The organism is Microbacterium sp. cx-59 (genome assembly GCF_020805625.1).
GTDB lineage: Bacteria > Actinomycetota > Actinomycetes > Actinomycetales > Microbacteriaceae > Microbacterium.
Map to the genome: position 1 here is coordinate 1 of NZ_JAJHGO010000006.1, position 213,229 is coordinate 213,229.

The 213,229-nt window shown below is 69.3% G+C and carries 182 protein-coding genes, 1 tRNA gene and 2 pseudogenes; 79 read left to right on the forward strand and 106 right to left on the reverse strand.

Going from position 1 to position 213,229, the window contains the following annotated elements; translation table 11 throughout:
* Nucleotides 1–116: 116 nt before the first annotated feature.
* Complete coding sequence (locus tag LMI96_RS06465; RefSeq protein ID WP_228360893.1) at nucleotides 117–2,336, reverse strand: NADP-dependent isocitrate dehydrogenase; 2,220 nt, start codon at nucleotides 2,334–2,336, stop codon at nucleotides 117–119.
* 172 nt (nucleotides 2,337–2,508) lie between these two features.
* Here LMI96_RS06465 and LMI96_RS06470 point away from each other — a divergent pair, with 172 nt between their 5' ends.
* Entirely contained in the window at nucleotides 2,509–2,961 is a 453-nt protein-coding gene (locus LMI96_RS06470; protein ID WP_223721813.1) for an N-acetyltransferase, read from the forward strand.
* A 15-nt stretch (nucleotides 2,962–2,976) separates the two neighbouring features.
* Here LMI96_RS06470 and LMI96_RS06475 read toward each other — a convergent pair whose 3' ends face one another.
* From LMI96_RS06475 to LMI96_RS06495, 5 genes are all read right to left on the reverse strand, one after another.
* On the reverse strand, nucleotides 2,977–3,789 hold the full coding sequence (locus LMI96_RS06475; RefSeq protein ID WP_228360894.1) for a lytic murein transglycosylase: 813 nt from the start codon (nucleotides 3,787–3,789) through the stop codon (nucleotides 2,977–2,979).
* Between the two features lie 44 nt (nucleotides 3,790–3,833).
* Nucleotides 3,834–5,645, reverse strand: coding sequence for an ABC transporter ATP-binding protein (locus LMI96_RS06480; RefSeq protein ID WP_228360895.1), 1,812 nt, complete (start codon nucleotides 5,643–5,645; stop codon nucleotides 3,834–3,836).
* Nucleotides 5,642–7,450: an ABC transporter ATP-binding protein gene (locus tag LMI96_RS06485; protein ID WP_228360896.1), complete on the reverse strand. Its 1,809-nt coding sequence runs from the start codon at nucleotides 7,448–7,450 to the stop codon at nucleotides 5,642–5,644. Before LMI96_RS06485 ends, LMI96_RS06480 begins: the two co-directional genes overlap by 4 nt.
* Nucleotides 7,451–7,635: 185 nt before the next feature.
* Nucleotides 7,636–8,160: a methylated-DNA--[protein]-cysteine S-methyltransferase gene (locus LMI96_RS06490; protein WP_228360897.1), complete on the reverse strand. Its 525-nt coding sequence runs from the start codon at nucleotides 8,158–8,160 to the stop codon at nucleotides 7,636–7,638.
* A complete protein-coding gene (locus LMI96_RS06495) occupies nucleotides 8,157–9,755 on the reverse strand; it encodes an AlkA N-terminal domain-containing protein (RefSeq protein ID WP_228360898.1) in 1,599 nt (532 codons plus the stop codon). Before LMI96_RS06495 ends, LMI96_RS06490 begins: the two co-directional genes overlap by 4 nt.
* 131 nt (nucleotides 9,756–9,886) lie before the next feature.
* Here LMI96_RS06495 and LMI96_RS06500 point away from each other — a divergent pair, with 131 nt between their 5' ends.
* A complete protein-coding gene (locus LMI96_RS06500) occupies nucleotides 9,887–11,335 on the forward strand; it encodes an NAD(P)/FAD-dependent oxidoreductase (RefSeq protein ID WP_228360899.1) in 1,449 nt (482 codons plus the stop codon).
* A gap of 61 nt (nucleotides 11,336–11,396) precedes the next feature.
* Here LMI96_RS06500 and purH read toward each other — a convergent pair whose 3' ends face one another.
* Genes purH through LMI96_RS06515 form a run of 3 tightly spaced genes read right to left on the reverse strand, consistent with a single transcriptional unit; the run spans nucleotide 11,397 to nucleotide 14,896 of the window.
* Nucleotides 11,397–13,004: a bifunctional phosphoribosylaminoimidazolecarboxamide formyltransferase/IMP cyclohydrolase gene (gene purH / locus LMI96_RS06505; protein WP_223721806.1), complete on the reverse strand. Its 1,608-nt coding sequence runs from the start codon at nucleotides 13,002–13,004 to the stop codon at nucleotides 11,397–11,399.
* Nucleotides 13,005–13,033: 29 nt separating this feature from the next.
* A complete protein-coding gene (purN, locus tag LMI96_RS06510; RefSeq protein WP_228360900.1) occupies nucleotides 13,034–13,624 on the reverse strand; it encodes a phosphoribosylglycinamide formyltransferase in 591 nt (196 codons plus the stop codon).
* Nucleotides 13,625–13,633: 9 nt separating this feature from the next.
* Nucleotides 13,634–14,896: a DUF6350 family protein gene (locus LMI96_RS06515; protein ID WP_228360901.1), complete on the reverse strand. Its 1,263-nt coding sequence runs from the start codon at nucleotides 14,894–14,896 to the stop codon at nucleotides 13,634–13,636.
* 143 nt (nucleotides 14,897–15,039) lie between these two features.
* Here LMI96_RS06515 and LMI96_RS06520 point away from each other — a divergent pair, with 143 nt between their 5' ends.
* On the forward strand, nucleotides 15,040–16,521 hold the full coding sequence (locus LMI96_RS06520; RefSeq protein WP_374197914.1) for an NCS2 family permease: 1,482 nt from the start codon (nucleotides 15,040–15,042) through the stop codon (nucleotides 16,519–16,521).
* Nucleotides 16,522–16,620: 99 nt separating this feature from the next.
* Here the strand turns inward: LMI96_RS06520 and LMI96_RS06525 are convergent, their stop codons facing one another.
* The 3 genes from LMI96_RS06525 to sucC form a co-directional block, all read right to left on the reverse strand.
* The gene (locus LMI96_RS06525; protein ID WP_223721802.1) at nucleotides 16,621–17,064 is read right to left on the reverse strand and encodes a nitroreductase family deazaflavin-dependent oxidoreductase; all 444 of its coding nucleotides are present in this window, start codon (nucleotides 17,062–17,064) and stop codon (nucleotides 16,621–16,623) included.
* Nucleotides 17,065–17,174: 110 nt separating this feature from the next.
* On the reverse strand, nucleotides 17,175–18,077 hold the full coding sequence (gene sucD, locus LMI96_RS06530; protein ID WP_223721801.1) for a succinate--CoA ligase subunit alpha: 903 nt from the start codon (nucleotides 18,075–18,077) through the stop codon (nucleotides 17,175–17,177).
* A gap of 26 nt (nucleotides 18,078–18,103) precedes the next feature.
* Nucleotides 18,104–19,267: an ADP-forming succinate--CoA ligase subunit beta gene (gene sucC / locus LMI96_RS06535; RefSeq protein ID WP_223721800.1), complete on the reverse strand. Its 1,164-nt coding sequence runs from the start codon at nucleotides 19,265–19,267 to the stop codon at nucleotides 18,104–18,106.
* A gap of 178 nt (nucleotides 19,268–19,445) precedes the next feature.
* Between sucC and LMI96_RS06540 the strand changes: the two genes are divergently transcribed.
* The 4 genes from LMI96_RS06540 to LMI96_RS06555 all read left to right on the forward strand — a co-directional run bounded on the left by LMI96_RS06540 (nucleotide 19,446) and on the right by LMI96_RS06555 (nucleotide 23,897).
* Nucleotides 19,446–20,111: a TetR/AcrR family transcriptional regulator gene (locus tag LMI96_RS06540; RefSeq protein ID WP_223721799.1), complete on the forward strand. Its 666-nt coding sequence runs from the start codon at nucleotides 19,446–19,448 to the stop codon at nucleotides 20,109–20,111.
* 164 nt (nucleotides 20,112–20,275) lie between these two features.
* A complete protein-coding gene (locus LMI96_RS06545; protein ID WP_228360902.1) occupies nucleotides 20,276–21,517 on the forward strand; it encodes an acyl-CoA dehydrogenase family protein in 1,242 nt (413 codons plus the stop codon).
* A 177-nt stretch (nucleotides 21,518–21,694) separates the two neighbouring features.
* Nucleotides 21,695–22,852, forward strand: a complete 1,158-nt coding sequence (locus LMI96_RS06550; protein WP_228361026.1) for an AI-2E family transporter — start codon at nucleotides 21,695–21,697, stop codon at nucleotides 22,850–22,852.
* A gap of 37 nt (nucleotides 22,853–22,889) precedes the next feature.
* Complete coding sequence (locus LMI96_RS06555; protein WP_267059314.1) at nucleotides 22,890–23,897, forward strand: ATP-dependent DNA ligase; 1,008 nt, start codon at nucleotides 22,890–22,892, stop codon at nucleotides 23,895–23,897.
* Nucleotides 23,898–24,382: 485 nt separating this feature from the next.
* On the opposite strand, the gene ligD is transcribed toward LMI96_RS06555, so the two are convergent.
* The 3 genes from ligD to LMI96_RS06570 all read right to left on the reverse strand — a co-directional run bounded on the left by ligD (nucleotide 24,383) and on the right by LMI96_RS06570 (nucleotide 29,016).
* Nucleotides 24,383–25,405: a non-homologous end-joining DNA ligase gene (gene ligD / locus LMI96_RS06560; RefSeq protein ID WP_228360904.1), complete on the reverse strand. Its 1,023-nt coding sequence runs from the start codon at nucleotides 25,403–25,405 to the stop codon at nucleotides 24,383–24,385.
* 72 nt (nucleotides 25,406–25,477) lie between these two features.
* Nucleotides 25,478–26,548, reverse strand: a complete 1,071-nt coding sequence (locus LMI96_RS06565; RefSeq protein ID WP_228360905.1) for an SseB family protein — start codon at nucleotides 26,546–26,548, stop codon at nucleotides 25,478–25,480.
* Nucleotides 26,549–26,568: 20 nt separating this feature from the next.
* Nucleotides 26,569–29,016 carry an ATP-dependent helicase gene (locus tag LMI96_RS06570; RefSeq protein WP_228360906.1) on the reverse strand — a complete coding sequence of 816 codons (2,448 nt, stop codon included), beginning with the start codon at nucleotides 29,014–29,016 and terminating at the stop codon, nucleotides 26,569–26,571.
* An 87-nt stretch (nucleotides 29,017–29,103) separates the two neighbouring features.
* Here LMI96_RS06570 and LMI96_RS06575 point away from each other — a divergent pair, with 87 nt between their 5' ends.
* On the forward strand, nucleotides 29,104–30,069 hold the full coding sequence (locus tag LMI96_RS06575; RefSeq protein WP_374197915.1) for an acetylxylan esterase: 966 nt from the start codon (nucleotides 29,104–29,106) through the stop codon (nucleotides 30,067–30,069).
* Nucleotides 30,070–30,119: 50 nt separating this feature from the next.
* On the opposite strand, the gene LMI96_RS06580 is transcribed toward LMI96_RS06575, so the two are convergent.
* Nucleotides 30,120–33,662, reverse strand: coding sequence for a lamin tail domain-containing protein (locus LMI96_RS06580; protein WP_228360908.1), 3,543 nt, complete (start codon nucleotides 33,660–33,662; stop codon nucleotides 30,120–30,122).
* Nucleotides 33,663–33,860: 198 nt separating this feature from the next.
* On the opposite strand from LMI96_RS06580, the gene LMI96_RS06585 reads away from it, so the two are divergent.
* Nucleotides 33,861–33,933, forward strand: a tRNA-Met gene (locus LMI96_RS06585).
* 245 nt (nucleotides 33,934–34,178) lie between these two features.
* On the opposite strand, the gene LMI96_RS06590 is transcribed toward LMI96_RS06585, so the two are convergent.
* A complete protein-coding gene (locus LMI96_RS06590; protein ID WP_228360909.1) occupies nucleotides 34,179–35,282 on the reverse strand; it encodes a helix-turn-helix domain-containing protein in 1,104 nt (367 codons plus the stop codon).
* A gap of 301 nt (nucleotides 35,283–35,583) precedes the next feature.
* Here LMI96_RS06590 and LMI96_RS06595 point away from each other — a divergent pair, with 301 nt between their 5' ends.
* From LMI96_RS06595 to LMI96_RS06610, 4 genes are all read left to right on the forward strand, one after another.
* Nucleotides 35,584–36,303 (forward strand): alpha/beta hydrolase, encoded by a 720-nt coding sequence (locus LMI96_RS06595; RefSeq protein WP_228360910.1) that lies wholly within the window; start codon nucleotides 35,584–35,586, stop codon nucleotides 36,301–36,303.
* A 147-nt stretch (nucleotides 36,304–36,450) separates the two neighbouring features.
* Nucleotides 36,451–38,679, forward strand: coding sequence for a helix-turn-helix domain-containing protein (locus tag LMI96_RS06600; RefSeq protein ID WP_228360911.1), 2,229 nt, complete (start codon nucleotides 36,451–36,453; stop codon nucleotides 38,677–38,679).
* Nucleotides 38,680–38,723: 44 nt separating this feature from the next.
* On the forward strand, nucleotides 38,724–38,951 hold the full coding sequence (locus LMI96_RS06605) for an RNA-binding S4 domain-containing protein (RefSeq protein WP_228360912.1): 228 nt from the start codon (nucleotides 38,724–38,726) through the stop codon (nucleotides 38,949–38,951).
* Between the two features lie 72 nt (nucleotides 38,952–39,023).
* Nucleotides 39,024–39,929 (forward strand): triacylglycerol lipase, encoded by a 906-nt coding sequence (locus LMI96_RS06610; protein WP_228360913.1) that lies wholly within the window; start codon nucleotides 39,024–39,026, stop codon nucleotides 39,927–39,929.
* Nucleotides 39,930–39,985: 56 nt separating this feature from the next.
* Here LMI96_RS06610 and LMI96_RS06615 read toward each other — a convergent pair whose 3' ends face one another.
* From LMI96_RS06615 to LMI96_RS06625, 3 genes are all read right to left on the reverse strand, one after another.
* Entirely contained in the window at nucleotides 39,986–40,417 is a 432-nt protein-coding gene (locus LMI96_RS06615; RefSeq protein ID WP_223721785.1) for an Hsp20/alpha crystallin family protein, read from the reverse strand.
* Nucleotides 40,418–40,512: 95 nt separating this feature from the next.
* Nucleotides 40,513–40,860, reverse strand: a complete 348-nt coding sequence (locus LMI96_RS06620; RefSeq protein WP_223721784.1) for a hypothetical protein — start codon at nucleotides 40,858–40,860, stop codon at nucleotides 40,513–40,515.
* Between the two features lie 90 nt (nucleotides 40,861–40,950).
* Nucleotides 40,951–41,301 (reverse strand): ATP-dependent DNA ligase, encoded by a 351-nt coding sequence (locus LMI96_RS06625; protein ID WP_228360914.1) that lies wholly within the window; start codon nucleotides 41,299–41,301, stop codon nucleotides 40,951–40,953.
* Between the two features lie 271 nt (nucleotides 41,302–41,572).
* Between LMI96_RS06625 and LMI96_RS06630 the strand changes: the two genes are divergently transcribed.
* The 5 genes from LMI96_RS06630 to LMI96_RS06650 all read left to right on the forward strand — a co-directional run bounded on the left by LMI96_RS06630 (nucleotide 41,573) and on the right by LMI96_RS06650 (nucleotide 45,365).
* Complete coding sequence (locus LMI96_RS06630) at nucleotides 41,573–42,454, forward strand: manganese catalase family protein (RefSeq protein ID WP_223721782.1); 882 nt, start codon at nucleotides 41,573–41,575, stop codon at nucleotides 42,452–42,454.
* Nucleotides 42,455–42,555: 101 nt separating this feature from the next.
* Nucleotides 42,556–43,251: a hypothetical protein gene (locus LMI96_RS06635; protein ID WP_228360915.1), complete on the forward strand. Its 696-nt coding sequence runs from the start codon at nucleotides 42,556–42,558 to the stop codon at nucleotides 43,249–43,251.
* The gene (locus LMI96_RS06640; RefSeq protein ID WP_223721780.1) at nucleotides 43,229–43,642 is read left to right on the forward strand and encodes a phage holin family protein; all 414 of its coding nucleotides are present in this window, start codon (nucleotides 43,229–43,231) and stop codon (nucleotides 43,640–43,642) included. Before LMI96_RS06635 ends, LMI96_RS06640 begins: the two co-directional genes overlap by 23 nt.
* Nucleotides 43,639–44,238: a DUF3618 domain-containing protein gene (locus LMI96_RS06645; protein WP_228360916.1), complete on the forward strand. Its 600-nt coding sequence runs from the start codon at nucleotides 43,639–43,641 to the stop codon at nucleotides 44,236–44,238. Before LMI96_RS06640 ends, LMI96_RS06645 begins: the two co-directional genes overlap by 4 nt.
* A 62-nt stretch (nucleotides 44,239–44,300) precedes the next feature.
* Nucleotides 44,301–45,365, forward strand: a complete 1,065-nt coding sequence (locus tag LMI96_RS06650) for a YihY/virulence factor BrkB family protein (protein WP_228360917.1) — start codon at nucleotides 44,301–44,303, stop codon at nucleotides 45,363–45,365.
* Nucleotides 45,366–45,420: 55 nt separating this feature from the next.
* On the opposite strand, the gene LMI96_RS06655 is transcribed toward LMI96_RS06650, so the two are convergent.
* The 3 genes from LMI96_RS06655 to LMI96_RS06665 all read right to left on the reverse strand — a co-directional run bounded on the left by LMI96_RS06655 (nucleotide 45,421) and on the right by LMI96_RS06665 (nucleotide 48,281).
* Nucleotides 45,421–45,987, reverse strand: coding sequence for a hypothetical protein (locus LMI96_RS06655; protein ID WP_228360918.1), 567 nt, complete (start codon nucleotides 45,985–45,987; stop codon nucleotides 45,421–45,423).
* A 9-nt stretch (nucleotides 45,988–45,996) separates the two neighbouring features.
* Nucleotides 45,997–47,139, reverse strand: a complete 1,143-nt coding sequence (locus LMI96_RS06660; protein WP_228360919.1) for a zinc-dependent alcohol dehydrogenase — start codon at nucleotides 47,137–47,139, stop codon at nucleotides 45,997–45,999.
* 128 nt (nucleotides 47,140–47,267) lie between these two features.
* Nucleotides 47,268–48,281, reverse strand: a complete 1,014-nt coding sequence (locus LMI96_RS06665) for a glycerophosphodiester phosphodiesterase family protein (RefSeq protein WP_223721775.1) — start codon at nucleotides 48,279–48,281, stop codon at nucleotides 47,268–47,270.
* A 167-nt stretch (nucleotides 48,282–48,448) separates the two neighbouring features.
* Here LMI96_RS06665 and LMI96_RS06670 point away from each other — a divergent pair, with 167 nt between their 5' ends.
* Entirely contained in the window at nucleotides 48,449–49,351 is a 903-nt protein-coding gene (locus tag LMI96_RS06670; protein ID WP_228360920.1) for a Bax inhibitor-1/YccA family protein, read from the forward strand.
* 443 nt (nucleotides 49,352–49,794) lie between these two features.
* Here the strand turns inward: LMI96_RS06670 and LMI96_RS16305 are convergent, their stop codons facing one another.
* From LMI96_RS16305 to LMI96_RS06705, 7 genes are all read right to left on the reverse strand, one after another.
* On the reverse strand, nucleotides 49,795–51,183 hold the full coding sequence (locus LMI96_RS16305; protein ID WP_228360921.1) for a glycosyltransferase: 1,389 nt from the start codon (nucleotides 51,181–51,183) through the stop codon (nucleotides 49,795–49,797).
* Complete coding sequence (locus LMI96_RS06680; protein ID WP_228360922.1) at nucleotides 51,180–51,629, reverse strand: nitroreductase/quinone reductase family protein; 450 nt, start codon at nucleotides 51,627–51,629, stop codon at nucleotides 51,180–51,182. The genes LMI96_RS16305 and LMI96_RS06680 overlap by 4 nt, the downstream gene beginning before the upstream one ends.
* 97 nt (nucleotides 51,630–51,726) lie before the next feature.
* A complete protein-coding gene (gene guaA, locus LMI96_RS06685) occupies nucleotides 51,727–53,307 on the reverse strand; it encodes a glutamine-hydrolyzing GMP synthase (RefSeq protein WP_228360923.1) in 1,581 nt (526 codons plus the stop codon).
* Entirely contained in the window at nucleotides 53,304–53,786 is a 483-nt protein-coding gene (locus LMI96_RS06690; RefSeq protein WP_228360924.1) for a DUF3817 domain-containing protein, read from the reverse strand. Before LMI96_RS06690 ends, guaA begins: the two co-directional genes overlap by 4 nt.
* A 67-nt stretch (nucleotides 53,787–53,853) precedes the next feature.
* Nucleotides 53,854–54,606 (reverse strand): SURF1 family protein, encoded by a 753-nt coding sequence (locus tag LMI96_RS06695; RefSeq protein WP_228361027.1) that lies wholly within the window; start codon nucleotides 54,604–54,606, stop codon nucleotides 53,854–53,856.
* 79 nt (nucleotides 54,607–54,685) lie between these two features.
* On the reverse strand, nucleotides 54,686–55,801 hold the full coding sequence (locus LMI96_RS06700; protein WP_223721887.1) for a GuaB3 family IMP dehydrogenase-related protein: 1,116 nt from the start codon (nucleotides 55,799–55,801) through the stop codon (nucleotides 54,686–54,688).
* Nucleotides 55,802–55,847: 46 nt separating this feature from the next.
* Entirely contained in the window at nucleotides 55,848–56,465 is a 618-nt protein-coding gene (locus LMI96_RS06705) for a TetR/AcrR family transcriptional regulator (RefSeq protein ID WP_223721769.1), read from the reverse strand.
* Nucleotides 56,466–56,529: 64 nt separating this feature from the next.
* Here LMI96_RS06705 and LMI96_RS06710 point away from each other — a divergent pair, with 64 nt between their 5' ends.
* Nucleotides 56,530–57,960 (forward strand): DHA2 family efflux MFS transporter permease subunit, encoded by a 1,431-nt coding sequence (locus tag LMI96_RS06710; RefSeq protein WP_228360925.1) that lies wholly within the window; start codon nucleotides 56,530–56,532, stop codon nucleotides 57,958–57,960.
* Between the two features lie 2 nt (nucleotides 57,961–57,962).
* Here LMI96_RS06710 and LMI96_RS06715 read toward each other — a convergent pair whose 3' ends face one another.
* Together LMI96_RS06715 and guaB are read right to left on the reverse strand one after the other, a co-directional pair.
* On the reverse strand, nucleotides 57,963–58,670 hold the full coding sequence (locus tag LMI96_RS06715; RefSeq protein ID WP_228360926.1) for a TMEM175 family protein: 708 nt from the start codon (nucleotides 58,668–58,670) through the stop codon (nucleotides 57,963–57,965).
* A gap of 71 nt (nucleotides 58,671–58,741) precedes the next feature.
* Nucleotides 58,742–60,244, reverse strand: a complete 1,503-nt coding sequence (gene guaB, locus LMI96_RS06720; protein ID WP_223721766.1) for an IMP dehydrogenase — start codon at nucleotides 60,242–60,244, stop codon at nucleotides 58,742–58,744.
* Nucleotides 60,245–60,574: 330 nt separating this feature from the next.
* Between guaB and LMI96_RS06725 the strand changes: the two genes are divergently transcribed.
* From LMI96_RS06725 to LMI96_RS06740, 4 genes are read left to right on the forward strand one after another with little or no spacing between them, the layout of a single operon-like run.
* Nucleotides 60,575–61,888 carry a branched-chain amino acid ABC transporter permease gene (locus tag LMI96_RS06725; protein WP_228360927.1) on the forward strand — a complete coding sequence of 438 codons (1,314 nt, stop codon included), beginning with the start codon at nucleotides 60,575–60,577 and terminating at the stop codon, nucleotides 61,886–61,888.
* A 13-nt stretch (nucleotides 61,889–61,901) separates the two neighbouring features.
* The gene (locus LMI96_RS06730; protein WP_223721764.1) at nucleotides 61,902–62,882 is read left to right on the forward strand and encodes a branched-chain amino acid ABC transporter permease; all 981 of its coding nucleotides are present in this window, start codon (nucleotides 61,902–61,904) and stop codon (nucleotides 62,880–62,882) included.
* Nucleotides 62,883–62,886: 4 nt separating this feature from the next.
* A complete protein-coding gene (locus LMI96_RS06735) occupies nucleotides 62,887–63,861 on the forward strand; it encodes an ABC transporter ATP-binding protein (RefSeq protein WP_223721763.1) in 975 nt (324 codons plus the stop codon).
* On the forward strand, nucleotides 63,858–64,580 hold the full coding sequence (locus LMI96_RS06740; protein ID WP_223721762.1) for an ABC transporter ATP-binding protein: 723 nt from the start codon (nucleotides 63,858–63,860) through the stop codon (nucleotides 64,578–64,580). Before LMI96_RS06735 ends, LMI96_RS06740 begins: the two co-directional genes overlap by 4 nt.
* Nucleotides 64,581–65,323: 743 nt before the next feature.
* Here the strand turns inward: LMI96_RS06740 and LMI96_RS06745 are convergent.
* The 3 genes from LMI96_RS06745 to groES form a co-directional block, all read right to left on the reverse strand.
* Nucleotides 65,324–66,676, reverse strand: coding sequence for an ABC transporter substrate-binding protein (locus LMI96_RS06745; protein WP_223721761.1), 1,353 nt, complete (start codon nucleotides 66,674–66,676; stop codon nucleotides 65,324–65,326).
* A 196-nt stretch (nucleotides 66,677–66,872) separates the two neighbouring features.
* On the reverse strand, nucleotides 66,873–67,847 hold the full coding sequence (gene rarD, locus LMI96_RS06750; RefSeq protein WP_228360928.1) for an EamA family transporter RarD: 975 nt from the start codon (nucleotides 67,845–67,847) through the stop codon (nucleotides 66,873–66,875).
* A gap of 175 nt (nucleotides 67,848–68,022) precedes the next feature.
* Nucleotides 68,023–68,319, reverse strand: a complete 297-nt coding sequence (gene groES / locus LMI96_RS06755; RefSeq protein WP_047543013.1) for a co-chaperone GroES — start codon at nucleotides 68,317–68,319, stop codon at nucleotides 68,023–68,025.
* A 184-nt stretch (nucleotides 68,320–68,503) separates the two neighbouring features.
* On the opposite strand from groES, the gene LMI96_RS06760 reads away from it, so the two are divergent.
* Nucleotides 68,504–69,706, forward strand: a complete 1,203-nt coding sequence (locus LMI96_RS06760) for a class I SAM-dependent methyltransferase (RefSeq protein WP_228360929.1) — start codon at nucleotides 68,504–68,506, stop codon at nucleotides 69,704–69,706.
* 16 nt (nucleotides 69,707–69,722) lie between these two features.
* Here LMI96_RS06760 and LMI96_RS06765 read toward each other — a convergent pair whose 3' ends face one another.
* The 4 genes from LMI96_RS06765 to tsaB are packed head-to-tail and all read right to left on the reverse strand — an operon-like array spanning nucleotide 69,723 to nucleotide 72,728.
* On the reverse strand, nucleotides 69,723–70,280 hold the full coding sequence (locus tag LMI96_RS06765; protein WP_228360930.1) for a hypothetical protein: 558 nt from the start codon (nucleotides 70,278–70,280) through the stop codon (nucleotides 69,723–69,725).
* A complete protein-coding gene (tsaD, locus tag LMI96_RS06770; RefSeq protein ID WP_228360931.1) occupies nucleotides 70,277–71,347 on the reverse strand; it encodes a tRNA (adenosine(37)-N6)-threonylcarbamoyltransferase complex transferase subunit TsaD in 1,071 nt (356 codons plus the stop codon). Before tsaD ends, LMI96_RS06765 begins: the two co-directional genes overlap by 4 nt.
* Nucleotides 71,344–72,051 carry a ribosomal protein S18-alanine N-acetyltransferase gene (gene rimI, locus LMI96_RS06775; protein WP_228361028.1) on the reverse strand — a complete coding sequence of 236 codons (708 nt, stop codon included), beginning with the start codon at nucleotides 72,049–72,051 and terminating at the stop codon, nucleotides 71,344–71,346. Before rimI ends, tsaD begins: the two co-directional genes overlap by 4 nt.
* Nucleotides 72,051–72,728, reverse strand: a complete 678-nt coding sequence (gene tsaB, locus LMI96_RS06780) for a tRNA (adenosine(37)-N6)-threonylcarbamoyltransferase complex dimerization subunit type 1 TsaB (RefSeq protein ID WP_228360932.1) — start codon at nucleotides 72,726–72,728, stop codon at nucleotides 72,051–72,053. The genes rimI and tsaB overlap by 1 nt, the downstream gene beginning before the upstream one ends.
* Before the next feature lie 134 nt (nucleotides 72,729–72,862).
* Here tsaB and LMI96_RS06785 point away from each other — a divergent pair, with 134 nt between their 5' ends.
* Complete coding sequence (locus tag LMI96_RS06785; protein WP_228360933.1) at nucleotides 72,863–73,804, forward strand: alpha/beta fold hydrolase; 942 nt, start codon at nucleotides 72,863–72,865, stop codon at nucleotides 73,802–73,804.
* Nucleotides 73,805–73,832: 28 nt separating this feature from the next.
* Here the strand turns inward: LMI96_RS06785 and tsaE are convergent, their stop codons facing one another.
* From tsaE to LMI96_RS06815, 6 genes and pseudogenes are all read right to left on the reverse strand, one after another.
* Nucleotides 73,833–74,354, reverse strand: coding sequence for a tRNA (adenosine(37)-N6)-threonylcarbamoyltransferase complex ATPase subunit type 1 TsaE (gene tsaE, locus LMI96_RS06790; RefSeq protein WP_223721754.1), 522 nt, complete (start codon nucleotides 74,352–74,354; stop codon nucleotides 73,833–73,835).
* Between the two features lie 179 nt (nucleotides 74,355–74,533).
* Nucleotides 74,534–75,658, reverse strand: coding sequence for an alanine racemase (alr, locus tag LMI96_RS06795; protein ID WP_228360934.1), 1,125 nt, complete (start codon nucleotides 75,656–75,658; stop codon nucleotides 74,534–74,536).
* Nucleotides 75,659–75,831: 173 nt separating this feature from the next.
* A pseudogene (locus LMI96_RS06800) lies at nucleotides 75,832–76,179 on the reverse strand (holo-ACP synthase); the annotation flags it as partial.
* 157 nt (nucleotides 76,180–76,336) lie between these two features.
* The gene (gene glmS / locus LMI96_RS06805; RefSeq protein WP_223721752.1) at nucleotides 76,337–78,187 is read right to left on the reverse strand and encodes a glutamine--fructose-6-phosphate transaminase (isomerizing); all 1,851 of its coding nucleotides are present in this window, start codon (nucleotides 78,185–78,187) and stop codon (nucleotides 76,337–76,339) included.
* Nucleotides 78,188–78,476: 289 nt separating this feature from the next.
* Entirely contained in the window at nucleotides 78,477–80,231 is a 1,755-nt protein-coding gene (locus LMI96_RS06810) for a DUF4012 domain-containing protein (RefSeq protein ID WP_228360935.1), read from the reverse strand.
* Entirely contained in the window at nucleotides 80,228–80,821 is a 594-nt protein-coding gene (locus LMI96_RS06815; RefSeq protein ID WP_228360936.1) for a hypothetical protein, read from the reverse strand. Before LMI96_RS06815 ends, LMI96_RS06810 begins: the two co-directional genes overlap by 4 nt.
* Before the next feature lie 691 nt (nucleotides 80,822–81,512).
* Here LMI96_RS06815 and LMI96_RS06820 point away from each other — a divergent pair.
* From LMI96_RS06820 to LMI96_RS06840, 5 genes are all read left to right on the forward strand, one after another.
* Entirely contained in the window at nucleotides 81,513–83,006 is a 1,494-nt protein-coding gene (locus LMI96_RS06820; protein ID WP_228360937.1) for a sugar transferase, read from the forward strand.
* Nucleotides 83,006–83,860 (forward strand): WecB/TagA/CpsF family glycosyltransferase, encoded by an 855-nt coding sequence (locus tag LMI96_RS06825; RefSeq protein ID WP_228360938.1) that lies wholly within the window; start codon nucleotides 83,006–83,008, stop codon nucleotides 83,858–83,860. The genes LMI96_RS06820 and LMI96_RS06825 overlap by 1 nt, the downstream gene beginning before the upstream one ends.
* Before the next feature lie 127 nt (nucleotides 83,861–83,987).
* On the forward strand, nucleotides 83,988–84,653 hold the full coding sequence (locus LMI96_RS06830) for a hypothetical protein (RefSeq protein ID WP_228360939.1): 666 nt from the start codon (nucleotides 83,988–83,990) through the stop codon (nucleotides 84,651–84,653).
* A gap of 1 nt (nucleotide 84,654) precedes the next feature.
* Nucleotides 84,655–85,989, forward strand: coding sequence for an MFS transporter (locus LMI96_RS06835; protein WP_228360940.1), 1,335 nt, complete (start codon nucleotides 84,655–84,657; stop codon nucleotides 85,987–85,989).
* Entirely contained in the window at nucleotides 85,986–87,017 is a 1,032-nt protein-coding gene (locus tag LMI96_RS06840) for a hypothetical protein (protein ID WP_228360941.1), read from the forward strand. The genes LMI96_RS06835 and LMI96_RS06840 overlap by 4 nt, the downstream gene beginning before the upstream one ends.
* Here LMI96_RS06840 and LMI96_RS06845 read toward each other — a convergent pair.
* Complete coding sequence (locus LMI96_RS06845; RefSeq protein ID WP_228360942.1) at nucleotides 86,965–87,393, reverse strand: VanZ family protein; 429 nt, start codon at nucleotides 87,391–87,393, stop codon at nucleotides 86,965–86,967. The two genes, LMI96_RS06840 and LMI96_RS06845, sit on opposite strands and share 53 nt — an antisense overlap.
* 102 nt (nucleotides 87,394–87,495) lie before the next feature.
* Between LMI96_RS06845 and LMI96_RS06850 the strand changes: the two genes are divergently transcribed.
* Nucleotides 87,496–89,439, forward strand: coding sequence for a glycosyltransferase (locus LMI96_RS06850; protein WP_228360943.1), 1,944 nt, complete (start codon nucleotides 87,496–87,498; stop codon nucleotides 89,437–89,439).
* A 166-nt stretch (nucleotides 89,440–89,605) separates the two neighbouring features.
* Here the strand turns inward: LMI96_RS06850 and LMI96_RS06855 are convergent, their stop codons facing one another.
* Genes LMI96_RS06855 through LMI96_RS06870 form a run of 4 tightly spaced genes read right to left on the reverse strand, consistent with a single transcriptional unit; the run spans nucleotide 89,606 to nucleotide 93,889 of the window.
* Entirely contained in the window at nucleotides 89,606–91,015 is a 1,410-nt protein-coding gene (locus LMI96_RS06855; protein WP_228360944.1) for an O-antigen ligase, read from the reverse strand.
* The gene (locus LMI96_RS06860) at nucleotides 91,015–92,139 is read right to left on the reverse strand and encodes a hypothetical protein (protein ID WP_228360945.1); all 1,125 of its coding nucleotides are present in this window, start codon (nucleotides 92,137–92,139) and stop codon (nucleotides 91,015–91,017) included. Before LMI96_RS06860 ends, LMI96_RS06855 begins: the two co-directional genes overlap by 1 nt.
* Nucleotides 92,136–92,825, reverse strand: a complete 690-nt coding sequence (locus tag LMI96_RS06865) for a hypothetical protein (RefSeq protein WP_223721740.1) — start codon at nucleotides 92,823–92,825, stop codon at nucleotides 92,136–92,138. Before LMI96_RS06865 ends, LMI96_RS06860 begins: the two co-directional genes overlap by 4 nt.
* Nucleotides 92,822–93,889: a glycosyltransferase gene (locus LMI96_RS06870; RefSeq protein WP_228360946.1), complete on the reverse strand. Its 1,068-nt coding sequence runs from the start codon at nucleotides 93,887–93,889 to the stop codon at nucleotides 92,822–92,824. The genes LMI96_RS06865 and LMI96_RS06870 overlap by 4 nt, the downstream gene beginning before the upstream one ends.
* Before the next feature lie 281 nt (nucleotides 93,890–94,170).
* On the opposite strand from LMI96_RS06870, the gene LMI96_RS06875 reads away from it, so the two are divergent.
* Complete coding sequence (locus tag LMI96_RS06875) at nucleotides 94,171–95,385, forward strand: glycosyltransferase family 1 protein (RefSeq protein ID WP_228360947.1); 1,215 nt, start codon at nucleotides 94,171–94,173, stop codon at nucleotides 95,383–95,385.
* 143 nt (nucleotides 95,386–95,528) lie between these two features.
* On the opposite strand, the gene LMI96_RS06880 is transcribed toward LMI96_RS06875, so the two are convergent.
* From LMI96_RS06880 to LMI96_RS06925, 10 genes are all read right to left on the reverse strand, one after another.
* The gene (locus tag LMI96_RS06880; RefSeq protein ID WP_228360948.1) at nucleotides 95,529–96,692 is read right to left on the reverse strand and encodes a glycosyltransferase family 4 protein; all 1,164 of its coding nucleotides are present in this window, start codon (nucleotides 96,690–96,692) and stop codon (nucleotides 95,529–95,531) included.
* Nucleotides 96,689–97,756 (reverse strand): glycosyltransferase family 2 protein, encoded by a 1,068-nt coding sequence (locus tag LMI96_RS06885; protein WP_228360949.1) that lies wholly within the window; start codon nucleotides 97,754–97,756, stop codon nucleotides 96,689–96,691. The genes LMI96_RS06880 and LMI96_RS06885 overlap by 4 nt, the downstream gene beginning before the upstream one ends.
* Nucleotides 97,753–99,258, reverse strand: a complete 1,506-nt coding sequence (locus LMI96_RS06890) for a lipopolysaccharide biosynthesis protein (RefSeq protein WP_223721735.1) — start codon at nucleotides 99,256–99,258, stop codon at nucleotides 97,753–97,755. The genes LMI96_RS06885 and LMI96_RS06890 overlap by 4 nt, the downstream gene beginning before the upstream one ends.
* Nucleotides 99,259–99,297: 39 nt before the next feature.
* Complete coding sequence (locus LMI96_RS06895) at nucleotides 99,298–100,446, reverse strand: DegT/DnrJ/EryC1/StrS aminotransferase family protein (RefSeq protein ID WP_228360950.1); 1,149 nt, start codon at nucleotides 100,444–100,446, stop codon at nucleotides 99,298–99,300.
* On the reverse strand, nucleotides 100,443–101,069 hold the full coding sequence (locus LMI96_RS06900; protein ID WP_228360951.1) for a NeuD/PglB/VioB family sugar acetyltransferase: 627 nt from the start codon (nucleotides 101,067–101,069) through the stop codon (nucleotides 100,443–100,445). Before LMI96_RS06900 ends, LMI96_RS06895 begins: the two co-directional genes overlap by 4 nt.
* Nucleotides 101,066–102,181 (reverse strand): DegT/DnrJ/EryC1/StrS aminotransferase family protein, encoded by a 1,116-nt coding sequence (locus LMI96_RS06905; RefSeq protein WP_228361029.1) that lies wholly within the window; start codon nucleotides 102,179–102,181, stop codon nucleotides 101,066–101,068. Before LMI96_RS06905 ends, LMI96_RS06900 begins: the two co-directional genes overlap by 4 nt.
* A gap of 49 nt (nucleotides 102,182–102,230) precedes the next feature.
* A complete protein-coding gene (locus LMI96_RS06910; RefSeq protein ID WP_228360952.1) occupies nucleotides 102,231–103,262 on the reverse strand; it encodes an NAD-dependent epimerase/dehydratase family protein in 1,032 nt (343 codons plus the stop codon).
* On the reverse strand, nucleotides 103,259–104,329 hold the full coding sequence (locus tag LMI96_RS06915) for a Gfo/Idh/MocA family protein (protein ID WP_228360953.1): 1,071 nt from the start codon (nucleotides 104,327–104,329) through the stop codon (nucleotides 103,259–103,261). Before LMI96_RS06915 ends, LMI96_RS06910 begins: the two co-directional genes overlap by 4 nt.
* Before the next feature lie 52 nt (nucleotides 104,330–104,381).
* Nucleotides 104,382–109,169, reverse strand: a complete 4,788-nt coding sequence (locus tag LMI96_RS06920; protein WP_228360954.1) for a DUF4082 domain-containing protein — start codon at nucleotides 109,167–109,169, stop codon at nucleotides 104,382–104,384.
* Nucleotides 109,170–109,371: 202 nt separating this feature from the next.
* Entirely contained in the window at nucleotides 109,372–110,412 is a 1,041-nt protein-coding gene (locus LMI96_RS06925) for a glycosyltransferase family 2 protein (protein WP_228360955.1), read from the reverse strand.
* 250 nt (nucleotides 110,413–110,662) lie between these two features.
* On the opposite strand from LMI96_RS06925, the gene LMI96_RS06930 reads away from it, so the two are divergent.
* Nucleotides 110,663–111,262, forward strand: coding sequence for an acyltransferase (locus LMI96_RS06930; RefSeq protein WP_228360956.1), 600 nt, complete (start codon nucleotides 110,663–110,665; stop codon nucleotides 111,260–111,262).
* Between the two features lie 256 nt (nucleotides 111,263–111,518).
* On the opposite strand, the gene coaA is transcribed toward LMI96_RS06930, so the two are convergent.
* Nucleotides 111,519–112,472, reverse strand: a complete 954-nt coding sequence (coaA, locus tag LMI96_RS06935; RefSeq protein WP_223721727.1) for a type I pantothenate kinase — start codon at nucleotides 112,470–112,472, stop codon at nucleotides 111,519–111,521.
* A 99-nt stretch (nucleotides 112,473–112,571) separates the two neighbouring features.
* Between coaA and LMI96_RS06940 the strand changes: the two genes are divergently transcribed.
* Together LMI96_RS06940 and LMI96_RS06945 are read left to right on the forward strand one after the other, a co-directional pair.
* The gene (locus LMI96_RS06940; RefSeq protein WP_228360957.1) at nucleotides 112,572–113,504 is read left to right on the forward strand and encodes a Ppx/GppA phosphatase family protein; all 933 of its coding nucleotides are present in this window, start codon (nucleotides 112,572–112,574) and stop codon (nucleotides 113,502–113,504) included.
* Between the two features lie 304 nt (nucleotides 113,505–113,808).
* On the forward strand, nucleotides 113,809–114,525 hold the full coding sequence (locus tag LMI96_RS06945) for a TetR family transcriptional regulator (protein ID WP_228360958.1): 717 nt from the start codon (nucleotides 113,809–113,811) through the stop codon (nucleotides 114,523–114,525).
* Nucleotides 114,526–114,761: 236 nt separating this feature from the next.
* Here LMI96_RS06945 and glmM read toward each other — a convergent pair whose 3' ends face one another.
* From glmM to rplM, 3 genes are read right to left on the reverse strand one after another with little or no spacing between them, the layout of a single operon-like run.
* Complete coding sequence (glmM, locus tag LMI96_RS06950) at nucleotides 114,762–116,117, reverse strand: phosphoglucosamine mutase (protein WP_228360959.1); 1,356 nt, start codon at nucleotides 116,115–116,117, stop codon at nucleotides 114,762–114,764.
* Between the two features lie 8 nt (nucleotides 116,118–116,125).
* The gene (gene rpsI / locus LMI96_RS06955; protein WP_223721723.1) at nucleotides 116,126–116,605 is read right to left on the reverse strand and encodes a 30S ribosomal protein S9; all 480 of its coding nucleotides are present in this window, start codon (nucleotides 116,603–116,605) and stop codon (nucleotides 116,126–116,128) included.
* A gap of 30 nt (nucleotides 116,606–116,635) precedes the next feature.
* Nucleotides 116,636–117,082, reverse strand: coding sequence for a 50S ribosomal protein L13 (rplM, locus tag LMI96_RS06960; RefSeq protein ID WP_223721722.1), 447 nt, complete (start codon nucleotides 117,080–117,082; stop codon nucleotides 116,636–116,638).
* Nucleotides 117,083–117,412: 330 nt separating this feature from the next.
* On the opposite strand from rplM, the gene LMI96_RS06965 reads away from it, so the two are divergent.
* A complete protein-coding gene (locus LMI96_RS06965; protein WP_228361030.1) occupies nucleotides 117,413–118,306 on the forward strand; it encodes an oxygenase MpaB family protein in 894 nt (297 codons plus the stop codon).
* Between the two features lie 322 nt (nucleotides 118,307–118,628).
* Nucleotides 118,629–118,901: a GlsB/YeaQ/YmgE family stress response membrane protein gene (locus tag LMI96_RS06970; RefSeq protein ID WP_223721721.1), complete on the forward strand. Its 273-nt coding sequence runs from the start codon at nucleotides 118,629–118,631 to the stop codon at nucleotides 118,899–118,901.
* Nucleotides 118,902–119,786: 885 nt separating this feature from the next.
* Here LMI96_RS06970 and LMI96_RS06975 read toward each other — a convergent pair.
* The gene (locus LMI96_RS06975; RefSeq protein WP_223721720.1) at nucleotides 119,787–120,152 is read right to left on the reverse strand and encodes a DUF4406 domain-containing protein; all 366 of its coding nucleotides are present in this window, start codon (nucleotides 120,150–120,152) and stop codon (nucleotides 119,787–119,789) included.
* Nucleotides 120,153–120,198: 46 nt separating this feature from the next.
* On the opposite strand from LMI96_RS06975, the gene LMI96_RS06980 reads away from it, so the two are divergent.
* On the forward strand, nucleotides 120,199–120,957 hold the full coding sequence (locus LMI96_RS06980) for a DeoR/GlpR family DNA-binding transcription regulator (protein ID WP_228360960.1): 759 nt from the start codon (nucleotides 120,199–120,201) through the stop codon (nucleotides 120,955–120,957).
* A gap of 30 nt (nucleotides 120,958–120,987) precedes the next feature.
* On the opposite strand, the gene LMI96_RS06985 is transcribed toward LMI96_RS06980, so the two are convergent.
* The 5 genes from LMI96_RS06985 to LMI96_RS16310 all read right to left on the reverse strand — a co-directional run bounded on the left by LMI96_RS06985 (nucleotide 120,988) and on the right by LMI96_RS16310 (nucleotide 126,448).
* A complete protein-coding gene (locus LMI96_RS06985) occupies nucleotides 120,988–121,806 on the reverse strand; it encodes a glycosyltransferase family 2 protein (protein WP_228360961.1) in 819 nt (272 codons plus the stop codon).
* Entirely contained in the window at nucleotides 121,803–123,092 is a 1,290-nt protein-coding gene (locus LMI96_RS06990) for a glycosyltransferase (RefSeq protein ID WP_228360962.1), read from the reverse strand. Before LMI96_RS06990 ends, LMI96_RS06985 begins: the two co-directional genes overlap by 4 nt.
* 29 nt (nucleotides 123,093–123,121) lie before the next feature.
* On the reverse strand, nucleotides 123,122–124,195 hold the full coding sequence (locus LMI96_RS06995) for a glycosyltransferase (protein WP_228360963.1): 1,074 nt from the start codon (nucleotides 124,193–124,195) through the stop codon (nucleotides 123,122–123,124).
* Nucleotides 124,192–125,313 (reverse strand): glycosyltransferase, encoded by a 1,122-nt coding sequence (locus LMI96_RS07000; RefSeq protein ID WP_228360964.1) that lies wholly within the window; start codon nucleotides 125,311–125,313, stop codon nucleotides 124,192–124,194. Before LMI96_RS07000 ends, LMI96_RS06995 begins: the two co-directional genes overlap by 4 nt.
* Nucleotides 125,314–125,419: 106 nt before the next feature.
* Complete coding sequence (locus tag LMI96_RS16310) at nucleotides 125,420–126,448, reverse strand: CPBP family intramembrane glutamic endopeptidase (protein ID WP_228360965.1); 1,029 nt, start codon at nucleotides 126,446–126,448, stop codon at nucleotides 125,420–125,422.
* A gap of 66 nt (nucleotides 126,449–126,514) precedes the next feature.
* Between LMI96_RS16310 and LMI96_RS07010 the strand changes: the two genes are divergently transcribed.
* Nucleotides 126,515–127,117: a low molecular weight phosphatase family protein gene (locus LMI96_RS07010; RefSeq protein WP_228360966.1), complete on the forward strand. Its 603-nt coding sequence runs from the start codon at nucleotides 126,515–126,517 to the stop codon at nucleotides 127,115–127,117.
* 75 nt (nucleotides 127,118–127,192) lie between these two features.
* Entirely contained in the window at nucleotides 127,193–128,029 is an 837-nt protein-coding gene (locus LMI96_RS07015) for an alpha/beta fold hydrolase (protein WP_228360967.1), read from the forward strand.
* 86 nt (nucleotides 128,030–128,115) lie between these two features.
* On the opposite strand, the gene LMI96_RS07020 is transcribed toward LMI96_RS07015, so the two are convergent.
* Nucleotides 128,116–128,445, reverse strand: coding sequence for a hypothetical protein (locus LMI96_RS07020; RefSeq protein ID WP_223721711.1), 330 nt, complete (start codon nucleotides 128,443–128,445; stop codon nucleotides 128,116–128,118).
* A 164-nt stretch (nucleotides 128,446–128,609) separates the two neighbouring features.
* Between LMI96_RS07020 and LMI96_RS07025 the strand changes: the two genes are divergently transcribed.
* Both LMI96_RS07025 and LMI96_RS07030 read left to right on the forward strand, forming a co-directional pair.
* The gene (locus LMI96_RS07025) at nucleotides 128,610–129,092 is read left to right on the forward strand and encodes a MarR family winged helix-turn-helix transcriptional regulator (RefSeq protein ID WP_228360968.1); all 483 of its coding nucleotides are present in this window, start codon (nucleotides 128,610–128,612) and stop codon (nucleotides 129,090–129,092) included.
* 161 nt (nucleotides 129,093–129,253) lie between these two features.
* Nucleotides 129,254–129,640, forward strand: coding sequence for a hypothetical protein (locus LMI96_RS07030; RefSeq protein WP_228360969.1), 387 nt, complete (start codon nucleotides 129,254–129,256; stop codon nucleotides 129,638–129,640).
* Here the strand turns inward: LMI96_RS07030 and LMI96_RS07035 are convergent.
* The 6 genes from LMI96_RS07035 to LMI96_RS07060 all read right to left on the reverse strand — a co-directional run bounded on the left by LMI96_RS07035 (nucleotide 129,619) and on the right by LMI96_RS07060 (nucleotide 137,185).
* Nucleotides 129,619–130,623, reverse strand: coding sequence for a putative zinc-binding metallopeptidase (locus LMI96_RS07035; protein WP_228360970.1), 1,005 nt, complete (start codon nucleotides 130,621–130,623; stop codon nucleotides 129,619–129,621). The two genes, LMI96_RS07030 and LMI96_RS07035, sit on opposite strands and share 22 nt — an antisense overlap.
* Before the next feature lie 110 nt (nucleotides 130,624–130,733).
* Nucleotides 130,734–131,795, reverse strand: a complete 1,062-nt coding sequence (locus LMI96_RS07040) for a LacI family DNA-binding transcriptional regulator (protein WP_223721707.1) — start codon at nucleotides 131,793–131,795, stop codon at nucleotides 130,734–130,736.
* The gene (locus LMI96_RS16315) at nucleotides 131,792–132,709 is read right to left on the reverse strand and encodes a carbohydrate ABC transporter permease (protein ID WP_223721706.1); all 918 of its coding nucleotides are present in this window, start codon (nucleotides 132,707–132,709) and stop codon (nucleotides 131,792–131,794) included. The genes LMI96_RS07040 and LMI96_RS16315 overlap by 4 nt, the downstream gene beginning before the upstream one ends.
* A complete protein-coding gene (locus tag LMI96_RS07050) occupies nucleotides 132,706–133,644 on the reverse strand; it encodes a carbohydrate ABC transporter permease (RefSeq protein ID WP_228360971.1) in 939 nt (312 codons plus the stop codon). The genes LMI96_RS16315 and LMI96_RS07050 overlap by 4 nt, the downstream gene beginning before the upstream one ends.
* 55 nt (nucleotides 133,645–133,699) lie before the next feature.
* A complete protein-coding gene (locus LMI96_RS07055; RefSeq protein ID WP_228360972.1) occupies nucleotides 133,700–135,016 on the reverse strand; it encodes an ABC transporter substrate-binding protein in 1,317 nt (438 codons plus the stop codon).
* A 42-nt stretch (nucleotides 135,017–135,058) separates the two neighbouring features.
* The gene (locus LMI96_RS07060; RefSeq protein ID WP_228360973.1) at nucleotides 135,059–137,185 is read right to left on the reverse strand and encodes a glycoside hydrolase family 36 protein; all 2,127 of its coding nucleotides are present in this window, start codon (nucleotides 137,183–137,185) and stop codon (nucleotides 135,059–135,061) included.
* A gap of 230 nt (nucleotides 137,186–137,415) precedes the next feature.
* On the opposite strand from LMI96_RS07060, the gene LMI96_RS07065 reads away from it, so the two are divergent.
* Together LMI96_RS07065 and LMI96_RS07070 are read left to right on the forward strand one after the other, a co-directional pair.
* Complete coding sequence (locus tag LMI96_RS07065) at nucleotides 137,416–141,780, forward strand: LamG-like jellyroll fold domain-containing protein (RefSeq protein WP_228360974.1); 4,365 nt, start codon at nucleotides 137,416–137,418, stop codon at nucleotides 141,778–141,780.
* A gap of 165 nt (nucleotides 141,781–141,945) precedes the next feature.
* Nucleotides 141,946–142,098, forward strand: coding sequence for a hypothetical protein (locus LMI96_RS07070; RefSeq protein ID WP_223721701.1), 153 nt, complete (start codon nucleotides 141,946–141,948; stop codon nucleotides 142,096–142,098).
* A gap of 60 nt (nucleotides 142,099–142,158) precedes the next feature.
* Here LMI96_RS07070 and LMI96_RS07075 read toward each other — a convergent pair whose 3' ends face one another.
* On the reverse strand, nucleotides 142,159–142,329 hold the full coding sequence (locus tag LMI96_RS07075) for a CsbD family protein (RefSeq protein WP_223721700.1): 171 nt from the start codon (nucleotides 142,327–142,329) through the stop codon (nucleotides 142,159–142,161).
* Nucleotides 142,330–142,533: 204 nt separating this feature from the next.
* Here LMI96_RS07075 and LMI96_RS07080 point away from each other — a divergent pair, with 204 nt between their 5' ends.
* The 3 genes from LMI96_RS07080 to LMI96_RS07090 all read left to right on the forward strand — a co-directional run bounded on the left by LMI96_RS07080 (nucleotide 142,534) and on the right by LMI96_RS07090 (nucleotide 144,031).
* The gene (locus LMI96_RS07080) at nucleotides 142,534–143,253 is read left to right on the forward strand and encodes a cyclase family protein (RefSeq protein WP_228360975.1); all 720 of its coding nucleotides are present in this window, start codon (nucleotides 142,534–142,536) and stop codon (nucleotides 143,251–143,253) included.
* Nucleotides 143,250–143,564, forward strand: a complete 315-nt coding sequence (locus LMI96_RS07085; RefSeq protein WP_228360976.1) for an NIPSNAP family protein — start codon at nucleotides 143,250–143,252, stop codon at nucleotides 143,562–143,564. The genes LMI96_RS07080 and LMI96_RS07085 overlap by 4 nt, the downstream gene beginning before the upstream one ends.
* A gap of 95 nt (nucleotides 143,565–143,659) precedes the next feature.
* Nucleotides 143,660–144,031 (forward strand): hypothetical protein, encoded by a 372-nt coding sequence (locus LMI96_RS07090; protein ID WP_228360977.1) that lies wholly within the window; start codon nucleotides 143,660–143,662, stop codon nucleotides 144,029–144,031.
* 97 nt (nucleotides 144,032–144,128) lie between these two features.
* Here LMI96_RS07090 and LMI96_RS07095 read toward each other — a convergent pair whose 3' ends face one another.
* Nucleotides 144,129–145,769 (reverse strand): HAMP domain-containing sensor histidine kinase, encoded by a 1,641-nt coding sequence (locus tag LMI96_RS07095; protein WP_228360978.1) that lies wholly within the window; start codon nucleotides 145,767–145,769, stop codon nucleotides 144,129–144,131.
* A gap of 329 nt (nucleotides 145,770–146,098) precedes the next feature.
* On the opposite strand from LMI96_RS07095, the gene LMI96_RS07100 reads away from it, so the two are divergent.
* Entirely contained in the window at nucleotides 146,099–146,944 is an 846-nt protein-coding gene (locus LMI96_RS07100; protein WP_228360979.1) for an NAD(P)-dependent oxidoreductase, read from the forward strand.
* A 654-nt stretch (nucleotides 146,945–147,598) separates the two neighbouring features.
* On the opposite strand, the gene LMI96_RS07105 is transcribed toward LMI96_RS07100, so the two are convergent.
* Nucleotides 147,599–148,780 carry an aminotransferase class I/II-fold pyridoxal phosphate-dependent enzyme gene (locus tag LMI96_RS07105; protein WP_308015751.1) on the reverse strand — a complete coding sequence of 394 codons (1,182 nt, stop codon included), beginning with the start codon at nucleotides 148,778–148,780 and terminating at the stop codon, nucleotides 147,599–147,601.
* Between the two features lie 223 nt (nucleotides 148,781–149,003).
* On the opposite strand from LMI96_RS07105, the gene LMI96_RS07110 reads away from it, so the two are divergent.
* A complete protein-coding gene (locus tag LMI96_RS07110) occupies nucleotides 149,004–150,452 on the forward strand; it encodes a polysaccharide biosynthesis tyrosine autokinase (protein WP_223721693.1) in 1,449 nt (482 codons plus the stop codon).
* Nucleotides 150,453–150,470: 18 nt separating this feature from the next.
* Complete coding sequence (locus LMI96_RS07115; RefSeq protein WP_228360981.1) at nucleotides 150,471–151,373, forward strand: hypothetical protein; 903 nt, start codon at nucleotides 150,471–150,473, stop codon at nucleotides 151,371–151,373.
* 43 nt (nucleotides 151,374–151,416) lie between these two features.
* Here the strand turns inward: LMI96_RS07115 and LMI96_RS07120 are convergent, their stop codons facing one another.
* From LMI96_RS07120 to LMI96_RS07145, 6 genes are all read right to left on the reverse strand, one after another.
* Nucleotides 151,417–153,054: an FAD-dependent oxidoreductase gene (locus LMI96_RS07120; RefSeq protein WP_228360982.1), complete on the reverse strand. Its 1,638-nt coding sequence runs from the start codon at nucleotides 153,052–153,054 to the stop codon at nucleotides 151,417–151,419.
* 61 nt (nucleotides 153,055–153,115) lie between these two features.
* Entirely contained in the window at nucleotides 153,116–154,033 is a 918-nt protein-coding gene (locus LMI96_RS07125; protein ID WP_228360983.1) for a carbohydrate ABC transporter permease, read from the reverse strand.
* On the reverse strand, nucleotides 154,030–154,941 hold the full coding sequence (locus tag LMI96_RS07130; protein WP_228360984.1) for a carbohydrate ABC transporter permease: 912 nt from the start codon (nucleotides 154,939–154,941) through the stop codon (nucleotides 154,030–154,032). Before LMI96_RS07130 ends, LMI96_RS07125 begins: the two co-directional genes overlap by 4 nt.
* 61 nt (nucleotides 154,942–155,002) lie before the next feature.
* On the reverse strand, nucleotides 155,003–156,343 hold the full coding sequence (locus LMI96_RS07135; protein WP_228360985.1) for an ABC transporter substrate-binding protein: 1,341 nt from the start codon (nucleotides 156,341–156,343) through the stop codon (nucleotides 155,003–155,005).
* A gap of 68 nt (nucleotides 156,344–156,411) precedes the next feature.
* Nucleotides 156,412–157,464 carry a LacI family DNA-binding transcriptional regulator gene (locus tag LMI96_RS07140; RefSeq protein WP_228360986.1) on the reverse strand — a complete coding sequence of 351 codons (1,053 nt, stop codon included), beginning with the start codon at nucleotides 157,462–157,464 and terminating at the stop codon, nucleotides 156,412–156,414.
* A 162-nt stretch (nucleotides 157,465–157,626) separates the two neighbouring features.
* Entirely contained in the window at nucleotides 157,627–159,066 is a 1,440-nt protein-coding gene (locus LMI96_RS07145; RefSeq protein ID WP_228360987.1) for an HNH endonuclease signature motif containing protein, read from the reverse strand.
* Nucleotides 159,067–159,273: 207 nt separating this feature from the next.
* On the opposite strand from LMI96_RS07145, the gene LMI96_RS07150 reads away from it, so the two are divergent.
* The gene (locus LMI96_RS07150) at nucleotides 159,274–159,957 is read left to right on the forward strand and encodes an HAD family hydrolase (protein ID WP_228360988.1); all 684 of its coding nucleotides are present in this window, start codon (nucleotides 159,274–159,276) and stop codon (nucleotides 159,955–159,957) included.
* 8 nt (nucleotides 159,958–159,965) lie between these two features.
* Here LMI96_RS07150 and LMI96_RS07155 read toward each other — a convergent pair whose 3' ends face one another.
* Nucleotides 159,966–161,345: a glycosyltransferase gene (locus LMI96_RS07155; RefSeq protein WP_228360989.1), complete on the reverse strand. Its 1,380-nt coding sequence runs from the start codon at nucleotides 161,343–161,345 to the stop codon at nucleotides 159,966–159,968.
* A 51-nt stretch (nucleotides 161,346–161,396) separates the two neighbouring features.
* Between LMI96_RS07155 and LMI96_RS07160 the strand changes: the two genes are divergently transcribed.
* The 5 genes from LMI96_RS07160 to LMI96_RS07185 all read left to right on the forward strand — a co-directional run bounded on the left by LMI96_RS07160 (nucleotide 161,397) and on the right by LMI96_RS07185 (nucleotide 164,572).
* Nucleotides 161,397–162,104, forward strand: coding sequence for a hypothetical protein (locus tag LMI96_RS07160; RefSeq protein WP_228360990.1), 708 nt, complete (start codon nucleotides 161,397–161,399; stop codon nucleotides 162,102–162,104).
* A 2-nt stretch (nucleotides 162,105–162,106) separates the two neighbouring features.
* A complete protein-coding gene (locus LMI96_RS16320) occupies nucleotides 162,107–162,757 on the forward strand; it encodes a helix-turn-helix domain-containing protein (protein ID WP_308015752.1) in 651 nt (216 codons plus the stop codon).
* A gap of 111 nt (nucleotides 162,758–162,868) precedes the next feature.
* Nucleotides 162,869–163,594, forward strand: coding sequence for an excalibur calcium-binding domain-containing protein (locus LMI96_RS16100; RefSeq protein ID WP_267059308.1), 726 nt, complete (start codon nucleotides 162,869–162,871; stop codon nucleotides 163,592–163,594).
* Between the two features lie 376 nt (nucleotides 163,595–163,970).
* Nucleotides 163,971–164,162 carry a hypothetical protein gene (locus tag LMI96_RS07180; RefSeq protein WP_223721688.1) on the forward strand — a complete coding sequence of 64 codons (192 nt, stop codon included), beginning with the start codon at nucleotides 163,971–163,973 and terminating at the stop codon, nucleotides 164,160–164,162.
* 86 nt (nucleotides 164,163–164,248) lie between these two features.
* Nucleotides 164,249–164,572, forward strand: coding sequence for a hypothetical protein (locus LMI96_RS07185; RefSeq protein WP_228360991.1), 324 nt, complete (start codon nucleotides 164,249–164,251; stop codon nucleotides 164,570–164,572).
* A gap of 27 nt (nucleotides 164,573–164,599) precedes the next feature.
* Here LMI96_RS07185 and LMI96_RS07190 read toward each other — a convergent pair whose 3' ends face one another.
* Nucleotides 164,600–164,887 carry a helix-turn-helix domain-containing protein gene (locus LMI96_RS07190; protein ID WP_228360992.1) on the reverse strand — a complete coding sequence of 96 codons (288 nt, stop codon included), beginning with the start codon at nucleotides 164,885–164,887 and terminating at the stop codon, nucleotides 164,600–164,602.
* A 197-nt stretch (nucleotides 164,888–165,084) separates the two neighbouring features.
* Between LMI96_RS07190 and LMI96_RS07195 the strand changes: the two genes are divergently transcribed.
* From LMI96_RS07195 to LMI96_RS07260, 14 genes are all read left to right on the forward strand, one after another.
* Nucleotides 165,085–165,498 (forward strand): hypothetical protein, encoded by a 414-nt coding sequence (locus LMI96_RS07195; RefSeq protein WP_228360993.1) that lies wholly within the window; start codon nucleotides 165,085–165,087, stop codon nucleotides 165,496–165,498.
* 191 nt (nucleotides 165,499–165,689) lie between these two features.
* Nucleotides 165,690–167,339, forward strand: a complete 1,650-nt coding sequence (locus LMI96_RS07200) for a sugar transferase (RefSeq protein ID WP_228360994.1) — start codon at nucleotides 165,690–165,692, stop codon at nucleotides 167,337–167,339.
* A gap of 30 nt (nucleotides 167,340–167,369) precedes the next feature.
* Nucleotides 167,370–168,377 carry a GDP-mannose 4,6-dehydratase gene (locus tag LMI96_RS07205; protein ID WP_223721684.1) on the forward strand — a complete coding sequence of 336 codons (1,008 nt, stop codon included), beginning with the start codon at nucleotides 167,370–167,372 and terminating at the stop codon, nucleotides 168,375–168,377.
* Nucleotides 168,374–169,303 (forward strand): NAD-dependent epimerase/dehydratase family protein, encoded by a 930-nt coding sequence (locus LMI96_RS07210; protein ID WP_228360995.1) that lies wholly within the window; start codon nucleotides 168,374–168,376, stop codon nucleotides 169,301–169,303. Before LMI96_RS07205 ends, LMI96_RS07210 begins: the two co-directional genes overlap by 4 nt.
* A gap of 18 nt (nucleotides 169,304–169,321) precedes the next feature.
* Nucleotides 169,322–170,449 (forward strand): glycosyltransferase, encoded by a 1,128-nt coding sequence (locus LMI96_RS07215; RefSeq protein ID WP_228360996.1) that lies wholly within the window; start codon nucleotides 169,322–169,324, stop codon nucleotides 170,447–170,449.
* Nucleotides 170,450–170,531: 82 nt separating this feature from the next.
* On the forward strand, nucleotides 170,532–171,749 hold the full coding sequence (locus LMI96_RS07220) for a polysaccharide pyruvyl transferase family protein (RefSeq protein ID WP_228360997.1): 1,218 nt from the start codon (nucleotides 170,532–170,534) through the stop codon (nucleotides 171,747–171,749).
* Nucleotides 171,746–172,966, forward strand: coding sequence for a hypothetical protein (locus tag LMI96_RS07225; RefSeq protein WP_228360998.1), 1,221 nt, complete (start codon nucleotides 171,746–171,748; stop codon nucleotides 172,964–172,966). The genes LMI96_RS07220 and LMI96_RS07225 overlap by 4 nt, the downstream gene beginning before the upstream one ends.
* 59 nt (nucleotides 172,967–173,025) lie before the next feature.
* Nucleotides 173,026–174,024, forward strand: coding sequence for a glycosyltransferase family 4 protein (locus LMI96_RS07230; protein WP_228360999.1), 999 nt, complete (start codon nucleotides 173,026–173,028; stop codon nucleotides 174,022–174,024).
* A gap of 224 nt (nucleotides 174,025–174,248) precedes the next feature.
* Nucleotides 174,249–174,968: a glycosyltransferase gene (locus LMI96_RS07235; RefSeq protein ID WP_228361000.1), complete on the forward strand. Its 720-nt coding sequence runs from the start codon at nucleotides 174,249–174,251 to the stop codon at nucleotides 174,966–174,968.
* A 110-nt stretch (nucleotides 174,969–175,078) separates the two neighbouring features.
* Entirely contained in the window at nucleotides 175,079–176,389 is a 1,311-nt protein-coding gene (locus tag LMI96_RS07240) for a UDP-glucose/GDP-mannose dehydrogenase family protein (RefSeq protein ID WP_228361001.1), read from the forward strand.
* Nucleotides 176,390–177,141: 752 nt separating this feature from the next.
* Entirely contained in the window at nucleotides 177,142–178,287 is a 1,146-nt protein-coding gene (locus LMI96_RS07245) for an acyltransferase (RefSeq protein WP_228361002.1), read from the forward strand.
* A 27-nt stretch (nucleotides 178,288–178,314) separates the two neighbouring features.
* Nucleotides 178,315–179,796, forward strand: a complete 1,482-nt coding sequence (locus LMI96_RS07250) for a hypothetical protein (protein ID WP_228361003.1) — start codon at nucleotides 178,315–178,317, stop codon at nucleotides 179,794–179,796.
* Between the two features lie 127 nt (nucleotides 179,797–179,923).
* Nucleotides 179,924–180,814 (forward strand): UTP--glucose-1-phosphate uridylyltransferase GalU, encoded by an 891-nt coding sequence (gene galU, locus LMI96_RS07255; protein ID WP_228361031.1) that lies wholly within the window; start codon nucleotides 179,924–179,926, stop codon nucleotides 180,812–180,814.
* A gap of 121 nt (nucleotides 180,815–180,935) precedes the next feature.
* The gene (locus LMI96_RS07260; RefSeq protein ID WP_228361004.1) at nucleotides 180,936–183,038 is read left to right on the forward strand and encodes an acyltransferase family protein; all 2,103 of its coding nucleotides are present in this window, start codon (nucleotides 180,936–180,938) and stop codon (nucleotides 183,036–183,038) included.
* A 4-nt stretch (nucleotides 183,039–183,042) separates the two neighbouring features.
* Here the strand turns inward: LMI96_RS07260 and LMI96_RS07265 are convergent, their stop codons facing one another.
* Nucleotides 183,043–184,104: a hypothetical protein gene (locus LMI96_RS07265; RefSeq protein ID WP_228361005.1), complete on the reverse strand. Its 1,062-nt coding sequence runs from the start codon at nucleotides 184,102–184,104 to the stop codon at nucleotides 183,043–183,045.
* Nucleotides 184,105–184,110: 6 nt separating this feature from the next.
* A complete protein-coding gene (locus LMI96_RS07270) occupies nucleotides 184,111–184,467 on the reverse strand; it encodes a hypothetical protein (protein ID WP_228361006.1) in 357 nt (118 codons plus the stop codon).
* A 274-nt stretch (nucleotides 184,468–184,741) separates the two neighbouring features.
* Between LMI96_RS07270 and LMI96_RS16105 the strand changes: the two genes are divergently transcribed.
* The 3 genes from LMI96_RS16105 to LMI96_RS16400 all read left to right on the forward strand — a co-directional run bounded on the left by LMI96_RS16105 (nucleotide 184,742) and on the right by LMI96_RS16400 (nucleotide 188,145).
* Nucleotides 184,742–185,485 carry a cohesin domain-containing protein gene (locus LMI96_RS16105; RefSeq protein WP_267059311.1) on the forward strand — a complete coding sequence of 248 codons (744 nt, stop codon included), beginning with the start codon at nucleotides 184,742–184,744 and terminating at the stop codon, nucleotides 185,483–185,485.
* Entirely contained in the window at nucleotides 185,482–187,401 is a 1,920-nt protein-coding gene (locus LMI96_RS07285) for an amidase family protein (protein WP_228361007.1), read from the forward strand. Before LMI96_RS16105 ends, LMI96_RS07285 begins: the two co-directional genes overlap by 4 nt.
* Nucleotides 187,402–187,506: 105 nt before the next feature.
* On the forward strand, nucleotides 187,507–188,145 hold the full coding sequence (locus LMI96_RS16400; protein WP_228361032.1) for a hypothetical protein: 639 nt from the start codon (nucleotides 187,507–187,509) through the stop codon (nucleotides 188,143–188,145).
* 249 nt (nucleotides 188,146–188,394) lie between these two features.
* Here LMI96_RS16400 and LMI96_RS16405 read toward each other — a convergent pair.
* Nucleotides 188,395–188,619 (reverse strand): annotated as a pseudogene (locus tag LMI96_RS16405) (transposase); the annotation flags it as partial.
* Nucleotides 188,620–189,098: 479 nt separating this feature from the next.
* Here LMI96_RS16405 and LMI96_RS07300 point away from each other — a divergent pair.
* Nucleotides 189,099–190,511 (forward strand): HNH endonuclease signature motif containing protein, encoded by a 1,413-nt coding sequence (locus LMI96_RS07300; protein WP_228361008.1) that lies wholly within the window; start codon nucleotides 189,099–189,101, stop codon nucleotides 190,509–190,511.
* A gap of 476 nt (nucleotides 190,512–190,987) precedes the next feature.
* Here LMI96_RS07300 and LMI96_RS07305 read toward each other — a convergent pair whose 3' ends face one another.
* From LMI96_RS07305 to LMI96_RS07335, 7 genes are read right to left on the reverse strand one after another with little or no spacing between them, the layout of a single operon-like run.
* A complete protein-coding gene (locus LMI96_RS07305; RefSeq protein WP_228361009.1) occupies nucleotides 190,988–191,782 on the reverse strand; it encodes a tyrosine-protein phosphatase in 795 nt (264 codons plus the stop codon).
* Entirely contained in the window at nucleotides 191,779–193,143 is a 1,365-nt protein-coding gene (locus LMI96_RS07310) for a hypothetical protein (RefSeq protein ID WP_228361010.1), read from the reverse strand. Before LMI96_RS07310 ends, LMI96_RS07305 begins: the two co-directional genes overlap by 4 nt.
* 6 nt (nucleotides 193,144–193,149) lie before the next feature.
* Entirely contained in the window at nucleotides 193,150–194,091 is a 942-nt protein-coding gene (locus LMI96_RS07315; RefSeq protein WP_228361011.1) for a DUF1214 domain-containing protein, read from the reverse strand.
* A gap of 54 nt (nucleotides 194,092–194,145) precedes the next feature.
* Entirely contained in the window at nucleotides 194,146–194,424 is a 279-nt protein-coding gene (locus LMI96_RS07320) for an SHOCT domain-containing protein (RefSeq protein ID WP_228361012.1), read from the reverse strand.
* A 32-nt stretch (nucleotides 194,425–194,456) separates the two neighbouring features.
* Nucleotides 194,457–194,831: a PLDc N-terminal domain-containing protein gene (locus LMI96_RS07325; RefSeq protein WP_228361013.1), complete on the reverse strand. Its 375-nt coding sequence runs from the start codon at nucleotides 194,829–194,831 to the stop codon at nucleotides 194,457–194,459.
* Nucleotides 194,832–194,884: 53 nt separating this feature from the next.
* A complete protein-coding gene (locus LMI96_RS07330) occupies nucleotides 194,885–195,562 on the reverse strand; it encodes a GAP family protein (protein ID WP_228361014.1) in 678 nt (225 codons plus the stop codon).
* Complete coding sequence (locus LMI96_RS07335) at nucleotides 195,556–197,226, reverse strand: SulP family inorganic anion transporter (protein WP_228361015.1); 1,671 nt, start codon at nucleotides 197,224–197,226, stop codon at nucleotides 195,556–195,558. Before LMI96_RS07335 ends, LMI96_RS07330 begins: the two co-directional genes overlap by 7 nt.
* A gap of 143 nt (nucleotides 197,227–197,369) precedes the next feature.
* Between LMI96_RS07335 and LMI96_RS07340 the strand changes: the two genes are divergently transcribed.
* The gene (locus LMI96_RS07340; RefSeq protein WP_228361016.1) at nucleotides 197,370–198,845 is read left to right on the forward strand and encodes a LuxR C-terminal-related transcriptional regulator; all 1,476 of its coding nucleotides are present in this window, start codon (nucleotides 197,370–197,372) and stop codon (nucleotides 198,843–198,845) included.
* Between the two features lie 45 nt (nucleotides 198,846–198,890).
* On the opposite strand, the gene LMI96_RS07345 is transcribed toward LMI96_RS07340, so the two are convergent.
* On the reverse strand, nucleotides 198,891–200,129 hold the full coding sequence (locus LMI96_RS07345) for a nuclease-related domain-containing protein (RefSeq protein ID WP_223721654.1): 1,239 nt from the start codon (nucleotides 200,127–200,129) through the stop codon (nucleotides 198,891–198,893).
* Nucleotides 200,130–200,311: 182 nt separating this feature from the next.
* Here LMI96_RS07345 and LMI96_RS07350 point away from each other — a divergent pair, with 182 nt between their 5' ends.
* On the forward strand, nucleotides 200,312–201,748 hold the full coding sequence (locus tag LMI96_RS07350; RefSeq protein WP_228361017.1) for an HNH endonuclease signature motif containing protein: 1,437 nt from the start codon (nucleotides 200,312–200,314) through the stop codon (nucleotides 201,746–201,748).
* 111 nt (nucleotides 201,749–201,859) lie between these two features.
* On the opposite strand, the gene LMI96_RS07355 is transcribed toward LMI96_RS07350, so the two are convergent.
* The gene (locus tag LMI96_RS07355; protein ID WP_228361018.1) at nucleotides 201,860–204,652 is read right to left on the reverse strand and encodes a LamG-like jellyroll fold domain-containing protein; all 2,793 of its coding nucleotides are present in this window, start codon (nucleotides 204,650–204,652) and stop codon (nucleotides 201,860–201,862) included.
* 37 nt (nucleotides 204,653–204,689) lie between these two features.
* Nucleotides 204,690–206,219 carry an Ig-like domain-containing protein gene (locus LMI96_RS07360; RefSeq protein WP_228361019.1) on the reverse strand — a complete coding sequence of 510 codons (1,530 nt, stop codon included), beginning with the start codon at nucleotides 206,217–206,219 and terminating at the stop codon, nucleotides 204,690–204,692.
* A gap of 191 nt (nucleotides 206,220–206,410) precedes the next feature.
* Here LMI96_RS07360 and LMI96_RS07365 point away from each other — a divergent pair, with 191 nt between their 5' ends.
* Together LMI96_RS07365 and LMI96_RS07370 are read left to right on the forward strand one after the other, a co-directional pair.
* Nucleotides 206,411–207,127 carry a hypothetical protein gene (locus LMI96_RS07365; protein WP_228361020.1) on the forward strand — a complete coding sequence of 239 codons (717 nt, stop codon included), beginning with the start codon at nucleotides 206,411–206,413 and terminating at the stop codon, nucleotides 207,125–207,127.
* A gap of 227 nt (nucleotides 207,128–207,354) precedes the next feature.
* Nucleotides 207,355–208,767 carry an HNH endonuclease signature motif containing protein gene (locus LMI96_RS07370; protein ID WP_228361021.1) on the forward strand — a complete coding sequence of 471 codons (1,413 nt, stop codon included), beginning with the start codon at nucleotides 207,355–207,357 and terminating at the stop codon, nucleotides 208,765–208,767.
* A 3-nt stretch (nucleotides 208,768–208,770) separates the two neighbouring features.
* Here LMI96_RS07370 and LMI96_RS07375 read toward each other — a convergent pair whose 3' ends face one another.
* The 5 genes from LMI96_RS07375 to LMI96_RS07395 all read right to left on the reverse strand — a co-directional run bounded on the left by LMI96_RS07375 (nucleotide 208,771) and on the right by LMI96_RS07395 (nucleotide 213,112).
* Nucleotides 208,771–208,992: a hypothetical protein gene (locus LMI96_RS07375; protein ID WP_228361022.1), complete on the reverse strand. Its 222-nt coding sequence runs from the start codon at nucleotides 208,990–208,992 to the stop codon at nucleotides 208,771–208,773.
* Nucleotides 208,993–209,135: 143 nt separating this feature from the next.
* A complete protein-coding gene (locus LMI96_RS07380) occupies nucleotides 209,136–210,335 on the reverse strand; it encodes an ADP-dependent glucokinase/phosphofructokinase (RefSeq protein WP_228361023.1) in 1,200 nt (399 codons plus the stop codon).
* 26 nt (nucleotides 210,336–210,361) lie between these two features.
* Nucleotides 210,362–211,225, reverse strand: a complete 864-nt coding sequence (locus LMI96_RS07385; RefSeq protein ID WP_223721646.1) for a ketose-bisphosphate aldolase — start codon at nucleotides 211,223–211,225, stop codon at nucleotides 210,362–210,364.
* A gap of 44 nt (nucleotides 211,226–211,269) precedes the next feature.
* A complete protein-coding gene (locus LMI96_RS07390; RefSeq protein ID WP_223721645.1) occupies nucleotides 211,270–212,181 on the reverse strand; it encodes a carbohydrate ABC transporter permease in 912 nt (303 codons plus the stop codon).
* Between the two features lies 1 nt (nucleotide 212,182).
* A complete protein-coding gene (locus LMI96_RS07395; RefSeq protein WP_228361024.1) occupies nucleotides 212,183–213,112 on the reverse strand; it encodes a carbohydrate ABC transporter permease in 930 nt (309 codons plus the stop codon).
* Between the last annotated feature and the right edge of the window lie 117 nt (nucleotides 213,113–213,229).

Consider the following 213,229-nt stretch of genomic DNA (forward strand, 5'->3'; position numbering starts at 1 on the left):
TATGTTGGTTGCGGCGGGCCCCCCCCCGCCCCCGGGGGCCCCCCCCCCCCCCCCCCCCCCCCCCCCGGGGGGGGGGGGGGGGGCCCCCCCCCCCCCCCCCCCGTCGTTTCCGGTGATCAGCCGATCGCGTCGATGATCCCGTTCAGCGTGGCCGACGGCCGCATGATGGCCGTCACGAGCTCGGCGTCGGGGTGGTAGTAGCCGCCGATCTCGACGGGCGCGCCCTGCACCGCCACGAGTTCCGCGACGATCGTGTCTTCGTTCGCCGTGAGCTTCTCAGCAAGAGGAGCGAAGGCCGACGCGAGCTCGGCGTCCGCGGTCTGGGCGGCGAGTTCCCGCACCCAGTACAGGGCGAGGTAGAAGTGGCTGCCGCGGTTGTCGATCGTGCCGAGCGCGCGGCCGGGCGACTTGTCGTTCTCGAGGAACGTGCCGGTCGCCGCATCCAGCGTGTCGGCGAGCACCTTCGCCTTCGCGTTGCCGGTGAAAGTCGCGTAGTGCTCGAGCGAGGCCGCCAGGGCGAAGAACTCCCCCAGCGAGTCCCAGCGGAGGTAGTCCTCCGACAACAGCTGCTGCACGTGCTTGGGGGCGGAGCCGCCCGCGCCGGTCTCGAACAGTCCGCCGCCCGCGAGAAGAGGAACGATCGAGAGCATCTTGGCGCTCGTGCCGACCTCGAGGATCGGGAACAGATCGGTCAGGTAGTCGCGGAGGACGTTGCCGGTGACCGACACGGTGTCTTCGCCGCGCCGCATCCGCTCCAGCGAGAACAGGGTCGCCTCGGCGGGAGGCAGGATCTCGAGCTGGAGACCGTCGGTGTCGTGGTCGGCGAGGTAGCGCGTGACCTTCGCGATGAGCTGCGCGTCGTGCGCGCGGGTCTCGTCGAGCCAGAACACGGCCGGAACGCCCGTGGCGCGCGCTCGGGTCACCGCGAGCTTCACCCAGTCCCGCACCGCGATGTCCTTCGTCTGCGTCGCCCGCCAGATGTCGCCCTTCTCGACGTGGTGCTCGAGCACGACATCGCCGGCGGACGTGCGCACCTGCACGACGCCGGGAGCGGCGATCTCGAAGGTCTTGTCGTGGCTGCCGTACTCCTCGGCCGCCTGCGCCATGAGGCCCACGTTCGACACGGAACCGATCGTCGCCGGGTCCAGCGGACCGTTCGCGATCACGTCGTCGATGACCGCCTGGTAGACACCGGCGTACGAGGAGTCGGGGATCACGGCGAGGGTGTCGTCCTCGCCGCCGTCGACGCCCCACAGCTTTCCGCCGTTGCGGACGAGGGCCGGCATCGAGGCATCCACGATGACGTCGGAGGGGACGTGCAGGTTGGTGGTGCCCTTGTCGGAGTTGACGTACGACAGCCGCGGACCGTTCGCGAGGTCGGCGGTGATCGCCGCGGCGATCTCTTCGCCCTGCTCGATCGACGAGAGCCCGGCGAGGATCGAGCCGAGTCCGTTGTCGGGGGTGAGGCCCGCTGCGGCGAGCACCTCGCCGTACTTCGCGAACACGTCGGCGAAGTACGCCTCGACCACGTGTCCGAAGATGATCGGGTCGCTGACCTTCATCATCGTCGCCTTCAGGTGCACCGAGTAGAGCACGTCGTCGGCCTTCGCTGCCTCGAGCGTCTCGGCGAGGAACGCGTCGAGCGCTGCGGCCGAGAGGAACGTGGCGTCGACGATCTCGCCGGGGAGCACCTTGATGCCCGACTTCAGTTCGGTGACGGTGCCGTCGGCCGCGACGTGCTGGATGGCGAGCACGTCGTCGTCGTCACTGACCCACGAGGTCTCGTTCGAGCGGAAGTCGTCGTGGCCGAGGGTCGCGACCCGCGTCTTCGAACCCGCCGGGAACGGCTTGTTGCGGTGCGGGTGGTTGCGCGCGTAGTTCTTCACCGACAGCGGCGCACGGCGATCGCTGTTGCCCTCGCGCAGCACCGGGTTCACGGCGGAGCCCTTGATGCGGTCGTAACGCGCGCGGATGTTGCTCTCATCGAGCGAGGACGGCTCGTCGGGGTAGTTCGGCACGTCGTAACCCTGCGCCTGGAGCTCCGCGATCGCGGCCTTCAGCTGCGGGATGGATGCCGAGATGTTCGGCAGCTTGATGATGTTGGCCTCGGGAAGGGTCGCGAGACCGCCGAGCTCGGCGAGCGAGTCGCCGACGAGCTGCTCGGGCGTCAGGCGCTGCGGGAACGCGGCGAGAATGCGTCCGGCGAGCGAGATGTCGCGCGTTTCGATGTGCACACCCGCTTGCCCGGCGACCGCCTGGACGATGGGTAGGAACGAGGCGGTGGCGAGCGCCGGAGCCTCATCGGTGTGCGTGTAGATGATGGTCGAATCAGGCACGTGTCGTCTCTCCGTCAAGCGATCAGGGGTGTGCGTTCAGCCTACCCCACGGCCGAAAACTATCTCGACGTCAAGATAGTTTTCCGCCTCTGTCGGCGCGCGCGAACGCGGCGCGCGGTAATGCACGGTCCGATCCCTTCGGGGAGGGAGCCGTGCGCGCTAGCCTGTGGGTATGACGGAACTGCGCCTCGAAGAGCTCTCCGCCGCGACGATCGTCGCCGTGAACACGCTGTCCCTCAAGCCCGGGCAGGAACAGTTCCTCGCCCCGGTCAGTTACGGAGTCGCGGCCACCGTGGTCGACCCGCGCACCACCTGGCAGCGCGTCGTGCTCGACGGCGACGAGGTCGTGGGCTTCGTGAGCGCGAACCTGGATGCGGACTCATCGAACGAGCATTTCCGCTCCGTCCTCTGGCGCATCAACGTCGACGCGGACGAACAGCGCCGCGGCGTCGGACGATTCGCCGTCGACAGCCTGATCTCCGAGGCGCGCGAGCGCGGCATGGACCATGTCGACGTCATCTACGAAGCCGGCGAAGAGGGTCCGGAGATGTTCTTCCGGAGCGTCGGGTTCGAGCCGTTCGATGAGACCGAGTTCGGCGAGATCGTCGCCCGCATCCGGATCTGATCCTGCCGCCGGGATTCAGCCGGACGCCCCGTACTGCTGCGCGACACGAGCCACATCGTCGACGTAGACGTCGAGATGGTTGTAGCTGAACACCGCGGCGCGCCATCCGCCGACCGTCGTCATCTCACCCGACGCGCACAGGTAGCGCGCCGCCGCGAGGGCCGCGTCGTCGATCTGATTCGGATCCGCCGCGCCGTCGCCGTTCCCGTCGTCGCCCCAGGTGCTCCACGTGGCGGGGATGAACTGGAGCGGTCCGACCGCGCGATCCCAGACCGCATCCCCGTCCCACGCTCCCCCGTCGGTGTCGGGGATCGCCGCGACCCCGCGGCCGTCCAGCGCCGCGCCGCGGATCGTCGGGGTCGAGTACCCATCGGCCCCGAGCACCGCACCGCCGTGCCGACCGTGATCGGATTCGATCGCCGCGATCCCGGCGATCGTGTTCCACCCGATTCCGCATCCGGGCTGTTCGGCATCGATCACGAGATCGGCGCGCACGTAGGCCGCGAGCGCGCGCACCGGGATCCCCGTGCGCGCGGCCGTCGCCTCGACCCACCCGGCATCCGGCGCGACGACGACCGAGACGCTCTCCACCGTGGCGGCAGCTCCCGCCGCGGCCTCCCCCGCCGGTAACGCCTCCGCCACCGGCGCGACGGCAGCCGACACGACCGGCACGGCGGCCGGAGCCGCGCCCGGGCCCACGTCTGTCGGACGAACGAGCACCGCCCCGGCCACGCACAGCGCCGTCACGATCACGAGCCCACCCGCCACGCGCGACCACCGGAGCCCACCGCGCGCGGCGACGGTCGGAGGCGGATGCGGCAGGGGCACGCGCGCGACGCTACGCCGCCCGGTTGAACGGGCGGTGACGCACCTCAGACCAGCGAGGCCCGCCAGGCCGCGTGTAACTGGGCGAACTTACCGGTTCCGGCGATGAGGGTGGCCGGGGTGTCGTCCTCGATGATGCGACCGTGCTCCATGACGAGCACCCGGTCGGCGATCGCGACGGTCGACAACCGGTGGGCGATGATGATGGCCGTGCGGTCGGCGAGCAGGGTCTGCAGCGCCTCCTGGATGAGCCGCTCGCTCGGGATGTCGAGCGACGCGGTCGCCTCGTCGAGGATCAGCACGGCCGGATCGGCGAGGAAGGCGCGGGCGAACGAGATCAGCTGACGCTGCCCCGCCGACACCCGGCCGCCGCGCTTGTTCACGTCGGTGTCGTACCCGTCGGGCAGCGCCTCGATGAATTGCTCGGCGCCGACAGCCCGCGCCGCCCGCTGGATCTCCTCGAAGGTGGCGTCGGGTTTGCCGAGCGCGATGTTGTCGGCGACCGTTCCGCTGAACAGGTACGCCTCCTGCGTCACCATGACGATCGCGCGCCGCAGATCCTTCGGATGCAGTTCCCGAAGGTCCACGCCATCGAGCGTCACGCGCCCCGCGGTCGGGTCGTAGAAGCGCGACACCAGCTTCGCGAGCGTCGTCTTCCCCGCGCCCGTGGTGCCCACGAGGGCGATGGTCTGCCCCGCGGGAACGTCGAGTGAGAAGCCCGGCAGAACGACCCGGCCGTCGCCGTACCCGAACTCGACATCGTCGAACCCGATGGCGCCGCGGGCCGAACGCAGGTCGACCGGCGTCACCGGATCGGGCACCGACGGCTCCTCCTCCAGCACGCCCGACACCTTCTCGAGCGCGGCGGCGGCGGACTGGTACGAGTTCAGGAACATCGCCACTTCCTGCAGCGGCGAGAAGAAGTTGCGCACGTACAGCACCGCGGCCAGCAGCACACCGACCTCCAGCTCGCCGCTCGAGACACGGAGCCCGCCCCACAGGATCACGAGCGCGAGCGTCGCCGCCGAGATCGCCATGAGGGCCGGCTCGAACGTGCCGAACAGCTTGATCGAGCGCATGTTCACATCACGGTACTGACCCGACAGCTCGCCGAAGGCCTCGTCGTTGCGCGGCTCCTTGCGGAACGCCTTCACCGCGCGGATGCCGGTCATGCTCTCGACGAACTGCACGATGACCTTCGCGCTCACGACCCGCGACTCGCGGTACACGACCTGGGACCGCCGGTAGAACCACCGCATGAGCAGCCACAGCGGCACGCCCATGATCACGAGGACGGCGCCGCTCTCCCAGTCGAGCAGAAGCAGCGCGACGAGGGTGAACCCGCCGTAGAGCACACCCGAGACGAGTTCGTTCAGCCCGCCGTCGAGCAGTTCGCGGATGGTGTCGAGGTCGCTCGTCTGGCGCGAGATGATGCGGCCCGAGGTGTACGACTCGTGGAACTCGAGGCTGAGTCGCTGCGTGTGCCGGAAGATGCGCGTGCGGAGGTCCATCATGACCGCCTGGGTGAGCCGCGCGGCGACGACCACGTACCAGCCGATGAGCCCCGCCCCGCCGATGGCGGACACGAGGTACACGGCGAACACGCCGATCGCCGGCATCCAGTCCATCCGGTCGATCACCCCGGGAAGCGCCGTGTCGATGCCGTAGGCGATGAGTGCCGGGCCGATCACACGGAGCGCCGTCGAGACGACGAGCACGAGCGCCGCGAGGATCAGATGCCCGCGCAGCGGTGTCACGAGCGAGCCGAGCAGGCGCAGCGACCGGCGCCGGATGTGGCGGCTCTCTTCACGCGTGTAGTCGGAGCGGTCTTCTCCGCCGGTTCCGGTGACGGTCGTCATGACGCGACTCCTTCGTGGGCTGCATCCGCGTCATCGCTGTCGAGACTGGAGATGACGTAGCGGTAGTGGTCCGAGGTGCGCATGAGCTCGGAATGCGTGCCGACCGCGGTGACCCGGCCGTGCTCCATGAGCGCGACGCGGTCGGCGAGCGCGACCGTCGAGGGGCGGTGGGCGATGATGAGCGCGGTGGTCTCGGCGAGCACGCGACGAAGCGCCTCTTCCACGAGCGCCTCGGTGTCGACATCGAGGGCCGACAGCGGGTCGTCGAGCACCAGCACGGCCGGGCGCGCCGCGACCGCACGGGCGAGGGCGAGGCGCTGGCGCTGGCCGCCGGAGAGGCTCAGGCCCTCCTCGCCGATGACGGTGTCGACGCCACGGGGAAGCTCGTCGACGAAGCCGGCCTGCGCGATCGTGAGCGCCTCGCGCATCACCCGCTCGCCCTCCGGCGAGGTCGGATCGAGGTCGTCCCGACCGAGCAGCACGTTCTCGCGGACGCTCGCGGAGAAGAGCGTCGCGTCCTCGAACGCCATCGCCACATGGGTGCGGAGCTCTTCGAGGGTCAGGTCGCGGACGTCGACGCCGTCGAGCGTGACCCGACCGCCCGTCACGTCGTAGAGCCGCGCGGGGAGCGTCGTGAGGGTGGTCTTGCCGGAACCCGTGAGACCGACGAGAGCCATCGTCTCGCCCGGCTCGAGCGCGAGGTCGACCCCGTCTAGGAGGTCGCGCTGCGTCTCGGGCGCATCCTGATAGCGGAAGTGCGCGTCCTCGAACACGAGTCGCCCGCGCGCCGTCGGGATCGTCTTCGGCGCGGCCGGATCGACGATCGTGTTCTCCTCGTCGAACACCTCGTAGATACGGTCGGTGGCCGTGCGGGCGTCGAGCATGAAGGAGAAGAGGAAGCCGATGGATTCCATCGGCCACCGCAGCACGGTCGCCATCGCGAAGAAGGCGAACAGCTGCGCGACCGAGAGCTCACCGAGGCTGGCGAGCACGATGCCGGCGCCCAAGCAGAACGCGAAGGCGATCTCCGGCAGCAGCACGAGCCAGAACCAGATCTGCCCGATCGCCCGAGCCTTGCGGAGCTCGGTCTGACGCAGCGTCTCGGCCTGACGGGTGAACTTCGCCAGCGCGTGCCCGCCCCGACCGAAGGCCTTCAGCACGCGGATGCCGTGCACGCTCTCCTCGACCGAGGTCGCCAGATCGCCGGCCTGGTCCTGACTCTGCCGGGCGAGCGTGCCGTACTGCTTCTCGAAGTGGAAGCCGGCGTACCAGAGCGGCGCGGAGAAGATCAGGAAGATCACACCGAGCAGCCAGTGCCACTGGAACAGCAGCACGGTGCCGATGGCGATCGTGAGCACGTTGACGACCAGCAGGATGAGGCCGAACGCGAGCCAGCGGCGGATGAGGCTGATGTCCTGCATCATGCGACTCAGCAGCTGTCCGGACTGCCAGCGGTCGTGGAACGAGACCGGGAGACGCTGCAGCCGTCGGTAGAACCCGGTGCGCAGCTCGTACTCGATGTGCGTCGAGGGCGCGAGCACGAACCAGCGCCGCGCCCACACGAGGATCGCCTCCGCCAATCCCAGGGCGAGGACCGCGATCGCGCCCCACAGGATCTGGCCGGGGTCGCCCGAAGCGATCGGGCCGCCGACGACGCCCTCGAGGACGAGGGGGATCATGAGCGCGACGATGCTGGCCGCCAGGGCGCTGACCGCGCCGAGGATGAGCCGCGGGAGCACGGGGCGCGCGAACGGAAGCAACCGCGCGAGGGCGCGCGGAGTGGAGAGCGTGGAAGAGGGTGTCATGGTTCCTGGGGGGGGGTGCGTGGCGCAGGTCCGGAGCCCCGCGATCGGCGGGGCGCATGCGGAGGGAGAGCAGCCCTCCAGAATATGCCTGTGGATTCGCTGGATGCAACACGCGCGAGCGCCACACCCTTCCCGGGACGGTGCTCGCCGCGCTCAGACCGTCCGCCGCACGACGCCCTCGCCGCTCAAGTCGTCCGCGGAAAGACGAGCTCGCCGCGCTCGCCGCGCTCGCGGTCGAGAAGGCTGCGCTTGACGTCGAGCCCCCAGGCGAAGCCGCCGAGCGCTCCCCCGGTGCGAAGCACGCGGTGGCACGGCACGAACAGCGCGGGTGCGTTCCGGGCGCAGATGGATGCGGCCGCCCGCACCGCCCGCGGAGAGCCCAGGGCGATCGCGAACTCCGTGTAGGTGAGCGGCGCGCCGGGCGCGATGCTCCGCAGCGCGCGCCACCCGGCGAGCTGACCGACCGTGCCGACCTGGTGCACCGCGACGTCGTCGATCGCCGTCACGTCGCCCGCGTAGTAGGCGCGCACGGCCTCCATGGCCTCGACCGTGCCGTCCCGGGCCTCCGCGGGCCGCGCCGCCGCGCGCAGCCGGCCGAGGACGACCTCACGATCGGCCGTCCACCCCGACGCGAGCACGCGCTGGCGGTCGTCGACGAGCGCGGTGAAGGGCCCGTCGGGGGTGTCGATGGTCTCGATGAGGGCGGTCATGGCGTCTCCTGGGTGGGGGTGGTCGCGAGTCGTCGGACCGCTGGGGCAAATGTGAACTTGTGGGACGGATGTGGCGCATCGGCGGCGTCCGGTCCGACGACTGCGGTCCTCTTCCGCGCCGCCGGGCGAGGGGCCGCCGCCCCTGGCGCCGCGGCGGCGCGCCACAGGTGCGCCGTGAGGTAACTCCGCCAGGGTGCTCCGCGCTCGGCCCAGGCCGCGATGCCCCGGGGGTCGGCGGGGAGGCCGAGCCGCGCGCCGCCGGCACGGACGGCCACGTCGCCCGGGAGGAAGACGTCGGGGTCCCCCGTCACCCGCATCCGCACGTAGTCCGCGGTCCACGGCCCGATGCCCGGCATCGCCAGCAGTCGCGCGCGCTGCTCCTGTGCATCGTCGCCCGCGTCGAGGGTCAGGGTTCCGTCGGCGAGCGCGGCGGCGGCGCCCGTGATCGCGCGGATGCGGGCACCCGGCCCGCGGAGCACGTCCGCGCCGTGCGCCGCGATCGCGGCCATCGTCGGGAACAGCCGGTCCGTGCCGGCGTGCGCGGGTACCCGCTCGCCGAGCGCATCCGTCAGCGCGTTCAACGCGGTGCGCGCGGCGGCGACCGTGATCTGCTGCCCGACCATCGCGCGGATCAGCATCTCGTGCGGATCGGCGGCGCCGGGCACGCGGATCCCGGGCACGGCGCGCACGTGGGCGGCGAGTTCCGGGTGGCGGGCGAGTGCGTCATCGACCGCGGTCGGGTCGGCATCCAGGTCGAACAGCCGGCGCACGCGCGTGAGCAGCTGGGGCAGGTCCGACAGGCGCGTCAGCCGCGTCCGCAGCCGCAGGGCGTCGGGCGTGCGGCGCACCTCGAACCACGCGGTGCCGCTCGCGAGGCGGAGGGTGCGGGCGAAGGAGTCGGGGGTGGCCGTCTCGGTGCCCGCGACGGCGCGGACGTCCATCCAGCCGAAGACACCGTCGAGGTCGATCGGCCCCCGGTGCGCGAGCACCAGCTCGATCGTGCCGGACTCGGCGTGATGTTCGCCGCGACGCCGCGCGCGGAGGGCGAGCGGGGTCATCCCGAAGACCTCGCGCACCGTCTCGTTGAACTGGCGGATGCTGGCGAAGCCCGCCGAGAAGGCGACCTCGGAGGCGGGCAGGTCGGTGCCGACGAGCAGCATCCGTGCCGTGTGCGCGCGGTGGGCGCGGGCGAGGGCGAGGGGCCCCGCCCCCAGTTCCGCGGTGAGCACGCGCGTGAGATGCCGCGACGAGTATCCGAGCCGCTGCGCGAGGCCGGGAACCCCGTCGCGTTCGACGACTCCGTCGGCGATGAGCCGCATCGCCCGGCCGGCGACGTCGGCGCGGAGGTCCCACTCCGGCGAACCCGGTGCAGCCTCCGGAAGACAGCGCTTGCACGCGCGGTACCCCGCTTCGTGGGCGGCTGCGCTGGTCGGGTAGAACGTGACGTTCGCGGGCAGCGGGGTGCGGGCCGGGCAGCTCGGACGGCAGTAGATACCGGTCGTGCGAACGGCGGTCACGAACTGGCCGTCGAACCGCGCATCGCGCGAATGGATGGCGCGATAGCGTTCGTCGAACGACAGTGCGGCGAGGGGCATGCACTCAGCCTGACACGCGCCGGCGCCACCCGCTCGCGGTTTTCGGACACGGCAGCGCGGCACGCCGGGGGCCGTCCCGCGGGGTCCGCAAGCCCTCGCGCCCGGTGACCGGAACGAGATAGCGTCGCGGCATGACCGACGCCGCATCCGGAGCATCCGCCACCCGCACGTACGACCTGATTGTGATCGGGGCGGGCCCGGTGGGCGAGAACGTCGCCGATCGCGCGGTGCAACGCGGACTCACGGCGGTCATCGTCGAGAGCGAACTGGTCGGCGGCGAATGTTCGTACTGGGCGTGCATGCCCTCGAAAGCGCTCCTGCGAGCGGGCTCGGCACTTCGCGCCGCGCGGGCCGTCGACGGAGCGAAGCAAGCGGTCACCGGAGACGTCGACGTCGCCGGTGTGCTGCGACGCCGCGACACCCTGACGCACTCGTGGAACGACTCCTCGCAGGTGGAGTGGCTGCAGGGCGCCGGGATCGATCTCGTGCGCGGTCACGGGCGGATCGTCGGCGAGAAGCGGGTGAGCGTCGCCTCGGCAGATGGCGGCGTGACCGAGCTCATCGCCCGCCACGCGGTCGCGGTCTGCACCGGCAGTTCCGCTCTGCTGCCCGACACCCCCGGACTCGCCGAGATCTCGCCGTGGACCAGTCGCGAGGCGACCAGCGCCGAGCAGGTGCCGGAGAGTCTCGCCATCATCGGCGGCGGAGTAGTGGCGGCCGAGATGGCGAACGCGTACAGCGACCTCGGCGCGTCGGTGACGCTCGTCGTACGCGGGTCGCTGCTCGGCGGGATGGAGCCGTTCGCCGGCACGCTCGTCGGTGACGCGCTGCGCGAGCGCGGGGTCACGCTGCTCCTCGGCGCCGAGGTCACCGAGGCGCGTCGTGAGGGAGACACGGCCGAACTGACACTCTCGAGCGGCGAGACCGTGCGCGCCGCGGAAGTGCTCGTCGCGACGGGTCGCCTCCCGCGCACCGACGATCTCGGGCTCGAGAGCATCGGGCTGGAGCCGGGCACCTGGCTCGAGGTCGACGACACGATGCGCGTGCACGGCTCGGACTGGCTGTACGCCGTCGGTGACGTCAACCACCGCGCTCTCCTCACCCACCAGGGCAAGTACCAGGCGCGCGCCGCGGGCGACGTCATCGCCGCACGAGCCACCGGCGGCACGGTCGACGACGCGCCCTGGGGCACGCACGTCGCGACGGCTGACCACGACAGCGTGCCGCAGGTCACCTTCACCGACCCCGAGGTCGCCTCGGTCGGCCTCACGGAAGCGGCCGCGCAGAAGGCCGGGCGCCGCATCCGCACGCTCGATTACGACCTCTCCTGGGTCGCCGGCGCCTCCACGTTCAGCGATGACTACGTCGGCACCGCGCGCGCGATCGTCGACGAGGACCGCCAGGTACTGATCGGCGTCACGTTCGTGGGGTCCGAGGTCGCCGAACTGCTGCATGCCGCCACAATCGCGATCGTCGGCGAAGTGCCGATCGCCCGACTCTGGCACGCCGTGCCCGCCTATCCCACGCTCAGCGAAGTGTGGCTCCGCTTTCTCGAGACCTACGGGCGGCCGGCCGCCTGAGAACGAAGAACCGGGTCGGAGCACGCGCTCCGACCAGGTTCTTCACACGCGCCCGCGGTGCTCAGTGGTAGAAGTGCCGCTCGCCGGTGAAGAACATTGTGACGCCGTGCTCGCGGGCGAGCGCGATGGTCTCCTCATCGCGCACGGATCCGCCGGGCTGGATGATCGCCGAGATGCCCGCGTCGACGAGCACCTGCGGGCCGTCCGAGAACGGGAAGAAGGCGTCGGATGCGGCCACCGACCCGCGCGCGCGGTCGCCGGCGCGTTCGACCGCGAGGCGGCAGGAGTCGACCCGGTTGACCTGTCCCATCCCGATGCCGACGGTGGCGGAGTTCTGGGCGAGCACGATCGCGTTCGACTTCACCGCGCGGCACGCCTTCCACGCGAAGATCAGGTTGGTCATGTCTTCGTCGGCCGGGCGTTCGCCGGCCACGAGTTCCCAGTTCTTCGCGACCGACTCGATGTCGTCGGGGAAGCGGTCGGCATCCTGCAGCAACAGACCGCCCGAGACGAGGCGCACATCGAACCGCTCCTGCTGCCAGTCGGCGGGCAGCTGCAGCACGCGCAGGTTCTTCTTCAGCCGGAAGAGTTCGAGGGCCTCGGGCTCGAAGTCCGGCGCGACGATGACCTCGGTGAAGATGTCGCGCAGGTTCTCCGCCATCTTCAGCGTGACGGTGCGGTTCGCGGCGATGACGCCGCCGAAGGCCGACACCGGGTCGCACTCGTGGGCACGCAGGTGCGCGCTCGCGATCGGGTCGAGAGCGTTCGGCGCGCTCACCGCGATGCCGCAGGGGTTCGCGTGCTTGATGATGGCGACCGCGGGCTGGACCATGTCGAACGCGGCGCGCAACGCCGCATCCGCGTCGACGTAGTTGTTGTACGACATCTCTTTGCCCTGCAACTGGGTGGCCTGGGCGATGCCGTGGCCGCCGCTGCGGGTGTAGATCGCGGCGCGCTGGTGCGAGTTCTCGCCGTAGCGCAGCGTCTCGAGGCGCTCGGCCCCGATCGTGAGGTGCGCGGGCAGTTCGGAGTCGCCGTTGAGCGTGCCCTCGGCGAACCAGGTCGCCACCGCCCGGTCGTAGCCCGCGGTGTGCGCGAAGGCGCGCGCGGCGAGTTCCTTCCGCTGCGCGAGCGTCGTGCCACCCGCCGCGATCGACTCGATGATCGCCGGGTAGGACTCCGGCGAGACCACGATCGCGACGTTCGCGTAGTTCTTCGCCGACGCACGCACCATCGCGGGGCCGCCGATGTCGATCTGCTCGACGACCGCGTCGCCCTCGGCGCCGGATGCCACGGTTTCCACGAACGGGTAGAGGTTCACCACGACGAGCTCGAACGCCGCGATGCCGAGCTCGCCGAGCTGGTGCTCGTGGCTTTCCAGACGCAGATCCGCGAGGAGGCCCGCGTGCACCCCGGGGTGCAGCGTCTTCACCCGACCATCGAGCGACTCGGGGAACCCCGTGACCGCCGAAACATCCGTGACCGCGAACCCGGCGTCGCGGATCGTCGAGGCCGTGGACCCCGTGGAGACGATCTCGACACCGGCGGCGGACAGGCTCTCGGCCAGCGTCAACAGGTCGGTCTTGTCGCTCACCGAAACGAGTGCGCGGCGCACCGGGACGGTGTCGCGGTGACGGTAAAGGGACGGATCGTGGCTGGGCCCGGCCATGGGACTCCTCGGTGGGGAAAGGGTGTCGGTCAGAGAACGGATGCGGCGAGGTCGAGGTCGCCGACGGCGATCCGGCGCACGACGTCGATCAGCAGACGCCGTTCGACGGGCTTGATGCGCTCGTGGAGCGCGTGCTCGTCGTCGCCCGGCAGCACGGCGACGCGCTCCTGGGCGAGGATAGGACCGGTGTCGACGCCGTCGTCGACCACGATGACGCTCGCGCCGGTTTCGGCCACGCCCGCGACCATCGCGTCGCGGACAGCGTGGGCACCGGGAAACTCCGGAAGGTACGCCGGGTGCGTGTTGATCATGCGCGGAGACCAGCGTTCGACGACCGCCCCGGGCAGCAGGCGCATGAGCCCCGAGAGCACGACGAGATCCGGATTCCACACCTCGAGCTGGCTGGCGAGCTCCGCCCCCCACGCCTCGCGTTCGGCGGCGCCGGGCCACGGAACGACGAAGCTCGGGATGCCGAAGGCCTCCGCGTGCGCCAGACCATCGGCTTCACGGTCGGCGCCGACGACGATCACCCGCGCGGGGAAGTCGGCCGCGGCCGCGGCTTCCAGAAGCGCCCGAAGGTTCGAGCCGGCGCCGGAGATGAGGACGGCGACGGTGAGCACCCGGTCAGTCTAGCGGCGCGACCGGTCGCCGTCCGGGGCGAACGCGGTATCGCGTCCCGCGCCTGCGCCGCGGCGCGGGGCGAGCAGCAGGATGCCGGCGCCGAGGCCCACCTCGACGCCGATCGCGATCGCGACCGCGGCCGCATCCGGTCCGATGCCGGCGAGGCGGCCCGGTCCGAGCGAACCGGTGGCGAGCACGGCGAGCAGCGCCGCCGCGAGGGCGGAGAACAGCGCGATCGCCCCGGTCAGCGCCACCAGGATGCCGGTGGTTTCCGCATCCGCGGAGCTTCCGCGCGGCGACAGCCGCGAACGCACCGCCCAGCCCGCCGCGGCTCCCGCCGCCACCGGGAGGAGCGCGAGGGCGAGCAGCCAGGGCGAGGAGGACTCGGGCAGGACGCCGAGCACCGGGATGCCGGGCAGGATGCCGAGCTGTGTGCCGCCGGGGGCCACCACCGCCCCCGCTCCGAGCCCGACACCGGGACCGGCGAGGAACGCGACCGCCCAGAGCACGAGCGTCGGCAGATACAGCATCTGCCCGAGAGCGACCACGACGGCGCCGAAGCCGTCGAGGTTGGCCGACTGCGAGAGCGCGACGATCTGCGGGGCACGCACGACGAGCGCGATCGCGAGCAGCAGGGCGCCGGCGCCGAGCAGGGCCGTGACGACGAGCGCCGTACCCCGGGCGATGAGTCCCGGCACCTCGGGCCACGCGTGGCCCGCCCGGTCGAGGCGGAGCCGGATGCTGTCCACGATCCCCTCGTCGCCATCGGTCCAGGCCACCCGGACGGCGCCCGCGAGAAGTCCCGACGCGTAGAACGCCGAGGGGAAGAGCACGGCCTGCCACAGCGACACGCTCACGACCTCCGCGGCGGAGGTCAGCGCGACACCGACGGCGAAGGCGGTGAAGACGATGGTCCCGGTCGCGACACCGGTCAGCCACGCGCCGGCCCGAGCTGCTCGGGCGCCGGAGCGCGCGGCGAACAGGAACGTGAAGGCGGCGAACCCGAGGGGCGCGAGCGACAGCACGAACGACGCGAGCGACGGATCAATGCCGGCCTGCGCCAGGTACTCCGCGGGCAGCGTGATCGCGAGCGGGACGGCGTGACCGAGGTGCCAGATGGCCGCCGACGTCTGCCAGATTGCCCCGAGATCGGGAGTCCCGAAGACGACGAACCAGAGCACCATCAGCGGGGCGACCGCGACAGCGACGCCGACGACCGCGGCGACGAGAGCGTCGAGCGCGGAGAGCAGGGAGACGAGAAGGCGGTGCATGCCTGATCGACCCTACCCAGCACCGGATGCGGGGCCCGCGTCCCACGCGAGGCGCGCCCACTTCCGCATCCGACACCGGGCGCGTCGCACCGGAGGGACAGCCCGCGGTGCGCGGATCGCCGCCGGGCGACTAACGTCGTTGGGTGCACGAGGAACCGTCGACTGTGAACCATCCCGCCGAGACCCCACCCGCATCCGGCCGCCGAGGCCGCATCGACCGCTACTTCGCGCTCACCGAACGCGGAGCGACGATCGGCGGCGAGGTGCGCGCCGGAGTCGTGACCTTCGTGGCGATGGCCTACATCGTCGTGCTGAACCCGATCATCCTCTCCGGCGGAACGGATGTCGCCGGCAATACGCTCGGGTTCGCGCAGGTCGCGGCGACGACCGCGCTGACCGCGGGGGTCATGACGATCCTGTTCGGTCTCGTCGCCCGGCTGCCGTTCGCCTTCGCGGCGGGCCTCGGCATCAACTCATTCCTCGCCGTGAGCGTCGTCGGTCAGGTCACCTGGCCCGAGGCGATGGGGCTCGTCCTGATCAACGGTGTGATCATCGTGCTGCTGGCGGTGACGGGCCTGCGACGTCGGATCTTCGACGCCGTCCCGCTCGCGCTCAAGACGGCAATCACCGTCGGCATCGGCCTGTTCATCGCCTTCATCGGTCTCGTCAACGCCGGATTCGCGCAGTCCACCGGGCTGTCCTCTCCCCCGGTCGGGCTCGGCACGGGCGGCTCGATCGCGACCGTCCCGACCCTCATGTTCGTGCTGACGCTGCTCGTGAGCGCCGTGCTGATGGTGCGGCGCGTCAAGGGCGCGCTCCTGATCGGGCTCGTGAGCGGCACGGTCCTCTCGGTCATCGTCGAGGCCATCTGGCACCTCGGCCCGCGCATCGGAGCGGACGGCACCGTGAACCCCGGCGGCTGGTCGCTCACCGTGCCGGAGCTGCCCGCATCCGTCGTCAGCCTGCCCGATCTCAGCCTGATCGGTCAGGTCAGCTTCGGGTCCTTCGACCGCATCGGCGTGCTCGCCGCGACGATGCTCGTGTTCACTCTGCTGTTCACGAACTTCTTCGACGCCATGGGCACGTTCACCGGCCTCAGCCGTGAGGCCGGACTCGCCGATGAGCGCGGCAACTTCCCGCGCCTGCGCTCGGCGCTCGTCGTCGAGGGCCTCGGCGCCGTGGCGGGCGGGCTCACCTCATCGTCATCGAACACGGTGTTCGTGGAGTCCGGCACGGGGATCGGCGAGGGCGCGCGCACGGGGATCGCGAACCTGGTGACGGGGGCGCTGTTCGTGCTGGCGATGTTCGTCACTCCGCTCACGACGATCGTCCCGACCGAGATCGCGTCGGCCGCGCTCGTGCTCGTCGGCGCGCTGATGATGAGCCAGATCCGGCACGTCGACCTCACCGACCCGTCGGTGCTGATCCCGGTGTTCCTGACGGTCATCATCATGCCGATGACGTACTCGATCGCCGACGGCATCGGCGCGGGCTTCATCGCCTGGGTCGTGGTCCGGTCGCTGACCGGTGCCGCCCGCACGATCAGCCCACTCCTGTGGGTCGTCGCGGCCGGCTTCGTCGTCTTCTTCGCCCGGGGCCCGATCGAGGCCGTGCTCGGCGTCTGACCGCCTTCCGGCCGCGAGACTGCATTCGCGCCACGAGACGTCGGTCGGGAACCGACGTCTCGTGGCGAAAGCGCTGTCTCGCGGACGGGCGGGTGCCGGTCAGGCGTCGCGGGGCTCGAGCACGAAGATCGCGATCTGGCGGTCGGTCTTCTTCTGGTACTCGTTGTAGTCCGGCCAGACCCGCGCGGCGCGGTTCCACCACTCGTCGCGCTCGGGGCCGTCCTCGAGCAGGCGCGCGGTGTAGTCGCGGCGGTCGGCGCCATCCTGCAGTTCGACGTGCGAGTTCTTGCGGATGTTGGCGCCCCACGCGGGCTCGTCCGGTGCGCCGCCCTTCGAGGCGACGACGAGGTACGCCCCGTCGTGCTCGACGCGCATGAGCGCGGTCTTGCGCAGTGCCCCCGACTTGGCGCCGACGGTCGTGAGCACGATGATCGGCACACCCCGCAGCTCGTTCGCCTCGGTCCCTCCCGACGCCTCGTACTTCTCGGCCTGGGTGCGGGCCCACTCGCTCGTGCTGGGCTTGTACTCTCCGGTTAGCGGCATGGCCTCAGGGTACCGCGGGGCGCCCCGACAGCGGTCGGAAAACGAGGGGGCGGATGCGGTGCCGCACGCTCTCGCGCCGGCTTCCGCATCCGCCCCCTCGGCGGTGGGACCTAGAGCCCCTGGATGATCTCGCGCATCAGCGCGGCGGTCTCGGACGGCGTCTTGCCGACCTTGACTCCGGCGGCCTCGAGGGCCTCCTTCTTCGCCTGCGCCGTGCCGGCGGAGCCGGACACGATAGCGCCCGCGTGCCCCATGGTCTTACCCTCGGGCGCGGTGAAGCCGGCGACGTAACCGACGACCGGCTTGGTCACGTGGGCCTTGATGAAGTCGGCCGCGCGCTCTTCGGCGTCGCCGCCGATCTCGCCGATCATGACGATGGCCTTCGTCTCGGGGTCGGCTTCGAACGCGGCGAGCGCGTCGATGTGCGTCGTGCCGATGATCGGGTCGCCGCCGATGCCGATGGCGGTCGAGAACCCGAGGTCGCGCAGCTCGAACATCATCTGGTAGGTCAGCGTGCCGGACTTGGAGACGAGTCCGATCGGGCCCTTGCCCGTGATGTTCGCCGGGGTGATGCCGACGAGCGCTTCGCCCGGCGTGATGATGCCGGGGCAGTTGGGGCCGATGATGCGGGTCGTGTTGCCCTTGGACTGCGCGTAGGCCCAGGCCTCGGCGCTGTCGCCCACCGGCACCCCCTCGGTGATGACGACCAGCAACGGGATCTCGGCATCGATGGCCTCGATCATCGCGTCCTTCGTGAAGGCGGGGGGCACGAACGCGATCGACACGTCGGCGCCGGTCTTCTCGATGGCTTCGGCGACGGATGCGTACACCGGCAGCTCGACGGCGGCGCCGTCTGCGCCCGTGTGCGAGACGGTCGTGCCGGCCTTGCGGGCGTTGACGCCACCCACGACCTGCGTGCCCGCCTTCAGCATCAGCGCGGTGTGCTTGGTGCCCTCGCCGCCGGTGATGCCCTGGACGATGACCTTGGAATCCTTGTTCAGGTAGATCGACATGTTCTGTCCTTCTCGAGTCTCAGGGCTCAGGCGTTCGCCAGCTCGGCGGCCTTGTCGGCGCCCTCGTCCATACTGGCGGCGAGGGTCACGAGCGGGTTGTTGGCAGCGGCGAGGATCGCGCGACCCTCGTCGACCTGGTTGCCGTCGAGGCGCACGACGAGCGGCTTGCTGGCCGCGTCGCCGAGGATCTCGAGGGCCTTCACGATGCCCTCGGCAACCGCGACGCAGCTCGTGATTCCGCCGAAGACGTTGACGAAGACGCTCTTGACCTGGGAGTCACCGAGGATGACGTCGAGACCGGCGGCCATGATGGTCGCCGAGGCGCCGCCACCGATGTCGAGGAAGTTGGCGGGCTTCACGCCGCCGTGCTTCTCGCCCGCGTAGGCGACGACGTCGAGCGTCGACATGACGAGCCCGGCGCCGTTGCCGATGATGCCGACCTGACCGTCGAGCTTGACGTAGTTGAGGTCGTTGGCCTTGGCCTTCGCCTCGAGCGGGTCGGCCGCATCCGCGTCTTCGAGCTCAGCGTGGCCCGGGTGGCGAAAGTCTGCGTTCTCATCGAGCGAGACCTTGCCGTCGAGCGCGACGATGTCTCCCTCTTCGGTTTCGACGAGCGGGTTGACCTCGACGAGCGTGGCATCTTCGCCCTTGTATACGGCGTAGAGCTTCACGAAGACGTCGGCGACCTTCTCGGCGAGACCCGCTTCGAAGTTGCCGGCCTTCGCGATTTCGAGCGCCTTCTCGGGGGTGATGCCCTCGATCGGGTCGATCTCGATGCGGGCGAGCGCTTCGGGACGCTCGACTGCGAGCTCCTCGATCTCCATGCCGCCTTCGACGCTGGCGAGCGACAGGTAGGAGCGGTTCGCGCGGTCGAGCAGCACCGAGAAGTAGAACTCGCGGGCGATGCGCGCACCGGCGGCCACCATCACGCGCTTGACGATGTGGCCCTTGATGTCGAGTCCGAGGATCGCCTTCGCGGCCTCGTACGCCTCGTCGGGGGTCTTCGCGACCTTGACGCCGCCGGCCTTGCCGCGACCGCCGACCTTGACCTGAGCCTTGACGACCACGACGCCGCCGAGCTTCTCGGCTGCTGCCTTCACCTCCTCGGGGGTGTCGGCGACGATGCCCGCGAGAACCGGCACCTCGTACTTCTCGAATAGGTCACGTGCCTGGTACTCGTACAGATCCACAGTGCAGTCCTCCGCTGGGACGAGGGGGTGGGCAGACGCAAAAACGTCTCGACGTCGAGATAACGACCAGTGACCCAGCCTACTACCGCAGTTTCGCCCGCTTCGTCGCCACGGGCGCGGATGCGGACGCCGGATCTGCGCGTGAGGGCGGGCGGCGCGGGTCTAGGCTGCTGTCCACATGAGCGAGCCATCGTCCCCGTCCGCCGCGCGCAACGACGTCGTCGCCGCAGCGCTCGATCTGTTCGCCCGGCAGGGTTTCGAGGCGACGTCGGTCGATCAGATCGCCCAGGCGGCCGGCATCTCCCGGTCAACGTTCTTCCGCCAGTTCGGCGGCAAGGATGACGTCGTCTTCGCCGACCACGAGGAGCTCCTCGAGCGCCTCCGCACCTACCTGTCGGGTGAGCACGCCGACCCCTGGGAGGCCGTCTGCGAGGCCTCGCTGCAGGTCTTCCGTCATTTCGCCGCGGATCCGGAGCTCGCGCGGCGGCGATACACGGTCGTGCGGGGCGTGCCCGCCCTCCGCGACCGCGAGATCGTCACGGTCTTCCGCTACGAGCGGCTTTTCGACGAGTACCTCCGCCGGTCCTTGCCCGGACTCGACCCGCTCGACGCTGTGGGGTTCGCTGCGCTCGTGACGGCGGTCCACAACCACGTCCTGCGCCAGCTGCTCCGCGGGCCAAAGAAGGTGCCGGTGACCGTGCTCCGGCGCGCGCTCGATGAGGCACTCGACCGGTTCGGCGTGGGCACCTCCCCTCGCACGGGCGAGGACGAGGTCGTCGTGGCTGTGTTCCCGCGGCGGATGCCGCCCGCCGAGCTCGCCCGGCGGCTGCAGCGCGAGCTCTGACGGGCGCGCGGGAGGCGCACGGCTTCGCCCGAGAGACGCCCGGCTGACGGACGCGCGGCCGGCGCCCGGATGAAACTGCGTCCCATGGAGCGAGACACCGCGTTCCGCGCGGAGTACCCTGGAACCGGTTCGCGCCACGGCGGCGCGCCGCATCCAGGAGCATCATGAGCACCCCGACGACCGACGGCAGCTTCCCGGGCGAACGAGTGACGGATTACGACATCCTCGGCCGCCGCGATACCGACTACTACGCGGTGTTCGCCGACATCCCCGCCGCGGATCGCGCCGTCTGGGACCGCGCGAAGGCGTTCGTCGACGAGGTCGGCGACCGCATGACGCACGCGTGGGATGCGGCCGAGTACCCGGTCGATCTCACCGCCCGCCTCGGCGAGCTCGACCTGTACAACGACGGCATCGAGCACCCTCGTCTGACGCACTTCTCCCCCCTGGCTGCGGGCCTGGTCAACATGGAGATCTCGCGCGGCGACGGCTCGCTCGGCACGATCGTGGCCGTGCAGGGCGGGCTGGCCCTGCGTACCCTCGCGCTGTTCGGCAGCCCCGCGCAGCAGGACCGCTGGCTCGAACCGCTCGCTCGCGGCGAGGTGCTCGGCGCCTTCGCTCTCACCGAACCCGACCACGGTTCCGATTCGGTCTCGCTCGAGTCGGTCGCCCGCCGCGACGGCGAGGAGTGGGTGCTCAGCGGCACCAAGAAGTGGATCGGGAACGGCGCGTCGGGAGGAATCACGTTCGTGTGGGCCCGCGTGGATGACCCGGATGCGGCCGAGCACGGCGCCGTCCGATGCTTCCTCGTCGAGCAGACCACGCCCGGCTACACCGGCACGGTGATCACCGGCAAGGGGTCGCTCCGCGGCATCCACCAGGCGCACATCGTGTTCGACGAGGTGCGCCTTCCCGCCGAAGCGGTGCTCCCCGGTGCGCACACCTTCAAGGACGCCTCGATCGTTCTCTACTCCACCCGGTCTGGCGTCGCCTGGTCGGCGCTCGGGCACGCGACCGCCTGCTACGAGGCGGCGCTGTCGTACGCGCAGCAACGCGTGCAGTTCGGAAAGCCCCTCGCGAAGTTCCAGATGGTGCAGGAGCGGCTGACGCAAATGCTCGACGAGCTGACCGCCATGCAGCTCTACTGTCGGCGACTGGCCGACCTCGAGGCATCCGGGGGTCTGCGTCCGACGCAGGCATCGCTCGCGAAGTACCACAACACCCGCGCCGCGCGTCGAATCGCGTCGACCGCGCGCGATCTGCTGGGCGGCAACGGCATCCTGCTGGAGAACGGCGTCATGCAGCACCTCGCCGACATCGAGGCCATCCACACCTACGAGGGCACCGAGAGCGTGCAGGCGCTGCTCCTCGGCCGCGACATCACCGGCGTCAGCGCCTTCGTCTGACCCACCGGCCGCATCCGCTGCCCGGCCCACCGACCGCGAGACTGCAGTTTCGGCACGAGACGTCGGCTCCGGACCAACTTCTCGCCGCACAGATGCTGTCTCGTGGCCGACGAGCACGCGGCGGGGGCCGTCGTCAACCGTGGCGGGAGCGCGGCGGGGTACCGCTACGGTCTCAGCATGGGATTGTTCCGCCGCTCCGCCCGAGAAGTCCAGCTCACCTCCCGCGACGTCGAGTTGACGGCCACCCGCGCACCCTGGAGCCTGTGGGCCGACTCGTTCGGCTCGCTCGCCATCCGGGCCGTGCAGATCATCGTCGTGGTGGGGCTGGCTGCGGCGATATTCTTCGCCATCCACTCGGTCACCGTCGTGACGATCCCGCTCGTGATCGCGCTGATCTTCGCGTCCGCGTTCGCGCCGGCCATGGGATGGATGCGGCGGCACGGCGTGCCCTCCCTTCTCGCCACGGTCGCCACCCTGCTCGTGATCGTGGTGCTGCTGGGCGGCGTCAGCTGGCTCATCGTCTGGGCGGTCCGCGACCAGTGGGACGACCTCTACTCGCAGGCCGAGGCCGGCGTGCAAGAGCTGCTCGCCTGGGTGAACACGCTTCCCTTCGCGCCGACCTCCGACCAGATCGATGACTGGCTGAGCACGGCGGGCGACTTCGTCACCAGCTCGCAGTTCGGATCGGGAGCGCTCGCCGGCGTCAGCGTCGTTGCGAACTTCGTCACCGGACTCGTGTTGATGGTCGTCATCCTGTTCTTCTTCCTGAAAGACGGACCCCGGATGTGGGAGTTCCTCCTCCGCCCCTTCCGCGGCCGCCAGTACGACCGCGGTCGTCGCATCGGCGACAAGACGGTCTCGGTCCTCGGAGCCTATGTACGCGGCACGGCGACCGTCGCCCTCGTCGACGCGATCGGCATCCTGATCGGTCTGCTCATCCTGCAGGTGCCGCTCGCCATCCCCCTCGCGGTTCTCGTCTTCCTTCTCGCCTTCATCCCGATCGTCGGTGCCACTCTCGCGGGCATTCTGGCCGCCCTCGTCGCGCTCGTCGCCAACGGGTGGGTCAACGCGCTGTTCGTGGTCGGTGTCGTGGTGCTCGTCAACCAGCTCGAGGGCAACTTCTTGCAGCCGTTCCTGATGGGGCGTTCGATGAAGTTGCACGCCTTCGTCATCCTGGTCGCCCTGACCGTCGGCACCGTGCTCGGCGGTCTCGTCGGTGCGGTGCTCGCCGTGCCGATCACCGCGACCGTCTGGGGCATCATCCAGGTGTGGGACGGCCCGAACACCCCGCCGCGGTGGGCGCGTCCGAAGCCTCGCGAATCCGCCATCGACTGATCCGGATCCCCCCGTGCGGTACGTCATCCCGGCTCCGATGCTCGCCAAGGCGGTGCCGCAGGTACCGGATGCGGAGGGCTACCTCTTCGAGCCGAAGTGGGACGGGTTCCGCGTGCTCGCGGCGTGGGACGGCGAGAACGTCGAGCTCGGCTCGCGAGGCGCCAAACCGCTCACGCGATACTTCCCCGAGCTGGTCGCGGCGCTGCCCGAGATCCTGCCCGAGCCCTGCCTGATCGACGGCGAGATCGTGATCCCGGTCGGCCCGAGTGGGGCGCAGCGCCTCGATTGGGAGGCCCTCAGCCAGCGCATCCATCCCGCCGCCTCTCGAGTGGCGACGCTTTCACGCGAGACTCCGGCGTTACTCATCGCGTTCGATCTGCTCGCCCGCGGCGACCGCGACCTGCAGCCCGAACCGTTCGCGACGCGGCGCGCGGAACTCGTCGGCCTGCTCGGGTCGGTGCCGCCGCCGGTGCACGTGACGCGCGCGACCGCGGATGCGGGCCTCGCACGCCGCTGGCTCGCGGACTTCGAGGGGGCGGGCCTGGACGGAGTCATGGCGAAACGGCTCGACGCGCCCTACTCCCCCGGAAAACGCACGATGGGGAAGATCAAGCACGCCCGAACAGCCGACGTCGTCGCCCTCGGCTACCGCGTGCACAAGAGCGGGACGGGCGTCGGATCGCTGCTGGTCGGCCTCTACGACGGTGACGGGATGCTGCGGAACGTCGGCGGTGTCTCGGCCTTCACCGATGCGCGGCGCCTCGCGCTGATCGACGAACTCGAGCCGCTCGTGCAGCGGAACGCCGACGGCACCCCCGCCGGCGCCGAGACGGAGCGGTCGCGTTTCTCCGGGGCGAAGGACGTGTCGTTCATTCCGCTCCGACCGGAGCGCGTGCTCGAGGTGCGATACGACCAGCTCGAGGGGATGCGGTTCCGGCACACAGTGCAGTTCGAGCGCTGGCGCCCCGACCGCGACGCGCGGTCGTGCACGTTCGGCCAGCTCGACCGGGTGTCGGCCTACGACCTCGCCGACGTCCTGGACTGACCCGCTTCGCCTCGCCCTATCGGCCCCGCGCGCCTCCATCCGCTCCACTCGCGCCGCGCGCGCCGCCCGTCCCTCTGCTCACGTGGCGCAATACGTCGCCCCACCCGACCAATCGCGACACGTGAGCATCAGCCTCACCCGCTCACGTGGCGCAAAGCGTCGCCCCACGCGACAGATCGCGACACGTGAGCATCCGTCTCACCCGCTCACGTGGCGCAAAGCGCCGCCCCACCCGACCGATCGCGACACGTGAGCATCCGTCTCACCGGCTCACGTGGCGCAAAGCGCCACCCCGCGCGACCGATCGCGACACGTGAGCATCCGTCCGACCCGGCGCGCTCCGCTCACGCCTCCCCCACTCACGTGGCGCAATGCGCCGCCCCACCCGACCGATCGCGACACGTGAGCATCCGTCTCACCCGCTCACGTGGCGCAAAGCGTCGCCCCACGCGACAGATCGCGACACGTGAGCGGCGGAACGCGGGCTACTCGGGCGTGCGGGCGCGGCTGGGCTGCACCCGCGGCGGTTCACCGGGCATCTTGGGGAACTCGGGCGGGAACGGCAGCTCCCCGAGGCCGTCGGCGATATCGCGCTCCCACCATTCCAGCAGCGTGTCGATGCGCCCCGGCCGCGCGGCGAACTCGGCCCACGGGTCACCGACCGTGCGCACGCGCTCGGGCACCGTCCGCACGGTGAACGCGTGCGGATCGACGCCGGGCAGCTCGTCCCAGGTGATGGGGGTCGAGACCGTCGCCGTCGGGAGCGACCGCGGGCTGTACGCCCCCGCCATCGTGCGGTCGCGGTTCGCCTGGTTGAAGTCGATGAAGATGCGCGCGCCGCGTTCTTCCTTCCACCAGTTCATCGTCACGCGGTCGGGCTCGCGGCGGGCGAGCTCGCGGCCCGCGGCGATCACGGCGTGCCGCACGTCGAGGAACTCGTGCGTCGGCTCGATGGGGCAGAAGAGGTGGATGCCGCGGTTTCCGCTCGTTTTGATCCACGACTCCAGTCCGGCCTCGGCCAGCACGTCGCGCATGAGCGGTGCGATGGCGGCAGCATCCGCGAAGTCCGTTCCCGGCTGCGGGTCCAGGTCGATGCGCAGTTCCACCGGGTGGTCCGAGTCGCCCGCCCGCGATGCCCACGGGTGGAACACGACCGTGTTCATCTGCACGGCCCAGAGCGTTGCGGCGGGCTCGTTCAGCACGACCTGCGGATGCCGACGCCCGCTGTTGTAGGTCACCGTCACCGCATCGACGTAGTCGGGCGTGCCCTTCGGCGGGTTCTTCGAGAAGAAGCTCTCCCCGCCGATGCCGTCGCGGAAGCGCTCGAGGGAGACCGGGCGATCGCCGTTCGCGCGGAGGAAAGCCTCCGACACGCTCAGGGTGTACTCGGCGAGTTCCCGCTTGGTGATGCCGACCTCCGGCCAGACCATGCGGTTCGGGCTCGACAGGTCGACCTCGCGGTCACCGTCCGTACCGGGAACGATCAGGGTGATGCGCTCGGAGGCCATGTGCTGACCCTAGGACGCCACCCGCGCCGGCGATACCGGTGGCGCGGAGCCGCCACGCACGGTAGTCGGCGTTCAGGCGCCGACGATGAGCAGCGGATGCAGCTGGTCGCGCGTGAGCCGGATCCAGGGACCGGCCGGGTCGACGACCACGCCGCTCAGGCCGGTGTCACCGCGGAGGGCTTTGGCTAGCTGCGCCGGTTCGACCTTGACCGCCTGGTCACCGCGCCCGAGCGCGAGCAGTTCGAGGGGGTGCGAGAAGACCTCGAGCAGCCGCGCGCCGTCGGGGGTGCGGAGTTCAGCGATACCGACCTGCCCGTCATCCGATCGACGCGCCGCGATCCACAGCGGAGCTTCGGTCATCGCGACCGCCACGTCGTCTGCGGTCTCGGAGGTGCGTTTTCCGGCCAGGAGCGACTTGATGCGCTGGGCGGGGTCGAGGTCGGCGAGCGCCTTCTCGATCAGCTGCTTCGGGAGGAGGGCCGACCCGGGACGCGAGGCGTGGTCGATGGCGACGCCTCCCATCGGACCCGCCACCACCTGCTGCAGCAGCCCGAGAACCGACTGCGCGAGCGCGGAGGTGCCCGCGTCACCGTCGGCCTTGATCGCGTCCTGCAGCGCGGCGCCGCCCGAGTACACCAGCATGTACTTCTCGTCCTTGAACGTGACCATCGACGTCGGCAGGCTCTTGCCCTGCGCGAGCAGCTCCCGCGCGTCGCCCTGGACGCGGATGTAGACGTGACCCTGCAGCAGCTGCCGGGCGACGTTGATCATCTCGGTCGGCTGGGCCTGGGCCGGGAGCGCGGCGAGCGCGTCGCGCAGCAGCACGTTGTCGCGGAGCCCCGGTACGGTCTCCACTCGGCTCGATGCCTCCGCGGCCGGGGAGGCGAGGTGCGCGGGGCGGGCCGGCGTCGCACCCGGCGGGATGGCGGGGGCCGGCGCGGCCGGGGTATCGGCGCGAGACGTGGCGGCACTGACGCTGCCGAACGTGGAGACCGAGATCCCCACGTGCGGCACCGGCTCGGCCGGAACGGACGGCTCGACGTCGGGGGCCACCGCATCCGGCGTCTGCGCACCGCCCTGGGGCGGCACTGCGCCGGTCGAGTCGTCGTCGGAGTTCTTCGGTCGGCGCGAGAAGAGAGCCATCGTGCCAGCCTACGGGGCGGTCAGAGCTTCTCGATCGGCGCGATCTTGATCAGCAGCTTCTTCGCACCCGCCGACTCGAAACGCACGTGCGCGATGCGCTTCGCGCCCTCGCCGGTGACGGCATCGACACGCCCCTCGCCGAAGTCCTCGTGCCGGATGCGGTCGCCCTGCCCGAGTTCCATCGCACTGTTGTCGCGGACCTTCGCGGGGATGCGGTTCGGGAACCGATCGAGCGAGGTGGACTTGGGCGCGAGGGCGGGCGGATCGTCGCGTCGTCCGCCCCAACCGCCGCCGCTGCCGCCACCGGGCCGGCGCGCGTTGAGGGCCCGGGATCCGGCACCGCCGCGGGAGTTGACGTCGCCCGGCGACTGACGCCAGTCGATGAGTTCCGCCGGGATCTCTTGCAGGAACCGGGACGGCATGGCGACGGTCACCTCGCCGAACTGCGCGCGGGTCATCGCGAGCGTAAGGTACAGGCGCTGCCGGGCGCGGGTCACGCCCACGTAGAACAGGCGTCGCTCTTCGGAGGGGCCACCGGGTTCACCGGCCGAGATCCGGTGCGGGATGAGGTCTTCTTCGACGCCGGTGAGGAACACCGTGTCGAACTCGAGTCCCTTGGCCGTGTGCATCGTCATGAGCGACACCGAGCCCGACGCGTCGTCGAGGTCGTCGGCGTCGGCCACGAGCGCCACCTCGGTGAGGAAGTCGATGATCGTTCCGTCGGGATTGTTGCGGGCGAACTCGCGCGCCACAGCCACGAGCTCGTCGAGGTTCTCGAGTCGCGCCTCGTCTTGCGGGTCGCGACTCGCGCGCAGCGCGTCGAGGTATCCGCTCTTCTGCAGCAGCAACGTGAGGCCTTCGGCGACGGCCGTCGGCGGCGCGAGTTCGCCCGAGGACGGCAGCATGATCGCGGTCGCCTCGGCGAGCACGCGGTCGAGTTGCGCGATGGACGCCTGCAGCTTCGGCCCCACCCCCAGCTGCGCGGATGCCGCCAGGGCATCGCGGAAGGTGATCTCGTGCTCTTCGGCGAACCGGGCGATCGAGGTCGCGGTCACGTCGCCGATGCCCCGCTTCGGGCGGTTCAGGATGCGGCGGAGGGCCATCTCGTCAGCCGGGTTCGCCACCGAGACGAGATAGGCGAGCGCGTCCTTGATCTCGGCGCGCTCGTAGAACTTCGTGCCGCCCATGATCTTGTAGGGCACGGCGGAGCGGATGAAGATCTCTTCCAGCGCGCGGGACTGCGAGTTGGTGCGGTAGAAGACCGCGATGTCGGAGTAGGCGACGTTCTTCCGGCGCAACTTCTCGATCTCGTCGGCGATGAACTGCGCCTCGTCGTGCTGCGAGTAGCCCGTGAAGCCGACGATCGGCTCACCCGCGCCCACGTCGGTCCAGAGCTTCTTGTCTTTGCGGTCGAAGTTGTTGCTGATGACCGCGTTCGCCGCCGACAGGATGTTCTGCGTCGATCGGTAGTTCTGCTCGAGCAGCACGACCTTCGCACCCGGGTAGTCGCGTTCGAACTCACTGATGTTGCGGATGTCGGCGCCGCGGAAGGCGTAGATCGACTGGTCGGAGTCGCCGACGACGGTGAGCGATGCCCCCTCCGCCTCGGGCGCCTTCTCGGCCTCGAAGATCATCATGCCGCCGGAAGCATACGGCTCGGCTTCACCCCCGCCGACGGGGCGGGTGAGCTCGTGGATGAGTGCGTACTGCGCGTGGTTCGTGTCTTGGTACTCGTCGACGAGGATGTGCCGGAACCGGCGCCGGTACACGTCGGCGACGTGCGGGAATGCGCGGAAGAGGTACACCGTCTGGGCGATCAGATCATCAAAATCGAACGCGTTGGCGCGCTGGAGCGCCCGCTGGTAGTCCCCGAAGATCGCGACGAAGATGCGCTCCGCGGGATCGGACATGTTTGCCTGACGCGCGTAGGACTCGGCGTCGGCGAGCTCGTTCTTCAGCTTCGAGATGCGACCCTGCACCGACGAGGGAGTGAGCCCGTACGCATCCGCCTCGTGCTCTTTCACGAGCCGCTTGATGAGGGCTCGCGAGTCGCCGGAGTCGTAGATCGTGAAAGCGGTCGTGAAGCCGAACTGCTGCGCTTCTTTGCGAAGAATCCGCACGCACGCCGAGTGGAACGTCGAGATCCACATGCCGCGAGCGCTCTCGCCGACGAGGTGCCCGACGCGCTCGCGCATCTCGCCCGCGGCCTTGTTCGTGAAGGTGATCGCGAGGATCTGGCTGGGCCAGGCTTCACGGGCGCGCAGCAGCGACGCGATGCGGTGGGTCAGCACCCGCGTCTTGCCCGACCCCGCGCCGGCGACGATGAGGAGCGCGGGGCCGCGGTAGGTCACGGCTTCGCGCTGCGGCTCGTTGAGGCCGTCGAGCAGGTCTTCGTCGGGGCGTACGGACGCGGCCGCCTGCGGGCCGCGACCACCGCCGACGATGAGGGGCGTGGATGCGTCGGTCATTGCGTGTCAAGTGTAGGCGCGACCCCGGACACGGCGCCCGCGGAACGAGTGGCCGCGGGCCGGATGCGTGAGGATGAGCGCATGGCTCTGACCCACACCGACCTGCCGCTCGACCTCCTGCGGGAGTACGCGCCCGATCTGCCCGTTCCCGACGACCTCGACGACTTCTGGCGCCGCACGCTCGAGGAGTCGCGGGCGGCCGGCGGCGAGGTCCGCATCGAGCCCGTCGCCCAGCCGATCACCGAGCTGGTCGTGGAGGACCTCACCTTCCCCGGGTTCGCGGGCGAACCCGTGAAGGCGTGGATCACCCGACCCCCGGGCGACGAACCGAGGGCGACCGTCGTCGAGTACCTCGGCTACAGCGGAGGGCGGGGCCTGCCGGGCGAGCGGCTCGCGTGGGCGGCCGCCGGTTACGTGCACGTCCTGATGGACACCCGCGGTCAGGGCAGCGGCTGGGGAAGCGGCGGAGACACCCCGGATCCGCACGGCTCCGGGCCCGCCGTCGCCGGATACATGACCCGCGGCATCTCCTCCCCCGACACCTACTACTACCGTCGCCTGTTCACGGATGCGGTGCGGGTGCTGGACGCGGTCGTCGACCTGCCGTTCGTCGACGCCGCTCGCATCGTCGTCACGGGGGTGAGCCAGGGCGGCGGCACCGCGATCGCCGCCGCGGCGCTTTCCCCGCACGCCCGCGCAGTGCTGCCCGACGTTCCGTTCCTGTGCGACTTTCCGCGGTCGATCACGCGCACGCCCGAGGCGCCGTTCACCGAGATCACGCGCTACCTCGCGGTGCACAAGGATGCTGCGGCAGAGGTGCTGCGGACGCTCTCCTACTTCGACGGCGCCGTCCTGGCGCGCCGCATCACCGTGCCGGCGCTGTTCTCGGTCGGACTGATGGACGAGGTCGTCCTGCCTGGGTCGGTGTTCGCCGCGTTCAACGCGCTGTCCGCATCCGACGCCCACATCGAGGTCTACGGCTTCAACGGTCACGAGGGCGGCGGGTTCCGCCACTGGCACCGCCAGGTCGAGTGGTTGCGCGCCCGCTTTTGAACGCCGAATCCCCCGCGGCATCATGCACGCGGGGGACTCGGATCGTGTCGTCAGGCGGAGCGGATGCGGCGACGCGCGGCGACCGCGATGCCCCCGGCGAGCAACATCAGCAGCCCGAGCACCAACGCGCCTTCGGCTGAATTTCCCCCGGTGGCGGCAAGCGCACCGTCGACGACGCGGAGGGCGGTCCATCCGATCAGCTCGCCGTCTGCACCGTAGACCGCGAGGCGGTGGTCGCCGAGCGCAGCATCCGCCGGGATCGTGACCTGGATCCGACCGGATGCGTCCACCGCACCGGCCGCGATCTGCACCGGCGTCGAGTAGAGCCAGACGGTGACGGGCTCATCGGCGTACGCCGTTCCGACCGACACGGTGATCCGTTGGCCGCGCTCTGCGGTCGCCGGGGCGATCACGGAGCCGCTGTTGTCGCCCGTGAGAGCCGTGCCCGGCAGCGGCACCGACGGTCCGGTCCCGGGCAGCGGGACCGAGGGATCGGTGCCGGGCAGCGGGTTCTCGCCCGGTCCGGGTACCTCGGGGGTGGCTGCCGTGGGAACAGTGCCGAGGCGCAGCGCGCCGGATTTCACACCGTCTTCGAACCACCACGCGGCGCGCGTGCCCGTGCCGGCGGCCGGAGAGGTGGCGAAGCCCTCGTTGTTGACGTTCGGCATCCCCGCCGGGCGAGCGAAGTGCGCGATGGCCGGCTCGGTCGTCCCGTTCAGGGTGATCTGGGCCGCGGCGCCGTCGCATCCGTTGTCGCACACGGCCCAGAGAACGTCGAGCACCGTGTCGTAGTCGAGCGCCATGACCCCCGCGAGGCCCGGGTCGATCGTCGCCACGAGCGACGCCGATCCGTCCGCCTTCAGAGCGAAGGCGTACACATCACCCGTGTCTTCGACGGCGACGAAGAACAGCCCGTTGCCGTGCCCGGGGTACTGCGCCGGGTCGTACAGCTGCCCGGTCGTGTCGTCGATCAGTGACGCGGACAGGTCCGCATCCGCGATCCACTCGACCGCCTCCATCCCGAGGTTCGCCTCCACCTTCGGCAGAAGGGCGGTGAGGTCCCACTGCTGGGTGGCGATGACGTCCGGACCGGTCGCGTTCGGGTCGATCTTGAGCACGATGTTCTGGTTGACCGCTTTCGCGCTGTTGTCGCGCTCGGAGGCCAGGTACACAAACCCGTCGTCGGCGACCGTGATGCCCTCGGTGTCGGGGCCGGCTGCGGTGGGCGCGTTCGCGTCCTTCAGGAAGCGGGCGCGCTTGCCATCCTTCGTCCATCCTTCGGCGAACGTCGTCGAGCCGTCGGCGGCGACCGCGAGCTTCCAGAGTGTTCCGGTGCCGTTGTCGACCGCCCAGAGGAAGGTCCCGTCCGCCGTCGCCTGCGCGTCGAGGCCGGAGCTGTCTTCGAGGAACATGGGTGCCTCGTCGAGCACCGTCACGGATGCCGACCCCGGCCACGGGCTCACCGGGATCTCACCGGCGCAGGTGTTGGCCGCACCCCGGGTGGACTCCGCGGTCACCGCGAAGGGGCCGGTCACGTCGGGGCAGCGACCCCAGGTGGTCGCCGCGTGGCCGGCGCCCCACGTGGTCTCGTCGATGGCGAGGTCGCCATCGAACAGTCGCACCGCGTCGCCGCCACCCAGGCCGAAGCCGAGCGCGGCGCGGTCGATCACGAGGTAGCCGCGCGCAGCGATCGTCGTGTTCGCGGGGATCGCGTAGGCGTGCGTGTCGTCGTCGTCCTTCAGCACAATGCCCGAGACGTCGAGTGCCGCATCCGTCGGGTTGACGAGCTCGATCCAGTCGTCGGGTGATCCGCCGTCGGATTCGATCTCGTTGATCCGCACGGGGTTGCCGCAGGCGTTCCGGAGTCCCTTCGTGGAGACCGCGACGTCGATGAAGTCGCCCGTTCCGTCGGCGCAGCGTGCCCACACACCGGCGGCGTGCGCCGGGTAGGAGTAGGAGGCGACCGTGTTGCCGGTCGCGTCGCGAACGGTCGCGGTGTCGCCGTTGCCGAGTCCGAACACGAAGTTCGTGCCGCCGTCGAAGACGAAGTATTCGCCCGACGCGAGCACGGTGCCGGCGGGGAGCGGCGTGGTCTCGGCCGCGTGCCCGGCAGGGTCGTTGTCGATCAGGGTCCAGCCGGACATGTCGACCACGCCGGCGCCCAGGTTCACGACCTCGACCCAGTCGGTGGCGTCGCCGTTCGATTCGATCTCGTTGATCGCGACGTCGGGCATGACGCAGCTGTTCGACGCGCCCGGCGTCGGGTGCGCCAGCACGAAGGCGCCGACACCGTCGGGGCATCGCGCGAGGGTGGCCGCGGCCTCGGAGCCGTCGAGGCTTGCGTGCCCCTGCCACGGCAGCGAGTCGTCGATCAGCGCGCCGGATGCGTCGAAGAGGCGGATGCGGTCGGCGCTGCCGATCCCGATCGGTGCGCCGAAGGCGACCTGGGCACCGCCGGAGAGGCCGATCGTGTCGGCGGTCACGACGAGGAATTCGCCCGCGACGATCGTCGAACCCGGCAGGAACTGCCAGCGGTGGTCGTCGGAGTTGTCGCGGATCTCGTATCCCGATATGTCGAGCGCAGACGTGCCCGGGTTGACGAACTCGATCCAGTCGGATGGGGCCGAGTCGATCTCGTTGACGATGATCCGGCCCGGAGCGGTGAGGGGCGCGCACACGTTCGCGGCCCCGAGAGTCACGGCGGTGGCGGGTGCCCACGCGCCCGCGCCGTCGGCGCAGCGCGCCCACGTCGCGAGAGGGGCGGTGTTCGCGTAGGCGTAGCTGTCGACGATCGCCGAGGTGGCGTCGTACAGCACGACCTCATCACCCTTGCCGAGGCCGAACGTGAAGTCGGTGCCGTTCACCAGCACGCGGTACGCGCCGGGGGCGAGCGTTGCGCTGCCGGGCAGCGTCTCGGGCGCGCGCTTGTCGTCGGCGAGCTTCCAGCCGGTGAGGTCCACGGGGGTGCTGCCCGCGTTGTAGAGCTCGACGCTGTCCTTCGCGACGCCGGACACACCGTCGTAGACGATCTCGTTCAGGACGACTCCGGATGCCGGCGTCGTCGGCGCGGAGGGCGTCGGCGTCGGCGTCGGCGTCGGCGTCGGCGTCACGGTCGCGAAAGTGTTGGCCGCACCCTTGGTGGAGGCGCTGGTCAGCGCCCAGGTGCTGTCGGCGGTGCGCCCCCAGGTGGTCGTCGCGTGCCCGGTCCAGGTGTGCTCATCCACGAGCGCACCCTGCGGGTCGAACAGGCGCACGCCGTCGTTGGCGCCCAGGCCGAACGCGAAGGCGCCCTCGCCCGATGAGGCCTTCTCGTCGAGCACGAGATACGCCCCCGGTTCGACGATCGTGCCGGACGGGATGGCGTACGCATCCTTCTCCGTCGAGTCCTTGACGGTGTAACCCCCGAGATCGATGGCAGCGCTCGTGGGGTTGGTGAACTCGATCCAGTCTCCGGGCACACCGCCCGACGATTCGATCTCGTTGATGACGATGCCGGGCGAAGCGGCAGATGCGGCGGTGGGCAACGCGAGCAGTGCGGAGGCGCCGACGGCGCCGATCACGAGTGCAGCGAGCCCGCGGTGCAAGCGGGGCATGAGTCTCCTGAGCAGGGGGTGGAGGGGGACTCCCTCAGACCATCGGCCCCGCATGGCCGTCGCGCACACCGGAGGTGGCCGGGGCGTGAATCGATGGTGGCCACCGAGGGGCGACCAACCCCGTCACGTTTCGTCACGACGTGACACGGTCGGACTTTCTCGCGCCGGTGTCGGATGCGGCGGCTAGCGTCGAATCATCGCGGCGATCCGGGTGGTCCCGGGCACCGGCTCATACCCGGAGGCGTTGCGGGTTCGACTCCCGCCGTCGCGTCTAGTCCTTGCCGGGCTCGGCGCTCCTGGGAGCCTGCTCGAGCAGAGCGGTGGATGATCCCGTCATGGCGGAGAAGTGCTGTTGAGCGCCGCTGTTGACCTCGACTGGACGCGTACGGGGGGAAGCGAGCGGCGTGGCGGTCCGTCTGAGGCATCCGTCGTCATTCCGATGTGATCAGACGCCCTCGACTCTCGGCAGTGAGCTTCACCTGCGGGAACGGCTGCCCGACCGCAGTCACGAACGCCTCACAGCCGACCGGTGGCCTCCCACATCCGGATCAACTTGAGCGCCAGGTGCAGAGTGCTGCGCTTCATGCCGTCGGCGAGCGCATCGCGGACGACCGGCGGCATCTTTTCGAGCCGGTAGTACAGGGTCGTCCGGTGGATGAAGAGGATCCCGCACGCGGTGACGACATTCCCGCTGACGTCGAGGTACGTCTCGATCGTGCGGCGCTGGTATTCGCTGCCCTCGAAGTAGAGGGCGTGCGCGGCGGGCGAGATCACCTTCAGCTGCGACGGCTCGGCCGCCGATGACGCCAGCAGCAGCCACCCGCCGAGCGCGCTGACGTCGACTCCGGGCTGGAACTCGTCGAACGTGGCCGACAGCTCCGCGGCGCAGGATGCCTCGTACGCTGCCTGCTCGAGGTCTTCCGCGCCCGCCGACGGAGACGCCGAGCCGATCCCGAGCACGCGGATGCCGTGACCGGCCGCCTCGGCGAGAATCGCGTCCTCGAGCGGCGCGGTGGTGGGCTCGCTCACCAGGTAGAGCGTGCCTTTCCTCACTCCGAGGGACGCGAAGGGCAGGTGCCGGGACGTCGAGAGCCGACGACCCAGCGCCACCAGCATGACGGTGCTGACCGCCGCGTCCACGCGAACGGCGTGGATCCTCATCCCCGCCCCTCGACGAACCCAGCGTTGTTCGATCGCGACCGAAAGCGCCGCCCGGCGCGCTGTCGCATCGTCCGAGAGGAGGTCGCCGAGCACATCGTCGCGACCGGGCAACGCCGGGAGCGCGGGGTCGTCGAGCGCTGCCCGAACCAGGGAGGTCGCGGCATCCAGCGCGTCGAGGTGCCCGTGCGGCAGCGGCCCGCGGGCGCCGGTCAGCACGAGAACGTGAGCGAGGAGCCCCGCGCGACCGTGCACCGGCACGTCGAGCTCGATCTCGTCCTCTGCCGCGTGCAACGTACGCAGGCCGCGAGTCATCCTCGCGGACGAGTTGCTGCGGACGGTGACCGCGGGCTGCGTGGTGCGGATCATCACCGTGCGGTCCAGCAGCGACGACAACTCCTCGACCACATCCCGGAGCGAGGCGAGTGGATCCCCGTACTGCACGAGCGCAATACTCTTCATCACACACTCCCCTGTCGGACGAGTCGCGGGACGCATCAGCGTGGTGGGCCGATGCGCGGGACCGCCACCCGAGGGCGGAATGGTCTCCGAGTCCATTGCACCGCTGTTCGCTGGTGAGCGCCATGCAGAAAGCAGGCAGAAATGCTGCGTCGCAGTTTCTGCACGGGCGCCGAGCGCGAGTCGCGCCGATACGAACACGTCAACGGACGGGTGTCGAAACGTGCGCGACGACTGTCGCGTCGTGCGGCGCGGGCTCCGGCGTAGCTTCGGAGGGTTGCTCCGACCCTTCCGAGGCAGGCGAATGTCCTCTCGTGTCACCTACGTTCTCGTGCACGGCGCGTTCACCGATGCGTCGTGCTGGTGGCCGATCGCCCTGCGTCTTCTCGGAAGCGGATGTCGTGTGCTCGCGCCGCCGGTCTCGATGCGCAGCCTCGCGGGCGACGGCGGGTACATCCGCCGAATCGCCCGCGAGGTCGAGGGGCCGGTCATCCTCGTCGGACACGACTACGGCGCCGCGGTCGTCGCCGTCGCCGGATCCGCATCGAACGTGGCGGGCACGGTGTTCGTGAACGGCTACGTTCCCGACAGCGGCGAGAGCATCGCCGAACTCCGCGATCTGTTTCCCGCCGCCGAGGCCACTCCCCATCTGGTCGCCTCCCCCCTCTCCGACGGCCAGGAATGCACGGAACTCAGTGTCGACATCGACAGGTTCCCTCTCCTCGTCGCGGAGGGCGTCTCGGATGATGAGGCGCAGGTGATGGCGGTCTCGCAGCGGCCGATCGCGGTCTCCGCTCTCACCGAGCGCGCAGCAGCTGTCGCGTGGCGGGGCCTGCCGACTTGGGGTGTCGTCTCCGCCGCTGACCGCGTCATCCATCCGGAACTGCAGCGCTTCGGATGCCGCCGGGCTCTGGCGCGACGCATTCTGGAGCTGGACGCACCGCACCTCGTCATGCACACGCATCCGGCGCCGATCGTCGACCTGTTGCTCGACGCCGCCACCGAGATCGAGTCGCGCGCCTGACGGATCGACGACCCGCAGCCCCCATCTCCGAGGCAGTTTTGCGGGGCTGCGCCGGATCTGGAAAGGTCATCCGTGGGACAGCCGACCCGCGCACGCCCACGAGGCCCTGACCGCATCGACGTCCCCCGCGCAAGGAGACGAGACCGCGTGTCGCACCCGTTCGGAGAGTTGCTGCGCCGCCGTCGCCAACGCGCCGACCTCACGATCGAGGGTCTCGCGGAGCAATCTCGGGTGAGCGTGCGAACGATCAGCGACATCGAGCGAGGGATGAGCGCCGGCCCGCAGCGGCGTACCGTGATCGCGCTCGCCGACGGGCTGCACCTGGCCGACCAGGAGCGCACCGAGTTTCTGAGCGCGGCGCGGCCGGGTCGACGCGGCGCGGCCCTCGATCGTCCGCCGGTGTCCGTCCGTCCGCTCCGACTCCCGGATTTCAGTGGGCGGAAGGCGGAGATGAGCGTTCTGGCGTCGGTCCTGTCGCCGCAGAGCACCCCTCCGACGCCCGTCGTCGTCACCGGCACGGCGGGCGTGGGCAAGACGACCTTGGCGCTCGAGGCGCTCCACCGCGCCATCCCGGGCGGCGCCGACATCCTGTTCGTCACTCTCCACACTCCCGACACGCTTCCGCTCTCCTCGCTCCAGGTGCTGCAGGCGCTCCTGCGTCAGATCGGCGTCGACGACGAACTCGACACGATCGACGACGCCGTCGCGGCCTGGCGGCGATCAAGCGCGAACAAGTCCTTCGCCGTCCTCCTCGACAACGTCACGAACGAAGCGCAGGTGCGACCCGTGCTGACCGCATCCGATGCGGTGCGCATCGTCCTGACCTCGCAGCGGTCTTTGACGGGACTCGAGGGCTGCCAGCGCGTCGTCCTCGGCTCCCTCGCCCGGCACGAGAGCATCGACTTCCTCGCCCGCATGATCGCGCCGTCGCAACAATCATCCGGGGAGCTCGCCGAGCTCGCCGAGCTGTGTGCCGACCTCCCGCTGGCACTGCGGATCGCCGGCAACCGGATCTCGTCGCGTCCCGCATGGACCGTGGAGGATTTCGCACGAAGGCTGCGCGTGGACGCCACGCGGCTCCGCCAGCTCGTCGCGGGAGATCTGCGCGTCGAGTCGACCTTCGCCCTCTCCTACGAGGCGCTCACGGCACGGTCGAGACAGGTCTTCCGCAGCATCCCCCTCATCACCGGCGCCTCATTCCGCGCCGATATGGTCGCGTCCCTCCACCCGTTCGACGACGAGACGACGCGGGAAGTGCTCGACGAACTCACCGATCTCGCCCTGCTCGAGTCGTTGAGCGGTGACCGGTACCGGATTCACGATCTCCTTCGGATCTTCGCCGACCGCCGCCTGTCGGCCGAACAGGACTCGCGCGAGATCGATGCGCAGCGCACCCGGCTTCGGCAATGGACGCTGACGATGACGCGCGAGATGGCGCTGCGCACGGAAGAGACGGATGCTGCCGCGATGCCCGGAGAAGTCACGCTCGCCTCGGCGCGAGCGTGGTTGATCACGGAGGCAGACACCTGGCTCGAAGCACTGAAGGTCTCGGCGGCGACACCCGCGGAGTCGCAGGTCGCCGTCCTCGACACGGCGCGGGCGCTCACCCAATTCGCGGAGCGATGGCTCGGGTATCGACACTGGCGCACGGTCGCTCAGATCGGGGTGTCTGCTGCCGAGCACCTGGGCGATCAGGGTGCCCTGGCATACCAGCTGCAGATGATGGCGGCGCTCGAGCTCGGACTGATCGACGGGGATGCGGATGTCGCCGAAGAGATCGCCCTTCGGGCGCGCTCGACGGCGGAGGCGGCAGGGGCAGACACTGTCGCCATGTGGGCATTGATCTCGCTGGCCTGGAGCAGCGCCCGGCGCGGCGAGCTCGACTCAGCCCTGGCGCGTGCGCGACAGGCTCTCGCGGAGGCCCGAGAACAACGCTCTCCCGAAGCCCAAGTGCAGACCAGATACTGGATAGCCATCGCGATGATGCCGGATGATCCGGAGGGCGCGCTCGGCGAAGCCCTCGAGATGCGTCGGGTGCTGGACGAGCACGAGGCCGATTTCTCGATCCGGGAGTGGTACTCCTCGAACAGCGTGACGACGGCCATCGCGGTGAAAGCGCTTCTCCGCCTCGAGCGTTACTCCGACGCCAAAGACGTCGCGAATCGGATCATGGACGACGCATCGTTCTTTCCGCACGAACCGGACTTCCTCGCCCGGGCGTACCGTCACCGTGGGTTCGCGCATCTCGGCCTGCAGAAGCATGACGAAGCGCGGAGCGACCTTCAGCGAGCGCTCGAGCTCGTCCAGGAGCACGAACGCCCGGACTGGTGGGCGGCAGAGATCCAGGCGGCGATCGATTCGCTCGGCCCACGCTGACGCCTCACCGCGCGCGGACGACCGGTGTTCACTAGCATTCGAGGATGACGAATCCGACCCCGATCCGCGATGTGTCCGTCGGCGAAGACGGCATCCGCCTCGGACAGTTCGTGAAGTTCGCCGGTCTTCTCGACTCCGGTGGCGACGTCAAAGAAGCCATCGTCGACGGCGAGGTCCGCGTCAACGGCGACGTCGAGCGTCGCCGCGGGCGACAGCTGCGGGTGGGCGATCTGGTCGTCTTCGGCGGCCGCACGGTGCGGGTCTCGGCGTGACGCGGAGCACCCCGACCGGCCGAGTCGGATGCGGTGCGTTCGCGCCCTCATCGCGTCTGTCACAGTAGTCACGTGCACGCTGTCGTCCTCGTCTCCGGTGGCGCTGCCGTCACCCCGTTCACCACGCCGGATGCCGGCGCCCGAACCGGGTTGGCCGCGGGCAACACGATGACCGCGATGCGCGCGCACCTCCTACGCGCCGGGCACGCCGTGTTCACCGCTCCCGCCCGCATCGGGCCGGGCACCGTCGCCGACGACACCGGCTGGCAGGGATTCTCCGATGTGCCGGCAGAACTCCCCGCCGCGATGACCATCAATGCCGCGGGAACGATCGCGGACGCCGGACACGCGCTGCATACCTTCCTCGCTCACCTGACCGCCACCTTCGATCTCGACCGGATCGACGTCGTCGCGCACTCGATGGGCGGCCTCTTCACGCGGGCCGCGCTCGGGCAGAGCCGGGCCGATCCCTCGGTCGCGCCGCTGAGCCGACTCGTCACCCTCGGCACGCCGTGGTCCGGGTCACTCCTCGGCGATGTCCTGGCGGGCGACATCCGCCTCGAAGACGCCCACGAGGATCCGGCGACGATCGCCATCCTGGAGCAATCGCGCGAATACGCCGACCGGGTGTCGCAGGGCGCCGCCGGCCAGGTCTCGCACGCATTCCTCGCGGGCGCCGACGGGTGGAACGACACCCAACGCGGGGCGCTCGACGACATCTCCGTGACGCTGATCGGCGGGTCGTTCTTCGCGTCCGCCGACCAACCGCCCACGCTCTGGCCGCACGACGGGCTGGTGGCACTGCGCAGCGCGTCGGCGCGGGAGGTCTCGGATGCGGTCCTCCCCCGCCGCACGATCCACGAGGTCGACGACGTGCACAGCATCTACTTCGCGGACCGATTTGGCCTGAGTTGGGACCGCGCACTCACCTGGGATCCGCGCGTCTTCGATCTCATCGACGGTGCGCTTCGCGCCTAGCCGATACGCGAGAAAGGCGCGGAACCGATCGGTCCGCGCCTTTCTCGTGTCGAGCCTCAGCTCGTCAGCGTCTTCTGCGTCTCGGATGCGGCCACGCTCTGCACCTCGATCTTGCGGGGCTTGGCGCGCTCGCTCACGGGGATGACGACGCTCAGCACGCCGTTGTCGTAGCTCGCCGAGATTCCGGCCGTGTCGACGCCTTCGCCGATGCTGAACTGGCGAAGATACGTGCCGGCCGGACGCTCCTGCACGAGCCACTTCGCGCCGTCGGCGCTGCCGGCCGTGCGCTGCGCGCGGATCGTGAGCAACTGGCCGTCGACATCGACGTCGACCGAGCCCGGGTCGATACCGGGAAGGTCGGCGGTCACGACGTACCGATCGGCGTCACGGTAGAGGTCGACGGGCATCGTGCGCGGACCCGGACGAGACTGCAGAAGCCCTGCGGCCAGTCGGTCGAGTTCGCTGAAAGGGTCAAAAGTCATAGCCATGATGAAAGATCTCCTTCCGGTCGTGTAGTTGAGTTCCCACGACTCAACTACGAATATGTTAGCAAGCTCGTCGCGCGGATGCCACCTCTCGGAGCTCAGACTCCGTACTCGGTCCACGCCTCCGGCTGGTCGGCGTCAGCGAGTTCCGCAGAGGGTGCCGCCGGGCCGTACATGCGCAATCGCGATGCTTCTCCCCGCAGGAAGGCGACCAACTCCTCATCGATCAGTTCGTCGTAGGTCGAGGCCTCCGCACTCGAGATCAACTGGCTCGACGGGCCGACCAAGAACTGCGAGCGCCCCCGCGATCCGTCGTCGTTGATCGTCGGAACGTCGACCGTCGCGGAGCCGCCCGTCTGGGCGAGAGCCTGCGCGTAGTCGAGCAACGCTCGCGCGATGTCCGTGCCCGTCGCACACGAGTCGCCCGCATAGTGAATCCTGTCCATTGGTCAGGTGTATCCCGTGCAATCGGTTCTCGGCCGATCTTCCCTTCGGAGACCAGATCCGTTACGCGCGAGCAGCCGCGGCGGCCCTCCTCAGCCCCGGCTCGACGAGAGATCGAGCCGGGCGGCCGCCTGGAGTTCGGCCGTGACATAGGCCGGCTCCGACGAGCACGTCAAGCCGTTGGGGCTGTTCGCCTCGGTCATCAGCTCGTCGATCCATCGCATGTCAATGGACGGAGCACGGCTCCCCAGAAACTGGAACGACACGGGTACCCCGGCGCTGATCCACACACTGCGCGTCCCGATGCCGTTCGGGTCGGGAACTTGGAACATGAAGGGCTCCCCGCGCCGCAGCTTGTTCATGAAGACCACCCGCAGGTGCGCCAGCGTCCGATCGTCGATGTCGAACGGGAACTCCCCCGAGTTGTACAACAACTTTCCCACTGATGAATCCCCCTCACTCGTATGGAAAATGCGCATTCCGAATGCCTCGGAGCCGCGCAGAGCGGCCACCGTAAAGCCGGGCTCCGCGCCTCACAAAGGGGGTTGACATTTCGCCGTGTGCGCGCTCCCACGACCTATCCCACGCGCGCGCACTCGGCCGCGGAGGCTACTCCTTCCGACGCCATCCCACCAGTGCATAAACGCCTTTCCGGGCGGCCGTAACGTCGCCATCCCACGACCCGCACGGGTCCCGTCGAGCCGAAGGGTTTTCATGTTCTTCCACAAGCAGGAACTTCAGTTCCAGGCGTCGCCGAGCAAACCCGACGCGATCCTCGCGCGGCGGATGCAGGAGCTGCTGGGGGGCCAGTACGGCGAGATCTCGGTGGCCATGCAGTACGGCTTCCAGGCCTGGAACTCGCACGTGCCCGGCAAATACCGCGACGTCCTCTACGGCATCGGCGCCGAAGAATTCGGCCACGTCGAGATGCTCGCGATCATGATCGCGCAGCTTCTCGAGAAGGCGCCGGTCGAACAGTCCGAAGCCGCCGCGGCGGCCGACCCCGTACTCGGTGCGGTCATCGGCGGGATGGACGTGCAGGCAGCGATCGTCGCGGGAGCGGGCGTTCGTCCCGTCGACAGCAACGGCAACCCGTGGCAGGGTTCCTATGTCACCGCGAGCGGCAATCTGCTCGCCGACTTCACCGCCAACGTGAACGCCGAGATGCAGGGACGCATCCAGGCCGCGCGGGTCTACAACATGACCGACGACCACGGCGTGCGCGACCTGCTCTCCTTCCTGATCGCTCGCGACACGATGCATCAGAACCAGTGGACGCGCGCCGTCCAGGAGCTTCGCGAGGAAGGTGTGGAAGACCTGCCCGTACCGAGCAACTTCCCGATCTCGCAGGAGAACCGCGATGTGAGCTACCAGTACATCAACTTCTCCGACGGGCAGGCGGCCGCCGAGGGGTCCTGGGCCTCCGGGCCGACGCCCGACGGCAAGGGGGAATTCACCTACCTCGCCGGCCCCGACTCCAGCGTGCCGATGCCGCCCCCCACCCAGCCCGACCCGCGGTTCTTCGGCACCGACCCGAAGCCGAACATCGTCGACAAGGCGGCCGGCGTCATCAAGGACACGTTCAGCACCAAGTAGGCCTCGCGCCTCGCGGCGCGGGTGTCCTGTGCGAGAACAGGATCCGCGCCGCACTCCACCCCCTCCCCCGATCCTCCGGATCGGTGATCGAAAGGAACACAATGTCGAACATCTACGGCGAAGGGTCGAGCGCTGCGCCGACCGCACAATCGTCCGCCCCCTCGGGCACCGTCGACACGGCGAAGCACGAAGCATCCGAACTCACGGACACCGCCGTGCACGAGGCCGGGAACGTCGTCGAGACGAGCAAGAGCGAAGTCTCCACGGTCGCTCACGAGGCCGTCACGCAGGTCAAGGACCTGTACTCGCAGACGCAGCGGCAGCTGGCGGACCAAGCGGCAACGCAGCAGGAGCGCATCGCGTCGGGACTGCATACCGTGGGCGACGAGCTTTCGTCTCTGGCGGATGGCGCCGAGTCTCCGGGCATCGGCGCAGACCTCGTCCGCCAGGCCTCCGACCGGGTCTCGAACGTGGCGACGTGGATCGGCGACCGCGATCCCGCGGCCCTGCTCGAGGAAGTGAAGTCCTACGCCCGCCGCAAGCCCGGGATGTTCATCGGCATCGCCGCCGTCACCGGACTCGTCGTCGGTCGTCTCGTGCGCGCCCTCGGCGAGAACGCCAAGGACGAGCACGCCGCGGCATCCGAGACGGCGAGCGCCGCACCCGCACCCGCACCCGCTGCTGCTCCCGCTCCCGCTCCGCTGGACGCGACGCCCGTCTACGACCAGTCGCGCGCGGCATGGGCGGAGTCCACCCCGACAGGAGGCCCTCGCGATGACCGATCCGACACCCTCTGAGCAGCAGGCCGCGACGACCTCGCTCGGCGATCTGCTGGGCGAGGTGACCCGCGACCTCTCGACGCTCATGCGTCAGGAGATCGCGCTGGCGAAGGCCGAGCTCTCCGAGTCGGCTCGTCACGCATCCAAGGGCGCCGGTCTCCTCGGAGCGGGCGGGTACGCCGGCCTCATGGCGATCTACTTCGTCTCAATGGCGCTGTGGTGGGGACTCGGCTTCCTGACGGGTCTCGTCTGGTCCGCGATCATCGTCGCCGTCATCTGGGCGATCATCGCCGCCATTCTGCTCCGCAGCGGCCGCAAGAACATGAAGAACGTCGAGGGAGCACCGCTGACCGTGGACACGCTCAAAGAGATCCCCGACGCCATCAAGAGAAATGAGGAGAACCGATGAGCGATTCACCCGAAGCCATCCGCGCTGAGATCGAAAGCACCCGCCGCGATCTCGGACAGAACGTCGACGCCCTCGCCGACAAGGTCACCCCGTCGAAGATCGTGCACCGCCAGACCGACAAGATGCGGGGCGCGCTGGGTTCGGTGCGCGACCGCGTCATGGGTGTCGCCGACGACGCCGGCTCGTCGATCCACGACGCCGGTTCCTCGTTCGCGGACTCCGGAGCATCCGCCCTCGCCGGCGTCTCCGGCGCCGGGCACCGCGCGGCCGCCAAAGCCAGCGGCAACCCGCTGGCCGTCGGCCTCATCGCCCTCGGCGCGGGCCTCCTCCTCTCCTCGCTGATTCCGGCGTCGAGCAAGGAGAAGGACCTCGCGGCAACCGTGAAGGACCAGGCCCAGCCGCTCCTCGACGAGGCATCGAGCGTCGCGAAAGACGTCGGCGAGCAGCTGAAGGAACCGGCGCAGGATGCGGCGGCCGCCGTGAAGGACAGCGCGACCGAAGCCGTCTCGAACGTGAAGGACGCCGCCACCGGCGCCGCCGCGACGGTCGGCGACCGCGCGCACGACGCCCGCGAGAACGTCACCGCCCCGCAGTGATCACCGAACGGGGGGCGGTGCGGCCGGTGCCGCATCGCCCCCGTTCTTATTTGAGGAGAACCGTGAACGACAGCAGTACCCCGGCTCGCGCGCAGAGCACCGCCGCATCCGCCGAGGCCCGGAAGCCGGACTCGCCCGATGACCTCACCGGGCGATCCTGGAAGTACGTTCTGCGCAAGACCGTCCGAGAGTTCATGACGGACCAGTGCCCCGACATCGCCGCCGCGCTCACCTATTTCGGCGTCCTCGCCCTCTTCCCGGGACTGCTCGCGGTGTTCTCGCTGCTCGGCGTCGTCGGGCAGAGCGAGAGCACCGCCGAGACGGTCCTCGGGATCATCGACGAGGTCGCCCCCGGGATGGCGGAGAGCCTCCGGGCGCCGATCGAGGAGCTCTCCTCGTCACCGAGTGCGGGGTTCGCCCTCGTCCTGGGGATCGTGCTGGCCATCTGGACGGCCTCGGGGTACGTCAGTGCGTTCAGTCGGGCGATGAATCGCATCTACGAGATCGACGAGGGGCGACCGGTCTGGAAGCTGAAGCCCGTCCAGCTGTTGCTCACCGTGATCGCGGTCGCACTGGTGACCCTCGCCGCCCTCATCCTCGTCGTGTCCGGCCCGATCGCGGAAGCCGTCGGATCGTCGCTCGGGCTGGGCGAGGCGGCGCTGACGATCTGGAGTATCGCGAAGTGGCCGGTGTTGGTGGCGATCGTCGTGCTGATCCTCGCCATCCTCTATTACGGCGCTCCCAGTGCGAAGCAGCCGAAGTTCCGCTGGATCAGCCTCGGCGCGGTGTTCGCCCTCGTCATCCTCGCGGTCGCGACGCTCGGCTTCGGGATCTACGTCGCGAACTTCTCCCACTACGACCGCACCTACGGGTCGCTCGCTGGCGTCATCATCTTCCTGCTGTGGCTCTGGATCGCGAACCTCGCCATCCTGTTCGGGGCGGAGTTCGACGCCGAGCTGGAACGCGGTCGGCAGCTCCAGGCCGGCATCGCCGCCGAGGAGCAGATCCAGCTGCCCCCGCGCGACACCCGCAAGATCGAGAAGACGCAGGAAAAGGAGCGGGCGGATGTGGCCGAGGGACGCCGCATCCGGCACCTGAACCCGCCCGCGGGCGGTTCGGACCGCTGAAGATCACCGCACCCGCTGAGCGCCCCGTCCGCGACGGACGGGGCGCTCAGCGGGGTCAGCGTCGGCGGAGGCGCGCCGCGATGCTCCAGAGCCCTGCCGCGGCGAGCACCCAGGGCCCCGCGACCAGGAGCGGGTCCATCCAGGTGTGCCGCGCGTCGACCCGCCCGCGGCCGTACCGCGACGACAGCGGGCGGGAGCGCCGCTCGGCGAGGATGCCGGTCTCGGTGATCGGGTTGTCGGGGCGGAGCGTGAACAGCGACCGCGCGTGGGCTCCGGCCGCCTCCACCCGATCCGCTGCGATGAGCAGGAGCCAGTGCCGAGCCCGACCCTCACTGAACCGCGCGTAGGCGGAGCGGCGGATGGCACCGGACAGCCCGTGAAGGGGCTGCGCCGTGCCGTACACGGGGGTGAGCATCGCGTGCTCGATCGAGCGCTCCCGACCGGGATCGTCCGGCTGCCGTTCCGGCTCGTCCCAATGAGCACCGATCGGCGGAAGATCGAAACGTTCCTGCGGGAACGACGGCCGGTCGGCCGTGTCGAGATCGACTCCCCACCCCGGGATGCGGGCACGGAGCTTCTCGACGGACGGACCGGGATTTGGGTTCTCTGCGGTGTAAGGCATGGCTTCTCCTCAGGAGACGACGATGACGGGCTTGATGCAGTCGTCGAGTTTCGACGAGAACACGTGATAGGCCTCGGCGATGTCCTCGAGCGGGATGCGGTGGGTGATGAGGTCGCTCGGTCGCACGAGGCCGGCCTGGATGTGCTCGAAGAGCCGCGGCCACTGCCTCTTCACCGGTGCCTGGTTGGCGTGCAGGGTGAGACCCTTGTTGACGACGTCGCCGAACTTCACCGCCGCGTGGATCGGCCCGTACGCACCCATGACCGACACGGTGCCGCCCTTGCGGACCGAGTCGATGGCCCAGTTCAGCGCGACCGGCGATCCGCCCTGCAGCTTCAGCTTGGCGCCCGTCACATGCTGCAGCAGGCTGCCGTCGGCCTCCGCTCCGACGGCATCGATCGCGACATCGGCGCCGAGATACTCGGTCGCCTGTTTCAGGGCGACGACGATGTCCTTGTGCTCGGAGATCGAGAGCGTCTCCGCGTAGGCGAATTCGCGCGCCTTCGCCAGGCGGTAGTCGAGGTGATCGACGACGATCACGCGGCCGGCTCCCATGAACCACGCCGAGCGCGCAGCCGACAGGCCCACCGGCCCGGCGCCGAAGACCACGACTGTGTCACCCTGCACGATGTCGCCCAGCTGGGCGCCGAAGTATCCGGTGGCGAACGCATCCGTCAACATCAACGCGTCCTCATCGGCGAGCCACTCCGGGATGACGGTGGGTCCGACGTCGGCGAACGGCACCCGCACCCGTTCGGCCTGCCCGCCGTCGTACCCGCCGGTCGTGTGCGAGTAGCCGTAGATGCCGCCGACGGCCGTCGCGTTCGGGTTCACGTTGTGGCAATTCGAGTACAGTCCCCGAGCGCAGAAGTAGCAGGAACCGCAGAAGATGTTGAAGGGAACCATCACCTTGTCGCCGCGCTGCAGGTTCTGCACCGATGAGCCGACCTCTTCGACGACGCCGATGATCTCGTGCCCGAACGTGTGCCCGATCCGGGTGTCCGGCATCATCCCGTGATACAGGTGCAGGTCGGATCCGCAGATCGCCGCACGGGTGACGCGCACGATCGCGTCGTTCGGGTGCTCGATCCGGGGATCGGGCTTCTCTTCCACGCGCACCTTGTACGGCCCGCGGTAGGTCATCGCTTTCATGAGCACTCCCGTCTCTCGATGCCCCAGTGTGGTCAGGGCATGAGCGCGACATCCGGGCTTGCCAGAGCCACGCGGGTGTGCGACACGCGTCGGTGCCGGTGCGAGTCAGGTCGAGCGGGGTCCGGTCGTCACGCGCGCGGCGGAACCGGCACGGACGCGCCGAAGAACGCGACACCGAGGTCGGCGTGATCGACGAACACGCCGTCGAGTGCGGCCGCGCGGAGGATCTCCCACTCGCCCTCGTAGTCGCCGAACTGCGCGGGCTCCGAGCCGACGCGGAACTGCCGCGCGAGGAATCGGTTCTCCGGCCGGCAGGTCCACGTGAACACCTGCAGGCCGCGTGCCTTCGCCTCGGCGACGACGGCGGCAGGTCCGGTGATCCGGCCGAGCTTATTGGGCGCCAGGATCATCTTCTTATCGAGGCTGATGCCGTCCACCCGGTCGATCAGGAGATCGAGTCCGGCGGGAGAGACCATGTCCCGGTAGCTCGGCGCCGCGGCGCCCTGCGTGAGCAGGAGGTCGATCGGGGCGCCCTCGGCTTCGACGAGCTGGATGTAGGTGCCTGCGAGACCGTGCCCCCGCAGTTGCGCGAGCACGGTGGGCTCGAATGATTCGATGATCAGCGGGGCGTCCGCATCCGCCCATCCGGATGCGGCGAGCTCGCTCAGAATCATCGGCACGAGGTCGAGGCCGATCGCGGCGAAGTACGCGGCGTGCTTGATCTCGAGCACCATGGCGACCGGGCGCCCGGCCGAGGCGAGGATGCCGAGCAGGTCGGTCAGGCGAAGGATCGGATCCTCGTCGTCGTGGGCGGCGCTCGCGCGGCGGATGTTCGGGAGACGTTCGCGGCACCGCAGCGTCGAGAGCTCGGCCCAGGTGAAGTCTTCGGTGAACCACCCGGTCAGCGAGTGACCCGCGAAGTCCTTCGTGCGGTGCAGGTGCGCGAACTCGGGGTGGTCAGCCACATCCGTCGTGCCGGAGATCTCGTTCTCGTGCCGGATGACGAGCACGCCGTCCTTCGTCGGCACGATGTCGGGTTCGACCGCGTCGACACCGCTCGCGATCGCGAGTTCGTAGGACGAACGGGAATGCTCGGGCAGATAGCCGGGAGCGCCGCGGTGGCCGATCACGAGGGGAGACATCGCGTTCAGGCTACCGGGCGAGGGTCGCGCTCATGCTCGATCCGGCCGGGCACATCGGCGGCTCAAAGTCCACTCACAGGTCTCGGCTCGTCTCCCCCGTAATTACTCGGATATCGTGGGTTAACGGCACCGTGCCGTCACCCGATACCTGGAGTGTGATCGAGCCGATGGCTTCATCCAACCCCGCGTTCAACAATCCCGCGTTCCGTGACGAACGCGCGGTGCGTTCCTACCCCGGCGGCGCACGCGCCGCGAGCCTCGTGCCGCCGCCCGCGTCGCAGTCCGCCGACCTGGCCGCCCACGCTCAGCTGGAAGGCGCCCTCGCCGGCCCGCCCGCCGGTGCGATCGAGACCGGTCGCATGACCGTCGAAGACACCGTCCACAAGACGCTCGCCCTGTTCGGCGTGCTCGTCGTCGGTGCGGTCGCCGGCTGGATGTGGACGATGGCCGGCGTTACCGCCGCCAACCCGCGCCCGTCGATCGCCCCGATGCTGATCGGTGCGCTCGTCGGCTTCGTGCTCTCGATGGTCGTCATCTTCACCTCGCGCAAGAAGATCCGCCCCGCGCTGATCTTCGCGTACGCCGCGTTCGAAGGACTCTTCGTCGGCGGAATCTCGGCGTTCTTCGAGTTCCTCTACCCCGGCATCGTCGTTCAGGCGACGCTCGCGACGCTCGCCGTCGTGGGTGTGACCCTGGCCCTGTTCGCCAGCGGCAAGGTGCGCGCATCCAAGCGCGCCACCAAGGTCTTCATGATCGCGATGGTCGGCTACCTGGTGTTCAGCCTGCTGAACGTCGGACTGATGCTCTTCAACGTGCCGCTCGCTGGTGGCGCGTTCGGTCTCCGCTCGATGGAGATCGCGGGTATCCCGCTCGGCCTGATCATCGGTGTCCTCGTGGTCATCATGGCGGCGTACTCGCTGGTGCTCGACTTCGACTCGATCCAGCAGGGTGTGCGCAACGGCGCCCCGCGTCAGTACGGCTGGCTCGGCGGCTTCGGCATCATGGTGACGGTCGTCTGGCTGTACCTCGAGATCCTGCGCATCCTCGCCATCCTGCGCGGCAACAACTAGCCGCAGGTTCGCACTGAAGGGGTCGCCGCGAGGCGGCCCCTTCGTCGTTCCCGCCGTCCTGCTTGCGCGCGCGGTCCCCCGCGTCGTCCGCGACGCTCGTGCTCGCCCGCGTCGTCCGCGTCGCTCGTTCTCGCCCGCGTCGCTCGTGCTCGCCCGCGTCGTCAACGCTCACGTGTCGCAATACGCTGCCCTCACCGACCGATCGCGCCACGTGAGCAGCCCTACTCTGCGCTCACGTGTCGCAATACGCGCCACGGAGCGACAGATTGCGACACGTGAGCACGAAGGCTGAGCGCCCTCGCGGGGGCGGGGGCGGCGCGGGGGCGGGGCGGGCGCGAGGGCGGGCGGGCGAGAGCACGCGCGGGCGGAGCGAGGGCGGCACGAGGGCGGCACGAGGGCGGGCGCGGCGCGAGCACGCGAGGGCTTCCGCGGGCGGGCGCGGGTCAGCGCAGGGCGTGACGGATGCCGGCGGCCAGCGCCGCGGCGGCGGCCTCCGGTGCGAAGCGGTGCGCGACCTCGAGCGCCTCGGCCGCCATCCGGTCACGCCCAGGACGATCGGTCAGCATCCGGATCATCGCCTCGGCGAGCCCGGTGATGTCACCCCGGCCACCGGGGTCGGGGACGAGGATGCCGGCGCCGTGCTCCAGCTGATCCTGCGGCCCGTACGGCACGTCGTAAGCGATCACCGGGCAGCCGCGGCTCATCGCCTCGAGCGTCGAGAGCCCCTGCCCCTCGTAAGCGGACGACTGCACCATCGCGACGGCGCCGTCGAACACGACCGGCCCCGCGTCGTTCCGCCCGCGGAGCACGACGGATGCGGTGAGCCCGAGTTCCTCGATGAGGCGTTGCAGGTCGTCCCGCAACACTCCGTCGCCCCAGATCTCGAGCGTCGCCGCGGGCACGACGGAATGCACGCTCTGCCACGCGCGGATCGCGTGATCGACGCGCTTGACCGGGGCGAGCCGGTTCAGCATCACGATACGGTTCCCGGCGACGGGCGCCGGCTCCGCCAGAACGCGCGGGGCGGCGTTCGCCGCGACGAGGTACCCGGAGTGCGCGCCGAAGCGCTGCTCGACATCGCGCTTCTGCTGGGGCGTGGGCCAGAGCACCGCGTCGAACTCACCGGCGACGGCGAACCAGCGTTCCCAGAGCGGGTTGACCGGCGCGTCCGGCGTGTAGGGCGGCAGCACGTGCGCGATATGGATGGTGTGCGCGAGGCGAACGCCCTCCGGCCGCCAGCGCGCGAGCAGCTCACCGAGCTGGCGCGACTCGCAGATGAGGACGACGGGCTTGTCCTCCCGGGCACGGAGCGACGCGACCAGCTCGTCGAGCCACGCGCGGTACAGCTCCCCGAAGCCGTCGACGACGCCGACCACGGAACCGTCTGCTCCGCGCACCCCCACGGGCGCCGCCGACGTGTGCCAGTCGGGGTCCTCGGCGATCACCGGAAGATCGACGACGGGACGACCCATCGCATCCGTGACCTGCCGGTACTCGAGCGACTCATCGACGGACCCAGCGTGTGCCGCACGGCGCACCCAGTCCGCAGCACCGCCGTCGACCCTCGACGACGCCTCGTCGAATAGATTGCGCATCGCATCGGCGCGCGCGATGGCGCCACGACGCGCGAACTCCTCGCGGTGGGCGGCGTGGTTCTCCGGCCGGCCGGGATCCAGCGTCAGAAGGAGCGGCTCACGCCCGGCGTCGGCCAGCTGCCGAGCGCGCGCCAGCGTCGCCACGGTGAAGCCGCCGTCGAGATCGGGGATCAGTCGACTGGCGAGGATGAGGTACCAGGCGTCGGGGAACTCGACACCTCCGCCGGGCGCGCTCACGATCCGACGCGTTCGATCCGGAACACCGGGAAGCCCGGCGCGATCTCCGCCAGACGCTCATCCGGCGAGTTCGCGTCGACGCCCTCGAAGAAGCGTCCGACCTCCCAGGCCCACGCCTTCAGGTAGGCGCGCAGGATCGGCGGCTTGTCGACATCCGCCACCTCGACCGCACGGAATGCCACCGCCCGCCGTCCGGCGCGCAGCTCGCCACCTCCGGAGACACGGATGTTGCGCACCCACTGCGCATGCCCGCGGGGTGCGACGAGGTACTCCGCACCGCCGACGCGCAAAGGATTCACCGGGGTCGTGCGCCATTCGCCGCTGGAACGCCCTCGTACCGCCAGCACGCGGCTCCCCGCGAGAGGCAACCCGATGCGGGTCGAGAACCCGACGACGGCGTTGAACGCCGCGTCGACCCGCGTGGGACGGATGAACCGTGCGCTCATCGGCGCGCTCCGGCGCGCGACGAACATCCGCTCACGCAGAGCAGCACCCGACGGGGTCCGCCCGGTGCCGAGCCCCGCCCGAAGGCGGGAGGGAGGGTCACTCCCACTCGATGGTCCCCGGCGGCTTCGACGTGACGTCAAGCACCACGCGGTTGACGTCGCGGACCTCGTTCGTGATGCGGTTCGAGATCTTGGAGAGCACGTCGTAGGGCAGACGCGTCCAGTCAGCGGTCATGGCGTCTTCGCTGGAGACGGGACGCAGCACGATCGGGTGACCGTAGGTGCGGCCGTCGCCCTGCACGCCCACCGAGCGGACGTCCGCCAGCAGCACCACCGGGCACTGCCAGATCTCGTTGTCGAGGCCGGCCTTGGTCAGTTCGGCCCGGGCGATGGCATCGGCCTCACGCAGAATCTCGAGGCGGTCAGCGGTGACCTCACCGACGATCCGGATGCCGAGGCCGGGCCCCGGAAACGGCTGACGGCCGACGATCTCCTCCGGCAGGCCAAGTTCGCGCCCGATCGCGCGGACCTCGTCCTTGAACAGGGTGCGCAGCGGCTCGACGAGCTCGAACTGCAGGTCTTCGGGAAGCCCGCCCACGTTGTGGTGGCTCTTGATGTTCGCCGTGCCCGTGCCGCCGCCCGACTCCACCACATCCGGATACAGCGTGCCCTGCACGAGGAAGCGGATGGGTTCTCCGTCGGCCGCCGCCTCGGCGACGAGCTCGCGCTCCGCGGCCTCGAACGAGCGAATGAACTCCCGCCCGATGATCTTGCGCTTCTGCTCGGGATCGCTGACACCCGCAAGCGCCGTCAGGAACTGCTCGCGCGCGTCGATCGTGATCAGGCGCACGCCCGTCGAGGCGACGTAGTCGTTCTCGACCTGCTCGCGCTCGCCCTTCCGCAGTAGACCGTGGTCGACGAAGATCGCGGTGAGCTGGTCGCCCACGGCCTCGTGCACGAGCGCCGTCGAGACCGCGGAGTCCACGCCGCCGGAGAGGGCGGAGATGACACGAGCGCTACCGACCTGCGCCCGGATGCGTTCGACCTGCTCGGCGATCACGTTGCCGCTGTTCCAGTCGGCGGGCAGGCCGGCGGCCTTGTGCAGGAAGTTCTCCAGCAGCGACTGGCCGTAGTCCGAGTGCTTGACCTCGGGGTGCCACTGCACGCCGTAGAAGCCACGCGCGTCGTTCGCGAACGCGGCAACTGCCGTCGCGCCGGTGCGAGCGAGCACGTCGAAGCCCTCGGGCGCGCGCGAGACCTGGTCGCCGTGACTCATCCACACGTTCTGCTCGACCGGCTGACCCTGCATGAGGGTTCCCTCGGTAAGGATCGTGGCGTCGGTCGCGCCGTATTCGCGCAGGCCGGTGTTGGCCACGTCACCGCCGAGGGCGCGGGCCATGACCTGGAAGCCGTAGCAGATACCGAGGGTCGGAACCCCGAGCTCGAAGACGCCGCCGTCGAGGTTCGGAGCGCCCTCTTCGTACACCGACGAGGGCCCCCCAGAGAGGATGATGCCGACCGGGTTCTTTGCCGCGATCTCGGCGGCCGACGCGGTGTGGGGCACGATCTCGCTGTAGACGCCCGCTTCGCGGACGCGGCGCGCGATCAACTGGGCGTACTGCGCCCCGAAGTCGACGACCAGGACGGGACGCTGGGAAGTTTCGGTCTGCTCGGTCACCGGGGACTCTCTGTAGCGGCGGCGGATGCGGGAACGGCCTCGGCCGCTTCGCGGACGGCGAGGTAGTGCTTCACGTCACGGGCGACGAACCACTCCATCACGAAGGACAGGAAGGGAACGACACCGCCGGCGACGAGCAGCAGGAAACGCCAGAACGGCCAGCGCATCAGGCTCCACACGCGGAAGCAGGCGAACAGGTACACGACATAGAACCAGCCGTGGATGATGAGGATCGCGAGCGACAGGTTGACCCCGTCGCCGGTCGACACGAGTTCGCCTTCGGGACCGGCGATGACCGGAGCGAGCCACAGGGCCCCGCCCGATCCTCCGGCGAAGACCTCGACCGCGAGCGGCGTGTACTTCAGGATCATCTCGGTGACCAGCAGGAGCAGTCCGACGCCCGTGATGATCGAGCAGATCTGATAGAACCGCAGCGCCCCGCGGATCGCCGGGAAGGTGGCGAGTTTCGGCTGAGGCATGGGGTCCATCCTACCCGCGGCGGTTCGCCGCATCCGCCCCGCCCGCGCCACCCGGAGAGGGTGCGGGTCAGGCAGTCTCGTCTTCGAGAAGCTCGAGTTCCTTCTCCCACTCGTCCTTCGCGAGGCGATACCAGAAGTAGAACGCGAAACCGGCGAACACCACCCATTCGGCGGCGTAGAAGATGTTCAGCCAGTTGACCGAGGCTCCTGCATCCGGAGCCGGCGAGTGGATGTCGACGAGCCCTCCGAAGGGATCATCGGCCACCACGAACTGGCGATAGACGTTCAGGTCGACGGCGTCGTGCCAGCGGCTGAGGAGCGCCGCGGGAGACATGCGCGTCATGTCGGTCGGGTCCGCACCGCTCGAGGGCGGTACGGGACCCTCGTCGGGGATCAGCCTCCCCGTCACCTCGAGGTTCGCCGGGGCGTCGGCGTTCAGCGCGGCGGCGGCGGCATCCGCCTGCTCCCGCGTTTCGGCCCAGCCCACCGCGACGGCGATCGAGGTCGGCTCGGCATCATCCGTGCGCAACTGGCCGGTGACCCAGAACCCCTCTTTGCCGTCGTTGAAGCGCGAGGAGACCACGATGAAGTCGTCGGCGACGAACGATCCGGAGACCTCAATCCGCTGACCCACGAGAGGATCACTCAGATAGGACCCCGGCGTCACGACGTCTTCGAGGGGCATGACCTGCTCGGTCGCGCCCTCTTCGCGCGGTGCCGTGTCGATCGCGCGCGCGAGCTGCCACTGACCGAGCCAGGCGAAGATGCCGGCGACGACGAGGCACAGCAGCAGCACGCCGATCCACTTCGGCCGCAGCATCACTTCGCGCAGCGTCGGCGGAAAGACCTCGGGCACGGATGCCGCCCGGTTCTGCTCGTCCACGGACGTCATCGCGTTCTCAGCGGCCGTAGGGCGCGACAACCACTTCGACCCGCTGGAACTCCTTCAGGTCGGAGTAGCCGGTCGTCGCCATCGATTTGCGGAGCGCGCCGATCAGGTTGGCGGTGCCGTCGGCGACCCGCGCGGGGCCGTACAGCACCTCTTCGAGCGAGCCGACCTGCTCGACCTGCACGCGGTGACCGCGGGGAAGACGAGGGTGATGTGACTCCGGGCCCCAGTGGAACCCGCGCCCCGGGGCGTCGGTCGCGCGTGCGAGCGCCACCCCGAGCATGACGGCGTCGGCGCCCATCGCGAGGGCCTTCACGATGTCGCCGGAAGTGCCGACTCCGCCGTCGGCGATGACGTGCACGTAGCGCCCGCCGGACTCGTCGAGGTAGTCGCGTCGCGCGCCGGCCACATCGGCGACCGCCGTCGCCATGGGTGCGTGGATGCCGGTCGTCGCGCGGGTCGTCGACGCCGCGCCGCCGCCGAATCCGACGAGCACCCCCGCCGCGCCCGTGCGCATGAGGTGCAGCGCGGCCGTGTAGGTGCCGGCGCCGCCGACGATGACCGGCACGTCGAGGTCGTAGATGAACTTCTTCAGGTTCAGGGGCGCCGCAACCGACGAGACGTGCTCGGCCGACACCGTGGTACCCCGGATGACGAAGAGATCGACGCCCGTCGCGACGACGGTCTCGTACAGCTCGGCCGTGCGCTGGGGAGTCAGGGACCCGGCGACCGTCACGCCCGCGGCGCGAATCTCGGCCAGGCGGTCGCGCACCAGCTCCGGCTTGATCGGCTCGGTGTACAGCTGCTGCATCCGGCGCGTCGCGTCGGCGCCCGGGAGGCCGGCGATCTCGGCGAGGAAGGGCTCGGGGTCGTCGTAGCGGGTCCACAGGCCCTCGAGGTCGAGCACGCCGAGCCCGCCGAGCTGGCCGAGCATGATGGCCGTCCGGGGGCTGACCACGGAGTCCATCGGCGCGCCCAGGACCGGGATGTCGAAGCTGAACGCGTCGATCGACCAGTGCGTGGAGACGTCTTCGGGGTTGCGCGTGCGCCGGGAGGGCACGACCGCGATGTCATCGAAGGTGTACGCGCGGCGAGCGCGCTTGGCGCGTCCGATCTCGATCTCCATGCTCACCCCTCCAGCCTAGCCGCCGGGGACGACAGCGACGGGCGGGTCACCAGGGCTCGTCGACACGGGGCGCGAGGCGGAGGACGACCGCCTTCTCCGTGGGGAAGCACGCGGTGAACAGATCGGTCACCCGGGGATCGTTACCGTCATCGTCGGCCATCCGCAGTCCGATCAGCGTGTTGAGCATCATCCCCTGCGCGATGAACTCCTGCGCGCGCTCGGCCGACATCCCGAGATCTCGCACGTACTGCCAGACCCGCGCGAAACCGTCACGCGCGCGCGGCCCGATCACCGGGTGCGCACCCAGGAGGAAGGCGTGCGAGAGGGTCTGATGCAGACCGCGGGTCTGCAGGAGGCCGATGTACTCGTGCCCGAGTCGCTGTTCGAGCGGCTCATCGGGGTTGCCGGCGGCGGCGCGTTCGAAGGCCGCGAAGAGCTGCCCGAGGGCGTCATCGAGCACGTCGAGGAACAGGCGCTCCTTGCTCCCGAACAGGCGGACGACGTAGGGCTGCGACACGGATGCGGCACGGGCGATGTCGTCGGTCGTAGTGCCCACGTACCCCTTCGCCCCGAACACCGCGATCGCCGCCTCGAGAATCTGGGCCCGGCGTTCCTCGGAGCTCAGCCGCGGCTTTGCGGCATCCGTCGCAGTCATGGTTGACATGTTATCAGTCGATTACTACAGTCACTCTCGTCAAGTAATCATTCGATTACAAACAGGAGACCTCATGTCCACTCCCCCTTCCCCGCGTCCGTTCGGACTCGTCGTCGCGGCCACGGCCCTGCCGATGTTCATGGCGACGCTCGACAACCTCGTGATGACCAACGCCCTCCCCGTCCTCCACGACGATCTCGGCGCCAGCGTCGAGCAGCTGCAGTGGTTCGTCAACGCCTACACCCTCGCGTTCGCCAGCACGATCCTCATCGCGTCGGCCCTCGGCGACCGTTTCGGTCGGCGCACCGTCTTCCTCGCCGGCATCGCGATCTTCGGCATCGGCTCCGTGCTGGCGGCGCTCAGCACCGATCCCACGCAGCTCATCGCGGCGCGCGCCGTGCAGGGCTTCGGCGGCGCCGGCGTGCTGCCGCTCTCGCTCGCCCTCCTGTCGGGCGGCGTCTCGCCCGCACGACGACCGCTCGCCATCGGCATCTGGGGCGGCGTGTCGGGCCTCGGCGTCGCGGTCGGCCCGCTCGTCGGCGGCGCGGTCATGGAGGGGTGGAACTGGCAGGCCATCTTCTGGCTGAACGTGCCCGTGGCGATCATCGCGATCCCGCTCGCGCTCCTCGTGCTGCGCAACGACTTCGGGCGCCGGCAGCGGATCGACGTCTTCGGCGCGGTGCTCGCCGGCCTCGGCGTGCTCGCTCTCGTCCACGCGATCGTGCGCGGCAACGATGACGGCTGGGAGTCCTTCAGCGTGGTCGGTGAGATCGTCGCGGGTGCCCTCCTCATCGCCGGCTTCCTGTTGTGGCAGTCGCGCACCCGGGCGCCGCTCATGCCGCTCCGGCTCTTCCGCGACCGGTCCTTCACCCTCACGAACGTCGTCGGCTTCGCGTTCAGCTTCGGAACCTTCGGGGCGATCTTCATCCTGATCCAGTACATGCAGGTCGTGCAGGGCTCGACGCCTTTCGAAGCCGCGCTGCAGACGACGCCGTGGACGATCGCCCCGATGTTCGTCGCGCCACTTGCCGGCATCTTCTCCGGCCGGATCGGCACCCGCGCGCTGCTGGTCACGGGTCTCGCCTTCCAGGGGATCGCCCTGGGATGGATCGCCGCCATGCTCTCCGAGACGCTCGACTACGGAGTCCTCATCGCGCCGTTCCTGCTCGCGGGGATCGGCATGGGACTCGTCTTCGCCCCGTCCGCGACCGCGCTGCTCGCGACCCTCGGGCTCGTCGATCACGCGACCGCATCCGGGGTCAACTCGACCGTCCGCGAGATCGGCGTCGCACTCGGCACCGCCGTCATGACCGCGGTCTTCGTCGGTGCGGGCGGCGCGCTGCTGCCGGACCAGTACGTGGATGCGGCGCGTCCCGCCGTCTTCATCGGGGCAGCTGTCCTCCTGATCGCCGCCGTGGCCGCGCTGTGGCTTCCCGCTGGCCGCGCCGCCCGCCCGGTGCCGGCGACCGCTGCGGACGAGTCGACTCTGGCGCCGGTGGCCTGACGTCAGGGGCGAGGGTGCGGCGCCGGTGCGGCGCCGCCCTCGTCCTCACGGGTGGGCCCGGCGTCGGCCGTGCGCTCATGGCCCGGCACGCCCGGCGTACCGCCGAGGGCGCGGGTCAGGAGCCCGTCCGCGAGGAACAGCCAGAATGCCCACGGTCCCACCCACGGACTCGCGACGACGACCGCGGCCGAGATGATGAGTGCGCTGAGCGTCGCGCCGCTCCCCCGGCGAGCTTCCGCCGCGGACAGGCCGGGCGCGAGGATCTCGCGACGCCGCACGGCCCATCCCCACTGCATCCAACTCATCAGGATCGCGAAGAAGAAGTTGATCGGCAGCAGGATCCGGCCGAGGAGAAAATGCGAGTAGTCCGTCGACAAGGACGAAGTGAAGGGCACGAGCACGATGAACAGCAGCCGGATGTTGTTGATCCACATACCGGGCCCGTCGATCCGCGCGATCCACTCGAACTGCGCGACGTGCGTCGTCCACATCAGGCTCAGGATCACGAAGCTGACGATGAACGTCAGCACCGGCTGCCACATGTCGAGCAACGCGTCCGCGAGATCGGCATTGCTCTTCAGATCACCGAACGAGCGGGTCGTGAGATCGAGGACCAGCAACGTTGCCGCGATGGCGAAGACCGCATCCGTGTACGCCGCAACGCGCGTCGTCGTGACGGACGAGTCGGGGTGCGAACGGCGGCGGATCACACCGTCAGCGTAGTGACGCGCCCGGGCGACGCGCGGGTGTTCCGCGAAGGAGCCGCACGAAGTTCGCAGACTCAGCGCTTGTAGTTCGGCGCCTCGACCACGATCTGCACGTCGTGCGGGTGGGACTCCTTGAGCCCCGCCGACGTGATGCGGACGAACTTGCCCTTGGCCTTCAGCTCGTCGACCGTGCGGGCTCCGACGTAGAACATCGACTGGCGAAGGCCACCCACGAGCTGGTACGCGACGGCCGAGAGCGGGCCGCGGTAGGCGACCTGGCCTTCGATACCCTCCGGGATCAGCTTGTCGTCGGTGGGCACGTCGGCCTGGAAGTACCGGTCCTTGGAATAGGACGTCTTCTTTCCGCGCGTCTGCAGCGCGCCGAGCGAACCCATGCCGCGGTACTGCTTGAACTGCTTACCGCCCTGGAAGACGATCTCGCCCGGCGACTCGTCGGTGCCCGCGAAAAGCGAACCGAGCATGACGCTGTCGGCACCGGCGACCAGCGCCTTTGCGATGTCACCCGAGTACTGCAGACCGCCGTCGGCGATGACCGGAACCCCGGCCTCGCGCGCTGCGAGCGACGCCTCGTAGATCGCCGTCACCTGGGGCACACCCACACCCGCCACGATGCGGGTCGTGCAGATGGAGCCGGGGCCCACACCGACCTTGACCGCATCGACGCCCGCGTCGATGAGCGCCTGCGCGCCCTCACGCGTGGCGACGTTGCCGCCGATGACGTCGATGTGCGCGAACGACTCGTCGGCTTTCAGCCGACGCACCATGTCGATGACGCCGGCGGACTGGCCGTTGGCCGTGTCGACCACGAGCACGTCGACACCGGCATCGCGCAGCGCCTCCGCGCGCTCCCACGCATCACCGAAGAACCCGATGGCCGCCCCGACCCGCAGGCGTCCCTGGTCGTCCTTCGTCGCGAGGGGGTACTTCTCGCTCTTGTCGAAGTCCTTGATGGTGATGAGGCCCGCGAGCTTGCCGTCGCCGTCGATGAGCGGCAGCTTCTCGACACGGTGCTTCGCGAACGCGGCGATCACGTCGCCCGCGCTGACCCCGACCGGGGCCGTGATGAGACCCTCGCTCGTCATCACGTCACGGACGACGGTGCTCTTGCGCTCGAAGTGCGAGACGAACCGCATGTCACGGTTCGTGATGATGCCGACGAGGCGGCCATCGGGATCGACCACGGGCAGACCCGAGATGCGGTAGGTCGCGCACAGCGCGTCGACCTCGTCGATCGTCGCGTCGGGCGTCGTCGTGACGGGGTCCGAGATCATGCCGGACTCGCTGCGCTTCACCCGGTCGACCATCGCGGCCTGGTCGGCGATCGAGACGTTCCGATGCAGGATGCCGAGGCCACCCTCACGGGCGATAGCGATCGCCATCCGCGTTTCGGTGACCGTGTCCATCGCGGCGGCGATCAGCGGCGTCGCGACCGTGATGCGGCGGGTGACACGCGACGAGGTGTCGGCCTCGCTCGGGATGACATCGGTGTGCCCCGGCAACAGCAGGACGTCATCGTAGGTCAGCCCGACAAAGCCGAAGGGATCGTGGTGCTCCATGAGTTCTCCTCTCCGATCGCCGACACGCAGCGATCGGGCGACATCGACCGTAGCGCGGGATCGCGGAGATCTCCGGCTCACCGATTCTAAGCGCCGTGTCATGCACTTTTGTTCCCGGTGCACCTTGATCACTCGCGCGCGATGCGCACGCGCGCGTGACACATGCGCGAGCCGCCGGTTGACCAGACTGCGCATTCCCGTTATCAGTTGCGGCCTGGAAACACACAGGCAACAATCACTGGGTACGTTCAGGTTTCGCCGAGGTCACCGACGGGTTCTCCGGTACACCGACACATCGACCGGCAAGACCGTTCACCCCAGGAGGTGCCAGTGGGGATCACCCGCACATCGCGCGCTGACAACCGCTCGAGTCGCGCGATCGCAACGCTGATCGCCGCGTTGTTCGCCGCCGTACTGCTGCTGGGCTGGGCATCGCCCGCATCCGCGCAGACCGACGACCCGGAGGATCTGCCGTACACGATCGCCGGTAACGTCCGCACGGACGGAGCGCCGATCCCCGACGCGACCGTAACCGTCACCGGGGCCGACGGATTCGAGAGCGAAGCGACGACCGCCGAGAACGGCAGTTTCCGCATCGGCGTTCCGACCAAGGACACTCCGTACACGATCGACCTCGAGCTGCCCAGCGGCGTGACCGCACCTGACGGCTTCGAATCGTCCGTCGAGGTCACGTTCGGTGCGACCAGCACCATCACCCGCAACTTCACGCTGACCGCCGCTGAGCGGGTGACGACGAGCTTCGTCGACCAGCTGATCTCCCGCACGGTGAACGGCTTGAACTTCGGCCTGATGCTCGCGCTCGCCGCGATCGGCGTCTCGCTCGTGTTCGGCACCACTGGGCTTTCGAACTTCGCTCACGGCGAGATGGTCACGTTCGGCGCTCTCGCCGCGCTCCTCTTCTCCGCGGGCCTCGACGTGCCGATCTGGATCGCGATCCCCCTGGCGGTGATCGCGTCGGCGCTCTTCGGGTTGGGGATGGATGCCGGAATATGGCGACCACTCCGAAGAAAAGGCCTCGGAACCGTCCAGCTGATGATCGTCTCGATCGGTCTGTCGCTCGCCCTCCGGTACGTCTACCAGATGTTCGTCGGCGGCGGTACAGAGCAGCTCCCGGGCGGTGATTCCGCATCAATCCCCGGGCTCGGCCCCATCCGACTCACCGTCACCGACGTCGTGAGCATGGCCGTCTCGATCGTCGTGATCGCGGGCTTCGCGTTCTGGCTGATGCGCACCCGCATCGGGCGCGCGACGCGGGCCGTGTCCGACAACCCCTCGCTCGCCGCCGCCAGCGGTATCGACGTCGACGCCGTCGTCCGAGTGGTGTGGGTCGTCTCCGCAGCCCTCGCGGGCCTGTCGGGTGTGCTGTGGGCCTACTTCCGCCCCGGCATCAAGTGGGACATGGGAACCAGCATCCTGCTCCTCGTCTTCGCGGCCGTCACGCTCGGTGGTCTCGGTACCGCCTTCGGCGCCCTGATCGGCTCGATCATCGTGGGTCTGCTCGTCGAGGTCTCGACGCTCTGGATCCCCTCCGACCTCAAGTACGTGGGCGCGCTCGTCGTGCTGATCGTCATCCTCCTGTTCCGTCCGCAGGGCATCCTCGGACGCCGAGAAAGAATCGGATAGGTAGGGCGCCTTCATGGACATGCTGCAAATCCTCTCCAACACCGCTGCGCAGATCCTTGCGCCGGCCACGCTCGGCTACGTCCTCGCGGCGATCGGCCTGTCGGTGCACTTCGGCTTCGCCGGGCTCCTCAACATGGGCGTCGCGGGCTTCATGGCGGTCGGCGCCTACGGCTTCGCGATCTCGATCGCGTCGTTCGACGTGCCGTGGCCGATCGCGATCGTGATCGGGCTCATCGCCTCGATGGTGTTCGCCCTGATCATGGGCATCCCGACGCTCCGGCTCCGCGGCGACTATCTCGCGATCGTCACGATCGCCGCGGCCGAGGTGCTCCGGCTCCTCTTCCTCACCTCCGCGTTCCGCAACTACACGGGTTCGGCGGACGGTCTCTCCGGCTTCCAAGCGAGCTTCCGCGCCAGCAACCCGCTTCCCGCCGGTCGCTACGGCATCGGACCGTGGACCTATCAGTCCGACCAGTGGTGGGTCATCATCGTCGGCGTCATCACGATCGCGATCGTCATCGCCATCGTCTGGCTGCTGATGCGGAGCCCGTGGGGCCGCGTGATCCGCGGCATCCGTGAAGACGAGGATGCGGTCCGCTCGCTCGGCAAGAACGTGTTCGCGTTCAAGATGCAGGCGCTGATCGTCGGTGGCGTCATCATCGCCGCCGGTGGCATCGTCACCGCCATGGGGACGAACGTGAACCCGAACGTCTATGTCACCTCGCAGACGTTCTACATCTGGACGGCCCTCCTGCTCGGTGGCGCCGCGACGATCTTCGGCCCGGTGCTCGGCGCTGTGCTCTTCTGGATCGTTCGCGCGTTTCTGTCGAACCTGCTGCCCGCGCTCGTCTCGATCGGCTGGCTGCCGTTCCTCACCACGGAGCAGAGCCAGATGCTCGTCTTCGTGCTCGTCGGTGTGGCCCTCATGCTGCTGGTCATCTTCCGCCCGCAGGGAATCCTCGGAAGCAAGAAGGAGCTGACCTTTGTCCGCTGAGGCCGTGCCCCCCACCCCGCGCCCGAAGACCACCGGCCTGCACCAAGGCGAACCCCGCCCGGGTGTCGCCAAGGTCGACCCGATCATCGTCATCGACGGCGTGCGCCGAACCTTCGGCGGCCTCACCGCCGTCGACGTCGAGCACCTCGAGATTCCGCGCGGGGCGATCACCGCCCTGATCGGCCCGAACGGTGCCGGCAAGACCACGCTGTTCAACCTGCTCACCGGCTTCGATAAGCCGAACGACGGCAGCTGGTCGTTCGACGGCACGAACCTCGCCGGCATCCCGGCATACAAGACGGCCCGCATGGGTCAGGTGCGCACGTTCCAGCTCACCAAGTCGCTGGGCCTGCTGACGGTTCTCGAGAACATGAAGCTCGGCGCGACCAAGCAGTCCGGTGAGCGCATCTGGGCCGGCATCCTGCCCTTCCTCTGGCGCAAGCAGGAGACCGACATCGAAGCCAAGGCCCGCGAGCTGCTCGCGCGCTTCAAGCTCGATGCCAAGGAGAAGGACTTCGCCGCCAGCCTCTCCGGCGGTCAGCGCAAGCTTCTCGAAATGGCCCGGGCGCTCATGAGCGACCCCGTGCTCGTGATGCTCGATGAGCCGATGGCCGGCGTCAACCCGGCGCTGACGCAGTCGCTGCTCGACCACATCCTGGATCTGAAGGATCTCGGCATGACGGTCGTGTTCGTCGAGCACGACATGCACATGGTGCGCCACATCGCCGACTGGGTCGTCGTCATGGCCGAGGGCAAGGTCGTGGCCGAGGGCCCGCCGGACGCCGTCATGAAGGAGCAGGCCGTCATCGACGCGTACCTCGGTGCGCACCAGGACGTCGACCTCGGTGTCGTCACCGGACGTCACGCAGGCACGCTCACGGCGGAGGGTCAGGAACTCCTGGAGACCGCTCAGGAACTGGAGCAGGCCGTGGAGGCCGACATCCACCGCGATGCTGACAAGCCGGAGGACGGCCGATGAGTACGAACGTCGTCGAACTGAACGATGTCTTCGCCGGCTACCTGCCCGGTGTGAACATTCTCAACGGTGCGAACCTCACCGCCGCCAAAGGCGAACTGATCGGCATCATCGGGCCCAACGGTGCCGGCAAGTCGACCATGCTGAAGGCGATCTTCGGACAGGTGAAGGTGCGCGAAGGCTCCGTCATGCTGAACGGCGAGAACATCACGGGGCTGCGCGCCAACAAGCTCGTCGCCAAGGGCGTCGGCTTCGTGCCGCAGAACAACAACGTCTTCCCCAGCCTGTCGATCGCCGAGAACCTGCAGATGGGCGCCTACCAGCGGCCGAAGGTGGTCAGCGAGCGCATCGACTTCGTCGCGTCGATCTTCCCCGACCTCGCCAAGCGGCTCGGACAGCGCGCCGGCTCGCTCTCCGGTGGTGAGCGGCAGATGGTCGCGATGGGCCGTGCGCTCATGATGGACCCGCACGTGCTGCTGCTCGACGAGCCGTCCGCCGGCCTCTCCCCCTCTCGCCAGGATGAAGCGTTCCTGCGGGTGTCGGAGATCAACAAGGCCGGCGTGACCACGATCATGGTCGAGCAGAACGCGCGACGCTGCCTGCAGATCTGCGACCGCGGCTACGTGCTCGACCAGGGCCGTGACGCCTACACCGGCACCGGCCGCGACCTGCTGAACGACCCCAAGGTCATCGGCCTGTACCTGGGCACCCTCGGGACCTGACGCGCCGCTCGCGCCCGACGCGCCTGCGCGCGCCTGACGCGCAGCTCGCGCCTGACGCGCAGCTCGCGCCTGACGCACCTGCGCGCCGCTGCACGGCTCATGCCGGTCCACCTTCGGGTGGGCCGGCATTTCCGTGCGCGGGGCCCCTCGTTTCTTGCTCACGTGGCGCGATCGGCCGCCCTCGCGCGCCGATTGCGCCACGTGAGCCATCCGGAGTCTGGCTCGGGCCCTGCTCGGGTGCCGCTCACACGGGATCTGGCTCACGTGGCGCAATCGGTCGGGAACCACGGCGAACTGCGACACGTGAGGCAGCCGGGATCTGGCTCACGTGGCGGAATCGGTCGGGAACGACGACGGATTGCGACACGTGAAGCATCCGGAGTTGGGCTCGGGCCATGCTCGGGTGCCGCTCACACGGGGTCTAGCTCACGTGGCGCAATCGGTCGGGAACCACGACGAACTGCGACACGTGAAGCATCCGGGGTTTGGTTCACATGACGCAATCGGTCGGGAACGACGGCGGACTGCGACACGTGAAGCATCCGGAGTTGGGCTCACGTGACGCAATCGGCCGGGAACGACGACAGATTGCGACACGTGAGGCATCCGACCTTCGCTCACGGAAGGCATAGGCACGAGCACGAGCAGGGCACGAGCCGGGGCACCGGCACGAGCACGTGCAGGGGCCGGGGCACGCGAAAGGGCCCCGGTCCGAAGACCGGGGCCCAGATCCTGCGGTCGGGTCAGCCGACGTTCAGGAACTCGTAGTTGTTGTCTTCGCCGTACTGGAAGATGCCGATCGACGCCTCGGTCGGGTCGCCGACCGCGTTGAACGTGATCGGACCGGAGACACCGTCGTAGTCAGCAACGCCACCGGCGATGATGATGTCGGCGCACTCCGCGTACGTGGTGCACTTCGTGCCGTCATCCGCGCCGCCCGAGACGGACTGCAGGTGCGCAGCGACGTCGGGGCCTGCGGTCGAGCCGGCCTCGAGAGCCGCCAGCGCCAGCAGGATCACGGCGTCGTAGGACTCCGGAGCGTAGGTGAAGTCAGCCAGTTCGGCGTTGCCCGCACCGGTCCAGAAGGACTGGAGGTTGTCGCGGAAGGTCGCCGTGGTGGCCGGGTCGACAGCCGGGTACGTACCCTTCGCGCCCGCCATGGTGCCCTCGGGGAACTCATCGCCGAAGTTAGCGAGGTTTCCGTCGACGAGGTACATCTTGTCGGCCGGGAAGTCTGCACCGAGCAGCTCGGGGATGATCGTCTTGACCTCTTCGAAGGTGATCAGGGCGATCGAGTCGGGGTTGGCCGCCATGACGTCCTCGACCTGGGCCGAGAAGTTGGTGTCACCCGTGTTGTAGAGCGACGCCGCGACGACCGATCCGCCGGCTGCCTCGAAGGCGGCCTTCGTGAAGCACGCGAGTCCGGTGCCGTAGGAGTCGTTGAGCACGATCATGCCCAGCGTCTCGTTGCCGTCGGCCGCGATCAGGTTGCCGAGCACCTCGCCCTGGAGCACGTCCGAGGGGGCGGTGCGCCAGTAGAGGCCCTTGTCCTCGTAGCCGGTGAAGGCTGCCGACGTGTTGGCCGGGGAGAACTGGATCGCGTCGGCCGCGATGACCTGGTCGATGAACTGCAGCGAGGTACCCGAGGATGCGGCGCCGATGATGGCGGTCGCGCCCTCGCCGAGGAGGCGGGGGATCTCGGTCTCGTAAGCCTTGTTGTCGGTGTCACCCGAGTCGCCCTGGATCAGGTCGACCGTGACGCCCTTAGCAGCCGCGTTGACCTCGGAGGTCGCGTACTGGGTGGCGGAGATCTCGGGCGGTCCGAGGAACGCCAGGTTGCCGGTGACCGGCAGAGCGGTACCGATCTTGTAGGTCAGGTCGGTGCCGGGGCCCTCGGAGGTCGAGCTGAACTCCGGGGTGTAGGACGCGGGCTGGGCCGCGTCGCAGTCGATCGGGAAGTCCGAACCGGCTGCCTCGGTCGACGTGGCATCGCTGCCACCGCCGCCGCTACATCCGGCCAGAACGAGTGCACTCGCGCCGATCAGGGCGATGCCGCCCAGGACCTTTGCGGTACCGGAACGCGGGAAAGCGCGCATGGTGCTCCTTGGTGAGAGTCGGAAACGCGGGCTCGTCGCCGCGCGAATTGTGACAAACCTAGCCAAGGGACCGCGTCGCACATGTTGCGATGTGTTAACGGAAGGTTTCGCTACTCAATCGTTATCAAATTGCTGTGAGTTCCTCTGCGTGAGCGAGCACCTCTGCGAACCCCCGTCGTGCCCGTTTGCCGCGCGATCACGTCAGTTCTGCGACATCCGAGGGCGCGTCGTCGCGCTCGCGGGCGGTCGCCGCATCCGCTCGCCCGCGTCGCGTGCGGCGCGCCGCGAGGAGCGAGTCGGTGGTCAGCAGGATCAGGGCGACCCAGACGATCGCGAATCCGATCCAGCGGCCCGTCGTCATCTCTTCGCCCAGCAGCCACGCTCCGATGACGAACTGCAGGACCGGAGCGACGAACTGCATGATGCCGAGCAGGCTCAACGGGGCGCGCCGGGCGGCGGCGGCGAACATGAGCAGGGGCGTCGCGGTGGCGATGCCCGCGGCCGCAAGAAGCGCCGTCTGCGGCATGCCCACGGAGACGACGAGAAGGCCACCCGTCGCGGCCACCACACCGAGCTGCACGAGCGCGACCGGGGTCAGCCAGGCCGACTCGAGGGTGAGCCCGCTGACCGCATCGACGGCCGGGCCGATCTTCTTCTTCACGAGTCCGTAGAAGCCGAACGAGAAGGCGAGCGACAGCGCGATCCACGGGAACACGCCGTAGCCAACGACGATAACGCCGACCGCGATCGCGGCGAGGCCGATCGCGATCCACTGCGTGAGACGGAGACGTTCACGCAGCAGCAGGACGCCGAGCAGCACCGTGACGATCGGGTTGATGAAGTACCCGAGGCTCGTCTCGATGACGTGTCCGCTCAGGGCGGCGTACAGGAAGACCTGCCAGTTGACGTAGATGAGGGCGCCCGCGAGCGCCGTGAGCCCGAGCAGCCGGGGTTGGCGCAGAATCGCGACCAGCCGCCCCCACGACCGGGTCACGAGGATCAGCAGCGCGCAGAACACCAGCGACAGCAGGATGCGCCACGCGACGATCTCGAAGGGACCGATCGGTGCCAGCAGCACGAAGTACAGCGGCAGGAATCCCCAGAGGAAGTAGGCGCCGAACGCGTACAGCCCGCCCGCGGTGGTCTGGTCTGCGGAGGCATTCGGAGTCACCTCCTCAGCCTACGGCGGGGGAAGGACACGGGATGCGGCGCCGCATCCGGTGTGCTGCCGATCACCCGCGGGATCCTGCCACCGCGCTCTTCCCGCCGCTCCTCTCCCCAGGGAGGGGCGCGAAAAAGAGAAGGGCCCGACCACCGGAGTGGTCGGGCCCTTCGTCAGAGGATCGTCAGCGAACGACGACCGCGAGCACGTCGCGGGCCGAGAGCACGAGGTACTCGTCGGCACCGAACTTGACCTCGGTTCCGCCGTACTTGCTGTAGATGACGCGGTCGCCCACGGCGACGTCGAGCGGAACGCGGTTGCCGTTGTCATCGATGCGGCCGGGGCCGACAGCCACGACCTCGCCCTCCTGGGGCTTCTCCTTGGCGGTGTCGGGGATGACCAGACCACTCGCGGTGGTCTGCTCTGCCTCGACCTGCTGGATGACGATGCGGTCCTCGAGCGGCTTGATGGAAACCGACACGGTCTACCTCTTCTTTCTCGCTTCGTGAAACGGAAGACTCATTAGCACCCTCACATCGAGAGTGCTAATGCAAGTCTAGAGGCGTCCTGGCACTCGTGCAACGCGAGTGCCAATCCGCGCCCGTTCGCCACGCCACGAGCCCGCCTCACGACAGCGGACGCGCCGCCGACCGTAGGCTGGCGGGATGGAGATGGCGGACCTGCGTACGCTGCTCACCCCCGAGGGCCTACGGCTGCTCGATGAGGTCGGCACGGTCGAGTCCACCGACGACGCCGCATCCGCTGTCGGCCGGCTGCGAGCGCAGGGGCACTCCCCCGAGCTCGTCGCGGTCGTGGTGACGCAGGCGCGGCTCCGCACGCGGGCGCGCGCGAAGTTCGCGCAGTTCGCCGACGGGATGCTGTTCACCCGGGCAGGTCTCGAACAGGCGACACGGCTCGGGATCGCCGCCCGGCACGCCGCCCGCTTCGCGGCGCTCGCGCCCCGCGGCGAACGCACGCACGTCGCCGACCTCGGCTGCGGTATCGGCGGCGACGCCCTCGGCGTCGCGGCGCTCGGGATGCGGGTGACGGCCGTCGACGCCGACGAGGTCACCGCCGCGGTCGCCGCTTACAACCTGGCGCCGTTCGGGGACGACATCCGCGTGCTCCACTCCCGCGCGGAGGAGACCCCGCTCGAGGGCATCGACGCCGTGTGGCTCGACCCCGCGCGTCGAAGCGCCGGCCACGACGACACGACGCGCCTGCGCGCCTCGGACTACACACCGTCGCTCGACTGGGCGTTCGCGCTGGCCGAACGCGTGCCCACCGGCATCAAACTCGGCCCCGGCTTCGAGCGCGCCGACATTCCGGAGGCCGCCGAGGCGCAGTGGATCAGCGTGGACGGATCGACGATCGAGCTCGTGCTGTGGTCGGGGGCGCTCGCCCGCGAGGGGGTGCGGCGCGCGGCGCTCGTCATCCGGGGGGATCAGGCCCACGAGCTGACGGCCGCGGGCGACACCGAGGACGCCCCGCCGCGCGAGCTCGGGGAGTTCCTGCACGAGCCCGAGGGGGCCGTCATCCGCGCGCGCCTGATCGGAGACGTCGCGCGCGCGCTCGATGCCGGGATGCTCGACCCGAGGATCGCGTACCTGACGTCGGATGCGGCCGTCACGAGTCCGTTCGTGCAGTCGTTCCGCATCCGCGAAGAACTGCCGTTGGACACGAAGAAGCTCGCCCGAGCGCTCAAGGAACGGGGCATCGGGCGCCTCGAGATCAAGAAGCGCGGCGTGGACATCGACCCGGCGACGCTGCGGACGCGGCTGAAACTCTCGGGCGACGCAGGAGCGACGCTGATCCTCACCCGCACGGGTGGGCGGCGTCGCGCGCTGCTCGCCGACCGCGTGGGCTGAGCGCGCAGTCGCGCCGTCAGCCCCACCATCCGGCGCGGTACGCGGCCCACACCAGCCATCCGGCGCTGTAGATCACCGCGAGCGCGCCGAGCGCGATCGCCCAGATCGCCATCTGACGCGACTCGGCGCGGCGGCGCAGAGACAGCGCGCCGAGCACGAGCCCGGCGAGCGCGATCGGCAGCGCGAGGCCGACGACGAACGACGCGATGAGCCCGACGACGGCGAAGCCGAGGCCGATCGCCGCCAGGTTCGCCGGTCGAACGGCGGCGACCGGCGCCACCGACGTTCCCGTCGCTGGCACGAACTCGATCCGCGGCTCGTTCGCGCCGAACGACGCGAGTGCGAGGGGCGCGGTCGGCGGGCGCGTGAAACCGCCGCGGTGCGTGCCCGGCAGAACGGCCTCGGCGACAGGCGTCTCCACGTCGGTCGACGGCGCCTCGACGGAGGTCGGGACCGGGGGCGCCGGGGGGCGCGGCCGCGCCGTCTCGGGAGCGAGCGCCTCGGCGGCGGCCAGAATCGGCTGCGCAGAGGCATCCGCCGCATCCGTCTCCGGTCCCGCCTCCCGCTCGGTCATGCCGGGACCACCGCCGGGGACTCGGCGACCTGGATCTCGGTGACCGGCAGCGTCGAATCCGCGCCGAACGACAGGGTCGACGGTCGTCGCCCCGACATGATCAGCTCGGAGGCGAGCGCGGCGATCATCGCGCCATTGTCGGTGCAGAGGCTCAGCGGCGGGATGCGGACCGCCACGCCCGCCGCCGCACCGCGCTCGAGGGCGACATCGCGGAGCCGCCGGTTCGCGATCACGCCACCGCCGAGCAGCAGGCGGGGGACGCCGAAGCGGGCGCACGCATCGAGCGCCTTGGTGACGAGCACATCGACGACGGACTCGCGGAACGATGCCGCAACGTCGGGCACGGACGGCTCCGGAGTCTGCTCCACGTACCGCGCGACGGCCGTCTTCAGCCCCGAGAACGAGAAGTCGTAGCGGTGCCGATCCATGTCGGATGCGCGCGTGAGTCCGCGGGGGAAGCGGATGGCGGCGGGATCGCCGGCAGCGGCGACACGGTCGATCTCGGGGCCGCCCGGGTAGGGCAGGCCGAGGATGCGCGCGACCTTGTCGAACGCCTCGCCCGCTGCGTCGTCGACCGTCTCCCCCAGCAGCTCGACGTCGGTCGTGAGGTCGCGAACGAGCAGGAGAGACGTGTGCCCGCCGCTCACGAGCAGGGCCACGGTGGGGTACTCCAGCGGCGGCGCGTCGGCGTCGAGGATGTCGGCGGCGATGTGCCCGACGAGGTGGTTGACGGCGTACAGCGGCTTTCCGAGGCCGACGGCGAGCGCCTTCGCGGCGCCCACACCGACCATCAGGGCACCGGCGAGACCCGGCCCCGACGTGACGGCCACCGCATCGATGTCGCCCAGCTCCACGCCGGCATCGGCGAGCGCCGCCTCGATCGAGGGCTGCAGCGCCTCGAGGTGCGCGCGCGCCGCGACCTCGGGAACGACCCCGCCGAACCGCGCGTGCTCGTCCATCGAGCTCGCGATGGTGTTGGAGAGCAGCGTGCGGCCGCGGACGATGCCGATGCCCGTTTCGTCGCAGCTCGTTTCGATGCCGAGAACCAGGGGTTCGGATGCGGTCATGTCGGGCCTCCTCCGTCCGCGATGGCGGGTGCCGGGCCGGCGTCGGCGGGTGTTGCGAGATTCGGAGATGTGACGGGATTCGGATGCGTGCGGGCCGCCGCATCCGAATCCGGTGACATCTCCGAAACCGGTGACGGCGTCGCGGCCGGAGCGAGCGTCGCGGGCGGAGCGACCGGAGCGGGTGCGGCCGAAGCCGCGGCGGCGGGCGGGACCGGGCGGGCCGCCCACGCGGGCACGTCGAGGGTCATCACGATCGCGTCGACGTCGTCGGGCTGGTAGTACCGCGGGCGGCGGCCGGTCTCGACGAAGCCTTCCGAGGCGTACAGCTGCTGCGCGACCGGGTTGTCGTCGCGGACCTCGAGGAAGACGGTTCGCGCGCGGCGTTCGTGCGCGATGCCGATGAGGGCGCGCAGCAGCATCCGGCCACTCCCCCGCCCCCGCTCGCTCTCGGACACGGCGATGGTCTGGATGTCGGCGTCGGGGGCGCCGACGACCGAGCGGAGTCCGGCGTACCCGGCGAGCACGCCGTCACGTTCGAGCACGAGGTAGCGGCCGTGCGGCGACGCCAACTCGGCGCGCATCATCGCGGTGCTCCAGGCGTCGGTCGGAAACGAGGCCCGCTCGAGCGCCATGATCGCGCCGAGATCGTCGGCGGTCGCCTCCCGAATCACGCCGGCCTGCGGATGCGGCGCCACGTCGCGCATCACGAGACTCGCTTCGGCGCGTGCGCGACGGTGACGTCGGGTGAACGCAGGTAGAGCGGTTCGGGGCCGGCGAGGACGCGCCCCGCCGCGACCGCGCGCGCGCCGGTGATGGCGAGCAGGGCCGCCGAGACCGAGGTCGCCTCGATCCGCGCGGCGTCGAGCTCGCGCAGCCGGTCATCGAGCAGGTCACGGGGCACGAGCGCCGGCTCCGCGACCCGTACCGGCAGGCCGTCATCGTCGAGCCCGAGATACACCGTGTAGGCGAACTCCTTGCGCCGCGCGTCGGTGACGACGGCGAACCGGCCCGCTTCTGCTCCCTCGAACGCCGCGGCCAGCAGCACCCCGAGCGCGACCGCGTCGTGGCTCGGCACGGGGATCACGGGAATGGCACGCGCGAGGGCGAATGTCCGCGCCGCGGCGATCCCGATCCGGAGCCCCGTGAACGGACCGGGCCCCATGCCGGCGACGACGTGCGTGATCGCGTCGTCACCGGATGCGGGCAGCCCGCTGCCGTGCGCGGCGGTCGTTCTGGCCGCATCCGTCGCCTGCACGAGAAGATCGCCGATCACCTCCGCATGGCCGAGCGGGTTGTCGCTCGCGACCTCGGCCCGCACGACACCGTCGGGGTCGACGAGTGCCACCGCCGTGCCGAGGGAGGTGTCGATGCCGAGGATCACCCCTCCAGGGTATCCGGCCGGTTGCGTCCCCCGTCGGCGAGGCGCGACCGCGGGGACGGATGCCGGCGGGTGCGCGTGCCGACATCCGCGCGCCGGGCGCCAATCCGCGGCCCTCGCCGCAACGAATAGCAGGTATGCACCGAGACACGAGCCTCACCGCGCTCCGCACGAGCGCCGCCGCCCTGGGGCTGCGACGAACCCGGCTGGGCCGGATGACCGTGCACGCCGGACGCGAACGCGGCGAGGTCGCGACGCTGCTGCTGCACGGCGCCGCCGGGTCCTGGACGACGTGGACGCCGCTGATCGCCGCATCCGATCGTCTGGGCACCCCGATCACCGACGTGATCATCCCGGACCTGCCCGGATGGGGCGACAGCGCCGGCACCGTCGACGACATCGGCGCGGTGTCGGCCGAGCTCGCGGCGATGATTCGCTCGCAGGGATTCGAGCGCTGGCGCGTCGTCGGACACTCCCTCGGCGGATTCGTCGCCCTCGACCTGGCGGCGCGCGAGCCCGAGGCGACCGTCGGGGTCGGACTCGTGTCGCCGAGCGGCCCCGGGGTGCAGGCGGTGGTCCGCCGGCCGTTCGCCCGTGCCGCACGAGTGCCGGGATTCGCGGGGATGCTGCTCGCGATGCGGGCGCTCTCCGGGCTCGGCGCGGGCGCATCCGACCTCCTGCGCGGCCTCGATCGGGTGGGACTGCTGCGGCCCCTCGCCGCCCCGCTCTTCGCGCGACTCGACCGCATCGACCCCTCGGTGATCTCCGCGCTGGCCGACGAGATCCGGCCGGTCGCGTTCGGCGGTGCAGCCCGCCTCGCCGCGGCCTACGACACCGCCAGGTGGCGCACCATCACGGCGTCCGTGGTGTCGGTGCGCGGCGAACGCGACGTCTTCGCCGCGGCGGATGAGCAGGCCCGACTGGCCGCGATCGTCCCCCGTTTCCGCGAGGTCCGGATGCGGTCCGCCGGGCATTTCGCCCATGTGGAACAGCCCGTGGCCACGCTCCGTGCCCTCGGCCTCGGCGCCGCGGGCGGGACGGACCCGCGCTGGCGGGACTACCGCCGCGTCACCGCCTGACCGACGCCGCCCGGGGTGGCGAGCGGCGTCAGGGGCGGCGGCTGATCGTGACGAGGCGCGGGGTGTCGGCGTCCAGCGCGAGCGTCGCCTGCGAGTACGTGCCGCACGCGGTGTCGACGCCGCGGCCGTGCCACTCGCGGTCGAGTTCGACCTCCCACCACGAATCGGTGACGGCTCCCGCGAACGGCGCGCCCCACTCGACGACGACGACCGAACCGGCGAAGTCGATGTCGAGGTCGTCCAGCTCCGCTGCGGAGCCGAGACGGTACGCGTCGACGTGCACGAGGGGCACGCCACCGACCAGCGAGGGATGAGTGCGCGCGATCACGAAGGTCGGGCTCTGGATCGGGCCGCGGACACCGAGCGACTCGGCGATCCCGCGCGTGAGGGTGGTCTTTCCGGCACCGAGCGGGCCGGTCAGCACCAGCACGTCGCCCGCGCGCAGCCGGGAGCCCATGTCGCGCCCGAGCTGTTCCATCGCGTCGGGCGAATCGATCTCACGCTGCCCGAGGAGGTCGTCGAGTCCGGTCGTCTGCGTGTCCTGTGCCATGTGATCTCCAACGCTGAGCGCGCCCGCTTCATGCCCCGCGTCCGCATCCGCATCCGCATCCGCATCCACCTTCGCCGAAACGGGATCTTCGCGCCGAAACGGAGGGGTTACCCCACTGTCTCGGCGCGAAGATCCCGTCTCGCGGTCGGATGCGGGGGTGCCGCCGGGGGCGCGGCGGCTCACGACGCGACCTGACGGCGGGTGACGCGGGCGCCGATCCGGGTGACGATCTCGTAGTTGATCGTGCCCGCCGCATCCGCCCATGCCGACGCGGCCGGGGCACCGAGCGTCGGATCGCCGAACAGGATCGCCTCGTCGCCGACCGACACGACGGCGTCGCCGACGTCGACCACGAACTGGTCCATCGCGATGCGACCCGCGACACGGAACCGCTGTCCGCCGATGACGACCGGTCCCGCGCCCGACGCCTGTCGCGGCACCCCGTCGGCGTACCCGACCGGGATGAGGGCGAGCGTCGTCTCACGCTCGGTGACATAGTCGTAGCCGTACGAGACCCCATGCCCGGCGCCCACGCGGCGCACCGCGGCGACGGACGCACGCAGGGTCATCGCCGGACGCAGGCCGAGGTCCGCGGAACTCCGGTCCGGGAACGGCGACAGCCCGTACAGACCGATGCCGATGCGGACGCAGTTCAGCCGCGCCTCGGGCAGGTCGATCGCCGCGTGGGTCGCCGCGAGGTGGTGAACGCGCGGCGCGAGTCCGGCGGCACTCGCGGCCGCCACACCGTCGTGGAATCGCGCGAGGGCGGTGCGGTCCGCATCCGCCGACGCGTTGGAGAGGTGGCTGAAGATGCCATCGACGCGGATGCGGCCGAGCCGCTCCAGCCGCGCGGCCTCCGCGAAGACGACCCGGTCCTCGCCGGCCGCGAGGCCGTTGCGGCCGAGGCCGGTCTCGAGCTTCAGGTGCACGACCGCGGGCCGGTCGGCGGTCGAGGCCGCCGCGGCCGCGTTCAGCTGATCGAGGCTCGAGATGCCCAGGTCGATGCCGCGCTCGACGGCTTCACCGAAGGTCGCCCCGGGCGCGTGCAACCACGCGAGGATCGGGGCGTCGATGCCCGCGCGGCGGAGCGCGAGCGCCTCGGGCACATCGGCCACGCCCAGGCGACTCGCCCCGCCGGCCAGAGCCGCCGCGGCGCTGCGTCCGGCGCCGTGCCCGTAGCCGTCGGCTTTCACGACGGCGAGCACATCGACGCCGACCATGCGGCGCAGCTGCCGGACGTTGTCTTCTATCGCGCCGACGTCAATCGTGGCTTCGCGCATGACCCCCGCGGGCAGCGTGCTCATGCCGCGTCCTTTCCCTCGCCCGGTACCGCGTGACCCGTCGCGGTGTCGCCCGCATCCGGAGATCCCGCAGCGTCGCCCGCCGCAGCGTCGCCCGCATCCGGAGATCCCGCAGCGTCGCCCGCCGCGGTGTCGCCCGCATCCGGAACCACGGACGCGGCGCGGATCGACTCAGCGCCCTCGGCGACGACGTACGCCGTGGCGAGTCCGGCGTCGTGGCTCATCGAGAGGTGCAGGGTCACGATCCCGCGCGCCGCCACGACCTCCGCGGTCGACCCGGTGAGGGTGAACCACGGCCGGCCAGAGGGCTCCGGGGTGATCTGGATCTCGGTCCAGTGCACGCCGTCCGATCCGCCAAGCGCCTTGATCAGCGCTTCCTTCGCGGCGTAACGGGCCGCGAGCGAGCGCGGTTTGAGGGCCTGCTCGGCGACCGAGAACAGGCGTTCGCGCAGCCGCGGTGTGCGCAGCAGGGTCTGCTCGAACCGCGGAATGTCGACGATGTCGACGCCGATGCCGACGATCATGTGTCCTCCCGGATGCGGCGGCCCACCGCATCCGCCACTCTATCCGCGCCCCGCGGGGCGCCTCCATCCCGCGAGACTGCAGTGGCGCCGCGAGACTGCGGCCTGCGACCAACGTCTCGCCGCGAAAGTGCAGTCTCGCGGGTGAAGAGCTCGCGGGTTACTCGACGGTGACGGACTTCGCGAGGTTGCGGGGCTGGTCGACGTCGAGGCCCTTGGCGGTTGCCAGGCCCATCGCGAAGATGTGCAGCGGCACGACCGCGAGCAGCGGCTCGAAGAGCGCACCGGCGAGCGGGATGCGGATGACCTCGTCGGAGAACGGCAGCACCGACGCGTCGCCCTCCTCCGCGATCACGATCACGCGCGCGCCGCGCGCCCGGATCTCTTGCACGTTGGAGACGACCTTGTCGTGCAGCAGCGACGACTCCCGCGGCGACGGGACGATCACGAAGACCGGCTGGCCGGGCTCGATGAGCGCGATCGGTCCATGCTTCAGCTCGCCGGCGGCGAAGCCCTCGGCGTGGATGTACGAGATCTCCTTGAGCTTCAGCGCCCCCTCGAGCGCGATCGGGTAGCCCACGTTCCGGCCGAGGAACAGCACCGAACGGGTATCGGCCATCCAGCCGGCGAGCTGCGTGATGCGCTCCTGCTCCTCGTCGAGGATGCGCGAGATCTTCTTCGGCACGGCCTCGAGCTCGTGCACGTGACGCGCGATCTCGGCGTCGGTGAGCGAACCGCGCACGTGCGCGACATGCAGCGCCAGAAGGTAGAGCGCCGTGATCTGCGCGACGAACGCCTTCGTCGATGCGACCGCGACCTCGGGGCCGGCGTGCGTGTAGACGATCGCGTCGGACTCGCGCGGGATGGTGGCGCCCTGCGTGTTGCAGATCGAGAGCGTCCGCGCGCCGCGCTCGCGGGCATACTTGACGGCCATGAGCGTGTCCATCGTCTCGCCGGACTGGCTGATCGAGACCACGAGCGTGTCGGGGCCGATCACCGGGTCGCGGTAGCGGAACTCGTGGGCGAGCTCGACGTCGACGGGAACGCGCGCCCACTGCTCGAGCGCGTACTTGCCGGTCTGGCCGGCGTACGCGGCGGTTCCGCAGGCGATGACGATGATGCGGGTGATGTCGCGGAAGAGGTCGTCGAGTCCGTCAAGCTCGGGGACCCGGACGATGCCGTCCCGGATGCGGCCGCGCACGGTGTTCGCGACGGCCTCGGGCTCTTCGGACACCTCCTTCGCCATGAACGAGGACCATCCGCCCTTCTCGGCGGCGGCGGCGTCCCAGGTCACCTCGAACGGCTCGACCTCGACCACATCACCGCGGAAATCGGTGACCTCAACGCCCGACGGCGTGATCGCGACGATCTCGTCCTGGCCGATCGCGAGCGCGTTGCGCGTGTGCTCGACAAAGGCGGCGACATCGGATCCGAGGAAGTTCTCCCCCTCGCCCAGACCGATCACGAGCGGCGAATTGCGGCGCGCCGCGACGACGAGTCCCGGCTGATCCTGGTGCATCGCGAGCAGCGTGTACGCGCCCTCGAAGCGGGAGACCGTCGCCCGGAAGGCCTGCACGAGGTCCTTCGACACGGCGTACTCGCGGCCGATCATGATCGCGGCGACCTCGGTGTCGGTCTCGCTGCGGAACTCGTAGCCTTCGCTCACGAGCTCTTCCTTCAGGTCAGCGAAGTTCTCGATGATCCCGTTGTGGATGACGGCGAGCTTGTCGTCGTCGGCGAGATGAGGGTGCGCGTTCGCATCGGTCGGGCCGCCGTGGGTCGCCCACCGGGTGTGGCCGATGCCGGTCGTGCCGTCGCCGAGCGGCGTCTGCGCGAGGTCGTCGCGGAGGACCTTCAGCTTGCCGGCGCGCTTGCGCATTCCGAGCGCACCCTCGCCGTCGATGACGGCGATCCCCGCAGAGTCGTACCCCCGATACTCGAGCCGGGCGAGCCCGGCGATGAGGATGTCCTGGCTGGGCCGAGGACCGACATATCCGACGATTCCACACATGGGGTCAATCGTAGGCGAGTGGGCCTGGCAGCCGGCCCGGTCGGAACGTGGGCGTGGCGCGACGAAAAGAGAACGGACCCTCTCGAGCGTCCCAGTGGGGACTGGATAGCTCGAGAGGGTCCGCGAAACCGCCCGGCGCCCTGCGGACAAGCGTTGGGGACGAATCGCCCGCGTCACCGCTGGGGGCGGTGCGGGTGCTCAGAATGGCGGCACCCCTATGGTATTCCTATCCGCGCCCCGCAGGAAAGCCGCAGCACCGTAACGCACCATCCGACTCCTCCGCCCTCGCTCAGCTCGACGCACAGGGTTCCGCGGCCGCCACCCGAGCCGCGCCCGGTTCGGTCAACAGCGGAGTGTGAATCAGGACCGGCTCGACATCGCCGCCATCCGGTGCGATGAACCGGAAGACGAGCGTGCGCGAACGCCCCGGCGCGAGGTCGGTGCGGCGGGTGACGGCCAGCCGCTCGCCATCCTCGACGGCGACGCTCGCCACCAGGTCGCCGTCAAGCGACACCCCTCCGGGCAACCAGCCAGGCGGCGTCACGACCGTGACCGTGGGGGCGATATCGCCGACAGCGGCGCCGAAGAGCCCTCCGCCCGTCACGCTGACGGGGAATGCGGTGGCCGCATCCGTCGGCAGAGCACTCCCGAGATCGACCGCGATGCTCACGTCTTCCCGGCCGTCGGGGCGACACGTCGTCGTCGCGACGCCGAGGCCCACGCTCAGATACGGGGTCAGCTTGCCGCCGGTGGCGTCGTTGAAGTAGACCGCGAACGCGTCGTCGCCGGCTTGCTCCTGCCGGGCGAGAGGCCCGGCCAGAGCCGACCGCGAGATGATCTCCTGCTCGGCGGGGCGCGCGCTCCACAGCGACACCCGCCCCTCGGCCAGCGGCGCTCGGAGCGACTCCGCCAGCCCGAGCACGTCCGCTCGTTCGACGAGCGCGGTGAACACCGCGGTGGCCGCATCCGCGAACTGGTCGCTCTGCTCCTCCGGCGTCGACGACAGATACGGAGTGACCAGCAGCCGATCGACGATGTCGTCGGCGGTCAACGTGCCGGCGATCGAGTCGACCGAGCCGGTTACCCGCAGAACGGCGGCCATCACGAGCGGATCGACCGACACGACCGCATCGGGAACGACCCCGGTCGCCGACTCCCACCACGTCGAGGCGAGGCGCGCCGTGAGCGTGAAGTCCGCTGTCATCGAGGCGTCCTGCACGAAGCGTCCGATGCCGTCCCCGAAGGAACGCTGCTCGCCCGCCCGCAGCGGAAGGAGCGGCTCGGCGACGGGCGCGAACGACGACGAGTCCCGGATGCCGGTGACCGCGACCCGTCCGCCCTCCGCATCCAGCTGGATGAACGTTCCCGTGATGCCCCCACCCGTCCGGAGCTCCGCCGTGTTCTGCACCGCCACCAGCACGGTGCGCGGCTCGTCGATGCCGAGCAGCGGCGGCAGGAGGGCGGCCGCCTCCGCGGCGCCCTCCGTGAGCGGACCCGCCTCCGCCAGCACCCGGTCGAGCGTGTCGACGCCGCCGCTCACCTCCGGGATCAGCGCGCTGCGGTCGAGGCCCGCGAGTTCGTCCCGCACCGCGCCGACCGCGTCATCCGCACCCGCGAGGTCATCCACCGATGCGGCGAGCACCTCGATCGCGCGCGCCGAATCGACGCCGCGGAGCTCCCGCGCGACCGACAGAAGCGGCACGGCGGTGTCGCCACCGAGATGGGCGAGACCGTCGGAGACGATGCGCACCGCGGCGAGATTCGCGCCCGCCCCGGGCACCGTCTCGGCCAGCCGCCAGACCGGGTCCGCCCCCACGTCGACGCGCGCGGCGTGATCGGTCATCGCCGCGATCGCCGTCTCCGCCCCGTCGACGTCCCCGCCCGCAAGGAGCGCGGAGGCCTGAGCCGCCGCATCCGCCGCTGCGGCCAAGTACTCTCGGGCCTGCACCGCGCGAACCCCCACGTACAACACCGCGACCGCCGCGAGAAGCACGACGGCGATGATAGATGCGGTGATCAGGCGACGAAGGCGACGGGGCCTCATCGCCCCACCGCGGCACGGCGCGACCGCCGCCGCCCGATGGCGAAGACGACTACGCCGCCGCCCAGCACCGCACCGCCGAGCGATGCGATCACGAGCGGAACCTCGGCACCGGTGCCGGCCAGGGTCGCGGCGCCGACGGCGGGCAGGGTGCAGCCCGGGCCCTGCGGCCGATCGAGCGGCACGGCGAGCGCGGTTTCTCCGACCCTCACCTCCGCACGCACAGCGGCAGACGTCACGTCGGTCTCCGGCCAGGGCCAGGCGACCTCGCCGTCGAGCCGGCCGTCGCGCATCGTGCCGAGCGGCAGGCTCGACGGCGACACATCGCCCGTCACCGTGAGCACCGCCGACGCGTCGTCGGAGACGGTGCGGGCCGCCGGTGGCGACGCGGATCCCTCCGTCATGACGAGCGAGTAGACGATCATCGGCTCACCCGAGCGACACGCCGTCGTGAACACCGAACCGGCCAGCGTCGACTCTCGCGGCGTCACCGGCGTGTACGGATCGAACCCGTCCACTGCGGCGACTCCGCTCGGAACTCCGGATGCGAGTACTCCGCACAGCAGCGCGGATCGCAGAACATTCCCCCACATATCAGCCTCCCCCAGGCTGTCGTCGGTGCCGATTCTCCCCAGACTCGGCACCGCATTTGAATAACGGGGTGAACGTTACCCCACATCTCACCGAAACGTATCCCCTGATTTTTCACGATCTTCCTACACCAGCAGCACTCTCGAAGTAAATAGATTTGTCCACCACTTGGGGGACAAGGCATTCCTGGAGTAGCGTGACGGATGCCGCAGTCCGAAGCGCTTTGGGGAGCGCACCGGCACATCACGGCAAGGGCAACGTGGCCTAGATCTGGGGGATCTGCTCACGTTTGTCAGGGCCTCTTGTGCATTCTGCTCACTAGAGCGAGGCGCAAGGGGCCCGACGTCATTTTCGAAGCCGAACCGACGTCGTCCGACTCGCGCACTTGTGATTGCGGCCGGCGTGTGTCATGCTCGGCCCACGTCAGCCGCTGAACGCGGAGTCGGATCACCGAGGGGTCGGTGTTCCGAGGGGCGACCCGATATGGGAATCGGGCTCGCCGCGACGTAGGATCCGGGAAACCGGAACCCTGCACTGGGGAACGCGGGCTCTGTCCGCACTGGGGAGGCACGGATTTCGGTCCGGGCCTGAAATCTGGGGAATGACGTTCATGGGGATGGAACGTGGCATGCGTGCGCAATCGACGCGCCGCAATGGCAACGAACGAGGTCGTTTCGGCGACCGGGTGTCGGCATGCTGACGGCGAGCGCGCTGACGCTCGAGTCCGTCGCAACGCCGCGGCCGACGGCGACGCTGCTCAGGCGTCTGCGTGATCGGCAGCGACATCGCGCCCTGGTGACGGCGACGGATGCGGCGGCCCTCACGGCCGGCGCCGCCGTCGTCAGCGCCGCGACCGTTGGCATTGCCGCCGCCGGGCCGACGGCCGTCGACGTGGCGCTGCTCTGCAGCATCGCGGCGGGCGGGATCGCCGTCTGGCTGATCGCGCTCGCGGCGACGCGCAGCAGGTCCACCGAGATCCTGGCCGCATCCGAGTACCGCCGGCTCATCGCCGCCGCGGTGTTCGTGTTCGCGGCCGGGGCGAGCGTGAACACGGTCGCACCGTCGACCGAGTTGCGCGTGCAGGTGCTGCTCGGTGTGCCGGTCGCGCTCGCAGCAGTTCTCCTGAACCGCACGTTCTGGCGTCGGTGGGCCCCCCGCCGCCGCCGGTTGTCCTCGCCGAGGACGCTCCTGGTCGGCTCTCGGGCCGATCTCGACATCCTGGCCCGGACGCTGCAACGCGACGGTCGACTCGGTTACCACGTCGTGGGGACGGCGTTGGTAGGAGCTCACGCGATCGAGTCGACCGTCGTCCCCGACCTTTCGGCGGCGTCACCGGGGGGCGTGCCGATCCTCGGTCCGGCCGTCGCCGCGGCGCAGTTGGCTCGCGAGATCGACGCCGAGATCGTCATGGTCGCCGGCGCCACCGATGACGCCGATTTCATCCGCCGTCTGAGCTGGCAGCTCGAGGGCACCGCCACGAGCCTCACGGTGGCAACGCTCCTCACCGACGTCGCCGCGGGCCGCATGTCGTTGCGCACCGCGCCGGGACTCGCCCTGATGAATCTCCGCATCCCGACGTACACGGGAGCGCCCCATCGGGTGAAGCGCGTGATGGACGTGCTGGCGGCGGCGTGCGCGATCGTGCCCATCGCCCTCGTCACCCCCCTGATCGCCGCCGCGATCCGACTGGATTCGCCCGGGCCCGTGTTCTTCCGTCAGCGCCGGGTCGGCCGCGACGGCCACGAGTTCGACATCGTCAAGTTCCGCACCATGCGGCCCGACGCCGAGTCGGAGCTGGCCGGGCTTTCCGCCGCGAACGAGGCGGCGGGCGCGCTGTTCAAAGTACGCCGCGACCCGCGCGTGACCCGGGTGGGCGCGATCTTGCGCAAATACTCCATCGACGAACTGCCGCAGTTCTGGAACGTGCTCCGCGGCGACATGAGCGTGGTCGGACCGCGCCCTCCGTTGCCGAGCGAGGTGCGTCAGTACGACGACCCGGTCTTCCGGCGCCTGTACCTGCGGCCCGGGATCACCGGTCCCTGGCAAATCGGCGGGCGAAGCGACCTGTCGTGGCAGGAGAGCGTGCGGCTCGATCTGCACTACGTCGAGAACTGGTCGGTACCGAGCGATATCGGAATCATGCTGCGCACGGCCGGAGTCGTCCTGCGCGCGAAGGGAGCCTACTGATGGCTATGCGTGTCGCGACGACGCCCGTCTTGACGGGTCGTCGCTCCATTCCCGTCCGCGTGCCGGTGGCACCGCGACCCACCCCCGTCGGCTTTCCGGCCATCACGATCGCCGACACCCTCGTGCATCTGACGGATGCGGCCGGCGCCCGCGAGGCGATCGCCGATGCCGCACGATCACGCACCTCGTCGCCGCTCGCGGTGGCCTCGGTGAACCTCGATCACATTCACCACCTGCCATCGCTCCACGGCGACGCGCCCGTCGCCTCGGCGACGCGATGGATGAACCTGATCGACGGCGCACCGATCGCCCGACAGGCACTCCGGATGACGGGAACGCCCTGGCCGCGTCTGGCCGGTAGCGACCTGATCACCGGCGTCCTGACCGACGCGCAGGCCAGCGGTGCCCGCGTCGCCGTCCTCGGCGGCAGCGATGAGATTCGGGGCGCCCTCACCCGGCGCTTCACCACAGACTGGCCGACGATGACCTTCGTCGGACATTGGACTCCGACACGCGATGCTTTGTCCTCGCGCGAATCCTCGCTCGCTCTGGCGGCCGAGATCCGTGCGGCGGGAGTGGACATCATCATCGTGTGCCTGGGAAAACCCCGGCAGGAGAAGTGGATCAACGACTACGCGGAGGCGACGGGCGCGGGTGTTCTGCTCGCCTTCGGAGCCGTGGTCGACTTCTTGGCCGGTCGGGTCTCGCGCGCGCCCCATTGGGTGAGCGCGGCGGGATTCGAATGGATGTGGCGGCTCGTGCTCGAGCCTCGACGGCTGGCTCGGAGGTACCTCATCGAGGGACCCCCGGCCTATCTGGCCGTCCGACGGTCGTCGAGACCCGGTCGAGCATGACCCGCCACCTACACGCGGGCACGGTCGGGCGCTCCCCCCGTCCGGCCGTGTCCGCCCTGTGGGTCGATGAGGCCCCACCGGATGACAGACGGCCGCCGCGTCCGTAACGCGGTTCGAAGGGGGAGAAATGGACACCGAGGTATCGACCTCGCCGGCACCACCACGTCACCGCCCGACCAGGGCGGTGATCGTGGTGGCGCTGACCGCTGTCGGAGCACTCATCGGCGTGGCCGTTGCGCTGGGCATCGGCGGCGGCTTCGGCGGCGGCCCGGCATCGGAGAGCGCACCGACGGTCGCGGGTCAGAATGCACCGGACGGTGAGACCGCGGACGCTAGCGAGCGCCGCGGGCCCGCGCCGGGAGCAACACCCGTCGACGGGAGTGAAGTGCTGCCCCCGACGAGCGGGGAGGATCCGAACCGCATCCCGCCACGCGAGGCGGACCCGCCGATCGTCTCGGCGCCGCTTCCCGCCGCCGCATCCGCCAGCGGCCACCTGGTGACGGGATTTCCGGCGAGCGTGGTCGGTCCGGCCACCGGCGACGACGTGATCGACAGCTCGGTGTCACCCGAGGGAACCACCCTGCAGGTCACCCTCACCGCGCGCTCCGACCGGGGGGCGGACGAGATCCGCACGCACTTCCGCGAGCTCTGGGCCTCGTTCGGGCTCCTCGCCCGGGAGGCATCGGTGCAGAACCAGCTCTTCGCGAGCGACACCGCATCCGTCACCCTCGACGTCGTCGAAACCGGCACGGGCACGGTGTACTCCCTGTTCGCAACCCTGCGGACGGAGTGACATGTACATCTCGCTCCGAAACGCCCCGGCATCGACCGGCTCCGCCCCGCGTGCACGCGGCGTCCGCACGGTCTCATCGACCGTCATCACGCTCGGCGTCGTCTCGATGCTGACCGACATCTCCTCCGAGTCCGTCTCGGCCGTTCTTCCGCTCTACGTCACCGGGATGCTGGGCCTGTCGGTCATCGCGTTCGGACTCATCGACGGGCTTCATCAGGGTGTGAGCGCCATCGTGCGCATCGCCAGCGGCTACACGTCCGACCGCATCGACCGCCCGAAGTGGGTCGCGTTCGCGGGATACGCCACCGCCATGGTCGCGCGCATCGGACTGCTCTTCGCGAGCGGCTTCGCCGCGCTTTCGGCCGTGATCGTCGCGGACCGCATCGGGAAGGGCATCCGCACGGCACCCCGCGACGTGATGATCACGATCGCCTCGCCGCCCGCCGACCTCGGACGCGCATTCGGCGTGCACCGGATGCTCGACAACATCGGGGCGGCTCTCGGGCCCCTGATCGCGTTCGTGATCCTGCTCGTCGTTCCGGACGGCTACGCGATCGTCTTCACCGCATCGCTCGCGTTCGCCGTGATCGGCGTGCTCATCCTCGGGCTGATCGTGCCGAACCTCCGGAGCCGCGGGAAGACAGATGCGGCGCTCTCACCCGACCGGGAGGCATCCGGGGCGGCGCTCTCGGCCACGGCGGCGCCTGCGCGGGATCGGCTCGCGCGGGATCGGCCCGCGCGGGCGCGGATGACCGACGTCTGGCGCGGCCCGATGCGGCGGGTGCTCGCCGCATCCGGGCTGCTCGGGATCCTCACCATCGGCGATGGATTCGTCTACCTCGTTCTGCAGTCCCGCAGCGACTTCGCGGCGCAGTGGTTCCCGCTGCTCTACGTGGGCACGAACGTCGCCTTCCTGGCGTTCGCCATCCCGTTCGGGCGTCTGGCCGATCGCATCGGCCGCGCGCGCGTGTTCGTCTTCGGTCACCTCGGCCTGCTCGCCGCCTATGTGGTCGCGGTGCTCGCGTGGGACGACGCGGTCGCAACCGTGCTGTGCCTCTTCTTCCTCGGCGCGTTCTACGCCGCAACCGACGGCGTCCTCGCTGCCCTCGCCGCGCAACTCACGACGCCCGACAACCGCGGCACCGGGATCGCCGCCGCGCAGACGGTCGTCGCCGTCTCGCGCTTCCTCTCGGCCGCGGGCTTCGGCGTGCTCTGGTTCACCGTCGGGCCCGAGGTGTCGTTGTTGATCGTCGCCGCGGCCCTCGCCGTCGCGATTCCCCTCGTGCTGCTGTTGCTGCGGCCGTTCCTGTCGTCCGCCCGGCAGGTGCCCGCGTGAACCCGCGTCGCGCCTGGGCGATCATCGCCGGCGTCGCCCTCGTCGCCCTCGGCGGCACCGCGGCGGCCGGCGCGGTCGCCTGGGCGCAGTACGACGAGCGCGCGAACGCGACGAGCGAGGTGGCGACGGGCGGGCCCGCCGCGATCGACGAGGGTCGTATCGTGTTCCGCAGCACCGCATCCGGCCGCGGCTACGGGCACGTCGCGAGCGTGAGCGTCGTCGCCCCCGAGGGCGAACGCGCCGTGAGCGACGCGGTGTGCGACCGTGTCGACGCGGATGCCGGCATCATCTCGTGCGTGCGCACGGTGCGCGGCATCACCCCGAGCTACACGGCCGAGATCACCCGCCTCGATGGCACACCTCTCGCACAGTGGCCGCTCGCCGGCATCCCCTCTCGCACGCGGATCTCGCCGAGCGGCGAACTGGTCGCGACGACCGCCTTCGTGACGGGTCACTCGTACGCCACCGTCGGTTTCTCCACCGATACGTCGATCCACCGCCGGGACGGCGAGGATCTCGGCGATCTCGAACAGTGGACGCTGCTCATCGACGGCACACCGAGTGCACCCGTCGACCGCAACTACTGGGGCGTCACCTTCATCGACGACACCTCTTTCTACGCGACGGTCGGAATAGCCTCCGCGGGCACGACGTATCTCGTGCGCGGCGACATCGCCACGCGCACCTTCACCGCCCTCGCCGAGAACGTGGAATGCCCGTCGCTCTCACCCGACGGCACGCGGATCGCGTTCAAGCGACTCACCGCGGGCTCCGGCCCCGACGCGCGCTGGACGCCGGCCGTCTACGACATCGGCACGGGCGACGTTCGGCTGCTGCCCGAAGCGCGCGGCATCGACGATCAGATCGAGTGGCTCGACGACGACACGATCCTGTACGGCCTTCCGCGGGACGACGTGCCCGGTGATTCCGACATCTGGGCTCTCGCCGCCGACGGCTCCGGCAACGCACGCGTGTTCATCGCCCACGCCTGGTCGCCGGCCGTCGTGCACGACGGGACGGACGGATGAGGACGACCCACGCGATCGCCGCGCCGACCGCGGCGCCGAGCGCATTCGCGAGCACGTCGCGCGGGCTGGGCAACCGCGCCGGGAGCAGGATCTGCACGAGCTCGACCCCGATCGAGAGCACCAGGGCGAGCGCGAATCCCCACCAGGGGCGGCGGAACAGCCCGGTCAGCAGGAAGCCGAGCGGCACGAACAGCGCGATGTTGGCGCCGAACTCGATCCAGCCCTGCCGAACCGTGCTCCACCCGAGATCGTTCTGCACCCACCCGGTGACCGCCGCCACGATCTCGCCGGGGCCGATCGGCGAGATCAGCAGAACGAGCGCCGCGAGGCCGTACACCGCCAGCGCCACGATCAGAGCGATGCGCCGTCGGTTCACGGTCCCACCCTGGCACAGCGGCGCCGCGCCCGTCGCTCTCCGGCGCGCGCCGTCTCGCACGCCCGACGATCATTACCACCCACACGAACAGAGGACCCGACCGTGACGATCACGTCGCCCGCCGCTCCCGCCTCCGCTTTCTTCGCCCCGTCGGCGCAGGCGACGACCGGCGCTTTCCACCGCATCGGTGCCGTCGAGGTGGCGGTGCTCATCGTCACCTACAACAGCGCCGCCGACCTCGATGCGCTGATCGCGGATCTTCGCATCGAGGCGGCGGACTGCCGCATCCGGGTCATCGTCGCCGACAACGCGTCGCACGACGGCACGTGGGACGCGGCCGCGGCGCACCGCGACGTCGTCGCGCTCCGGACGGGCGGGAACCACGGGTATGCGGGCGGCCTCAACATCGCGATGCGCGCGGTCGGCGACGCGGAGGCGGTGCTGGTCTTGAATCCGGACCTCCGCGTGCGTGCCGGCGCCGTGTCGGCGATGCTCGCACGCCTGCGTTCGCACGAGGCCATCGGGGCGGTCGTGCCGCTGATCGAGCAGGGCGACGGCTCGGTCTACCCCTCGCTCCGCCGCGAGCCGGGCGTCCTCCGCGCCGCCGCCGACGGTCTCTTCGGACGGATGTGGCCGGCGCGCCCCGCCGCCCTCTCGGAGTACGTCCGGGATCCGCGCCGGTACCGGGACGCCCACTCGATCGACTGGGCCACGGGCGCGGCCCTCCTCATCCGCTCGTCCGCCGCCGCATCCGTCGGGTCCTGGGACGAGCGGTTCTTCCTCTACTCGGAGGAGACCGACTTCCAGCGCCGGCTCCGCGAAGACGGCTGGCGTATCGAGTTCGACCCGTCCGCGGTCGTCGTGCACCGCGGCGGCGGGTCGGGCGTCTCGGACGACCTCGTCGCGCTCACGATCGTGAACCGCGTGCGGTACATGGACAAGCACGCTCCCGCCCGTGCCGGCGCCTTCCGCGCGGCGATCATGGCGGGCGAAGAACTCCGCCGCGACCCGTCGCATGCCCGCGCGCGTTGGGCGCTCCGTCGGCGGGCCCGGTGGCAGCAGCTTCCGCGGGCCGAGGGCGCGGACGGGCTGGGTCGGACTGAAGCTGGAGCCACCGGGGCCGCCGGGGCCGCCGGGCATGCCGGGGCCGCCGGGGCCGCCGGGCTAGCCGGAGCCGCCGGACCCGAGGCCGCAGAGGTGTCCGTCGATCACGTGCTCCTCACCCGCTTCAACCTGCCCACGCCCGGCCCGGAGAGTCTGGTGCGCGCGCGCGACGGATGGCTCCGCGAACGGATCGACCTGTTCGAGCGCTACACGATTCCCTCCGTCGACCGGCAGACGGTGGGGGGCGTTCCGTGGATCGTCTACCTCGACCCGCAGAGCCCCGCCTGGCTGCTGGATCGGCTCCGCCCGTACGTCGATCGCGGACTTTTCACTCCTCTATATAGGGACGCGGTCACGTGGGTCGATGTCGCGGCCGATGCGCGCGCGCTCACGGGCGCATCCGGGGACGTTTTGCTGACCACGAACCTCGACAACGACGACGCCCTCGCCGACGACTTCGTCGAGCGGCTGCAGCGTCTCGCGCGCCGTCATCGGCACGCCGTGATCTATCTGACGTCGGGCCTCATCGCGCACGGCGACGATCTGTACCTGCGCCGCGATCGCCGGAACGCGTTCTGCAGCGTCGTGGAGTCGTGGGAGTCTCCGGGCACCACCTGGAACGACTGGCACACGCTCCTCCCCCGCCACTATCCCGCGGTCACCGAGGCCGGCGCGCCCGCGTGGTTGCAGGTGGTGCACGGCGGCAACGTCAGCAACCGCATCCGCGGTACCCGGGTGGATCCGGCCGCGTACCGCGCACGGTTCGCGCCGGCCTTGCCAGCCGTGACCCCCACCCGGGCGTCCCTCCTCGCGGATCGCTGCGTCGGCGCGCCGGTACGTGCGGCGCGCGAGCTCGTCCGCGCCACCGCGAAGAGCGTGCTCCTCGCGGTGCTCGGCAAGGACGGCTGGGATCGAGTCAAGGCCCGCCTCATCCGCCGCTGACCCGGGTCTCACCCGCCGGCGCGGGGTGCGGCAGCGAGTCACGTCCTCCGGGTTCGGGGCGCAATCCTACGTTCGGGGCACGAAAATCGCGCCCCGAACGAAATATCGTGCCCCGAACCCGCGGATGCAGACACAACGGGCGCGAAGACGCGCGTGGCGCGGTGTGTCACCCGCCGGCGCGAGACGCGGCGACGGGAACCAGCGGAGGCGGGAACTCCCGCATCCCGTCCAGCTCCGCGACCCAGGTGTGCGAGAGCCAGCGGTCGGAACGCCCGACCGTCCGCGCCGCCGCGCACAACCCGAAGATGAGGAACGCGGTTCCGGGGGCCATGGGGAACGCGAACGCGTCGAACAGTGAGAACAGCACCGCGATCGTCACGACGCAGGCGGCCAGGCACCGGCCCACGACCTGCAGATCCTCGAGCGACGACTCGCGGCTCGCCCGCCAGGCGCTCCAGATGGCGACCGCGAACAGCGCCGCGAGCGCGGCGACGCCCAGGATGCCGACCTCGACGGCCGTATGGATCCACTCGTTGTCGAAGATGCGGTACCGCGGCAGGAACGTTCCGGTGCCCGCACCGAGCAGCGGCGACGACGCCAGGAACTGCGGAGCGAGATCCAGGGCCACGGTGCGCGACTGCGTACTGGTGTCGGTGCCGATGCCGAGGAACATGCCGACGATCGTGCCGTAGAGGCCCGGCACGGTCAGCATCGCCCCCACGAACGCCGTGACCACCACGACCATGACGACACCTCGGAAGCGCCGCGGGAGCCCGGGGATCACCGCGACCGTCGCGACGATGAAACCGATCACGGCCGAGCGCGACACCGCGAGGAACGAGGCCATCGCGACCGTCATGACCGGCAGCCACCAGCGCAGCCGCTTGTGGCCGTGATCGCCGATGATCGCACTGGCCACGGCGAGCGGGAGAGCCACCGAGATCGCGATGGCGTACTCGAGCGGATGCGTGGCGGTGCCCGACGCACGGATGAATCCGCCGCGACTGTCGATGCCTCCGGCGTCGCCGCTGAAGCCGGGAAGGCCGCTCAGGAAGTCGATGATCGGCTGGTCGGTCGCGAACTGCAGCAGCCCGAGCGCGGCCACCAGCCCGCCGGCGAGCGCGACGCGGCGCACCAGCGTCATCAGTTCGTCCATCGTACGGATGCCGTCCATCGCGACGAGTGCGACTCCGGTCCACGACAGCAGGCGCGCGAGAGACGACACGGCAGGGCTGATCTGATCGGCCGGCTGACCGCGGAGCATCGCCTGCGCGAAGCTCAGCAGGAAGACGACCAGCAGCACGCAGAGCGCGAGCCGAACGGGTTGCGACACCGACCGCGGCAGCGTCGGCGGCTGGAAGCGCGACAACACCCACCACAGCAGCAGCACGAGCCCCCAGAGAAACTGCGGCCGCCCGTAGGAGCCGAGGAACGACAACGCCAGGTTCGACGGGAAGCCGTAGAGCAGCACGATGTACACCGTCAGCATCGACACCGCATCCATCCCGGGTCGCCGCGACACACTGTGCCGCGACGCCGCGATCGGCGTGTATCGCGCGCCCGCCACCGCGTCCATCAGCGGGTCGGCCGCTTTCCGACCAGCGACCGCGCCCGTGCCGCGGAACCGCCGGTGCGACCGTTCCGCGCGGGGCGCGCGTCCGCCCCGCGCGGCCCACCCGCGGATGCCGCCGCCACGGGCGGGAGCGCGTCTGCGCCCGGCTCCGGCTCCGCGTCCGTGTCCGTGTCCGCGCCCGGCTCCGCATCCCGCTCACCACCACCGCCGTCCGCGGCGGCACTCTCGTCACCCGCGTCGGCGTCCGCCACCGCACCCGTCGGCGACGGCTCGCCGGCCGATTCACCCTCGGCCTCCGCGTGATCCGCGCCGGCCGGCGGCTCCGCGTCGTCGCGCAGCTGCTCCGAGCGGGAGCTCACGGGCTCGACCGGATCGATCGTCGCCAGGGGCCGGCGGACGACGCCGACGGATGCTGCGCCCACCGCAGCTTCGCCCGTCGTATCGCCGCCCGTCGTATCGTCGCGCGTCGCGTCATCGCCCGCCCGACCGCCGCCCGCGGCATCCTGCTCGCGCGGGATCGCCCCCGCGCGCGCTCGGCGACGTGCCCGCACGATGCCGTCCAGGACCACCGCGATGCCGAGCGCGAGAAGCAGCACGGCCGCGCCCGCGAGGGCGGTCACCGTGAGACGTGTCTTCTGGATGACCGTGCTCTCGTCGGCCGCCGTCAGCGGGGTGATGACGACCCGCTCGTCCGCGGGGATGCGCTGCTCGTTCTGCAGCTCATCGAGCGTTCGCCCGGTGATTCCGAGCATTGTGTCGAGCACGGCACCGGCGTCGGCATCGCTCGACGCCGTCACCGTGACCACGAGCACCGCTCCCGCAGCCTGATCCCGCCCCACGACGACATCGGCGCCGGGATAGTCCCGGGTGGCCTCAGCGATGTCGTCGGGTCCGATCGCCCGCACCACGACATCGGCGATCTGGTAGAGCCCACCCACGAACAGGTATGGATTGGCGTGCTCGGGGATCGTCGCGAGCCCCGGAAGCAGTAGCTGAGTGCCCGTCCGCTCGTACTCCGGCGGCACCGTCGACCAGAGGAACGACGACACCCCCGCGGCAACGAGCACTCCAGCCAGCAGCACGTACCACCGTCGGCGCAGCGCCCCGATCACATCGGCGAGTTTCATCGAACGACTTCCTTTCCCCCGACGCGTCGTCTCTCCGGGCGCGTCACCCGTATCCGGCGCGCGACCGCGCGCCGATCCCCCCATACCGCCGCCGCGGACCCGATCAGCAGTCCGACGGCGGCCAGCGCGGTGAACCCCAGGATCTGGCCCAGCCGCGACGGTCCCACCTGTTGGATGGCCGTGCTGAGCGGTTCGACATCGACGTCGATTCGAGCGGATGCCGGAATCCCGACCTGCAGCGCGGCGGCGGCCGCGTCGACGGCCTGGATCTTCTCGGCCTGCTGCCGTTCCACCCACGCCCGGTCGGGCGATACCGCGTCGATGATGATCGCCGCGCGGGTGTAGCTCGCCTGCCATTGGCCGCCCGAGTCCGGAACACTCACCCGCACGCCCTGGCGGATCCCCGCGCCGTAGTACGGGGCATCGGATGCGGCGTACGCGGCGGCATCCGATCCGACGCCCACCTGCTGGGAGACGGCGATGGCGAGCGAGATCACGCCGGTCTCGCGAGACCCGTCGGTCTCCCACGGACCGGGATCGGATGCCTCGAACGTGACGGCCGTGCGGGTGACGAAGAGTCCGTCATCGCGGGCGAACAGCATCCCCACACAGGCTGTGACGACGAGGACGCCGACGAGGATGTACCACCGCCGGAGCACGACCACGAGCAACTCCTGGACCGTCACGATGCACCGCCCCGCACGGCGGCCACGAAGTCCTCGGTGCGGTGCCGGGCCAGAACCTCGGCGCGCCCGCGGCGCCCGATCTCGTCTCCGACGTCGGGGTTCTCGCGCAGGTAGTCGATCTTCGCGCGAAGCGCGCCGGCATCGCCGGGCGGCACGTAGAAGCCGGTGCGACCGTCTTCGACGACATCGACCTGGCCCACCGTGCGGGTGACGATCACCGGTCGCGCCATCGCCATCGCCTCGAGGACCACGCTGATCCCGGCGTTGTTCTCGGCCTCGACGAGCGGCACGACGACCGCGTACGCCGCCGCGTACGCGGCCCGGAGCTCGACCGGCGACAGCGGGCCGACCGTCACCCCGGGGGGCGCCGTCAGCAGGTCTTCGGCCGATCGCAGGCGCGTGCGGAATCCGCCGAATGCGCCGATCCGCCCCGCCGCGATCGTCGTGACGATGTCGGAGCCGTCGACCGCCCGGATCAGCGTCGGAAAATCGCGTTGGGTCTCACCGGCCGACATGACCTGCACCCGGGTCGCGTCGAGCGGTGCGAAGAAGTTCTCGTCGACGGGGTGCTCGATGCGCTGCACCTGGTCGGGCCGGAATCCGATGCGGTCGACGCAGACGGCGCCCTGGACGCTGCTCCAGGTGAGCACGCGGTCGACGCCCCGGCGGACCAGCCGAAGCGGGATGCGGACGACGGGCTTGGACACCCAGTCGAGGATCGCGACGTGACGCGGCCGGCGGCGGCGCGGGCGCAGCAGCAGCGCGCCGGCGACGGCGACCGTGAAGCGCTCGGCCCAGGTGAGCACGACGTCGTAGTCCGGGCTCCGCCGCAGCGCCTCGGCGGCGAGGGCCAGCGGCATCGGCACGGCGCGCAGCATCCGCCCTCGCCAGCCGGTGAGTGCGCGGATGTCGGACTCGCCGAGCAGATCGAAGCCGAACGCCTCTTCGACAAGCACGCGGCGCGGAACGGACCCGGCGAGCTCCCGCGCGCGACGCGTGGCCCGTGGCTCGGCGCCGCGCCCTTCCGTCCGCACGTAGAGCACGCGGGGCGAACGCTCAGTCATGGCGCACCCCGATCATGCCGAAACGGCCGACGACGCACCACGGTGCCGCAGTCGCACGCCTCGGGCGCACGAACGCCGGGCACGATGATGAACCGGATGCGGTTCCCCGCCTCATCCGGAGGCGCGAAGGCGCGCCTGAAAATCCCCCAGTTGTCACCGTCGGCCCCCAGCCATTCGGATCGTGCGCTCACTCTATACCTCCCCCGCGGCATGCGATACTCTCCTCGAGCAGGATGGGGACGCACGACCGTGCGCCTGCGCACGCACTCGTGGGGGGATGCATGGGATCTGGGGGACGACGTCTGCTCGCGCGCGTTCGCGGGCGTTCGCCGCGATATCTGGCGCAGTACGCCGCGCTGCGGCTGACCGCCAGACTGCGCGCGCACGAGCTCGAGTTTCCGCTGCTGTCGCAGGATCTCGCGGATTCCGCGACCCTCCGGCCACCGGTCGAACGGGAGCGGAACGTCGATCGCGCGCCGGAGGTGGCGTGGCTCGCGGCACCTCCCGGACCGGGTTCGGGCGGGCACACGACCCAGTTCCGGATGATGGCGGCAGCGATCGAGGCGGGGCAGAAGACGACTCTCCTCCTCTACGACCGCCACGGCGGCGAATTCGCTCGCAAGGCCGACGTGGTCCGGCGGGCGTGGCCGTGGATGACCGCCGACATCCGGCCCGTGCCCGATCGGATCACGGGCTACGACGCCGTTGTCGCGACCTCGTGGCCGACCGCGCACGTCGCCGCATCCCGGGTCGACGAGGGGCGCTTGCTGTACTTCATCCAGGATTACGAGCCCTACTTCGCGCCGCACGGCGCCGAGTACGCCCTCGCGCAGGACAGCTACCGCTTCGGGTTCCGTCACATCGCCCTGGGCCACATGGTGCAAGATGCGCTGCGAGACGAGGTGGACGCCGCGAGCGACTTCGTGCCCTTCGGCTGCGACACCGAGATCTACCGCGCGTTGCCGCCCGCCGGCCCGCGCCGGGGGGTCGTGTTCTACGCGAAACGCAGCAACGACCGCCGCGGCTTCGCGCTCGCCATCCGAACGCTCAGTGCGTTCCACGAGGCGTGCCCCGACGAACCGATCCATATCTACGGTGATGCGGTCGACGATGCGCCGTTCCCGCACGTGGCGCACGGCAACCTCGACCCGACGGCCCTCAACGCGCTCTACAACACCGTGGTCGCGGGCCTCGCCCTCTCGTTCACGAACATCTCGCTGGTGGCCGAGGAACTTCTCGCGGCGGGGGCGATCGCGGTCGTTAACGACTCGCCGCTTCCGCGAGCGGACCTCGACAACCTGCACGCCGGGTGGGCGCGGGCGACCCCGTCCGCCCTCGCCGAAGAGCTCATCAGGGCCGTCCGGCGCCCCGACCGCGACGCGCACGCCGCCCGCGTCGCCGCGTCGGTGGTCGGTCGCTCGTGGCAGGAGACGCAACAGGCGACCGCCGCCCTGGTCGCGGACGAACTCACCCGCGTCGGTCACCCGCGCGCCTGACCGGCGGGCGCGCAGGGTCAGCGCGCAGGGGTCGGCGCGCAGGGGTCGGCGCGCGCAAGAGTCGGCGCGCACGGGTCAGCGCCCAGGGATCGCGCGCGCAAGGGTCGGCGCGCGGTTCTGCACGCGCGTCGACACTCCGGTGATCAGCGCGCGCGGTTCGCCTCCCGCTCGGGGGCCGCCGCCGATTCGAGCGCGTCCAGGATGCGCCCCGCGACGTGACCCCACGAGGACTCGCGGGCGGCGGCGCGGGCCAGCCGGCCCCGCCGCTCCGCCTCCTGCGGCCGGCAGAGCATCAGCATCGCGCGCAAGATGGCGTCGTCGTCACCGGGTGCGACGGTGATCGCCGCGTCGCCGAGCATCTCCCCCGCGCCGCCCTCGGTGGTCGCGATGACCGGCAGACCCGCGGATGCCGCCTCGAGGTAGGCGATGCCGAAGGGCTCGAACGTGCTCGGGAGGACGAACGCCGTCGCGCTCCGGAGAACGCCGTCGAGCTCTGCCTGCGCCCGCGGATCCTCGCGGGCGAGGAGTCCGTGGTCGATGACCCCGTCCTCGTCGACGCGCTCGTGCGCCCCGACCAGATGCAACGTCGCCCGGGGAAAGTCCGCACGCACCCGACGGAAGGCACGCAGCACCGCATCCCCGTTCTTGCGGCGCCAATCGACCCCGATGAACAGGAACGTGGGCGAAGCCCAGTCCCGCGACGCCTCCCCGCCGTCGTCCCGGGGCCGGTGCCCCATTCCGACGACCGCGATCCGCTCTTCCGGCATCCGGTCGCCGCGCACGAGCGAGCGACCCGCCCAGGCGGTGCTGACGCAGGCGACGGTCGCCGCGCGCTGCGACGCACGCTGCACCGCGATCCACCGCACGACATCGGCCTCGCGGAAGCCGGCCTGGCGGATGTCGGAGTCCGGGTGCGCCCACATCCGACTGAGAGACGCATCGTCGTAGGTGGCGGTCGGCGCCGACGCCTCGAGCCGCCCCAGGCGGAAGCAGTCCGTGCCGACCGCGATGACCGCGTCCACCGGAGGGACCCGGGCGAGCTGGCGCCGGAGCGAACGCTCGCGCAGCCAGACCTTCAGCGGGCTGCGTTCGGCGGCGGTCGGGTTCGGCGTGGTAGCGCGCGCCAGCAGATGGACAGCCGCGCGGACGGGCGCGGGCACGTCGTACCCGATCTCATCGACCTCGATGCCCCGCGCGCGGAGCGCGGTGACCAGGCCCGCGGGTGTTCCCGACCAGTCCCGCTCGGTCAGCGGCCCCCGGGAGGGGTGCACGAAGGCCACCCGCCGGATCGTGCGTGCGGCGCTCATGTGCCCAGGTACCTCCAGCGTCGCCAGCGCAGTCGACCCGCGACGTTCCGCGCCGCGGATCCGAGCCGGATGCGGATGCGGTCGCCCGCAGCCGACGAGGGGCTCCGCCGGAGCGCGAGCTCGCGCACCCCGGGCAGGCGGTGGGCGCCGTCCCAGGTCGCGAGCGCGAAGGCCAGGCACCGGTCGATCTCGGCGCCCGGGAGGGGCGCCGGTTCGCTCAGCCGGTCGCACGCCCACCCGATCGCCTCCGCGGCGAGCCGCTTCTGCATCGTGCGGCGAAGGCGTGCGACGCGCGCAGCGGGCAGCGACGAGCGGTCGAGGAACGACTCGTAGGCGGCGCGGCGCTGCTCGAGATCGGCCAACGGGGTCGCGAACGCCGTGTGCATCATGCTCGCCTCGTGCACCCGCCGGTACGCCTGATCCGGACCGTTGATCCGGGCGACGTGCGCGACGTCGGCCAGTCGCAGCCACATCTCCAGGTCGCCCGAGTGCGGAAGTTCCGGTCGGTACCACCCGGCCTGCCGGTGCGCGGCCGTGCGCACCACGGCCTCCGGGCTGTAGATGATGCTGAGCCCGCGACGGAACTGCCGGTCGATCCACTCCGGGCCCGTCCACGCCGTCCACGTCGTGACCCTCGACGGCGTCGGGTCGGGCTCCCCCTCGAAGTTCTGCGGGTGACCGTAGACGAGGCCGATCCGCGGATCGGACTCCATCACCCGCACCGCGCGCCCGAGGGCGCCGGGCGCGAGCAGGTCATCCGCCGACAGCAGCACGACGTACGTCGTCTCGGCGCTCGACAGACCCTCGTTGTACGTGCCGATGTGTCCGACGTTCGCGGTGTGCACGACGACCTCGATCCGATCGTCGCGTGCCGCGAGCGCACGCGCGACCGACGCGCTGTCGTCGGTCGAGGCGTCGTCGATGATGAGCACGCGCGGTGAGACACCGGTCTGACCCAGGATGCTGTCGACGCACGCGGGCAGATAGTGCCCGTAGTTGTAGCAGGGCACGACGACGAGAACCGTGGGCTGCGTCTCCGCGGCGGGCAGGAGTCCGACCCTCATTCGGGCACCTCCGTCGGCATCCGGGAACCACGTCCGAAGCGCGAGAGCAGCAGCGATCTCGCGTCGGCGAGCGCAGCGGGAACCAGGATCCGCGCCATCAGGAGGTGCGCGAGCACGACCAGCGGGCCGACCGCCAGCAGCACGACGAACGCCGGCGCACCGAGCACACCATCGAGGACCGCGGCCGCGAGGGCGCCCACGGCGATCGAGACGGCGACGCCGAGGAGCGGGCGGATGCTGAGACCCACGACCCGCCGCACGGGTAGCTCGAGCAGCGCGGCGACGAGGAACCACCGGACGACGGTCGCGACGGCGGAGGTCGCCACGAACCCCCACGCGACGGCGTCGAGCCCGTACCGCACGACGACGAGGGTGACGGCCAGTTGCACGGTCTCGATGACCACCGCGTAGACGAGCCACCGGCCGGGTTTGCCGAGCCCGTAGAACAGGCCGTGGTCGAGGGTGGCCGAGAGCCCCACGATGCCGGCCAACGCCAGGGCGACGGCGGGGAGGATGCTCGCGGTCCACTGCGGACCGAACAGCAGCGGCACGAGGATCGGGGCGAGCACGGCGACGCAGGCGAGGGCCGGGGCCATCACCATGAACGACAGCGCGAGAGAACGGCCGTACCCGGCGGCGAGCCGGCCGCTGTCGCCGCGAACGCGCGCGAACACCACGGTCGACACGGGCGCGATCGCCGAGCCCATCAGATCCCGCACCGTGAACACCAGGCGCTGCGCGATCCCGAACTGGCCGAGCGCGGCAACCCCCAGGACACGGGTCACGGCGGCGTTCTCTGCCCAGAGCCGTGCCATCGCCGCGAAGTCGACGCCGACGACTTTCGAACCGAATCCCATGATCTCGGGAAGGAGCTTCCGGTCGGGCCATCCGCGCGGCCACCACCGCGCCGTGCTCCATACGAGGAGCAGAGTCATCCCCTGGGAGACGAGGATCTGCGCGATCAGCGCCCACACACCGAACCCGCTGAACGCGAGAACGAGGGCGCAGACCTGGCCGATGACGGCCGCCGCCGCGCCCTGGATCGACAGCGCACGGAAGCGCATCCCGCGGCGCATGAGCGCGGTCGGCGTGGCCGCGAGCGCCACCATCGCCACCGCGGGGGCGACGGCCATGATCACCGCGGCCGCATCCGGAGTCCCGAGGAACCCGGCGATGGGTACCGCGGCGACGATCAGGACGCCGGCGAGCAGCAGCCCGAGCCCGGTCGAGGCCCAGAAGGTCGTCGTCGTCGTGCGCGGCGTGAGGGTCGTGGCCTGCACGACGTACGTCGTGAACCCGAGGTCGGCGAAGAGGTAGACCATCGAGAGCACCGTCATCGCGATCGCCACGAGACCGAACTCGCCGGGGGTCAGCAACCGCGCCAGGATGGCGACGGTCACGAACCCGCTCAGCCGGGTCACCCAGTTCTGCAGGGTGAGCCAGACAGCGCCGGCCGACGCGCGGGACGCGAGAGGCGCGCTCGCCTCGCGTTCGATCACCACGTGCTCACCCCCGGGCGCCCGCGGCGACGGTGCGGCCGCTCAGCGGGCCCGGACGGCATCCCGCACACCCTCCGCGACTCGGTGCTGCTGCGCGGCGGTCAGGTGCGGGAACATCGGCAGCGACAGGATGCGGTCTGCCGCGGCTTCGGCGACCGGGAACTGCCCGCGGCGGTATCCCAGGTCGGCGTATGCCTCCGTGAGATGCACGGGCGTCGGGTAGTGGATCCCGGCCCCGATCCCGGCCGCGCCGAGCTCGGCGAGGACGCGGTCGCGCTCGTCCACCCGGATCACATACAGGTGCCAGACGTCGTCGTTACCCGGGCGAGAAACCGGCAGCCGGACGCCCGGAACATCCGCGAGCAGCTCGGCGTACCGGTCCGCCGCGGATCGGCGCGCGCCGTTCCAGCCGTCGAGTCGCCGAAGCTTCGCGCGCAGCACGGTCGCCTGCACGGCGTCGAGGCGCGCGTTCATCCCGACCCGATCGTGCACGTACTTCACCGAGCTGCCGTGCGCACCGAGCGTGCGGACGCGGGCGGCGAGCGCGGGGTCGTCGGTGAGGACCGCCCCCGCGTCGCCCGCGGCGCCGAGGTTCTTTCCCGGGTAGAAGCTGGTCGCGGCCACGTGGCCGAGCGAGCCCGCCCGCCCGCTCGGACCCGACGCTCCCTGCGCTTGCGCGGCGTCTTCGACGACGAACAGGTCGTGACGGCGGGCGAGCGCCGAGATCAGTCCCATCGGGGCGGTCTGTCCGAACAGGTGCACGGGCGCGATCGCGCGGGTGCGCGATGTGATCGCCGACTCGATCATGGCCGGGTCGATCAGCAGCGAGGTGTCGTCGATGTCGACGAACACCGGCACCGCGCCGAGACGGGACGCGGCCTCCGCGGTGGCGATGAACGTGTTGGCCGGCATGATGATCTCATCTCCCGGGCCGATCCCGAGCGCCCGGTAGGCGAGTTCCAGAGCGTCGGTGCCGTTCGAGACGCCCACGACGTGAGCGACGCCGATGTAGTCCGCGTACTCGCGTTCGAAGGCGTCCACGTCCGCGCCGCCGATGAACGCGGCGGTCCGCAGCTGGCGTTCCCAGCCTCGCAGCACCTCGTCGGCGACCTCGGCCTGCTGCGCGGCGAGGTCGAGGAACGGCACCGCCTCCGCATCCGTCTTCGGTGCGGCTGTCGTCACCGTGCTCATCGCTTCTCCTCCGTCCGGCGGGCGGGCACGCCCACCCAGGTCTCTCCGGGGGGCACCTGGTGCAGCACGGCCGCACCCATTCCGATCACCGCGTCCGCGCCGATCGATACGTCCGGTCGCACCGAACTCTGCATGCCGAGGTACGCGCCTTCGCCGATCGCGACGCGGCCGCCGAGGGCGACGCCGGCGGCCAGCGTGGCGTAGTCGGCCACGGTGTCGTCGTGCGTGATGACGGCGTTCGGCATGATGACGACGTGCCGGCCGACGCGGGCGTGCGCCGTGATGACCACGCCGTCGAGCACGATCGTGCCCGCGCCGATGGCGCTCGAGGAACCGATGCGGGCGGACCGGGCGACGAACGTCTCGTACCGCGCGTCGTCGACGCCCGCGGCGCGCAGGCGCCGCACCACCGACCGCCGGGCCGCGCTCGGGCCGATGCACACCAGCAGCCGGTCGCGTCGCTCGGCGGCGAGGGCCACCGGGCCGAGCACGGGTACCCCGTCGATCTCCGTCTCGTGCAGACGCTGATCGTCGTCGAGGATCCCGGTGATCCCGACCATTCCGGCCGCGACGACTTCGCGCGCGAGTCCGCTCGCCCCCACGAGCAGCACGCCGGCGGTCACGGGCGCGCCCCGCGCAGCACGTCGATGACGCGGGCCAGTTCGGCATCCGTCATCGCGTGATAGATCGGCAGGATGAGGGTGCCATCCGTGATGCGGTCGGTGACCGGCAGCCCCGCCGCCGGCACCAGATGCCGGTAGGGCGGCTGCCGGTGCGCAGCCATGATGCCGCGTCGGGCGGAGATACCACCCTCCGCGAGAGCGGCGAGGAGGCCATCGCGATCGAGCGGATAGTCGTCGCCGACCTCGACCCAGAAGGACTGCGCGTTGCCGGTGCCGTGCGCGGGGTCCCGCACCGGACGGAGCCCGGGCACGTCCGCGAGCGCCTCCCGGTAGATCTCGGCGATCTCCCGGCGTCGGCGCACGATCGCGGGCAGCTTTCGGAGCTGCACGATGCCGACGGCCGCCTGCAGGTCGGTCATCCGGAAGTTGTAGCCGACCTCCCCATAGTGCTCCGCCGGCGGCAGCACCGACTCGTGACGGTCGGTCGCCGACACGCTCATCGCGTGTTCCCGGAGGCGTCGCGCGCGTGCCGCCCATTCCGCGCGGGGGGTGGTCAGCATCCCGCCCTCACCCGTGGTGAGCACCTTGCGCGGGTGGAACGACCAGGCGGTGAGCTCGGCGCGGTGGCCGACGGGTCGCCCGCGATACTGCGACCCGGCGCCGCACGCGGCGTCTTCGATGACCACGATGCCGCGGGCGTCGGTGACGGCGCGCACATCGTCGAGGTCGACCGGGACTCCCCCCTGGTCGACCGCGATCACCGCCGTCGTGCGTTCGGTCAGCGCGCGGCGCACGGTCTCACCCGTCACGTTGCCGGTCATCGCGTCGACGTCGGCGAACACGGGGTTCGCCCCGACGTACCGCACGGCGTTCGTGGTGGCGATGAAAGAGAGCGACGGGATAACGACGTCATCGCCCGCGCCGACGCCCGCGACGATCAGCGCGAGGTGCAGCGCGCTGGTGCAGTTCGTGGTGGCGACCGCGTGCGGCACCTCCATCGCGAGGGCGAACTGGCGTTCGAACTCGGCGACCCGCGGCCCCTGGGCGACCCATCCGCTCGCGATCACCTCCGCGACCGCGTCGATCTCCTCCTGGCCGAGCCACGGGACCATCACGTTGATCCGCGGCGGAGCCTCGTCGACGATCGCCGTCTGCGTGCGCTCAGCCACGACCGGCCAACGCTCCGACGGCCCAGTTGCGCTCGGCGACCTGGGACAGCATCTCGGCCGGGCTCGACTCGCTCGCCCGCATGTGCGCGAGAAGGTCGCGCACACCCTCGTCGAACGGCACGCGCGGCGCGAAGTCGGTGAGCCGGCCGAGCAGCGAGGATTCGGCGAGCAGGCGACGAACGTCTCCCGGGCGCGGATCGAGGCGCAGCACCGCGAGGTCTTCGCGCCCGGCGGCCGCGCGCACGATGTCGGCGAGCCGATTGATCGTGACGTCGCTGCCCGAACCCACGTTGACCGTGAGCCCGATCGACTCGTCGGACTCGGCGAGGGCGATGATGGCGCGCGCCGTGTCGGTGACGTGGGTGAAGTCGCGCGACTGCTCCCCGTCGCCGTACACGATCGGGGGTTCGCCGGCCAGCACGCGCACGATGGTGCGCGGCAGGACCTCGCCGCTGTCGCCCTCGAAGTGGCTCCGCGGACCGTAGGCGTTGAACGGTCGCACGACCGTCACCGGAAATCCGTGGGTGCGGAACGCCGCGCGGGCGTATGCCTCACCGGCGAGTTTCGCGCCGCCGTAGACGGTCTCCGGGAAGGTCGGATGCCCCTCATCCATCGGCGCGTACTGCGCGGATCCGTAGACCTCGCTCGAGCTGACGTGCACGAAGCGTCCGACGCCGCGGTGGCGCGCGAGTTCGAGCAGATCGAGGGTCATCGTGGCGTTCACGTCATGGTTCTCGCGCGGATCGTGCAGGCTGTGCCGCACGCCGAGGCAGGCGAGGTGGAAGACCACGTCCGCGCCGGCGACGGCGCGCGCCATCGCCACCTGGTCGCGGGCGTCGTGCTCCGCGAGGTGCACGCGCGGGTCCCGGAGAGCACTCGCGAGATTCGCGCGCGAACCGGTCGCGAAGTTGTCGACGACGCGCACTTCCGCGACGTCGGTGTCGAGCAGGGCGTCGACGAGGTGGCTGCCGATGAATCCGGCGCCCCCGGTCACGAGCACCACGGCACCGCTCAGCCGGGTCATGCCGCCACTCCTTCGACCGCACGCGCGGCGGAGAACACCGGGGTCGGCACGCCGCCCGCGGCGACGCTCTCCGCCGCGGCCCCGAGGATCGAGAGCACCCGGAGCCCCGCGGCTCCGCTCGTGCGCGCGGGGCGCCGCTCGCGGATCGCTGCGGCGAACTCGGCCACGACCCCGCCGAGCGCTTCGCGTTCGGGCAGCGCCGGGGCCCACGTGTCACCCAGCCGGTACGAGATGTTCGCGGCGCGGGTGTCGACGCCGGTGACCTTCGAGACGCTGTCGATGTCGACGCCCCGGTCGTAGACGCTCAGGCGCTGCTGCGGGTTGAGGTCGTCCCACACCAGGGTGCGCTTCGTGCCCCCGATCACCATCTGGCGGATCTTGGTCGGGCTCAGCCAGTTGACGTGCACGTGCGCCATGGCGCCCGAACTCAGCGGCAGAGCCAGGTAGCCGACGCAGGATTTGCCGGTGCGGAGCGGGTCGGAGCCGTGCGCAGCGACGGATGCGGCGTCGAGGCCGCCGGGCAGCACGAAGTCCATGATCGACAGATCGTGCGGGGCGAGGTCCCAGAAGACGTCGACGTCGGGCTGGATGAGTCCGAGATTGATGCGCACGCTGTCGACGAACAGGATGTCGCCGAGCGCGCCGTCGGCGATGAGCTCTTTCATCTTCAGCACCGCGGGTGTGTAGCAGTAGGTGTGGTCGGCCATCAGGACGAGACCGTTCGCTTCGGCGGCCCGCACCATCTCCTCACCGCGTTCGCGGGTGTCGGCGAGCGGCTTCTCGACCATCACGTGCTTCCCCGCGGCGAGCGCAGCGAGCGCGATCGGATGGTGCGTGCGCGCGGGTGTCGCGATTGCGATCGCGTCGATCAGCGGATCGCGCAGCACCGCCTGCAGATCCGTTGTCACCGGCACTCCGCCGACGGCGTCGGCGACGCGACGGGCGCGATCGATGTCGAGGTCGCAGATCGACGCGAGGTTCCAGTCCGCGCCGGCGCGGAAGTTCCGCGCCAGATTCGGCCCCCAGTACCCTGCGCCGATGACGGCGACGTTCAGTCGTCTGTTCATGTTCTCCCCCGGTGTCCCCACTGTGTTCCCCCCAGTAACGCGGCTGCGCCGCTCATCGTCGGGGGACGTTTGCGGCGTCCCCCGAGTCGGTCCCGAACGAGATCTCGGCGTCGACGAAATAGCTCGACGACCTCCACGATCCGGTCGGGAATCCTCCGCCATCCCGGTACAGGAAGCGGCCGTTCTCGCCCGCGGGCGCCACGATGCGCCCGTTCGTGCGGGGTGAGACGAAGTAGTCGTTCGCGATCGCGAAGCGCCCGTCGGTGGCGAGGTACGACGCGGTGTAGGTGTCCCCGGGCACCACGTCGACCGGCGCGGCGAGCTCCACCCGTTGCCAGCCGGATCCGGTCTCCCCGGACGACTCCTGCTGGGCGAGCACCCGGCCATCCGCCGACCACAGCGTCACCCGGTGGGTGCCGACGCTCTGCGGCGTCGCGAAGAAGCGGAGCGCCGTGACGGTGCCCGGCTCGGTGACCTGGAAGGCCGTGCCGAGCTCCACCGGGTCGCCGTCGTTCGTGGCGGTTGCGGCGGGATCCGCGGTGCCGAAGAGCGTGTCGGTCGTGCCGGCGCCCGCGGCCGCCGTCGTGCGGAAGGTCCACGAGTCGAGCGCTGATCCGTCGATCGTGACCTGCGCGGTGTAGAGCGTGTCGACGGCGAGTTCGGTGAACGGCGCGAACGTGAACGTGTGGTCGGGCGTCGAGGTCACCGCGCCGCCGACGGCGCCACCGGGTCCGGTGAGGGTCATCGACAGGCTCTGCCCCACCGGGAGCCGGTCGACGCGCGCCGATACGGATGCGTCGATGGCCACGTCGGTGGCATCGCGGGCGGGCGTGACGGCCTGCACCTGCGGCACGGGTGCGGCGGCGCCGGATTCCACCACGAACTCCACGTCGACGAAGTAGTTCGTCGAGTTCCACGAGGCGACCGGACGCAGCCCGCCCGGGCCGTACCGGTAGACGCCGTTCTCGGGAGCCTCGGTCGTCAGGGGGCCGCTCGTGACGGGGGCGCTCAGCGCGGCGCCGGTGTTGGCGTAGCGTCCCTGCGGCGCGTAGTACGACACGGTGTACGACGTGCCCGCCGTGATCTCGACCGGTTGGTCGAGCGCGGCCCGCTGCCAGCCGGAGGCGGTTTCGGCGCGGAATGTCACCTGAGCCAGACGCTCTCCGCCGGGGCCCCAGAGCGAGCCCGTGTGGGTTCCGCCGTTGCCGGGTCCTTTGTAGAAGCGGATGGCGCGCACCTCGCCCGGGACCGAGCTCCGGAAGGCGAGCCCCAGCTCGACCGGAGAGGAGTCGGAGTCGGCGACGACCGAGGGCACCGCGTTGCCGAAGATCGTCGTGCGCGGCGTGGCCGTCTGCTCGACCGTGAACGACCAGGAGACGTCGGCGCCCGCGCGCCCGTCGGGGCCGACGAGTCCGGTGAGCGCCGCCGAGACGACCGCGCCGGCGGACAGATCCGCCGCGGGCGCGAAGCTCAGCGTCCGCCCGTCATCCGACCTCGCCCAGGTTCCGGGTACGGGCGCGCCGGCGGCGGTGACCGCACCGGCGAAGCCGGGCGAGACCGCGGCGCTGAACGACGCCGACACGGTGGTGTCGGCCGGTGCGTCCGTGGCTCCGGCGGAGGGCGTCGTGCCGATGAGGTCGAGGGCGACCGCATCCGGAACGAAGGTCACGTCGACCGCGTAGTCCGTCGACGAGGCGTTCGCGGGGAAGCCATCGGCGTACGTGTAGGCGCCGCCGAGGGCCGGCACGGTCAGCGGACCCCGCGTGTAGCCCGCACCGAAGGCGTCGGGCGAGACCGGGTAGGCGCCGGCGGGGGCGAGGTACGCCGCGACGTACGTCTCCCCCGGCACGACGGCGGCCGGCTGGTCGAGCGCGACGTGCTGCCACCCCGACGAGGATTCGTTCACCGAGGTGCCCGACCCGAGCACGGATCCGTCGGCACGGTAGAGCGTCACCCGGTGCGGGGCGGTGTTCCCGCTCCCCCGGAAGAACGAGACGGTGGTCACGGTGCCGGGCGCCGCCACCGTGAACCGCACACCGAGGGTCACGAGAGACGTGTCCGCGTTCGTGGCGAACTGGGGGCGGCTGCTCTCCGGGAAGAGCGTGCACGGGCAGACCCCGTCGGGCAGGTCGGCCGCCTGCGTCGTGAACGACCAGGCGGCGTTCGGCTCGAGCGCGATGCCGGCAGGGTCGGATGCGGACGGCGTCACCGTGTAGCGCGTCGACGGCGCGTAGCCGCCGGTTGGCGCGAACCGCACGGTGCGGCTCGCTGCGTCGTACGACACGGACCCCGGCAGCTCTGCTCCGGACGGATCGGTGACCGACACCGCGACGGTGGCCGGGTCGGCGGCGCGCGTGAACACCGCGTTCACCGGCGCATCGAGCGCCACGCTCGACGACTCCGCCTGCGGTGTGCGCGACGCGATCCGCAGCGGCGACGAGTCGGTGGCCTCGAACACGGCATCCACGAAGTAGTTGGAGCCGCGCCACGCCGAGGTGGGCAGCGTGCCCGCCCGGCCCGAGACTCCGGGGGTGCCGGGCCCCGCCGCGGGAGCGAGCGGGGCCGACGCGCGGGCACGATACGGCCAGTAGGTCGTGGCGATCGCGTAGCCGCCCGCCGGCGCCGTGTACGACACCGTGTACTCGGACCCGGCCGTCACCGGCACCGGCACCGACAGCGGGGCCGTCTGCCATCCGGTGGCCGTCTCGTTCGCGAAGACGACGGATGCGGCGCGGTTTCCGGCGGCGTCCCACAGCGTGCCCGTGTGCACGCCGGTGTTGCCCGGCCCCTTGTAAAAGCGGATCGCCGAGAGGTATCCGTCGGAGGACGGAGTGATCCGCATCCCGAGTTCGACGGGTTCCGGGTCGTCTGCCGACGCGATCGCCGGCACGGTGTCGCCGAAGACCGTGGCCGGGCCCGAGACCGAGACCTCGCGGGAGATTCCCACGCGCGAGAAGTTCGCGGAGTCATCGATCGCCCGTGCGGTGATGACGGCGGTTCCGCTGCCCTGCGGGAGGTAGTCGTACGACCAGTTCGTCGTGCCGGTGGCCGGATGCCAGCTCGCGCCGCCGTCGGTGGAGACCTCGACGCCCGCCACCGAACCGCCGACGTCCGAGGCCGTTCCGGTGACCGTGACGGTGCGTCCGTGGGTGAGCTGCTGCCCCGCCGTGGGCGACGTGATCGTCGTCGTCGGCGGCGTCTCGTCGTCGCTCTCCTCCGCGCGCGTCAGCTCGGGCATGAGCGAACCGGGCTGCACGCCCATGTCGGCGAACAGGTTGACCTGGGCCTGCTGCATCCGCGGATCGGCGGGAGGCTGCTGGCCGTCGTGCTGGCTGTCGAGCCCCCAGGACCACTGGACGCTGGCGGACGAGAAGACCAGCGCGTCGCTGTCTGCCCGGTAGAGCGTCACGTGGTGCGTCGTCGTGCCGTCCACGAGCACGTTGCCGTAATCGGTCAGGTACTGCGGGGTCGGCCCGACCGTGGTCGACAGGCGGATGAGGCCCGCCGGGCGGAAGCCGTTGTCGACGTCCTCGTTCGATTCGTAACCGACGGTCTGCGCGGTGAGCTCCGCCGCTTCGCCGGGATCGAGGTCCGACAGCCCGGTGTCCCGCCAGAGCCGGTAGTCGCCCTCGGTCGCGTCGACCGTGACCGGCAGGTAGACGTCGTTGACCATGTACATCGTGCCGGTGACCGAGTTCTCGGGCGAGTGCCCGCCCTGGGCGGCATCCGCGAACCGGGGGTCGCGCCAAGTCCCCGTCCACTCCGGAGTCGGGTCGATCTTCTTGTCGGCCCAGGTCTCTTTGTACGACACGAGCGTGCGTCGGTCGGTGAGCGAGCCGTCGGCGGAGGGCTCGTAGCGGGTGCGCCAGTAGCCCTCGTTGCCGGTGAGGAACTGCATGTTCACGCCCGCATCCCGGGCCGCTTCGATGTTCGCGCGCTGCGCGCCCGACCAGTACTCGTCGTGCCCGACCGACATGAACACTTTGTGGTTCAGCAGCTCGGAGCCGCGTCGATCGGTGTCGAGTCCGGCGATGTAGCTCACGTCGTAGCCGTTGCGTTCGAGGAACCGCACGGTCGCATACTCGGAGCTGAAGTAGAAGTCCCGCTGCGTGTACCCCTGCCGGGTCGCGAACGGACGGTTGTAGCTGATCTTGTACGCCCGGCCGTTCGCGGCGCCCTGGTAGAAGTCCGAGCCGCCGTACGAGTTGTACGCGTGCCAGGTCGGGTCGGAGGTCTGGAAGAGGACGTCGGACGTGTTGCCGTCGTTGCGGACGATGAAGGTGATGTGGCTGGCGCCGGCGGTGTCATCGCGCTGCAGGCGCGCGACGTAGACGCCCGACACGGCCGTCGCGGGAACCGCCCACGACGCCGAGACGTCCCACGTGCCGCAGTCGTACAGCTCGGTGGCGACGTCGGAGATGCACTCGTTCGTCTGCGATCCGAGACGCGTCGGAGTCACCGAATCGATGTAGCGGGCGCCGAGGCCCTGGTACCACCCGGTGCGGTAGACGTCGATCGTGTAGCCGGGGGCATCCGTGTCGATCTTGAAGTCGATCCGCTGCCCCGCGTTGACGCTGATGTCGGTCGCGAATCCCTGGATCGTCGGGTCGCCGGCGCCCTCGATGTCCCAAACATCGGGAGAGGTGCCCTCCTGCTCGTTCTCGCACACGATCGCGTTCACCGTCGGACCGCACGGGCTGGACGCCACCGCACGATCGGCCGGCTGCACGGCGACCAGCGCGGTGCCGAGCACGGCGGCGAAGGCGATGGCGGCGATGATCCGCCGCACGCGCGATGATGAGCGCTCCGTCGACGCGGCAGCGATCCCCGATGTCCCCATGCTCTTCCCCAGACGCACGCACCCCGAGCAAGAGGTGCGAGCCATAAAACCGGATGCGGCGAAACGATCCCACTCGTTGCCGTGCGCGGCGTCCCCAAGACGCGTTGCTTCCGGTGTCCCCGCGGCAACTATATCCATCGCGGGCGCCGACGCAACCCGAAGCGGCGAGTATTCGTCACGCGCGGGCCGTCATGTCGGGCGGTCATGTCGCTGCGGCGACCCGGCTGGACGCGTCGCGCTCCCAGCCGGACGCGCGACCCGACTGGCGCGCCGACCGGCGCCGCCCGATGAGCGTCAGCAGCACGTACCAGGCCGCATCCGCCGCGCTCCGCGGACCCCGGATGCCGGCGAGCAACGCCGTGCCGCGGGACGCCGCCTCGGACGAACCGCCGAGTTCCGTGACCCCGCGCCGCTGCCGCGTGAGCACTGCGAGCAGGCCCGCGGTGTCGCGGGGCGTCCGCACCCGAGCTGCGGAAGCGGCGACGATCCGCTTCTCGCCCCCGGCGAACTGCTCGTCGACCCACGCGTCGTCGGCGGTGACGTCGGGGAACTCCCCCACCCGGCGGTGGCCCGCCTCGTTCATCGCGTACCCGCCGGCTCCCCACAGCCGCACCGCGACCGGGATGCGGCTGCGCGCCCGGTAGTACGCCCGCACCGGCAGCGACGCTCCGGCGGTGTCGTAGACGAACGGGGCGCGCGCGGCCAGCACCCCCGGCTCGCCGAGCGCGGCGAACACGGCCAGCACCGCAGACGGCGCGATCTCGATGTCGGCGTCGAGATACAGCCGCGGCCACGCCGTCGCCACGCTGTCGCCGAGGTTCAGCGCAGCGGTCTTCGACGGTCGTTCGGTCTCGATCACCCGCACCCCCGGGTATCCGCGAGCGATCGCTGCCGTGTCGTCGCGGCATCCGTTGCACGCCACGACGATCTCGATCCCCGGCATCGCCCCCAGCGGCGCGAGCGCACGGAGCGTGCGGCCGATCACCGCCGACTCGTCGTGCGCCGGGATGATGATCGCCCCCCGCACCTCGTGCTCCCGCGCCGCAACGGCGCTCCGAAGGTGATGTTCGCGTTCCGCGACCGCGCCTCGAACACTGTGCTCGCGTGCCGCGATGGCACTCCGCGCGCTGAGTTCCGGCGCCGCGACGGCGCTCCGGACGCTGAGTTCCGGTGCCGCAACGGCACTCTGAACGTCGATGTCCGTGGCGGCGTGCGCAGCCCGGACGTCCCCTGTTGTCCCCATGCTCTTCCCCAGATGCGCGCACCCCGAGCGAGCGGTACGCGCGTAAAGCCGGTCCGGTCGACGATCCCACTCGCCGCCGTCGTGTTCGCGTCCCCAGACGCCCACGACCGGTGTCCCCGCGGCCACTGTAGCGAGCCGCGCGGCGTGCGCACAATACAATCCGACGCACGGGCGCATCGGGTTGCGGTGTGCTCGCCGCATCCGATCGCGCGGCGGCATCCGTTCGCGACACCCGAGGGAGAGGTCGACCATGGCCGGCACCGCATCGTTCACGCATCCGTCCGCCGACCTCGACGACGACGTCGAGCTGGGCGCCGGCACCCGGGTCTGGCATCTCGCGCAGGTGCGCGAGGGCGCCCGGATCGGCGCGGACTGCACGATCGGACGCGGCGCGTACATCGGCCCGGGCGTCGTGCTGGGCAATGCCTGCAAGGTGCAGAACTACGCGCTCGTGTACGAACCGGCGGTCGTCGGGGACGGGGTGTTCATCGGCCCCGCGGTCGTGTTCACGAACGACGAATTCCCCCGCGCGGCGAACCTCGACGGTTCGGCGAAGACCGCCGAGGACTGGCACGCGGTCGCGGTGCGGGTCGACCGCGGCGCATCGATCGGGGCCCGCGCGGTGTGCGTGGCGCCCGTGCACATCGGCGAGTACGCGCTGGTCGCGGCCGGCGCGGTCGTCACGACCGATGTGCCCGCCTTCGCGCTCGTCGTCGGGGTTCCGGCGCGCCGCATCGGCTGGGTCGGTCGCGCCGGACACCGCCTGACCGACGCCGGCGACGGCACCTGGATCTGCCCCGAGACCGCCGAGCGCTACCGCGAATCCGCCGGCATCCTGACCCCGTCCTGACCCCCGCGCCCGCCCGCGCGCGTCGCCCGCGCCCCACCCCTCGCCCCAACCCGCGAGACGGGATCTTCGCGCCGAGACAGTGGGGTAACCCCGCAGTCTCGGCACCCAGATCCCGTCTCGCCGAAAATGGGGCGGGACCGGATGCGGGGCGAATGCGGGGCGGGACCGGATGCGGGGCGAGCCCGGATGCGGCGCGAGCCCGGATGCGGGGCGAGCCCGCGCGGGACCGGATGCGGGGCGAGCCCGCGCGACGGGGTCAGAGCTTGCGGAGCAGCACGCGGTCGACCGTGTGCTCGCGGCCCTTCTGCAGCACCAGCGAGGCACGGTGCTTGGTCGGGAGCACGTTCTCGACGAGGTTCGGCAGGTTGATCTCGTTCCAGAAATAGCTCGCGCGGCGCACGGCCTCGTCATCCGAGATGTCGGCGAAGACGCGGAAGAACGAGTTCGGGTTGCTGAACGCGCCCTGGCGGAGCGCGAGGAACCGGTCCACGTACCACTGCTCGATCAGGGCGGGGTCCGCATCCACGTAGATCGAGAAATCGAACAGCTCGCTGATGGCGACGTCGTTCGGCGTCGGCGGCGGCTGCAGCACGTTCAGTCCCTCGACGATCACCACGTCGGGTCGACGCACCGTCGTGTGCGCGTCGGAGATGATGTCGTACCGCATGTGCGAGTAGTACGGGGCGCGCACCTCGGGCTCGCCCGACTTCACGGCGGTGAGAAACTCGACGAGTGCGCGGCGGTCGTACGACTCCGGAAAGCCCTTGCGGTCCATCAGCCCGCGACGCTCGAGCTCGGCGTTCGGATACAGGAACCCGTCGGTCGTGACGAGCTCGACGCGGGGCGTGCCGGGCCATCTGCTCACCAGCTCACGCAGCAGGCGCGCGATCGTCGACTTGCCGACGGCGACCGATCCCGCCACGCCGATGACGAACGGCGTCGTCGTGTCGGCATCGCCGAGGAACGCGCTCTCGTCGGCGCCGAGCCGCTTGGTCGATGAGGCGTAAAGCGAGAGGAGGCGACTCAGCGGCACGTACACCTCGCGCACTTCGGCGAGGTCGAGCCGGTCACCGAGACCGCGCAGCTGCACGACCTCGGATTCGGTCAGCGGCTGCTCGATGCCGGCGGCGAGTCGAGCCCACTCCGGTCGGTTGATCTGGCGGTAGAGCGACAACGCGAGCGGCTCTGACACGGAGGACACCTCTGGCACGCGCCCATCGTAACCTCCGCCCGGCCGCAGCGATCTGCGGCCGCCGCGCGGGGACGCCGCGCCGACCGGACGCGGCCGCCGCGCGGGTACGCTGGGCGGGTGCGTCTGGGCGTTCTCGACATCGGATCCAACACCGTGCACCTCCTGGTCGCTGATGCGCATCCGGGCGGTCGTCCGTTGGCGACGACGAGCCGTCGCACCGTCCTGCGCCTCATGCGCTATCTGACGCCGACCGGCGCGATCAGCGAGCCGGGCATCCGCGCGCTGGAGGATGCGGTCGCCGAAGCGCGCGCGCACGCCCGCGCCGAGGGGGTCGCCGAACTGCTCGCGACCGCCACATCCGCGGTCCGCGATGCCACGAACGGCACCGAGGTCATCCGCCGCATCGAAGACGCGCTGGGTCAACCGCTGCAGGTGCTCGGCGGCGAAGACGAAGCGCGGTTCACGTTCCTCGCGGTGCGTCGCTGGTTCGGCTGGTCGGCGGGGCAGATCCTGTTGTTCGACATCGGCGGCGGCTCACTCGAGATCGCGGCCGGCGCCGACGAACTGCCCGCGGCGGCCGCATCCGTTCCCCTCGGTGCGGGGCGGATGACGGTGACGTTCCTGCCCGAGGATCCGCCCGGCGAGGTCGCGGTCGATGCGCTCCGCGCCCACGCGCGCGAGACGCTGGCGCCGATCGTGGCGACGTTCCGCGATCAGCCGACGCCCGATCACGTCGCCGGGTCGTCGAAGGCGATCCGCTCGCTCGCGAAACTCGCCGGTTACCCCGTGCCGGGCTGGTCGGGCAGCGAGCGGTTGATGCTTCCGCGGGCGGCGCTCGGCTCGTGGATCCCGCGTCTCGCGCGGCTGCCCGCATCCGCCCGCCAGGAACTGCCGGGCATCACGGCCGACCGCACGTTCCAAATCGTGGCCGGCGCGGTCGTCTTGCACACGGCGATGCGCGAGTTCGGCATCGATGAGCTCGAAGTGAGTCCGTGGGCGCTCCGCGAGGGCGTGCTGCTGCGCTACCTGGAGAGCCTGGCCTGGGGATGAGCCTCCGGCCCCGGCCGCTCTTCCCTCGAGGGAATTGCGCCCATAGGATGAGGCATCCGCACGCCCGACGGGTGGAAAACACCCACCGTCGGGCATGCGGCCCGCACCGACGACCCCCCAAACAGGCGGCCAACAACAACAAGGACCATCCGTCGGTATGAACGAAAATAGATCAGTTTCGTCCGCCGGACAAGACTCTGGACTTATAGTCCATAACAATCCGGCATCGGATGCGGCAGCACGCGGTGAGAGCGCTCCCCGCAAGCGGTCGACCCGCATCTCGCGCGACGAACTTCGCACCCGCGTGCTCGATGCCGCAACTGTTCTGCTCGAAGAAGGCGGCATTTCGGTCGGGCTCCACCACCTCAACATGGAGGAGCTGATCCGACGGGTCGGCGTGCCCCGCAGCTCCGCGTTCGCCGCGTTCGGCGGCAAGGACGAACTGCTCACCGCGCTGATGCTGCGCCTGCTCGAACCCGACGGACCGCACGCGCTCGGTTACTCCCCCGGCTCGAACGACGTCGCCGCGGCGACGTTCACCCGCCACGCCGATCGCCTCGTGCGCGCGGACGGAACGCCGGATCCCGAGGGCGCCGCGGAGGTCATGCGCGAGTCGATCCGGCTTTCGCTCGCGCGAAACGTCGCCGACACGATGCAGTCGACGCAGTGGCGCACCTACATGGCCCTCTCGGTGTCGGTGGAGAGCCTTCCGCCCGTGCAGCGTCCGCGCGTGCAGGCGGCGCTGCGGGCCGCCGAGACGGCGTTCCTGCAGCAGATGGGCGAGCTCTACCGCTCGGTGCTCGAGTACCTCGGGCGGCGACCCGCGGAGGGCGTCACCTACCTGCACATCGCCGCCGTCGGCGCCTCGCTCGTGGAAGGCATGGCCAGCAAGCGCCTGATCGGCGTCACGGATGCGGACAGCACCGTCACCCGCCCCGGACTCGACGGCGAACCCGTCGAGTGGGAGGTCACCGCGCTCGCCTTCGCCGCCATGCTCGACGGCCTCACCCGCCCCGTCTGACCGCCGCGCCCTCCCGCCCTTTCCCCCGCGCGCGCCCGCCCCGCCTGACCGCGCTTTCGACCGCCGCGAGACGGGATCTTCGCGCCGAGACCGTGGAGTAACCCCTCCCCACCGCCACTCCACCCGCGCTTCGCGCGCGCGGAGCCTCGGGCGGCGTGGGCCCATGTCTCGGCGCCCCGATCCCGTCTCGCGGATGCCGATGCGGAGCACCGACGCGCGAGCGGACGCCCGCGGCGCTACAGACCGAGGCGGATGCGGACGACGTCGGCGAGGCGCTCGGCGATGCGCTGGGCGTCTTCGACGTTCTCGGCCTCGACCATGACGCGCACGAGCGGCTCGGTGCCGGAGGCGCGCAGCAGCACGCGTCCGCTGTCGCCGAGCTCGGCTTCGGCTTCGGCCACGGCCTCCGCGACGCCCGCATCCGCGACCCGGGTGCGGTCGACGCCGTCGACGTTCAACAGCACCTGCGGGAACACCGTCATCACCGACGCCAGCTCGGCGAGGGACTTACCCTGCCGCGCCATCTCGGCCATGAGGTGCAGGCCGGTCAGCAGACCGTCACCGGTCGTCGCGAACTCGCTCATGATCACGTGGCCGGACTGTTCGCCGCCGAGCGTGTACTTGCCCGCATCCATCGCCTCGAGCACATAACGATCGCCGACGCCGGTCTGTACGACGCGGATGCCACGCGCGGTCATCGCACGGTGCAGTCCGAGGTTGCTCATGACCGTCGCCACGAGCGTGTCGTCGCGGAGCACACCACGGTCCTGCATCGCGGCGGCGAGGATCGCCATGATCTGATCGCCATCGATCTTCTCGCCGGATGCGGTGACCGCCAGGCAGCGGTCGGCGTCGCCGTCGTGCGCGATGCCGAGGTCGGCACCGGTGCGCAGCACGTGCTCCGCGAGGTGGTCGAGGTGGGTCGACCCGACCCCGTCGTTGATGTTCAGTCCGTCGGGGTCGGCCCCGATCACAGTCACCTGCGCGCCCGCGTCGCGGAACGTCTCGGGCGACACGCCCGCGGCGGCGCCGTGGGCGCAGTCGAGCACGACGTGGAGCCCGTCGAGCCGGTGCGGCAGCGACTGGAGCAGGTGCAGAACGTACCGGTCCTCGGCATCCGCGAACCGACGGATGCGGCCGACGTCGGCCCCCGTCGGCTGGAGTTTCTGGCCGGCGATCGCGTACTCGATGCGCTGCTCGACCGCATCCGGGAGCTTGACACCACCGCGCGCGAAGATCTTGATCCCGTTGTCGGGAGCGGGGTTATGCGAGGCCGAGACCATCACACCGAAGTCCGCGTCGATGTCGGCGATGAGGAACGCCGCGGCGGGCGTCGGCAGCACACCGGCGTCGAGCACATCGACACCGGAGGATGCCAGGCCGGCCGCGACCGCAGCCGAAAGGAACTCCCCCGAGATGCGCGGGTCGCGGGCGACAACGGCGGTGAGCCGTTTGCCTGCCGCGCGCCGCGCCTCGGCGGAACGGCCCTGGCCCAGGACGACAGCAGTCGCCTGGGCCAGGGAGAGCGCCAGATCGGCGGTGAGGGGGCCGTTCGCCAGCCCCCGCACGCCGTCCGTACCGAACAACGCCATCTGGCGTGTCAGCGCTTCGAGTACTGAGGAGCCTTGCGCGCCTTCTTGAGACCAGCCTTCTTGCGCTCCTTGACGCGAGCGTCACGGGAGAGGAAGCCGGCCTTCTTGAGGGTGGCGCGGTTGTTCTCTTCGTCGATGCCGTTCAGCGAACGAGCGATGCCGAGACGCAGTGCGCCGGCCTGACCCGAGGGGCCACCGCCGGAGATGCGGGCGATCACGTCGTACGCGTCGGTCAGGTTGAGCACCGTGAAGGGGTCGGTCACGAGCTGCTGGTGCAGCTTGTTCGGGAAGTAGTCCTCGAACGTGCGGCCGTTGATGGTGATGTTGCCCGAGCCGGGAACGATGCGCACGCGAGCGATGGCCTGCTTGCGACGACCGACGGCAGCGCCGGGAACCGAGAGAACGGGGCGCACGGCCTCCGCGGTCTCCAGGTCGGCCGGGGTCTCGGTGGAGTAGTTGGAGTCGGTGGATTCTTCGAGATTCGCCACGAGTATGTCCTTAGTCAGTCTTGGCGGCGCTTACTGGGCGACCTGGTCGAGGGTGTAGGTCGTGGGCTGCTGCGCACCGTGAGGGTGCTCGGCGCCGCGGTAGACCTTGAGCTTGCGAAGCTGCTGGGCGCCGATGCTGTTCTTGGGCAGCATTCCGCGGACAGCCTTCTCGACGGCACGCTCGGGGTTCTTCGTGAGCAACTCGTCGTACGTGATCGACTTCAGTCCGCCCGGGTAACCCGAGTGACGGTAGGCCTTCTTCTTCTCGAGCTTCTGACCCGTCAGGGCCACCTTCTCGGCGTTGATGATGATGACGAAGTCGCCCATGTCGATGTGGGGAGCGAACGTCGCCTTGTGCTTGCCACGCAGAAGCGCGGCAGCGTGCGAGGCGAGGCGGCCGAGCACGACGTCGGTCGCGTCGATGATGAGCCACTCGCGCTGGGCTTCGCCAGCCTTGGGGGTGTAAGTGCGCGTCACAATAGTGCTGCTTTCTTGATCGAACGGAGATGTTCGTGAATCCCACTCCGGGGTGCTTGCGGCGACGGATGTCGAGGCAAGACGCCAGTGGAGGGCTCACGTTCGCGGGCCGGTCCAGCAGGGACACGGCACCAAAGAGTCAGAATAGCACGCCGACCCTCGCGGCCACGAATGAGGATCCCGCCGATCGGCCCCGGGCCGGCGCCGGGATGCGAGGCTGGGTGGGTGACCGTCCCCCGCCCTGCTCGTGCTGCTGGTGCCGCTGATCCCGCTCGCTCCGCTGGTGCCGCCCGCGCCGCTCGTCCCGCCCGCGCCGCTCGTCCGGCTCGCGTGCCGCTCCGCGCCAAACTCCTCACCGCGCTCGCGGGCGATCCCGACGGCACCCCCGCGTGGGTACGGGAGCTGGCGGAAGGCGACGACACGGGCTACTTCGCGGAGGACGGCGCCGCGTGGACTGTGCACGGCGGGCTCGCGACCATGGTCGCCGGCATCCGTGCCCTGCTCATCCAGGCGCTGCATCCGGGAGCCATGGCGGGAGTGCACGACTGGTCGCGTTTCCGTGAGGACCCGCTCGGCCGACTCAGCGGCACCGTGCGTTGGATCATCGTCGCGACCTACGGGTCGAAGACGCAGACGCACGCGGAGGTCGCCCGCATCGGCCGCTTCCACTCCCGCGTCGAGGGGGACTACACCGGCGGCGACGGATCGGCGCGCAACTACACCGCCAGAGACGGCGACCTCGTGACCTGGGTGCACCTCGTCTTCGCGGATGCGTTCCTCGGCGCGCACGAGACCTGGGGCGGGCCGATTCCGGGCGGGGCCGACGCCTACGTCGCCGAGTGGGCCACCGCGGGAACCCTCATGCGAGTAGCTGCCCCTCCCCGCACGGCGGCCGAGCTTCGGGCGCAGATGCAGGCCTTCGCCGACCGCGGCGAGCTCCGCCGCGACGAACGTGTGGACGAAGTCGTGCGCTTCCTTCGCCAGCCGCCGTTCACCGGGATGATGGCGGTCGCGTACCGCGTGCTGTTCGCCGCGGCGGTGGCGAGCCTGCCGACGAAGTGGCGACGGATGCTGGGGCTGCGCCGCTCGATCTTCCCCGTCGTGACCCTCACACGGGTGGTGCTGGCGGTGTCGGCGCGGGCACTCGGGTCGGGTCCGCGAGCGCAGGACTTCGCCCGGCAGCGGCTGCGCCGGCTCGAGCGGGACGCGCAGCCCGGCCGCTGACGATGGTGCGCGCCGCGTCGCCTGCACGGCTCGCGGCTCGTGCGCCGGGCGCGAGGGGGTGCGCGGCGAGTGCGCGAGCGCGGCGGGCCGGGTGCGCGAGCGCGGCGTGTGCGGGAGATCCGTGCGGGCGGCTCGCGGCCGGATCGGATCGTGTGCGTGTACCGCGGACGGGTAGCTTCGGTCAACCCGGCGCAGAGCCTCGCCGAGTTCGGCACGCTGGGAAGCTGTTCCCCGAGTCGGCCCGAATTGCGTTCGGGGAACGCTTCCTGTCCTATGCACCATGTTTCGCGGGCTTCGGTCCGCGTAGAGAAAGGAGGCCCAGATGGGCTTCTTCGGATTCCTGCTCCTCGGTCTCATCGCCGGCGCCATCGCCAAGCTCATCCTGCCGGGTAAGCAGGGTGGCGGCTGGTTCATCACTCTGCTCCTCGGCGTCGTCGGCGCCCTGCTCGGCGGATGGCTCGGTAGCGTGCTGTTCAACGCGCCGCTCGAGGAGTTCTTCTCGATCCAGACCTGGCTGCTCGCGATCGGTGGTTCGATCGTCGTGCTGCTGATCTACGGCCTCATCTTCGGTCGCAAGAACCGCAGCCGGGCGTAATTCCCGCTGCACCGATGCCCGCCGGGTCGCGCTTCGCGCCGACCCGGCGGGCATCGCCGCGTTCGGGCGGGGTCTGGCGGGGCGGGGCAGGGCGGGGCGGGGAAGCGTGACCCACCGCGGCTAACTCCTCCAGATCCGGTCCTCGACGGCGCCTGGGGCAGCACCGGCACCCTTTTGGAGGAGTCAGCGGGACTTCCCGGCCGACAGCGCGGCGCGGATGCGGGCCGACCGCCAGCGCCTCGTCCCGCGCCAGGAACCCGCGGCGCGGCGATAGGCGCGAGCCAACCGCGGCTAACTCCTCCAGATCCGGTCCTCGACGGCGCCTGGCGCAGAAGCGGCACCCCTTTCGGAGGAGTTAGCCCGACTTCCCGGCCGACAGCGAGGCGGGATGCGGGCCGATCGTGAGCGCCTCGTCCCGCGCCGGGCTCCCGCGGCGCGGCGATAGGCGCGAGCCCACCGCGGATAACTCCTCCAAATCCGATCTCGACGGCGCCTGGGGCAGAAGCGGCGCCCTTTTGGAGGAGTTAGCAGGAACTCCCCTGCCGTAGGCGCGTCGCGATGCGCGCCCGACCGCTGGCTAACTCCTCCACATCCTGGCCTCGGGGGCGTTTGGGCCTGATCCGGCGCACTTATGGAGGAGTTGGCGAGACTTCCCGTCCGGCAGCGACGTGCGGATGCGGGAGGGGCCAGCGCCAACTCCTCCAAACCTGGGTCTATCCGCGACCTGGACCCGGCCCGCGGGCGTATTGGAGGAGTTAGCGAGGCAGCGCTCAGCGACCCGGCGCGGCGCGGGGTTCAACGCCCGCAACTCAGGAGAGACGACCGCCGCACGGCGCGGGCCCCGCGCAGGCCCGCACGACCCCAGCCGCGCCGCCCGCGGCCGACTCAGACGCCTGGAACCTCGGCGAGCGAGCGGTACACGGGCAGTCCGCGCTCGAGCGCGATCTCGACGTCCTTATCGGCACCGACCGAGTCGCCCGGCAGGCGCAGCACCGCGTCGCAGTGCTGCAGCAGCCGGTGCGCGACGGGGTACATGACGTCGGCGGCCAGCGGATCGGCCGGCCCGGTGGCTCCCGCGCTTGACAGCACGGGAAGCGCCACCCACTCGCCGATCATCGGAATGTGACCCGCCCGGAAGATCGGCCACGCCGCCTCCTCGAGTCGGTCGAGGTTCTGCCGCATCAGCGCGGGATCCCCGCCCGTCCCCGATGCGTATGGTCCAGCGATCAGAATCATGAGAGGTTTGGTCATAGCCCCAGAATAGTGCATGAACGTGCAACAACGTGAAGGAATACGGATGCTGGCAGCCGCGCGCAAAGACCTGCTCCTCGCTCGACTGCGGGCCGACGGCCGCATCATCGCCAAGGAATTGGCGGCTGAACTGGGCCTCTCCGAAGACAGCATCCGGCGGGATCTGCGCGAACTCGACGCCGCCGGTCTCGCCGTCCGCGTCTACGGCGGGGCGCTGCCGGCGTCTCCCGCGGTCGCCGATTACACCGCGCGGCAGACCGTCGCCACCGACAGCAAGCAGCGCGTGGGCCGACTCGCCGCGTCGCTCGTCGAACCGGGCAGCACCGTGCTGATCGACGGCGGAACGACCGCGCTCGAGATGGTGCGCGCGATCGACAGGACGACCGACTGCACGATCATCACGCACAGCCCGACCATCGCCGCGGCGCTCCTCGACCACGCCGCCGACGTGCTCATCCTCGGCGGCCGCCTCTTCAAGCACTCCGCGGTCGCGAGCGGCGCGGCCGCGGTCGAGGCCACCCGCGCGATCAGCGCCGACCGTTTCTTCCTCGGCGTGACGGGCATCCACGACACCGAGGGGCTCACGACCGGCGACGCCGACGAAGCCGCCATGAAGCGTGCGCTCGCGGGCCGCGCTGCCGAAACGTTCGTGCTCGGCAGCAGCGAGAAGATCGGCGCGGTGTCGCGCTATCTCGTGATGCCGCTGGACGAGGTGACCGCCGTCCTCATTGATGCGGCGGATGCGGACTCCCCCACGGCCCGAGCCCTCACGGCCCGGGGCGTCGACCTCCGTCTCTCCGCCTGACCCGGAGCATTTCCGCCTGCCCCGGAGCGCTTACGCGCGGCGGTAGCCGCCGTCCGGAGTGCGCGCGACGAGCCCGAGCGCGACGAACGCGTCGAGCCACCCGGTCATCGGCCACCATTCCCAGCGCTCCGCGAAGATCGCGCCGTTGCGCAGGATCGCGTCGACGTGCCGCACCGGCGGGCTCTCGACCGCGTGATGCTGGTGGTACGCGCGGGCTGAGCCCACCCACGCCATCTCGACCCCGCGCGCGTGCGCCGTGTGCCCGAAGTCGGTGTCCTCGCCGCCGTACCCGACGTAGCGTTCGGAGAACCCGCCGATGCGCCACCACGTGGCGGCCGTGACCGCGAACGACAGCGACCAGAAGAGGTTCGGGTCGCCGCCGTGCACCACCTCGCCGGGGCCCGGAGCAGGACGCGCCGGATGCGGCCGGTCGAGCGCCGCGAGCGTGCCGAAGTCGTAGCCGTCGGGCGGTGCGGGCGGCAGGTAGGTGACGGGTCCGGAGAGCAGCCGGTCCGCCGTCGTCGGATCTGTCGCGGCGGCCGCGTAGGCACCGACCAGGTGAGGCCCCGGCAGGCAGTCGACGTCGAGGAAGATCAGCACCTCGGCCCCGCGATCGATCGCGGCCTCGGCGCCGGCATTGCGCGCACGGGCGAGCGGGAGGCCCTCCGGCGCCGCGGCGAGCGCGAGCACGTGCGTGCCGGGATGCGCGAGCGCACCCAGCGCGGGATCGTCCATCGTCACCAGGATGCGGTCGTCCGGCGGTTCGATCGACAGCGCGAGCGCGTCGGCCTGGCGCCGCGCGTGCGCGTGCCGCCCGTGCGCGATCGTGATGACGGCCGTGCGGGTCATCCGTCGCCCCGGATGCGGTCGCCCGCCCCCGCACCGCCCGAACCAGACCCGGCACCGCCCGAGCCGGCTCCCGCCCCGCGGCGCGAAATCCCACGCGAAGCACCCGCCCCGGCAGCCCCGAACCCCACTCCGCCGCGCATCACGCGGGTGATGATCTCGGCGGCACGCGCGGCGCCGCCGCCGTCGTTCCACGCCCGCCACACCGACCCGTCGAGCCGGTGCGCCGCGTCGAGGAGGTCGCCCCATCCGCCGTCGGGCAGGCGCGGCACGACGATCGCGGGCCAGTCCCCCGCCGCCAGCACGCGTCCGGTGGCGGCTTGCTCGTCGTGCGGTCGCGCCTGCGGCACCACGATGGCGGGGCGGCGGGCGGCCGCGACATCCGCGATCGCATTCTGCCCCGCGTGGGTGATGACGACGTCGGATGCGCGCACCGCGTCCCGCGGGTCGGCGACCCACGCGCCCGACGAACCGCCCAGGTGCGTGATCTCCCATCCGGGGGTCGCGGCGCGCGCGGCGGCGACCGCATCCGGGGTGAAACCGTCGCCGCCCGCCCCCGCGAGCACGAGCGCGCGTCGCCGGGTGCCGGCCGGCGGCGCCCCGGCGCCCGCGCCGAACGGGTAGCGCGAGATCGCCCCGACCGGATGCAGCCGGGCGGCGGCCGCATCCGAGAGCCCGGTGACCATCCCCTCGGCCTCGTCCGGCCAGGCGGCGATGATCGCGGCCGAGATGTCGAAGCCCAAAGCGTGAGCTGGGTCGTCGCGGATCCCCGGCAGCGCCACCGTCACGACCGGCACCCCGTGCAGGCGCGCGAGCAGCGCGACCTCGACCGAGACGTCGGAGACGATGACCCGCGGATGCGCGCGGGCGATCCACGCCGAGATCACCGCCGCGCGTTCACGCAACCCGTCGACGCCGAGCGGCACCCAGTGCAGGCGTCCGTTCGCGGTCGGGTCGACCGGCCGCGGTTCTTCACGGCGCAGAGCCGACGCCTCCCGCACGGCACCCGCGAGCCCACCCGGGAGACCACCCGGGGCGACACCCACCGGACCCGGCGGGACACGCACCGCCCCGCCCCGCCCACCAGGCGCCGCACCACCGGCCGCACCACCGGCCGCACCCTCCGGCACGTCGAGCGGGAGGTCGACCCAGTCGCCGTTCCACGCCGCCGGACGCGGCAGCGACGACAGCCCGGTCACGGGTCCGCCGAGCGCCGCGGCGATCGCGGACGCGCGATGCAGATGCCCCCGCCCGTGGTGGTGGATGTAGTACCCCACCCCCGAAAGCACCCCGCCTCCGGACCCCACCCTGCCCCCGCTCACGCGGCGAGCACGGGACGGGTGAGGTCGCGGTACACGCGCTCGTACCCGTCGACCATGGCCGAGAGCGACAGCGCCGTCTGCGCGTGGCGCCGCACTCCGTCTCGGGGCAACAGCACGGCCTCACGGATGGCGGCGGCGAGCGCCGGGAGGTCGTCGGGCGCCGACAGCCGCCCGCTCGAGGGCGTGACGACCTCGACCAGGCCTCCGCGCGCGAATGCGGCGACGGGTGTTCCGCAGGCCATGGCCTCGGCCGCGACCAAGCCGTACGGCTCCTCCCACCGCGGGGTCACGATCGCGACCGACGAGCGCCCGATGAGTCCCGCGAGGTCTGCTCCGGCGAGGTGTCCGGCGTAGCGCACGTCGTCGCCGAGGCGCGGCGCGATCTCGGCGGCGTAGTAGTCCGGGTCGTGCAGGGGTCCGGCGAGCACGATCGGGATGCCGGCGAGCCGGGCCGCGTCGATGGCCAGGTGCGGGGCCTTCTCGGGCACGAGCCGCCCGAACCAGACCGCGCCGCCGCCGCCGGGACCGGCGGCCCAACGTTCGATGTCGACACCGTTGTGCACGACGATCGGGTCGACGGTCTCCGACCAGTCCGCCGCGGTCGCGTGACTGACGGCCACGAAGGTCGACGCGTGTCCGTTGAGGCGCATGGCGGATTCGAGCCAGGGCGTCGGGGGCGTGTGCAGGGTCGTGATCATCGGCACCTCGATCGCCGACGCCATCGCGATCGGCAGGTGATGCAGCGTGTTGTTGTGGATGATGTCGAAGTCGCAGGCGCCTCCTCGCTGCAGGTCCATCAGCAGGGCGAGGTAGGCGTGGTGCTCTCGCATCCACGAGTCCGGCGGCGCGGCCACGTCGCGGCGCGCCCCGGCGCTCGGCGCGTACTCGGCGACGTCGAGCGTTCGCACCTGCAGGTCGGGGTCCGATCCCGGCGCCGCGAAGATCGTCACGTAGTGTCCGCGCGCGGCGAGCGACGAGGCCAGCGCGTGCGTGTGCGCTTCGAGTCCTCCGGCGAAGGGTTCGGCGATGGGGAAGCGGCTGGAGGCGATGAGGCAGATCCGGAGCCTCAAGAGAGCAGGTCCCGGTAGAGCCGCGCGTGCGCGTCGGCGACGTGCTGGCGCTGCTGCATCCGCTCGTCCACCGACACGGGCGCCGTCGGTCCCGCGTCGAAGGCGGCGCGCACGGCGGCGGTGAGGGAGGCCGCGTCGAGCCCGGAGCCGTCGTTGCCGTACCGGAAGACCGGCCCTTGCTCGCGGTAGTACCCGCAGTCGGGGGCGATGACGGCGGTGCCGAGATCGCGGCACGCCTCGAGCCAGCCGGAGTGCGTGCCGAACCGGTACGGCAGCACCGACACGTCGAGCGACTCGAGGTAGTCCCACAGTTCGTCGTCGGGCAGGAAGTCGTGCACCCGGGTCTCGAGCAGCCCCGCCGCTTCGGCGTTCTGCAGGAACTCGCCCAGCTCGGCGTCGTACCGCGCGCCGCCCGGCAGCAGCACATCGCGGTGCCCGTTGACCTGCAGCACGCCGCCGGGCAGCGCGTTCACCGCATCCGTCAGCACGCGCAGCACGGCGAGCGGGTTCATGCTCGCGCGGAGGCTCTTCACGTGCAGTCCGACGCGGAACTCCCCGCTCTCGCGGCGCGGGCGGACGGCACGGATGCGGTCGGGTTCGACGACGTGCGGATGCGGAAGCACGATCGCCTCGCGACCCCACCGGCGGCGGATCTCGTCGGCGGCGCCGGGCGTGAGGGTGATCAGCGCATCCGCGGCGGGCGCCAGCACGTCGAGTTGCGCATCGTGCTCGGCGCTCGTCTCGTGGTGCGGGTTGCGGAGGTCGTGCACGGTGTAGACGAGCGGGCGCCCGGCGCGCCGGAGCGCATCGACGAGAGCCTGCAGTTCGGCGGGGGTGCGCGCGTCGAACCCGAACTGGATGTGGAAGACGTCGAAATCGTTCGCCCGCACCCACTCGGAATCGAGCATCACCGGGGGCCACCACCGCGACACGGTCGAGCGGGCGGGCGACGCCGGGTCGGGGTCGGCCAGCCGCACGACGCGCGGAAGCTCCCCGCCCTCGATCACCGGATCGAGGTGACGGACGTACACGTGGGATGCGGGAACCGAGGCGACTCGGATGGTGTCAGCCGCGGTGGGCGGTGCGTCGGCAGCGCGAATCAGGACATCGAACGACAATGCAACCCCTTCCGGAGCGATGGTGCGTGGATATTCGCATCATCACTCGCGGATGTGTCGGGCGAGTGCACTTGACAGAAGTTCTTTCGCCGGTGCGCCGAGGGCGTTACGAGAGCGCGAGATCGATTCCGCCGGAGCCGCCGGCGAGGGTGCCGACGAGTGCGAGCACGACGTACGAGGCGTTGAAGACGGCGTGGGTGAGCAGCGCGCCCCAGAACCGGCCGGTGACGAGCACGAGGGTCGCGCCGACGAGTCCGACGAGGGCGATCGCGGCCGCCGACGCCCAGGTCGCGCCGAGCGATCCGGTCAGCTGGTGCAGCAGCACGAACACCCCGGTGCTGACGAGCGCCGCGCCGAAGCCGGCGACGGCCGGGGCCCGCGTCAGGCGGCGGAACGCGGTGTACAGCGCGACGAGCAGCAGAGCGTGGAAGAAGACCTCTTCCACGACGGGCGCGATGACGACGGGCAGGAGGAGGTCGCCGAACCACCAGTCCGCGCCGAGTCCACCGTCGACGGTCGGGTAGGCGGGCCAGACGGACACTCCGGATGCGGCCTGCTCGAGCCATCCGGTGATGACCCGCAGTGCCACCCCGAACACGAGCCCGAACAGCACGTCGGTCGCGCGGAAGCGCAGGAGTCCGCGCGGCACGGAGCGCGTGAAGCCGTAGATGACGGGTACGAGCATCGCGACCCAGAGCACGACCGTGCCGATCCACCCGCCCAGTACGCCGCCGATGAACTCGGTCGCGGCCGTGGCGATGAGGATGCCGGCACCGAGCGAGACGATGGCCCAGCCCACGAGCAGCCAGCCCCAGGGCTGGGTCGTGGTGCCGCCCTGCAACCAGACGCGCGGCGCGCTCGGCCGACGGCGCCGCCGCCGACCGGAACCGGACTCGGCCGCATCAGCATCGGCAACGGCACCGTCACCGTCGGAGCGATCGGCACCGTCGGCACCCGCATCCGAGATCCGAGCGCCGTCCGCGGCCGTCCCGTCTCCCGCCGATTCGCCCGCCGCAGCATCGTCGTCGGTCACGCGCGGGTCGGTGTCGATCTCCGCCGGCGCGATGCGCCGGGCGACCCACTCGCCTGACTCGGACCGCGAGAACCGGGAGGTTCGATCGTTAGACTCGCTCACGGCGCCCACGTTACCGGGACGAGAGCACGCCCGTCTCCGCGCCAGGTACAGGGGGGCCACCACCGCATGCTCGAGGTCTTCACCGTCTGCACGGGGAACATCTGCCGGTCGCCGTTCGCGGAGATCATCCTGCAGGACGAACTCGGCCACCGCGGAGTGCACGTCGCGAGCGCCGGTGCGCGCGCGATGATCGACAGCCCGATGACCCCCGAGGCGATGCAGCTCGCCCGCCAGTACGGCGTGCCCGACGAACTCATCTCCGGGCACCGCGCCCGATGGTTGAACGAATCGCACCTCGTCGAGCCCGATCTCGTGCTCGCCATGACCCGGGAGCACCGCCGCGCGGTCGTCGAGTTGGCGCCCGCGCAGACGCGCACGACGTTCACGGTGCGGGAGTTCGCTCGCCTCGCCGCAGCGGTGCCGGATGCGGACGCCCACGCGGTGGCGGATGCCGCGGGCACCGATCCCGCTGCGCGGCTCCGCGCGCTGCTCGCGCGCCTGACGGCGGTGCGCGGTGAGCTCGATCCGCCCGCCGACCCGACCGCCGACGACGTCATCGACCCGTACCGGCGCTCGTGGGAGGTCTACGAGCAGATGGCCGCCGAGCTCATGCCGTCGCTCGGCGAGATCGTGCGCGTTCTCGACATCGCGGTCGGCCCGCGCGCCTGACGCCCCCAGCTAACCCTTTCCGCATCCGTCGTCAACCGTGGCGCCCTGTTCAGGGTCGGCGCGCACCATGACCGCATGAGCGAAATCACTGCACATCATGGCCTGTTGTCGAGTGTCGAACTGCACGTGGACGACACCGGCGGCCCGGGCCGCCCGGTCGTTCTGATCCACGGCTGGCCCCTGTCGGGCGAGTCCTGGTCCGAGCAAGTTCCGGTGCTCGCGGGCGCCGGTTATCGGGTGGTCACGTACGACCGTCGCGGATTCGGCCGCAGCAGCAAGCCGCGCAGCGGGTACGACTACGACACGTTCGCGGACGATCTCGCCGCGGTGCTCGACGAGCTCGACCTCTCCGACGTGACGCTCGTCGGGTTCTCGATGGGTGGCGGCGAAGTGGCGCGCTACCTCACCCGGCACGGGCGGAGCCGCATCCGGAGCATCGTGTTCGCCGCGGCGGTCACCCCGTACCTGGCGCAGACGTCGGATAACCCCGCGGGCCCCCTGACGGCGGAGGCTGCCGCCGACATGGAGAAGGCGCTGCGCGATGACGAGGCGGCGTTCTACGACGGCTTCACGCGCGACTTCTTCTCCGTGGACGGCGAGCTGAAGGTGTCGGAGACGCAGCGGCTGCAGGCTCTCGCCCTGACGCGAGATGCCGATCACCACGCCGCGGTGAAGGCGATGGAGGCGTTCGCCACGACCGACTTCCGCGACGACATCGAGCAGGTCTCCGTCCCCACGCTCGTCGTGCACGGCGACAGCGACGGCATCGTGCCGTTCGAGGGATCGGGCGCGCGCACGCACCTGGCGATCGCCGCGAGCGAGCTCGTGCTGATCGAGGGCGCACCGCACGGCCTGAACGTCTCGCACGCGATCGAGTTCAACGACGCGCTGATCCGCTTCCTCGCGGACTGACGGGGCGCATCCGGAAACGCGAAAGCGGGGCGGAACTCAGCTGATGCTGGTTCCGCCCCGCTTCACGCGTCCGGGGGTGTCGCGCGTCACGCCTTCTGCGGAACGCGCGCGTGAGCGGCGTCCGCGGTGAGCGAGATGTTCAGTCCGCCGGTCGAGCTGGCGCCGGCCGCGAGCTCTTGGAGCCACTGCGAGTCGAGCACCTCGGGCTCGGCGTCGTCGAAGACGATGCGAAGCGGAATGGACGGATGCAGCCACAGCGTGCTGCGCCCGCCGGGCTCGTTCTCCGGGTGGCGCCAGGAGAGCGTGAAGCTCTCACCGCGACGAAGCTTGGTGGCCATGACGACCTTGATGTGTGCGAGCAGACGATCAGGGATGTCGATCGGCTCGGAATCGGACCCGTAGAACAGACTTCCCATGGCTGGCACCTTTCACTTTCAGCCGGCAACCGCCGACCTTTCCCCAGTATAGTTCACCGATTAACTATTCGACACTTAATATTCAGCGCTCTCATAATTCAATCTCTCTTCTGCCAGACTGGGACCGCACCCACTGCCCGAACAGGTGGCGTGCGGGGGTACCCATGACCGATGACGCACTCACCGCCGGCGAGACGCGCGAGAGCCTCAACGTCGCGCAACTGGTTGAGCAACTGCGCCTGGCCGAGGCGAGGCTCGCCCGCCAGAGGCAGTCCGCATCCGGCCTGAACGACACCGACCGAGCGGCCGTGCGCTTCATCCTCGAGTACAGCGACTCCGCGTCGCCGATGACGCCGTCCGTGCTCGCGGCGGCGCTCCACCTCACCCCTCCGGCGATGACCTCGGTGGTGGATCGCCTGATCAAGGGCGGATTCATCACTGTCACACCGCACCCCACCGACCGACGCAAGAAAGTGATCGAGCCGTTCGACCGCACGATCGATCCCGACCACGTCGACCCGCTGACGACCCGCATCCGAGGCATCGCCGCCACCCTCGCACCCGAACACGCGGTCATCGTCGCCGGCTTCCTGCAGCAGGTTCTCGCGGCCGTCTCTGACCCGGACGCACCCGCCCCCGGAGCCTGAGCCCACCCCACCGACACCGGTGCGCAGCCTTTCTAGGGACGATCATCCGCGGCTGATCTACATGAGAGCGTTCTCATCTTTATTCGCTAGTTTTCCTAGTCTTATGTACTGCTAGTGTTTTTCTCACAAGCTGCTCGGCTTGACGTATCGGGGGGAACGTCATGGGAGATCTGTTCTACGGCAACGGATCGAAGTCGATCGCGATCCCCGATACCCTGTTGGCGCACGTGAAGGTCGTGGTGTCGACGAAGCTGCGGCGGAACGAGGCATTCACCCTCTCGTGGCGACATTCCGGCGCCGACGTGCCGGGCCGAACGACACTGTGGATACAGCCGTCGATCCCGCTGCGGTTCGTGTTCGAGTCGCCCGAGCCCGAGGTGCTGAACTCCGCGCTCCTCAAAGACATGGCGCAGCAGGCGAATTCCTCGAGCGGGCTGACGATCGATCTCGACGCTGCGGGCGCCGCCGGCCCCGCGGCCGCCGCGGGCCCCGCGAAGGCGGCGACCGCTCCTCGCCCGGGCGGCGGTTACGCGGATTCGGCCGCGTAACGCTGGATCGCGTCGTCGACGAAGTCGAGCTTGCGCAGCACCGGCGCGGTGATCACGAACGGGTAGAGGTCCTTCTGCCCGAGTGAGCGATTGACCATGTTGAGACCGGTGGCGAGCGGAAGCCACACGTCGATCACGAGTCTCGAGAACGGATGCGGCACCGCCCGCTCGCGCAGGATGCCGTACTCCTCGGCTGTTTCGACTGCGTCGCGGATGTGCAGGAAGTGCGCCCAGGTCTCGGCGAAGTCCTCGTACGGGTGCATCGTCGCGTAGCTGGAGATGTACGTGCGCCGCCAGTCGTCTGGCGGGCCCTGGGCGTAGTGCCGGGTGACGGCGTCACCGTAGTCCGCACGTTCGTCGCCGAAAAGGGTGCGCGCGGCGTCCATCCGGTCGGGGATCTCGAGCAGCAGCCACTCGACATAGTGCCCGATCTCGTGCCGCAGGTGCCCGAGCACCGTGCGGTACGGCTCGTCGAGCTGGATCCGCATCCGTTCCCGGTACGCGTCACCGGTTTCAGCGAGGTTGATGGTGATGACGCCGTCGGTGTGGCCGATCACGACGCCATCGGGGGTGTCGGAGAGAAGGTCGAAGGCGATTCCGGTGCCCGCGGGGTCGGCGGCGGATCCCTGGCGCACGAGCGGCACGCCGAGGCGGTGCAGTTCGCGCACGAGTTGGCGTTTCGCGCGCTCGGCGATGACGAGGCCGGCCAGGCCCGCCTCGTCGCCGTTGGCGGGACGGGTGCGAGTGAGCGCGCAGCTCGGGCAGAGGGTGCCCGCATCCGCCGTCAGCCACGTGCACGCGGCGAGGTCTCGGTTCGCGCAGGTGTGCCAGATGCGGCCGTCGCCGGCGCGGTACTCCCCGCCCGATAGCGGCACGATGGCGTCTTCGATGAGCGAGTACGCGAGGGCGCTGCCGCACACCTCGCAGCGGGTGTTCTCGAAGAAGAGGGGGTTGCCGCAGACGCGACAGCGGTGGGCCTTCATCCGCTCAAGGTATCCGCGAGGGTTCGAACTGCCCGGCGGCTTGCGTTCGGTGCCGACGTGCGTCAGTGCGGCGTGCGCCCCGTGATCGCGTGCGGGATCGTCGCGTCTCCTCAGGCGCCCGGAGCGAGTACGTCGGCGACGACACCGGCCGCGGGCGGGGCGGTCGACTCTCGGATGACGAGTCCCGGCCGCGCCGACGAGTACCGCTTCGTCGGTTCACCGGCGATCTCCGCGAAGAGGAGCCCCATGCCCCGGCGTCCCATCCCGGCGAAATCCTGCTCGACGGTGGTGAGGGGAGGCGACCAGAGCGCCGCGAGGGGGTGGTCGTCGAACCCGACGACGGAGACGTCGCCCGGCACGGTGCGTCCGGCGTCGCTCAGCCCTCGGATGACTCCCATCGCGATCTCGTCGTTACCGCAGAACACCGCCGTGACGGCCGGATCCTCGGCGAGCTCGCGACCGACTCCCACGGCCGTTCGCGGATCCCACCCCGCGTCGTGCAGCGGCGGCACGACGCGACCGGCCTTCTTCAGCGCGCGTCGCCATCCCGTCGTCCGCCCATCCTCCTTGCGGGACGGCGGCACGCGCACGTGATGCACGGTCGCATGGCCGAGGCCGAGAAGATGGTTGGTGAGTTCCTCCGCCGCTCGTGTCTCGTCGAGAACCGCCTGCGGGACGCCGGCCTCGCGGATGCCGGACAGCGCGACCACGGGGATCTCCGGGGGCACGCGGTTCAGCGCGGCGACGCCGGGCGGATCGAACTTGAGGACCACGATCCCCGCCAGCGGCTGGCCGAGAGTGGCGGAGATGGCCTGATCGATCTCCGCGTCATCCGCGCTCTCGACGACCGTGATCATGACGGTGAAGCCCCGCGCGCGCGCCGCTTCTTCCACGCCCCGGATCGTCTCGGCGTAGCCGTACCGCGAGGTGTCGCCGGCGATGATCGCGATGACTTGGGCCTTGCGCGATGCCAGCACTCGCGCTGCCGCGCTCGGCCGGAATCGGAGTTCCGCGATCGCCCGCTCGACGAGTTCGCGCCGAGCGTCGCTGACCTTCGCCGCCCCCGTGAGCACCCGCGAGACGGTGGGCACGGAAACGCCCGCCCGTGCCGCCACATCCGCGATGGTCGCGTTCCGTGCGGAACCGCTGCGTTCGTCGGATGCCGCTGTCACTTGACCGCTCCGCTCGTGATGCCGGAGATGATCTTGCGCTGCGCGACGATGAAGGTGATCAGCAGCGGCAGACTCATCAGGATGATGTACGCGAAGATCAGATGCCAGTTCTGCAGGTACAGCCCGGAACTCGCGATCTGGTACAGGTTCAAGGGAAGAGTGTCCACGCGACCCCCGATGACGAACAACGCGTAGAACACATCGTTCCAGATGTACAGGCAGATGAGGATGGTTGCCGTCGCCAGAACCGGCATGAGCAGCGGCAGGATGATCTTGACATACACCCGCAGGGGCGACGCTCCGTCTACCCGTGCCGCCTCTTCGAGCTCGGGCGGGATGGTGCGGACGAACCCGGTGACGAAGAAGATCACCGTCGACAGGTACATCCCCATGTACACCCCGATCATGCCGACGGCGGTTCCGGCCAGCCCCAGTTGACGCAGGAGCAGCACGATCGTCACGACCGCGGGCGGCAGCACGATTCCGCTGATACCCAGCGCGTAGAGGAACGCGAGCAGACGCGACGAGCGGCGTCCGAGGATCCACGCCGCCATCGACCCGAGAATCAGCACCCCGAGCACCGAAGGCACCATGACGAGCAGGCTGCCGCCGAACGCGACGAGCATGCTGCCGTCCGTGAACGCGGTGGCGAAGTTGTCGAAGAGCGCGAACTCGGTCGGCAGCGACATGTCGGGCCGAAGCGCTTCCGCCTGCGTCTTCGATGCGGTCACGACGACGATCCAGAAGGGGATGCCGAGCAGCAGCAGGGCGATGACGATCGCGGACACCGGTTGCACGAACCGGGAGATGGCGCCGCGCGGACGACGACGCTCGCGCGGCTTCCCCGTCACGATCGTGGTGGTGTCATCGCCCGCGCCCGACGGCGCGCTCGGTGCGATGGTGGTGGCGCTCACAGCACGTCCTCCCGCTTGCGAAGAAATCGGATCACCGGGAAGGCGAGCACCGAGACCATGAGGAAGAGCACCAGGCTCATCGTCGTGGCCTGGGCGAACAGACCCTGCCCGAACGTCCGGAAGATGAAGATGTTCAGGAGCTCTGTCGTGCCCCCGGGGCCGCCGGCGGTGGTCGCCTGCACGATGTCAAAGCCGTTCATCGAGCCGAGCAGCGCGGTCGCGACGTTGAAGGTCACGGCGGGTGCCAGGAGCGGGAAGCGGATGGTGCGCAGCGTCGTCCACCATCCGGCACCGTCCAGGCGAGCGGCCTCGAGCACGTCTTCGCTGATGGTCTTGAGGCCCGCGAGATAGATGAGCATCGACAGCCCCATGCACTTCCACGAGTGGATGAGAGCGACGACGACGATCGTCCAGGTCGTGCTGCCGAGCCACGCGATGTCGATCTCCTGGCCGAGGATGCCCCCGAGAATCCCGTTGACCGCGCCGTCGGGCTTGAGGATCGCTTGGAAGATGTAGCCCACCGCGAGCGCCGACATGATCACGGGCACGAAGAAGGCGACGCGTACGGCCCGGTTGATGCGGGTGTCGCGTTCGAGCAACAGGGCGAGCCCCAACCCGAACGCGTTCTGGAAGATCGCCACCAGTACCGCGTAGGTGAGGGTCACGACCAGTGCGTTGACGAGGCTTCCGTTGGAGAACAGCGCGACGAAGTTGTCGGCTCCGACGAAGTCGATGGAGCTCTTGAAGCTCGACCAGTTCGTGAAGGCGTAGATGAAGTTGTACAGCGTCGGGATGACGAAGAACAACGTCAGCACGACGATCGCCGGGATCAGGAACCACATCGGGTGGTCCTGTTTGGCCCGCCGGGACGGGCGGTACTGCGCGACGCCCCGGGTCTTCGCCGCTCCACGGGAGAGGCCGAGATTCGTGGTCATGTCATCCTCATTCGGGTGGGGGCGGGCGCCGGAGAACCGACGCCCGCCCTGCGAGTCAGAACCCGGCCGCGCCGATCGCCTTCGCGAGCTCCGCGAACTGCGCCTGCGTTGCCTCGGCGACTTCTGTCGGCGTCTTCGTGCCCTGGATCATGTCCCCGAGGTTCAGGTACAGGTCAGGGTTCACGATTGCGAGCGCCTGCATCGAACCGACCGAGTCGGAGAGCGACGCGCTCGCGTCGAGGAGGGCCTGCGGAACACCGTCGGGCGTCGGCACGTCGCTCTGCAGCGACACCGTCGACTGCGCCTCGACGAAGTCCGCGTATCCGTCACCCAGCCAGTAGGAGAGCAGCTGTCGAGCCGCCGCCTCGCGGGTGGCGTCGCCCGTTTTGAATGCGACGAGCGCGTTGGACTGGTCGGGGATGAACGTGCCGACGTTGCCGGTCGGTGAGATCGGGAAGAAGCCGATCTTCTCGTCCAGCTCTGCGGTGTCGGCGAGCGACTGCAGCTGACCGAAGAAGGAGTTGACCTGCACGGCCATCGCGGCGTCTCCTGCGAGCAGGGCCGGGCCCTGGTCTTCGAACGTCGCGGTCTTCAGGTTGTCGTTGAAGAGCCCCTCGCCGATCAGGCCGTCGTAGGTGTCGATGGCGCCCTGGATCGTCTCGTCCGTGAACTTCTCCTCGCCCGAGTTGACGCGATCCCACAGACCGTCCTGAGCGGCATCCGCCAACTGCACCTGGACCCACCACTGCGTCGCCCACGGCGTGCCGCCGCCGAAGTCGAAGAAGGGAGTGGTGCCCTCGGACTTCAGCTGACGCGCGACGGTGAGCAGTTCGTCCCAGCTTGCGGGGGTTTCGGTGATGCCGGCCGCGGCGAACACGTCTTTGTTGTAGTAGACGCCTTCCACGGCCGGGGTGGTGATGAGGGCGGCATAGCGGGTGTCATCGAGAATGCCGGTGATGTCGCGCAGATCTCCGTCGTAGGCGCCGAGCCACGGTGCATCGTCGAGGGACTGGAGGTTCTCGGATGCGTTGAGTGCCGTCAGCTGCGACGCCGTCGGCTGCCAGAACGCGAGATCGGGCTTGTCGCCGGTCGCGACCTTGGTCTGCACGCTCTGCTCGTACGGATCGGGGATGGTGACGACGTCGACCTTGGCGCCGGTGAGCTCCTCGAAGCCCGCGACGACGCTGTCGGGCACCGTGTTGGAGTTCTGCGCGGCCCAGATCGTGAGGGTCGTGCCGCTCAGATCCGCGTTCTGGTCGGGCCAGGTCGCGGGTTCGGAGGAGCCGCCGCCCGCTCCGGGGTCCGAGCAGCCTGCGAGGGCAAGGGCGGCAGTGGCCGTGAGGGCCAACGCCGCGGGGAACCGCTTCTTCATCGAAATGCTCCTTCTGTGATCAGTGTGACTGGTGCTGTGCCTCTACGCCGTCGGGTTGAGCGGCGTGGTGAGGCGGAAGGTACGCGCGGCCGGAATCGCGTCCGTCGTGTGTACGGTGAGGGTCCCGGAGGTGGCGTCCCATTCGGTCGGCCAGTCGGGAAGATCTGCGGGGAAGACGGTGGAGACGGTCACGTCGCGCCCCGTCAGGTGGGGCAGGGCGAGGGCGACGTGCGACGCCTCTCCGTCGCGCTGCCAGAGCGATACCAGGTCGGTGTCGCCCGCGTGCAGCCCGAGCGACACGACGCGGTCCGTCCATCCGGGCAGGCCGGTGGGCCAGTGCGGTGCGGCGGTCGCGATGATCGGTCGCAGGTCTTTCGCGGCGCGGACCGCTTCCGCCACGAGAGCGCGCTGGCCGCCGGTCATCCGGTTGAGGTACCCCGACACGTAGAAACGGCCGAGCAGACCCGTGACGAGGCAGAACGCGATCTGCTCGTCACTCATCTCCGGCTGCGGGTACGCCCAGCTCGCGGCTTGCTCGGGCAGCATCGAGAGGGGCGCCGCGGCAGCGATCGGCGGGTACTTGGTGAAATCCTGTTGGTCGGACGTCGACTGCATCGCGAGCCGCGAGAGCATCGCCCAGTCCTGACGCATCGCCCCCGAGCTGCAGTTCTCGATCACGAGTTCCGGATGCCGGTCGAGCACCGCATCCAGCCACGCCAGATGTGCGCGGTTGTGCTGCAGCAGGCCGTCGCCGACGCTCGCCGCGTCGCGATCCGTGCCCGGTCCCGGGTTGATGTTGTAGTCCATCTTGATGAACCCGATGCCGAAGTCCCGCACGAGTCGATCGACGACCTCGTCGAGGTGGGCGCGCGCGGCGGGGTGCCGCAGGTCCAGGTGGTAGCGGTGGTGCTCGACGACGCGGACACCGCTGCGCTGCAGGAAGGCATCCTGGGGCAGCGTGTCGGCCGCCGCACTTTCGACGCCGACGACCTCGGGCTCGAGCCACAGGCCGGGTACCATCCCCGACGCGCGGATCGCGTCGATGACCTCGGCCAGGCCCCCCGGGAAGCGAGTGGTCGACGGCAGCCACTCGCCGACGGACGCCCACCAGTGGCCGCTGTCGTCGTACCACCCGGCGTCGATGCAGAACACTTCGGCGCCCGCCTCGGCGGCCGAGGCGATCAGCGGCAGCAGTTTCTCGGTCGTCGGATCGCCGTCGAGGGTGTTCATGTAGTCGTTGAAGACGACCGGCATCCGCGCATTGTCGACGTGCGATCGACGAGTCCGACGGCGGTAGTCGGTGAGGGCGGCGATGGCGGCGACGCGGGAGCGCCCGAGCGCCACCGAGACGGGCACGGTCGTGAACGACTCGTCCGTTCCGAGCGGCAGCGACCACGCGGAATCGACGTCGGTGGGTCCGGAGAGGGCGAGGAACGCGCCGGCGGTGTCGCGGCCGATCTCCCAGCGCCAGGCGCCGTTGTGTTCGATCTGCCACGCCACGGCGAGGTCGAGCTCGTCGTTCGCGATGATGCCCACCGGCAGGTGGCGGCCGGTCGACCAGGTACCGTCCGACGTCACGATGAAGGCGCCGCGGGGGTTGTGTCCGGTGCGATTCTCGGCCAGATCGGGAAACTCGGGGCCCTCGAGCGCCGTGGTCGTCCAGCGCCCCTCGGCGAGCCAGTCGCTGCGCCCCGAGACGAGCTGCCATCCCGACAGGGCGCGGTCGGTGCTGCCGTCTGCGGTGAATCCCATCGCCCACGACGCGACCGAGAAGAGCACGAGCGGCTCCGCTGAAAGATTGGTCACCGTCACCTGAGCGCGAAACCCCGCCACATCGTCGTCGCTCTCGAGCTGGAGGACGGCCTCGATGCCCCCGGCGCGCTGGCGGATGCGGAGCGACCGCGTCGTGCCGTGCCGCGACTCGACGTGGTCGACGTACCGCAACTGGGCACCGATCTCGGAATGCACGAGCCGGTACGACGCCGGAACGCTCCCGCGATCGGCGCTGATGATCTCGACGGCCGGGACGGCGTGAACCCGGACCGTGCGCCCATCGACGCCGATGGACGCGACGTGCACGGGCTCGTCCGCTGCCCACGCGAATGCGACGGTTGCGTCGCCACCGTCCCAGTGGACGGTGCTCGTGTGGGAAAGGGTCGTGGTCGTCATCGCGTCTCCGTTGATAGCGCGTTCCGGGAAGGCAGGTCCGCTGTGATAGCGGTTTCAGGTAGACCCTACGACAACGTGAAACCGCTATCAACTTTTTCTTGAAACCGTTATCACCGCCTGCTAGCTTCGACCCGACACGGCGGATGATTTCTGTTTCTCCGCCGCACGGGCGTCCGAGAACCACTCCGCGGTCGCCGGAAATGCACTCGACACTCAATGAAGAGGAAGCGATGAGACACCGTTCACGCACGTCTGCCCGACCGGGCCGAACCTTCGCCGCAGCACTGACGACGACCGCTGTGCTGGCCGCATCGCTCGTGTCGGCCGCGGCTCCCGCGGCGCACGCCGCCGTTTCGCTGCCCGACCCGTCGGTGCGGTACTCGTTCGATGGCGATGCGTCGCTCGGGAAGGTCGCGAACGACGGGTCGCTCGGCGCCGCCTTCGATGCGCGGGTCCGAAACGCGCCGACGCTGGCGCGCGGCGACGGGCCGACCGACGACGCCGGTTCGTCCGGCCTGCTGCCGGGCGGCGCCCAGAACTCCCCCTCCAGCGACAAGCCCTACCTCGAGATCCCGGCCGGCCTGTTCGACGATGCAGACGCCCTGACCGTGTCGACGTGGATCAAGTGGGACGGCAAGAACGCGAGCCAGCTGCCCTGGGCGTACATCGTCGGCAGCGATGCACTCCCCGCCGACAACTGGGGCGTCTACTACGTGCCAAACGAGGGCGGCCAGTCAAAGGCTGCCGCCAACTCCGGGAGCGAGGTGAAGGCGGTCTCCCCCGCGCCGTTGTCCACCGATACCTGGACGTACATCACGAGCGTCGTCGACGGCTCCACCCTCTCGTACTACATCAACGGCTCGCTCGTTCGGAGCGAGGCGGTAACCGTCGATTTCGCGAAGCTCGCGAGCGCGTCCAGCACCCGCTCGGGCCTCATCGGCCGCGTGCCGTGGGCCGGCCCGTGGGCCGCCTTCTTCGGCGGCGAGTTCGACGATTTCTCGGTCTACCGGGAGGCGCTGACCGCCGCGCAGGTCGAGGCGCTCTTCTCCGGATACGTCGGCGAGATCGTGGGGCTTTCGCAAGAGACCTGGGCGCTCACGACACCCGCCGGCATCCCGCCCGTCTTGCCGTCGACCGTCGCTGCCACGCGCGAAGCGGGCCCCGCGGTCGATGCCCCGATCGAGTGGGAGCGCGTTCGTCCCGCCGACTACGCGAACGCAGGATCGGTGTTCACGGTCGCGGGCACGGTCGACGGATGGGACGGCACCCTGACCGCCACCGTCACGGTCGACGAGCGGTTGACCGAAGACGTCACTGTCGACTTCTCCGAGACCACGGGCGAGTTCCGCGGCGGAGCCTCGGGCACCCTGTACGGCCTCGGCGATGAGGGATCGCCCACGCAGGCGCTCGTCAACGGCGCCGCGATGACGAACGTGTCGCAGAAGCCGCCGTTCGGCACCCAGCATCCCGGCGGCGATGCCTTCCACATCGAGGACTCGTTCTTCGACAAGCACGGCAAGGACCTCTACGTCTACACCCAGGACTTCTACCCCGATTGGCCCTACAACGGAGGCCGACGCCCCGGCGACGACCTGACGTTCACGCGCGGCGACGACGGCCGTCTGACCGGCGAACGCACCTCGACGCCGAACGGACGCTGGGACTACCTCGAGGTACTCGAGATCGTTGTCGACGAGATCGCCCGCGAGTCCGACAACCCGGAGAAGTATGTCTTCATCCCGTTCAACGAGGTGGACCTGCAGTGGCTGAACTCGGATGACCTCTACAACCGCTACATGCACGTGGGCGGGCAGCCCGACAGCTTCACTCCGGACGGCGCGACCGACTGGACGGCCGCCTGGGACGTCATCACCGATACCTACGCGAAGTACGACCTCGAACGGCCCCGGATCGCCGGTCCCGGCGACGCCGCCTGGCGGGGCGAGGGGAACATCACCTCATTCCTGAAGATGGCGATCGACACCGACACGGTGCCGGACGTCTACGTCTGGCACGAGCTACGCGGCTACCAGTGGATGCCGCAGCGTGCGGAGCAGTTCCGTCAGTACGCGCGGAATCTCGGCATCGCGCCCGAGGACGTCCCCCAGGTGAACATCACCGAGTGGGGCGCCAGCACCGACATGAGCTCCCCGGCCAACCTGTTGCGCTGGTTCGCGAGCTTCGAGGCCGCGAAGATCGATGCGCAGACCGCGTACTGGACCGCATCCGGAACACTGTCCGACAACCAGGCCAAAGTGAACGCGGCGAACGGCGGATGGTGGCTGTTCAAGTGGTACGGCGATCTGACCGGGTCGGAGACCGTTCGCGTTCCCCTCGGGGAGCAGAAGGCGATCGCCGCCATCGATGAGGAGTCACGGCGGGCGCAGGTGATCGTGGCGGGCATCGCCGACGGTCGCGACGGCGCCCTCGCTCTGGAGGGCCTCGACCCCGGCACCTTCGGCGACGCGGTCGATATCGAGGTCCGCGAAGCACTCGTGAGCGGAACCGACGGTATCTCCGGCGCTCCTCGTGTGGTCGCTGCGTTCGACGGTGCGGCCATCGTGAACGGACGGGTCGACATCCGTATCCCCTCTGCGAATGCGAGCAGCGCCTACCAGGTGATCGTCACCCCGGCTGCGCCGCGCGACGTCGCGGCCGCACTGAGCGCGCAGAGTGAGCGTCACGTCATCGAAGCGGAACGAGTGACCCTGCAGTCGGCGTCGGAACGGACCCCGGACGGATACCGCGCGTCCGCGGATCGGGACGTGTCGGGCTTCGCCGCCCTCGATTCGCGGGCGGATTGGACGGTCGACATCGAGGAACCGGGGCTGTATCGCCTGCAGATCCTCGGGGCGACGCCCGGCGTGCCCGTGCAGCATGCGCTGTTCGTCGACGACGCGTTCGACCAGATCGTGCAGTACGGCGCGAACGCGATCAAGCCGAGCAACGTGCGCGGCGTCGCTCGCGGGAGTGCCGAGGTCGCCGTGGCGCTCGCGGCCGGCGAGAACACGCTCAGTCTGCGCACCAGCGAGGACGGCACAACTTTGCTCGCGAACGCGGGCTACGAGGGAGGTGTCACTCTCGACCGTTTCGAGCTCGTTCGCATCGGGGACGACGTCAACACCGAGAGCGTCCGGTACCCGGCGTCGACCTTCCGCCTCGCGGAGGGCGCGACGCTCACGTGGGACGGCGCGGCTCGCGGCTCCGCGCGCCTCGATGACGGCGAACGCATCGATCTCTACCCCTCCGCGTACGAGTCGGGTTACTACGACGTCTCGGTCGATTGGGCAGCGGACGGCGATGCGCGTCTCGAACTCACGGTCGACGGTCGAGTGGCGAGCACGTTCGACAGCAGCGGGGGCGATACCGCATCCCGTGTCCGCGTGCATCTCCCCGAGGGGATCAGTGAGGTCGAGCTGCGTAGCTCCGGTCCGGCGACCGTGTCGGGGGTGACGACGACGCGCGCCGTCGAGGGCGATGCTCGCATCGTGCGGGTGGAGGCGGAGGACCTCACCACGGTCACGCTCGGCGGATCGGCACGGGTCTCCGGCTTCGGCGACCAGCCGACGACCGGCGTGGGCACGTCTGGTTCGGGGGACGGTTTCGTCCAGGGACTCGGCATCACCGACGCGAATCCCGCCAACGAGGGCACCCTCTCGATCCCGCGTGGCGACGGCTTCGCGGCGGCAGGCCAGTACAACGCGGTTGTCCACTTCTCGAACGATGACATCGAGGGCACTCACGACTACAACCCACAGGTCGTCGACCTCGGGCTCCAGGCGTCGGAGGGCGGTGTCGACGGCCTGGCCGGGCGCACCACGTTCCGGTACACGTACCTGGCGACGAACTTCTGGGAGGCGGTCATGCCGCTGAACCTCCGCACCGACGGCGGGGCGATCGAGTTCGGCAACACCCGTTCCACTCTGTTCATCGACGAGGGCCCGACGGGCAGCACGTCCGACGATCAGGTGCGGGATGGATATGCGATCGCGCCCGATGTCGACTGGATCGCCTTCGCGCCTTTCGTGCTCGACACGGATGGCGAGGAACCCACCGTGCCCGACGCGCCGGCGGTGCCGAGCGTCTCGGTGTCGGGTTCGTCGGCCACGGTCGCGTGGGCGGCTCCAGCTGACGGCGGATCGGACGTCACGTCGTACCGTGTCGAGCTGTGGGCAGGCCCCGCTCTCGCCGCGACCGGACGAGTCGCAGCGCCGGTGCGGACGGTGACCGTCACCAATGGTCTCGCCGCGCAGATGCGGACGACCCTTGCCGGTCTAGCCGACGGGTCGTACACCGCACGGATCGTCGCGCTCAACGGCGTCGGCGAATCCGGGCCGTCTCCCGCGTCGGCGGTGTTCACCGTGTCGGCCGGGGCCGGGGCCGGGGCCGGAGGCGGAGGCGGGGGCGGCGGCGGCGGGTCCGGCCCGGGTTCGGGACCGGACACCGGTGACGGTGTCGCTGCGGCGCCCGGATCCGAGCGCAACGGCTCGCTCGCGGCGACGGGGATGATCGCCCCGATCGGAGCGCTGCTCCTGCTGGGCGGACTGGCGATCGCGGCGGGCTTCGTCGCGCGAGCACGCGCGCGGAGGTCCTGACCCCTCGACATCGCACGGGGCGGTCCGCACCACGCGGGCCGCCCCGCATCCCCTCTGCGACGCGTGTTCGCGGGCGTCAAGCCCCGGATGCCGCAGGCCGACGCGCGTAACGTCGCCTGTTCACCGACGCGGCCGCCTTGTGCGCCGCAGGAGAGGAGCGACCCGATGGTTGATCAGCATTCCGCGAAGAACACCCACGGCGACCACGATCCGGAGACGCCGGAAGCCCCGGATGGTGCGCCGCTCACGAGCGACTCCCCCGAGCTCCCCGACACCACCGACGAGAACAACCGCCCCGTCGACAACCCCTCCGGCTGACCCCGCCCGAACACGACGAATGCCCCGGAGAACGAGTCTCCGGGGCATCGTCAGGCGGGCTTACTTGAACGCGTCCTTGACGTCCTCGCCGGCCTTCTTGAGGCTGGCGCGAGTCTGGTCACCCTTGCCCTCCGCCTCGAGGCGTTCGTTGTCGGTGGCCTTACCAGCGGCCTCCTTGGCCTTGCCGGAGATGTCTTCGGCAGCGTTCTTGATCTTGTCGTCGAGTCCCATGGTTCGGGCTCCCTTCTCTGTGATCAACCGGGGACGAGCCCCGCGCGATTCCCCCACGCTACGTCGGCGATCCCCGCGCATCGGGGGGCTGGAATTCGGTGACGGATAGGGGTAAACGCTCGACGCCCGTCATCCGCCGTCGCTTTCCTGCCGATGCGCGATGCGCGGTACGGATGCGGCCGGCCACCCCGGCAGACTGGGCGTGTGCTCATCGATCTCAGCCACACCATCCGCGCCGGCCTCGTCACCTACCCCGGCCTGCCCGCACCGACGTTCACCCCGCATCTCACCCGCGAGAACTCGCGCGGCGTCTACGCTGCGGGCACGGAGTTCGCGATGGACATCATCACCATGATCGGCAACACGGGCACCTACCTCGACGCGCCCTTCCACCGCTATGGCGACGGCGGCGATCTCTCGAGCCTCGACCTCGCGACGCTCGTTGACCTCCCGACGGTCACCGTGCACGTGCGCGGCATCGGACGCCGCGGCATCGACGCATCCGACCTGCCCACCGACATCCCCGCGGGCTCCGCCGTGCTGCTCGACACCGGCTGGGACCGCCACTTCGGCACCCCCGCCTACGCCGCCGACGCTCCGTTCCTCACCGAGGCCGGCACGCGGGCGCTGATCGCGCAGGGTGTCGCGCTCGTCGGCATCGACTCGTTGAACATCGACGACACGAGCCCGGATGCGGCGGGCGCCCGTCCGGCGCACTCGCTGCTGCTCGCGGCCCGCATCCACGTCGTCGAGCACCTCACCGGGCTCGACGCAGTTCCCGAGCGCGGCGCGCGCTTCACGGCGGTCCCGCCGAAGGTCCAGGCGTTCGGCACCTTCCCCGTGCGCGCGTTCGCCACGGTTCCGGATGCGGCGCCCGCGGCTTCGCCCGCGGCTTCGTCCGCGCGGACCGGCTCCCGCGCGTGATCACGATCCACCTGCGCTACGAGATCGATGCGGCCAAGGTCGACGATTTCCGCGAGTACGGACGGCAGTGGATCCGCCTCGTCGAGAAGGTCGGCGGCATCCATCACGGCTACTTCCTGCCCAGCGAGGGCGACAGCGACGAGGCGTTCGCGCTGTTCAGCTTCGATTCCCTCGCCGCGTACGAGCAGTACCGGATCACGGCGACGACGGATGCGGAATGCCTCGCGGCCTACCGCTTCGCGGAGGAGTCGGGCTGCATCCGCCGCTACGAGCGCCGTTTCCTCACTCCGGAGTTCGGCGACCGCGCCTGAGCCGCGTCGGGCACGCCCTGCACCGGGCCCTGCGCCGTGTAGCACTCGTGCGCAACCCCCCGCTTTCGTCCGGGAAGGCACGAAACACTTCACTCATGCGCAGCGTGACATATGCGGGCCAGACCGTTCACACCACCGACGAGGTCGCCGAGGTGTTGGTGCTCCTGACCGCGGCGGTCGCGAAGCAGGGCAACGCGGAAGCCGTCAGCATCCCGATCATCGATGACCGTACGGGCGAGGAGGGCATGGCGCAGCTCGTGATCGGCGTGGGCAACGATGTGCTCTCGGCTCCTGCCCGTTGGGAACCGACCGGCGAAGTGCCCTCGTTCGATGACGATGTGCGGGCACTGCACGCCCGGCTCGAGCGCATCAGCCCCACCCCGCGCGACTTCTTCGTCGTCGAGGACGACGAAGAAGAAGACCCGAACCAGGATCTCGGCGACCTCGACTACCCGCGCTTCTCGTAACCGGAGGCGCTGCAGGCCCGTACTACCGCGGCTGCCGCACCCCGCAGCACGGCCGGCGCCGCACGGTGGCGCAACACCCGCGACCGCGCGACGACCTCTATGCCGACGCCACCACGGACGGCACCTCGATCGTGAAGCGCGTCGCTCCGGCGTACGGCGCGTCGATGATCACGCGTCCGTGGTGAGAAGCGATCACGTCTTTCACGAGGCTGAGGCCGATCCCGAAACCCTGGATCGCGTTCTGGTGCGCGTGCGGGGCACGGTAGAAGCGGTCGAAGACGAGCCGCCGGTCGGATCGGCCGATCGCCGGTCCGGTGTTCGTGACGCTGATGCGGCAGATGTCGCCTTCGCGCACCTGCCCGATCGTGATCGCGGTGTGCGGGGTGCCGAACTTCACGGCGTTGGTGAGCAGCTCGCGCACGACCTGCCGCATCCGCCACGGGTCGACGGGGGCAGAGAACACGATTTCGCCGACGCGCTCGATCGTCATGCCGCGGGCCTCTGCCCGGTCGCCGACGTCGGCGATCGCGTCGCCGACGAGCGCGGTCAGGTCGGTGTGCTGCGACGACACCGACACCGAATCGGAGGTCGCGGCGACGAGTTCGCCGATCCGGTCCATGAGCGAGTCGGCGTTTCGCAGCACGATGTCGAGGTACGCGTGGCCGCTCCGGTCGGCGTCGGGCAACCGCTCGCCGATCAGGTCGAGGTAGCCGATGATGCTGGTCATCGGCGAACGCAGCTCGTGTGAAACGGTCTTCAGGAACTGCTCGCGCACATCGACGGCGGTGGCGAGGTCGGTGACGTCGTGCGCGACGACGACGGTGCCGATGCGCACGCCGTCCTCGCGGTGCACGCGCTTCGCGGCGATGTTGATGGCGCGCTGCAGGTCGGGCGGGCCGACCCATTCCAGGTGATCGGCGATGTTCTCTCCGCGCAGCGCGCGCGCGATGGTCTGCTGTTCGCGCGGGATCGGGGTGACCCGATCGGCCTCGAACACGTCGTCGCCGAAGTAGGGCGGGGCCGCGAGCGAGAGTCCCATCGAGGCCGACATCTCTATTGCACGCCGGTTCGCGACGAGAAGCGCGCCGTCGGCGTCGTAGTAGATGACGGCCGCGTGCACGGAGTTCAGGATGCTGCCGGCGAGGAACTCGCTGTCGAGCGCCAGGCGCAGCGCGGCGGACTCGGCATCGTGCGCCGCGGCGATGCGGCGGCCCGAACGGCGGAGCTTGTCGGCGGCGATGTTCACGATGAACGCGACGGCGACGATGAGCACCGGCAGCACGATGACGTTGATCCAGTCCGCCACCGAGCCGGGCACGCGCCCCTGGTACGCGAACGTGAACGACGTGATGAACGCGGCGCCGACGATGGCGACGCTGATCGCCCAGCGCCCGAATCCGTAGGAGATCCAGAGCACGGGGAAGATCGCGAGCATGCCGACCGAGGGGATCGTGCCGGTCAGGTCGGCGCGGAGGAACGCGACCGCGATCATGTCGGCGACGGCGATGATCAGCATCCACGTCGGGCGCCATTTCTCCCAGGGGAGCAGGACGGATGCGGCGGATGCAGCGAACGTCACGGCGACGCCCGCGATGAGGATCGGCGAGGTCAGGTGGTCGGGGTGCCCGAGGGCCACCATCGCGGCGATGAAGAGGACGCTGAGGAGGAACGGCAGCTGGGCGCGCAGGAAGACGCGTACGCGAGCGGGCCGCGTCGCTTCCATCTCGAACAGCGGCACACCTGAAGTGTGCACGATCACAGCACAGTTTGGATCGTGATAATGATACTTTCGCCCAGGTCGTATGGCGAAAGGGCGTGAAAGTTTCGCCCGGGAGGGCGCGGACGGACTGCGCGCGGGTGCGGGGTGGCTCTGCGCCGCCTGCTCGTAGAGGACCGGGTTGACGCTTTCCCGGCGTGGTCGCGCGGGCGCGGGCTGGCGGTTTCCGCGCGTCGGATGGCTCCTCCCCGCGTGCGGCGCAAGCCCGACCGAGAGGTCTCTCGCGGGCCATAGACTCCGGATGCGCGTTGGTCTGCGCATCCCTTCTGTCGCTCATCGAGGAGAACATCATGCGCATCGCTGTCACCGGATCGTCGGGAAAGCTCGGCGCTGTCGTCGTGCGGGAGTTGCGGGCGGGCGGGCACGAGGTGATCGGGTTCGATCAGCACGGCACGCGGGGCCCGGGTTTCGTGCAGGTCGATCTGGCGGACTACGGCCAGGTCGTCGATGCGCTGCAGGCGGTCGGCGATCAGCACGACGGCGTCGACGCGCTCGTGCACCTCGCGGCGGTTCCGGCGCCCGGCATCCGTCCGGACATCGCGACGTTCCACAACAACATCGCGTCGACGTTCAACGTGTTCTGGGCGGCGATCCGGCTCGGGGTGACGCGCATCGTGTACGCGTCGAGCGAGACGGTGCTGGGGCTGCCGTTCGATGTGCCGCCGCCGTACATCCCGGTGGATGAGGAGTATCCGGCGCGTCCGGAGTCGGTCTATTCGCTCGTCAAGCACCTCGAGGAGACGATGGCGATCGAGCTGGTGCGGTGGCATCCGGAGGTCTCCATCACGGCGCTGCGTTTTTCGAACGTGATGGTGCCCGCGGATTATGCGGAGTTCCCGTCGTTCGATGCCGACGCGCGGGCGCGCAAGTGGAACCTGTGGGGGTACATCGATGCCCGCGACGGGGCGCAGGCGATCGCGCGGGCGCTCGATGCGGCTCCGGCCGGCTTCGACCGGTTCATCATCGCGGCGGCCGACACGGTGATGTCGCGCCCGAACGACGAGCTGGTCGCGGAGGTGTTCCCGGATGTGGAGGTGCGCGGCGCGCTCGGCGAGCACACCACGCTGCTGTCGATCGACAAGGCCCGGCGCCTCCTCGGCTTCGACCCGCAGCACTCCTGGCGCGACGGCCTCTAACCCGGGCCCCTCGTCCCCCGCCCCTCCTCCGTTCCTCTCCCTCGCTCCTCCTCTACTCCTCCTCCGCTCCTCCGCTCCTCCTCCGCTCCTCCTTCGCTCCTCCTCCACTCCTCCTCCACGCCTCCTCCGCTCCTCCTCCGCTCCTCCGCTCACGTGTCGCAATCCGCGCCCCCCAGCGACCGATTCCGCCACGTGAGCACCCGAAACCCCAGCTCACGTGTCGCGATCTGCGGATGCGGGCGACGGATTGCGCCATGTGAGCAACTCACAGCTCGCCCCACCTCCCAAACCCCGGCTCACGCCGAAGACCGGCTCACGTGTCGCAATCCGCTGACGCCGACGACCAATCGCGCCACGTGAGCACCCCAAGCCCCGGCTCACGTGTCGCAAACTGCGGGTGCCGGCGACGGATTGCGCCATGTGAGCAACTCACAGCTCGCCCCACCTCCAAAGCCCGGCCCACCCCGAAGACCGGCTCACGTGTCGCGATCCGCTGACCCGGGCGACCGATCGCGCCACGTGAGCACCCGAAGACCCGCTCACGTGTCGCAATTCGCGCACGCGAGCGGCCGATTGCGCCACGTGAACGCGACCCGGAGCGCCACCCGGGCTGGAGCGCCACCCGGGCCCGCAGCGCCACACCGACGCGCGGGGTCAGGCCGCGCCGACCGCTTCCCGCGCGGCGAGCGCCGCGGCGACGCGCTCCACGGCTTCTCGCAGCAGCGGTCGCGGCAGTGCGAAGACGAATCGCACATGGCCGACGCCCGCCGCACCGCAGGCGGCGCCGTCGGTCATCGCGACATTCGCGTGAGAACGGAACCACTCCCCCAGATCACCCTCGATCCCGTACGGGCGCAGGTCGATCAGCGCGATGTACGACCCTTCGGGCATCGTCACGCGCGCCAACGGCAGCCGTTCGGTGACGAGTTCGGCGAGCAGCCGTCGGTTGCCGTCGAGGTAGTCGACGACGCCCGTCAGCCAGTCGCGGCCGGCGGTGTAGGCCGCGATGTTCGCGACGACGCCGAGGGTCGCGGTGCCGTGCCCGGCCCAGAAACCGAGCTCGTCCCACGTCGCTGCATCCGCGTCGTTCGAAACGATGACCTGCGCGCATTTCAGCCCAGCGAGGTTCCACGCTTTCGAGGCGGATGCGGCGGTAATGGTGTGGGATGCGGCCGCATCCGATATCGAGGCGTACGGCACGTGCTGCGCCGAGCCGTAGACGATGGGGGCGTGGATCTCGTCGGAGAACACGCGTCCGTTCCGTGACGAGACGACCTCCGACACGGCGAGAAGTTCGGATCGGGTGAATACCGTGCCGAGCGGGTTGTGCGGGTTGCAGAGCACGAGCAGTCCGCCGCCGTCGTCGAATGCGGCGGCGATGCCGTCGAGGTCCATGACGTAGCGGCCGTCGCGTTCGATGCTCGGCACCTCGATGACGCGGCGTCCGTGCATCTGCGGCACGAGCAGGAACGGCATGTACGCCGGTGTCGGCACGATGACCGCCGAGCCCGGCGCGGTGAAGTTCTCGATCGTCAGCTCGAAGGCGGCGATGACGTCGGGCACGTGGTGCACGCGCTCGGCCGGAATCCGCCATCCGTACGAGTCGGCGTACCAGTCGGCGGCGGCCTGCGAGAGGTCCGTCGCGAGTTGGGTCGGCAGGTAGCCCGTGACCCCGCGGTCGACGGAGGCCTTGATCGCGTCGCTGATCGCCGGTGCGAGACCGAAGTCCATCTCGGCCACGAACGCGCCGATCGCGTCAGGAAACATCGACCACTTGAGGCTTCCGCCCGCTCGCAGGTCGGCTTCGGTGATCGCGTCGAAGTCGGGTCGGTTCATGGGCATCCTCTTCCGAAGTCGTGCCGGGCGCAGTCCGACGTGGTGCCGAGCGCAGGCCGATCTGCGTCGCCTTCGGTCGAGTCCCCGTGCAATCGAGCGTAACCCTCGACCCGCCCCACGCACCGGCCCGCGCCCCGCGTGCAATCTCTGCACTCGCACGCAACCGGAACGAAACAAGGGCTGTGGCAGGATGAGTCCGATACCCCCCAACCTGAGAGGCATCATGGAGCTCAGCGACTACATCCGGGTCTTGCGCAAGAACTGGCTCGTGATCGTCGTGATCACGCTCGTCGGACTCGGTGCGGCGGCCGGATACTCACTCACGCGCACGCCTCTCTATGAGGCCGAGAGCCGCGTGTTCGTGTCGACGCAGACGACGGGCTCGGTGCAGGAACTGCAGCAGGGCTCGATCTTCACGCAGCAGCGCGTCACCACCTACGTCACGCTCGTGAAGACGCCGATCGTGTTGAACCCGGTGATCGCCGAGCTGAACCTCGACATGACGGCCGACCAGCTGTCGAGCCAGGTGACGGCGTCGAGCCCCCTGAACACGACGGTCATCCAGATCTCGGTGACGGATGCCGACCCGGTACAGGCCGCTGATCTTGCGAACGCGCTCGGCGCGAGCCTCACCGAGGCCGTCGAGACGATCGAGACGCCGAACGACTCCGACACGAGCCCGGTGAAGCTCACGCGCGTGCAGGATGCGCTGCCGACGAACGTGCCGGTGAGCCCGAACGTGCCGCTGAACCTCGCGCTCGGCGCGCTCGTGGGTCTCGCGCTCGGCATCGGTGTCGCGGTGCTGCGCACCGTGCTCGACACGAAGGTGCGGAACGCCCGCGATATCGCGAACATCACCGACCGCCCGATCATCGGTGCGATCCCGTTCGACCCGAAGGCGCAGGAGCGTCCGCTGATCCTGCAGGCCGACCCGCACAACCCGCGGTCCGAGGCCTTCCGGTCGCTGCGCACGAACCTGCAGTTCATCGAGATGGATGGGGGTCACAGCTTCGTCGTGACGTCCAGTATCCCGAGCGAGGGCAAGACCACGACGACCGTGAACCTGGCGATCGCGTTGGCGGATGCGGGCAAGCGCGTCGCGCTGATCGACACCGACCTGCGCAAGCCGAAGGTCGCCGAGTACCTCGGCATCGAGGGCGGCGCGGGTCTCACCGACGTGCTGATCGGCCGCGCGAAGGTCGGCGACGTGATGCTCCCCTGGGGCAAGCGTCCGCTGTTCGTGCTGCCCGCGGGCAAGGTGCCGCCGAACCCGAGCGAGCTGCTCGGGTCGAAGCAGATGGCGCAGTTGCTCGAGGCGATCTCGCGCGACTTCGACGTGGTGCTGCTCGATGCTCCCCCGCTTCTTCCGGTGACGGATGCGGCGATCCTCTCCCGTCACACGACCAGCGCGATCGTCGTGGTCGCGGCCGGCCGCACGACGTCGGGTCAGCTGCAGGGCGCGCTGACGACGCTGGAGACGGTCGACGCGAAGGTCGGCGGCGTGGTGCTCACGATGGTCCCGACCCGTGGCGCGGATGCGTACGGCTACGGCTATGGGTACGGCTACGGCGGTTATGGCCGCTACGGCGACTACACCGCCATCACGGCAGCCGAGACCCCGACCCGCAAGAAGGGCCGCAACAGCGAGCCTGACACTCCGAGCTCCACCTGACCTCAGGAGTACCCCGCGATGGCCCAGGCACCTCGCAACCCGAACGGCACGCGCAACAAATGGTTGTCGATCGCGCTCGTCGCCGTCTTGGCGATCGCGGTGATCGCTTTGGCGTACGTGGCGATCACGCAGACGCGGGGCACGGTGATCGACGGCACGCCGCGCCCGGTGCCGACCTTCACGACGAAGTCGACCGCCACCCCGACGGCCACGCCCACCCCGACGATTGCGGCTCCGACGACGGCGACCCTCGTCGCTCCGGGCGCGAACGAGCGTTTTCTCGCCGTCGGGTCGGGGGCGATCTGGCGCGGTACGGCCGGCGCGTGCGGCGGCGCCGCGCCGTCGCTCGAGCGGTCGACGGATGGTGGAACGACCTGGAACGACGTGACCCCGCGCTATCTCGGGATCGGCCAGCTGTTGTCGGTCGAGGCGTTCGCGGGTTCTGAGGCGCAGATCGTCGCGCGCATGGGCGATGATTGCGAGCTGCAGGCGCTCCGCACCTTCACGCAGGGCCAGTTCTGGGCGCCGTACGACGAGGTGCTCGCCGCATCCACGTACGTCGATCCGACGAACCCCGCCGCGGTGGTGACTCCGGATGCCGAGATCGCCGCCCCGTGCGCGACGGCGTGGGGTGTGCGCACCGAGGGTGACACGACGTCGATCATCTGCGACGGCACGGCGTACACGCTGAGCGGCCAGAGCTGGCAGTCCGCAGCGTCGACCGTCATGGCCGTCGAGCCCGCGGGCCAGGCGTTCCTGACAGCCGCAGCAGACGCGAGTTGCCCGGGCCTGGTCATCACGGGCACGGTTCCCGTGTGCGCGGATGCCGCGTCGTCCACCGGCCCGGTCGCGATCGCGGAGTCCGGCGGCGACACGCTGATCTGGTCGGCCGACACCTGGGTCAGCGTTCCGACCCCCTGACGCATCCTTTCCCCCGCACCGGCGGCGGCCACCCGGCGCACCGTCACCGGGCTGTGACGACCGCCGCGCTGCGCGATCCGCCCGTGCGGATGCCCTCGTCCCACGCGAGCGCGATTCCGAGTCGCCCGCTCAGCAGCCGCTGGTAGTCGGCACGGACGAGGGGGTCGCCGTGCACGTCTGCGGGGCGGCGTGAGGTCGTGGCGCAGAATGCGGCGAGCGCGCCCGCCGCTTCCCCGATCGACCATTCCACCGGATGCAGCCGGTAGGCGCCGTTGGTGATGTGGGTGCTCCCGATGTTTTTGTTCGCCGCCAGCAGGTTCGTCGTGTCCTGCGGGATGAGGGCGCCCAAGGGGATCTGGAAAGGGAAGCAGTCGATATCGACGTAGGTGCGTCCCGACGTCGAAGGATGCAGGTCGATCCGATAGAAGCCGATGCCGACGCTGTCGTCGAACACCGCGGATCCCGCTCCCTCCCCCCGCATCTCACGCCCGATGTGCTGCTCGGTCACGGTGAACAGCGCCCGGATGCGCCGCGATTCCCGCACGTAGACAGCCTTCGCGAGTCCGTCGGTCGTCCCCATGACGTCGCCCCGTGGGGCGAGCTCGGGGTAGCCCGTCCCCCCGTCCGAGCGCGGCGCCTCGGTCTGGATCCAGTGGATGAAAGAGAGGGTGAGCTCGCGCGATTCACGGAGGGCGATCTCCTGCCGATCCGGCGTCCCGCCGACGAGCGGGGTGTCCCAGTAGTCGATCTGCGGCCAGTTCATGAGGGTCACGTCATGGCCCGCCCATCCTTCGGTCATCATGCGGCGGGCGAGGATGCGGCGGTAGTGCCACAGGTCCAGATCGTCACTGCCGATCGCGTCCTCCGGCCGCGCTTCGAACAGCGGCCGCTCGCGACGCTCGAGGGTGATCGGGTGCACGTCGGTCCACGAAAGCTGCGGTCCGGGCCAGAACGAGGGGACCGTCGTGCGCCACCGGTCGTAGCTCGCGGGCCGGTCGATCACGTGCGACTCGCCGGTGCGCAGCTCGAGCGCGGCACACCACGTGACCGCCTGCTGGTCGCCCGGGTCGGCGACGGCAGGCGCGTGCAGCTCGCCCGTCTCGTCCGCTCCCTCCGCACCCACGACGTGCGCAACACCGCCGAGATCGAGCAGGTCGCCGAGCTCGGTGGCGTCGGCGAAGAATTCCGCGTGGACGATCAGTTCGTCGCCGGTCCGCGAACTGCGCAGCCGCACCGCCACGATCCGGTCGCCGTCACGATCCACCGCCACGGGTTCGTGCTCGGTGAGCACGGTCAGCAGGCCTGCGGCTTCGAGGGGCGAGGTCATCTCTCGCACCGCGAGATGCGCCACGCGTGGCTCGGCGCACAGGCGTGACACGAAGCCGGCGCCGGGGTTGAGGGCGACCGTGGTGCGGGCGCGCTCGGTAAGCGGGTATTCGCGGCGGTAGTGGTCGCGGATGCGGTCGCGCAGTTCGCTGTAGCTCGGCGAGATGGTCTGCCGGTCGATCCATTCGTGCTCGTCGGGCGGCACGCCCTGGCTCGTCAGCTGTCCGCCGAGCCAGTCGGTGGGCTCGGTCAGCAGGACGCGGAGGCCGAGCCGGGCAGCGGTCACGGCGGCGGCGGTGCCGCCGAGTCCCCCGCCGATGACAGCGAAGGGCACCTGGATAGAGCGAGTGGGCATGACGGATCGGCCTTTCGGGTCGAGGAAGAGTGGTGGAGCGGGCTGGAACCTGGGGTCCTGATCAGCCCTTGACGCTGCCGTCAGAGAGTCCGGAGATGAAGCTGCGCTGGTTGAAGAGAAAGACGATGAGCACGGGAACGGTGGCGATCACCGTGCCCGCCATGAGCGGGCCGTACTGCACGTTGCCGCTGCCGAGGAAGCGGGCGAGCGCCAGTTGCACGGTCTGCACCTCCTGCGACGACGTGACCACGAGCGGCCAGAGGAAGTCGTCCCAGACTCCGGTGAACGAGAAGATGGCGACGACCGCGATCAGCGGGCGGGCCAGCGGCAGGTAGACGCTGAAGAAGATCCGCAGCTCGCCGGCTCCGTCCATTCGCGCCGCCTCACCGAGCTCGAGCGGCGCCGAGGTGAAGAACTGACGGGCGAGGAAGATGTTCATCGGCATGACGATGTAGGGCAGGATGACGCCGGCGAGCGTGTCGAGCAGGCCGCTGCCGCCCTGCCCCAGGATGTCGTTGCCGCCCACGAGCGGGATGCCGCGTGCCATCAGGAACAACGGGATGAGGGTCACCGAGATCGGGATGGCCGCGGTCGATACGAGCGTGTAGAACAGCGCCTTATTGCCCGGGAACGGGAGCATTGCGAATGCGTAGCCGGCCAGCACCGCGAAGAGGCAGTTCGTGGCGACCGTGACGAGCCCCACGATGCCCGAGTTGAGCAGTGCCCGCGCCAGGTCGGCGTCGAAGAACGCCGTCGTGTAGTTCTCGAGCGTCGGGTTCGCCGGAATCAGCGACACCGAACCGAATGCCTCGGAGGGCGGGGTGAACGAGAGCGAGATCACCCACGCGAAGGGCACGAGTACAAGCATGGTGACGATCACGAGCGTGATGATCGATCCCGCGCGCCGTTCGCGCGGGCCCTCTCCACGCCGCATCCGCTGCAACGCGCTGGCCCGACGGGTAGGAGCGGAGGCGGTCATCGCTGCTTCCCCATCACGCCGCGGACCGCGAGCACCGAGAAGCCGATGATGAGCGCGAAGAGGACGAAGGCCATGGCCGATGCCGATCCCATCTGGTTGTACTGGAACGCCTCGGTGTAGATGAGGTAGTTGACCGTGGTGGTGCTGCCGAGAGGTCCGCCCTGGGTGAGTACGTAGATCTCGGCGAAGCCCTGCGCGAGGTAGATGATGTCCATCGCGACGACGTAGACGAGCATCGGGCGAAGGCCCGGCAGCGTCACGTAGCGGAAAGACGCCCAGCGTCCGGCCCCGTCGACCCGCGCCGCCTCGTACAGCTCCCGCGGGATCGACTGGAGCCCGGCGAGCAGGAGCACCATGTTGCTGCCGAGCGCTTTCCAGATGCGCATCGCCGACACGGCGTTGAGAGACGAGTCCGCATCGAGCAGCCAGCTCTGCGCCGGCATCCCGAAGAACCCGAGGATCTCGTTGAAGAGCCCGGTCTGCGAGTACATCCACAGCCAGACCATGCTGACCGCGGTGAGCGAGACGATGTGCGGCACGTAGAGCGCCGAGCGGAAGAGACCGACGCCCTTGAACGGCCGGTTCACGAGCAGGGCCAGCAGGAGCGCGATCACCACCGTGATCGGGAGCACCTGCAGCACATAGCGCCCGGTGACCAGCAGCGCGTTGCCGAACTCCGCGTCGCCGAGCAGCTCGGCGTAGTTGTCGACCCCGGTGAACTCCGGGCCCGAGCGGCTGAGTGGGCTGTAGGTCGTGAACGAGAGGATGAGCCCGTAGAAGACAGGGATCAGCTGGAAGATGATGATGTACAGCGCCGCCGGCAGAACGAAGAGCAGCCCGACGATCGCGGAGCGACTCCAGCGCCGGCGACGACGCGGGCCCGAGGGTGACCCCGGTGGCGGGGTCACCCCGGCAGACGCTGCGGAGGCGCCTGCCGGGACGAGAGCGGCGGAAGACATCGAGCGGGCCTCAGCCGTTCGCCGAAAGGATCTTGTCGGCTTCGGTGGCGGCCTCGTCGAGACTTTCGTCGACGCCTGCGACACCGTTGAGTGCACGTTCGAGCTGCTTGTCGAGCGCGTCGCGCACCTGCACCCATCCGACGACGTTCGGGTTCGCACGCAGGTTCTCGGACTCGGCGAGGAACGCGGAGATGATCGGGCTGTTCTTCGCGTAGTCGCTGTCGGCCGCCGATGCACGGACGGGGATAGTGCCGGTGCCCTGGGTGTACTCGGTGCTGATGTCGGGGGTCAGCATGAACTCGATGAAGCTCCAGGCCAGGTCCGGGTCCGCTGCGTCGGCGTTGATCATGAGACCGGGGCCGGCACCGCCGAACGCCGCGGGCTCGCCGCCGTTGAACGAGAGCGCGGGCATGACGCGCAGGTCGCGATCGGGGGCCGCATCCATGATCTGCTGCATCATCGAGGGCGCCTGGATCGTCATGGCCGCCGATCCGAGCACGAGCGGCTGCTGCGCAGCCGGCGCGTTGAGGTAGTCCTCGCCGAGGTTGGCCGAGACCGCGTCGTCGCCGTAGAGGCTGGCGAAGAACTCGAGGGCCTCTTGCCCTTCGCTGGAGGCGAAGGTGGATTCCGTGCCGGCGTCGTTGACCAGGGTTCCGCCCGCACCGAAGAGGAACGTGGCGAATGATTGCTGGCGCGCGATCGCCTGACTCGGGGCGAGAAAACCTGAGCGCGTGATGGTGCCGGACCCGTCCTTCTCGGTCAGAGCGTCGGCGTCCTTTTTGAGCTCCTCCCATGTCGTGGGCGGAGCATCGGGGTCGAGGCCTGCCGCGGTGAAGGCGTCGGCGTCGTACATCACGAGGTAGCCCTGAAGCGACAGGGGCATGAGGTACTGCACCCCGTCGACCTGTCCGCCGGAGAGGGCGGTGGCGAGGTCCGCCTGGTCGTCGGCGCCCATCGCCGCGACGCGGTCGTCGAGATCCAGGATGCGGTCGTTGACCACGAAGTCGGCGGTCGCGGCGGGGCCGTGGCCGAAGATGTCGGGCGCGGTCCCGGCGGCGAAAGCGGAGTTGAGCTTGGTCGAGATATCGCCCCAGTCGACGTAGGTGACCTCGACGGTGGCGCCGGTCTGCTCTTCGAACTCGGGAACGATGGTGTTGGTCACCAGATCGATCTCGGTCTGGTTGGTGCCGGGCAGCCAGACGGTGAGGGTGTCGCTTCCGTCGTCTCCGCCGGAGCCGCCGCTGCCCGCGCATCCGCTCACGACGAGGACCGTCGCGGCGCCGATCAGCAGCAGGGCCGAGCCACGGCGGCGTGTGGTGCGCCCGGGGCGAGCGAGAGAGTGAACATCCATGTTGTCTCCTTATTCGTATTAGCAATTCAGATGAGCAATGCGCAGTACAGAAGAGATCCGGTGAGCTCTCAGGCCGAGGGCGCCAGCGCGGCGGGCGCCGGGGCGCCGACGGTTTCACCGGTGGGCGGCTCGCAGTGCACGGGTGCCGCGAAGGTCGGCGCGTCCACGCCTTCGATGACCGAGAGCAGCAGCTCAACAGCCCGCCGCCCCATCGCCCGGCGCGGCACGCGAACGTGACTGAAGGCGCCACCACCGCGGGGATCGTCGTCGAGGCTGATTACCGACAGGTCGCGCGGGGCGACGAGATTGGCGTCGGCGAGGGCGGAGGCCAGGGCGCGTGCCAGATCGAACGTCTCCACCACGATCGCGGTGGAGCCGCTCCGGCGCATGGCCCTCACCCAATCAGCGGTGACATCGGCTTCAGGCCGCACCTCGACACGGTACGTGACGTCGTGTTCGGCGACGGCGATGGCCGCTTCGAACCCCTCGAGTCGCTCCTGTTGCGCGAGAGCGCGCAGCGGGGCGGCGAGGTAGGTGACGGTGCGGTGGCCGGCGTCGACCAGGGTGCGGACGACCGGCTCCATCGCGGCCGCGTAGTCGGCCGTGACGAACGGGATGTCGAGGCCCTCGACTTCACGGCGACCGATGAAGACGAAGGGGAAGCCCTCATCGGAGAGCCGGTGGATCTCGTCGTCGTTCTTCTCGAACCCCAGGATGATCGCACCATCGGCCAACCGCATCCGATTGCTGCCGGAGCCGTAGATGCTGCGAGTGCCGTCGGGCTTCTGCGTGGAGGCGAAAAGCACGAGGTCGAGGCCACTGTCGACCGCTTGCTCCTCGATGCCGTTGAGAAACTCGCGGTAGTAGTCGTCGGGCGCCGTCGGGAAGACCCGCTCGAAGGTGTGCACCCCGATCAGGCCGCTGCGTCCGCCGCGCAGCGATTGCGCGGCGATGTTCGGCGCGTACCCGAGCTCCGTCATGGCCTCGCGGATTCGCTGCTGCGTCGACTCGGGGATCCGGTTTTCGGCCGCCCGGTCGTTCAGCACCATCGACACCGTTGCCTGCGACACACCGGCGAGGCGGGCGATGTCACTTTGGCGGGGAATGCGGGGGCGGGTCACGAGCGTCTCCTTCGACGATGTTGAGCCGAGCCTAGACACTAATACGTATAAGCAGCAAGCGGAAGTTTCAGATCCCGCACCGTCGGGCTCACCCGCGCCTGCGGTCGCGCCCACGCAAAGCCCGCGCCCCCGCAACCCCCGCGCAACTCGCCCCCGCCCGGCCTACTGCCGCGCGAGCCGGTGTTGTCGGCGCAGCCGGATCGGGGATCGGGTGACGCGTCGCCAGGTGCCGGTGGCATCCCACCAGGATGGCCCTCGGACTTCGGGGATGCCGAGGGCCATGCGGATCGCCCATCCGCTCCCTTCGAGGGTGCGGTGATGGTGCCAGCAGAGCAGCACACCGTTGTCGGTCGTCGTGGCACCGCCTCGCGCATGCTCGGTCACGTGGTGAATTTCGCACCATGCTCCGGGCACCTCGCATCCGGGAATGATGCAGGCGCCGTCGCGGAGGAGGATCGCCCGGCGCTGCGTGGCGCTGAACACCCGGTCGGCGATCGAGATCGACATCACTCGCCCGCGGTCGTCGCACATGACGCGCTGCACACCGCCGGCGCACGCCACCTGTCGCGCCACCGAGAGCGGCACCGGGGCGTCGATGCCGTCGACGTGGGCCATGCCGCGGCCCGAGGCGAGGTCGTCGCGCGTGACCGACACGATGAGCGTCGGCGCGGCGCCGCCGATCGTGGGCAGCTCGCCCGCCCGGGCGGCGACCGTCAGGATCGTGGCCAGCGCGTCGTGCTGCCGCTGCGCGCGGGTGCGGAAGTCGGCGGGCGCCTCGCCCATGCCGTCATCGTCACCGGGTTCCGGGGCGGGCCGGAACGACGGGCCCGCGGTGCGATTCTTGGGGTTGAGGATGCTGTCGCAGAGCCGCTGCAGTTGGCCCGCGACGTCGGGCAGCAGTTCGCCGCGCAGGGGGATGACGCCGTCGCGCGCACGGCCGAACGTGAGGCCGCGGCGGCGCATCGCTGCGGCATCGGCGGGCGCCGCCCCATCCGGATCGAGGTACATCGCCCACACCGACGCCTGCGCTCGCAGTTCGTCGGCGCACGGCAGCGGCCCGGTCGCCATTCCCCCGCGGTCGGCTCCGATGCCGCGCGCCGACGCGGCCAGCTCTTCATCGGCCGCGTGCCGGTGGGATGCGTCGCGCGTGGCACCGTCGATGGCCGACGCCACCGCGGCGACAGCGTCGACGCCGACCACCCCGTCGGCGAGCGCCGCGCGCATCGCCGGGAACGCGGCGGGAAGCGCCTGGCCCGTCGTGATCGCCACGGGTTGCGCCACCGCGTTCGCCGCCCGCACGAACGACCGCGCGGCCTGACCCGACACCCGCGTCGTGCGCTGAACGAGTTCGGCGACGGTGCGGGCACCGTGGCGCGTCGTGAAGCGTTCCGCGATCGCCCCGATCTCGGAGCGCACCGCGACCTGCGCGGTGGCCTCGATCACGAGCGCGTCACTGCGCCGACCGATGTCGCCCGCCACCTCGAGCAATGCCCGCAGGTCAGCATCCGACAACCCGCGCACGTCATCCCCCGCGAGCACCGACGCGACCGCCGCGCCGAGCCGCGAGGCGAGGTCGCGAAGGGTGTCGACGGGGCTTTCCATACCTCTATTCTGCCGAGGGCCACCGACATTGCCCCGGCCCGAAAGACCCGGTCCGGAGATGAATCGAAAGGCACGCCGCGGACGCCTCCGCAGGTCGTTTTCCCTGACGGCCACACCTCGCGACACCGCCGCCAGATGTGCCCCAGCACACCCGCCGTGCGCACGCCACCCGCTGCACGGCACGCGTCGAGCGGGTTGGCTGGTCTCATGACCGACTCCCCCGACATCCGCACCGCAGTCCTCTTCGACATCGACGGCACGCTCGTCGACTCGAACTATCTGCACATCGAGGCGTGGCATCACGCGTTCGCCGCGGTGGGGCATCCGGTCGATGCGTGGCGCATCCACCGGTCGATCGGCATGGATTCCGGCATGCTCCTCGACGCGCTTCTCGGCGACGCGGCGGAGTCGGTGGGCGATACGGCGAAGCAGAAGCATGCGGAGTTCTACGAGAACCTCGCCGACCGCCTGCGCCCGATCGAGGGCGCCCGGGCACTACTGAGCGCGCTGGCCGATCGCGGTCACGGGGTCGTGCTGGCGACGTCGGCGCCCGAGAGCGAGCTCGAGACGCTGCTCGAGGTGCTCGATGTCGGACCGGATGTGGATGCGGTCACCTCATCGGAAGACGTGGGCACCGCGAAGCCCGATCCCGACATCATCGAGGTCGCGCTCGAGAAGGCCGGCGTTCCCGCCGATCGCGCCATCCTGGTCGGCGACGCCGTGTGGGATGTGAAGGCGGCCCTGCGCGCCGGCGTGCAGACGATCGGCGTGCGCAGCGGCGGGTACAGCGCGGCGGAGCTTCGGGATGCGGGCGCCATCGCGGTCTACGACGATGTCGCCGACCTGCTCGCCCACCTCGACGTGAGCCCGATCGCGAACCTTCGCGTCTAGAAGCGGCATCATCCGCCGAGCATCGCCTCGACATCGTCGACGAGCGCGGGCGCTCCTCCCGCGGCGGTGATCCGCTCGCCGATGCGCCGCGCGGCGGCCGCGTACGCGGGGTCACCGAGGATGCGGGTGACCGCGCGCTCCACCTGCGCGGCAGACGGACGCCCCGTGCCGAGACTGATGCCGGCGCCCGACCACTGCACGCGCGCGGAGGTTTCGACCTTGTCTTCGCTGTCGCCGGCGACGACGATCGGCACGCCGTAGCGCATCGCGTGGTGCAGTCCGCCGTACCCGCCGTTCGTGATGAACACGTCGGTGCGCGGCAGCAGCATGTCGTACGGCAGGTAGTCCGCCGCGACCGCGTTGTGCGGCAGGGGCGGCAGGTCGGCGGCGGGGCGCCCGCCCGCGGTGACGACGACCTGCACCGGATGGTGAGCGAGCGCCTCGAGCGTGGGCGCGATGAGTTCGGAGAAGTCGGTGTTGGCGACCGTGCCCTGCGTCACGTGCACGACGGGCACGTGCTCGTCGAGCGCCTGTAGCCAGGCCGGCACGGTCCGGGCCGAGGCCGCATCCGAGCCCGCGACAGCGGCCGAGGCCGAGCCCGCATCCGTGCCCGCAGCCGCAGCCGCACCCGAGCCCGCCGCCGGAGAACTCATCGGACCGTAGAAGCGCAGCGCGCTCGGCGCGTCGCTGCGCGGGTACTCGAACTCGGCGACGGTGAATTGCGCGATCAGGTCGCTGCGGTCGAGCACGTCCATGAAGAACGCACCGTCGAGCCCCGGTGCGCCGAGCTCGTCGAGCATGCCGTCGAGCGCGCGGTGCGCTCCCGACAGCACCCACCGGGCCGAGCGGTTGAGCACGGCGTCGCGGATGCGCCCCCACTGCCGCGAGCGGGAAGGCACGATGCCGAGCCCGTAGGGCGGGCAGTCGCGACTGGAGAATCCCGCCGGGCCGACGCCGCACATGACGGTGAGCCGCCGCTCGTTCCGCGGCCGGGCGAAGAGCGTCTGCACCCCGAGAAAGGTCATGTCGTGGAACACGACGTCGGCCGGTTCGCTCGCGAGCAGCTCGTCGAGGCGACGCGCGGCGGGCAGCGCGGGGCGCACGAACGCCTCCTCGACTCCCGCGTTGATGGTCGCGATGCCGCGGTTCCGCCCCGAGGAGCCGACGGTGTCCAGAGTGTCGGCCTCGGGCGGCAGCGCGACGAACTCGACGTCGGCCGCGCGCACGCGTTCGGCGTACCGCGCGCCGGTCAGCATCCGCACTCGCCACCCTCTCGCGCGCAGCTCGCGCGCGACGACGAGCATCGGGTCGACGTGCCCGATGGCGGGCATGGCGCACAGCAGCGCAGACCGGGTCGGTGTCGTCATCGCGCGATCTCCAATTGACATGTTCGCCACACTAATGGATATTGGCACGCACCAACAGATTGGAATCTCACAATGACTGCTCCCATCGCTCCCGCCGGGCCGACCCCCGACAGAACTCTCGCACCCCCGGTCGCCGCGCGCACCGCATCCGTCCCGGTGACATCGCACCCCGCGTGGGCTCGTGGCGGAGGCGGCGCGATCGCCGTCGGCGGTGCGCTGCTGCTGGCCGCGACCGTCGTCGAGGTGCCGCTCTGGGATGACGTGGCGGGCCCGATGCTGCCGCTGTTCACGGCGCTGTTTCTCGCGAGCGCCGTCGTGCACGCGCTCGCGATGCTGCCGCTGGCGCTCGGTTCGACCGGCGCGGATGGCGTCGTCGGCACGCCGAATCGGGTGACGCGAATGGTGGGGACCGTCGCTTTGCTGGGCTTCGGCGCCATCTTTCTGCTGAATCAGACGCTGTACTACGTCACGACGTACGGCGCACCGGATGGGGCGGGCTACTCCACGATCGCGTGGTTTCCGCCGCTGCTCGCGGGCGCGCAACTGGTGTTCCTGCTGGCGGCGTCGATCGCGGTCGTGCGCGCCGGGGTGGCGACGGGGGCGGCGCGCTGGTCGTTGCTCGCGCTGACGATCGTGGCGGCGATCGCGGGCGCGGTGGCCGGCGCGAGCGGAGAGGTGACGGTCGTCACGATCGCGCTCGTGTCGTCGTGCGTGGCGCAGATCGTCGTGGGCGCGGTGCTGTTCGGTGCGCGCGGGCGCACGGTCGGCGGTACGGTCTGAGGATGCCCCGCGCTTACCACTCCCCTCGCCGGGAGGCGGATGCGGCGGCCACCCGCGCCGGCATCGTGGCGGCGGCGGCGCGGCTCTTCATCCGTGACGGGTACGCGGCGACGTCGATGAAGGCGATCGCGGCGGAGGCGGGGGTGTCGCCGCAGACCGTGCAGCTGCACGGGCCGAAGCACGCGCTGCTCATCGGCGCATTCGAGACGGCGTTCGCGGGCGATGAGGGGTCGCATTCGCTCACGGATCGTCCGGTCATGGCCGAGATCATGGGCGAGCCGAACTTCGATGTCGCGCTGCAGAAGTACGTCGGTTTCCTCACCCGGGCGAATGCGCGGTCTGCGACTGTTGTGCGAGCGATGATGGCGGCCGCCGATGCCGATCCCGCCGTGCGGGCGGCGTACGCCGAACTCGAGCAGCGCCGGCAGCGCGACATGGGGCTCGCGGCGCAGTGGTTCGTCGGCCGTGAGCGCATCGCCGCGGCGCACGCTTCGGCGGGGGCCGATGTGCTCAGTCATCTCACCGGCCCCGATACGTATCTGCACTTCACGCAGGATCGCGGATGGAGCGACGACCGCTATTCCGCGTGGGTCGCGCACCAGCTCCGCACACTGGATCAGCAGGTGGCGTTCGGCGAGAACGCCCCGCGCTAGACGACGCACGGACCGCACCCGCCCGCGATCCCGGTGGTCGTCGCACCCCCGGCCGCGCTACGCTCAGCGCGATCGGCCCACCGAAGGGCCGTCTTATCCTGGGGGATATTCATGGCTGCAACGAGCCCATCATCGAGCGCTGTACCGAGCCCTGCCGCGGGCTGGTACCCCGCACCGCACGCCGACGGCGAGTCGAGGTACTGGGACGGCACCCAGTGGCTCGAACCGGAGTCGCCGACGGAGGCGATCACGACCGATGCGGCACCCGCGCAGCCGGCCGCGGGCGTGCCGTTCTTCCAGCGCCCGATGAGTCGTCGGGCGGCCGCGTTCGTGGCGGGCGGCGCATTCCTGCTCGGCATCCTGCTCGCCGGCAGCTCCGTCGGTGCGGCGAACGGTTCGCAGGTCTCGACGCTCGAGGGTCAGGTCATCGAGCTCGAGAACGTCAGCGCCGAGAACGATCGCCTCGCCGAGGAGTACGCGCAGCTCACGAAAGATTACGCGCAGCTGGAGGATGCGGGCGCCTCGCTCGAGTCGCAGATCACCGGGCTGAAAGCCGGCACCACCGATCTCGAGGCCCAGCTGGCCACGGCCACCACCGAGCGCGACGCGCAGGCAGCACGGGTCGCCGAACTCGAGGCCGCGCAGAACGCGAAGCCCGTCGTCCAGCCCGCCGCGCCGGCAGCGCCGGCCGCCCCCGCTGCGCCTGCGGCTCCGTCGAACACGTACTTCCAGAACTGCGACGCCGCCCGCGCCGCAGGTGCTGCTCCGGTGCGCGTCGGCGACCCCGGCTACGGCCGGCACCTCGACCGCGACGGCGACGGCACCGGCTGCGAGTGACGCCCCGCCATCCGCAGCCACGCCTGCAGGGCGCACGGATGCTGACCGACTAATCGGTCAAGCCAGAGCCGAGGAGCACCTCGCGCATCCCATGTATACATGGGATTTGTGATATCCATGGAGGTGAGCGCTCGCTCCCCGCGAAGGCCCGAGCGCTCGCACCCGCACTGGGGGCCCCCGGCTCCCCGGTCCTCAGAACGCCCCGAGTCGCCCCTGTTGCGACTCGGGGCGTTCTTTGACTGTGCACCGACATGTCATCGTCACGTCCTCGCCATGTACACATGGTAATCTCCGACGAAAGTCGAGCGTGATTCAGCATTCGGAAGGCGTACTACCAATGTCATCGCAAGGGATGAGTGGCGCCGAGCGGCGCCCCGTGACCAGCGTCTACGAGGGCCTGCGTTGGGTGCGCCCCGAAAAACGAGTCCGGCTCGACCCCGAGACCGCCATGCAGCTTCGCGCGGCGGGCATCACGATGGTGCGGGTGAAGGTCGGCTGGGGCAAAGAGCGAGAAGTGTCGCTGCAGTACTACCTCGATCGATACGGCAGCGCCCGTCGTCAGGGGTAATACGCAGCACCGAGGATCTCCCGCTCTTCGCGCCTGCCTTCCGGATGCAGCCGCGAAGCGAACGACACGAAACCAGGCTCCCATCGATGACACTCACGAACGGACGAATTGACGCCCCCTGCCCCGTCTGGTGCACCGGCGATCATGATGCCTCAAAAAATCGAAGACTGACCCACCGCAGCAACCCCGCAGCGGTCGCCGCCGTAGAGCGCCGAGGGCGCCTCGAGGATGGACCCTCGATCCCCGTCACGGTCGACCTGATCGTCGGGCTCGAACAGTCGCACTCAGAGCTGTGGGTGTGGCTCGGACCCGAAGACGATGCCTCGCGGGGAATGGCGATCAGCTTCGAGAGCGCGCAGCGACTCAGTCGCGCGCTCGCCCAGACGCTCGAGTCGGCACAGCAGAGCTAACAGCGCCCGAGCAAAGACGCTCGGGAACTACGCAGCGTTCGCGTGTGCCAGAGCGTGCGGGATGGGCGGCAGCAGTTCCGCGACGTCCAGATCGAGCACCAGCGCCAGCGACACCAGTGTCTGCAGCCGGGGGTTCGCCGGATCGCCGGGGTTCGATTCGCCTTTTTCGAGCTTCTGGTAGGTAAATGTTGCGAGCCCGGCCTCGCGGGCCACGTGCTCCTGGCTCAGCCCTGCCGCGGCGCGAACCCGACTCAAGTTGTCGCCCAGCGCGCGACAGTACTCCACCCAGGTCTCGTCCGTGCGCGAAAAGGTCATGTCTCCAGAGTGACGGATCTCGGTCGAAAACGTAACCGCCTACCAAAATGCAGCCTACGCATGTATACGTGTCGCCCACCAGTTCCGGTGGCCGAAACAGCAACATCCCATCGAGTACCACGCAAACATGGTAAGCATGTCGTGACGAGGACCGTCTTCTCGTTGGCAGCGCGGTCGTCGAAGCGAGGGGGATCGCGATGAACGGCGAGGAGACACGGCATGCCCGAACGAAGGTGGACACCCTGACGCGCGAAGTGCTCGGATACCTCGCCGGCGACCGTTCCGCCGCGGATGGCGCGCGCATCGCCGGAGTCTCGTCGGCGGTGTTCCTCGACGTCGCCGACGCGTTCTTGCAGCTCGTCACATCGCGAGCCCACACCACGCGTCATCGCCTCGGCGCGGCGGGTCCCGCGCAGTCCGCATCCTGCGTGCACGCCGTGACTCGCTACTTGTCGGGCACGGCGAGCCTTCGAGAGAGCGCCCGTCGCGCCGGCGTCCCCGGCGAGTGGGTGGCGAGGGTGAGCAGCGAGTGCATCTCTTATATGTCTCGCGTATCTGCCCGGGCTCTCGTCAATGCCCGTCGAGCGACCGCGTCCGGCAACGACGCATGAAGCGCCGAGAAACAACTCCCCTTAACCCCGTGTCACCCAAACGGCCGACTTATGTCAACGTGCCCCCTTCACTAGGCTTCGACGGGGGCCAACGCACCGTGACTTCACATTTCTCAGCCGACACACCGTCGTCACATTCGACTGGTAGCGTCCCCGAAAACGAGCATCGCGACGGGCATAAGGGGGAAACTGTGTCGACCGAATCTCAGGTCGATGCGACGATGGCGCCGCACACGACAAAGCTCTTTTCCGACGAACCGTTTACCGGCGAGGTTCCTCGCCCGAAGACCGCGGCGACTCCGCTCCCGACTCGGCCTGATGCTCCGGATGCTGCGAACCCCGCTTCGCTCCCCCGCACAGACCTCGCTGCGCAGCCCGAAGCTCGCCTTCCCAAGAACTGGCGGCGCAGCTACCAGCGACGCCTCTGGGTCACCGATTTCCTGGTGCTCGTGTGGGTTGTGTTCGGCACCCAGATCGCGTGGTTCGGCCTCGGCAACGCCCAGCTGTCGATTCTCCTAGACAGTCGCCTCAGCGACGTCTCCTACTGGACCTTCTCGGCCGGCCTCGTGCTGGTCTGGGTCATCGCCCTGTCGTGGAGCGATTCGCGCAGCTACCGAGTGATCGGCACCGGCTCAAGCGAGTACGTGCGCGTGACGGATGCGAGCCTCCGCCTGTTCGGAGCCATCGCGATCCTCGCCTTCCTCACGCGTATCGACGTCGCGCGGGGCTTCCTTCTCATCAGCCTTCCGATGGGCATCATCGTTCTGCTGTTCACCCGCTGGCTGTGGCGTCAGTGGCTCATCGCTAAGCGGTCGACCGGAACGTTCTCCGCGCGGGTGCTGCTCGTCGGTTCCGTGGATTCGGTCGCGCAGATCGCCCGGGAACTGCAGCGCAATCCCTCTGCCGGATACCACGTGGTCGGCGCGTGCTCCCCGAGCGGCACGGTCGGTGGCACCGTTCCTGGCACCGACATCCCGTTGATGGGTTCGGTCAACGCGGTCGAGCGAGCGATGCAGCTGACTAACGCCGACACCGTCGCGGTGACGAGCACAGACGAGCTTCCGCCCGACAAGGTGAAACAGATCTCCTGGAACCTGCAGGCGGGCCGGCAGCACCTCGTACTCGCACCGAGCATCGTCGACATCGCCGGGCCTCGCCTGCACACTCGCCCGGTCGCCGGTCTCCCCCTGATCCACATCGAGACGCCGCGCTTCAGCAAGGGCCAGCTGTTCCTCAAGCGGTTCGTCGACGTAAGCGCGAGTTCGATCGGGGTCCTCATCCTGAGCCCGGTACTCGCCGTCCTCGCAATGACCATCCGCCTGTCGTCGGAAGGGCCGGTTCTCTTCCGGCAGACGCGCATAGGCCGGGGCGGGCGCGAGTTCACGATGCTCAAGTTCCGTTCGATGGTAATCAACGCCGAGGAGCTGCTCGAGAATCTTCACCGTGAGCGCCGCGAGCAGGGCATCGACTCGGGCAACGAGGTTCTCTTCAAGATGAAGAACGACCCGCGCGTAACGCCGGTCGGCCGCATCATGCGCAAGTTCAGCCTCGACGAGCTGCCTCAGCTGTTCAACGTGATCGGCGGCTCAATGTCGCTGGTGGGCCCACGCCCTCCGCTGCCCAGCGAGGTCGAGCAGTACGCCACCCACGTGCACCGCCGCTTCCTCGTGAAACCCGGTATCACCGGCCTGTGGCAGGTCAGCGGTCGATCAAGCCTCTCGTGGGAAGACACCGTCCGACTGGACCTGTCGTACGTCGAGAACTGGTCGCTGCTCGGCGACCTCGCCATCCTTGCAAAAACCGCGAAAGCTGCTGTCGCACCCGGCGACACCGCTTCCTAACAGTCACCCAATCGTCCTTGGAGGATCTTCTTGTCTGAATCGCGTCGCGCGTTGATCACGGGTATCACCGGTCAGGATGGCGGACACCTTGCTGCGCTCTTGCACGACAAGGGGTACGAGGTCTTCGGGCTGATTCGTGGACAGTCAAACCCCCGCCGTGACGCCGTGATCGCCCAGTATCCGTACGTCACGTTGATCGAGGGCGATCTGATCGATCCGACCTCGCTGGTTCGCGCAGTTGAAACGTCGGACCCTCATGAGCTTTACAACCTCGCAGCCATAAGCCACGTGGGCTATTCCTTCAAGAACCCGACGCTGACGGCGGATGTGACCGCGAAGGGCGTGCTGAACGTGTTGGAGGCCGTACGCATCACCGGCCGCGCGCAGACCACCCGGGTGTACCAGGCGTCAACGTCTGAGATGTTCGGCGGACTCGACTACAACCGTCCTGGTGACGGTTACAACGAGAACTCCCTATTCCACCCCCGCAGCCCTTATGGTGTCGCGAAGCTTTACGGACATTGGATCGCGAAGAACTACCGCGAGAGCTACGACATGTTTGTGTCCTGTGGAATCTTGTTCAACCACGAAGGCGAACGGCGCGGGATCGAGTTTGTAACCCGGAAGATCACTCACGCGGTCGCACGGATCAAGCTCGGCCTCCAGCCTCACATTGAGCTCGGAGACCTTTGGCCGAAGCGCGACTGGGGGTACGCAGGCGACTTCGTCGAAGGCATGTGGCGGATGCTGCAGCACGACACGCCTGATGACTTCGTGCTGGCCACCGGTGAAACCCACTCGATCGAAGAGTTCCTGACTCTCGCTTTTGCTGAGATCGGTATCGACGACTGGACGCCGTACGTCGTTCAGAACCCCGCCTTCATGCGGCCCGCGGAAGTTGACATCCTCCTCGGAGATCCAAAGAAGGCCGAAGAAGTTCTCGGCTGGCGGCGCGAGGTCGACTTCCCCGGTCTTGTGAAGCTCATGGTCGCTCACGATTTGGCCGAACAGGGCCGCCTTAACTCTCTCGCCCCGTGACCGGCCAGACCCTCCTCATCACCGGTGCGAACGGTTTCGTTGGAGCGCACGTCGCGGCGACCGCCGCCGCAGCCGGACACACCGTGTGGGCCGTTGGCCGAGAGAGCGAGCCGACCGGTGCGCTCGGCCCTCATATCTCGGAGTACTTCTCTGCCGATCTAGAACACGTGTGGGAATTTCCCACTGGACCAGACGCAATTGTGCATCTCGCCGGCCTCGCAGCTGTCGGCCCGTCGTTCGACAACCCTCAGCAATATCTGAACGTCAATAGCGGGATCATGACGCGCATGTCCGAGGCTCTGATTCGCGAGCGCAGTCGCGCTCGCGTGGTAGTCGTTAGCTCGGGATCCGTCTACGCCCCACCCGTCGCTCAAGAACTCATCACAGAAGATAGCCCCGTCGTCCCCAGCTCGCCTTATGCGGTGGCGAAGATTCTCGTCGAGACTCAAGCCGCCTACTACGCCGAGCGTGGTCTTGACACTGTCATTGCGCGCCCTTTCAACCACATCGGGCCTGGTCAAGGCCCAGGGTTCCTCGTACCCGACCTCACGGCCGCCCTTCAAGAACTCAACGAGGGCGAAAATCTTCGGGTCGGCAATCTCGCCGCTGCTCGCGATTACACGGACGTGCGTGACGTATCTCGCGCATATTTGACGCTCGCATTCGCGCCCGGACACAAACATCACGTCTACAACGTTGCGTCCGGTGCCTCGCACACCGGTCACGCCATACTCGAGACCATCGCGGACGCGCTTGAGCGTCAGCTCCCAACTTTGGAAGTTGACCCGTCCCGATTCCGGCCGACAGATCCTGCGGTCATCACGGGGAGCGCCTCACGCTTGTCGGATGAGTTCGGATGGGCACCGACGATCCCCTGGCAGCAGTCCGTGCGGGAGTTCGCGACCCTCACTGCGACCGCTTCCTAGCTACGAAAGGCCACCGAGATGAACCCGTCAGATTTCGATGCAGCAGCCGCAGATGTCGCCATCGCACACGACTATCTCACTCAACGAGGAGGTGCCGAGAAGGTCGTGCTGGCACTGCATCGCGCGTTTCCCTCTGCGCCCGTTTACACGACCTTGTATGAACCATCGCTGACCTACCCAGAGTTCGGTGACGTCGACGTCATTCCGTCGGTAATAAACCGCTTCGGACCGTTTCGGCGTTCACACCGTCTAGCTCTGCCGTTCTTGGCGTGGGCATCAGGACGGGTCCGCGTTCCAGCCAGAAATACGATCGTCAGCTCGAGCGGATGGGCTCACGGCTTCCGCACGAGCGGTCGCAAGATTGTCTACTGTTACTCACCAGCGCGCTGGCTGTACCAGCCCGACTCATATCTCGGCACGTCGCGACCCGGCCTCAAAGGTCTAGCACTTGGACTGTTGACTCCGTTCCTAAAGCGGTGGGACAAGCGGATGGCAGGCACTGCCACCAAGTACTTCGCGATCTCGACTGTGGTTCAAGGACGGATCAAGGAGACCTACGGCATCGATGCCGAGGTTCTTCCTGCCCCACACTCAGTAGACATGACTGTGCCGGAAGAGCCCGTCACTCTCCCCGCCATAACGACTGATGAAGGTTTCTACCTATGCATCTCTCGGCTTCTTCCTTACAAGAACGTCGGTGCGGTTATTCAGGCATTCAACGAGCTTGGCCTGCCGCTCGTCGTGGTCGGCGCCGGGCCGGAGGAGAAGCGACTGAAAGCGGCCGCCGCGACGAATGTGACTATGGTCAAGAATCTCTCAGACGGCCAGATGAGATGGCTGTATGCGCGTTGCACCGCCGTGGTGTCAGCAAGCTACGAAGATTTTGGGTTGACTCCAATTGAAGGCGCGACGCACGGAAAGCCTGCAGTCGTATTGCGTTGGGGCGGATTCCTAGACACAATCCGCGAGAATGAAACCGGGACGTACTTCGACGCCCCGACTCCTGAGTCGATTAAAGACGGAATCGAAAGAAGTCGGCGGATCGACTGGCAGGAGCCAACAATTCGCGCGCACGCAGATTCTTTCACAGAAGAACACTTTGCTCGCCGCCTAAAGGAGGCCATATCCGAATTGAGCGTGCGGTGACTAACGCCCTCTCGGTACGCCCTGGCCGTTGTGGGCCACTCCTCAAGAAACAAGCTGAAGGAATCGAAACAGTATGAACGTCGTGGTCCTCAACACCGTCTTGAGTAACACAGGTGACGCGGCGATCTTCGAGGCCATAGCGCACACGCTCCAGTTGAACAGCGCGGACCCTATCGAGTTCACGGCACTGGACAGCGCAGCCGCTCAGGCTAGCCAGCTCTACCCCCAATGGAAAATTATCCAGCAACCAACTCGGTCAACGCGCGGGTCCCGCGCTCTTCGAGCGGCCAGTTCCCGCTTGCGCACAACGGCTGTCCGGATTATCACCAGATCAGCTGTCGCACGACGAGCGGTGTTTCTTCTTGGCGCCCGTACGGACTTCGTCCACGCCCTGCGTCAGATCACTGAGGCCGACATCGTCCTCAGCAGCGGCGGCACATACCTCGTAGACCACTACAACTTCGGACATCGCGTGGCGGAGATTGCTTTTGCGCATGCTCTGAAGAAGCGCGTTTTTCTGTGGACGCAGTCGCTCGGCCCTTTCGCGACCGAGCAATCCCGAAAGCTTGCAGAGGAACTGGTCCCACTCGTCGACGGCGTTTACTTTCGAGACGCACGATCCGAGCGGGCATGGCAATCAGTAGGGCCCCTCCCGGCGCTGAGCGACGTGTGCGCCGATGTCGTGTTCTCTCTGTATGACCCGTTGAAGAAGCAGGCACGACGGTCAGAAGATCAGCCGCTCGTATTGTTTTCGGTAAGAGATTGGAACCAAGCTGTAGCGGGAGGAGACTTCTCGTTCGAGAGCTACGCGGCTGCCATGCGGGCCGCGGCTGAGGGTTTCATCGCTAAGGGCTGGCGTTGCCAGGCCGTTTCAACATGCCAAGGCGTGGACGGGTACGCCATCGATGACTCCGAAACTGCACGGCGCATCTTTGGCGGGTTGCAGATGGAGATTAACTCAGATTTCCATAGCCCCCAAGAGTTGATGGCGATCCTGCGAGGCGCAGATCTCGTCATCGCAACACGAATGCACATGGCGATCATGAGTTTGATTACCGAAACGCCAGTGATTGCGATCGCTTACGAGACGAAGAGCACCGAACTGTTCCATTCCATAGGAGCTCCGGCGTCAGTCACCGCCATCGAAGCGGTTGACGACGCGTGGGCCGCAATGGTGACAGGATCCGATGATCCGACCGCCACAGCCGCCAGGCTCGACGAGAAGCAGCTGAACGCACTGCGAGCAAACGCTTCCAAGCCCGCCGAGGCCGTCGCCCTCGTATCGGGCTTGCGTAAATGAAGAGGCTTAGGCGGGTTGGCTGGTCGTCACTCGACCAAGGCCTTTCGAGCGTTTCAAACTTATTGCTGTCGGTACTTGTCGCAAGGGTAACGACGCTGGATGAGTTCGGTGTTTTCGGTATTGCGTTTGCCATATATCAGTTTGGATTGGGAACTTCACGCTCTTTCCTTGGAGAGCCCGCGCTGATTCGGATTGCTAAAGGGAGTTCACTCTCTGGAAGCGCTGGCAGTTTGTTGGGAGCCTCCGCACTCCCGGGTCTGCTCGGCCTCGTCGTTTGTGTGATTGCCGGTGCACTAGCAGGCCCATCGGGCACGTTGTTTTTTATCTTCGCCGCTGGCTTTCCTTTCCTGATGGCCGTGGACAGCGCTCGATACTGGCTTTTCGCCAACGGACGACCGGCCTCCGCATCGCTCGTTGACGGAATCTGGATCGGTGCACAACTCATGTCGTACGGGGTAATTGCCCTACTCGGTGTCACCAACAGTTCGACTGTCTTGTGGACTTGGATCGCGGGAGCTGCCGTCGCACTCACCGTGTTCATGCTCATGCAGCGCGCGGCACCTTCGCTCCGCGGAGGCTGGCTCTGGATAAAGTCCACTCGCGACTTGTCGTTCCGTTTTTGGGGTGAGTATCTGACCATCTCGGGAACTCAGCAAAGCGTCATCTACTTCAGTGTCATTTTCTCCGGGCTCGGGGCGAGTGCTGCTCTTCGAGGTGGGCAAGTGCTGATCGGGCCCCTCAGCATGATCTCTATGGGTGTGGCCGTCGTCGCACTCCCCGCGATGGCTAATCTCGTGCGAGCTAACGCAATCCAGATGCTTCCGCGGCGAGCACTGCTTATTTCCCTGTCGCTTCTCGCCGCCACACTCGTTTACGCCGCGCTACTGATGCTCGTCCCGTCGGCCCTCGGAGAAGCGCTTCTAGGGGAGAGCTGGTCGGTCGGTGCAGCGATCGTGCCGCTGCTGATTCTGCAAACCGCTGTATCGAACGTTGCGTACGGCGCCACCGCCGCGCTGCGCGCCATGGAAAAGGCACGGCTGACGTTCAGGCTCCGCCTGGCCACTCTTCCTGTCTCACTCGCCGCAATCATTTTCGGTGCAACTTTCTCCCCCGCCGGCGCCGTGGTCGGCGCCATCATCGGCGGCACAATTCAGCTCCTGTGCTGGTGGATCGCTTTGACCGTCATCACCCGAAGTAACCGCGGAGATACCCAATGAATCTCGAAGCACGTCAGCGAGTCACTCACGTCGGACCGGATCCCCTGCAGCTCGGCGGCATGGAGACGGTACTGCGAGCCTACGGAGACTCCCATTGGCCGTCGTTCGACATGAACGTTGTCGCGTCTTCGAAGAGAGGAAGCCTCTCGACGAGGCTTCGCACGGTGGCCTCGGCTCTCCTATCTGTTAGACGAAGCCGTGCAGACCAAATCCACTTCCACCTCAGCCACCGTGGTTCCTTCGTCAGGGAGGGACTCTTGGTGCTTATGACAAACGGAAAACCGCTCTTCGCCACGATCCACGGCTCAGACTTCGTTCGGTCGGCAGGGGATAGCGCGCTATGGCGAACGCTTTACAAGTTGGTCTTGTCGAGAATGTCGTCAGTCGCAGTACTCAACGATGACGCGCTTGCAAGTGTGAACCAACTCGTCCCTCGGGTTCCGGCGATGATCCTTCCGAATCCCGGGCCGATCGATCCCGCACCGCCAGCCCCGACCTACACGAGCGGCATGTCTGTCGTCTTTGCTGGGCGCGTAGGACACCGAAAAGGCGTCGATACCCTCCTGCGCGCATGGGATCTTGTTCAGGCCCAGCAACCGTCGGCGGAGCTCATTATTGCGGGGCCTCTCGACGCGGACCTGGCTGACGAGGAACTGGGTGCGCTATCTCGGCACCATGTTGGGCCGCTCTCCCCCGCAGAGGTTCAGGATCGTCTCCAGTTCGCAGCATGCGCGACGCTGCCCTCGCGCGCTGAGGGGCAGCCGATGTTCTTGATCGAGGCCCTCGCATTCGGTGTGCCACTCGTCGTGAGTGACGTGGGCGGGATGCCTGGACTGGCCGAAGGTGCCGGGAGCGTGGTCCCGGTCGGGGACCACGTCCGCCTTGCAGACGCGATTGTGACGATTCTCAACGGTGGCGACCGCGTCGACGAACTGCGAAGAAGCGCGTCGAAGAAGTACCAAGATCAGTTCTCCGCTGACGCTCACGACGCGGGGCTGAGGCAGCTTTACACGCTTCACCCTGCCCGCTCAACCGACCTGAAAGGAACGGGGCTATGACAACAATGTTCGTGGCTATATCCGGCGGCCACCTTGCGCAACTCCACAGACTCGCTCCAAGGCTGGGGGATGGCCCGGCCACGTGGGTGACGGATGAAACTGGGCAGAGCAGTTCAATGCTTGCCGGAGATTCGGTCGATTTTATCCCCACGCGCCCACCCCGCGACTGGGCAGGGGTCTTGCGAGACTCACGAGTCGTCCGTCGCGCTATGCAAGCTCACAACGTGACACGAGTAGTCAGTACTGGCTCACAGATCGCTCTGTCCGCATACATTGCCGCGAAGCAGCAGCGTGTGCCGATCGCGTATGTAGAGAGCGCCACACGAGTTACGGAGCTGTCTACCACGGGGAAGCTTCTGGACCGGCTTCCTGGTGTTGCCCGTTACGTGCAGCATCGATCCGCGGCCCCGTCCCCAAAATGGGCTTATGCGCTCTCGGTGTTTGATGGTTTCGAGGTCGACGCCGTTGCGCCGCCTGCGGAAATTCGTCGAGTCGTCGTGACTCTCGGCGGTAACGGGGAGTATGGCTTCACGCGACTCGTGGAACGGGTTCGCGACATCCTGCCCGGAAATGCGGAAGTGCTTTGGCAGCTGGGCAGCACGCCAACCATTGACCTACCCGGTCGTGTCGTCGCTTCGATGCCCTCCCACGAGCTGATCGAGGCGCTGAGCGCCGCCGACGCGGTTGTCGGACATTCGGGAACCGGAACGGTTATCACCGCGCTATCGGCAGGAAAACTCCCCGTGCTGTCGCCGCGACTAGTTGATAAGGGAGAGCATGTCGACGGCCACCAGGAGGATCTCGCACGATCGCTCGCCGACCGAGGCTTGGCAGTGGTCAGGGCGGCGGACGAGATCACGCTCGACGATCTCAAGCTGGCCGCCGCATCCGTTGTGAGAGTCGACAAGAACCAGGAGTCTGTGGACCTCTTCGGACGCAGATAGCGACGGTATCCCGCGAGGGCACTGTCCTGGGCGAACACTCCACGTCGCAGAGTCCCGAAGCATGCAGGGCAGAAACAGGAATGACACGAGCGTCTGATAGGAACGATGTTATGAAGCTTTCAGTTGTCGGGTGCGGTTACTTGGGAGCCGTTCACGCAGCGGCAATGGCCTCTATCGGTCACGACGTCGTAGGGATTGATGTCGACGAGAGGAAGATTGAATCGCTGTCGGCCGGGAGGGCGCCGTTCTTCGAACCCGGCCTCGCAGAGATTCTGACCGAAGGAATCGAAAGCGGCCGGCTCCGGTTTTCCACGGATATGGCCGATGCAGCGGGAGCTCAAGTCCACTTCATCGGAGTTGGTACTCCACAGGTGAAGGACGGCTACGCCGCAGACATGACTTACGTAAATGCAGCTGTTGATGCACTCCTCCCTCATCTGAGCCCCGGCGACGTCGTGGCCGGCAAGTCGACCGTGCCGGTGGGGACGGCAGCCGCCCTGGCTGAACGTGTCGATCCGACGGGCGCCACGCTGGTATGGAACCCGGAGTTTCTGCGCGAGGGGTGGGCGGTGCAGGACACAATCGATCCCGACCGACTCGTTGCTGGTGTGCCGGAAGGCCCCGAGGGACTGCGCGCGGCCCAGGTCCTTCGCGACGTTTATCACCCATCGGTGGCGAAAGGCACGCCCTTCTTAGTGATGGACCGTGCGACCGCGGAGTTGGTAAAGGTCTCCGCAAACGCATTTCTCGCCACGAAGATCAGCTTCATCAACGCCATGGCCGAGATCGCAGAAGTCACGGGTGCCGACGTCACGCAGCTAGCAGATGCGATCGGGTACGACGATCGCATCGGGCGAAAATTCCTTGGCGCGGGTATTGGGTTCGGCGGCGGATGCCTCCCGAAAGATATCCGTGCATTCTCAGCCAGGGCCGAGGAGCTCGGCCGCGGCGAGTCAGTTGCATTCTTGCGAGAAGTCGATGAGATTAATCTCCGTCGACGCGAACGTGCAGTTCAGTTGGTCGTCGAGGGACTGGGCGGACAGGTATTCGAGAAGAACGTCACGGTTTTGGGCGCCGCGTTCAAACCGCATTCCGACGACATCCGTGATTCTCCAGCTCTGGACGTGGCTGTTCGGCTGCACGGCCTGGGCGCGAACGTCACTGTCACAGACCCAGCGGCAATCAACAACGCGCGTCGCGTCCATCCCCAGCTGACTTATGTCGAAGACCGCGACCTGGCACTCACCGGCGCGGACGCCGTCATACTCGTCACGGAATGGGATGAGTATCGCCGAGAACTCGATCCGACTCACGCATCAACTCTCGCGGCTGGCCGAGTCGTGGTCGATGGTCGCAACGGGCTTGACGCTGCCGCTTGGCGTGCGGCCGGATGGACGTATCTGGGGATGGGACGCCCGTAGGCGCAGTGCGGGACTCATTCCCGTCGATACATGCGTGACAGGGGATAGTACGTCGGCGTCCGCATGCTCGCGCCAACGGTCTGTCCTGTTGCCGTTTTCTTCAACTCCTGCCCGATCGAACCACGGTCGGCCAGCGGCAAAAGAGGCTCGTTTCGAGCACGCGCTGGTCGGCTGCGGCGGGACGCCCGATCAACAAACTAGGTCGCTGGGTCGGGAATCTCAGAAAGGACGACTCATACCTCGTGTCGGCGCCCGCTGACTGCGAGTTCTCGGAACAGCAGCCCTGCAGATGAGAGAGATCTCATCTGGTACTGTCCACCAAAAGGGGGACACGCACTCGATGGCGAGGCGCGTTGATGGACCCCCGGGGGAACTCATGGCGGATAATCCATCGATCGAGTCCGGACTTTCCAGCGGACGAACGGACGTATGCGGCGCGAGCCCCTCGTGTACGGTGTGTGACCATCCGGCGATCATCGAACCCCGGGCTCCGTCGATCCTGCGAACACTCTTCCGCCTGAGTCCGAGGCCCGCAGAGTGCCAAGTGCGAGAGTACGACGTGTCGGGACTCGCGCCTGTCGCGTGCGGATGCCGGAGCGCGGTCCACGGCTCGTAGGCACGAAACGAACTCGACGAGTACCGAGTCGGGGCAGGCGTCCCGCTGATCGATCATCCCGGACCTGCGGCGCGCGACCCTTCAAAGCCTTCAGTTGTTTGCGTCCCCGAAACATTGAAATCGCTAGGCTCGCGGCGTGGCTACCAATGAGATTCTCGGCCGTCCCGGGACGGGTTACATTCGATCGTTGGACGGGCTACGGGCGCTTGCAGTGATCATCGTGATCCTGTCGCACGCGGAGGTGGCAGGGTTCGGGGGAGGAAAAACTGGCGTCCTGATCTTCTTCGTCTTGTCCGGGTACTTGATCACCAGCATCCTGCTCCGCGAGCTCGATCGAACCGACCGCCTGTCACTGAAGCGCTTTTACGCACGCCGCTTCCTCCGGCTGTACCCAGCACTGATCATTGTCACCGCCGCGACCGCCGCGATAGCAGCCGTCCTACTCACCCGGACCGCGAACCCCTCGGCGCAGTCGACGTTGAACGCATTGCCCTCAGTGCTCCTCTACTTCAACAACTGGGTACCGATCTTTGCTCCCGGGACCGACATGGGACTCTTCTCACATTTCTGGTCGCTTGCCGTGGAAGAACAGTTCTACGTCGTTTGGCCACTTCTACTTTTGGCGATCTACAAGTGGCGACGCGCCCGAGGGGTGCTTCTCGTCGCCCTGATTGGTGCGCTTCTATCGATCGTGTTCAAAGTGTTCGTGTGGGATGGCGGCGGATCAAGGCAGGGCGGAACAGACTTTGCCAGCGACGGGCTCCTCTTGGGCTGCGCACTTGCAGCGTTCCTCGCAATCAGCACACCCCCGAAGTGGATGGGACGCTGGCTTTTCTGGGTTGCCCTTGCCAGCCTGGCGCTCGCGACAACCGTCGGGTACTCCGGTTCGGGTGACCCCGCAGCCTACGAACTCTTCGGAAGAGTCTTCTGGCCAGTCGCGGTACTCGCCGCCACCGCAGTTGTCTTCGGTCTCGCCACCGGTCGTGCGCCACGCGTAGCCGTTCGAGTGCTGGAACTCCGTGGCATGGTCTACCTAGGGCGAATCAGCTACGGCATGTACCTCTGGCACATCCTGGTCTTAACCGCGGCCAGGTTCGTTACTGATTCCCCGCTGTTGCTTGCCGCCATCACGCTCGTCGTAACCATTGGCGTAGCCTCAGCATCGTTCTACCTCGTCGAGCGTCCCTTCCTACGGAGGAAGCAGCGGTACGAGAACGATCCAAGCGCAGCAAACGCCGACGAAGCGCAATATGGATCGCGAACCACGGCGACGCAGCCCTAGCCCGGGCGAACGTTAGGCTCAACTCCTATGGCAACCCGCGCGGCTTCATCCCGCTCGACGACCGCTTACATACTTTTCGGCGGCTCGGGCGTTACGGCACTAATGGTGTGGGCGTGCTTCGAGATGCCTGTGGTGTTCGTGGGGGTGATCGCCCTCGCAATTTCGGTCTGGCTCGCCACACAGATCAAGCTGTTCGCCGCCGTCACGCTTCTCGCGTCAGTGTTCATCCCGACCCTGCAGAATGTGGCCGGGGCGGGCGGGCTCGAGTACGTAGACGAGATCATGATCGCCGCCTTGCTCGTGCTCTCGCTAGTTCACGTTGGAACAGAACGACGACGAGTCGCGGCGCTCCCCGGAGGCTGGGCGTTCACCGCGTTTCTGCTGTTCGCCGCGGTGGGAGCCGTTGCCACGGGGGCATCCCCACTCCTCGTAGGGCTGGATGCGTTCTTGATCATGAAAGGCATTCTGTTTGCCTTCGCGGTCGCACAGATTCGGTGGGTAGACAGCGACCTAAAAATGATGGCGAAGGTCGGCGGGTGGATCGTTGCGCTTGTTATTCTCGGTGCTGCTGTAAACGTCGCAGTACCTGGAATATGGCTACCCATCTTCGCGTCGACCGAGAACCTGAACGAACGCGGCGGCGTCGTCAACGTGATCAGCTTGTTCGGGCACCCCGGCGCGTTCGGGCAGATGATGGCACTGTCCGCGATTGCATTACTCTGCTACCGCCATATCGTGCGCAAGACTCCCATCACAGCCGCGCTGATGTGGGGTTCGTTTCTCGGAGCAATTCTCAGCACTCGGCGTAAGGCGATCATCGGTCTCGCCGCAGTCGTCGGATGGTTTGCGTTCAGCAGGAAGCCCGCAGCAACTGCGCTGGTCATTATCGCCCTAACGCCTCCTCTCCTACTGCTCTCGGGATCGCAGATTCAATCAGCCTTCGGCGAGGTGTACGACGAGTACTTCGTCAATCCGGACGGCGCTGCACGCACGGTTCTGTACCGGAGTGCAGTCGATCTCGCGAACACCCACTTTCCACTCGGCGTGGGACTATCCCACTACGGCGGGTTCGTCGCCCGAGAGAATTACAGTCCGTTCTACGTGCAGCAAGGTTTCGCCGGCGTGTGGGGCTTGCAACAGGGCGGCCGTTTCCTGACGGATACTTTCTGGCCGATGATTCTTGGCGAGGGCGGGTGGTTCGGACTCACCGCCTTCGCGCTGGGGCTGATCTTGCTCGCCCGCACTGCTCTCCGCGTCGCTCGCCTCGAGGAGTCGAGCGCGCTCGCGCGCTGGGCAGGCACCGTTGGGATGGTGTGGTCAATCGAGTTTGCATTCGAGTCGATTGCGGCACCGGCCTACACGAGTCCGCCAGCTAACCTGCTCCTCTTTGGCATTCTCGGAGTGACGTCATCCCTTTGGGCCAACCGGAAGAGTGCCGGTGCAGCCACGGCAACGAACTACTTCCCGCTAACAAGCGAAATCGCTTTCGGCTCACGTTCCTCGATCTAAGAACAGCCACGGTTCACATAAGGCGCGAGAGTACGTAGTGCCAGCACGTAGTGCAATCGTGGCCGTCCCGAGAAAGCTACTCACGTACGAAATACCCCGTTCACCAGCGTTCCCTATCGTGAGCTGCATGTCGCATACATCGATCAAGACAGTCATTCCCGCTGCTGGCCTTGGTACCCGGTTCCTGCCGGCCACCAAGGCGATGCCAAAAGAGATGCTTCCCGTTGTAGACAAGCCTGCGATTCAGTACGTAGTCGAGGAAGCTGTCGCGGCGGGCAGCGACGACGTGCTCGTCATTGTGGGACGTAACAAGAACGCGTTGGCTAACCACTTCGACCGCGTGACCGAACTCGAGCACACGCTCGAGCGAAAGGGTGATGCGGCAAAGCTCGCGAAGGTCATGGAGGCCAGCAATCTGGCTGACATTCACTTCGTTCGCCAGGGGGATCCCCTCGGACTCGGGCACGCGGTGCTTCGCGCTCGGAAGCATGTAGGCAACGAGACGTTCGCCGTGCTACTCGGGGACGACCTGATCGATGCTCGCGATGTGCTCCTCTCAAGAATGATCGAGGTCTCTCATGCGCGGTCGGCGACCGTCGTGGCGCTCATGGAAGTGGAGCCGTCGCAAGTCCACCTTTACGGGTGCGCAGCTGTCGATGAGACCGACGAGGCTGACGTGGTGAAGGTGAAGTATCTCGTCGAGAAGCCATCCGCGGCCGACGCACCGAGCAACCTCGCCATCATCGGTCGGTACGTGCTGAAGCCCGAGATCTTCGACGTGCTGGAGAACACTCCCCCGGGCAAGGGCGGTGAGATCCAGCTGACCGATGCACTCGAGACACTCGCCAACGACGAGTCGATCGCCGGGCCCGTGCTGGGGGTCATCTTCCGAGGGCGCCGCTACGACACCGGCGACCGGCTCGACTACCTCAAGACCGGCATCCAGTTCGCGCTCGATCGTGACGACTTGCGAGCTGACCTCGCTGCCTGGATCAAAGAGTTGGCCGCGCAGCTCTGAGGCGCGGCATGCGCCGCGACCTCGAGCGGCGGAGTTACTAATTTGAGGGAGAAAGGGCCTGTTACAAGGCGGTGACCTGCGATCCGTAGGATGTCGTCGAATATCAATCGCGGGGGGTCGCATGCCATCGGGCGCTGCAGTAGGTCAGATCGCGCCAGAAGGCGCTCGGAAGAAGACGTTCCGGCCCGACATCCAGGGTCTCCGGATGGTCGCCGTCGTCGCGGTGATCCTCGACCATCTGTTCGGCTGGCCGGTCGGTGGATTCGTCGGCGTTGACGTGTTTTTCGTCATCAGCGGTTTCCTGATCACAGGTCTGCTGTTGCGGGAGCATGAGCGCACAGGGACGATTTCGTTCGGCGGCTTCTACGTGCGCCGGCTGAAGCGCATCATGCCCGCCGCCGTCCTCGTGATCATCGTGACGGTGGCGTGCGGGTACCTGTTCTTCAACGCGGCGCGCGCAACTCAGACGTTCTGGGATGGAATCTGGGCGACGTTCTTCGCCGCGAACTGGCGCTACGCCGCGCTCGGAACTGACTACTTCAACGCCGGAACTGCGATCTCCCCGCTGCAGCACTACTGGTCCCTCGCCGTCGAGGAGCAGTTCTACTTCGTGTGGCCGTGGCTGATGTTGCTCATCTTCTGGATGATCGGGCGCCGAGGTAGCGCGAACCTTCGCTTTGCGCACACCGCAGTCGCCGTCGCGATGCTGCTCATCGTCGCTGGATCGTTCGCGTGGGCACTGTACGACACCGCCAACAGCCCGACGTGGGCGTACTTCTCCCTGTTCACCCGCGCCTGGGAGCTCGGCATCGGCGCGCTCCTCGCGGTGGTTGCGGGTTCTCTCGCGGCCCTGCCATCGATGATCCGGCCGGTACTCGGGTGGATCGGGCTCGCCGGCATCATCGTGTCGGTGTTCTACATCGACGACGCGAACGGCGGATTCCCCGCCCCCTGGGCGGCGCTTCCTGTCCTCTCGACGGCGCTCGTGATCGCGGCCGGTACCGGAGGCGAGCAACGCTTCTTGTGGCCCCTCATGAACCCGGTCAGCTCGTGGGTCGGAAACGTCTCGTACAGCCTCTACATCTGGCATTTCCCGCTGATCATCTTCGGGATCTCGCTGTTCGGCGATAGCCCCATCGTTCTTGCCAGCATCCTCGTCCTGACCTTCGTGGTCGCCTGGGTTTCGTACACGCTGGTCGAGGACCCGCTGCGCCGCGCACGCTGGTTCGGGCGCCCCGCAGGCCGCCGCAAGGGGCACCGGGAGTTCTTCCCCGATGGCCTCTGGAGTCGACGCGACGCGTTCGTCAGCGTCGCCCTCGTCGGGCTGATCGTGGCCGGAATCAGCACCGCCGCCCTATCGACTTCAGCGCCGAGCACACCGGCCGCGGCGTACACACCCAAGGCCACGTTCGGCGAAGAACAACCCGCCGCCACGGAGAGTTCCGAGCTGGATGCCTTGCAGACCGAGATTCAAGCGTCACTGGGGGCGACGCGTTGGCCGGACAATTTGACGCCCAGCATGGATGACGCAATCGCCGAGAAGCAGGCTCCGGAGGACATCCTCCCGTGCGGGTCCGCCGACCGAGACGACGCCACGTGCGTCTGGGGCGACCCTGACGCCGCACACACGATCGTGCTGGTCGGAAACTCCGTCAGCATGACCTATGTGGAGGCGTTCCGGGCCGCAGTTGGGGCAGGCAGCGGATGGCGCGTGATCTCGTGGGGCCGGTTCGGATGCCCCTTCACCGACTGGGCGGTTGATGACCCCACGGAGATACCGGAGGGCTGTGCACAGCGTCACGACGATGCAGTGGCAGCCATCAACGAGATTGCGGCCGACGTCGTCGTGGTCTCCGGTATCGGCACCGTCGAAGGTACGAGCTCGCAGCTCGCGAAGATTACCAGCGGGTCGCGGATTCTCTTCGTCCCTGGCGTATCGAACGACAAGAACCCCCAGGAGTGCTACACGCCGACGAGTTCACCCGCTGACTGCGTCAGCGTGCTGCCAACCGACTGGGCAGGCCGCGAGGGAAAGCTCACCGACTTCGGCACGCTCGTCGATACCCGTCCGTGGTTCTGCACGGATGGGCAGTGTCCTCCGTTCGTCGGGACGATCCCGATGAAGATGGACTCCGCGCACATCACCCACGAGTACGCGGATCGGATCGCGCCGGTGATCCGCGAGTACCTCACATCATCGGACCTCGGCTTCCCCGCGGCCTAAGCAATCAGAAGGCGGCCCCGAGGTCGACTCGCTTCGTCCACGCCGTTCCGGTGGCGACGTATTCGCCGCCGGTTGTGCCAGCGCCGCCGGCCGGTTCCTTTGTGTGGTCGCACCGAATGACCGACCCCTTGACTGCGGACGAGGGAGTTGTGTCCACGGAAGTGATGGTCGGCATGTTCGGACCAAGCCGCAGGTTGGTCGGGACACCGGCCCAGCGCGTCGTCCCACCCCCCCCCCCTACCGTCACCAGGTCGATTGTGCCGCTACCAGCCGTGGCGGAACGCGCGATCTGACCTACGATTGTCTCGACAGCGATATTCGTTGCTGTGATGCGCGTGGCCTGGCCGTTGTTGTTGAAGATGTTCTGGCAGCGCTTGATCACCCAGTTCATCATGACCAGTCCCGCCAGCAGCGCGGGCCCGGGCAGGTTGATGGCGCTACCTACGGAATCTGTGGAACCGTCGAGCGAGACGAGATTCCGGATCGTCACGTCCTCGCTGTTCGTTGCGAAGTTGGGACTCACCTGGGCGATACCGACGATGGCTTTCCAGGGCATCGTCAGGGTGACGTCGTCGGCCGTCACCGAAGAGAAGTGGGATGAAGCACCGATGACCACGTCTCCCCGCCCGTGGTAGCCGCGGAGATCGATGTTCGACAGGTCCGCTTTCGTCGGCTGAGTCGTGACGTAGCCGGACTCGCCGAACATGAGCACTGCGTAGTTGTTCGTGCTGGTGTCGTCGTTGAGGTTCTCGATACTGCGCATCTTCACGCCCGAGAGTTTCAGCCCGTCTCCGGCCTGCAGTCGGACGACGTTCATGCCCACGTTGAGAGACACGTTTCGGATGAGGATGTTCTTCGTCTCGGTCGCCACTCCGGCCTGCTTGTAGTACGAGTGACAGAAGCCGGCGGTCGTCTGCGCGAAGATCGAGAACCCGTCGTCGACGGTGCTGCCGGAGATGCCGTCTACGACAATGTCATTCCAAGACGGGCCGAAGTCGATGCCGTCCTGGTTTGTGGTGGAGCGATCTTGGGCGAGCTCGATGCGACGGAGCCGAGCCTTCCGCACACCGGTTCAGACCATGCACGGGCCGATGGTGACGTCCTGCACGACGAGGTTGGTGACGTTCACCCACGAGACGCCGATTGAGTTGATGGCGGAGGTCGAGGTCTGCAGCGCTGCTTGTCCGTCGATGTTCGCGCGGCCTCGGCCGATGAGAGTGATGCCAGAGTCGCCCGCGGCGTTCTGGCGCGCGTTGCGGCTCACGTTTCGGGCCGCACCAGCCGAGAGCCGGAGTTCGGCATTCTCAAGTGTCATGGTCCTCGACGACGGGACTACTACCGTCCCGTCGATCCGGAAGTAGTCGGTTCCGAGCCCGGTGCGGGGCGCGGTGAGGATGACGTCGCCCTGTACGAGTGCTGCGTTGATCATGGCTGTGTCGTCCAGGCCAGTCGGGCGCAGAACAGGCACAAACTTGGAGCTTTGGACCTGTCCCGCTAGTTGCCGCCAAGGTCTCTGCATCAGAGGTGCAGCACCGAACTGAACTGCTCAGTACAACATTCGCACAGCAGAAACATAGCCAGTCCGGTCCGGTAACACCGGGCTGCGAGTCTGCGTAAGCACCACCTCCCCCATTCGTTGGTGCGGCCGCATCCGGCGCTTCGTGCGCGCGGCCCGCCCACAGCCAGGAAGGCCCTGCTTTCGCATGCCCGAACGCATCTCCCCCACCCGCCTGCGCGGGCGACGCCTTGCGGCGCTGCTCGCCGCCGCGACCGCCGTGGTCGGCGCAACGCTGATCGCTGCCCCCGCCGCGATGGCCGCGCCCGCCACCTACGGCGCGATCACCCTCACGGTCGATGACACCACGATCACCGCCGGCGACACCCTCACGGTCACGATCGCCGCCGACACCGTCGCCGACCTCTACGCCTACGACCTCGTCGTCGGCTACGACCCGGCGCTGCTGTCGTTCGACGCGGCGAGCGCCGTCTACCCGACCGGCGGATTCGGCGACGCGCAGACCGGCACCGACGCGGTGACCTTCAGCAGCACACGCCTCGGCACGTCCCCCGGCCTCACCGGACCCCAGACGCTCGTGAGCTTCACGTTCACCGCCCTCGCCGCAGGCTCCGCCGACATCTCGCTCGACAGCAGCACCCTCATCGGCACCGCCGGCGAAACCACCGCCGTCGACGTCACCGCGCCCGGCCTCACCGCCACCACCGTCATCGCGGCCGCACCCGTCACCCCGGGCCCGAGCACATCACCGACGACCACGCCGTCGCCGTCCGCCAGCGCGCTGCCGATCACCGGCACCACACCCAGCGACCCGCTCGCCTCCACCGGCGCCGACGCCACCCCGTGGCTCGTCACCGGCGCCATCGGCGCCGCCCTCGTCGCCCTCGGCGCCGTGCTCGTGATCCGTCGCCGACAGGCGGCCACCCGATGAACACCGATCGCGCGCGCCTCGCCGCATCCGCATCCGCTCCTTCCCCCAAGAAGAAGGCCATGAAGACCACCACCACCCGCACCATCGCCGCCGCCGCGGTGCTCGGCGCGGTCGCCGCGACAACGGCGATCTCGCCCGCGTTCGCCGCGCCCACGGCCACCGCCGCATCCGACGCCGCGATCCTCGCGCCGTACTACACCGAACTCGACGTCACCGGCGACCAGCAGGTCACCACGGCCGACCTCGACGCCGCATCCGCCCAGCTCGGACTCACGAGCACCGCCGCCGAGTGGACCACCTTCGGCAAGCTCGACAGCGACGCCAACGGCACCCTCACGGTCGCCGACCTCGCCGCCCTCTCGCAGCGGATGATCTACGACGACGGACCCTTCGAGCTCATCGAAGCATCCGTCATCGACATGCAGGCCGCGATGAACGCCGGTGTCACCACCTCGGTCGCGATCACCCAGGCCTACCTCGACCGCATCGCCGCCTACGACGACACCCCCGTCGCCAACGGCCAGCGCGCGCTCAACTCGATCATCACCACCAGCACCGTCGCCCTCGACGCCGCGGCAGCCGCCGACGCGGCACGCGCCGAGAACGGCATGACCAGCATGCTGCTCGGCGTGCCGGTCGCCGTGAAAGACAACTACGACACCGTCGACATGGTGACCACGGCCGGATGCGGATGCTGGAACGACAACCAGACCACCACCGACGCGAACATGGTCGAGGGCCTCCGCGCCCAGGGCGCCGTCATCCTCGCCAAGGCGAGCCTCGACGAGTTCGCATTCGGATTCGAGTCGCAGTTCTCGTCCTTCCAGAAACCCGGCACCTCGGTCTTCGTCGCCAGCCCGTACAACACCGCGCAGACGGCGGGCGGCTCGAGCGGCGGCACGGGAGCCGCGATCTCTGCCAACCTCGCCGGCATCGGTTTCGGCACCGACACGGGCGGCTCCATCCGCGTGCCGTCGTCGTACAACCAGCTCGTCGGCGTGCGCCCGACCGTCGGACTCGCGAGCCGCGACGGCATCGTGCCCCTCGCCCTCACGCAAGACACCGGCGGACCGATGACCCGCACCGTGCTCGACGCCGCCGTCGCCCTCGACGCCGTCGTGGGTGTGGACCCGGCGGATGCGGTCACCCAGCGCCAGACCGGACTCGTGCCCGAGTCGTACACGTCGTCGCTGAGCGACACCGCCCTCGAGGGAAAGCGCATCGGCTACGTGGCCGCAATGTTCGACCCGTCGCTGACGAACCCGCGCGCCACGGCGAACGCCACCGTCCTGCGCGAATGGGCCGAGACCCGCGCGGTGCTCGAGGCACAGGGCGCGACCGTCGTCGAGATCACCCCGCCGGCCGCGTTCGCGAACGTGCTGAACGAAGGCTCCGGTTCGACGAACGAGTTCAAGCACGACCTCGACCAGTACATCGCGACCCACCTCGACCCGGACGTCACCGCCCGGTCACTGGAGGGGATCCTCGCGAACGGTAACTTCGTGCCGTCGCGCGCGACCACGTACACAACCCGGAACGCCGTCACCCCCGAGACGTACCAGGCGTGGGCAGGGCCCACGGGCACGCACACCACGCAGCTCGCCGCCGGCAAGGTGCTCGTCACGCAGATGCTCGACGGCCAGAACCTCGACGCCATGGTCTACCCGAGCGCCGCCCCGTACGGCACCGTCGCGACCAACCTGCGCCTCAGCCCCAACACCGGAATGCCCGCGGTCACCGTGCCGATGGGACAGGCCACGGATGCCGACGGCACCACCGCCATCATTGGCGCGAACGTCAACCTCGAGTTCCTCGGGCGCGACTTCACGGAGGGCACGCTGCTCGGCTTCGCGTACGACTTCGAGCAGGCCACCCACGCCCGCACGACGCCGACGCTGTTCCCCGCGCTGGGGTAGTCGGGAGTGAAGAGAGGGGCCACGGGGTGCGTGTGTGGGTGCGCCTCGGGGCCCTCTGCGTGAGAGGTGGGCTCCGACTGCCGACGCAACTATTAGCGTTGAGCCGTGATCGTGAATCCTCCCGGCGCCGCTCGCGGGATCTTGCTGTTCGCGCCGGGCGCCGGTGGTGACCCCGCTCGATATGAAGCGCTCATCCGCGCCGCCGCGGCTGCGGGGTTCATCGTCGCTGCACCCATCCACGACCGCTTCGACGTGAGAACCGTGACGGACGAGCAGATGCGCCAATGCGCCGTCGGATTGGCGGATTCGCTTCGCGAGCTAGATCGTCAAGACCTGCCCGTCGTCGCCGCAGGGCACTCCGCCGGAGGATGGGCGGCGCTCTGTCTTGCCGGTGCGCAACCATGGGGTCGCGATCGTCAGCCGATCCCCGTGCCCGTCGAACCCAGGGTAGAGAAAGTCGTCGCCCTTGCGCCGACAGTCGGATGGTTCCAGGCACCGGCCGCGCTCGACAATCTCCGCGTTCCGGTCATCGTGCTGACAGGAGGGGCCGACACGGTCACACCGCCGACGACCGCAGAGATCCTTCGTGCTTCCCCCGCTGAAGTCAGCGTGCACACATACGAGGGCGTGGGGCATCTCGACTTCTTGAGTGTCCTTCCCCCCACCGTCGCGCCCACCCCGGGCCTCGACCACGGGGCTTTCATGGAGTCGCTCGCTGTCGACTTCGTGCAGGCGCTCGGGTAGGGCATACCTGCTGTGCGCATAGCCAGCTGAGGACGGCACGGGTGGCGACGGCGGCACGGGTGGCGACGGGTGGCACGGATGGCGACGGCCGCACGGACGGCGAAGGCGGCACGGTAGGTCATGGCACGGTAGGTCATGCCTCGTGGCAAGGCCAAGCCGCTGTTTGCGAGAGCGCCCGACTCCGTGACCGGCGGGCTCAATCAGCCAGACCGGCCGATGGCGAGCACCCGATCTCCATCCATCGCTGACGTAGCGGCGGTGCCGCTTCCATACCGTCTGCCACGGCCCGAACTGCTCCCGCGTCAGATCACGCCACGGAGTCCCCGTCCGATACCGGCACGCCATGCCCTCGACCACCCGGCGGCTGTCACCGAACGGGGCACTCCTGTGGCCCTGGTTCGACGGCAGCAACGGCTCGATCCGATCCCACCGTTCACCCGTGAAAACCCGACCCCGCGAACCCGTCGACCTCACCAAGCCCGCATCCCGCGCACCTCGCCAACCTTGTGGAGGAGACGCACGAGCTGACTGCCGCTGTGCAGGCGTTGACTCGACGGTCGACCTGCGCCGGATGCGGTGCGCTCGTTGCGATGCGTCGGTTGCGGTGCGCCGTGAGCGCTGCGCCGGTTGGGCTGCGCCGGTTGCGATGTGCCGGTTGCGGTGCGCCGGTCGGGCTGCGCCGGTCGGGCTGCGCCGGTCGGGCTGCGCCGGTCGGGCTGCGCCAGTTGCGGCGCGCCGGTTGCGATGCGCCGGTCGGGCTGCGCCGGGTAGGGCTCGACGCTGTGCAAGCAAGGGCCGGTCGGTCGAGCGGCGATGCCGCTGGGGCCGATGTCGGAGGTTGGTGCGAGACTTATCTCAGGTCGAAAGCAGCCGCTTTTGGTCCGTTTCATCGCCGAGTGCCCCGGCGAGCTGCGACAGCGCGTGAGCGTTGCCGCCGTCTCAGGAGGGGTGCCATGGGCCGTGACGGGGTCATCGGTTTCAGCGACGCCGACCAGGCCGCGCTGAGCGAGATCGCGCACGCCGTCGAACAGGCGAATGCCGCCGTCGCCGCATCGAAGGCGCAGCTGACTCGAGCGCTCGCTCGGGCCGAGGAGCTGGCTCGAGCGCAGAGCGCGGGCTCTCCGCGCCGGGTGCGCGACCACGATATGGCCCAGCGCGCGATCGCTCTCGAACTCGGCGCCCGTTCACGGGTCTCCGACCGCACCATGCAGCGCCGGATGAACGCCGCCGCCGAACTCTGCGAAAACTATCCCCTCACCCTCGCCGCCCTCGCCGACGGCCGCATCCACGAGGGGCACGTGCGCCTGATCGTCGAAACCGGAAGCGTCCTGCCGCCCGAGGCGCGTGCCGCGTTCGACGCGGAGGCCGTGCGGCGGTGCGAGACGGACACCCCCGGGCGCGTTCGGGCCGGGCTACAGATCCTCGCCGAACGTCTGCACCCCCGCACCCTCACCGAACGCCACGCCGACGCACGCGAAGAGCGCCGCGTGTTCTTCACTCCCCTGGGCGACGGAATGAGCCACCTCGGACTCATCGTGCCCACCGTCATCGGCGAAGGCATCTACGACCGCGCCACCCGGATGGCCCGCGCCCTCACCGACCTGCGCACCGGGGCCGCACAGCGGCTGCGGGAATCCCGCGCCGCCGGGCTCCCCGACGACCCCGAAGACACCGCCCACGCCACCGACACCCGCACGATCGACCAGGTGCGCGCCGACCTCCTCGCCGACATGGCCCTCACCGCGCAGCCCAACGCCGATCCCACCCGCACCGACGATGGTCCGGGCACCCTGGGTGCGATCCGGGCGCACGTGCAGGTCGTCGTACCCGTGCTCACCCTCCTCGGCACCGACGACTCCCCCGCCGACCTCGCCGGACGCGCACCCATCGACGCCGACACCGCCCGACGCCTCGCCGGCAGCTCCACCACCGGCTGGGACCGCATCCTCACCCACCCGATCACCGGGCAGGTCCTCGCCGTCGACCGACGAGACATCCCCCCGGGCCTCCGCCGACAAATCACCGGCCGCGACCAGCGATGCCGCGCACCCGGATGCGCCGCACCCGCCATCCGATGCGAAATCGACCACGTCCACGACTGGGCCGACGGCGGACCCACCCGCACCGACAACCTGCAATGCCTCTGCCAACGACACCACTCCATGAAGCAATTCACCGCCTGGCGCGTGCAGATGTTCGACGACGGGGTCGTCGAATGGACATCACCGCTCGGCGCGAGGTATCCCGACCCGTCGCCACCCACCGCGGTGCACTTCACACCCGACGACGAGCGGTCACCCTACCGAGACGTCATGACGACGGCGCGACGAGACGACGAACCACCACCGTGGGAGAACTCCGTCTAGGTGGCATGCAGGAGTCGCACATCTCGGAACTGACCGGCGTCGACAGCGCTGGCTGCGGAACATCCGCCTGTGCGGGGGCGGGGGCGTGGGCGTGGGCGTGGGCGCAGGGTGCCGGCGTGGGCAGGACCCTCGGGCACGCACACCACGCAGATCGCGGCACACGGCACGCGACTCGCAGCACGCAACACGCGACTCGCAGCACACGTCACACGACTCGCGGCTCGCGGCACCCACATCGCGGCTTGCGGCTTGCGGCTTGCGGCACGCAGATCGCGGCTCGCAGCACGCGGCTCCCAGCACGCGGCTCGCAGCACGCGGCTGGCGGCTGGCGGCTGGCGGCTGGCGGCTGGCGGCTGGCGGCTGGCACGGTGCTCATCACGCAGATGCTCGACGACCAGAACCTCGGGTAATCGAGAGTCTGGCGAGGGCCCCGGGGAGGCGCAGACCCCGGAGCCCTTTTCGCGCGCCGCCGCGGTTCAGACGAGCAAGGCGCGCAGCCGGGCGAGCTCTTCGCCGCTCAGGCCCAGGCCATCCGCCGCGTACCCCTCGATCGTTCCGAACTGCGCGCGCATCTGAGCGAACGCCGCATCCAGGTAGCTCTCGCGCACCCCGAGCACCGGCATCAGCACCTCACGATCCACGCCGTGCTCCTCCGCCTGACGGAACACCGGCTCGAGCGCGGGAAGCAGATCGGTGTTGGTCTGCAGGTAGTCCGCATACATATCGTCTGCGCCAACCCCCGCGACCGACAGGAGCGAGGCGGCCGCCCACCCCGTGCGGTCCTTCCCGGTGGTGCAGTGGAACAGCGCTGCTCCCTCGCGGTTCTCATCGAGCAACCCGAGGAACAACGTGCGATAACCCCGAAGCGCCGACGGAAGCCGCACCAGATCGCGATACGTCTCCTCGAAGAGGCGCTCGGCCTGACCCCCGGCGAGCGACGCCGCGAATGCCCGCGGATCTCCCGAGAGGTCTCCGAGCCGCGCGGCGACGCTGAGCGAACTGTCGGCGAGCACGTCGAGCGGGACGCGCTCGATCTGTTCCGGCAGGTGGTCGGGCGCAGCCTGAACCTCGTCGGCGGTGCGCAGGTCGTAGACCGTCCGCACGCCCAGGGCGGCGAGCGCCGACGCGTCCGCATCCGTCAGCGAAGACAGCGTCGCCGACCGGTACACGACTCCGCTCTTGGTCGGCCCGTCGGGAGTGACAAGGCCGCCGAGATCACGGAGGTTGGGAGCGCTTTGAATCTGCACTCTCCGGCTGGGCTCGCCCGTCATGCGATCTCCTTCTGTCGTTCCGTCTCACGCACGGGGTCCGCTGGCATCGGCCGGGAGGCCACGCTCATGACCCCGATGACGCACACTCCGATCACGGCGGTCCACACGATCATCCCCGGGGTGAGCGGCCGGGTGAACACGATGAACGCCGAGCACAGTGCCGCGACAGCGATGCGCAGCGGCATCCGCCACCGGTACAGCCACTCCCCGGTGCGTCCCGTGGTGATGCCATGCACCTCGGCGCGGTTGCGGATGGTGGCCAGCCCCGACGCACCGAGACCCCGCACCGTGCGGGCCCACTGCCACGGGCCCGCGAACAACGTCACCACGAACACGGTCGCCGCCAGCACCCCCACCACCACGACCATGCTCGAAACGAACCCGAGGATGCCCGCGTAGAGAGCGACCGCCGCATCGTGCGGGATCGCGGATGCGACCTCCACCGCGAAGAGATTCTCTCCGACGCCGATGCCGCCGCCCACCAACACCATCGACAGCAGCAGCGCACCCGAGGCCCACAGCAGGGCGAGCGAACGGCGACGCGCAACGAGCACGCCGGCGGCCAGGAGCAGCAACCCGACCCAGGGAAGCCAGACACCCACGGCGACCACGACCTGGTAAAGCGCGACGTAGCTCGCGGCCGAGCTGGACTCCGCGATCACGATCGTTCGCGAGATCGTCGGGATGCGGTCGGCGAGCGCGAAGCCGTTGTCGAGCAGGCGCTGCTTCACGGACTCGATGATCGGCCCGAGCTGCAGGCTGACCTCCTGGTTCTGCCCGATCGTGATCACCGCATCCGCCTGGCCCGTCGCGGTGTTGACCAATTGCGTGTGGGCGGCGGTCAGGGCTTGTCGCCACACCTGCGAGAAGGCGTCGGAGCGAACGAACTCGGTCACCGTGCGCTGGATCATCCCCTCGACCCCGGCCACGGCCGGCGCCTGCAGCAACCCCAGCGCCGCTTTTGCGCGCGGGTCGATGTCGAGGCCGGCCAGCCCGGAGAAGAGATCGTCGGCGAGCGCCTCGATATCGAGTGCCGACTCGATCGCGGTCACGGCCTCCGCAGCGACGAAGTCCTGCACCGCCGGGTCATCCGCCAGCGGGGCGAACGTGTCGACGAAGTACGCCGTGTCGGTGAGCTCGTGATTCGCCCACGCCGAGACCACGGCGACCGGCGCGACGACCGCCCCCACGGTGATCAAGACCGCCGAGAGCACTGCCCACCCCCAGGCCGTGCGTGCGGCTCGCGCCGGCCGCTCGGGGCGCGTGCCGGAGCGCCCGTCCGCGAGTTCGCGGCGCAGCGCGTCATTAGCCGTCTGCAGATCGGCGAGCTGCGCGCGCAGTTGCTCGGTCGTCGATTCCACGAGCGGTCAGATCACTTCGGGACGCGGCGGCGTCCACGTACCGTCGAGAACGGACGGGAGCGGACGGTACAGGCGCAGCACGTAGTTCCAGCCCGGCATGATCGGCAGCGCGTTGTCTGCGCCGTCGAGCTGCACGCCGAACCGGATGGTGACCGCACCATCCGCATCCGGCGTCGCCGTGAGGCTGTTGATGCTGTTGACGCCGAGCGCGTTCTCTTCGAAGTAACCCGCCGCGTTGTACAGCGACACGGACCAGAACGCTTCCACGGGTACATCTTTGAGCCGGAGGCGGTACTCGTCAACGGGAAGACCCTCATCGACGCTGACGTACGTCGCCTCGTACTCGGGCAGGCCGCCCCATCCCGATGCGGTGCCGAGCAGATGCAGGATCGGGTCGACCTCCGCTTCGGTGCCGAAGGAGTGGTCGTACTTGCTGACACCCCGGGCGAGCGTGAGGATCGCATCACGCGTTTCGGTCTGCGACGGTTCGTCGTACTCGGGCAGCGGGAACGCGCCCGCACCGCCGCCGTCGATGCGCAGCGCATTCTGCAGCGCATTCACCTCGGCGACGTCGTCGGGACTGTTCGGGTCGACGAGGATGCGCACAATGAGCGCGGCGTAATCGGTGCCGACCAGCTCGCGGGTGAGCAGGTGCGTGCCGGGGTCGCGCAGGATGACCGGGCCGTAGTGGTCCTGGCTGATCACCCACACGGAGATGTAACGATCGCCGGTATCGGGGAGCGTGACGGTCACGCCGTCCCGAACGTCGACGATCGCGCTGCTGTAGAGCGTGTCGCGGTTCTGGCGAATGATGGGCTGATCGTCGAGCGGCTTCAGCTCGTAGGTGTGGTTCCACACCCCGACCCCCACGCCCGCGGCGAGCCGCGCGAACATGAGGTCGGTCTCGGCGCGGGCGAAGTTCACGACATTGACGGGGATGGCAGTCACGGGGTTCCTTCCTTCGGTGGGCGGGGGCGCCGACGCACGGCGCCCCCGCCGGGGTCAGTGGAGCAGACGCGCCTTCGCGGCGGCGAATTCGGCGTCGTCCAGCACGCCCGCGGCGCGCAGGTCGCCGAGCTTCTGCAGTTCGGTGACGAGGTCGACGGATGCGTCCGCCGGCTGCTCAGCCGCGTGTTGTTCGGCCGCGAACTCGTCGTGCGCCTTCTTCTGCTGGTGAGCGGTGATTCCACCGCTCACCGCAGTGGCCGTGCCCGCGACGACGGCCGTGCGCGCCGCGAGCCCGATCAGGCCAGGACGCCCGACCCTGCGCAGGAACGCCACGTCAGATCACATCCCGGGTGCGGAGAAGGCGGTCATGCCAGCGCCTTCGCCTTCAGGATCGCGAACTCGTCCGGGCTGATCGAGCCGGCGTCTCGCAGAGCCGCCGCCGCCGCGATCTCGTCACTGGGGCTGCGTCCGGCGACCTCGCGGATGTACGACTCAGCCGCCGTCTGCGCGGATCGCGCGGCGCGGTCGCTGCGGGCCGCCATGCCCGACCCGCGGGCGATGAGGTAGACGAGCGCCGTCAGGAGCGGAACGAAGATGAGGAACAGAATCCAGACGGCCTTCCACCACCCGCTGAGCGCGTGATCGCGGAACAGATCACCGACGATCGAGAAGAGGGCGAACAGGTAGCTGATGAAGACCACAGACCACAGCATCCAGCCGAGGATGTCCCAGAATTGCATGTGCGATTTCCTTTCGATTCGGGTAACGCGCTGCGTCGCAGCGCGCGAGGGATTCAGAGCGAGCCGATGCCTTTACCGAGCATCAGTACTCCGATGACCACGAGGAGCACCGTGGTGATCACCACGTTCTCTCGGGCGAGCCACCGACGGAGGGCCTCCATGGGCTGCCGAAGTCGGCCAGCCGCAACGAGGAAGGCAACGACCGGGACGAGCACGGTCGACACGGCGCACAACACGAACACGGCGATCGCGACGACCTCCGACCCGATCGGCACCCCCGCTCCGGCGATGATCACGCTGGCGCTCGCCGCGACAAGGAGGTTCTTGGGGCGCGGAACAGAGAGCAGCAGACCCAGACCGAGCGCACGGCCGAACGTGAACGAATCGATCGCCGCCATCCACTTCGGGAGCGCCGGTTCTTCACCCGCCTGCGGCCGACGGCGCCACTGCACGACGGCCAGAAGAAGAAGGAGAGCGGCGAGCACGAACTGCACGACGGCGCGGGTGACGTCGGGCCCGTCGGAATCACCCTGCGAGGGCAGCGCGCTCGCGATGAGCACGAAGACGACGACCGGGATCGTGACCCCGAGCGTCCAGCCGATGAGAAAGCCCGGACCGGTCCGGCGCGCATTCGGCGAGAGCAGCATCAGGATGACCGCCACGATCGTCAACGGGCTCACCGCGATGGCGAGGGTGAGCGGAAGCAGCTCACCGATGACAGGACTCAGCACGGTCGGGTTCCTTCCGAAGATGCGAGCGAAGCGGATGCGGCGGCGCGGTTCGTCGAGAACACCGTGTCGCCCGCGCGGACGACACCGAATCGAGCGAGACGCGCCCGCGCATTGCTGCGCACCCGGCTGAACTCAAGCTCGATCCGCGCGGCGGCAAGCCAGGTGCGCAGACCATCGAACTCGTCGGCACCGGTGACATCGACGTCGGTGACGGCCTCCATGTCGACGACGAGACGGTGGACGTCGTCCGGGCCGCCCGCATCCGTGATCGCGGACTTCACCGCCTGCGTGAACACGGCTCCGTTCGCGAAGAACAAGGGCGCCGCCATCCGGATGATGATGGTCCCGGCCGCGGTGGTCTGGCCCGCCGTCGTGCCCTCGACGAGCGCGTGGGCGGGATTTCCGTCGTCGGCGAGCACGTCGATCGTCGGGGTCGCGGCCCGCCGCGCGAGATTGATCAACGCGAGCACGAACGCTACGACGATGCCGGCGATCGACCCGACCGTGAGCGTGACGACGAAGCAGACGACGGCGATCCAGAACTCGAATCGCGAGAGCCGCCACAGCCGGCGGAGCTCTCGGAAACCGAGCAACGGCAGGATCGCGACGCCGACGATCGCGCCGATGGCGGGCGCCGGAATCTCGGCGAGCAGGTCGGTACCGAACAGGAGCAGCAGGAGGGTGCCGCCGGCGAGGACGAGCGAGGGCAACTGCGTGCGCGATCCCGCACGGTCCATCGCCGCGGTGCGGCTCGTCGAGGCCCCGAGCGCGAACGATCCGCTCGCCCCCGCGGCGATGTTCGCGACGCCGAAGGCGAACAGATCGCGATTCGGCCGCGTGGCGTACTGGTGCTTCTCACCGTAGGAGCGGGAGACGAGCAGGCCTTCGGCCGAAGCGACCATCGCGAGAGCCAGGGCCGAGGGCACGAGCACCAGCCACTGCGCCGCATCCAGCACCGGCCACGTCAGATCCGGAGGTCCCGCGGGCACGGCGCCGAGCACCTGCACCCCGGCCGCATCGGCGTGCGTCAGCGCCACGGCCGAGGTGGCCGCGACCATGACGACGAGCGCCCACGGCACGGCGCGCGCGAGGCGCTGTCCGATCAAAAGGATCGCGGCGGCGCTCACCGCGATGAGCATCGACCACGGGTTGGCGTCCGCGAGGCCGGTCGCGAGAGCCACGACCTTCGCCGTGAACTCCGCGCCGGAATCGACGTGCACCCCCAGCGCCTTCGCGACCTGCGAGACGAGGATGTCGAGCGAGAGTCCGCCGACGAAACCGATCAAGATCGGCTTCGACAGGAAGGTCGCCAGGAAGCCGAGCCGGAACACCGCCATCAGCAGGAAGACGACCCCGCAGATGACCGCTTGCGCCAACGCCATGACCGCGTAGCTCTGCGAGCCCGCGACGGCCAGGCCCCCGAGCGACGACGCGACCAGCGAGGCCGACGCCGCATCCGACGACACGACCAGCTGCCGCGATGACGCCAGCAGCGCCCACACCAGGGCGGGAACGACGAGGGCGTACAGACCCGCGGATGCGGGCAGCCCGGCGATCTGCGCGTAGCCGATGTTCAACGGGATCGCGATCGCGACCAACGTCACGCCGGCGAGGAGTTCGCCGGCCACGTTGTGCCGGTTCAGGCCCGGAATGAGAACTCGCATCGGGGCAATAATCCCGATTGCGGGGTGCCGGAACGGGCGCTCTCATCCTTCTCGGATGAGGCGCCGTTCTTTGTGACGCTCGCGCCCGGGCTATGTGACGCGCGCACCCGGGTGCGACCCGGTGCGGCGATACTCTGAGAGCCATGATCGACGCCGTGCGCCGGGAACTCTCCGCGGGGAGGACCGAGGCTGCGGCCCGTCTTCTGCGGCGCAACTGGCTTCGCCTCGTGCTGGAGTCTCGGACGAGCGAGCTCGAAGAGCTCTGCATCGAGTTTCCCGACGGCCACGACCCGCACATCCTGCTGATCCGGGCGTGCTGCAGAGACCTGGCCGGCGATCAGCACGGCGCCGCATTCCTCCGCGGGCAGGGGATGCGCGTCGCCGCGGACGACTTCGTCGTGTGCTTCACGACCCTCCTCCTCGCGCCCGACAACGCCACGAAGGCGGCCACCGCAGACCGCGCGCGCGACGCCCTCGCCCAGTGCGGACCGGAAGACGACTACCCGTCCGCGCTGTTCCTGCTCGGCTGGACGGAAGTGCGTCTTCGGCGGAACTTCGCCGACGCGATCACTCTTCTGCGCTCCGCCAGTGACGAGGCGCGCCTGCAGTCGCGCGAGGAGACGTTTCGGCTCGCGCAGTCGAACCTCGCGTTCGCGCTCACCCAGGCGGGCGCCTTCACCGAGGCCGAGCGGATTCTCGACGGTCTTCCCGCCGCGCCCCGGCAGAGCGACTGGGATCGCTTCGAAGGGGGCCTGCCGCAGTCCAATCGGGGAACCATCGCGTTCTGGCGCGGCGACTTTCCGGAGGCCGTGCGGCTTCTGGACTCGATCGTCGTCGAGGGAAGCCCCGGCAACGATTTCGAGGCGCAGGCCCGGCTCTACCTGACGTTGAGCCTGATCGCCCTGGGGCGGGCGGAGCGTTACCCCGAGGCAGCGCGTCTCCTGCAGGGCGTCAGCGCGGCCGACAAACACGGCATCTCCTGGGGCACGCTGCGAAGCGTCGTCGGCGCCTGGCTCGCGCACGCCGAGGGGCGCGACGAGCGGGCGCTGGCGATCGCCGCTCCCGCCCTGGTGCGAACCGGAGCGGCCGTCGCACACGCTCTCCTCGGCGAGCTCTACGCGCGGCTCGACGAGTTCGACCGTGCCCGACAGGCGCTTGCCCTCGCCGCCGCGATGCCTCTCCCGCAGTACGCGCTCGTGAGCACGCTAGTCACCTCGGCCGTGCTCAGCGCCGCATCCGGTCGCGGACGACAGGCGCACGAGTATCTCGACCGCGCCCTGGAGCTGGCCGCGCGGGAGGGCGTTCTGGCGCCCTTCCTCACGTCCGACCCGACGGTCGGCGATCTTCTCGCCGCGCACGCGAAACGAGGGTCGCCGCACGACCCGCTCCTGCGCGCGATCTTCGCGCAACGCGACACCCTCTCGCGGCTCGTCACCGGAATCCTGACCCCGCGGGAACGCGAGGTGCTCGCCTACCTCCGCACCACGATGACCGCCGAAGAGATCGCCACGCGAATGGACATCGGCTACCCGACGGTCAAAACGCACATCCGCGCCATCTATCGCAAGCTCGACGTCCGCACCCGACGAGCCGCGATCCAGGTCGCAGACTCCCGGTAGGGGTGGGGTCGGGTTTCGGCGGGCGGCGGGGTTCTGCGGATGCGGTCAGGGACGCGTGATCCGCGGCATGGGAGCAGTTCCGCTGTCATCCTTGATGAGCGTCTTCAGCATCGCCCGGAGCAGCTCACTGTCTCGCCCCGTCGGATCGAACGGACGCTCCTTCGCGAGAAGCGCGAGCGCATCCGGAAGCCCCACGGTGGGCACCGCATCCGGCCACATCACTCCCTCGACGACCCCGAGACCTTCGGGGCGCGGCATCATCACGACGAGCGGCTGCACCCGGAGCCGGATGCCGCTCCCGGTGAATCGTGCCCCGAACCGGTCGGTGGCGAACTGCATGTTCCGGGTCATCCACCGCGGCTGGCCGACGTAGCCGCCCGTGACGTTGTCGACGGCGACGAGCTGGTGATGCGATCGGCCGTCGCCGTCATCCACCGCCTCCGTGACCCAGGTGACGTCGCCCTGCGCGAAATTCTTCACGTCGATCAAGAACACGGATCGGCCCGTGATGATCACGCAGTCGACGTCTGTCGGAAACTCGGCGCTGGCCCCCAGCGTCTGATCGGGCATGTGCACAGACCAGAACGTCGCGAAGCGGTCGAGAAGACCGGCCTTCGCGAGCGCCTTCGCGAAGTTGCGCTCGCCCTGCCGGCCCAGCTCCGTGGCCACTTCGGGATACCCGGCCGCCTCGAGTCCGACGCCCGGAACGCCGTACATGTGCGGCGGTTGCCCCAGCGAGACCCCCGCAAGATCATCGGGCTCGTACCCCGTCAACGCACCCGGCCGGCTCGCCTGCGCCACCGCGCTGTGCGCGCGTTCGACCCGTCGCGAGTACTCCAGCTCGCGTTCGCGATTCGCTTCGATCCGCCGCTGCTCCGCGCGCCGCGCATCTCGCCGCACGTCGGCACGCCGCGCCACTCCGATCGATGCATCCGCGATCTCGCGCGTCACGAACGCAACGAGGAAGAGCACCACCCACACGACATGAATCTGAGCAAGGGATGCCGGCACCGCCAGCTGCACGATCGAGAACGTCGTCCAGCCGCCGAACGCCTGCACGACGAAGAGGAGAAGAATCCACGCGCGCGACCACCCGGTGATGCGGCGACGGCACACCGGCCACAGCAGGAACACTCCGATGAGCAACCCCACCGCGACGAACGCCCACGCCTGACTCGTCAGTCCCGCGAGCGCCCAGCTCACCGCATTGACGACAGAAACCACGACCATGACGATCGTCGCAGCGATGGATACGGCGCGGTGCCGGGATTCGAGAGTTCCCATCGGTCCCAATCTGTACGGGCGGATGCGCGGGGGCGGTGATGCGGGGTCGTGGCGGTCGGCGGTGCGGTGCTCGTTCTGGATCTTATCCTCCACAGGAAGCTCTTTCGGGGAGTTCTCCACAGGTCTGGAATGAGCCGCTGATCTGGGATGTCGATGTCGGAGGCCCTTCGTAAAATTGGGGCATGGCAACGAGCGCGTTTATCGGATTCAGCGACGCGGAGACCGCGACGCTGGCCGATATAGTGCACGCGGCGAGCGCCGCAAGCGCAGATGCCGCCGCCGCCCAGGCGCGCATGAGTCGGGCGCTCGCGCGCGCCCTCGAGCTGGCCGAACAGCACACCGCGCACGCGTCGTCATCGGTGAAGGCAACCGAGATGGCACTGCGTGCGATCGCAGCCGAGCTCGCCGGGGCGATCCGCAGTTCCGACCGGTCGGTGCAGCGGCAGATCAACGACGCCGGCCTGCTGGTGGACGGATTCCCGGCGACGCTCGATGCGTGGGAGGCGGGCACGATCACTCGCGCTCATGTGCAGCTGATCACGGAGCTCGGGCGGCCGCTTCCGCCCGAGGTGCGGGCCGAGTTCGAGCAGCTCGCGCTGATCCGCTGCGAAGACGAGACCGCGGGGCGCCTGCGGGCGGAACTGGCGATCCTCGCGGAGCGACTGCATCCGCGCACCCTCACCGAGCGGCACGCGGAAGCCCGCGAGGATCGCTGCATCCGCACCTTCGTCGTCGGCGACGGCATGTCGGGGCTGACCCTCATCGCCCCGACTCTGCACATCGACGCCATCTACGACCGGCTCACACGGCAGGCCGCGGCCACCGTCGACGCGCGAACCCAGGCTCGAGAGCGCGTGCGGGCGCGGGCCGCAGCTCAGACTCGAGCTGCAGGCGGCACCGGTGTCGGTGTCGGTGTTGGTGCGTCCGATCAGGACGAGATCGTGGCGTCCGATGAGCGCACCGTCGATCAGTTGCGCGTTGATCTGCTTACCGACATGCTGCTCACGGCGCAGCCGGGTGCCGACCCCACACGCACCGACGATGGGCCGGGCACGCTCGGCGCCATCCGCGCGAAGGTGCAGGTCGTCGTGCCCGCGCTCACCCTGCTCGGCGCCGACGAGCACCCCGCCGACCTCGTCGGCCGCTCCCCCATCGACGCCGCGACCGCACGCGCCATCGCCGGAGCCGTGAACAGCGCCTGGGACCGCCTGATCACCGACCCCGTCACCGGTGCCGTGCTGCACACCGATTCCCGGTTCGCGAGCGACCCGATGCGCCGATTCCTGACGGCCCGCGACCGACACTGCCGTTTTCCCGGATGCCGTGTGCCCGCCATCCGCTGCGAAATCGACCACACCATCGACCATCACCTCGGCGGACCCACCGACGTGGAGAACTGCGAAGGCCTCTGTCAACGCCACCACAGCATGAAGCAATTCACCGCCTGGCGGGTGCGGCAACTCGGCGGCGGGGTACTCGAATGGACCTCCCCACTCGGCACCACCTACATCGACACCCCGCCGGCGCCGACCGTGCACTTCATTCCCGACGATCCCGGCGGTCCCCCGCCCGGAGTCGAACCCGGCGGTCCCCCGCCCGATCGCCTGCCGCAGTTCTGATGCGGGCAGCATTCCTGCCACCCGCATGACTCGCGTTGCACGGCTGCACACGCGCACACGTGAAGGGGGCGCACCGCAACGCGGCACGCCCCCGATTGCACTCCGACGGCGTCAGTCCGCGCGGCGACCCCGGCGGGAACGAAGGATCCCACCCACGATCAGCGCACCCGCGGCGACGAGCAGCGTACCGAGCACCGAGACACCCGTCACGGCGAGCGCCGACACCCCGCCGCGGGTCGGCTCCTGCGAGACCGGGCCGCCCTCGATCGGCTGATCGATCGGGATGATGACCGGCTCCTCGACAGTGGGAGCCTGCACCGTCACACGCTGCCAGCCGAGAACGTCACCGGCCGCCGAGTACACCGCGACACGGTGCTCACCGAGCGCGAGACTCGACGGGGTGCTCACGCGCAGGGTCGAGCCCGAACCCACGGTTCCGGTGCCGAGCACCGCCGGCGTGGAGAACGCGAACACGTGCACCGTCTCGCCCTCGTGACCTGCCGGCACGGCGACCGTCAGCTCAGCCCCGGCGACGAACGGGTTCGGTGTCACCGCGATCTTGCCCTCGAGATCGGCGGCCAGATCGGACTCGGCCGGCGTCCAGCCCGCATCCTCACCGATCACGACGACGGCATCGAGCGCCTTGCCGTCACGCGAACCGATCGACTGCACGAACGACAGACCGTACGAGCCGGAACCGGCCAGCGGCTCGGTGAGCGCCACCGTCCACGTGCCGTCGGCAGCGACCTCCGCCTTCCCGAGCAGCACGCCGTCGGACTCGACGCGCACCGACGCACCGGCGTGACCACGCCCGGAGAGCGAGGCGATCCGGCTGTCGTGCGGGTAGACGCTCGCGAGATCGGTCGTCACCGCGAAGCCCGCCCCCGTCGCGTCGATGTCGACACGGTTGTAGAGGAACTGGTCCGCCTTCAGGGCGTGATCGACGATGCGGGTTTCGCCGACGCATCCGTTCCAGCCGTGCTCGGGCTCGGAATCCCACGTCGACGCGCCGATGATCCACGGCATGAAGTTCGACGCCATCATCCCGCCGACCTGCGACGCGTTCCGCAGCACCGGCACCCCGTCGACGTACATGATCGCCGTGTCCGCGATCGGGTCGTTGACGATGGCGACGTGGTGCCAGGCGCTCTGCATGATCTCGCCCGACCAGAGTGTGTAGCTCTGACCGCGGTCGGAGGTGGCGGCCGAGTACTGGTACTCGCGCAGGCTGGAGATACCGAGCCACGCGACCCCCGCACCGGGGTCGGAGCTGTCGGCGATGCCGGTCCACGCGCGAGACCCGCCGCGGGTCAGCGCGGCGCTCCAGCGGTTGGCGCTCTCGGTCCAGGTCGCGTCGAGCTGCAGGAACGTCTCGATCGTGTAGCCGTCCTCCGCGTTCAGATCGGCGAACGTCGCCGGAGCGCCGTACTCGGTCGTGATGTACGACAACCGGTCCGGTCCACTCGGGTTGCGGGTCGCGCCGGTGAAGCAGATGGCACCCGGGTCGGCCGAGTACAGCGCCCGGTTCGTGTGCGTCACGTTCACATCTTCGAGAAGCTCCGGGTGATCGGTGGTGTCGACCGCGTTGCGGTACATCGGGCTCGAGCCCGCCACATCCGGGATCACCGTCGTCTCATCGACGACGCCCGTCGCCACATCGCCGAAGCGCCAGTGCGCGACGGTTCCGTCGACCTGCGGGTAGTCGCTGGGCGCGCCCGCATCCGCACGAGTGCCGCTTCCGTCGCCGCCGACCCATCCTTCCGACACGATCTCCTTCGCGCGCTTCGACAGGTCGGCGTTGTTCTCCTCCGCCGCATCCGTCGTCCAGCCGAAACGGCCGTTGAAGTCGAACGCGAAGCTGAACGACTGGCTGGGGCCGGTGAGCACGGGCGTATCGGATGAGGCCCGCGAACCCGCGTCCTTCTTCGTCACCCACGGCGACACCGACTCGACGTCGATCTTCTGGTTGCTCAGATCGAACTCGAACAGCGTCAAGATGCCGTTCCCTCCGTCGGCGGCCATCTGGTAGTCGGTGAGGATCTGGTGCACCGGGTGACCGAAGTCGTTGGTCAGGGTGCGTTTGGTCGCGCCGTGGAAGTGACCGTTGACCGTCAGCATGATCTGGTCGTTCTTGCGGATCAGCCGGTCCCAGAGCAGGTCGCCCCACCACCAGGACGCGGGCGACGCCTGGTCGGCGGCGATGTTGATGATCGCGTGCGACGACAGCACGACGGGGATGCCCTTGTTCTGGTCGAGGATGCCCTGCGCCCACGCGAACGTGTCATCGGAGGCGTTCCACGCGATCGCGAGCGACATCCAGGTGTGGCCCTCGGCCTCGAACAGGTACGCCGACGAGAGTCCGTCCTGGAACGTGCCGAGCAGCGTGCTCCCGGTCGCCGCCGACTGCGCAGCCATCGCGGACGCACCGAAACGCGCGCGGTAGTTGCCGGAGATCCCGGTCGACGAACGGGCGTTCATGTCGGAGACGTCGTGGTTGCCGGGAAGGATCGAGTAGGGCACTCCCCCGGCGGTGAGCATGTCCATGGCCTTGTCGGCGGCTTCCCACTCGCCGGTCACACCCTGCTGGTCGACGACATCGCCGACGTGTACGGCGAACGGCATGTTCAGTTCACGCTGGTTGTCGACGATCCACTGGGTCTGCACCTCGAACGGGTTGGTGCCGTACTTCGGGTAAAACTGCGACGCGCTGTACCGCGAGTAGAACTGCGTGTCGGGGAGCACGGGAAGGATGAAGCTGGAGCCGTTGTCGGCGTCGGGGGCGGTCGGTGGCGTTGCCGCCGTGGCGACCGTGGCGCCGGTGGTGGCGAGGCCGAGAGCGACGGCGGTACTGACGACCGCGGCGAGCGTTCGACGCAGGGCGCGTCGAGGGGCAGGTGATTTCACGGGGTTCCTTGCGAGAAGTGGGGAAAGCGGATGCGGGTCAGCGCGCGGACGGAGCGGATGCGGGTCCGTAGACCTCGAACTCGGAGAGCGACATCCAGGTGGAGGTCGATTTCGTCGTGATGACCACGCGGGCGCCGGTCGCGAGCACCGGCTCGCTGTCGACCGTCAGCTCGAGCTGCGGCGTCGCGTTCGTGTACGGCCAGGTGAGGTTCTTCGCCGGAAGGTCGACCCATCCGCCGGTGAGGTTCCGGTACTGCACGGTCGCGGTGCCCACGTTGAGCTTCGCGTCGGTGCCGCGATCGAAGACGGCAGCGCCGGTGATCTGCTGCGGCTGATCGAAGAAGTACGTGGCCCGGTTCAGCGTCACGCGGTTCGCCGCGCCGCCGCTTCGCCAGTCGGAGAACCCGACCCGGTCGCGGTTGCCGTCGTTGAGCGCGGAGCCCTCGCCGAACAGCACGCCGAAGTGGATGCCCGCACCCCGCGCGATGTTGACCTGCTCGGTCGCCACGATCGTCACGACGAGCGATGCGGAGAATCCGCTGCTCGCTGCCGCCGGCACGGTGAAGGTTCCCGGCTGGGCGGCCGCCGCATCCGTGATCCCCGTCCAGTCCCAGACGACCGGGGCCGACACGGTGGCGGACGACCCGGAGACCCGGCGCTCGACCCGCGCCGGCTCGAGCATGCGAAGCTGCTTCACCGTGATGCCGACGTGACCGCTGATCGTGGCGGGGATCGCGTCACCGAGCGAGCCGACGACGTACTGCGCACTGACGGGCACGGTCTCGCCGAGCAATCCGACGCCGGTTCCGGAGACCGTGACGGTCCCCTCGGACTGCCACACCTCGGGGGCGGGCATGTTCCAAGAGATCGACGTGAGAGCGGCCGTCGCCCCCCAGCTGTACCGTGCCGTGCGCTCCGACGGCAGAACCGGGATCGCGCCCAGGTCGGTGCGACCCGAGAAGACCGCCACCTCCGGGATCACGGAACGCAGCAGCCACTTCTGCACGGCGGCGGTTCCCGAGTCGTAGGTCTGGATCTGCGAGGTGTCGGCCGTCTTCCAGTCGTACATGTCGAGCGCCGCGGTGCGACCCTGCCCGTCGGGCTGAACGTTGTGGAGGTAGACGGCACCCGATCCGGCATCGACCGCGACCCACTGCGCGTACGGGTCCTGTGCGGCGGCGGCGATGTCGACCGTCCGAGCGGAGAGGAAGCGGGGAGCCGCCGACTCGTTCGCGTTACGGACGAGAACCTCGCCCTCCGGGTTCGCGAACACGTACGTCGCCGTCTTGCCCGTCACCGGGTAGGCCGTGATGGTCTGGGCGACGAGGTCGGGGCCGTTCGTGCCGCGGGCGAAGATCGCCGCGGCGGCGGGCTGGTTGTCGGCGCCGGTGAGCTGGGCGCGATCGTTGCCGATCTCGAGCACCTTGCCGCTCGCGTGGACGCTCTCGATCAGCATCTGCTGCGGGGCGCCCACGCCCGCAGCCTCGGTCAGGGCCAGCGCCGCGGGGGCGGGAGCGGCGGCGGAGACACCGAGAACGAGGGCGAGCGCCCCGGTCACAGCGGTCAAGATACTCAGTCGGGTTCGGCTCGTTGTTCTCATTCGCATTCTCATCTGTCGGGGGTCACGCTCGGGTGCGCGGTCCGTCAAGCAACGTAACGACGCCGAACGACCGTCCGTGAACGAAAGGAACCCGCGAAGTGAACGCGACCTGAGCTACGGGAATCGGGGCTGCCGGTGGCCCGACCTAGAGTGGGCGTGTGGCAGACGGCGAACGGGGTAAGGGCTACTGGATCACGCAGATCTCCGTGCTCGGTGGCTTCGGCGTCGTATCTCTGGCCACCGGCATCTTTCTGTGGACCACGGACTTCGACAACCACGCCGGCGACGGATTCATGGCGCTGCTGGTCAGCATCCTCTTCTTCGCCGTCCTGTACCGGGTCACGCGCATGTACCGCGCGATGTCGGAAGACCAGCGCGCGGCGTACGCGTGGGCGATCACCCAGATGCACGCGGCCGGCGTCGGCAGCGACCGAGACATGATGGCGGTCGCCGCGCGCGCCCGGGCGGGCACGCTCGAACCGGATGAGCTCCGCGCCCTCGAGACGATGCGGCCCGGGCACCCCTGCCCCGGCGGCGCGCACCCGCAGGGACAGGCGCGTCCGGGCCCGCGCCAGTACGACACCCCGCGGCAGGCGACCGCGTGGACCGCTGCCACGATCACCGGGTTCGTGCTCTCGTTCCTTCCCGTGCTCGCGCTGATCGGATTCGTGCTGAGTGCGGCGTCGTTCCGGCACCTCGGCCGCACCCTGCAGCCGCGGCGGCTGGCCCTCGCCGGCATCCTGATCTCGATCGTGATGATCGCCGCGACGATCGCGCTGCTGGCGTACTTCGCGGCGCTCGGCAACGCCAGCATCTGCGCCGACCTCGGCCCCGGCGTGCATCTCTCCAACGGGCACGAGTACACCTGCGAGTAAGGGGTGTGGGTCTGGGGAGTGCGGGATAGCCTCGGCAGGCCGCCGGATTCGACGTGATCGAAACGCACCGCCGCGCCACCCGCGGCGAGAGACCGGTGGGCGCGGTGATCGGTGAGCGTCGCCGCACTCCTCCTCCCCAGGACGCTGATTCGGGGAGCTCTCCACGGGTCTCGAATGAGCCGCTGACCTGGGGAGCCGATGTCGGAGGCTCTTCGTAAAATTGGGGCATGGCAACGAGCACGTTCATCGGATTCAGCGACGCGGAGACCGCGACGCTGGCCGACATCGTGCACGCGGCGAGCGCCGCGAACGCGCAGGTCGCGGCGGGGCAGGCGCGCATGAGTCGTGCACTCGCGCGCGCCCTCGAGCTGGCCGAGCAGCACACGGCGCACGCATCCTCGTCGGTCAAGGCGACCGAGATGGCACTGCGTGCCATCGCAGCCGAGCTCGCCGGAGTCATGCGCACCTCCGACCGTTCGATGCAGCGGCAGATCAACGACGCGGCGATGCTGGTGGACGGATTCCCCGCGACGCTCGATGCGTGGGAGAAGGGCACCATCACTCGCGCTCATGTGCAACTGATCACGGAGCTCGGGCGGCCGCTTCCGCCCGAGGCCCGTGCCGAGTTCGAGCAGCTCGCGCTGATCCGCTGCGAAGACGAGACCGCGGGGCGCCTGCGGGCGGAACTGGCGATCCTCGCCGAGCGGCTGCATCCGCGCAGCCTCACCGAGCGGCACGCGGAAGCCCGCGAGGATCGCTGCATCCGCACGTTCATCGTCGGCGACGGCATGTCGGGGCTCACCCTCATCGCCCCGACGCTGCACATCGACGCCATCTACGACCGACTGACGCAGCAGGCCGCGGCCACGGTCGATGCGCGCGGCCAGGCCCGCGAGCGGATGCGGGCGGCGGCTTCGGGCGGCGCGGCGGGTTGTGGTGACGCAGCGGGCGGTGTCTTCGATCAGGACGAGATCGTCGCGTCAGACGCACGCACGGTCGACCAGCTTCGGGTCGACCTGCTCACCGACATGCTGCTCACGGCGCAGCCGGGTGCCGACCCCACGCGAACCGATGACGGGCCGGGCACACTCGGCGCCATCCGCGCGAAGGTGCAGGTCGTGGTGCCCGCGCTCACCCTTCTTCGCGGCGACGAGCACCCCGCCGACCTCGTCGGGCGCTCCCCCATCGATGCCGAGACCGCGCGGCTTCTCGCCGGAACGGTCGATGAAGCGTGGGACCGCCTGATCACCGACCCCGTCACCGGCGCCGTGCTGCACACCGACGCGCGACTCGCGAGCGCGCCGATGCGCCGGTTCCTCGGCGCCCGCGACCGACACTGCCGTTTTCCCGGATGCCGCGTGCCCGCCATCCGCTGCGAAATCGACCACCGTCGACCATCACCTCGGCGGCCCCACGGCTGTCGACAACTGCGAGGCCCTCTGTCAACGCCACCACAGCATGAAGCAATTCACCGCCTGGCGGGTGCGGCAACTCGGCGGCGGGGTACTCGAATGGACCTCCCCACTCGGCACCACCTACATCGACACCCCACCCGCCCCGACCGTGCACTTCATTCCCGACGATCCCGGCGGGCCTCCCCCACCGTTCTGATCGATGGGTCGACCCGGCCGTTTGCGTGAGGGTCAGCGAACCCGCATCCGGGTGCGACCGGCACGCAGGCGGGAGTACTCGACCGACACGACCGCGACGATCGCGAGCACGCTGACGCCCGCGAACAGCATGATCCTGGCGAGACGAACGTCGACGAGCGATCCGTCCGCGGCGAGCACGATGCCTGCGACGAGCAGCAGCATCCCGATCGTGGCGGCGAACACGGCAAGAGCGGTGGGGCGGGGACGAACCATGAGGACTCCAATGTCCACGGCGATCCAGCGAGGAGCTCTGGTTCGGCGAGCATACCGGGCATCCACCCGCATCCCGCAACGCCGCGCAGACTGTGGACAACCGGAGGCGACGACGCGAACTCGCCGATCAGGCCGGACCTCGCTCAGGCCGGCGCCTCGCTGCGACTCACGACTCCCGCGAGGAATCCACCGACGAACGTGTCGCCGAGGCCGATCGTCGTCGGCGACGCCGTATCGATGACGTGGGCGGCGACGCCCGCCGCATCCGGCACCGCACCCTCGACGGCCGCCACCACGGCCAGCCCCCCGGGATGCCGGGGCAGCTCCCCCGTCACGTCGAGATCCGCGCGATCGAACACGTCACCGAGCCGGTACCGGGTGGCCGCCATCCGCACCGCGCTGTCGAGCGCGGTGCGCGTTGTCGCGGCGCTCGGCCCGACCCCGATCGCCCAGTACCGCGTGTGCACGACGACGACGGGCGCCGGAATCAGCCGGCGCACCTCTGCCAACGCCGCGACGACATCATCGGGGTCGAGAAGATCCACCGGACGCTGCACGTACTCCTGCAGTTCGTCCTCGTTCATGCCGTACACGTCGATCCACGGCAGCAGGTGCGCCCGGATCGTCTCGGCGAACTCCCGCACGTAGAAGCCCGCGTCCTCGTAGTACACGAGGGCGTCCTCCGGCAGCCGCACCATCGCTGCAGTCAGCTCACCCAGCCGTCGCACGAGCAGATCGTGGTCCTGCATCGTGTTGAACCCCGACACCAGAAAAACGCGCGCGTCGGCGAGCGCATCACCGAGATCGGCGGCGATCGCCATCTCCCGGTTCGGTGGATCGTTCGCGAAGATCAGCCGATTCGGGGCCGGCGAGACGACCTCGCCATCGACCAACCGCACGACCGTCGCCGCCGGGTACTGCACGATCAGGTGCGGATCGAGCGTGTCCTCGGTCGCCGAACAGACCGACGTGATCGACGCCGGCAGCAACCGCCGCACGTTTTCGTCGATGCTCACCAGATGCTGCACGGTCGCAACGCCCACCTGATCGAGCGCGAGCCCCGCCCGCACCCCGGTGCCGCCGAGCGTCACCTTCGTCGTGAACCGAGACGCGAACCGCTCGAGCGTCTCCGACGACTCGACGAAGAACTCGCCGCCGGCGCCGGTCGCCACGAACGCGAGGATCGTGACGACCAGCGACCGTTCATCGGTGATCGGCGCGGTCGCCGACAGCTCACCGACCCGGATCGCGTACGAGCGGGCGAGCCCGTCGAGCACCCGAGGATCCCAGTGCACCTCGAAATCGACGGTGCCGCCGAGCCCGAGAACGAGAGAACTACCCATGACGCGATCCTGATCCTCCTGCGGCGTTAGTACAGCGACGCCTTGCCGGCCGCGCCGAACAGATCGATCTTCTCGGCCGCGGTCACCTTCATCGCCGCGATGGCCTCCGGCTGGATCGCGTTCGGCTCGCGCAGACGCTCGTCGGTGCCGAGGATCTCGCGCATGCGGTTGTGGTACGACACCTTGATGTCGCTTGAGATGTTGATCTTGTTGACGCCGAGCGACACGGCGCGGGCGAGTTCCGCATCCGGGTTCGACGACCCCCCGTGCAACACGAGCGGGATGCCGACGGCCGCCTTGATCTCTTCGAGCAGGTCGTGACGCAGTTCCGGGTTCTTATCGGCCGGGTACAACCCGTGCGAGGTACCGATCGCGATCGCGAGACTGTCGACACCCGTCTCGGCCACGAAGCGCACCGCGTCCTCCGTGTTCGTGTAGATGATCTCCGCCGCGCCCGACTCGCCGTAGCTGTCGTTCGCGCCGATCGTGCCGAGTTCGCCTTCGACCTGCACCCCGACCGCGTGGGCAGCCTCCACGACCTTCCGCGTCAACGCCACGTTCTCATCGAACGGCAGCAGCGAGGCGTCGATCATGACCGAGGTGAACCCGGCCTGGATCGCGACGATCATCTGCTCGTACGTGCCGCCGTGATCCCAGTGGATCGCGACCGGCACGCTCGAGCGGTGCGCTCGGGCGTGCATCGCCTGGATCAGGTCGGTCGTGACGTGCGAAACCTCATCGGGGTGGATCGCGATGATGACCGGGGCGGCCTTCTCCTCGCTGATGTCCATGATTCCGTTGAACATCGCCCAGTCGCTGATGTTGAACGCCGGGATGGCGAAGTTGTGGTCGTTCGCGACGTCGAGGATGGACTTGCCGGTGTACAGCACTGTGGTTCTCCTTCGTGTGAGGTGGTTCGAGGATCGGGAAAGCGTCAGCTCTTCACGGAGCCGGCCGTCAGCCCGCTGATGAAGTAGCGCTGCAGAACGAGGAACAGGATGAGCACCGGGATCGAGCCGAGAATGCTCATCGCCATGATCTGGTTCCACTCGTACGAGTGCTGACCCATGAGCAACTGGATGCCGATGGGCACGGTGCGCATGTCGGTAGTGCGCGTCAGCGTCAACGCGAACAGGTACTCGTTCCACGCGATCATGAACGTGTAGATCCCGACCGAGACGATGCCCGGAACGGCGATCGGCACGAGCACTCGCCAGAGGGCCGTGAACGACCCGGCACCGTCCATGCGCACGGCCTCATCGAGCTCGCGCGGCAGCGTGTTCAGGTAGCCGGTCATCATGATGATCGCGTACGGCAGCGTGAACACCATGTACGTGAGGATCAGCCCCGCGTAGGTGTTGTAGAGCCCGAAGCCGACCATCAGGCCGAAGTAGGGGATCAACAGCGTGATCGGCGGCACCGCCTGCACGCTCACGATCACGACGTTCAGCACCCGCTTGCCGCGGAACTCGAACCGGCTGAACGCGTACGCGGCCTGGATGGCGACGAGGAGCGTGAGAATCGTCACCGCCCCCGCGACCACGTAGCTGTTGATGAAGAACCGCACGGTCTCGGGGTTCGTCAGGATCGCCGCGTACGCGTCGAACGAGAATGATTCGGTGATCAGGCGCGGCGGCAGTTCGAAGATCTCGCGATTCGACTTGAACGAGCTCGAGAGCATCCAGAGCACCGGGGCCGCGGCGAACACGGCGCCGAGGAGGAGCCCGATGATGACGCCGGCGCGGGCGAGGCGGGTGCGTTTCTTCGCGCGGGTGCCGGGCCGCGGGCGGGGGCCCGCGATCAGCGCCGCATCCGATCGGGTCCGCGACTTCGTGGAGATCGACATGTCAGTCCCTCGCCTTCTGGTGACGCACGTAGAACACCGCGAGCACCATCGACATCAGGAGCACGAGCACGGCGGACGTCGCGGCTTGCGCGAAGTCGTAGTTCGCGAATGCGAGCTTGTAGGTATAGGTGCTGAGCACCTCGGTCACATCGATCGGCCCGCCCCCGGTGGTCATCCAGATGAGGGCGAATTGCTGCGACGTCCAGATGAGGTCGAGCAGCAGCAGGCTGATGATGATGGGGCGCAGCTGGGGGATGGTGACGTTCCAGAAGCGCTGCACACTGCTTGCGCCATCGACGCGGGCGGCTTCGTTGAGGTCCTGCGGAATGCCCTGGAGCCCCGCGAGCAGACTGACCATGAAGAACGGGTACCCCGCCCAGATGTTGATGAACGTCACCGTGCCGAGCGCGAGCTGGGGGGAGGCGAGCCACTCGATGTTCGAGTCGAGCAGGAAGTTGATGATGCCGTTCGGGGCGAGCAGCATTCGCCACAGCACCGCGATCACGGCGGCGGTGAACAGCCACGGCAGCACGTAGATGGCCCGGAAGATCGCCCGCGGCACGGCGCTGATCAGCGGGCTGTTCAGCAGCATCGCGAAGGTCAGCCCCAGCACGAGGTGGGCGGCGACGCTCGTGACCGTGAAGATCAGCGTGTTGCCGGTCGCTTTCCAGAACCCCGGGTCGGTGAGGATGGCGACGTAGTTGTCGAAGCCGACGAGGTCGGTCGACGAGCCCATGATCGCGCGGTCCTGGAACGAGTAGCCGATCACCATCACGATCGGCACGATCATCAGCACGAACAGAAGGATGAGCGTGGGGGCGAGGAATCCGTAGGACTCCGCGGCCCGCCGCAGGTGGCGGCGCTTCTTCGCCGCCGGCACGCCAGTGACGAGCGTCTCGGTATCCGGAGCCGTCAGTGATCGCATAGTCATGGGAACGCCTTTGTGAGGGGTCGGGGGGCGCAACCCAGGGGTGCGCGGCACCCGACCCGGGCGGGCGGGATCAGCACAAGGCGGGCCACGCGGTCTGCGCCCGCAACAGCCCAACCC

Bases quoted from the DNA above. Each gene is read 5' to 3' on its own strand.
- sucD (WP_223721801.1), bottom strand. From the start codon at position 18,077: ATGTCGATCTACCTGAACAAGGATTCCAAGGTCATCGTCCAGGGCATC.
- LMI96_RS07150 (WP_228360988.1), top strand. From the start codon at position 159,274: ATGACCGACTCCCCCGACATCCGCACCGCAGTCCTCTTCGACATCGAC.
- LMI96_RS07285 (WP_228361007.1), top strand. From the start codon at position 185,482: ATGAACACCGATCGCGCGCGCCTCGCCGCATCCGCATCCGCTCCTTCC.
- LMI96_RS06930 (WP_228360956.1), top strand. From the start codon at position 110,663: ATGGCCGGCACCGCATCGTTCACGCATCCGTCCGCCGACCTCGACGAC.
- LMI96_RS06620 (WP_223721784.1), bottom strand. From the start codon at position 40,860: ATGGACAGGATTCACTATGCGGGCGACTCGTGTGCGACGGGCACGGAC.
- LMI96_RS06695 (WP_228361027.1), bottom strand. From the start codon at position 54,606: ATGCTGCGGCCGAAGTGGATCGGCGTGCTGCTGCTGTGCCTCGTCGTC.
- LMI96_RS06745 (WP_223721761.1), bottom strand. From the start codon at position 66,676: ATGCGCGCTTTCCCGCGTTCCGGTACCGCAAAGGTCCTGGGCGGCATC.
- LMI96_RS07215 (WP_228360996.1), top strand. From the start codon at position 169,322: ATGAACCCGTCAGATTTCGATGCAGCAGCCGCAGATGTCGCCATCGCA.
- LMI96_RS07340 (WP_228361016.1), top strand. From the start codon at position 197,370: ATGATCGACGCCGTGCGCCGGGAACTCTCCGCGGGGAGGACCGAGGCT.
- LMI96_RS07145 (WP_228360987.1), bottom strand. From the start codon at position 159,066: ATGGAAAGCCCCGTCGACACCCTTCGCGACCTCGCCTCGCGGCTCGGC.
- LMI96_RS06905 (WP_228361029.1), bottom strand. From the start codon at position 102,181: ATGGTCCCGTGGCTCGGCCAGGAGGAGATCGACGCGGTCGCGGAGGTG.
- alr (WP_228360934.1), bottom strand. From the start codon at position 75,658: ATGAGCACGCTGCCCGCGGGGGTCATGCGCGAAGCCACGATTGACGTC.
- LMI96_RS07325 (WP_228361013.1), bottom strand. From the start codon at position 194,831: ATGCAATTCTGGGACATCCTCGGCTGGATGCTGTGGTCTGTGGTCTTC.
- LMI96_RS06515 (WP_228360901.1), bottom strand. From the start codon at position 14,896: ATGCACCGCCTTCTCGTCTCCCTGCTCTCCGCGCTCGACGCTCTCGTC.
- LMI96_RS06855 (WP_228360944.1), bottom strand. From the start codon at position 91,015: ATGGACGCGGTGGCGGGCGCGCGATACACGCCGATCGCGGCGTCGCGG.
- LMI96_RS06670 (WP_228360920.1), top strand. From the start codon at position 48,449: ATGGCTTCATCCAACCCCGCGTTCAACAATCCCGCGTTCCGTGACGAA.
- LMI96_RS07050 (WP_228360971.1), bottom strand. From the start codon at position 133,644: ATGACCACGAATCTCGGCCTCTCCCGTGGAGCGGCGAAGACCCGGGGC.
- LMI96_RS16100 (WP_267059308.1), top strand. From the start codon at position 162,869: ATGGCTGCAACGAGCCCATCATCGAGCGCTGTACCGAGCCCTGCCGCG.
- LMI96_RS07025 (WP_228360968.1), top strand. From the start codon at position 128,610: ATGACCGATGACGCACTCACCGCCGGCGAGACGCGCGAGAGCCTCAAC.
- LMI96_RS07345 (WP_223721654.1), bottom strand. From the start codon at position 200,129: ATGGGAACTCTCGAATCCCGGCACCGCGCCGTATCCATCGCTGCGACG.
- LMI96_RS06690 (WP_228360924.1), bottom strand. From the start codon at position 53,786: ATGCCTCAGCCGAAACTCGCCACCTTCCCGGCGATCCGCGGGGCGCTG.
- LMI96_RS07100 (WP_228360979.1), top strand. From the start codon at position 146,099: ATGCGCATCGCTGTCACCGGATCGTCGGGAAAGCTCGGCGCTGTCGTC.
- ligD (WP_228360904.1), bottom strand. From the start codon at position 25,405: ATGGCCTCCGAGCGCATCACCCTGATCGTTCCCGGTACGGACGGTGAC.
- LMI96_RS07390 (WP_223721645.1), bottom strand. From the start codon at position 212,181: ATGTCGATCTCCACGAAGTCGCGGACCCGATCGGATGCGGCGCTGATC.
- LMI96_RS07305 (WP_228361009.1), bottom strand. From the start codon at position 191,782: ATGACGGGCGAGCCCAGCCGGAGAGTGCAGATTCAAAGCGCTCCCAAC.
- LMI96_RS06760 (WP_228360929.1), top strand. From the start codon at position 68,504: ATGGAGATGGCGGACCTGCGTACGCTGCTCACCCCCGAGGGCCTACGG.
- LMI96_RS07195 (WP_228360993.1), top strand. From the start codon at position 165,085: ATGAACGGCGAGGAGACACGGCATGCCCGAACGAAGGTGGACACCCTG.
- LMI96_RS06580 (WP_228360908.1), bottom strand. From the start codon at position 33,662: ATGCCCCGCTTGCACCGCGGGCTCGCTGCACTCGTGATCGGCGCCGTC.
- LMI96_RS06820 (WP_228360937.1), top strand. From the start codon at position 81,513: ATGCTGACGGCGAGCGCGCTGACGCTCGAGTCCGTCGCAACGCCGCGG.
- LMI96_RS06730 (WP_223721764.1), top strand. From the start codon at position 61,902: ATGGACATGCTGCAAATCCTCTCCAACACCGCTGCGCAGATCCTTGCG.
- LMI96_RS06590 (WP_228360909.1), bottom strand. From the start codon at position 35,282: ATGAAGAGTATTGCGCTCGTGCAGTACGGGGATCCACTCGCCTCGCTC.
- glmS (WP_223721752.1), bottom strand. From the start codon at position 78,187: ATGTGTGGAATCGTCGGATATGTCGGTCCTCGGCCCAGCCAGGACATC.
- LMI96_RS06615 (WP_223721785.1), bottom strand. From the start codon at position 40,417: ATGGCTATGACTTTTGACCCTTTCAGCGAACTCGACCGACTGGCCGCA.
- LMI96_RS06495 (WP_228360898.1), bottom strand. From the start codon at position 9,755: ATGCCCCTCGCCGCACTGTCGTTCGACGAACGCTATCGCGCCATCCAT.
- LMI96_RS07060 (WP_228360973.1), bottom strand. From the start codon at position 137,185: ATGACGACCACGACCCTTTCCCACACGAGCACCGTCCACTGGGACGGT.
- tsaD (WP_228360931.1), bottom strand. From the start codon at position 71,347: ATGACCGCATCCGAACCCCTGGTTCTCGGCATCGAAACGAGCTGCGAC.
- LMI96_RS06810 (WP_228360935.1), bottom strand. From the start codon at position 80,231: ATGAGGCCCCGTCGCCTTCGTCGCCTGATCACCGCATCTATCATCGCC.
- LMI96_RS06980 (WP_228360960.1), top strand. From the start codon at position 120,199: ATGCTGGCAGCCGCGCGCAAAGACCTGCTCCTCGCTCGACTGCGGGCC.
- galU (WP_228361031.1), top strand. From the start codon at position 179,924: ATGTCGCATACATCGATCAAGACAGTCATTCCCGCTGCTGGCCTTGGT.
- LMI96_RS06870 (WP_228360946.1), bottom strand. From the start codon at position 93,889: ATGACTGAGCGTTCGCCCCGCGTGCTCTACGTGCGGACGGAAGGGCGC.
- LMI96_RS07110 (WP_223721693.1), top strand. From the start codon at position 149,004: ATGGAGCTCAGCGACTACATCCGGGTCTTGCGCAAGAACTGGCTCGTG.
- LMI96_RS06895 (WP_228360950.1), bottom strand. From the start codon at position 100,446: ATGAGCACGGTGACGACAGCCGCACCGAAGACGGATGCGGAGGCGGTG.
- LMI96_RS06565 (WP_228360905.1), bottom strand. From the start codon at position 26,548: ATGGCTCTCTTCTCGCGCCGACCGAAGAACTCCGACGACGACTCGACC.
- LMI96_RS06705 (WP_223721769.1), bottom strand. From the start codon at position 56,465: ATGTCAACCATGACTGCGACGGATGCCGCAAAGCCGCGGCTGAGCTCC.
- LMI96_RS06630 (WP_223721782.1), top strand. From the start codon at position 41,573: ATGTTCTTCCACAAGCAGGAACTTCAGTTCCAGGCGTCGCCGAGCAAA.
- LMI96_RS07250 (WP_228361003.1), top strand. From the start codon at position 178,315: ATGGCAACCCGCGCGGCTTCATCCCGCTCGACGACCGCTTACATACTT.
- LMI96_RS06785 (WP_228360933.1), top strand. From the start codon at position 72,863: ATGCACCGAGACACGAGCCTCACCGCGCTCCGCACGAGCGCCGCCGCC.
- LMI96_RS07075 (WP_223721700.1), bottom strand. From the start codon at position 142,329: ATGGGACTCGACGACAAGATCAAGAACGCTGCCGAAGACATCTCCGGC.
- LMI96_RS07125 (WP_228360983.1), bottom strand. From the start codon at position 154,033: ATGACCGCCTCCGCTCCTACCCGTCGGGCCAGCGCGTTGCAGCGGATG.
- LMI96_RS06525 (WP_223721802.1), bottom strand. From the start codon at position 17,064: ATGCCGCTAACCGGAGAGTACAAGCCCAGCACGAGCGAGTGGGCCCGC.
- LMI96_RS07395 (WP_228361024.1), bottom strand. From the start codon at position 213,112: ATGACTATGCGATCACTGACGGCTCCGGATACCGAGACGCTCGTCACT.
- LMI96_RS07260 (WP_228361004.1), top strand. From the start codon at position 180,936: ATGCCATCGGGCGCTGCAGTAGGTCAGATCGCGCCAGAAGGCGCTCGG.
- LMI96_RS06875 (WP_228360947.1), top strand. From the start codon at position 94,171: ATGGGATCTGGGGGACGACGTCTGCTCGCGCGCGTTCGCGGGCGTTCG.
- LMI96_RS06605 (WP_228360912.1), top strand. From the start codon at position 38,724: ATGACGAATCCGACCCCGATCCGCGATGTGTCCGTCGGCGAAGACGGC.
- LMI96_RS06920 (WP_228360954.1), bottom strand. From the start codon at position 109,169: ATGGGGACATCGGGGATCGCTGCCGCGTCGACGGAGCGCTCATCATCG.
- LMI96_RS07115 (WP_228360981.1), top strand. From the start codon at position 150,471: ATGGCCCAGGCACCTCGCAACCCGAACGGCACGCGCAACAAATGGTTG.
- LMI96_RS07185 (WP_228360991.1), top strand. From the start codon at position 164,249: ATGACACTCACGAACGGACGAATTGACGCCCCCTGCCCCGTCTGGTGC.
- LMI96_RS06500 (WP_228360899.1), top strand. From the start codon at position 9,887: ATGACCGACGCCGCATCCGGAGCATCCGCCACCCGCACGTACGACCTG.
- LMI96_RS07090 (WP_228360977.1), top strand. From the start codon at position 143,660: ATGCGCAGCGTGACATATGCGGGCCAGACCGTTCACACCACCGACGAG.
- LMI96_RS07035 (WP_228360970.1), bottom strand. From the start codon at position 130,623: ATGAAGGCCCACCGCTGTCGCGTCTGCGGCAACCCCCTCTTCTTCGAG.
- LMI96_RS06470 (WP_223721813.1), top strand. From the start codon at position 2,509: ATGACGGAACTGCGCCTCGAAGAGCTCTCCGCCGCGACGATCGTCGCC.
- LMI96_RS07120 (WP_228360982.1), bottom strand. From the start codon at position 153,054: ATGCCCACTCGCTCTATCCAGGTGCCCTTCGCTGTCATCGGCGGGGGA.
- LMI96_RS06660 (WP_228360919.1), bottom strand. From the start codon at position 47,139: ATGAAAGCGATGACCTACCGCGGGCCGTACAAGGTGCGCGTGGAAGAG.
- LMI96_RS07300 (WP_228361008.1), top strand. From the start codon at position 189,099: ATGGGCCGTGACGGGGTCATCGGTTTCAGCGACGCCGACCAGGCCGCG.
- LMI96_RS07375 (WP_228361022.1), bottom strand. From the start codon at position 208,992: ATGGTTCGTCCCCGCCCCACCGCTCTTGCCGTGTTCGCCGCCACGATC.
- LMI96_RS07160 (WP_228360990.1), top strand. From the start codon at position 161,397: ATGACTGCTCCCATCGCTCCCGCCGGGCCGACCCCCGACAGAACTCTC.
- LMI96_RS07065 (WP_228360974.1), top strand. From the start codon at position 137,416: ATGAGACACCGTTCACGCACGTCTGCCCGACCGGGCCGAACCTTCGCC.
- LMI96_RS07010 (WP_228360966.1), top strand. From the start codon at position 126,515: ATGCTCGAGGTCTTCACCGTCTGCACGGGGAACATCTGCCGGTCGCCG.
- LMI96_RS06910 (WP_228360952.1), bottom strand. From the start codon at position 103,262: ATGACCCGGCTGAGCGGTGCCGTGGTGCTCGTGACCGGGGGCGCCGGA.
- LMI96_RS06680 (WP_228360922.1), bottom strand. From the start codon at position 51,629: ATGAGCGCACGGTTCATCCGTCCCACGCGGGTCGACGCGGCGTTCAAC.
- LMI96_RS06825 (WP_228360938.1), top strand. From the start codon at position 83,006: ATGGCTATGCGTGTCGCGACGACGCCCGTCTTGACGGGTCGTCGCTCC.
- glmM (WP_228360959.1), bottom strand. From the start codon at position 116,117: ATGGCGTTGTTCGGTACGGACGGCGTGCGGGGGCTGGCGAACGGCCCC.
- LMI96_RS06550 (WP_228361026.1), top strand. From the start codon at position 21,695: ATGGGATTGTTCCGCCGCTCCGCCCGAGAAGTCCAGCTCACCTCCCGC.
- guaB (WP_223721766.1), bottom strand. From the start codon at position 60,244: ATGGAGCACCACGATCCCTTCGGCTTTGTCGGGCTGACCTACGATGAC.
- LMI96_RS06815 (WP_228360936.1), bottom strand. From the start codon at position 80,821: ATGTGGGGGAATGTTCTGCGATCCGCGCTGCTGTGCGGAGTACTCGCA.
- LMI96_RS06570 (WP_228360906.1), bottom strand. From the start codon at position 29,016: ATGACCGACGCATCCACGCCCCTCATCGTCGGCGGTGGTCGCGGCCCG.
- LMI96_RS07225 (WP_228360998.1), top strand. From the start codon at position 171,746: ATGAAGAGGCTTAGGCGGGTTGGCTGGTCGTCACTCGACCAAGGCCTT.
- LMI96_RS06885 (WP_228360949.1), bottom strand. From the start codon at position 97,756: ATGAGGGTCGGACTCCTGCCCGCCGCGGAGACGCAGCCCACGGTTCTC.
- LMI96_RS07230 (WP_228360999.1), top strand. From the start codon at position 173,026: ATGGAGACGGTACTGCGAGCCTACGGAGACTCCCATTGGCCGTCGTTC.
- LMI96_RS07350 (WP_228361017.1), top strand. From the start codon at position 200,312: ATGGCAACGAGCGCGTTTATCGGATTCAGCGACGCGGAGACCGCGACG.
- LMI96_RS06655 (WP_228360918.1), bottom strand. From the start codon at position 45,987: ATGCCTTACACCGCAGAGAACCCAAATCCCGGTCCGTCCGTCGAGAAG.
- LMI96_RS06915 (WP_228360953.1), bottom strand. From the start codon at position 104,329: ATGAACAGACGACTGAACGTCGCCGTCATCGGCGCAGGGTACTGGGGG.
- LMI96_RS06635 (WP_228360915.1), top strand. From the start codon at position 42,556: ATGTCGAACATCTACGGCGAAGGGTCGAGCGCTGCGCCGACCGCACAA.
- LMI96_RS07240 (WP_228361001.1), top strand. From the start codon at position 175,079: ATGAAGCTTTCAGTTGTCGGGTGCGGTTACTTGGGAGCCGTTCACGCA.
- LMI96_RS06485 (WP_228360896.1), bottom strand. From the start codon at position 7,450: ATGACACCCTCTTCCACGCTCTCCACTCCGCGCGCCCTCGCGCGGTTG.
- LMI96_RS07155 (WP_228360989.1), bottom strand. From the start codon at position 161,345: ATGTCAATTGGAGATCGCGCGATGACGACACCGACCCGGTCTGCGCTG.
- LMI96_RS06710 (WP_228360925.1), top strand. From the start codon at position 56,530: ATGTCCACTCCCCCTTCCCCGCGTCCGTTCGGACTCGTCGTCGCGGCC.
- LMI96_RS06640 (WP_223721780.1), top strand. From the start codon at position 43,229: ATGACCGATCCGACACCCTCTGAGCAGCAGGCCGCGACGACCTCGCTC.
- LMI96_RS06985 (WP_228360961.1), bottom strand. From the start codon at position 121,806: ATGACCCGCACGGCCGTCATCACGATCGCGCACGGGCGGCACGCGCAC.
- LMI96_RS06480 (WP_228360895.1), bottom strand. From the start codon at position 5,645: ATGACGACCGTCACCGGAACCGGCGGAGAAGACCGCTCCGACTACACG.
- tsaE (WP_223721754.1), bottom strand. From the start codon at position 74,354: ATGGCACAGGACACGCAGACGACCGGACTCGACGACCTCCTCGGGCAG.
- LMI96_RS06545 (WP_228360902.1), top strand. From the start codon at position 20,276: ATGAGCACCCCGACGACCGACGGCAGCTTCCCGGGCGAACGAGTGACG.
- LMI96_RS07020 (WP_223721711.1), bottom strand. From the start codon at position 128,445: ATGGGAAGTCTGTTCTACGGGTCCGATTCCGAGCCGATCGACATCCCT.
- LMI96_RS06555 (WP_267059314.1), top strand. From the start codon at position 22,890: ATGCTCGCCAAGGCGGTGCCGCAGGTACCGGATGCGGAGGGCTACCTC.
- LMI96_RS07380 (WP_228361023.1), bottom strand. From the start codon at position 210,335: ATGGGTAGTTCTCTCGTTCTCGGGCTCGGCGGCACCGTCGATTTCGAG.
- LMI96_RS07070 (WP_223721701.1), top strand. From the start codon at position 141,946: ATGGTTGATCAGCATTCCGCGAAGAACACCCACGGCGACCACGATCCG.
- LMI96_RS07015 (WP_228360967.1), top strand. From the start codon at position 127,193: ATGAGCGAAATCACTGCACATCATGGCCTGTTGTCGAGTGTCGAACTG.
- LMI96_RS16105 (WP_267059311.1), top strand. From the start codon at position 184,742: ATGCCCGAACGCATCTCCCCCACCCGCCTGCGCGGGCGACGCCTTGCG.
- LMI96_RS06765 (WP_228360930.1), bottom strand. From the start codon at position 70,280: ATGACCGAGCGGGAGGCGGGACCGGAGACGGATGCGGCGGATGCCTCT.
- LMI96_RS06740 (WP_223721762.1), top strand. From the start codon at position 63,858: ATGAGTACGAACGTCGTCGAACTGAACGATGTCTTCGCCGGCTACCTG.
- purH (WP_223721806.1), bottom strand. From the start codon at position 13,004: ATGGCCGGGCCCAGCCACGATCCGTCCCTTTACCGTCACCGCGACACC.
- LMI96_RS07270 (WP_228361006.1), bottom strand. From the start codon at position 184,467: ATGATCAACGCAGCACTCGTACAGGGCGACGTCATCCTCACCGCGCCC.
- LMI96_RS06970 (WP_223721721.1), top strand. From the start codon at position 118,629: ATGGGCTTCTTCGGATTCCTGCTCCTCGGTCTCATCGCCGGCGCCATC.
- LMI96_RS06595 (WP_228360910.1), top strand. From the start codon at position 35,584: ATGTCCTCTCGTGTCACCTACGTTCTCGTGCACGGCGCGTTCACCGAT.
- LMI96_RS07055 (WP_228360972.1), bottom strand. From the start codon at position 135,016: ATGAAGAAGCGGTTCCCCGCGGCGTTGGCCCTCACGGCCACTGCCGCC.
- LMI96_RS07105 (WP_308015751.1), bottom strand. From the start codon at position 148,780: ATGAACCGACCCGACTTCGACGCGATCACCGAAGCCGACCTGCGAGCG.
- LMI96_RS06925 (WP_228360955.1), bottom strand. From the start codon at position 110,412: ATGGGGACAACAGGGGACGTCCGGGCTGCGCACGCCGCCACGGACATC.
- LMI96_RS06835 (WP_228360940.1), top strand. From the start codon at position 84,655: ATGTACATCTCGCTCCGAAACGCCCCGGCATCGACCGGCTCCGCCCCG.
- LMI96_RS07190 (WP_228360992.1), bottom strand. From the start codon at position 164,887: ATGACCTTTTCGCGCACGGACGAGACCTGGGTGGAGTACTGTCGCGCG.
- rimI (WP_228361028.1), bottom strand. From the start codon at position 72,051: ATGCGCGACGTGGCGCCGCATCCGCAGGCCGGCGTGATTCGGGAGGCG.
- LMI96_RS06665 (WP_223721775.1), bottom strand. From the start codon at position 48,281: ATGTCTCCCCTCGTGATCGGCCACCGCGGCGCTCCCGGCTATCTGCCC.
- LMI96_RS07335 (WP_228361015.1), bottom strand. From the start codon at position 197,226: ATGCGAGTTCTCATTCCGGGCCTGAACCGGCACAACGTGGCCGGCGAA.
- LMI96_RS06860 (WP_228360945.1), bottom strand. From the start codon at position 92,139: ATGAAACTCGCCGATGTGATCGGGGCGCTGCGCCGACGGTGGTACGTG.
- LMI96_RS16320 (WP_308015752.1), top strand. From the start codon at position 162,107: ATGCCCCGCGCTTACCACTCCCCTCGCCGGGAGGCGGATGCGGCGGCC.
- LMI96_RS07370 (WP_228361021.1), top strand. From the start codon at position 207,355: ATGGCAACGAGCACGTTCATCGGATTCAGCGACGCGGAGACCGCGACG.
- LMI96_RS06700 (WP_223721887.1), bottom strand. From the start codon at position 55,801: ATGGAGATCGAGATCGGACGCGCCAAGCGCGCTCGCCGCGCGTACACC.
- LMI96_RS06975 (WP_223721720.1), bottom strand. From the start codon at position 120,152: ATGACCAAACCTCTCATGATTCTGATCGCTGGACCATACGCATCGGGG.
- LMI96_RS06540 (WP_223721799.1), top strand. From the start codon at position 19,446: ATGAGCGAGCCATCGTCCCCGTCCGCCGCGCGCAACGACGTCGTCGCC.
- LMI96_RS06830 (WP_228360939.1), top strand. From the start codon at position 83,988: ATGGACACCGAGGTATCGACCTCGCCGGCACCACCACGTCACCGCCCG.
- LMI96_RS06490 (WP_228360897.1), bottom strand. From the start codon at position 8,160: ATGACCGCCCTCATCGAGACCATCGACACCCCCGACGGGCCCTTCACC.
- LMI96_RS07135 (WP_228360985.1), bottom strand. From the start codon at position 156,343: ATGGATGTTCACTCTCTCGCTCGCCCCGGGCGCACCACACGCCGCCGT.
- LMI96_RS07030 (WP_228360969.1), top strand. From the start codon at position 129,254: ATGGGAGATCTGTTCTACGGCAACGGATCGAAGTCGATCGCGATCCCC.
- LMI96_RS06880 (WP_228360948.1), bottom strand. From the start codon at position 96,692: ATGAGCGCCGCACGCACGATCCGGCGGGTGGCCTTCGTGCACCCCTCC.
- LMI96_RS06645 (WP_228360916.1), top strand. From the start codon at position 43,639: ATGAGCGATTCACCCGAAGCCATCCGCGCTGAGATCGAAAGCACCCGC.